The following is a 172,473-nucleotide window of genomic DNA, read 5'->3' on the forward strand; positions in this document are numbered from 1 at the left end:
GGTGACAACGTTGAAATGTCAGTAGAATTAATCCACCCAATCGCAATGGACCCAGGTCTACGTTTTGCGATCCGTGAGGGTGGTCGTACAGTTGGTGCTGGTGTAGTTGCTAAAGTAACTGCATAATAGTATTGTCTCAAGCCGAGGGTTTCGATTCTCGGTTTGTGTTATAGGTCAGTAGTTCAATTGGTAGAGCGTCGGTCTCCAAAACCGAATGTTGGGGGTTCGAGTCCCTCCTGACCTGCCATATTTTTAATAAAAAGCTTGATGCCGACTGAACTGGTCATATAATAAGTCGCGAATCCTACGACGAGTAAAAGAATGTCGAATGATAAATCGCGTGACGCAATGGGCGGCGCGCCAATTCCTCAAAGAAATAATCCTGCTGAAGTAGTAAGTTCTGGTTCTCCACTAGATGTGGTGTTTTGGGTCGTTGCCTTAATCTTATTGGTTGGTGCAATGATGGTGAATCAGTTTCTACCAGCATATTGGGCACCAGCAAATAGTATTTGGGTGCGCATTGGGGTAATTATAGCTTGTATCGTAGTGGCTTTAGGTTTATTATACGCCACCCATCAAGGCAAAGGTTTTGTTCGTTTGCTAAAAGATGCTCGACTTGAATTGCGTCGAGTGACTTGGCCTACAAAACATGAAACAGTCACAACTTCATGGCAAGTTTTACTGGTTGTGGTCGTTGCCGCTATTGTATTGTGGTGTTTTGACTACATGATCGGTTGGTTTATGAAGTTTATTATCGGGTAAGAGAGCTATGAAACGTTGGTACATTATTCATGCCTATTCAGGTTATGAAAAACAAGTGATGCGTTCACTTAATGATCGAATCCAGCGTAGCGCTGTTGCTGATAGTTTTGGTGAAGTCCTTGTTCCTACCGAAGAAGTGGTAGAAATGAAGGATGGTAAGAAACGTAAATCAGAGCGTAAATTCTTTCCAGGCTATGTGTTAGTTGAAATGGAAATGAATGATGAAACTTGGCACATTGTAAAAGAATGTCCAAAAGTATTGGGTTTCATTGGTGGTACAGCAGAAAAACCTGCACCAATTACGCAAAAAGAAGCTGATGCGATTCTTGCACGTGTACACAATAAAGGTGAAGCACCACGTCCTAAGACGATGTTTGAGCCTGGTGAAGAATTATTGGTTATTGACGGTCCATTCACAGACTTTAAAGGTGTGGTGGAAGAAGTTCAATACGAAAAGTCTCGTTTAACGTTGACAATTAATGTATTCAATCGACCAACTCAAGTTGAATTGGAATTTCGCCAAGTCGAAAAAACAATCTAATTTGTGTTGTTCAGGAACGCCCGATTTTTTGAAAGTCGGGCATTGTTGTTGTAACGGTATCATACTGATTTTACGTTACATTAAAAATATGGGGAGCTCTAAAAGGCGTTTGTACCCAGAGGTAATTTGAAATGGCTAAGAAGATTGACGGCTATATCAAGCTGCAAGTTCCAGCTGGTAAAGCGAATCCATCTCCACCGATTGGTCCTGCACTAGGTCAACGTGGTGTTAACATCATGGCATTCTGTAAAGAATTCAATGCTGCTACACAAAAAGTTGAAGCTGGTCTTCCAATTCCTGTAGTGATTACTGTGTACAACGATAAGTCGTTCACATTCATCATGAAAACTCCACCTGCTGCGATTCTTCTTAAGAAAGCTGCTGGTATTCAAAAGGGTTCAGCTGTACCTAACAAAACTAAAGTTGGTAAGTTGACTCGTGCTCAGTTAGAAGAGATTGCGACTACTAAAGAACCAGATTTAACTGGTGCTGATTTAGACGCTCGTGTACGTACCATCGCTGGTTCTGCACGTTCTATGGGCTTGGATGTGGAGCTATAAGACATGGCAAAGTTAACTAAACGTCAAAAAGCCATTGCTGCTGCAATTGAAGCTAACAAAGTTTACACTTTGGAAGAAGCAGTACAAGTTCTTAGCAGCCTACCTGCTGCAAAATTCAAAGAATCTTTGGATGTTGCGGTAAATCTAGGTGTTGATCCTCGTAAATCTGACCAAGTTGTTCGTGGCGCGACTACACTTCCTGCAGGTACTGGTAAAACTGTACGTGTTGCTGTGTTTGCTCAAGGCGCTGCTGCTGAAGCTGCTAAAGCTGAAGGCGCGGACATCGTTGGTTTTGATGATCTTGCTGAAAGCATTCAAGCGGGTAACTTAGACTTTGACGTAGTAATTGCTGCTCCAGATGCAATGCGCGTTGTAGGTAAGTTAGGTACAATCCTTGGTCCACGTGGCTTAATGCCAAACCCTAAAGTGGGTACTGTAACTCCTGACGTTGCAACTGCAGTTAAAAATGCAAAAGCAGGTCAAGCACGTTACCGTGTAGACAAAGCGGGTATCATCCACGCTGCGATCGGTCAAGTAGGTTTTACTGCTGAAGCTGTTCGTTCAAACGTTGAAGCACTTGTTGCTGACCTTAAGAAAGCAAAACCTGCAACTTCTAAAGGTATTTACATTCAAAAGATCACTTTGAGCTCAACTATGGGTCCTGGTCTTACTGTTGATGTACAAAACGTTTCTAAATAAGTTTTAACTTATTTAAATAAAGAATTTTAAAGCCCTGAAAATACTACCTCTCCTTTCAGGAGAGGGTTGGGGGAGAGGTTTAAGCCCTCATCCCAACCTTCTCCCATAGGGAGAAGGCGTTTTTAGGCAAACTTTGAATTGATAAGTGAATATTTATCAGCGTCAAAGACCTCAGGCGAGGTGGTTTTTCGAAGCCACTTCTTAAAAACCCAGTCTGAGTAGACGCGGTGGTGTGATTTGTTCCTCCTCCGCGTGTAAGTTCAGCAATGATCTTACGAATTGGGAGTGCACTTTTTTGAGTGCATAAATCACCGTTAGGAGGTTTTACAATGGCTCTTCTTATCGAAGACAAAAAACAGATCGTAGCTGAAGTAACTGAAGTTGCTTCTACTGCGTATGCTGCTGTTGTTGCTGACTATCAAGGTTTAACTGTTGAGCAATTAACTGCTCTACGTGTTGAAGCTCGTAAACTTGGTGTTGCTACTCGTGTAGTGCGTAACACTTTAGCTAAACGTGCGCTTCAAGACACTCAATTCAATATTTTGAGTGACAACCTTGTTGGCCCAACAATCTTAGCTTTCTCAACTTCTGAAGACGACATGGGCGCAGCTGCTCGTTTGTTTGAAGATTTTGCTAAAACTAATAAAGCATTTGAACTTAAAGCTGCTGCATTCGACGGTAAAGTTTATCAAGGTGCTGAAGTTAGCGTTATCGCGAACCTTCCAAACCAAGAGAAAGCGCTTACTATGCTTGCAAACGTTCTTCAAGCTCCTATTTCGAAATTGGGTCGCCTTATTACAGCACTCAAAGAGAAAAACGAGTCAGAAGCTGCTTAAGCTTAAACATTTTTACACACCATTCAATATCCATTTGGAGTTACTCTCATGGCTTTAACTAACCAAGAAATCTTAGACGCAGTTGCTGAAAAAACAGTTCTTGAACTTGTTGAACTTATTTCTGCTTTTGAAGAAAAATTCAATGTATCTGCTGCTGCTGTAGCTGTTGCTGCTGCAGGTCCAGCTGTTGCTGCTGCTGAAGAACAATCTGAATTCACAGTTGAACTTGCTAGCTTCGGTGCTAACAAAGTTGCTGTAATTAAAGCAGTTCGTGAAGCAACTGGTCTTGGTCTTAAAGAAGCTAAAGATCTTGTTGAAGGCGCTCCTTCTGCAATCAAAGAAGGCGTTTCTAAAGAAGAAGCTGAAGAACTTAAAACTAAACTTGAAGCTGCTGGTGCTGAAGTTAAACTTAAGTAATCTTAAGCGGAGTCGATTATTTAAAAATCGACTCCACAAATTGGCTGATAGCTCTTGGGCTATCAGCCTTTTTGCGTTACAATAATCGGCTCGATTTTAAATTGAATGATGGGAAAATCGTCAATTTTAAAAATAAACAAAGAAAATCAAACGCTTAACAATGTTTTTCGATTTTGAAAATATTGTTAAGCGTTTTATACCACTGAAAATTGCAGCATTTGTATAAAGGTGGTGGTCATATCGACCTGCGTAATTCCTTCTAAATCTGTTCTGCAGGCGGATTTAGTTTACTTTCCGAGGACTCCAGATGGCATACTCATATACCGAAAAGAAACGGATCCGTAAGAATTTTGGTAAATTGCCCCAAGTCATGCATGCTCCGTACCTGCTCTCGATTCAAGTCGACTCGTACAGAACATTCTTACAAGATGGCAAATCTCCAAAAAATCGCGAAGATATTGGTCTCCAAGCCGCATTTCGTTCAGTGTTTCCAATTGAAAGCTATTCTGGCAATGCTGCTTTAGAATTCGTTGAGTATAGCCTTGGTAAGCCAGAGTTTGATGTACGTGAATGTATTCTTCGCGGCTCAACTTATGCGGCACCAATGCGTGTGAAAATTCGTTTGATCATTAAAGATCGTGAAACGAAATCAATCAAAGACGTTCGTGAGCAAGAAGTTTACATGGGTGAAATGCCACTCATGACAGAGAATGGTACCTTTGTTATCAATGGTACTGAGCGTGTAATTGTATCGCAATTACATCGTTCACCAGGTGTATTCTTTGATCATGATAAAGGTAAAACACACTCAAGTGGTAAAGTGCTTTATTCAGCACGTATTATTCCTTACCGTGGTTCATGGTTAGACTTTGAGTTTGATGCAAAAGATTTAGTTTATGTACGTATTGACCGTCGTCGTAAATTATTAGCTACCGTTGTACTACGTGCATTAAATTATACAAATGAACAAATTCTAGACATGTTCTATGAAAAAGTTCCTGTATATCTTGATATGGGTAGTTATCAAATTGACTTAGTGCCTGAACGCCTTCGTGGTGAAATGGCGCAGTTTGATATTGCTGACAATGATGGTAAAACTATTGTTGAGCAAGGTAAACGTATTAATGCGCGTCATGTACGTCAAATGGAAGCTGCGGGCTTAACAAAACTCCCAGTTCCTGATGAATACTTATATGAGCGTATTGTTGCACAAGATATCACTTTACATAATGGTGATGTGATTGCTGCAAATACAGTATTGAGCCATGAAGTAATGGTGAAATTGGCAGAAGGCGGTGTTAAACAATTTAACGTGCTTTATACCAATGACATCGATCGTGGTCCATTCGTTGCGGATACTTTGCGCGCAGATACCACTTCAGGTCGTGAAGAAGCATTAGTTGAAATTTATAAAGTAATGCGTCCAGGCGAGCCACCAACAAAAGAAGCGGCAGAAAACTTATTTAATAACTTATTCTTCTCAACTGAGCGTTATGATTTATCGCCAGTGGGTCGTATGAAGTTTAATCGTCGTTTAGGTCGTCCTTACGAAGTGGGTACTGACCAAAAATCACGTGAAGTTGAAGGTATTCTTTCAAACGAAGATATTACTGATGTTTTAAGAACATTGGTTGAGATTCGTAATGGTAAAGGTGAAGTCGACGATATTGACCATTTAGGTAACCGTCGTGTTCGTTCTGTTGGTGAAATGACAGAAAACCAATTCCGTGTAGGTCTAGTTCGTGTTGAGCGTGCTGTTAAAGAACGTTTAAACCAAGCTGAAACAGATAACTTATCTCCACAAGATTTGATCAATGCTAAACCAGTTGCTGCTGCAATCAAAGAATTCTTTGGTTCAAGCCAATTGTCTCAGTTCATGGATCAAAATAATCCATTGTCTGAAATTACACACAAACGTCGTGTATCAGCACTTGGTCCTGGTGGTTTAACACGTGAACGTGCAGGCTTTGAGGTACGTGACGTACATCAAACTCACTATGGTCGTGTTTGTCCAATTGAGACACCAGAGGGTCCAAACATTGGTTTGATCAACTCACTTTCTGTATATGCAAAAGCAAATAGCTTTGGTTTCTTAGAAACACCATATCGTAAAGTTGTTGATGGTCGTGTAACTGAAGAAGTTGAATATTTATCTGCAATTGAAGAAGTAGGTACTGTCATTGCACAGGCCGATTCTGGTGTAGATAAAGATGGTAACTTAACAGAAGAATTCGTTTCTGTACGTCATCAAGGTGACTTCGTTCGTATGCCACCTGAAAAAGTAACGCATATGGATGTTTCTGCACAGCAGGTTGTATCTGTTGCAGCATCACTTATTCCATTCCTTGAACACGATGATGCCAACCGTGCATTGATGGGTTCAAACATGCAACGTCAGGCTGTTCCGACATTGCTTGCTGACAAGCCACTTGTTGGTACGGGTATGGAAGCAAACGTAGCACATGACTCTGGTGTGTGCGTGATTGCGAAACGTGGTGGACGTATTGAGTTTGTTGATGCTTCTCGTGTGGTTATTCGTGTCAATGAAGACGAAATGATCGCGGGTGAGGCAGGTGTAGATATCTACAACTTAATCAAATATACACGTTCAAACCAAAACACTTGTATTAACCAAAAAGTGCTTGTAAGCCTGGGTGATAAAGTGGGTCGTGGCGACGTTCTTGCTGATGGTCCATCAACTGATGGTGGTGAATTAGCACTTGGTCAAAACATGCGTGTCGCATTTATGACTTGGAACGGTTACAACTACGAAGACTCGATTTTATTATCTGAGCGTGTACTTCAAGAAGATCGTTTAACTTCGATTCATATCCAAGAGTTGTCATGTGTTGCGCGTGATACTAAGTTAGGTGCAGAAGAAATTACTGCCGATATTCCTAACGTCGGTGAAGCGGCATTATCTAAACTTGATGAATCTGGGATCGTGTATATCGGTGCTGAAGTAACAGCAGGTGATATTCTTGTTGGTAAAGTAACCCCTAAAGGTGAAACGCAATTAACACCCGAAGAGAAATTGCTTCGTGCAATCTTCGGTGAAAAAGCGGCTGACGTAAAAGATTCTTCTTTACGTGTATCTTCTGGTGTGAAAGGTACAGTTATTGATGTACAAGTTTTCACTCGTGATGGTATTGAGAAAGACGAACGTGCTCAAGCGATTGAAAAATCACAACTTGATGCTTACCGTAAAGACTTGAAAGAAGAGTACAAAATCTTCGAAGAAGCAGCACGTGAACGTATTGTTCGTTTGTTGAATGGTCAAGAATCTAACGGTGGTGGTTCAACTAAACGTGGTCAAAAAATCACTGAAGATTTATTGTCGACTTTAGATCTTGTTGATTTACTTGAAATTCAACCTGTTGATGAAGCTGTTGCTGAGCGTTTAACTCAAATTCAAGTGTTCTTGAAAGAGAAGAGTCTTGAAATTGATGAGAAATTTGCTGAGAAAAAACGCAAACTTTCTACAGGTGATGAATTAACCACTGGCGTATTGAAAGTTGTTAAAGTTTACTTGGCTGTTAAGCGTCGTATCCAACCAGGTGACAAGATGGCGGGTCGTCACGGGAACAAAGGTGTTGTATCTAACATCTTGCCTGTAGAAGACATGCCACATGATGCAAATGGTATTCCTGTTGATGTGGTGTTGAACCCACTCGGCGTACCATCACGTATGAACGTGGGTCAGATTCTTGAAACTCACTTAGGTATGGCAGCAAAAGGTCTTGGCGATAAGATCGACAAGATGTTGAAAGAGCAACGTACTATTCTTGAGTTACGTGAATTCTTAGACAAGATTTATAACAAAGTCGGTGGTGAGCAAGAAGATCTTGATAGCTTAACTGATGATGAAATCTTGGTATTGTCTGGTAACCTTCGTCAAGGTGTTCCTTTAGCAACACCTGTATTTGATGGTGCTGAAGAAGGACAAATCAAAGAGTTACTTGAACTTGGTGGTATCTCACGTACAGGTCAGACAGTATTGTATGATGGACGTACAGGTGAGCGTTTTGACCGTCCAGTAACCGTTGGTTATATGTATATGTTAAAACTCAACCACTTGGTTGATGACAAAATGCATGCGCGTTCTACAGGTTCTTACTCGCTTGTAACTCAACAGCCGCTTGGTGGTAAAGCACAATTCGGTGGTCAGCGTTTCGGTGAGATGGAGGTCTGGGCACTTGAAGCTTATGGTGCTGCTTATACACTTCAAGAAATGCTTACTGTGAAGTCGGATGACGTTGAAGGTCGTACTCGTATCTATAAGAATATTGTAGATGGTAACCATTATATGGACCCTGGTATGCCTGAATCGTTCAACGTATTGACCAAAGAGATCCGTTCTTTAGGTATCAACATTGAACTGAAAAATGGTGATTAAACTTCACCATTAAATCTCCCTAAATCCCTCTTTATGAAAGAGGGACTTTCCCCCTTTTTTAAAGGGGGACCAAGGGGGATTAAAATTCAGTGAAAAAACAATATTTGTGACCCAGTTGTAGAGTGAAAATCTCCACAACACACGGAGAAAAAAATTGAAAGACTTGCTCGATATCATGCGCAAAAAGACGGATTCAGACGGTCATGCTCCTGTAGAGTTTGACCGCATCCGTATTGGTCTTGCGTCACCAGAAATGATTAAGTCATGGTCTCACGGTGAAGTTAAAAAGCCTGAGACAATTAACTATCGTACTTTTAAACCAGAACGTGATGGTTTGTTCTGTGCCAAAATTTTTGGTCCAGTAAAAGATTACGAATGCTTGTGTGGTAAATACAAGCGTATGAAATACAAAGGCGTCATTTGTGAAAAATGTGGCGTTGAAGTAACAACTGCGAAAGTTCGTCGTGAACGTATGGGTCACATCGAATTAGCTTCTCCAGTTGCACATATTTGGTTCTTAAAATCATTACCAAGCCGTATCGGTTTACTTCTTGATATGACTTTACGTGATATCGAACGCGTATTGTATTTCGAATCTTATGTTGTAACTGATCCTGGCATGACGCCAATGGAGAAGTATCAACTTCTTAATGATGAAGAATACTTCACTGCGTTAGAAGAACACGGTGATGAATTCAGCGCGAAAATGGGTGCGGAAGCTGTTCAAGATTTGTTAAAAGACATTGATCTTGAAGCTGAAATTTCTCGTTTACGTGAAGAAATTCCAAACACAACTTCAGAAACAAAGCTTAAAAAAGCATCTAAGCGTTTGAAGTTGATGGAAGCATTCAACGATTCAAATAACAAGCCTGAATGGATGGTGTTGACTGTACTTCCAGTACTTCCACCAGATCTTCGTCCGCTTGTACCGCTTGAAGGTGGTCGTTTTGCGACTTCTGACTTGAACGATTTGTATCGTCGTGTGATCAACCGTAACAACCGTTTAAAACGTCTTCTTGACCTTGCAGCGCCAGACATTATCGTACGTAACGAAAAACGTATGTTACAAGAGTCTGTGGATGCATTGTTAGATAACGGTCGTCGTGGTCGTGCAATTACAGGTTCGAACAAACGTCCTCTTAAATCTTTGGCAGATATGATCAAAGGTAAGCAAGGTCGTTTCCGTCAAAACTTACTTGGTAAACGTGTTGACTATTCGGGTCGTTCGGTAATTACAGTTGGTCCATCACTACGTTTGCACCAATGTGGTCTTCCTAAGAAAATGGCACTTGAATTATTCAAACCATTTATCTTTGCGAAACTACAAGCATCTGGTCAAGCAACCACCATTAAAGCTGCGAAGAAAATGGTTGAGCGTGAGACACCAGAAGTTTGGGACGTACTTGCATCTGTCATTCGTCAGCATCCAATTATGTTGAACCGTGCGCCAACACTTCACCGTTTAGGTCTTCAAGCATTTGAACCGACTTTAATTGAAGGTAAAGCGATCCGTCTTCACCCACTCGTATGTGCTGCGTTTAACGCCGACTTCGATGGTGACCAAATGGCGGTACACGTTCCATTAACACTTGAGGCTCAACTTGAAGCTCGTGCGTTAATGATGTCAACCAATAACATCTTATCACCTGCAAATGGTGAGCCGATTATCGTACCTTCTCAGGACGTTGTCTTAGGCTTGTATTACATCACTCGTGATGCGATCAATGCCAAAGGTGAAGGCATGGTGTTTGCGGATACTCACGAAGTAAACCGTGCACTTGCAACAGGTCAAGTTGATTTACACGCTCGCGTAAAAGCACGTGTACACCAAACTGTGATTGATGAAAATGGTAATCGTGAGCATCAAACGATTGTTGTAGATACAACTCCTGGTCGTTGTTTACTTTGGGAAGTTGTTCCTGAAGGAATGGATTTCCAACAAATCAATCTTGAGATGACCAAGAAAAACATCTCTAAATTGATCAACTCTTGTTACCGTAAATTAGGTCTTAAAGATACAGTAATCTTTGCGGATCAATTGATGTACTTGGGCTTCCGTCAAGCAACTCGCTCTGGTGTTTCTGTCGGTATGGAAGACATGGTTATTCCACCACAAAAACAAGCGATTATTGACAAAGCAGAAACTGAAGTTCGTGAAATTGAACATCAGTTTGAGCAAGGTTTCGTAACTGCTGGTGAGCGTTATAACAAAGTTGTCGATATTTGGGCACGTACCAATGATCAAGTAGCGAAAGCAATGATGGACAACTTGTCATTCACAACTGTTAAAAACAAACAGGGTGAAGATGAGAAACAAAAATCATTCAACTCAATTTATATGATGTCTGACTCAGGTGCCCGTGGTTCGGCAGCTCAGATTCGTCAGCTTGCGGGTATGCGTGGTTTGATGGCGAAACCAGATGGTTCGATCATTGAAACGCCAATTAAAGCAAACTTCCGTGAAGGTTTGACAGTACTTCAGTACTTCATTTCAACACACGGTGCACGTAAAGGTTTGGCCGATACAGCACTTAAAACAGCGAACTCTGGTTACTTAACTCGTCGTTTGGTTGACGTAGCACAAGACTTAGTGATCACTGAGCCAGATTGTGGTACTTATGACGGTCTTGTAATGACTCCGTTCATTCAAGGCGGTGATGTCATCGAGAACTTAGGTGCTCGAGTATTAGGTCGTGTACTTGCTGAAGATGTGAAGAAACCAGGTACAGAAGATGTACTTCTTCCACGTAACACATTGATTGACGAGAAACTGGCAACGTATCTTGAAGACAATGGTGTCGATGAAGTTAAAGTACGTTCAGTTGTAAACTGTGCTTCAACATTCGGTGTTTGTGCGAAATGTTATGGTCGTGACCTTGCTCGCGGTCACTTGGTAAATCCAGGTGAATCTGTTGGTGTAATGGCTGCACAATCAATTGGTGAGCCTGGTACACAGTTAACCATGCGTACATTCCACGTGGGTGGTGCTGCAAGCCGAACTTCTGCTGCAAACAGCGTTCAAGTACGTAACAAAGGTACAGTACGTTTCCATAACGTTAAAACTGTACAACATGCCAAAGGTCACTTGGTATCTGTTTCACGTTCAGGTGAAATTGGTATTGCAGATGATATCGGTCGTGAGCGTGAGCGTTATAAACTTCCTTACGGTGCAAGCATCTTGTTGAAAGATGGTGAAGCTGTTGAAGGTGGTGGTATCGTTGCAACTTGGGATCCGCATACACATCCATTGGTTACGGAAGTTGCTGGTAAAGCACGTTTCAGCCAAATCGCTGATGGCGTGACTGCAACATCAAAAACTGATGATGCAACTGGTATGACAACGACTGAAATTTTACCTGTAACAGCTCGTCCTGCTTCTGGTAAAGATTTACGTCCTGCGATTGTGTTAGATACAGTAGATGGCGGTGAACAATTCTACTTCTTACCACAAAATACAATCGTAACTGTTCGTGATGGCGAAACAATTGGTGTCGGTGATGTTATCGGTCGTGTACCACAAGAAACTTCACGTACACGTGATATTACCGGTGGTCTTCCACGCGTAGCGGATTTATTTGAAGCACGTAAACCGAAAGAGCATGCAATTCTTGCAGAAGTTTCAGGTATTGTGAGCTTTGGTAAAGAAACTAAAGGTAAAAACCGTTTAGTGATTACACCTGATGATGGTGCAGAAGTTTACGAAGAGTTGATTCCTAAATGGCGTCAAATCAACGTGTTTGAGGGTGAGCATGTGAACCGTGGTGAAACCATTTCTGATGGTCCACAAAATCCACATGACATCTTACGTCTCAAAGGTGAAGTTGCATTAACCAACTACATCGTAAACGAAGTACAAGACGTTTACCGTCTACAAGGTGTAAAAATCAACGATAAGCACATTGAAGTTATCGTACGTCAAATGTTGCGTAAAGTTGATATCACTGATGGCGGTGATACAAGCTTCATCAAAGGCGAACAAGTGGATTACATCCGTGTTGTGGGCGAGAACCAAGCTGTTCTTGCACAGAACAAGTTCCCAGCGAAGTTTGAACGTCAATTGATGGGTATTACCAAAGCATCGCTTTCTACTGACTCGTTCATCTCTGCTGCATCGTTCCAAGAAACAACACGTGTGTTAACGGAAGCTGCTGTAACAGGTAAAGAAGATGATTTACGTGGTCTGAAAGAAAACGTTGTTGTAGGTCGCTTGATCCCTGCGGGTACAGGTTTGGCTTACCATTTAGAACGTCGTCGTCAAGAAGCAGAAGCTGCTGAGCATGAGCTTGTAAATGACTTCTCTGAAGTTGACCAAGCATTCTCACAAGCTTTAAATGAAGATATGTTCTAATTTGACAATATCATCTAGATTTTAAAATAAAGAGGCGCCTTAGGGCGTCTTTTTATTGTTTACAGAAAATATGTGAAAAGTTGCGTTTCTTAACAGAGTACTAAGATTCAGTTCATGAAATGCGATTAAGATAAATGAAAGAGCAGATCATGGAGAATGACATGAAAAAATTAATGAGTATATTTGCAATCGCATCACTTTCAACATTGATGTTGACAGGCTGTGAAAACATGTCGAGTAATGATAAACGTGTTGCATCAGCAGCTTTAGGTGGTGCAATTGGTGGGGGCGTAGGAAATAATGTAGGCGGTGGTACAGGTGCTGCGCTTGGTGGTGGAGCAGGTGCTGCGGTAGGAAGTAAAACATCCAATGGTTCAAATCGTAATGCAACTTATAGTGGTGTAGGTGGTGCGATTGGTTCAGCAATTGGGAAAGGCGTTTTTGGTGGTAATACAGGCGCTGCAATTGGTGGCGCAATCGGTGGTGGAGCAGGTGCTGCGATTGAACAAAGACGTTAAGCTTTAGCCGTAAAAGATTGAATTAAAAAAATAAGCGCATTATGCGCTTATTTTTATTGGAAAATTTTAATGCTGGCGATTTGCTTTTTCAACCAAGCCAGACAGTCCTTGACGACGCGCTAATTCATTTAAAACCAATTGTACATCTAGGTCAAAATAACCCAACATCACAATGGTATGGAACCATAAATCAGCCACTTCATAGATCAAATCATTTTTATTGTCTTCATTGGCTTCCGCTTTAAAATCTTTAGCAGCAATCACCGTTTCAAAGCTTTCTTCACCAATTTTCTCTAAGATTTTGTTTAAACCTTTATGATAAAGTTTTGCGACATATGAAGACTCAGGATCGGCTTTTTTACGCTCTGCCATCATTTTGCCAAGATAATCTAAAACTTCAACTTGTTCTGATTGGGCATTAGATGCATTCATTGCAATGGTATGTGGGTTAGATGACTTTTCCCCATAAATCGCATTTGGATCTTTGAGCTGTGCATCGACAATTTCCCAACCATTTGGTGTAAGTTTGCGGTAGAAACAAGACTCACGACCTGTATGACAAGCGATGCCGCCTTCTTGTTCAATTTGTAGCACGATTACATCTGCATCGCAGTCTAAACGGATTTCGTAAACGGTTTGAAAATGTCCTGACTCTTCGCCTTTGAACCACAATTTATTGCGTGAGCGAGAGAAGTAAATGCCACGCATTTTTTCTGCGGTGAGTTGGAGTGCTTCGCGGTTCATCCATGCCACCATCAAAATGCGTCCTGTTTGATGATGCTGTGCAATAGCAGGAATCAGTCCTTGTTCGTTAAATTTTACTTCATCGAGCCATTGCAAGTTGTTCATAGGATTTCACCAAGTTGATTGATATTAGATAATTGCTTTAAACGCACGTAATAGATAGCGTGGAGCTTGTATAGTGTACGTTATTTCCAACATTTTAGGAAAATATTGATCATGGATTTAGTCGAGATCAAAAAACTTGCAGACGCTTTTAAAGCTGAAGATGAGGTTGCATTAAGTAATCAAGTATTTAAATTAAAAAAACAAAATGTAGGGCTGCTAGGTTTAATTTATTTTGTTCAAGTTAATCAGAAATTATCCTTAAGTGAAGCAAGAACAAAGACTCTCAATTTTTCATTTTGGCATGTAGAAGAACTTTTAAAAATTGAAGAAAGTCACCAAATTATGAAAAGTGACTTTATTGAGAAAGATGAGTTTGATTAAAAAAGCATCGTAGCAGTGATAGTTTACGTGATTTGAGGAAAAAAATTAGTATAATTAAACGACTAAGATCTGAATAATGGGCGAGTTAATATCAACTCAAAGCTTTCTTTGTCAATGTCTATTTGTAGCTTAAGGTCAGTGATCTTTCCAAAATTATAAATATTACATTCAACAAGAAAACAATTTTTATCCATAACTTCGATATGAAATAAAGGCATGTTTTTCGGCATGGTTTTAGGAAGTGCTTCAAATGGAATGATGCTGAGTTGATAATTATTTTCAAATGAAGAGTTGAGTTCCTCATGTAATTCTTCAAGCATGGCATCTGTCACTTGGTTATATTCAAATAAACCTTGACGATCATTTTGATTAATTCTGTGTAGGAAATCCTGAACCAATTGATGAATCTGTAATTTTAAAAGTTTATCCATGATCATATCTCTCAGCAATTTTCTCATATTTCATCTGACTGAACATCCCAGACTTTAAACCTGAAACGGTAATCGCCATTTCTTTACGGAAATAGGGGATTTGATATATCCACAGAAAACTCAAATCACGTAAACTGCTTCTCTACCAAAGTTCAGATTGATATAACAGTGTCAGTAGACGACTTAAAAAGTGATAAAAAGCGGTCAAGCTTTGACAATGTTGATGGTAAGTCTGCCAAAGCTTTGTATAATCATAAATTCTTTATTTTTGAATTACAAACCCTGCATCACTTCCGCAAAATTCTGCTTTTCGACCAATTCTAAAAACTCATCACCCATACGCTGACTTTCAGCCACAGTTTGCTTCCATAATTTTTTACGCTCAGCATCAGACAAGCCTTTTAAAACAAAATCTTTACGGTCAGGTAAACGACCTAAAGGCAATGATTGTAAATATTCTTGAGAGGGAGAAATCAGCAAAGTACGTGCTTGATTTTGTGGATTGGCTCTGCGCGATTTAAACATCTTATCGAACCAACCTGGGGTGATGCTATTGGTAAAATGGGGATATAAAACAATGCCTTTACTCTCAAAAGGCAAGTCAATGTGATAGTCAATCAAGCCCCCATCACGATAAGCCCCTTCAGGTGCATCAGCAATATTTTTCACCGCAGGGGTGACCGCAGGAATGGAACCCGAAGCCATGAGCCAATCGGCGACATTGTCGGTATTAAAGTTAATGTAATGGGTTTTAAATGCATCATCCTGAATTTTAAACTGTGGAAAATCGGTCGGCTGACAAATCACACGTTGCATAAATTTATTTAAATGATCACGTGAAATCGCATTGCTACCGATAATCCCAAGCAAGGAACTATATAGTGCAAGTTTTTGATCACTCTGAAATAAATGTTCAGCTTTCGCCGCAATAATCGTCAAATGATAATCAGGGTGATGAACCAATTGATCAGCTTTATCGCCTAAAATACCATGCAACATATCACGTGATATTTTTTCGATATCTGCTATTTTCATGCCTTTTTTAAAGGGCAAATTAATATATAACTCAGCTAGTTTTTCAGGTCCGAGTTTTTCACCTTGCGCCACGATGCCTGCAAAACGCCATGCACCAACAGATGAACCAATTAAAAAACGACGTTGTTTGGCTTGAGGAAGAAATTCAGCAAAGATGGCTTGGTCGAGCCCCATTAAACCAATGCCTTTGGGGCCACCTGCCGCACCGGGAATCATGTCGACATGATGTGCTTGTAGTCCTTCTTTTTCTATGCGTTGTTTGGCAAGTGAACCTGCTTGAATTGTTAATGCAGCAGGGCGTTTTTGTAAAATTTGGGTCATGGTTTCACTCACTCAAACGGATGTGAGTATTTTAGGAATAAGCCGTGACAGGACAATGGCGATAGGTTTCAGTGGGTGACTTGGGAGTCATTAAATATTTTATTCAAATTCTTTGAATATAAGTCGCCATTAATTCTTCATTTTTCCTATTTATGTCACGGAATATCAAATAGAAACATGTAACGTAAAATATAGAGTAAGTATTGATATACCAACTATTAATTAAAGAATACACGGTTGCAAGAATAAGCCAAAAATTGAATAGACGAATAAGATTTTTTTGCGGTACAGATATTAATAGTAAAAATGGAATGAAGTTAAATAAAGTGGTTTGCCAGAAATAATTGCTATCAATAAGCTTTCCCAACGTTGAGTTTGGATTGGCAAGAGTGAAATCAAAAAAATGATTATGAATATTTAAATAAGCAAAAATGTTAAGTACATTGGGTACTATCAAAAATAGACTGATCCATATAACGCTACTTTTCTTTTGTCTATAGACAGCCCATAAAAAACTATTTTTCATTATTTTCTTTGAGTTAATTTATTATTGCCTTGATTTTAAAATATTGAGCACCTTTTAAACAAGATGCTCAATCAAAAGATTTACTTCGCAATCCGCCAAACAGCTAAAATACTTGCCAATACAATTAATACAATAGAAATATACCACGGTGCAATAATTGCAATCGACAAGAAAATCGCCATGATACTGCCGAAAATCCAACTACGCTTTTGTTGATGCTCAACTTCCAAACGCATCATTTGCAATTCATGTAATTGCTTCGCATGCCATGCCGACTGATTTTTTAAACCATTTAAACTGTCGATCATTAAGGTTGGGAAATCTTGCGCCCCTAAAAGTAAATCAGGAATTTTTTGTCCCAATTCTTTTAGGTTTTTCTGCGGATTCATTTGCGCTTTAACCCATTCGGTCAGAATCGGTTTTGCCAGACTCCAAATGTCCAAATCAGGATAAAGGTCTGTGCCTAAACCTTCTACATGGACTAATGTTTTCAGTAATAACATCAACTGTGGTGGAATTTCCAAATGGAAACGACGTGCAATATCCATGACCTGAATCAGGATGCCTGCAAAGTCCAATTCATGCATCGGTTTGGACACCATAGGTCCAACGGTACGACGCATTTCACGGGCAAGCGCATCTTGATCAGTTCCCGGTGGAATCCAACCTGCTTGATGCACAATCTGAATCAGTTGCATAAAGTCGCTGTTCATGACCGCAAGTAACATACGGGCAACGGTCATCTGATCGGACTTAGACAATTCACCCATGATTGCACAATCAAGTGCAATATAACGAGGTTTTGTTGGATTCAGGGTTTCAACAAAGACATTTCCCGGATGCATGTCGGCATGGAAAAAGTTGTCACGGAACACTTGGGTAAAGAAAATGGTTAAACCTTTTTCAGCCAGATCTTTACGATCCATGCTGAGTTTTTCAAAGGTTTCAATATCTGAAATCGGTACGCCTGTGATGCGTTCAGCGACCATGACATCTTTGCTGTCCATATACACTTCAGGCACATACATCATGCTTGAGCCTGTGAAGTAATGGCGCATACGACGGGTATTATCGGCTTCTAAAGTCAAATCCAGTTCATTTAAAATGACCTGACGATAGTTCTCAATAATTTCGGAAATATGCACAGCACGTGCAGCTTCCAAACGTTTTTCTAAGCTTGCACCGAGCCATCTTAAAATTTCAAAATCTTCTAAAATTTGACTGCGAATGTCAGGACGGGTGACTTTGACCACCACTTCACGACCATCATGCAAAGCCGCTGTATGCACTTGTGCAATAGATGCCGCCGCTAAAGGTTGTTCATCAAAACGAGCGAAAAGTGTCGTGATATTGGCTTTTAAAGATTCTTCAATACGAGTTTTGGCAACATCAACACCGAATGGTTTCACTCGATCTTGTAATAAAACCAATTGCTGTAAAATTTCAGGTGGAATTAAATCACGGCGTGTTGACAGTAATTGCCCCATTTTAATTGCCAAAGGACCCATTTGTTCTAAAGCTTCTTTGAGCTTGAGTGGGTTCTTTTTCTCTTTGCTTGACCATGCCGCAGGGTGCATACGAATAAGCGACAAAGCATGGCGGGCTTTTTCAGGTAATTCTTCCGCAGGAACCAGTGTGTCGAGTCTATAGTGCGCGGCGATGCGCCAAAGTTCGAGTAAACGGCTGATATGCGGAATCATAAATTACATTACCTGATCTTGAGAGGGAGTAGTGGGATTGAGTTGTTGCTGTAGCTGCTGAATTTTAGCTTCAAGTCGATCAATATTTTGATTGAGTTGACGGGTGTCTTGTTGCAGATCATCCATTTGCCAGCGTGGTGCAAATAAACCTGTATCTTCTTTTAAAAAGTCCTCGGCAAAGAATAAATGACTTTGCAGGGAACGCTTTAAATGTTTAGGTGCAAGCTGAATTTTGGCAATTTCATGTGCCAATGCAGGACCAATCCACGGGCTTAAATGTGACGCTAAATCAGGCTCAGCCTGTTGGATAATACGTTGAATATCCTGCAATAGATGATAATCACCTTGCAATGGAATATTGCCAATATCATCAGCTAAAAATAGCTTTGCCAATGCAACAATGTTTTTTACATGCAAGGTTGCAGTTGCTTCCGTGATGACTGTATTTTGATCAAAAGGACGTTGCTCAAAAACCGAAGGTGTTTCACTTTTACCAGTTACAGTCGGTTCTAAACGAACTTTATTTTCATCAAAAAAGACATCTACAGACAGCTGTGGTGAATCAATCACCACACGCAGCAACTTGCCTTGTAATTGATTGAACTGAATGCGAGTGATCGCATCCAGATTGATAAATTGATTGATGAGTCGTTCAACTGCACCCAGTGCCAGAATGGACCACATAATTCAACCTTTATGCTATTTTTGAGAAAACTTAGAGTTTGAAGCCACGGTGTACCGCAACAATTCCACCCGTTAAGTTATGGTAATCGGTATTTTGGAAGCCTGCATTTTCCATCATGCCTTTTAAGGTACGTTGGTCAGGATGCATACGGATGGATTCAGCTAAATATTTATAACTTTCTGAGTCATTCGCCACGATTTTACCCATGATTGGCAATGCAGTGAATGAATACAGATCATACAATTTTGAGAATGGCTCAAACACAGGTTTAGAGAATTCTAAAATCAGTAAACGACCACCCGGCTTAAGCACACGGTACATGGCTGCAAGGGCTGCATCTTTATCGGTCACATTACGCAGACCAAAGCTGATGGTTAAAAGATCAAAACTATTGTCTTCAAATGGCTCTAAAGTTTCAGCATTTGCCAAGACAAAATCGACATTGGTACAACCAGCATCAATCAGACGGTCACGTCCGACATTGAGCATGGATTCATTGATATCTGATAGAACCACATGACCTGTAGGACCAACTTCACGGCTGAATACTTTAGCTAAGTCACCTGTACCGCCTGCAATATCAAGTACGCGTTGACCACGGCGCACACCAGACATATTGATCGCAAAGCGTTTCCATAAACGGTGAATACCAAATGACATTAAGTCATTCATAATGTCGTATTTGGCTGCAACAGAGTGGAATACTTCTGCGACTTTTTGTGCTTTATCTTCACTGCTGACGGTTTGATAACCGAAATGTGTGGTTGCACCGACATTGCCTGTATTGGCACCACGTGGCAGATTATATTTTGGTACCGTTCCTGAAACTGGCGTATCGGTCAACTGTTGTTGTAAAGACTGCTGTTGACCTTGTGGTGCGCCTTGCGGTAACGGTTCTGTTAAGAATGGACTCACGTTGTCTGTGTTTTGTGCCGACTCTGCTTCTGGGGTTGGCTTTTGGTTTTCATTCGACATCTGAGTCACTCCTGAACACAAAAATGGGAAATTTGCTCTTGCATCGCATAATGACAGATTCTGCAAAAATTTGCAGTCTTCATCATCAAATAGTTATGAATAATATACAGAAGAGATGACATTTCATCTGTCATTTATGCAATCAAACACTATCATATTCTAAAAGGATTGGCTTGTCCTGAATGCACATTATTGACAATTTCACGCTCTTTTGTTGTAAATGCATGAATAAAATCAGCAGCAGATTTCATTGGTTTCATTGCCACAAAACCTTCGCCAATGAACTCATACATCAATTGGAAATTGTATTTATGTGCAGTACCTTTACACATTTTAAAGGCAGTATGCATGATAAATGAGCGCATATATTTATCGAGTGCTGTACCTAAATCATCAAGTAAATTGAGTTGTTGTTGACGCTGCTCGGCTTGATCAAGTTTGATTAAAGTTTGGCGCATCATTTCATCATTAATATCTTGGTTTGCAGGATAGTCTTTGAGTAATTGTGCTGCGACTTGTTCATCCAGTTGCATGGCTAAAACTGCAAGACCAATTGATTTTAATCCTGTTTTAATGGCATTTTCAGGAATAATTTTTTCAGCCTTATGTGCATATTTTAATAATCGTTCAATTTGTATGGCTAAAGGATCAAAGTCAGGACCCCCATATAAACGGTTGATAAAATAATCAGCCATGAGTTTATTTTCTTTGCGGTTAAATAACTCAGTATGAGTGTCTAAAATACGTGTTTTGAGCCAATCTTGTGCTTCATGCAGACGTTTTTTTAGCACAGGATCTTGATGGTAATTAAACTGTTTATATTCTTCTAAAAGCTGATCTAATGCTGCGAGTTTTGACATGTGTGAACTCAATTTGAAATATATAAGAAAATCATAAACACAGTTTAACTGAACAACCATGACGATATTGCTTTAAGATGACTGAAATTAGGTCAGTCATTGGAATGATCAAGTAAAACATCAATAAAACTGATACAAAAATGAGTTCAAGTGAAGCAAAATATTTGTAAACTTGAATCAGTACAAAAACATAAAAAGAGAAAAGTATGACGACACCTGAAAGTAATGTTGAACTTGTTGATGCAGGTCAGCTCACTTTAGATTTGATAGAAGCGCAATATGGCTTAAAAAATACGCGTGGGCAAAAAAATGCAAAAAGTCTGGTGATTTTAGTCAGTGGTATTGAGCTTGCAGGAAAAGGGGAAGCCGTTAAACAATTAAGAGAATGGGTTGATCCACGCTATTTACGTGTTAAAGCTGACCCTCCTTATATGATGCAAAAAAATCAAGCATTTTGGCAGCCTTATGCTCGTTACATTCCTGCAGAAGGACAGATGATCGTCATGTTTGGTAATTGGTATAGTGATTTACTTGCCACTGCGCTGCATGTGTCAGAGCCAATGGATGATACTTTGTTCGATGCTTATGTTGCGCAAATGAATGCCTTTGAACAGGATTTAAAAAATAACCATGTTGATGTGATAAAAGTTTGGTTTGATTTATCTTGGAAATCTTTACAAAAAAGATTAGACAAAATGGATGTTGAGGAACAGCGCTGGCACAAATTACATGGTTTAGATTGGCGCAATAAAAAACAATATGACAATGTACAAAAATTACGTCAGCGTTTTACCGATGATTGGTTGATCATTGATTGTGAAGATGCTGAAGTACGTGATCAGCAATTTGCTCAAGCGATTTTAAAAAACTTAAAACATTTGCCTCATTATCCAACACAAGTCAAAACAAAATGGAAACAAGCTGAAGTTCCCAAAGCATTATTAGCACCTGCGACAGTAGAAATGTCGAGTGAAGATTATAAGGCTGAGTTGAAAAGCTTAAGTAAAAAAGTAGCTAAAGCCATGCGTTTTGATCCACGTAAAGTTTTGATTACTTTTGAGGGTATGGATGCGGCAGGTAAGGGCGGAGCAATTAAACGCATTGTCAAAAAACTTGATCCTCGTGAATATGGAATTTATACCATTGCTGCACCTGAAAAATATGAATTGGCTCGACCTTATTTATGGCGCTTTTGGACAAAGTTATTAGAAGATGAAAAAATTTCGATTTTTGATCGTACATGGTACGGACGAGTATTAGTTGAACGGATCGAAGGTTTTGCAACACCTGTTGAATGGCAACGTGCCTATGATGAAATCAATCGTTTTGAAAAAGATTTGTCAGATAACCAATATATCATTGTAAAATTTTGGCTTGCAATCAGCAAAGATGAACAAGAATTACGTTTTAAAGCACGTGAAGAAACACCACATAAACGTTTTAAAATTACAGATGATGATTGGCGTAATCGTAGTCATTGGGATGATTATTTAAATGCCGCAGCAGATATGTTGCAACGTACCAATACTTTTTATGCACCTTGGCATGTGATTGCAACCAATGATAAATATTCAGCACGGATTGAAGTGTTAAAAGCAATATTGAAGCAATTGAAAGCAGATTGAGAGGGTATTTAAAAATTCTGTATCTTTGAAAAATGTAGCCAAATATACTGAATAGCACTTTATATCACGCAATAAAAAGCGGACGCTGAGTCCGCCTTCATTCAATCATTAAGAATATTTTACAATTTTTTCTTTTTGTTTGTTTTGAATGCCTTTTGCTAATTTATAGCATTCATCCACATGCGCTTCAGCCACTTTCTTCATCACAATATAGCCCAAACTTGCAGCAATAATAGACCCACCTAAAGGAATAAATTTGGTGACTTGTTTGGTAATGACTTTCGCAGCAACATTATTTAAAGAAGATTTGACTGCTGTACGGGCAACCACTAAGCCTGAAAACTCAAAACCGCGTTTACGTAGTTCATTCCAATGAATCTGTTTGGTTTTTGGGTCATATACACTGATTTGCTCGGGTGCTAAACCAAAACGTGCATTAATCTCAGGAATGAGTTGTGACAAGATCCCGACATCAATCACGACATCAAAAAAAGGAATAGGAACAACGGCTGCACCAGCAGAAAAATACGAGCGCTTTTTAACAAGTTCAAGGCATTCTGTACGAATGCTTTCTAAATTTAAATTTGGGTCAATCGAATCTGGAATTTTATCAATTTTCATTTAGGTTCACGCTCCATTAAGCTGTTTATAATATTTGCGAGTAAAAGCATCTATACATATGCTGAGTGATTAAAAAAAGTGGTATGAACAATGCTTTAAAAGTGGCACATTGTGTTTAACATGTATAGTAATGAAAGTTTATGATTTTGTGTTCGTTTTAATGTTATAAAATGAGGAAGTATGGGGATTCATGTCATTCAAAGCCAATCTATTGAAGTATTGGTACAAGGTATTTTACAAAGTGCGACAGCACCTTCAAACGACCCATTTTCTGTTTTAAGAACACAACATTTTATTGTCCCTAGCCCAGCTATACAGGAATGGTTAACCCAACGTTTAGCAGAACAGCGTGGTGTAAGCGCCAATACTGAATTTCATCAACGTATTCGTGGCTTTCAGTGGTATGCCTATAAGCAGGTTTTGAATGGTGAAGATGATCGTGTCGGTAAAGCCAACGTTCCTAGCTTGATTATGAAATGGCGGGTTTATCAGACTTTAAAAGATTTCATTCAAACGAAAGAGAATAATTTAGCCCCAGAACATCCACTGTATCCATTGATTCAACGTATTTATGATGCGGCTGCACAACTTGAGCATGGACTCGAAAAACAACAAAAAAAACAAGGAATATTATATTGGGTCGCAGAACAAGTTTCATTATTATTTAATTATTACATGGTTTATCGTGGGCAATGCCAACGGGGCTGTCGTGATCTTTGTACTTGTCCAAGTAATTGGTTAGGGCAATGGGGACGAGGGCAAGCACTCAATATTGAACAACAATTTCTAAAAACCGATCAACAAGTCTCAGCATTTCGTCTTGCGCAGGCGCAAGAGTTAGAACAGTGGCAACGTTGGTTGTGGATGCATATTTTTCATGAAGATTTTGCAGAAATGCAAATGATTGATACCTTATTTTGGCAAGTATTTGACCATCCACAGTTGCGTGAAGATGCGCTTAAAAATCTACCTGAAAAAATTGTGGTTTTTACCTTATTAGAATTACCACCACAACAATTAAATTTTTTAAGACGTTTAGGTCAATATCTGGATGTGATCATTTTACATTACAACCCATCGCAAGAATATTGGGCGGATAGTGTCGATCCAAATTGGAAAAAACGCTATGATTTGGGCGTAAAAGCACGTTTTATTGAAAAAAATCCCAAAGCTACAGATGCAGATTTACAACGTTTTTTTGATGAATTTACTTTAAATTTTAATGCGGAAGTTCGTGAGTCACGCCATCCATTGCTCACCCGTTTTGGTAAGCAAGCACGTGATCATTTCTCTTTGCTTTCACAGTTATCCTCAGGAGAAGAAGGACAGTGGATTGATGCTTTTGTGAATGAAGAGCCAAAAAATTTACTGAGTCAATTACAGTCCGATATTTTATATCTTATTGAACCACAAGAACATAGCTATCCATTAGACCCCAAAGATCAATCTATACAAATTCATGTTTGTCATTCAACTTTGCGTCAACTTGAAGTATTAAAAGAACAGTTGATTCACTGGTTAGCGCAAGGAACACCCGAGCAACCACGCCGTCCAAGTGATATTTTGGTGTTAACACCGCATTTAACTGAAATTGAACCTCTGATTCGGAGTGTATTTCCACATATTCCCCATCAGGACAGTATTCATGTGCCTGCTAAAATTGCAGGGGTGACGCAGCTTGATGTTGAAAATGCATGGCGCGCGATCTTGGGCAGAATTGAGTGGTCACAAGGTCGTTTTAGCATTGAAGATTTTTCAGATTGGTTAACTTTAGAAGCGACTCAACTACGTTATGGTTTAGATGTACAAAATACTGAACGTATGTTGGAGTTACTCATTCAAGCAGGTTTTAAGCGTGGTTTTGATGCAGAACATTTACAACAAACGTTGAGCGAGGATGATCAGGATTTCCGTTTTAGCTTTAAATTTGCTTTAGATCGCTTAGCTTTAGGTGTGGCGATTCCGACGCATGCTGTTTTTGAGCAAACTTTAAGCTATCAATATGTTCGGTCAAGTGATTTTGAGTTGATTGGGCAGTTGATTGAGATTTATCAAGATTTTTCAGCACGTCGTTATTGGTTAACTCAACATGAATCAGGACAAGGTCATAGTGTCGAAGAATGGCTAGGTATTTTAATTGATGAAGTAAATCAATTTATTCATGCCAAAGTTGATATTTTGAAAGCAGTAAAAGAAACCATCAGTTTACAACAAAAAATGTTGCGACATTCTTATTTGCGTTTAGAGGATCAACAGCAATATGTAACGCATCTAAAAGGTGTACATTTACCTTTAACTTACGTACTGGCTGAAATTCATAATGCTTTGTCTGGTCAATTAGAACAAACATTACCAACGGGTGATATTACATTTAGTCAGATTGGGCAAATTCGTCCATTGCCTTATAAACTTGTGGTCATACTCAATTTAGACAGTGGCAAATTTCCAAACCGAAACCAACATATTCCTTTTGACTTAATGGAGTTACTCCGTCCGCAATTGGGTGATCGTTCTCGTTTAGAAGACGATCAGGGCGCATTTTTAGACAGTTTGTTGTTAGCACAAGACGCGCTCTGGTTATTTTATAATGGTTTTGATGTTAATGATGGCGAAGTTCGTGATCCTTCAAGTGTTTTGCAAGAGTTGATTGCTCATTTACAACTGATTTGTGAAATGCCAAAAAATCAGAGTGTATCCACATCTGAACAGGCAATAGAAATTCCTGAAAACCTACGCTCTTTATATCATATTCATCAGTTGCAACCCTTTGAGCCTCAAGGTTTTGTCGAAAATAGTGCTGTACGCTATCAAGATCAGTGGTACAAAGTCGCAAAATATTTACAACAATCGCCACATTTAAGTCAGCGTGAAGCATGGGTAAATACGCCTTATCCTGCTGTGCAAGAAAGCATGACCATTTTAGAGGCAGGACAATGGATTCAAGATCTGACTTTCCCTGCGCGATTATATTTAAAGACTTTAGGTGTACAAAACTTAAAAGCACAGGACTTACCTGCACAGTCTGAACCTTTAGTTTTAGATGGTTTGGCGCGTTATCAGATTCGTGATTATTTACAGCAGCAAGATGAAGAAACTGCACATAAAATTGAACTGTTACAAGACCAACTTCCTGTGGGTAAAGTTCAGCAAAGCGCATGGCAAATCAGTATTGCTGAACAAAATAGTTTAAAAGAGCGCCTTGCGATCTATACCGATGCAGTGACTGAAACAACCCAACGTCAGTGGCGAATAGAAGCACATACTGTGATGAATATTACTGTTCCACAAAAATTTGCACAGGACTGGGTGAGTTTAGATGCATCTAGTGGACGTGCAAAACGTCGAACCAAAGTCTGGCTTGAATATCTTTTGTGGTTAAGCTATCTGAATTTAGGCGATGAGCAGTCAGCTAAATTACGACGTGTTGCTGTCTTTAGTGATGTCACAGTGATCAATACAGGTGTTACTTCTCAACAAGCCAAACGTTATATTGATGAATGGTTTAAAGCCTATCTGTATGCACAATCTGAACCTTTGGTTTTACCTGCTGCCTTACTACTTTTATTGGCTGAAAAATCTAAAACACTAGAATGGTCGATGGATGAACAACAGCAACCACAATTAGATAATATTGAAGATTTACTCAAAGAGTGGAATAAAAGTGATGCCTTTTTACCTTTTGCTTTAGAAGAAATGGAGTGGAGTAAAAAGCATTATGATTGGCAGTTTATTTTGCAAGAACAAGATACGACAGCTTTGCTGAAATATGCGTGTGAACATTATGCTTATGCGTTATATCAACCTATTTATCAATATCAATCTGTGGCAGAGGAATGAAAAATGCATCAGGAATCTTTTAATATGATCTTAGATGAAACCATTCCTCAAGCAGCGAAAGCCAAGTATCCTTCGGCGGTTTCAACACAACCCATTGCTGACATGCAATTTTCAGGTTTACATTGGATTGAAGCCTCAGCAGGAACAGGAAAAACCTATACTTTGTCAAGTTTGATGGTGCGTATTTTTTTAGAAAAATATTTACCAAATCAAGTGATTGCAACAACTTTTACACGTAAAGCTGCGGCTGAGTTAAAAACACGTATTCGAGGACGTTTACAGGAAACTTATCAGTATTTTGATGCTTGTCGTGATTTAACAGAACAACAGATTTTAGCCAAAGCCAAACAAGAAAGTGATCCCTTATTTGCCAAAGTTTTAACTGTTTTTGCAACTCAAGTCGCCTATGCCTGTGAACGTTTAAAATTAGTGATTGATCAACTCGATGAGTTATTTGTTGGAACTTTGGATAGTTTTAGTCAAAAATTACTGCGTGAGTTTGCATTTGAAAGTGGAAAAATTGAACGTGCTGAAATAACGGATGATGCAAAAAGTTATAGTTATCAACTCATTCATGATGTATTACGTGAATGGATACAACAACAGCCACAGAATATTATTGATTATTTAATTTTAAATAAAAAACTAAAATCTCAAGATGCTTATATTGCGGTAGTAGAAAATAGTTTAAATTTTTCATCTGCAAAATTACAAGAAATTCAGCCACCTGTTTTGGATTTATCTCAATTTGAGACTGAAATTCAGACATTATTAACACTAGATTTAACTCAAGCGGCAACATTGGCAGATTTTTATTTGGCTGATGGGCAACACAATAAAATCATTGCAAAAAAATGGCGTGATCAAGGCAAAATGCAAAGTTTATTGACTGAAGATTTAGCACATTTGGTCGAGGAAATTCGAAAGCAAGGCGCATATTGTTTATTTGCACCACGTCAGGTGCATACATTAAAAGCATTAAGTGATTTAACGACAAAAAAAGTACTGAATAAATGTTCTGAGGACATCTTAACTTCTTTTGAAAAAAATACATTTTTACAAGCATTAAAGCATTTTGTTGAAGCTTTTGGGCAGTTAGGAGAAGGTCTAGATCTGCTTGATAGTTATTTACAATATCATTTAGCCAGTGAGGTCAAAAAACGTTTACCTCAAGTATTACAGCAAAAAGGTGAAACCACCTTTGCACAACAGATTCGAACACTTGCTGAAGCTTTACAAGGTGAACAAGGGCAACGTTTTGCGAGTTTTATTCATGCGCGTTATCCCCTGATTTTAGTCGACGAATTTCAAGATACCAACCAAGACCAAGATGATATGTTGGCACAAATTTGGCGACATAGCAGCCGAGTGAATCAAGGTTGTATGATTATGGTCGGTGATCGTAAACAGGCAATTTACGGTTTCCGTGGTGGTGATATGTTGACTTTTTTGAAAGCCCATCAGGATGTTTTTGGCAAAGATGGTCATGCATATCACTTGATTCATAATCATCGTTCTGTTCAACCTTTGGTTGAAGTGGTTGATGCTTTATTTCAACGGCAAGCTGATTTTGGTGAAGAGGTGATTTATACACCTGTTCAGGCAGGTGAACGTCCGCATCCTGCTTTAATTGATCAAGATCAAGTGAATCCAACCCCATTACGTTGGATGCAATTAGAAGATAAAAATAGTGAAGCTGAACAAGTCGCTTGGAAGATTCGAGAGTTACTGAATCAAGGTGTACAAGGGACATTATATTTTGTAGAGCAAGCTGCAAATCGGGCAATGGATGAAAATGATATTGCGGTTTTATCTAAAAATCATGCCGATCTTGACAAAGTGCAGTCTGCTTTAGAGTTTTTAGGTATTCGTACCAATCGACCTGCAAAGAAAAGCGTTTTTGAAGGTGCTTTAGCACAAGATGTTGCTGCGGTATTGACTGCAATCATGCATCCTTATGATGAAGCTAAAATCAAACGGGCATTGCTCAGTCGTTTATTAGGATTTGATTTAAAAAAATTAATTGCTTTAGAACAGCATGCTGAAGGTCTAAGTACATATATTGAACAGTTTGATTTTATTCGGGAAATGTGGCTCAAACAAGGTTTTTTAAGTGCTTGGCAATATGCATTAACCAAGTTTGATATTTGGACGAACTTAGTTGCAAAACAAAGCCGTGATAATGAACGTGTTGTGGTCAATTTACGTCATTTAACAGAGCTGCTGAGTCAACATAGTGAGCGTTATCAAGGTGCACAAAATTTATATCATTGGTACTTAAAACAACTGACTGATCCCATGCAACGTGAATGGGAGTTAGAGCGCAAGTTATCCAATGATGCAGGCGTACAATTGATGACCATTCACCAGTCTAAAGGTCTAGAATTTAAATGTGTATTTTTATTGGGCGCAGATAAAGATTTTAGAGAACCCAATAAAAGTTTAAATTTTTCCACACAAGATACTTTAAATCACACCACAGGACAGATGGAACAGCAACGGGTTGTCGCTGTGAATGATAAAAATATTTTAAAACCTGAAGCTATTCAACAACATGATGCACGTGCTTTAGCAGAACATCATCGTCTATGGTATGTGGCTTTGACACGTGCAAGTTATCGTGTATATGCCATGATGCAGGATAATGACGGAAAATCTACGACAGGTTTAGCGTTTTGGCGAGGGCATCCTGTACAGGCATTTCAGCATGAGGGTTGTGCGATTGAACCACTGATAAGTCAACGTCCTGTACAACTCAAAACACAACATATCGATACCACGCTACGTTTAGATGCAGCGACATTACCCAAAAAGCGCTTTTATTCGAGAACAAAAACCAGTTTTAGTGCTTTGGCGCAGCATTTAACCCGACAACAGATTCAGGATGCTTTAGCTGTTGCTGAACCAAGTAGTGCAGGGGCAGAAGATGAAATCTATCTTCCGATTAAAAATAAAAGCATGGTGCCAACCACAGCCCCAATCGCATGGATCAAAGAAAATTTTCCAATGGGAACCACAGCAGGAACTTTTTTACATAAAATTTTTGAGCATCTTGATTTTCAAGATCAGCGTCTATGGCATGTTGAAATTCGACGTTGTTTTATCAATGAAGATAAAACCTTAAAAGAATCATTAACTGAAAAATATCTGAGTGCATTCCCTGAGAAGCAAGAACTTGATGCACGTACAGTTGAAAATGAAATTATTGATTTGATACAAGAATGGTTAAGTGAAGTTTTAGATACACCGATTTTAAATCATTTTAAGTTAAATCAATTATCAAAATCGCAGCGTTTAGCGGAGTTTCCGTTTCATTTAGCTTTGTCCGATCGGGTATTTACCATACAACGGATTCATAGTTTATTTGAAGAATATGCGATTACGATGCCTGAATTTAAAGAGGCTTTTTCTGCCCGTTATTTAAAAGGTGAAATTGACTTGGTTTTTTATGATGGTCAAAAATTTCATATCGCAGATTATAAAAGTAATTATTTAGGTGCAGACCAACAACAATATAATGTACAAGCCATTCAAGAGAGTATGAGTTATGCCAGTTATTGGTTACAAGCTGCTTTATATTTGGTTGGATTACATCGTTATTTAAGTGTGAAACTTGAAAACTATCAAATTGATCAGCATTTAGGTGGTGCGAGTTATTTGTATTTACGTGGCATGAATGGTCAGACTGAACAAGGTTATTATTATTGGCGACCTGATTCAGAATTTATTTTAAGATTAGATGCAATTTTGGGTTATTTCTCTGAAGACAAACTCAGCACTATTGCATGATTATTTAGATGAATTGCAATACAAACAAAAGATTGTATTGTGGATAAATTTGTTGAAAACATTGTAGATAAGTTTGAGGATAGTTGTGTGGTAAATAGCCAAATTTTAGAAGATCAATATCCTCAATGGATTATAAATTGGGCAAATTATATTGTTCGTCAGCATCCAATGTCTGAGGAATTACAAGAAACTTCACTTAAATTAATCAGTGAAGTTTTAGATGCTTCCCTACAAGGCGACAGTTGTATATTACAGGAACAAGATACAACTCAATATTTAGGTTCTTTATGTTTGTCTGAATTGCAAGCACAAGCATCGCAAGTAGCACCTTTTGTTTATGATGATGAGTATTTATATTTATATCGTTATTGGCAGCTTGAGCAACGTTTAGCACAACAAGTGATTCGTTTAAAACAGCAAAAAATACCTGCTATTGATTTAAAAGATTTTGATGACTTACTCAGCGATATTCATCAAAAAAATGCGCTAAAAATGGTTGCTGAAAATGCTTTTAATATCATTACAGGCGGACCTGGAACAGGGAAAACCTATACTTTAGCGCGTATTATTGCGGTACTTCATCAAACCTTACCTGATCTTCGTGTGGCAATGGCAGCACCTACAGGTAAAGCAGCACAGCGTATGGGCGAAGCATTACAAAAGTCCTTAACTGACCCCAAACTAGAACCTTTTGGTTTGCATTTAGATTTATTCACGCCTGTAACAATTCACCGCTTATTGGGTTTAGGGCATCAACATATTCCACGTTTTCATTTAAAACAGCCTTTACCTTATGATGTGATTGTTATTGATGAAGCATCTATGTTGGACTTAAATTTAGCCACATTATTATTAGAAGCTGTTCCTGAACAATGTCGTTTGATTTTATTGGGAGATGCAAATCAATTGGCATCTGTGGATGTCGGATCAGTACTTGCAGATTTGCAAAATGTTAAAATGCTACAGCAAAATCAAGTCAATCTAGTCAATACACATCGTTTTAAACAAGATGCGGCTATTGGTAAATTCGCCAATTTTATTCAACAACAAAAACAACATATTCAACCTTCAGATCATGTTTTAAAGGATTTTGAACAGCAAGTTGTTGCAGCATCTGAAATTATTCCGATTGCTCTTAACTCAGAGATGAATGATTTTATTCAACTTGAATATTTACCTGAAAATATTCAGCCACAAGCTTTAGAAGGTTATTATCAAAAATTAAGTGCAGGATTTTCTTCATATTTTGATGCATTAAAAACCTATTTAGCAGATACGATGTCCACCCAACATGTGCAAACCGTGATACAAGCATTTGACCAATATCGTATTTTAAGTGCAGTTCATCATGGTGTTTTAGGTTTAAGAACTATTAATAGTGAAATTGAAAAAGCGTTATTTAAAGCCATTCCACAACTTTATAAACAAGGGGATTGGTACGTTGGTCGTCCTGTGATGATGGATTACAACGACTATCAATTGGGCTTATCCAATGGTGATATTGGTGTATGTTTTAAACATCGCCAATATGCAGATCAGTTTGAGGTGTATTTTCCGAGCTTAGATAAGTGGGTACTGGCATCGCGTTTACCAAAATCGATTCAAACGGCATTTGCTTTAACCATTCATAAATCACAAGGTTCAGAGTTTAAACATACGATGGTTGTTTTGGATGCTTCTGCACAAAAACTACTTAGCCAAGAACTACTTTACACGGCCATTACTCGTGCGAAAACGGTTGTGAGTTTGTTAGTTGAAGAAAATGCTTTTTATAAAGCATTGACGGTTGCGACACAGCGAAAAAGCGGATTAGTTAAAAAAATTAAAACTTAAAATTTATTATTAAGTTTTAATTTACAATAAGTATCTTGTAAGAAATTGCTTACATAAATTCGAGATATTGACGCATAGAGCTCTGTGTAACTTTTTGAGATGATGAGTCCTATAAAGAGCTTGGTAAGGAACACTAAGCAAAATCGCAAAATAATAATAATTTAAAGTCGAGAGACTGCGAACTTACATGAAGTAAGGCATAAAGAGGAAACTTACAGCCGCTAAGCCTTGTAGTTTTGGGAGAGACTACAGGGCTTTTTTATATCTAAAATATTTATAATTATGTTACAAAAAATACAAAATGTACGATATTTCTTACAAAAAGATAAGATAAATGCGACTTTTATCATACTTTAAATGTGGCATCATACACACATAGGGAAATACTTAAGAAAACTGATAAATAAGGGACAAAAACATAGTAATAAGAAATCATGAGATAACAATAAAAATAAATAAAATAATAACAACCAGAAAATAAGAAACTACAGCGCAAAGGAAAGCCCTTAGAGTAATCTAAGGGCTTTTTCTTTATTTAAACTTAATAATAAGTATGAAATTTGATAAAAATATTGAACAAATCATTGATTTTTTTACTTTATACAATGTCAGTTTCAGTGGCATCTGTACCAAATAGACCACGACGCTGTTCTTTCGGGATTTTTGGACATTGGCTAGAAATTTGTAGTAATACATTAGCTAATGCTGCTAAATGCGTACCTACAACAGATTTTCCTGTATTTAAAATACTGACGCTGATATCACGTTCAGGATCTGCCCAACATAAAATATTTGAAAAACCAAGATGTCCAAATGCTTGACCAGTATGTGGTCCAAAAATACCCACTGGATTACTCCCCAACATAGGTCCAAGTGCATAGCGCATCGGTGCTAAAAGTGTACGATCAATCGTCGTGGTTGAGGTTGGCAAAGTTGCACGAAATACAGTTTGCGGACTCATGATTTGTTTGCCCTTATAAGTTCCGCCATTGAGTAACATTTCAAAGAAACGGTTGGCTTGTTCTGCGCTGGTATAGATATTTCCAGCAGGGCAAATGGTATCCATAAAACGATGATCATTGGTGACATTCACAGCCAGTTCTAAACCTCCACCTAAAACATGATCTAAATACAGATCTGTACCCAGTTTAGGATGAATGCCCGTTGCGGTGTTGAGTGCGACTTGATCACGGAATTCAGTTTTTAAACCATAATTGAAAAATTGCATATCCATTGGTTTTTCAATATGTTCATGTAAAAAGTGACGTAAATCTTGTCCTGTTACTCGCTCAATCAGCTCACCTAAAATATAGCCCGCAGTGACAGCATGATAAGCAAGATTTGCACCCGCAGATGAAATCGGTTTTGATGCATAAAGATGTTGTAAAATTTGTTCTTTATCAAATAATAATTCTGGTGTGACTTCAGCTTCAACGCGAGGAATGCCTCCACGATGCGAAAGTAAATGGAAAATGGTAGCACGACGTTTTCCATTTTGTGCATATTCAGGAATATAGTAGCTGATTGGGTCAAGGAGATTAATTTCACCTGTTTCATCCAACATATGGATGAGCATTGCAGTGATCATTTTTGAAGCTGAAAATAAACAAATCGGTGTATCTGGGTTGGCAATGACAGCATCATTGGCTAAGCCTTGTACAGTGTTGCCTCGTGTATAGCCTAAACTACGGTTAAGAACAATTTGCCCTTTTCTGCGTAAACAAACACTAATTAGAGGATGATTTCCCGTTTTGTAAAGCGACTCAATACTTGACCAAATTTTATGGACTTGTTTTTCAGTCATTCCAGCACATTCTGCTGCAACCTCATCTTTGGATTGCATAATTTGGCTTAGGTCTTTGGGTACATAACAGGTATTGGTTGAAAATATTTTCACAGTTTATTCCATCATTATTTTTCTATTGAACAGTCTGCCTTTGCTAGATTTTATTGTCAGTGTCCTAAATGCCGTATACATGTCATAAATTTGCAAGATGATGATGGTATGACTGAAATATCCTGACGATAATTTTGCAATCTCAGGGTAGTTCCTTTAAAATAGGCGACTGCTGTAGTGATGCACGGCAGTCAAATTTAGTGTTTAGCATTAAATTGATTTTTATCAAATATTTACAAGCATCTCGGAGAAATCGAATGGCTTTAACAAACGCAGATCGCGCAGAGATCATCGCAAAATTCGCTCGCGCTGAAAATGACACTGGTTCACCAGAAGTACAAGTAGCTTTATTGACTGCTCAAATCAATGATTTACAAGGTCACTTCAAAGATCACAAACATGACCACCACAGCCGTCGTGGTTTGATCCGTATGGTTAACCAACGTCGTAAGCTTCTTGACTACCTTAAAGGTAAAGATGCTACTCGTTATAGCGATTTGATTGCTGCTTTAGGTTTACGTCGTTAATTCGATTAAACTTTTATTTTCGGATTATTGCATGCTTTGTGCTGTACTGATGAAAACTAAAGTATATCTAGCTTGGTCTAGATAATAGAAGGGGCGAATATTCGCTCCTTCTTCGTGTCTAAAATGATGCTTTTATAGAAATGATGGTCTAGTGAGGTCGGCTTCTAAGCTTTGTCATTTATGCGGTTGATATGAATGCCAAACCTTAGGGGTCTCCACTAGAATAACTGTTCAAAAGAACTAGGAAACAAAAATACATGTCAATGTTTAATGTAATTCGTAAAGAATTCCAATATGGTCAATACCAAGTTGTACTTGAAACGGGTCGTGTTGCTCGTCAAGCAAATACTGTTGTGATCACAATGGGCGGCGTAACCGTTTTGGTTGCTGTTGTTGCTCAACCAACTGCTAAAGCGGGTCAAGACTTTTTCCCACTTACAGTAAATTACCAAGAAAAACAATATGCTGCGGGTCGTATCCCGGGTGGTTACGGTAAGCGTGAAGGTCGTGCTTCAGAAGCTGAAACTTTAATTTCACGTTTGATTGACCGTCCAATTCGTCCATTGTTCCCAGAGGGTTACTATAACGAAATCCAGGTCACTGCAACTGTTGTATCTTCTGATAAATCAATGGAAGCGGATATTGCTGCAATGCTGGGTACTTCAGCTGCACTTGCAATTGCGGGTACACCGTTCCGTGGTCCAATCGGTGGCGCACGTGTTGGTTTAATCAACGGTGAATACGTTCTTAACCCAAATCATGAACAATTAAAAGAATCTGACCTTGACCTTGTGGTTGCAGGTACTGAATCTGCTGTGCTTATGGTTGAGTCTGAAGCGAAAGAACTTTCAGAAGACCAAATGCTGGGTGCGGTGCTTTTCGGTCATGACGAAATGCAAATTGCTATTCAAGCGATTAAAGAATTTGCAGCAGCGGCTGGTGCAACAGAGTCGACCTGGACTGCACCTACGAAAAATGAAGATCTTCGTGCAAAATTAAAAGAAGCATTTGAAGCGAAAATCTCAGAAGCATACACAATTGCGATCAAACATGATCGTTATGCAGCATTAGATGCTTTACAAGCTGAAGCAGTTGCTCAATTTGTTCCAGAAGAAGACGTTGATGGCATCGCAGATGACCTAAACGAATTATTCGAAGACCTTAAATACCGTACAGTACGTGACAATATCCTTTCTGGTAAACCACGTATTGATGGTCGTGACACGAAAACTGTTCGTGCATTAGACGTACAAGTGGGCGTGTTAGATCGTGCTCACGGTTCTGCATTATTCACACGTGGTGAAACTCAAGCGTTGGTAACAACAACTTTGGGTAATACACGTGATGCGTTGATGGTTGATACTTTAGCGGGTACTAAAACTGACAACTTCATGCTTCACTATAACTTCCCTGCATACTCGGTAGGTGAAACAGGTCGTGAATCTGGTCCTAAACGTCGTGAAATTGGTCATGGTCGTTTGGCACGTCGTGGTGTTCAAGCTGTACTTCCTGCGGCTGATCGCTTCCCGTATGTGATCCGTATCGTATCTGATATTACTGAGTCAAACGGTTCATCTTCAATGGCTTCTGTATGTGGTGCTTCATTGTCACTTATGGATGCAGGTGTTCCACTTAAAGCACCAGTTGCAGGTATTGCAATGGGTCTAGTGAAAGAAGACGAGCGTTTCGCAGTTCTTTCTGACATCTTGGGTGATGAAGATCATCTTGGCGATATGGACTTTAAAGTAGCAGGTTCTGCAAACGGTATTACTGCACTTCAAATGGACATCAAGATCGAAGGGATCACTGAAGAAATTATGGAAGTTGCATTAAATCAAGCATATGCAGGTCGTATGCACATTTTGAATGCAATGAACCAAGTGATTTCACGTGCTCGCCCTGAAATTTCAATGCATGCGCCAACTTTCCAAGTGATCAGCATTAATCCTGACAAAATCCGTGATGTGATTGGTAAAGGTGGCGCAACAATTCGTCAAATCACTGAAGAAACTAAAGCTGCGATTGATATCGAAGACAACGGTACAGTACGTGTATTTGGTGAAACTAAAGCTGCTGCACAAGCTGCGATTGCTAAAATTCAAGCACTTACTGCTGAAGTTGAGCCAGGTACAATTTACGTAGGTAAAGTGATTCGTATCGTTGAGTTTGGTGCATTCGTCAACATTCTTCCTGGTACAGATGGTTTATTACACATCTCTCAAATCTCAAATGAGCGTGTTGCAAACGTGACTGACGTATTGGCTGAAGGTCAAGAAATCAAAGTTCAAGTTGCTGATGTAGACAACCGTGGTCGTATTAAATTAACCATGAAAGATATTGACCAAGCGTAATATCTTTTAAAAATTTACAGTAAGCTGATTTGGCATTATTGTAAAAATTAAGCCTTGTGTTTTGCTAGAGTGATGACTTTAGCTTGCTCAAGGCTTTTTTTATGGCATGATGCTGTTTAATCTTGATCAACATGCTTTATGCAATTATGCAAACTTTTTATTTTTTTCAACACCCAGAACAACAATATACATGTATTCAAAATGAACCAAATGTACATACAGAACAACAGTTTATCTGGATTGATTGTACACGTGAAGATGTCGTCAACCGTGTGGAAGCTTGGCAAAAAGAAATTTTAGAACTGAGCCAAATTCATTTAAATGAATATCATATTCGTGACATCTTAAATCTTGAGCATCCTTGCGCTTTTGATGCTATGGATGAATATGACTTATTGATTTTTAGAAAGTTAATCACACCTGATGACCAAATTAATGTAGGAAGTGCTTTTGAACAGCATGAAAGTGTTTTTGGTTTAACTTCATCCCCTGTTAGTTTTGTGATGACTTCGAAAGTGTTGATCAGTATCCATGAAAAGGGAAATCATGCTTTTGAAAGTTATCTGAACCGTATTATGGCGATGCTTACAAAATCACTGGATGAACAAAATAAGCCTCGAAAATTACCTTCAACGCCTTTAGATTTGTCGCTACGTTTATTAAATAGTATGGTTGATGGTTATTTAGATTTGCGTAAACCTTTGACACGAAGGGTAGAGTTTTGGCAACAGGAACTTTTACAAGGCAATCGTCGATTTTCTAAATGGCATCAACTTTTTCAAGAGATGATGGTTTTTCAGCAAATTGAAAATTTATGTGAGGAACAAATTGATGCTTTACAAGAAGTAAGGGATGAAATTGTCGAAAATTATTCACATTTAAAAGGTAAAAAAAAGGCTGATAAACAAGATCTTATTTTAGTTCGTGTTGATGATTTAGTCAGTCATGTTGAACGAATTCAAAAATATACCACACGATTAAGTAGTGCTATTCAAGCTGCAATAGATTTGCATTTTTCAGCCATTGCGAACCAAACCAATGAAAATATGCGTATTTTAGCGATCATTACCGCAGTTTTTGCACCTTTAACTTTGCTGACAGGTGTATATGGGATGAATTTTGAATTTATCCCCGGTCTCAAAAACCAATCAGGCTTCTGGATTATGCTCTCAGCAATGTTGATTTGTACAATTGCATTATTGGTCTATTTTTATCGACGCCATTTGGTTGGGCGTGGTGAAAGAAGTGTGATTGATATGTTGGCACAACAACATAAAAATCAGCACGTCAATCTACTGTGGTTCTTGGACTATGAACCCATTAAACAAACAATGAAAGAAGTCGAAAAAATCACCAAATTGAAATAACTTTTCTTTAAACTATTTGCGACTCGCTTGAGTGGCTTTTTGTAGTAAAGAATAAAGTTCATCTTTAATTTTTAATTTTTTGCGTTTTAGAACTTCGATATCATCATGAATATGGTTGATGGGATCAAGTTCAAGATGAGTAATCGTATGATCAAGCTCATTATGTTCTGCGAAAAGTTTAGCAAAATGTGGATTGGTATTTTTGAGTGTATTTACTAATTCACTATGCTCAGGGAACATGTGTTTGATTTTCTTATTAATAACTTTGGAATTCATAGGGGTTGATGACCTCTTAAAACCATTTTGAATGAGATAAGAGACCTATCATGACAGGTTAAATATTAACCTGTCATCTGTATTTAACAATTTGAAATGAATTAGTCATAATGAGCGATAAAGATGCTTGGTTTGTTTACGTAATTGTTGAACCTCATCAATTAAATCCATCATCATTGCAACTGCGGAAAAACTGGCTTCAAAGTCTCGTTGTAAACGATAAGCACGCCTTGCCCGAGTCACATCCTCACCAAAAAATTGATGAATACGTTCCTCTGGTCGAGCTGCTAAAATATCATATTCAAGTAGTTGTAAAACCCATTCAGGACTTTGCCCACACGCTTGTGCAAAGTGAGTTAAATCAAAACACAATCGTTCATCAACGATTTCAGCATCTTGACAGTCGTTACAGACAATTTCACGATAATGTATAGTTGTCATAAGTATGCTCCTTGAAGTGATTCAATGATTTACCGTGCTTTAAAATTTGGGAAAGCATTTGCATAATCTTGATATGCTTGTTGTTCTTGGCTGGTATCTGCTTTTGGATAAACAATATTGAGCACTAAATACAAATGCCCAGCCGTTTTACTTGGAATTCCTTTATCTTTTAAGCGTAATTGTTGATTTTGTTTGGCATTTTTAGGAATGTTCACTTGAACTTTACCCGCAGGCGTAGAGATTTCAACACTTTGACCCAGTGCAGCCTCCCAAGGGGTAATGTCTACCGTGTAATAAACATCAGCATCTTCTACACGGACACGATGACTATCTTGATAGCGTATTTCAATATATAAATCACCATTTTCTCCGCCATTAATACCTGCTTGACCTTGTTGAGCAAGGCGAATCTGCTGTCCCTCTTTCATTCCTTTAGGAATTTTGACTTGCAAGGTTTTTCGTTGAACTTCAGCTTCACCATAAGCATTATAGGTCGGAATTTGTAGGGTAATGGTTTGGGTTGAACCTTCATAAGCCACTTGAATAGGGACTTCTATACTTGCATGTTGATCTTCACCTCGATAACTGCGTTGTTGACGAGATTGGCGTTGCCCAAAATCTTGTTGATGACCACCACCAAAGCCACCACCAAAACGTCCAAATAAATCTTCAAAACCGCTAAAGTCTTGTTGTCCACCTGAGCTATTTCGATAAAATTGACTTCCATCAAAGCCTTGACCACCTGCCTGACCACCAAAACCACGATTTGAAAAATCTTGTGGATGATCTAACTCAAAATCATATTGTTTTTTCTTTTCTTCATGACTTAAGGTGTCATATGCAACGTTAATGGCTTGCATTTTTTCTTCAGCATCAGCTTCTTTGCTGACATCAGGATGATATTTACGTGCTAATTTACGGTAGGATTTTTTAATTTGATCAGGTGTTGCATCCCGAGAAACACCAAGTTCTTCATAATAATTTTTTGCCATATACACAGCCATTTTTGATCTTGATTTTATTCATTAATATGCCATTTTTTGCAAAGTTAAAAGTACTGCTTGGTTAAGATATTGTTTCAAAAGCTGTCAAAATGACGATAATGATATTTATCACGTTATTCTTTATTTCTATCTAATTGATTTTTATATTCTTAATGCTTTTTTGAGAAATAATTTTCTTCTGTTTAATAAATTAAAGCCAATCATGACAAAAATGATTAGCTTAATTTATGAGAAGTTGTCTTTATTCTGTTAGGCGAATCCATGTTGCAGAACGTCCTAGCAGAGAAACACCAATGTAACCACGCATCGTTAGGCGTGTACCTTTAGCATTGAGTTTAATTTTGCCATGATAGACATTACCCGAAAGCGGGTCTAAAACTTGACCTTGAGTAAATAAAAGCGGGTCTTTTGGTGACTGGCGAAAACCATTTAAAATTTCTAAATTCATATAAGGTACATTTTTGAGAGAGCCTTTGCAGTGCGTGCAATTTTCTTCTAAAGGTTTATTGGGAATTGGGCGTATCTCAATAATTTTCCCTGTATAAACTCCTTCACTATTTTTAGTAATTTCTACGTCTGCTCTAGAGTACCCCGTTTTATCATCTACTGTTCGCCATTTTCCTGTTAAATCAGGAGCTGCGAAACAGAGCGTCGAAAAAACGATACTGGATAAAATAAGTGATTTTTTTAGCATTATTGTGTCCCCTAATCTTATAATTAAAAAAGAGTAAATCTACATTTACTCTTTTTTTAAAGAAAGGCAAGACTCATTTTATGAATAAATTAAATTACTTAGTAAAACTTAATTTATTCATTAGTTTTTTTAACTCAAATGTTCGCCAAATAAACTGAGCGCTTCTTTTGCTGTAAATTGATAGCGTTTATTGCAGAACTGACAATCCATTTCGATTGGATTATTAACTTCTAACGTTTCTTTTACAGCATCTAAACCAATTTGAATGAGTGCATTTGCACATTTTTCAAGTGAACAAGTACATGAAAACTTAAGGTGCTCAGCTTCAGGCAAACGAACTTCTTCTTCATTATAGAGACGGTAAAGAATCTCTTGTGCGCTTAAGTCGGTCAGTTCATCACGTTTTAACGTTTCAGTTAACATCGTGAGGCGTGGCCACAAGTCTTCATCGACCCATTGTTGTTCTTCATCATCATTACGAGGTAAGAGTTGAATGAGTAAACCACCTGAACGTTCTGCTGTACTCGCTAAAACAATACGTGTCGCGATTTGTGCAGAAAGGTCATAATATTGCATTAAACAACCTGCTAAAGTGGGTTGATCTAATGCGATAATGCCTTGATAACGTTCGCCATGTTCAGGTTCAATATTAATAAACAATACAGGCGAAGTTAAAGTGGCAAGTACAGTACTACTGTCTTGAGCATCATCAAAACGTGAATCTTCTTCATAATCTGCAAGCGCGCGAATTTCACCTAAATGGTTACACTCAGCCATTGCCCATTTAAAGTTGCCTTGTGCTTGGATTTGTAAGCTGATACGACCTTTAATTTTTAATGTACTTGCAAGTAAAGCAGTTGCACTGAGCATTTCACCTAAGAGTATTTGAATCGCAGGTGCATATTGACGTTGTGCCAAAATTGTCTGTAAAGCATTTTCTAAATGCACAACTTCACCACGAACAGGGCTATCTTCAATATAAAAACGTTGACGTAAATCAGACATAAAATTCTCCAAATCCCTGTTTAAATGGTGACGATATTATAAATCACAAGCACACTTTTTTAGAAATATCTGCTTAGTTTTCATGATCACGAGTTACATTGATACGATCATGGGTGTGTTTTAGTATCTCTTTGCGTTCTAAACCCGACTCGTCAATATCAGGATTGTCTTCAAATTGGTCTGGATCATGCTGTGTGATCTGGGCATCACTTTCAAATAAATGCTCAAGTTCTGATATGAAATCACGATAACTTTCATATACTTTCTGTTCATCGGTATAAATACGTTGTTGGCGTGTTAATAGATCTTCATCATAATTTCTAAATAACTCAACACTATCATAAGCAGTTGACTTGTCTAAACCTAATTCACATAAAGTACGATAACCTATGCCTAAAGAAGTTAAGTAGGTTTCTCGCCAAATATGCTTAACACCTAAATCACGTAATAAATGCATATGATAACGGTCACGTGCGCGTACCAATAACGTTAAATTTGGATAATTTAAACGGATATGCCGTGCAACATTCATTGAGTCTTCTACGTCATCAATCGCAAGCACAAACACTTTTGCTTGTTCAATGCCTGCCGAACGTAACAAATCAGGCAAAGTCACATCACCATAATACAATGTACCGCCATAGCGCCGTACAAAATCTATTTTTTGTAAGTTATGGTCAATGGCTGTAAAAGGAAAGTGTTGCATATGGGCTAAACGAGCCACAATTTGCCCAACACGACCAAAACCCGCAATAATTAACGGTGGATGTTGATTAGGAATATCATCATATTTAGGTGCTTGATCTTTATTGAATAAAGGTAAAACCCATGTTGAAACTAACCAAAACACGATAGGTGTAAAGACCATGGATAAGGTCACGACCAACGTAATTGGTTCTAAAATGGCAGCTTGAATCACTTTTTCACTTTTGGCGACATTTAACACAACAAAAGCAAATTCACCACCTTGAGCAAGACAGGTTGCAACCATCAAGCTATTTTGCCAATTCATTTTTTTAAAACGAGCAACCGCGGTCATGGCAACCATTTTGATGATGATTAACAGCAGGGCAGCACCGATAATTTGTAGAGGAAGTTCCACAAGTAAATTTAATTGCGTGGTCATGCCCACGGTCATAAAAAATAAACCTAAAAGTAGCCCTTTAAATGGAGAAATACTGGCTTCAATTTCATGACGAAACTCTGAATCAGCCAACAACACACCTGTTAAAAATGCGCCTAGTGTTGTGCTGATGCCGAGCGTGTCCATGAGTAAAACAACAGCAAGGACAATAAATAAACCCACAGCAGTCAGTAGTTCAGTAGCTCCACTTTTTGCCACAAATCTGAAAAAAGGACGCATGACATAGCGACTAAATAAAAATAGTCCTGTAAATGTTGCAATAATCGCCGCAAAATAAGCAATGCCATGATGAGTAGATTCAGCACCAGATAACAGTGGTATCACTGCAAGTAAGGGAATAGCCGCAATATCTTGGAATAATAAAATAGAAAAAGATTGCTGACCATGTGTGGTATTTAGTTGTTGTTTTTCTGATAAAAGCTGTAGAACGAAAGCTGTAGAAGACAGGGCAAGCGCAAAACCAATGACAAAACTTGCTGATAATGATTGCTGTAACAGTAAAAACACGGTTCCCATGAGTACGATGCCTGTCACAACAACTTGCAAACTTCCCATGACAAAAATGGATTGACGCATTTCCCATAAACGCTGTGGGCGTAGTTCTAGCCCGATGAGAAACATCAGTAAAATCACGCCAAATTCAGCAAGATGCATGATTTCTTCAGGATCACTGGCAATATTAAAAACGCTAGGACCAAGTAAGATTCCTGTAAAGAGATAGCCGAGAACTGTAGCGATCCCAAATTTTTTACCTAAAGGTACGAGTATTAATGCTGCACCTAGAAAAAGCGTTATTTGTAATAACGGTGACATTGATCTGTCCTAATTTTTTTACTTTAGAAATTGTACCTTGATTTTAGACTTTGCTTATTTTAATTTTTTGCAGGAATAATCATGTCATTCTAAGATTGAGCAAATGAAAACAGAAGAACTATTGAGCGATGATCAGACAACATATTTTGAAATTTTTAAATGAAATAGAAAGTGATGAATCACTCGAAGCGTTTCATGTTTTTTTGATTGGGCTTAAAAATGCTCACCATACTTCTAAAGATGAACTGTATGACATTCTTATGGACATTCTTCAGAAAGAAGGGCATGAGGATGATTTTATCTACAATCAGGTTGCTGATACCTTAGATTATTTTGTAGGTTGGCATTCACCCTTAAAAGAGTCAGATTCTGCCTCTGTCTTTGTTCAGCAACTCAATTCATAAATTAAAAATATCTTTCATTCATTTGACTTAATTTAACTCTTGCGGATCTACATCAATCGTCAGTTTCATATAAAAGGGTTTTTGCTGTGTTAAATATTGCCACCATTGACGAACATAAAAGTGCATTTTGGCACGTTCATGCGAGAGTAAAACCACATGGGCTTGATAACGTCCTGCTTTACGCTCCATAGGTGCGGGAATAGGTCCCCAAATATCAATTAAATTTTCCTCCGACTGTTGTCTTAATTGTTGCGTCATTTCAGTTAAAAAGTTTTGGTTATCCTGTTGGCTTCTTGACTCACAACGGATCAAAATCGCGTAACGATAAGGCGGCATTTGAGCAACTTGACGATCCACTAAGGTTTGTTTTGCAAAAGCTCGATAATTTTTATTCAATAAAATATTTAAGAGTGGATGCTCAGGACGCAAAGTTTGTAAATAAACATCGCCTTTTTTCTCACCACGTCCAGAACGTCCTGCAACTTGTATAATTAACTGTGCAGTTCGTTCCGTAGCCCGAAAATCTACACTCAATAAACCTGCATCAATGTCTAAAATTGCCACTAAAGTGACATAAGGAAAGTGATGTCCTTTTGCCAACATTTGCGTGCCTAATAAAATTGTAGGTTCACTTTTTTGAATTTGATCATAAATTTTTTGCCAACTTCCCACACGACTGGTTGAATCACGGTCAACGCGTAAAACAGGATATTTGGGAAATAATTCATTTAAAGCTTCTTCTACTTTGGCAGTGCCTAAACCGATAGGTTTTAACGTATTTTGATTACACTCGGGGCAAGTTTCAGGCAGACGATTAATCGTACCGCAATGATGACAATGCAAATGAGCATAAGGCTTTAAATGTAAAGTGAAATGGGCATCACAATGAGGACAATTGGCTTGCCAAGCGCAGCTTTCACAAATTAAGACAGGTGCATAACCACGTCGATTTAAAAAAATTAAAACTTGTTCTTTTTTTTCTAAGCGTTTACCAATTTCACTGATCAGTTGAGTACTGAGCCCCGCCGTTTTTTTACTAATTTTTAAATCAATGAGGTGCATTTTTGGCATGACTGCGTTACCTGCACGTTGATTTAACTCTAAACGGGTCAGTTTACCTTGTTGCGCCAAATGATAACTATCAATACTCGGTGTAGCAGAACCTAAAATGATGGGGCAATGCTCTAAATACGCACGATATAACGCCATATCCCGTGCATGATAACGAAAACCTTCTTGTTGTTTGAAGGAAAGATCATGTTCTTCATCTAAAATAATCAAACCAAGATTTGGCATCGGGGTGAAAATTGCAGAACGTGTACCTAAAATAATCGAGGCTTTACCTGTTTCTGCATATTGCCATGCTTGTAAGCGTTTAGAGTCATTTAAACCCGAATGTAACAACACGGTATTACAATGAAAACGAGATTGGAAACGGCTAATGGTTTGTGGTGTTAAGCCAATTTCAGGGACTAAAACAAGAACTTGTTTGCCTTGTTTAAGTACTTCATGCATGACTTGTAAATAGACTTCAGTTTTACCACTGCCTGTGAGTCCGTCGAGTAGAAAAGCTTGATATTTTTTTTGAGCTTTTAAAATGGTTTGAATGGCTTTTTTCTGTTCATCATTTGCTGTTAGTGGCATTTGTGCCAAGCTGACAGGTTCAGGTTTAAAATTTTGTGCTTCTAAATCACATGAAATAATCTCTTTTTTTTCCAAAGCTTTTAAGGTGACGGTTTCGATACCACTCAAATTTAAAATATTTTCCTGTGTTCCTTTAGGATGGAGCTTTAAAATTTTATAAGCATCTTGCTGTTTTTCAGAACGCTTAATTTTATCTTCAGCATGCAAATCTAATACTTTCCAAACACGTGCCAGTAAGTTGTAGGGTTTACCTTGGCGTAATAATGTAGGCAAAGCAGTATGCATCACTTCACCAATTGGAAATTGATAATATTGTGCCGCCCATGTCAACAAACTTAAAACTTTGTCATTTAAAATCGCGCGATCATCTAAAAATTCAGTGACAAATTTGAGCTGAAAATCTGGGTTAATGGGTTCATCTAGTGCTAACTTTGCCGTAATAATAGCAACGAGCTTTTGCCGACCAAAAGAAACTGCAACACGCATACCGACTTGTGCTTGAGCATACTGTTCAGCACTGACTTTATAGTCAAAACAGTCATAGAGAAATACAGGTACAGCTACACGTACTCGATAAATGAGAGGTTGAGACATTGGCATAGTGGCATTCATAGCATTTGGCATAAATTATCAATTACACTTTGATGAAAAAGTATCGTGTGGCGTTGAGCCTATGATAGAGTGTAGCAATCATGATTATCTTTGAATAACTGCTTAGAATATGAATGATTTTAAGCGTCGAATGCAACCGCAAAGACAAAAGAAATTTGGAAAACTAGAGCATTATAATGCCAGCATATCAATTTACTGCTATTGATGCTTCAGGAAAGCAACAAAAAGGCGTGTTAGAAGGAGATTCGGCACGGCAAATTCGACAACAATTACGGGATAAAGAATGGATTCCTGTAACAGTAGATGCGGTGGAGCAAAAAGATAAAGCTCAAAGCACAGGATTTTTTCAAAAGAAATTTTCAGCTTATGAATTGGCTTTAATGACACGCCAATTGTCTGTACTTGTGGCTGCATCTATTCCACTTGAAGAAGCTTTACGTGCTGTTGCGAAACAAAGTGAAAAAACACATGTACAAAACTTATTGTTAGCCGTGCGCTCCAAAGTGCTTGAAGGGCATTCTTTGGCACAAGCGATGCAACAATCAGGAAGTTTTCCAGATTTATACATTGCAACAGTCGCTGCGGGCGAACGCTCAGGACATTTAGACTTAATTTTAGATCAATTGTCAGATTACACCGAAAACCGTTTTGCCATGCAAAAGAAAGTACAAGGTGCCATGATTTATCCCATCATTTTGATGCTCATGTCTTTTGGCATCGTGATGGGGTTGATGACTTATGTAGTACCTGACATTGTTAAAACCTTTGATCAAAGTAAACAAGCTTTACCTTGGATTACGGTCGCATTGATGAAAGCCAGTGATTTTATTCGTACTTCATGGCCTTTTGTATTGGTTGCCAGTGTAATGGGTATTTTCTTGCTAATCCGCTTTTTAAAAACGACCGCAGGTCATTATGCTTTTGATCGTTTAGCACTCAGATTGCCATTATTTGGTAAATTATCACGTGGTATAAATTCGGCACGTTTTGCCAGTACCTTGTCCATTTTAACAAAATCAGGTGTTCCATTGGTGGATGCGCTTAAAATTGGTGCAGCCGTCAGTAATAATTGGGTCATTCGTGATGCAGTGAATATTGCCGCAGAAAAAGTCACAGAAGGAGGAAACCTCGCAACTCAATTAGAACGTTGTGGCTATTTTCCACCGATGATGGTGCAAATGATTAAAAGTGGTGAAGCATCAGGCGAATTAGATCGTATGTTAGAACGTGCTTCAGATATGCAAGATCGAGAAGTCAGTACCTTTATTTCAACTTTACTGGCATTGCTTGAGCCGCTCATGTTGGTATTTATGGCAGGTATTGTTTTGGTGATTGTGATTGCAGTAATGTTGCCAATCGTCAATATGAATAATATGATTTAAAAAACGTATTTTAATGGTTTTATAACAAATTGCGGTAAGAGAGAATTTAAATGCAACGGAAGATGAATAGAAGCAAACAAGCTGGTTTTACACTGATTGAAGTCATGGTCGTGATCGTTATTTTGGGCGTGTTGGCGGCATTGATTGTACCGAATGTGATGGGACGTGGCGAAAAAGCCAAGGTGGATACCACAAAAATTACATTAAAAGGTGTTGCTGGTGCTTTAGACCAATATAAATTGGACAATGGACATTTTCCAAATACCCAAGAAGGTGGTTTAGATGCTTTGGTGAATCAACCTGCCAATGCGAAAAACTGGATGCCAGGTGGTTATCTGAAAGGTGGTTATCCAAAAGACAGTTGGGAAAATGATGTGCAATATGTGATTCCAGGTTCTGAAGGTCGCCCATTCGATTTATATTCTTTTGGTGCAGATGGTCAGCAAGGTGGTGACGGCAATGATGCTGATATTTATTATCAACCTTAATTAAATATCTGTGTGGTGATGGAAATAATCACTTTACTTAATTGAATTAATAAATATTAAGTGAAGTGATAATGTTTCTTGATTACTTTTTTAAATGTAAGTATATGATAAATATTAAAAATTAATAAAGTATTTTATTGAGATATATAATAAGAATTATTCCCATATTTAATGGTTACAAGAAAGTTAAATAATGGATAAAAATAGACTTTTTATTTGTTTAAAAGCTTGCATAATGTTGTTAACGGCGACGAAATTGTAAGGAGAATAAGATGAAAGCATTATTTTTATCAGATGAAATCAATCAGTTTCATTGGTCAATGCTCAAATCTGTTCTTTTAATTTTGAGTCTTTTACCGATGAGCCAATTATTATTAAATGTCTGGCAAGAACTAGATGCAAGTAGCCAAATTATGATGGGCTTTTTAGGCATGAGTGTATTTAGTGCATTGGCGATCATTAGCTTTTATAGTGCCTTAAATGCAACAGTCTCAAAATTAAATATTGAGCATTTATCTAAACTTGATGGCATTTTAGTTCGAGTTTATCGCTATATGCCAATGCTATTTTTAGCGAGTATGTTGTCTTATTTAGCAACTCAAATTTAAGATAATGATAAAGTAAAAACCGAGCTTGGATGCTCGGTTTTTTTATTTTAAGTTGCAATCATCATTTTGAATTCAGTTTAAAAAATTCTTTGAGCGTATCCCAAGATGGAACCTCGTTATAATCAATACTGTGTTGTAGGTTTGCACAAGTAACTTTAGATGAAATACAGAAGTTTAATCGTTGCTGTGGCTCAATATCATGTTCGATTAAACCTAAAGGAATCCAGAGATAAGGATGTGTTCCTATATAATTAGGTACAGGAGAACCACAATTTTGACAAAAAGATGAAGTGAAACCAGTTTCTTTTTTATATGTATGTATTTGATCTTGTCCTTTTAGCCATATAAAATTTTTAGCTTTAATCATTGTTGCATGATTTGCATGTGTACCTGACTGTTTTCGGCATAGACTACAATGGCATTGATAAATCGTTTCAATCTTTTTTTGCTGGATCTGAAAATGAATATTTCCACATAAACATTGTCCATTTATCATAAGTAGTTGTCCTTTTTGCCTGAGGTTTTATTTTTATTGTTGTTTACAATAGCACAATGAATGTTGGAAATGAAAATAAGGTCAAACATGCAGCAAATTCAATGGGATGATTTCTTAAAAGTTGAGTTACGTGTAGGCAAAATTATTCAGGCTGAGGCTTTTAAACAAGCACGTAAACCTGCTTATATTCTCCATGTAGATTTTGGTGATGAGATTGGAGTCAAAAAGTCGAGTGCACAAATTACAGAATTTTATCAAGCTGAAAAATTAATTGGAAAATTGGTTGTAGCGGTGGTGAATTTTCCTAAAAAACAAATCGCCTCTATTCAGTCCGAATGCTTAATCACGGGTTTTCATGATCAAAATGGGCATGTGGTACTGTGTGTCCCAGATTTTGAAGTGCCATTGGGAACAAAATTATTATAATCAATTTATAAAATCCCTCTTCAAAAAGAAGAGGGGGTTAATGGTTTAGCGTCTAGACTTAAAACTTACATCAATTTTACGTGGGCGATACATCCAACCCATCACCAATAATAATAAAGAGAAGATTAAAATTGGGAAATCGCTTAAGCGAGTATAGAGCGTTTCACCTTGCATCGCAGGTAAATCACCACGCAGTACAGCTTGTTGATCCATTGGTGCTTGTTTCACAATATGACCATTATGGTCGATAAAAGCAGTAACACCTGTGTTGGTCGCACGAATAAACCATCGTCCATTTTCTTTGGCGCGCATTTGTACCATTTGTAAATGCTGTTGAGGTCCTGCTGTACCTGTAAACCATGCATCGTTAGATACAGTCACCAGAAAATCACTATTGATCGCATTACGACGTGTCAAGTTGGGATATGCCACTTCATAACAAACTGCTGCTGCAAGTTGATGATTTTTGATTTTAAAAGGTTTTTGATCACTTTCACCACGAGAGAAACCACTCATAGATGGGTCATTTTGTAGTGCAGGAAGCACCCAACTCAGTAAACCTGATAATGGAATGTATTCACCAAAAGGAACTAGGCGTTGCTTTTTGTATAGACCAGATGAATCTGTACCAGAAGCCATCATGCTATTGTAATACATAGGATGCCCCACTTGTTTGGACTCTTTTAAGTCCCAATAAGGAATCCCTGTGACCCATGCTGAACCTGTTTGCTTGGCTTTTTCATCCATCATTTGTAAAAAGTCAGGAATATCACTTTGGAATAAAGGAATAGAAGACTCAGGCCAAACAATCAAATCACGTCCCCATTCATTACGGGTTAACTCTACATAGATTTGTAAGGTTTTGACTTGATACTCCGTCAGCCATTTTAAATCTTGTGGAATATTGCCTTGAATGAGCGAAACGGAAAGTGGTTTCTCAGCTTTAGGCTGTACAAAACTAATAAATGAAGCACCCCAAGCACCCAGTAATAAAATGGCTGAAGGAATGATCCAAATCAGTTTTTTATGCAAAATCTCAACGAGTGCACAAGCAAGAATGATCACGACAAATGACACAGCAAAGACACCAAATAATGGTGCATAGCCATCTAAGAAGCGTTCAGTGAAGGCATAACCTGCAAATAACCACGGAAAGCCTGTAAACACCCATGTTTTTGCCCATTCAAATGCGACCCAAAGGGGCGCAAAGGTTAAAGGTGTTTCTGGAAAAAAGCGTCGATACAACCATGTTTGAACGGCTGTGAATAAGCCCATTAACACAGCCATGATTACGATCATGAGGACACTTAAAACAGCGTTAGTGTCCCCATAAGTATGAATGGATGTATAGAGCCAAAATGCACCAACAAACCATAGACCAAAACCATAGCTCCAACCCAAAATGAATGCTTGTTTTGGATTACGCCCTTTAAGACTCGCATAAAGAAGCGCAGGCGATAAAATTGCTAACCACCACCAATGAAAAGGAGCAAGTGCGAGACTAAACACCGCACCTGACATTAAACAAATTAAAAGTGGAATAATAAAAGGAAGTTGCTTTTGTTGTTCTGACGGATTTAGCAATTTGTCAAAATAGGCTCTCATTTACGTACAGCTCGAATCAGATGAATAGTGCGGGCATCTGCTTCAATAATTGTGAATTGCCATGATTCAAGTTCAATGACCTGTCCTTGTAAATCACTCACTAAGCCAATTTCTTGAAGCAATAAGCCCCCAACAGTTTCTACTTCATCGTCAGAAAAATCAGCATCTAAAACATTGTTAAAGTGTTCGATTGGTGTAAGTGCTTGAACAATCCACGCATTAGCTGTGTTATGCGCAGGATCAGGCAAAATAAATTGAGCTTCTTCATCGACATTGTCGTGTTCATCCTCAATTTCACCGACGATTTCTTCTAAAATATCTTCTAAAGTGACTAAACCTGCCGTAGAACCATATTCATCAATCACAATGGCAATATGTGTTTGCGTATTTTTCAACATACGCAAAACTTGATCTGAGCGCGCACTTTCAGGGACAAATAGAGGCTGACGCATAATACTATGAACATCAACTTTAATGGTGCGATCTGTTAAATAAGGCAATAAGTCTTTTGCAAGTAAAATTCCCACAACATTTTCAGGTTGATCTGCTGAAAATACAGGAAAGCGTGAGTGTGCTGACTCGATAAGTACATGCAAGATGTCAAGTAGTTGATCATCTTCTTGTAAGCTAATCATTGCAGTACGTGGAGTCATTACTTCACGAATTTTTGTTGCAGGAAGGTCTAAGACGCCTTCTAACATTGCAACGGTATCGGGTTCTAAAAAACGACGTGAATCTTGTACTAATTTTAGCAGTTCATCGCGGGTTTCGGGTGCAGTTCCTAACCATTTGCGTAAGCCACGCATACCCCACGATGGGCCTGATTCCTCGTGCATGATCTTTCCTGAAGACTCTTGATATCAAAAATAGAATTTTTATCATACCGAAGAAAATGCAGAAGTCTATCTATTAAATGCATTGAAGCGATGAATATAAGCATCCTTTTATACAGAACTTATAACGCTTATTCATGATTTAAGTTTATGTTAAAATTTGGCTACTATTTTTTGAAGCATTTTGAGAATTGATTATGTCTGAACAGTTTTCTACACCAAGCATACAGCTCAATACTCGAGGCTTGCGTTGTCCTGAGCCTGTGATGATGTTACATCAAGCCATTCGTAAATCTAAATCGGGTGATATTGTCGAGGTTTTTGCAACGGATAATTCAACCTCTTGGGATATTCCAAAATTTTGTATGCATTTGGGGCATGAGCTACTTTTGCAAGAAGAAAAACTAGATGAAAATGGCAATAAAGAATTTCATTATTTGGTGCAAAAAGGCTAATTTTTACCAAAAAATAATGACAAATTAAGCCTTTGGATAGCTTTAGACTGGGTAATGTAAACAAGACGATGGTTTAGCTGTTTTAGCAAATCAAAGGGTTACTTTTTGCTATTCCCTAACAAGCAGATAAAAATAAGATTCATATCTCGAGTGTCGCACATAGCGGGCTTAAAAAGTTCGATAAAGCTTTTGTTTGTGATTGTAGAAGAATAATCAACAATAAACCCGCACTTGGCGGGTTTATTTTTATCTCAGATACCGAGATTACATATTAGGATACTAATTACATGTTAGGGTAATTAGGACCACCGCCACCCTCAGGTGTTACCCAAGTAATGTTTTGAGAAGGATCTTTAATATCACACGTCTTACAATGAACACAGTTTGCTGCATTGATTTGGAAACGCTTAGAACCGTCATCATTTTCCATGATTTCATAAACACCCGCAGGGCAGTAGCGCTGAGCAGGCTCATCCCATTTCGGTAAGTTTACGTTTACAGGAATAGAGGCATCCGTCAGTTTCAAGTGTGCAGGCTGATTCTCTTCATGAACCGTATTTGAAACGAATACAGAAGACAAACGGTCAAAAGTCAACTTGCCATCTGGTTTTGGATAGTTCGGTTTGAATGTAGATGCATCCACAGTTTTCAATGTGCTGAAATCTGGGATTAAGTCATGCAAAGTGAATGGTACTTTAAAGATGTTTTGATCGATAAAGTTAAATGCACCACCCATCCATAAACCGAATTTATGCATGGCAGGACCAAAGTTACGAGAACGATGTAACTCTTCTTTTAACCAACTGTTGTTGAACTTGTCTGTGTATGCAGTCAATTCTTTAGCAAAGAAATCTTCGCCTTCAGTGACACGAGCAACCGCAATATCACCACCTTTTTCAACACCCGCAGCAATCGCTTCAAATACAGCTTCACCGCAGAGCATGCCTGACTTCATTGCAGTATGAGAGCCTTTGATTTTTGCAAAGTTTAAGAAACCTGCATCATCACCAATCAAGCAACCACCTGGGAAAGTCAATTTAGGCAGAGAGTTTAAACCACCTTTTACGACTGCACGTGCGCCATAAGAAATACGCTTACCACCCTCAAGATATTGCTTGATCAGAGGATGCGTTTTCCAACGTTGCATTTCAGCAAATGGGTACATGTTTGGATTTTCGTAAGACAAGTCTACGATCATACCCAAAGTCACTTGGTTGTTTTCAGCATGGTATAACCACCAACCGCCTGAAGAACCTGTTTCAGTCAAAGGCCAACCTGAACCATGCATCACTAAACCTGCTTTGTGTTTTGCAGGGTCGATTTCCCAAAGTTCTTTAATCCCGATCCCGTAATGTTGCGGATCAGCATCTTTGTCTAGGTTGTATTTGGCAATGAGGCGTTTACCTAAGTGACCACGGCAACCTTCAGCAAAAATCGTATATTTCGCATGCAGTTCATAACCTGGGGTAAAGTTGTGCGTTGGTTCGCCATCTTTACCAATACCCATGTCACCTGTTTGAATGCCTTTTACAGAACCATCTTCATGGTAAAGGATTTCAGATGCAGCAAAACCAGGGAAAATAGACACTTCTAATTCTTCAGCTTTCGTGCCTAACCAACGAACGACATTACCCAAAGAAATGACATAGTTGCCATCATTGTGCATGGTTTTAGGTACCATCCAATGCGGTGCTTCTTGTGACTTGTCGGCAGACATGAGGAAGAAAGTTTTATCTTCAGTCACAGGCACATTTAAAGGCGCACCTTCTTCTTTCCAGTTCGGGAAAAGTTCATTGATAGCACGAGGTTCAAGTACAGCACCAGAAAGGATATGCGCACCAACTTCAGAGCCTTTTTCAACTACACAGACAGAAAGGTCTGGTAAATTGTTTTCAATAGCCAATTGACGAATTTTAATCGCAGCAGAAAGACCAGCAGGACCTGCGCCTACGATCACTACGTCAAACTCCATCGATTCACGTTCGATGTGTTCCATGTAGGACTCCTCATATTTCTAAGGGTGGCAACCGTATACATTTATTGAATATGATGAAAATGACAATAAAGCGGTGCTGCCATGAGTGTTCTAAAAATCTCGTGATACGAATTAACGCTCGTATCGATAATATATTTTGCGCTAGTATAGTTTCAAACCTTGATCTAGCCAATTGGCTGAGTCGTATTATTTTTTAGTCAGCAAGGCATAAACCATGGTAAATCAAAATAATTCAACTGTAGAAGCACAAAATCAACCGAATGTTGATAATAAAAACTTAATGAGTATTGCACAATACTTAAAAGATGCACAGGCGGGTCACAAAAGGTCAATACCCCCTTTAGAGCAATGGCAGCCAAAGCATTGTGGCAAAATGGATTTAACCGTAAAAGCCAATGGAGAATGGTGGCACGAAGGTCAATTGATTCGTCGCCAAGCACTCTTAGACTTGTTCACTAAGGTGTTATGGAAAGAAGCAGGTAAATTCTACCTAAAAACACCTGTTGAACAAATCGAAATTGAGGTTGAAGATGAGCCTTTATTGGTCAATCAAGTTGAAAAAGTAGAATTAGAAGGCAAGTTGTTTTTAACATTAACAACCACCAATCAAGATGTAGTGATTGTGGATGAAGAACATTCTATTTTTATGCGTGAATATCAGGGTGAATTGCGTCCTTATGTGCATGTGCGTTTTGGGATCAATGCACTCATTCAACGAGCCGCTTTTTTTCATTTAATCGAATCTGGTGAACTGTTTGAAAATGCGCAAGGTGATACGATTTTATCGTTACAAAGTGGTGATTTTCACTTGCAATTAGGCACTTGAGGTTTAAGCTAGTCTATAATTTTTGACTCATATCGTAGTGGATCAGATGAGCGCCATTCTTCCTTTATATTCTTTAGAAAATCCAATGCCCAAAGCGCAGGCAGATGCGCCTATTGGTATTTTTGACTCAGGAATAGGCGGACTCTCTGTTGCGCAGGAAATCGCAAATTATTTACCACATGAGCATATTCTTTATTACGCTGATACCGCACATGTACCTTATGGTCCACGTACTGATCAAGAGATCCGAGAGTTAACAGCGAATGCTGTTGAGTGGCTGTACCGTCAAGGTTGTAAAATTGCTGTCGTTGCGTGTAATACAGCTTCAGCTTTTAGTTTGGATTATTTACGTGAACATTATGGTGAAAGTTTTCCAATTGTAGGTTTAGTTCCAGCATTAAAACCTGCTGTCTTACAAAGTAAAAGTAAGGTGGTTTCTGTGCTTGCGACCCCAGCAACTTTTCGTGGAAAATTGATTAAAGATGTGATCCAACGTTTTGCTGAACCCGCACAAGTTGAGGTCTTAACAGTGACTAATCTTGAGCTTGTTCCTTTTGTTGAATCAGGACAATGTAATAGTGTGGAATGTAAAGCCAGTTTAAAAAATGTTTTAGATCCGATTGTGGCTCAAGGTGCGGATTATTTGGTTTTAGGGTGTACGCATTATCCTTACTTAAAACAAAGTATTGCCGATATTTATGGGGATCAATTAACGATGATTGATTCGGGTCTGGCTGTGGCACGACAAACGGCACGTATTTTGATTAAGCATGAATTATTGTTGTTGCAACCGTTAGAATACAAAGTACGCTTAGAATGTTATGTAAGTGGCAAGAATGCAGAAGCTTTAAGCTTTGTTTTAAAACATTTAATACACGAAAAAATTTCATGGTCAATCCATGACGTTGTTGATAAACTGCACGAGTGAGTCCAACATATGAAATTAAGTGTATTTTAATTTTATTTATTTATAAGTTGTAGGGCATATAACTTCAGGATCTGTTTGGGGCAGGTCGTAATTTAAGCTATATGAAAGGATGGGTTAACCTATGCTCGACAAGCGTTATCAGGTGTTTATTACAACGTCTGGCAAAGAAATGCAACCAGAACGAATGATTGTATCTCAGACTCTGATTGGAATGGGTTTCTTTTCATGGGGACTAGAGCAACGTACACCTTTAAGTACCGCTTTTGCGCGTCGACAAATTGATGATTGCGATTATGTATTGTTACTTTTAGGTAGTCAGTATGGGGAGCAGTCTGTCTCTGGCGTCAGTTATATGCATTTAGAGTATATTTATGCAGTGACCAAGCAAAAACCAATCATTGTCTTTTTACATGATGCGCCCGAATCTCGTAGTGATGATTTACAAGAGTCTAGACAAGAACTAAAAGAAAAATTTTATGAATTTCGTAACCAGTTGCAAAAAGAAGTTGAGCAAGTTGTTACTTATAGAACTTTAAGAGATTTAGAACTGAGTGTGCGTTCATATATGCCACAAATGTTAGAACGTTATCCTGTTGTGGGGTGGGTGCGTCCGCAAAATATTCAAGTTTTACAAGATGAAATTGATCGTTTAAAAACTCAATTATTGCAAGTTAAAAACCCACAAGAACGTAAAGAAGCTGATCCGTTTTTAACTTTACCAAAAGTATCAGCACATGATGTATTTAACTTTGATTATCGTGTTCATGCGTATCAAGACGGTAATTTTAAGGAAATGAATCCTATACGAGAAACGACATGGATTGAAATTTTAAAAGTTTTATCTGTTGAGTTTCGTGAGGCAACCCCTGAGGATAGTTTTTCTAAAGTCTTAAATGAATATCTCAATAAATCAGGTTTAGCTGACGTTCAAGTGTCTATGCCTAGAGCACATGCAGTTGCTCGTGCACAAATTAATATTCGTGCATTACATACAATTAAACAACAAATGCGACAAAATGATTGGATCGCTCCAATAGGACGTGATGATCGTCAAAGAATGCTGTGGCAGATGACCAATAAGGGTTTACGTTTACTTGAAGGTTCTCAAATGTTAGGTTCACGTCCATTGATTATTTAACAGGACATTTGGACAGATTTTAGGTAAGGTATATTGAAGTCAATAGATTTGAAAATAGCATGAAATCTGTATCGAAACCCAGAGTTCTAGTCATCGTTGCAAATTTAGGAACCCCAGATGCTCCTTCTGAAGCAGCAGTTCGTCGTTTTTTAAAACAGTTTTTGTCGGATGGGCGAGTCATTGAAATTCCAAAATTAGTTTGGAAAATTATTCTGCATGCTTTTGTTTTACCATTTCGCCCAAAACGTGTCGCACATGCGTACGCACAAGTCTGGTCAAATGACTCGCCGATGCGAGAAATTTTGTTTCAGCAAATTGAAATTTTAAAACAACAGTTGCTTCCAAAAAATCCTGATTTGGAACTGCATGTTGTACCTGCAATGACCTATGGTAATCCAAACATTGCCAAAGTTTTGCAGGATGCTGAACAAAATTATTTTGACCAAATTATTTTATTTCCATTATTTCCTCAGTATTCAGCAACCTCTACAGCTCCTTTATATGATGCTGTAGCCAAGTGGGTGCTCACACAACGAAATTTACCTGCTTTAAGTATTATTCGTGATTATTATCAGCATCCTTTATATATTCAGGCTTTAGCTGAAAGTGTACATAAATTTCAGTCAGTGCATGGCACAGCTGATAAATTATTAATGTCATTTCACGGTATTCCTCAACCTTATGCAGATAAGGGTGATCCTTATGCCGATCGTTGTAGAATCACAGCGCAAAAACTCGCACAAGCTTTAAATCTAAAAGATGAACAATGGCAAATTAGTTTCCAGTCTCGTTTTGGTAAACAAGAATGGGTGAAGCCTTATACTGATCAAACTTTATTAGATTGGGCGCAACAAGGCGTAAAATCTGTACACGTTTTAAGTCCTGCATTTTCAGCCGATTGCTTAGAAACTTTAGAAGAATTAGCCTTGCAAAATGCTGAGCTTTTTATACAAGCAGGCGGTCAACATTATCAATATATTCCTGCTTTAAACACAGATCCATTGCATATGGAACTTTTAACACAGTTGTTACAGGCAAACTTAGATCCATTAACCACGACTTTAAGTGCTGTTGAATCAGCTTGAGAGAAAACTATGTTGCAAGTCAAAATTGTACCCGTTACAGCTTTTGCTCAAAATTGCTCGATTGTTTGGGATAGTGAAAGTTTAGAGGCTGTTTTGATTGATGCAGGGGGGGAGCCTGAAAAACTGAAACAAGAAGTTGAAGCTTTGGGCTTAACTGTTAAGGCATTATGGCTAACGCATGGTCACTTAGACCATGCAGGTGCTGTAGGTGCTTTAGTCAAAATATGGGATGTACCTGTGATTGGTCCTCATAAAGAAGATGCTTTTTGGTTGGATATGATCCAAGAGGTTTCTGCGCGTTATGGTTTTCCAATTCCTGAGCCTGTAGTGGTCAATCAATGGTTAACAGGGGGTGAAACTTTAACTTTAGGTGCTGAAACATTTGAAGTACGTTTTGCCCCAGGTCATACACCAGGTCATGTGATGTTTTATAATGCAAAATATGGCGTACTTTGGACAGGTGATGTATTGTTCAAAGGCTCCATTGGGCGTACTGACTTTCCAAAAGGTAATCATCAACAGTTATTAGACTCGATTCAACGAGAATGCTTTAGTTTACCTAATGAGACACAGTTCATTTCAGGACATGGTCCAATGAGTACAATTGGTTTTGAAAAACAGCATAATCCTTTTGTTGCGAGTAAAGCAGGTTAAAAAACAGTATTCATATAGTGAAAATTAAGTGATTTAAAACTAAAAAACCTCTATTTGAACATGGAGGTTTTTTATGGAATTTTAATCTAAAGAACTAGAAAATCTTTTTTTGAGTTCGAAGCCAATCAAAAGTGTGGCAATGATAAAAAGAAAAGCGATGGCAAAAAACAGACCATCAAGTGTGTATAAACTTAAAATAATAAATAATAAGCTTAAAATAACTAAGATTATAAAAATTGTTTTTAAGACAAAATGCATGATTTTTTCTCAATTAGAAAAAGGGACGATGCTTTTAATAAAATAATAAAAATAAAGTAGATTATTTATAATACAAACATGCTAATTCAGGTGAATTGAATTGTAATTAAATTTTACATTAAGGTTCTTCTGCTTGTGGAGCATCTTCAGTAGGCAGCTTATATTCATCACTTGCCCATGCGCCTAAATCAATCAATTTACAACGTTCAGAACAAAATGGACGAAACTCGTTACCTTCCCATTGAGACGCTTCACCGCAACGTGGGCATGGAAATGTTTTAGACATGGTGAACTCCTGTTTTTGATGTTGAATCGGCACAGCAAAAAAAGCCAAGACTTGTTAAACTTGTCGCGATTTCCACTAGTTTGATCTGATTATGCCGATTCGTCAATTTCAAGCGCAGCGTATGCATGCACCCCGTGATTTTCAACCGATTGAAAATAAGCCTGTTTGTGTTGAAATTGGGGCGGGTAAAGGTAAACATGCCTTGCTTTTTTCAGGGCAGCATCCTGATCTGCAATTGATTGCGGTTGAACGAACCCGTGAAAAATTTGTGGCGATGCAAAAACAGCATCAACTGGAAGGTCAAGCCAATCTGACCCCAATACATGCAGATGCCTTACCGTGGGTAGTGCATGCTTTGTATCCGCAGCAAGTACAGCAATTCTTTATTTTATATCCGAATCCTGAGCCACATAATCCCGCTCAGCGTTGGTTAAATATGCCATTTTTTGAGTTTCTGATTTCACGCTTGCAGCCCAATGCTACAGTGACATTGGCAAGTAATATTCCCGAATATATTGCAGAAGCAGAACAACAATTGAAAAATGTTTGGAAATTACCTTATGAAAAACAGGTGATTGCTCAGGATTCAGCACGGACGCATTTTGAAATTAAATATCTGGAGCGTGGTGAATTGTGTCAGCAATTGATCATCCAAAAACCTGAAACCTATACAACGCGCTTTGATGATTTTCAGCCTTTAAATGGGCAAAATACTCAGACTGTAGATGAGTCAAACGATGCCCGTTAAAAAGATTGCCATCGTTGGTGCAGGTCCTGCGGGTCTGATGGCAGCTGAGGTTTTAGGTCAGCATTCATCAGATCATTTTGAGATCCATATTTTTGAACAAAAACCTTCGGCTGCACGTAAGTTTTTAATGGCAGGCAAAACAGGTTTGAATATTTCCCATGCCGAGCCTTTTGAGCAATTTATACAGCGTTATGATCAGGGGGAATGGCTCAAGCCTTGGGTCAAACAATGGGATGCGACATGGATTCAAAACTGGATGCAAGGTTTGGGTATTGCATCTTATGTGGGGAGTTCAGGGCGAATTTTCCCGATTGAGATGAAAGCGGCGCCTTTACTGCGTGCATGGTTAAAGCGTTTGGCTGAACAAAATGTGAAATTTCACTATCGTCATCAAGTTTTGGATTTAAAAAATCAAAGCTTAAGTATTCAGGATCTGAAGTCGGATCAAATCATTCAACACAATTTTGATGCGATTATTCTGGCATGTGGTGCGGTGTCATGGGTGCAACTCGGCAGTGACGGTGCATGGCAAAAATGGCTGGATGCAAATGCCATTGAGCCTTTTCAGCCGAGTAATGCAGGCGTAGAACGTGCGTGGTCGTCCTATATGCAGGATGTTTTCGGGCAACCGCTGAAACGTGTGGATGCATGGGTGGCAAGCTCTGCCAAAACGCAGGGTGATATTGTCATCACACATTATGGTTTGGAAAGTGGTTTGATTTATAAACAAGGTCGGGCGTTGCGTGCTTTACAAAAACAGGGTCAGGCGTTGACTTTGCATTTGGATTTATTGCCTGATTTAAGCCTTGCACAATTGACACAAAAACTACAGCCTTCCAAAAAGCAGTCGATGAGTAATCTTTGGCGTAAAGCAGGGTTGGATACAGCGAAAGCCAATTTAGTCCGTGAAATTGTCGATAAATCTTTGTGGAATCAGCCTGAAAAATTAGCTATCCAAATCAAGCATTTAATCATTTCACTGACAGGTTTTCGCCCCATTGATGAAGCGATCAGCTGTGCAGGTGGTGTCAGAAAAACGGTATTGAACGAGCATTTACAGCTCAGTTCAAATCCTTATGTGTTTTGTTGTGGGGAAATGCTGGATTGGGATGCACCGACTGGTGGCTATTTATTGACGGCTTGCTTTGCGACAGGACGGGCTGCGGCTGAGGGCGTCATTCACAGCTTAACGCATACAAATTGAAAAGATTAAGTTTCTGTTAAAGCAGACAATCTGTGCTAATTTTGAATCATTCCTTAACAAGAGATCAAAGGCATGTCTGCTGAAAAATTATATACAGGAAGTTGTTTGTGTGGTGGGATTCATTATGAAATCCATGGTGAAATTGGAGAGGTGATTGAATGTCATTGCAAGCGTTGCCGTAAAGCCAATGGGACAGCCTTTGCCACCAATGCCCCGATTCAAAAAGCAGACTTTAAAATCGTCCAAGGTGAGGCTCTACTGAAAAAATTTGCCTCCACGCCAACCACAGAACGCTGTTTTTGTGCTGAATGTGGCTCACCGATTATCAGCATTAAAGCAGAAACCCCTGATACTTATCGTTTGAGACTTGGGACTCTGGATACGCCACTTGAGCATAAGCCGACCATGCACATTTTCACTGCGTATAAGGCTGAGTGGGACACGATTTGTGATGGTTTGCCGCAGTATGCTGAAAGACCTTAAGTACACGCATTGATTGAATATAAAGGACTCAGCAGAGATAATACGTTATTTAAGTTAATTCTCCCCAACCCTCCTTTAAAAAGGAGGGAGCTTTCCATGACTAAAAATTACTTTATTTGCTGAGTCTTTTTCATTATTTTGCGACTAAAGCTGTACCTTCAAACTTGATGCCATCCCAGCCATTTTGCATAAACTGACGAATGTTTTGATGGTCGCTGGCTTCAGGGCTTGCCAAAACAGAAGCATAATGTTCTGCAAATAAACTCAAGGTTTGTGCCTGATCCAATCCATTCAGTTTGGCAAAGGAAAACACTTTGGCACTGCCTTGGTTTTCAGTTGCAGCATTATGTTGTTGTCCGTTTTGAAATGCGGTAGGCGTATGGTTATAGCGTGCTTCAATAAATGCCAATACATCTGAAAATTTGGCTTCGCCGTTTTGAAGTTGAGTGAGAAGTTGTTGCGTCATGATATTTCTGTCCTAAAACTTTAAAATTGCGTGTGACAATATCATATTCCGTTTTAATTTCACTTGAGAATAAAATGCTCAAAATTCAGATTTTTGTTAATATAAAAATGACCTCAGCGTTAAAACCATAATTATTTATATTCTATGAAACGTCATCTTTTTAAATATCAACAAAAACAAATATTTTTTCGCCTGTTTGGACGTTTTCTTCAGTCAACATGGATTTTAAATTTGCGTCGTTGGCTGATGCGTTATTCACCATTTTTACGGCTTGAAAGCCAAGCGACTGATACGGTGTATATGTCTTGGTTAGTTGATATTGATTTGGTTAGACAACGTTTTCCAGAACCGATCCGTTTATGGGAACATCAAGGAAAAACGATCTTCAGTATTTTGTTTTATCATCACCATCACTTTGGTTTACATTGTTTAGGACCTGCTCGAAAGATATTTCCTTCGCCACGACAAAGTAATTGGCGATTCTATTTGGCAAATGATCTTTTGCCTAAAACGGTGATTTTTGAGCAGATTGTGGTGGATAAAATGTTGCATGTGATGGGAGGTCGCATGTTGAGTGATGCAATGCCTGCACAATATGATCCCCATTTTCAACATGATGTGAAACGCGAAAATGATCAACTCGATATCCATGCTCAAATACACATGGATGATCGTTATTGCTTAGAAGTCAAACTTAAAAATACGCAAAATTGGCAATTAAGAGGGGAATGGGCAGAAATTTTTAGCACATGGGAGGATGCTTTAGAATTTTTTGTACCACAAGAGCATGTTTGGGTGGAGTGTGTAGATCAACCCGAAAAACTTTCACAGGGAAATATTAAAATTGTCAGTGATTTTCAAAAGATTCGCCCTTTGATGATTGATCAGATAGATTGCCCATTATTAACAGAATTTGGCATTGACGCCTCAAGTTCACCGCTATGCTTTTTTATTCCCAATTTAGACTTTCATGTATTGGGTGAGAATCCTGTTGAATCTTTACCCAATGGAGTCGAGGTCAATGCATCCGTAGAAATGAAAAAGACAGAAAAATAATAAGCTGGGCATGGCACCTTAAAATGAAATGTTTTTCTTGTTTGACTTACATGGTTTTAAATCAACAACCTGATTAGATTCTTGAATAATCGCATGTTAATCTGTGGATAAGTACCTAGTTATACACATGAGGAGTTCTGAAAATGAATTGGCTGTTAGTTGCGTGCGGTGGGGCAATTGGTGCGAGTTTACGTTACGGCGCAGGATTCATTATTTCAAAACCTCATAGCTTATTTCCATGGACAACATGGTCTGTGAACCTTTTTGGATGCTTTCTTGCAGGTGTTTTTTTTGCTTTTACTCAAAAATATCCAGTGTTGCAAAGTGAAGCTCGTTTGTTGTTGATGGTTGGCATTTTAGGTGGATTTACCACATTTTCGAGTTTTGGATTGGAAACATTTCAACTCATTCGACAAGGGCAATTTCCAATTGCATTGGCATATACCGTGTCAAGTGTGGTGGTTGGAGTGGTATGTTTGGCGATTGGTTTTTATCTGTTTCAGATGTTGTTATCTACAAAATAATCATTTTGTACTTATTTCCATACAAAAAAAAGAAGTCTAACAGGAGGATTAGTTGCTTAGACTTCAAATATAAACTCAATATAAAATGCAATACTTAAATGAAAATTAAGGAAAAATATTATTAACGTTTAAAGCGAGCAAAACGTTTATTGAAGTTGGCAATACGACCTTCATTATTCACCTGACGAATCTCACCTGTATAAAAAGGATGTGAGGCGCTCGAGATATCCAGTGTGACATATGGATATTCTTTACCTTCATAAACTTTTGTATTTTTGGTGTTGATGGTACTACCAATTAAAAAATAAGCATCAGCATTGGTGTCGTGGAATAAAACTTGGCGGTATTCAGGATGGATATGAGGACGCATATTATTCTCCAATGAATTTTTCGAATAAAGAAATGTTATAACATAACAATTAGGATGTAAAGTGAATTCTAAGTGTGTTAAAGACCATGTCGAAAAGATGCGTAAAAAAATAAGGCAAAAAAAAGAAGCCTAAGCAGGAGGATAGTTTGCTTAGACTTCAAAATATGGTTTTACTTTAATAGAGGCTGCTTAAAAAATAATTAACCAAACATGAATAAAAGCTTAATTTTACTGAGGAACCAATTCTTCAAAGACATCGCTTAAATCATCATGGACTTTAAGTTGGATCAGGTTCCAGTAGTGACCTGAAATGGTACGATTCACCATCAGCGTATCTGGTGATGGTTTAAATACATCCCAGTATTTTAATGATTTTTTTACCAGTTTCATGCCATCATGATGTGCTGAATTTTCAGCAAAATCATAATGTGTGGTGAGTGGTCGTAATAAAACTTCTAACCATTCTTTATATAAATCGTCAGGGAATTTTCCTTGTTCTGCTAAAGCATCTAAAGCAATTAAATGTTGTTCTATCGTTTTAATATCTGTTGTTTTTCCAGCACGAACCAACGCTTTAAAGTGACCGATAATATCTGTAGAAAGTGTTTTTACACCCCCAAAGTCATAAATAATTACACTGCCATCTTCACGAAAAGCAAAATTCCCTGGATGTGGGTCGCAGTGAAAACGTTTCAAAAAGAAAATTTGTTGTCCTAAAGCTCGAATTAAACGTTCACCGATTTCATTACGAACAGCTAAGTCCCAACTGCTTGCTGTTTCAATGCTTTCGCCTTTTTCCATACTCAGGGTTAAAATGCGTCGGCTTGAATATTCAGGGTAAACATTGGGTATGATGATTTTATTGTCAAGCGCCTGATGAAAGGTTTTGAAAACCTGTAAATTTTGCGCTTCGATTTCGTAATTTAGTTCTTCGTGCAAACTGTCCTGAATTTCTTTAAATAAACGATCTTGTAGCTTTTTATCGACTTTTAAAACCCCCATTAAACGTAGGGCTAAACGAACTTGTTTCAAGTCACTTTCACAGGCTTCATCTACACCTGGATATTGCACTTTAACTACAACTTCTGTACCGTTGGGAAGTGTGGCTTTATGCACTTGTCCAATAGATGCTGCTGCAAAAGGTTGTTCATCAAAATGTTGAAAGGCTTGCTCTAAAGGTTTGCCTAATTCTTTTTCAACTTGCTTTTTGATGTCAGCAAAGGGCATGGCCGGGGCTTGGCGTTGCAGTTTTGCAATGGCTTTAGCCACTTCAGGTGGGAAAATATCTTTGTACTGAGAGGCGATTTGTCCGACTTTCATTACAGCGCCTTTCATTTCACCCAGTGTGTCTGCGATCTGAATGCCAATGTCCTGAAAGAGTTTGCTGCGTGCTTCATTCTTTTTTTCTTCATCAGCATTAAAGTTGCGAATAGAGTTGGACACGGTTTTGGTCGCAATGCTTGCGGTCATCCCTGCAAGTTTCATAAAACGATGACCTGGTGTACTTGAATTTTTAGACATTCAGACAAATCCTTAAACTTTGATGAAGTTTTTTCTCATTTTGATCATAGGCGACTATTCTTAAACTGCCTACTTTAAATTGTTAAGATATTGTTTCTACTTTGCTATTTTTCTAAAAGCAGCATGGCTTATATTTTTCATTGTGTACGCCTTGTTTAGCGTTACAATGATTTTAGTTGAAAATGTGCTGAGTGACTATGAAAGTTTATCGTTATTTAACAGGTCAGGATGATGTGAATTTTTGTGCCAGAGTCACCAAGGCTTTAAATGAAGGTTATGAACTATATGGTTCACCGACCATGACCTTTAATGGTGAGAATGTGATTGTTGGGCAAGTCATTGTGAAAGAAGTAGCGGATGAAAGTGAAGTTCCGCAAGGGTTGAAGGATGCGATGGCAAAATTATAATTGCTACCACATCCGACAAAACAGAGTGGATCATATTACAGGTTTAATGGGGCTGCTGACTGAGTCTTTTATTATTCATAAACAAACGCATCAGTAATAAAACACAGGCAATACTTAAACCGACAATCAAACCCGTCCATACACCTGCAGCACCCAATTCGGTATAACGTGCTAGATAAATTCCGACAGGGAAAGCAATCACCCAATAGGCAAGCATGGTGACCCACATTGGACCTTTGGTGTCTTGCATGCCACGCAAACATCCTGCGGCACTGACTTGCCATGCATCCATAAGCTGATAGCCAATTGCGAATAAAATTAAATACACTGCAATCTGAGCAACTTCATAATCTGAGGTGTAGACCGCTACAATTTCATGGCGAAGCAACCACATCAGCAACATAGTAATCAATGCAAATACTGTAGCAGTCAACATTCCAACTTTTTGCACCTTACGCATTGCAACCCAATTCTTTTCACCATAATAGGTTCCGATCCGAATCGTTAAGGCAAGTGCCAATGACATCGGAATCATAAACAATTGTGATGTCACAGAAATCGCAATCTGATGCGCTGCAATAGTAACCTCACCCAAAGTACTCAGCACAATAGCCCCTGTACTGAAAATACTCACTTCAAAAAAGATCGCAAGTCCAATCGGGAAACCCAATTTTAAAATCTGTTTGATCAAAACAGGATTAATTTTTTCAAAATGCGTGAGGGGTTGAGTCTTTTGATAGCGTTTGGCTTTAAATACATAGATGGCTAAAACAATAAACATCAGCCATTGTAAAATGGCAGTAGCAAAACCACAGCCTGCACTGCCTAAGTGTGGAATGGGTCCAATCCCATACATAAAGACGAAATTCAGCGGAATCAGTACTACCAAAGCCACCAGACTGAGCAACGTAACAGGGCGTGGATAACCTAAAGCTTCTGAATAATTACGCAGTGCTGCATACATGGTGACAGCAGGCATACCGAAAGCAATTGCATGTAAAAACAGACTTGCTTTAGGCAATAAAGAGTCAGGCACACCAAACAACGGCAGTAGTAAGGGCATGGCTTGTAAAATCAGCATGGCAATAATACCAAGCACCAAAGCCACCCACAGGGATTGGCGGACGATACTCGGAATTTTTTTAGGTGTACGTGCACCATTGGCTTCCGCCACCAAAGGTGTGGTTGCAATCATAATGCCACTGAACAGCAACATGATCGGAATCCACAAGCCCACACCGACAGCAATCGCAGCGAGGTCTTCGGCAGACATATGTCCTGCCATAATGGTGTCAATCAGTCCGAAACCTGCATAGGCAAACTGAGTAACCAAAATCGGGAGCATCAAGTGAAACAATTGCTTTAATTCAAAGCGGGTAGTTGTGGCTTTTATGGATTCAGACACAGAAATTACTCGTTTTAAATGTGCTTAGAATAAAAAACGGTTAGCGTTGTAGAGTGAGAAGCACACCAATAAAAATCACCACGCCACCTAAAAGACGTTGCCAATTGAGTTGTGTTTTTTCAACACCGAGTAAACCAAATTGATCAAACACCATCGACATCAAAATTTGCCCAAAAATAATCAGACCAGACAAGGTTAAAAAGCCGAGTTTGGGCGCGGTATAAATGCTGATACTGATGGCATACACGCCTAGACATCCACCCAGCCATAAATACCATGGAATTTGCCCCAAATTTTGCAATGTGGGTTTGGGCGCAGACTGAAAAAACACAAAAATAGCGAGCACTATTGTACCAACTAAAAAGGACAAAAGGGCAGCTTGAATGGGGGAGTGTAAATATTCTCGTAATTGTGAATTCAGTGCAGTTTGAAAGGTCATGGCAATGCCAATGCCCATCGCAAGAGGCAATAACAAAAGCATTTGGCTCGAGAGCTTCATCATATTTTTATTGTCTGTGTTCCCTGTCTGAATTTTAGTCTAATGGAAAGTTAAGCAATGTGCGAATTATAGATTCAGTTTAATAATAAAAAATCAGTGGAAGCAGTGGTCTAAAATCATGACTTAAACCTTGTTTGCCATCATCAAAAGTCATTTCGAGTAAATGTGTTTCGGCATCAATCAAGCTGAAGTTTTCAATATCTTGTATAGCTTTCACTGTTAAATTTTGCTTAAGCTGAGGAATGCTGATCTGTGTTTCTGTAAGTGTCGATAACGCTTTTGTATGCGTAAAAGGTTGTCTACGTTCAGGACTTGCTTGATCAGGTCTTGAAGCAAAACCAAGAAAAAACCACATTGGTTCTTTTAGCGTATTATTCTTTGCAATCTCAACATATAACTGAGGTGGTAAATAAGTAGGTCGATATTGCCAACTTTGAAATAAAGCGTTGTGTTGCGTGGTATTTGAAGGTCTAAAACATACGCCAAAAGGTGAAACAGCGACATCAAGATCGCTCAAGCGTTCATATAATTGAGTCGGACGTGTGATTTCACTTTTTGCCTCTATTTCATCGTTGAGCCAAATTAATTCTAAAAAAGCATTCTGAAAGAAAAATCGACGATTGGCTGTGCCTTGTCCTGTATGAATATTTGAACTTGCTTCAGTTAAGCCAAATGCTTTCAATGCTTCTGCTTCAGGTGCGCCGTATTGCGCACGTATAAAAATATGATCAATTTCCATGTTGTAGTGCTCTTTTCATTATTTTCTGAAATTATAACGATCTTAGCTGAAAAATCATTTTCATTTGTCTGATTTGAATCACTCTGACTCATGCTAAAATTCACCATTCTCTAAATTTCTCTGAGCTTCTTCCTTGGCTGATTTAAATCCTCAAAATATTCCACTTTCTCTCTATATTCATATGCCGTGGTGCGTGCGTAAATGCCCCTATTGTGACTTTAACTCGCATGCTGTGCCTGATGGAAAATTGTCTTTAGATCTGGAACAGGAATATTTACAGGCATTGGTTGAAGACTTTAAAACACAAATTGATTTTGCGCAGGGACGTGAAATTCATAGTGTATTTATTGGTGGTGGTACACCATCGCTCATCTCAGCGCAGGGTTATCAATGGTTATTTACCCAATTAAAAGCTCTGATTCCATTTCAACAAGGCTGTGAAATTACGTTGGAAGCCAATCCCGGCACGGTGGAGCATGATCCATTTGCAGATTATCTAGATGTAGGCATTAACCGTTTATCTCTTGGAGTACAAAGCTTTAATACCGAGCATTTAAAAAAATTGGGACGTATTCACTCCAATGATGATGCGATTTTGGCGATTCAACATGCCAAACAAGCAGGCTTTGAACGTGTTAATGTCGATCTAATGCATGGCTTGCCTGAACAGACTTTAGAACAAGCGTTAAATGATTTAAAACTTGCGGTGGAAAGTGGTGCAACGCATATTTCGTGGTATCAATTGACCATTGAACCCAATACCGTGTTTTTCCGTACACAGCCGACTTTACCTGTCGATGATGTTTTGGAAGATATTCAGGAACAGGGCGAAGCCTACTTAAAAGCCAATGGTTTTATTAACTATGAAGTGTCTGCTTGGCGTAAAGAACAACCTTCTGCACATAACTTAAATTATTGGCAGTTTGGCGATTATTTGGCGATCGGGGCAGGGGCGCATGGCAAAGTGACTCAAGCGGATGGCGTGTATCGTTTTCAGAAAACCCGTTTACCGAAAGATTATTTGGCAAAAGTGCCTGCGGAAAATTTGCAATTTAAACGCATTGAAAATGAAGATATGCCTTTTGAATTTATGATGAATGCACTGCGTTTGATGGATGGCGTAAAAGCGGATTTATACGCAGAACGTACAGGTTTGGATTTAAAAGATTTACAGAGTTTAGATTCTTTAAAACAGCGTCAGTTGATGGTGAATGATCCTGATATTTTAAATTGTACCGACAAAGGACATTTATTTTTAAATTCAGTTTTGGAAGCGTTTTTGTAAAATTCTTCCTGTTATTTTTAGCATTTTGCTATGATGATCAGGAAAATAATCAATCAGCGTTGTTTCTAAAAATGCAAAAAATAATCAGAAAAATTCTAATCATACTGTCATTCTGCGTGTTGGGAGTGACAGTAGCTTATGCCAAAACCAATGTCCCTCAATTTAAGGATTATCCTGTTAAACCTTATACGGGTAAAACTGCACAATTGGATATGTCTGATGAAAGTGCCCGAATGTTTCGTACTCGTTTACGTGATGCATTAAAAGAAAAGCCGAATTTTGCAGGTGAATATGTGATTACCATGTGGGGTTGTGGTGCGAGTTGCCGTAGTTATGCCTTTATCAATAAACGGACAGGAAAGTTGTTGGAGGGTGGTTTTGGTGGTGAGGGAAGTCAGGAAGATGTGATCGACTCACGGGCAAACAGCCGCTTATTGGTCACTCAAGAAGAACATAATAATGAAAATTGGGAAGTGGAGAGTATCACCACTCGATTTTATCTCTTTGAAAATAATAAATTTAAACTACTGAAAGCGGTGAAAGAGCCTGCACCGAAAGAAAAGTGAAAATATACAGTGCTAAATTTCAGCGCTGTGTTTTAAATGTAAAAGAGGATAGGCTTTGCCGTGACCATCCAATTCAGATCTTGAAATGACTTCAAAACCAAGTTTTTGATAGAAACCAACAGCTTGTGGATTTTGCTCATTTACATCCACTTTTTGAATATTAAGCTTTTCAATAACAAACAGTGTTAAGGCTTTACCAATCCCTTGACCTCTAAAGTCAGGCTCAATAAATAGCATTTCAATATTGTCAGGACTTGTGCCAATAAATCCAATAATTTGATTGTCTTGTATATATTGATGTAGTAATACATGTTGAAAATATTCATTTAAAATCAGAGGTTTTAATTCTTTAATTTCGCTTTCAGGTAGAAAATGATGTGTTGCTCTGACTGAGCGTTCCCAAATGTCAATTAAAATAGGGAAGTCTTCTTTGGTGGCAATTTGAATCATAGCTCATTCCATGTTGATATTTAAATTGAATGAAAAAAGACCGCCGAAGCGGTCTTTTAAATTTTCAAATGACTGAAAACTTAGTAATCAAAGCTGAAGTGATCTGCTTCAAGCGCCATCATCGTCTTAGATGGATTCACCATAGACTCTGCATGACCTTGTGCACGTGGTAACAATTGTTCAAAGTAAAAATCAGCCACTTTGATTTTTGCTTTATAGAACTCAGGAGTTTCTGAACCTGTACCAGACGCTAATTTTTCAGAAGCAACAGCCGCTTGCTGTGCCCAATAATACGCCATCATTGAATAGCCAGAGAACATCAAGAAGTCTACAGAAGCAGAAGATACGATGTCACGGTCTTTGCGTGCAGCAAGCATGATACGAACAGTCAATGCATTCCACTGTGCACAGATCTTGGTTAGATCCCATGCAAAACGACGCATGTATTTATTACGTGCATGTTGACCACAGAATTTCAGGATTTCACCTGTGTATTCACGAACCACTTTACCTTTAGAAGAAAGCAGTACTTTACGACCAATCAAGTCAAGAGCCTGAATACCTGTTGTACCTTCATATAAAGTTGAGATACGCGCATCACGTGCGATCTGTTCCATGCCATGTTCTTTGATATAGCCATGACCACCAAACACTTGCATACCTAAGTTTGCAGACTCCAGACCCATTTCAGTCAGGAAGCCTTTCAAAATTGGGGTATAGAAACCAAGTTTGTCATCATATTCTTCAAACTTCGCTTGGTCGCCTTGAAGCAGGGCATCGGTCATTTTATCTGCAAGCTGAGCTGCATGATAAATCATTGAACGACCACCTTCAGCAAATGCTTTTTGAGTCAATAGCATACGGCGTACATCAGCATGGTGAATGATCGCATCTGCAACACGTTCAGGATCTTTTTTACCTGAAAGCGCACGCATAGACATACGATCTTTTGCATAAGGTAAAGCACCTTGGAAAGACAACTCCGCATGTGCAAGACCTTGAACCGCAGTACCGATACGTGCTGTGTTCATGAAGGTAAACATTGCATGTAAACCTTTGTTGATTTCGCCAATCAGGTAACCTGTTGCTTCATCAAAGTTTAACACTGCAGTTGCAGAACCACGGATCCCCATTTTGTGCTCAATTGAACCACAGGTTACAGGGTTGCGTTCACCTACACCACCATCCACAGTTGGAATGAATTTAGGCACGATGAACAGAGAAATACCTTTAGTACCCGCAGGCGCATCTGGAAGACGTGCAAGGACGATGTGAACAATATTTTCAGTTAAGTCATGCTCACCTGCAGAGATAAAGATTTTTGTCCCTGTGATTGCATAAGTGCCGTCTGCTTTAGGTTCAGCTTTGGTTTTAACCTGACCTAAGTCTGTACCACATTGTGGTTCAGTTAAGCACATCGTGCCAGACCAAGTACCCGCCGTAAGGTGAGGCATGTAAGTTGCTTTTTGTTCATCTGTACCAAATTGCAAGATTGTATTCATACAACCCATGCTCAAACCTGGGTACATGGTGAATGACCAGTTTGCAGTTCCCATCATTTCAGATTTGATTAGGTTTAAAGACATTGGTAAGCCTTGACCGCCAAATTCTTCTGGGTAAGACAGACCTTGCCAGCCACCTTGAACAAACTGATCGTATGCTTCCTTAAAGCCTTTCGGTGTAGTTACTTCGCCATCTTTAAAATGACAGCCTTCTTCATCACCAGACTGGTTCAGAGGAGAAAGAATATTTTCACAAAAATCTGCTGCACCTTCCAAAATCATATCAATGGTGTCTGCATCGGCATTTTCGCCAATCGACAATGTTTGGTAATGCGCTGGATAGTCTAAAACTTCATTCATTAAGAAACGAATGTCACGGAGAGGGGCTTTATATGCTGGCATGTGCTTAATCCTAATTTAGAAATAGTTTTGGATTTTCAATCGATACTTTCATTATTCATAAACAAAATAAAAATACATTGATAACAGCAACTAAAAGAAATGTCAGAAAAGCTAATTTATCGGGTGAACTGTAAGCAATTTTTATTATTTTTTGCTACAATTTTAACCGTTTGTAAAATGATTATTTTAATCGTTTTTTTTGGTAATTATAATTATTCAAGGTGTTAGACAATTCTATGCGATTAAAATATTTAAGCTTAAGTCTTTTTAGTTTGAGCCTGACAGCATGTTCGTCACATGTCATTAAAACCAATTCTCTACATTCTAATTTAGATACAACGCAGCGCGCGACTCAAGCGCTCAATGCGATTTATGAAACGCCAAATTTTGATTATTCAGGAAAGATCAAAATAGATCTAAACCAAAATAAGCAAGGTATTTTGAATCAAAATGAAAAACAACAACCACGTTTAGATCCTGAAATTGAAAAAAAACTAAATCAATATTTGGTTACACAAAAGATTAAGTTGAGTGAAACAGAAAAACAAGCGTTGTATCAACAAATGGCGCAACCAAACGTCATTGCTTTAAGTGAAATCATGGGTAAAGGCGCAGCTTTTGTTGAAACGATGCTGAATGACTTAAATATTCATTATGATGGAACGGTAAATTATCGTCAAAAAATGGCTTCTTTTAACCTGATAACACAGTATAAAAAACCAAATTTATCAGTTGAAATGCGTATTCCCACCATTATTGATTTTAATAATTATAAATTTTATACCCATATTTTTTCATTGATGCCTTATTTAGCAAGCCCTGAAGATCAAGATAAATATGTTTATTTTGATTTTTCAAAATACAAAGATCAAATCTCTAGTGTTGACCAAAAGGCTTTACTTGAGTATTTAAAACAATCGAGTGTAAGTACATACCTTGTGGCAGATCAAAATGACCTGCGTCAGCTTAATGTAAATGGCACAGAGCGGCAGCAGGGTGTTGTTGAGAAAATTCGTTTGCAAGGGAATGTTGAGGAATTATTTTTAAAAGCAAATTTGTACAGTGCAATAAATCGTGAATATTTGATGCAATCTGTATTTAAAATGGATGCAGCATCAGAACAATCTGCGATAAAAAACTTAGCTGCTCAAGTGGTTTCAGAAGGGCTAGAAGATACAACTTTAAATGAAGATGATGGTCATAATGAATATGATGAAGCCACTGCTGCGATGTATAAACTTTATAAAGCAGTCAATAAAACCGTTTTAAATCATAATGATGAGGCTGAAGCGCTTGCGATAGCAGAAACAGCAAGCGCAGTAGCAGATGCAACAGACGCTACAAGTCAACTTGCAGACCATGTAGATGACGAGGATGACTCAGTACACGAAGCAAGCTCAGCAGAGAAAGTATTGCTGACTTCAGCGCAATGTGAAAGCTTAGCGCAACGGAAAGCCAGTATTCGTATGGGAGATGTCGTTTATTGCCAGTCTTATTATGATATTGATGTACTAGATACTGCTGCGACATCCTCTTTAACAGAGTTACAGAACTCTGCACGTATACAAGCATTAACTGAAAAATTTAAAACATTCGGTCGTAAAGATCACTTGGTGGATGCTCAGCAATTTAAACAATTATGGTTGGCTCATCAAGATGAGATCGAAACAGCTTTACCGATAAAAAATAAAAGAAATCCATTTGTTATAGATCTTTATATTGACCAGTATGGGCGTATGGTCAAAATGGACTATGATTTAAAATATCACATGGCTGATTTGCAACGTCAGTTTAATGTCAAATTTGATATGCAGATCCAAAACTATGGCAAGGCAACGCAGATAGACCGTCAAACTTTAAAACAAGCGAAACCATTTGCCGAGATTTTTAAAGATGGTTTTATTAATCGAATTTTTGGTAGTTTATCAGAGCAAACACCAGACTCAACAACGCAAAGCATTGATTTTTCCAAACAATTAACTCAGTTGGCAAAGACGGCATTTCAGCAAACGAAGTCCTATGAAAAAACCTATCAGATTGTTTTTATAGCGAAATTAACCCATGATTATCCTGAAATTGTAAAACAATATACAACCCAAGATTTACAAGAAATTGCTGCTGTGTACGCTTATGCATATACGGATGAAGATATTTATAACCCTAAAGGTCAAGCTTTAAAATATATTCAACTCCTGAAGAAAAAACATCACTTGGAAGAAGATGATCAATTTGATCATGATTTGGGCAATGATGTTGATGATTTAGTAGAAGGTGTATGGACGACAAGGCAGGGAAGTCTTGAAACTGAAAATTTGTTAAAAAAACATAAAACGGTTGAGGCTGCATTTGCCTATGAATATATGCAAAAATTTGAGGCAGAAAATACGATTGATGATACGCAGCGTCAGGAGTTTAAAAAGACAGCTCATATTTTAGCAAAAGCGTATACTGCTTTTAGGTCTCAAAAGTTTAATCAAGCGATCGTGGCAAATTTGACTGAAAACTCAGTCGAGTTTATTGATTATGCGTTATTTAAAAATACTTATGAGAAATTTAGTCAGGCAAATTTAAAGTAACGGGTTTGAGCGTAAAAAAGAACTTGTGATCAAGTTCTTTTTTATTTTTATGGAATTTGGTCGATAAAAATTAAAGATAATCTTTGATATTAGGTTTTACACCATTCCAGATTCGAAATGCTTCTAGTGCCTGCCCAACAAGCATTCCAAAACCTTCTGTATGTTCAACACCACGAGCTTTGGCTTGATCTAAAAAACTTGAAGGTTTGCCATACGCCATTTCATAAGCATAATTAAACTTTAAGTTTTCAGGTAAAACTAAGGCATCGCCTGACAAACTTGCTGATGTTGCATTGATAATAATATCAAATTGCCCTTTTAAATCATCAAGTTGACATGCTGATAGTTCAGCTTCAGGTACAGCATCTTTTAAATCTGCAATCAATTGTTCAGCACGAGCCAATGTACGATTTGCAATAACAATTTTTTTGACACCTGCTTGTACTAAGGGATAAATGACACCGCGTGTTGCTCCGCCTGCACCTAAAATTAAAATAGTACAATCATCTAAAGACCAATCTAAGGCTTGAATGGCTTCAACTAAGCCTTGACCATCGGTATTGTCACCATGTAATTGACCATTTTCCATCCAGAGTGTATTGACTGCTTTGGCAATTTTAGCGCGTTCAGAAAGATGTTCACATAAGGCAAAAGCTTGCTCTTTAAATGGAACAGTAACATTCATCCCCGCGCCATTTTCGGCAAAAAAGCAACGAACACTATTTTCAAAACCATCTAAAGGCGCAAAGCGTTTTGCATATTCCAACTCAATGCCTGTTTTTTCTGCAAAAGCATGATGTAGCTCAGGTGAGCGAGAATGTTCAATGGGATTACCAATAACGGCAAACTGTTTGCGCATGTTGCAAAATCCTTAGACTGAAATTGAGCCTTAATATACGTCAAAAAGACGATGCTCTAAAGTCTAAAGTCTTGCTTATGTGAGGAATGAGAGGAAAATTAAGGATTACAAATATCAACAAGAGTATTAATAAAAATATAGGTCATGTTTAAACATAAGCCAATGATGGCAATGAACATTAAACTAAAGCCAAAATGATCATTAAAAGGCTTTTCTGAAAAAATCACTGTACTAATCGCACTGAGTAAGGCAATGAAAAGACTGAAAAAAACGATTCCATTTAGGCTGATATTTTTTGCGTACATATCAATATCCTGAGTATTGGAACTACAAAATAAGTCGATAAATTTGACCTTTTGTATTCCATTCAATTCGAAAAGTAGCGTTATGTGTAATGTACGTGATTTATCTTTTAAAAGAACCAGAAAGCTGTGTGGAAAGTGTCACAAACTATGAATTCAAAACGATGAGATACTGACTTTTTAAGATGGTTGAAATGAAAATAAAAAACCCAAGTACATAGACTCAGGTTTTTTATAACAATAAAAAATTAATCTGCTTTTAGTTCAGCCAACCAATCTTTGGGTTTTAAATAATAATCTGTCAGACGTTTTTCAGGCGAATTTTCATCCCATTCAGGGCGATACGACCATGCAGCAAGCGGAGGCATACTCACTAAAATAGATTCAATACGCCCACCAGTTTGTAAACCAAACAATGTGCCACGGTCATAAACTAAATTATATTCTACATAGCGCCCACGGCGGTAAAGCTGAAAGTCACGTTGTGCTTTGGTAAAAGGTTGATTCTGATGTTTTTGAAAAATAGGTAAGATTGCTTCTAAATAACCATTGCCAACAGCTTGTATATATTCAAAGCATTTCTCAAAACCCCATTGATTTAAATCATCAAAAAATAAACCTCCAATACCACGTTGTTCATCACGATGTTTTAAATAAAAATAATCATCACACCATTTTTTATGTTCAGCATATACAGTTTCACCAAAAGGCGCGCACAGATCAAAGGCTTTCTGATGCCAAGCCAGCACATCTTCATCATTTGGGTAAAATGGTGTGAGGTCAAAACCACCACCAAACCACCAAATGGGTTCTTGTCCTTCTTTTTCTGCTACAAATAGACGAACATTGGCATGCGATGTAGGTACATTTGGATTTTTAGGATGAATGACCAATGAGACACCCATTGCTTGTGCCTTAGCACCTGCAATTTGTGGATGACGCTCTGTTGCAGATGCAGGAAGTTTAGAGATGTTAATGTGTGAGAACATCACACCACCTTTTTCAATCACTGTACCATTTTGTAAAACACGTGAACGACCACCACCACCTTCAGGACGCTCCCAATCATCAATTTCAAATGTTGCTGTACCGCCACTTTCGAGTTCTCTTTGCTCTAAGCCTGCGCAGATACGTGCTTGTAAGTCGAGGAGAAATTCGCGAACACGTTGAATATCTGCTGAAGTCGGATTCTGCATGATGAACCTCATTGGAAAAATTAAAATGAGAAAATTGATGTACTGTTTATATCAAAACACAAAACCATAAAAAAAATAAGGGATTTTTGAAAAAATTCAATCATCCCTTATCGTCTTGGTTTTTATTTATAGAAAATAAATTAAAAATCATCTTTTTCGTACATATGTGACATACGATCATGTTTGGTTTTTAAATAATCTGCATTGAACTCATTTAAACCGACTGTCAAAGGTACACGATCAATTACATCAATACCTAAATCAGTCAAAGCTTTTAATTTCAATGGGTTATTGGTGATCAGCTTGACTTGTTTAACCTGTAATTGATCAAGCATAATGCTACACATGTCATAAGTGCGTGCATCGGCAGGTAAATTTAATAATAAGTTAGCATCTACAGTGTCATGTCCCTGATCTTGCAACGCATAAGCACGGATTTTATTGGTTAAACCAATACCACGACCTTCCTGACGTAAATATAAAATCACGCCTTGACCTGCATCATTCATCATTTTCATGGTGTTATGTAATTGTGGACCACAATCACACTTCAAAGAACCGAAAGCATCCCCTGTTAAACATTCAGAGTGGATACGAACTAAAACGGGCTCAGTAGGCGCATTTTCCAAACCTTTAGAAAGAGCAACATGCTCTTCACCCGTCTGAGGATCCTGAAATACAGAAATTTTAAAATCACCATAAGCTGTTGGTAATTTTGAAGTTGCAACAAACGCTATTGGCACAGAATCTTCCATTTTTGTTTAGAAATTAGCTAAAGTATAGCGTAATGCTTGGACATTAGTAGAATTGTCAAACATGTTTTTATAGATAACTTTGCGATAAACTTTTCTTTTTTGTATAAAGCAGACAATAATAGTTGATCTAGAGATAGATTATTCAGGATAATTGTCATAACGAACACAATTGCGAAGTTGGATTGACTCTAATGACGCATCATTATAAATGTGGCTGATTGAATGTGATATGATTCGATCTCACAATCATGCTAACCCGTGTCCCTAGCTTAGATTTGCCAGGCTTTAGAAGGCTTTGCCACATATGTTGTATACTGAAATACCTAGTCAACGTCCTGTTACGCCATTGTTGGATGCTATTGATCATCCACAACAATTACGTCAGCTTGAGCAGAGCCAATTGGCACAGGTCGCGGACGAATTACGTCAATTTATTTTGTATGCTGCTGGTCAAAGTGGCGGGCATTTTGGTGCAAACCTTGGCGTTGTCGAATTAACAATAGCACTCCACTATTGTTTTAATACTCCAAATGACCGATTAGTTTGGGATGTAGGGCATCAAGCTTATCCCCACAAGGCATTAACGGGTCGCCGAGAACAATTGACCACCATACGTGCTAAAAATGGTTTAGCTGCTTTTCCTGCACGTGAGGAATCTGTCTTTGATACTTTTGGTGTAGGGCATTCATCCACTGCAATTTCAGCAGGTTTGGGTATGGCACTAGCACGTCGCTACCAAAAAGACCCATGTGATGTCGTCGCCATCGTTGGTGATGGTGCTATGACAGCAGGTATGGCATTTGAAGCAATGAATGATGCGGTTGCTCATCATGCTGACTTGATGGTTGTACTCAATGACAATGATATGTCTATTTCATGTAGTACAGGTGGTTTTGCTAAACACCTTGCTGCAATTTGGGAAAAAGGGCAATTCATAAATATTGATGAGCAAGGTCAGGCTTTTGTTCAAGACTGCCCAGAATGGGATTACAATTCTCGTTTACATCAATCTGCAACTGATGCAGCAGATAACTTATTTAAAGCGATTGGCTTTGATTATTTTGGACCGTTTGACGGTCATGATGTGAATCAATTAGTCCAAGTGTTTAATGCGCTGAAAAAACGCAAAGGACCACGCTTAATTCACATTTATACGGTGAAAGGTAAAGGATTTGCGCCTGCGGAAGCAGACCAAATCAAATATCATGCAATTGGCAAAATAAATGCAAGTCCTGCAAAAGCGACTGCGCCAAAGTACTCAGATGTATTTGGTCAATGGTTGTGTGATCAAGCTGCGCAAGATGACAAATTGCTCGCTATTACACCAGCGATGTGTGAAGGTTCGGGAATGGTGCAGTTTGCCAAACAATTCCCTGAGCGCTATTTTGACGTGGCGATTGCAGAACAACATGCTGTGACCTTGGCAGCAGGTATGGCGTGTGAAGGCTTAAAACCAGTTGTGGCGATTTATTCAACCTTTTTACAACGCGGTTATGATCAACTGATCCACGATGTTGCATTACAAAATTTAGATGTGACATTTGGTATAGATCGTGCAGGTTTGGTTGGTGAAGATGGTCCGACGCATGCAGGTGCATATGACTATGCCTTTATGCGTACTGTGCCAAATATGGTGATCATGGCACCAAAAGACGAAAATGAATGTCGCCAAATGTTGCATACGGCTTATATTTATAAAGGTCCAACGGCTGTTCGTTATCCGCGAGGTAATGGGCTTGGTGTTGAGATTCAGCAGCAACTGACTGCGCTTGAAATTGGTAAAGCAGAATTATTGCTAGAGTTAAATACTGAACATGAAGAATGCATCAGTATTTTGGCTTTTGGTAGCAGAGTACAAACTGCATTGGATGCTGCACATCAATTAGCTTCTAAATTGGATATTGCAATACGTGTTGTGAATATGCGTTTTGTGAAACCATTAGATGAACAAATCATTCGTGATTTAGCAGACAAAACCAGTTTATTTGTCACTGTAGAAGAACATGCTGTAATGGCAGGTGCGGGTAGTGCTGTGAATGAATTCCTTGCGCATGCTCAAATTGTAAAACCAATCCTGAATCTTGGTTTACCTGATGAATTTTTGCCACAAGCCAGTCATGCTGAAATGTTGCAAGATTGCGGTTTAGATGTGCAAGGCATTCAAAATTCAATTGAACAAGCTTGGCTTAATTTTGTGCAACATGTTTGAAGCTTTTAAATACTCATAAATAAATGAGTTAAAAAAATAGCAACAAAATTTCCCTAAAAGCCCCAATATTTGTTAAAATGTTGGGGCTTTTATGCATTATTCTTTATCAGTATCTTCAAATTTGTAGTGGGTGTTCAATGGAACCTATGGTGGTTATGGCTGCGCGTGCGGCTCAATTAGTTGGTCAAGAGCTTTTAAAAGCGCATCAAAATCGTCATAAACTCGATCTACAAGTCGAAGAAAAAGGTATTGATGGTCCAGTAACTCGTGTAGATCGCTACATTGAGCAACTAACAATTGATACACTTCGTAAAAGTTATAAAAATCACAGCTTCCTTGGTGAAGAATTTGGTTTACAAGAAGGTAAAGGTCACGATGCAGATTGGTGCTGGGTGATTGATCCGCTTGATGGTACGCTAAACTTCATTAACGGTTTCCCTCATTTCTGTGTTTCTATTGCAGTTCAACATAAAGGTGTAACTCAGCACGGCGTTATTTATGACCCTGTGAAAGATGAGTTGTTTTCTGCAAGCCGTGGTCGCGGTGCAATGTTGAACCAACGCCGTATTCGTGTAAATGTGAAAGACAACCTTGAAAATACATTCATGGGTGTTGGTCATGCATTCCGTAAAATCCGTAATGGCGAAGTGGTTTCTTATGCAAAAAACCATTTTGATTCATTGTTAAATGTGACTGAAGCTGGTGCGCAATATCGCCGTGCTGGTTCTGCTGCATTAGACTTGGCTTATGTGGCTGCGGGTCGTTTAGATGGTTATTTTGAACTTGGTTTGAAACCTTGGGATATCGCAGCAGGCGAACTCATTGTAAAAGAAGCGGGCGGTACAGTAGTAGATGCACGTGGTGGTTCTGACTCTATGGACAATGGTCAAGTGATCGCATGTTCTATGAAAATGTTAAAACCGCTGATGCAAGCTGTTGTTCCTGCTTGGGGTGAAGCTGCGAAGTAATTTATACTTTTGTAGTTTGAGTTTTAAAAAGCCTTCATGTGAATGAGGGCTTTTTTATTGAAATTTTTTTCATTAAATATGGTAGAAATAAGTTGTAGTTAAAAAGTAAACATATAAACAAATACATGTATTAAGTCCTAAGGCTATAATTTTTCATGATTGATTTTTGCTATATGTATTATTACTTAGACGAATTTACATATCCTAGTATCTCTCATATGTATGTTCACATGTGAGGTATTATGTGCCTATACACTTTTATTAAAAATCATATTTTATATACTTAAACAAACTATCTTTAATTTCTGAAATTGCACTTAATATATGATCATAAAAAACTCTTTCATGCCTAGATTCATTGGTTGAGAATCTTTGAAGGTTTGATTGAATTTTAATTGAATTAAATAGTGTTATGAGTTTATCTGTGCTTTCAACTACTTTAATATCATTATTAGTAAGTTTTTTTATCAAACTAATTTTAGGTAAATTTATAGTTTTCCATTTTTTAAGTTCTCTTTCAAATTCTTTATAATTATTGCTTTTAAAATCTGCATTAAATTCTAGATTTTTGTATATTATTTCTAGTCCATCAAGTCTTTCCCAATAAGACTTACATTCATTAGCGACAACCTCTTTTCCTTTTTGCTTGTTCCATTGATTAAATATATATAACGCAATAGCAGGTGCTATTAATGGAATAAACTTTGAAGCTAATTCCCAATTAAAACTACAAATATCCATAATTTATCCTTTTATTTAGCTCAATCCGCTCTGTGGTGGAATTCCAAATTTTTTGTAGTTAATTTATAACGATATTATTATAAATTTCCTAGAGTTAACACATCAACTATTTCGGCATTTCATCTTACAAGGGTGAAACGAGGAATAACACCTAGAATCTGATTGCATCTCTCTTATGATGCCTAAATTATCACTCACAGGAAAAAACAATAAAACTTCGTGACATTATTTTAAATTCTGCTATACTCCGCGCACGCACTAAATTTCGTTCATTACCTGAACATTTCTCTTCTATATTGTGTATGCGCGTCCGGTCCAAAGAGAGGACAATATTTCGCGCCCCACCCAATCGCTTAAGCGATTCCTTCAGGTTGCGGCTGTAATCAAATGTGCGTTATACGCATCGTCGTTCTCGGATCGCCGCTGATTCTATATTTTCAGCGATTATTGCTGTACCGCTTTTTGCCGATGTCCAATAGACCATATTTTTAATGGAGCACCCACATTCGGGGTGAATATCTCTATGAGCAAAACTTTTGCTGATTTTCCTTTAGACGAGTCATTACATAAAGCACTCGAATCTCTTGGCTTTACGACACCTACACCAGTTCAAGAACAATCGATTCCAGCGGCTTTAGAAGGTAAAGACCTTTTAGTATCAAGCCAAACAGGTTCTGGTAAAACTGCTGCATTCTTACTCCCTACGTTAAATGCTTTAGCTGGACAAGAAACTTTTGTACCATTTAAAGAACGTATGAAAGCGGTTACTCAACCAAATATTCTTGTAATTTCACCTACACGTGAACTTGCACAACAAGTGTGCCAAGATGCAATTGCATTTGTACGTCATATGAAAGGTGTACGTGTTGCTGCAATCATGGGTGGTATGCCATTTGGTAAACAAATCCAGCAGTTAAAAGGCGCGCAAGTTGTAGTTGCAACGCCAGGTCGTTTACTTGACCTTGTAAACCGTCGTCAAATCAAACTTGATAAAGTTGATTCTTTAATTGTTGATGAAGCTGACCGTATGCTTGATTTAGGTTTCTCTGAAGACCTAGAAGCAATTAGCGATTTAGCTGCAAATCGTAAACAAACATTAATGTTCTCTGCAACATTTGCACCACGTATCATTAACCTTGCTGAACGCATGATGAATGAGCCAGAGCGTATTGCAATTGAGACAGGTCATTCTACAAATACTGACATTACCCAAACTTTACACTGGACTGATGGTTTTGAGCATAAGAAAAAATTGCTTACACATTGGTTAAGTGAAGAAGACGTAGATCAAGCTGTTGTATTTGCTTCAACACAAGAAGATACAGACATGTTAGCTGAAGAGTTAGCTGAAGCTGGTCTTTCAGTTGTAGCACTTCATGGTGCGATGCCACAAACTGTACGTAACCGTCGTTTACGTTCTATCCGTGAAGGTCGTGCAAAAATCTTAGTTGCAACTGATGTTGCAGCACGTGGTCTAGATGTACCAACGATTTCACACGTAATCAACTTTGGTCTTCCAATGAAGAACGAAGATTATGTACACCGTATTGGTCGTACAGGTCGTGCAGGTCGTACAGGTAAAGCAATTACTTTAGCAACTTATCGTGAACGCGGTAAAATTCGTGCTTTAGAAGATTATTTAGATGCACGTTTAAATGTATCTGAAATTGAAGGTTTAGAACCATCTCCACCTCCTGCACGCGGTAGTCGTGACGGCGGCGGTCGTGGTCGTAACGGTGGTGGTCGTCGTGACGGCGGTCGTGGTGGCTTCGGTGGTGGTCGTCGTTTTGAAGGCGAAAGCAATTTCAAACGTCGTGAAGGTGGTGAAGACCGTCCACGTCGTAGCTTCGATGACAAGCCTCGTGGTGATCGTCCATCTTATGGTGAAGATCGTCCTAAGCGTTCATTTGGTGGTGAAGACCGTCCACGTCGTGAATTTAACAACGATCGTCCACGCCGTGAAGGTGGTTTTGAAGACCGTCCACGTCGCGAATTTAACAACGATCGTCCACGCCGTGAAGGTGGTTTCGAAGATCGTCCACGTCGCGAGTTCAACTCTGATCGCCCACGTCGTGAAGGCGGTTTTAACGATAAACCTCGTTTTAACTCGAATGATGACAATCGTGGTAACAGCGTAGACTATAAACCACGTCGTGAAGGTAACTTCGGTGACCGTCCTAAACGTGATTTTGGCGACCGTCCACAACGTTCTTTTGGTGATGACCGTCCTAAGCGTTCATTCGGTGGTGAAGATCGTCCACGTCGTGAATTTAACAATGATCGTCCACGTCGCGAATTCAATGAAGACCGTCCGAAACGTTCTTTTGGTGATGATCGTCCTAAGCGTGAGTTCAATTCAGATCGCCCAAAACGTAAATTTAATGACTAATTAAATAAAATTAAATAAAAAAACCAGCCTTTAGGGCTGGTTTTTTTATTGTAAAAAATATGTCACATAAAATTGTTTTTATTGTGAAATTAATCACATTAATGTTAAGATGCTAAGGGAGTGACTTGTAGGATGTAGATCGTGATTAAAGAAAGTTATGGAGAAGTGATGCTATATATATTTTCAATTCTTCTCATCTCAAATATTGTTTATTTTATTTATAGTATTTTAATTTAAGTCAAATTAAAGATTTAATGAGTCGTAAAATAAATAAAACTGATCTGAATTTAATCAATAAATAATCAATAAACACACCTTGAGCGCATTGATCTGTAAAAATTAGAACAAACGCTTCATCTTTAATTACAACAAATTACTGAATTTCAGAGTATAGTATGCGAGCTGATGAATGCAGGAAAACGTTCAGCTATGAATAATCAATCATTTCTCGATGGACAAGCTTTAATTGAAGTAAGCAATTTAAGTTTTAACCGAGGGGAACGTGTCATTTATGACAATGTAAGTTTAAAAATTCGTCGTGGGCAAATTACCGCAATTATGGGACCATCAGGTACAGGTAAGACAACTTTACTGAGATTAATCGGTGGTCAGTTGGCACCTGATTCAGGTCAAGTATTGCTTGATGGTAAAAATATTGCTTCCATGTCTCGTACTGAATTATTTGCTGCTCGTGCACGTATGGGAATGTTATTCCAAAGTGGTGCATTATTTACAGACATGACTGTTTATGAAAATGTCGCTTTCCCGATTCGAGCACATACGAAGCTCCCTGAAAATTTAATTGCAGAATTAGTTGCGTTAAAATTAGAGTCTGTCGGTCTACGTGGTGCTGAAAAGCTGATGCCATCTGAACTTTCTGGTGGTATGAACCGTCGTGTGGCACTGGCTCGTGCGATTGCATTAGACCCTGATTTGATCATGTATGATGAACCTTTTGCAGGACAAGATCCAATCGTGATGGGTGTGTTGACACGTCTCATTCGTTCTTTACGTGAAGCATTAGATTTAACCACGATTATTGTGTCGCATGATGTAGATGAAACGCTTTCAATTGCAGATTACATCTATGTTGTTGCTGAAGGAAAAGTACAAGGTGAAGGCACACCTGCCGAATTACAACAACATGCTTCTCCATTTGTACAACAGTTTTTAACAGGTTCAGTTGAAGGACCTGTGGATTATCAATTTAGTCATCAAGCTTATTTAAGCAATGAGGTTGGTTCATGAATGCAATTGCCTTATTAGGTAGACGCGTTCTAGAACGTGTTCAGGGCATTGGTGTTGCAACGGTCATGTTGCTTCGTATTTTATGCTCTATGCCGACCCTTTTAGGGGTAAAGCTTTTTATTTATCAAATGTATCGAGTCGGTGTTCTATCTTTCTTGATCATTGCTGTTTCAGGTTTATTTATTGGTGCAGTGCTTGGTTTGCAGATGTATAACATTCTCGTTACTTTTGGTAGTGAAGCAATGTTAGGTGCAGCCGTTGCATTGACGTTATTGCGTGAACTAGCGCCTGTTGTTGCTGCATTACTTTTTGCTGGTCGAGCAGGTTCTGCATTAACTGCCGAAATTGGCTTAATGAAAGCCACTGAGCAGCTTTCAAGTATGGAAATGATCGGGGTTGATCCTTTAAAACGAGTTGTATCACCACGGTTATGGGCTGGAATTATCAGTTTACCGATGTTGTCTGTGATTTTTGCTGCGATTGGGATTATGGGCGGTAAAATGGTGGGCGTTGACTTTCTTGGTGCAGATGAAGGTTCTTATTGGAGTGGGATTTTTAGTAGTACACAATTTTATAAAGATGTACTCAATGGCACCATTATTAAGAGTTTCGTTTTTGCCTTAATCTGTACATGGATTGCGGTATACCAAGGCTATACCTGTGAGCCAACTTCTGAAGGTATTGCAACTTCAACGACACGTACAGTCGTATATTCATCATTGTGTGTATTAGGTTTTGATTTTGTGTTGACTGCGGTCATGTTCGGAGGGGTTTAATGAAGTCACGTACTAGTGAGCTGGCCGTAGGTGTTTTTGTCATTGTCTTCGGTTTAGCTTTATTTTTCTTAGCAATGAAAGTCAGCGGTTTGGTGGGAAATACCCTAAAAGACAGCTATAGCATGACGGCAACTTTTGATAATGTAAATGGTTTAAAACCACGTGCAAAAGTGACCATGAGTGGTGTGAAAATTGGTCAAGTTGAATCTATTTCTTTAGATCCAGTTACACGACTAGCGACAGTTAAATTTGAGTTAGATGGTTCTTTAACTAGTTTTAACCCAGCACAATTAAAGACTGTACAGCAAAATGCTTTAGAAGAATTACGCTATAGTTCAGACTACCAAGCTGCTGATGCAAAGAAACAAAAAGAAATGGAACAGCAACTATTGAGTAACATGAAATCCATCACCAGTATTGATGAAGATGCTTACATAATGGTTGCAACAAATGGTCTATTAGGCGAAAAATATCTTAAAGTTGTACCGGGTGGTGGCTTGAACTATGTTAAACGTGGCGAAAGTGTTTCAAATACTCAAGGTACAATGGATCTAGAAGACCTTATTTCTAAATTTATTACTGGTGGTGCAGGGAAATCATCAGAGGGTGCATCAGGTTCTCAAGATGCATCTACATCGACAGAAACGACTGATGCTCAAACATCTTTTGTGGAATAAGCATAAGCGGAGAGATTTAAAGATGAATATGTTATTAAAACAAACTTTCACTGCAACAGTATTGACAACAATGCTTGCGACTGCTGCAAATGCTGCCCCTGCCGAAGCACCTGCAGCATTTGTAAAACGTGTTGCAGATGGTTTAATTACACGTTTAAAAGCAGACCATGCGAAGTTACAAAATAACCCAGCAGCGGTTAAAGCCATTGTCCGTCAAAACTTAGATCCATATGTGGATGGTCAGGCATTTACACGTATTGTGATGGGTACTTATGCGACAAATCAATATAGTAATGCTGCTCAACGTGCTCAATTTGAACAAAATTTCCGTAATACGTTGATTGAGAATTATGGTTCAGCTTTTGCTAAATATACCAACCAAACATATAGCATGCGTCCATATAAAGACACAGGCAGTAAGAACCCAGTTGTAACACTCGACTTTAATAATAAAGGCGAAAAAATTCCTGTCTCATTCCAGTTGGCGGATCATGGTTCACAATGGAAAATTCGTAATATCAATGTATCAGGGATCGACTTAGGTTTACAATTCCGTAATCAATTTGCTGCTAACGTAAAACGTAATGGTGGAAATATTGACAAAGCAATTGCAACATTTGAACCAGATGCAGATGCAGCAGTCAATAAAAAATAAGTTGGTAGGTGTTGAATGATTGAATTTAAAAATCAGGAACTGTATGTCAGCGGTAAGATTGCTTATGAGAATGCTGAAAACTATTATTTAAATGGTTTGAAAATCATTCAGGCTGAAAATAAATTTCCATTAACGGTGAATTTATCACAGTTGGAACATGGCAGTACTTTGGCTTTGTCTGTTTTGGTGCAGTGGTTACGCCATACACCCAATACGCAAGGCTTACAATTTAAAGCTGTTCCTGAAAAGATGATGAAGATCATTCAAGCTTGTCATTTACAAGATGATTTACAATTGATTTAAATTGTTAAAGTAAAAAGAAAAGCACCGAAAGGTGCTTTTTTATTTTCATATTGAAAATGTCTAAGTTGCTTGTATTGATATGTGAAAATACTCAGACACTATTGTAGATTCGGTGCGTTTCTTGCGCTTCGCTTTGAAGCAGTGCTTCAAAGCTTGCTCAAATCCATTTTTTCCATCTAAAGTAAATCAATGGTCCAACAAAGAACGCAACCAAAATACTAATAACCACATAAAAACTCGTCGTACCATGGGCAAAAGGTAAAACTTCAGTGTTCATCCCATAGATACTGGCGATGAGCATCGGAGGTGCAAGCATACTGGGTAAAATGGAGAATCGACGAATTGTATCGTTTTGTTCGGTGTTAATGAAGCCAGAAGTTGTGTCGAGTAGGAATCGAACTTTTTGAAATAAAAAGGCATCATGCTCAACCAAAGAGCGTACATCTTCGCTTAGCTCACGAATATCACCATCATAAATATGGCTGCCTAAAGCACGAGGGCGAGATAGGAAAGTCAATACACGACGCAAATCGATTAAGCACAGTTGTGCTTTTCCGATCATATCTTCTTTTTGCGCTAAACGGGTAATCATGTCATCCAAATCTAAGATTTGTTCACGATGTCGAACATTCAGCACTTCGGTAGAATAGAGCTCTAAATCTTTATGCACATCTTCTAAAATATCAGCTAATTCATCTAGTTTTGCTTCAAGTAAGCCCAATAAAATCCAAGTTGGATCTTTATAGTCAATGTCATAGTCATTGCGTCGAGCACGTGCTCTAAAGGCACGAAAAGCGACAAGTTTTTCACCACGTAGCGTGAATAGGCGTTCTTTATGCAAAATAAAGGCAACAGTTTGCACAGTTGCTAACATATTTGAAGAATCTTCAGGATCTCCTTCAACTTGATAATTTTTGTTTTTCGTTAAAAAATAAGTGCTGATATGTAAAATACCATCATCATCACGGTAAAATCGAGCCGATGATGAAATGTCTTCAAGTGATTTTAGCGTGGGGAAGTTTTGCTCATAGGCTTGTAGTACCCATTCTTGCTCTTCTTGTGAAGGTGCGATAAGGTCAATCCACACCAATTCAGGGTGTAAATCAAATCCTCCATTGATGGTTGCATCTTCTAAGCTACCGCGCTCTGTGGCATAAAAGGCTTCAAGCATAGTGTCTTTTCTCCCTTGCGCAGTATAGCGTTAAATCGATGCGTGTATTTTAGACAAGGATTTCATTAAAAACACTGATTTGATCATTCTTTTGCAAAAAAAATCTTGATCATTGATTTATAACTGTAACATGACAAAGTTAAAATTAGGTTAAATTTATGAATTCTATTGCAATTTTTTGTGGTTCATCACTTGGTTCAGATCAAATTTTTGCTGATATTGCTAAACTGACTGGTGAAACTATCGCCAAACAGGGCAAAACTTTGGTCTATGGTGGTGGTCGTTCTGGCTTAATGGGTATTGTTGCAGACAGTGCTTTGGCAGTTGGCGGCAAAGTGATTGGCGTAATTCCGCAAGGTCTGGTAGATCGTGAGTTGGCACATCCACATTTAACAGAGCTATATATTGTTAAAAATATGCATGAACGTAAAACCAAAATGTCTGAGCTTTCGGATGGTTTTATTGCACTGCCAGGTGGAGCAGGAACAATAGAAGAAATTTTTGAGCAATGGACATGGGCGCAACTCGGCATTCATTTAAAGCCATGCGCATTTTTAAATGTTGAAGGTTTTTACGATGATTTATTAAAATTCATTCAACTGACCACCGATAAAGGCTTTTCTAAAGCGCGTTTCACTAATCAATTGATTCACTCAGATTGTTTAGATGAAATTTTATTGAAATTTGAAAATTATCAAGCACCTGAGCCAAAATGGGGTGTGAAAGACCGTGAAGAATTGGTCAAATTGGATGACGCAGATAAAAAGTTTGACTAATTAAAAATACAGCGTTTATTTACATTTAATAATTATCTTAAACACAATATATTGCATGTTAATTCAATTGATATCACAATATATTGTGTTTTTTATTTTATAGCTGTCATGAGCGTTATTACTGTTGCTGCGACAATTATTCTCAATGAGCAAAATCAATTGCTCTTGGTTCGTAAGAAAAATACCGACTTCTTTATGCAAGTGGGTGGCAAGTTAGAGGAAAATGAAGCGCCTGAACGCACCATGTTACGTGAAATTACAGAAGAAATTGATGCAAAAGCCGATATTCAGCAATTTATTGGTCGTTTTGAAACACGTGCAGCCAATGAAGCAGGGCATCAATTGGTAAGTTATGTTTATCACGTTATATTGGAGCAAGCGCCTCGAATTAATGCTGAAATTGTAGAGATGAAGTGGATTGCTTTGGATCATGATCCGACATGGCTAGCGCCTTTAACAAATGAAATTGTGATTCCGTGGTGTCTGGAAAATATTGCAAATATATCTACACTCTAAACTGTGCCAAAAAAAGAGAGTGCTTCATTATTCAGCCATTGCAATACACGCATTATAAATCTGCTGACAACCTAAATCTGTTAAGGCTTGATTCATTGCATGAATTGAACTTCCTGTTGTCACTACATCATCAATCATTAACACTTTTTTATATTTTCGTTTTTCTGTAGTTATGATCTGAAATTGGTTTTCAATATTTTCCAGTCGTTCAATCCGACTTAAACCTTTTTGTGAATGCTGTGCTGCACGAATCACTGGTTGCCACACGGGTATTTGTAGTTCTCTTGCCATAATTTTGGCGATGACTAACATTTGGTTGTAGCCACGGTCTTTGAGTCTTTCTGTAGAAATCGGCATGGGCACAATGGCTTGGACTTTGGGTAGTCTTAGATTTAACAAGCTGTGTGCAAGCAGGTTTTGATATTGCAGTTGTTGTTCATATTTATAGGTTTGGATAATACGATCAATTGGAAAGTCATAGTGATGTGCACAAAGAATATTTTGTTCATGGCGTATAGCATGCTGTTTGAACCACGGAAGTTGTTCCCAACAATCATTGCAGAGTGAGTGCTGTTGTTGGCGGTTGATACCACAAAGCAAACAAGGGGAAATACTTTGTACGCCTTTATGGATAAGCTGATTGATAAATTGGAGCATGTTTTTGTTCTTTTTTATTTTGAGGGGTTATTTTACTCAATAAAACTCAAGATTTATAGTTCAATATTATTGATCAAAGTTCTGAATCGAGTTTGCATTACCTCATTTATATTTCAATGTTTTTATAAATTTGCGTAGGTGATGCTTTACTTTTCAAGGATGAAAAGTAACAAAAATCCTTTGTCAGGCAAAGGGGATATCCCTATCACCCTTGCCTGACGGCGACATCCATGTCGCCTAACGCGATAGCAAATTTCTTTGTGGTTTGTTCTTCTATTTTGTAAGGAGGGATTTAAACATACGCATATCTCGGTGCTTCAGGTAACCATCTTTTTAGCAATGCTTCTGCATTTTCAGGATAGTCTTTTAACACTTGCCTAGCGACATAATGGGCTTGATTGAGTAAATGATCATCTCTTTCAAGTTTGGCGACACGAAAGCCCATATCACCTGTTTGTTTGGTTCCAAGTAGTTCACCTGGACCACGAATTTCTAAATCTTTTTCGGCAATAATAAAACCGTCATTGGTTTCACGCATGATGCGTAAACGTTCCTGACCATTTTGCGACAGTGGATACTTATAGAGCAGGGCACAGAAACTTGCCGTGGCACCACGTCCAACTCGTCCACGAAGCTGATGCAATTGTGAAAGCCCTAGACGCTCGGCATTTTCAATCACCATAATCGAGGCATTCGGCACATCGACACCGACCTCAATCACAGTTGTTGCAATTAAAAGCTGTAATTCATTGTCCTTGAACTGTTGCATGACCGCTTGCTTGTCATCGGCTTTCATTTTGCCATGCACAAGTCCAATATTCAGTTCAGGAAAACGCTCTTTAATTTCCGCATACGTGGCTTCGGCAGCTTGTGCATCCAATGTTTCCGACTGTTCGACGAGAGTACAAACCCAATAGGCTTGTTTACCCTCAGCACAGTTTTTGGCAATGCGTTGTAAGACTTCTTCACGACGATCAAGGGGAATGGTCACGGTTTGAATTGGTGTACGTCCAGAAGGGAGTTCATCAATCACTGAGGTGTCTAAATCACCATAAGCTGACATAGCCAAAGTCCGTGGAATCGGTGTTGCGGTCATGACCAATTGATGTGGCGTAGTATTGTCTACGCCTTTATTGCGCAGTGCCAAACGCTGATCGACCCCAAAACGATGCTGTTCATCAATGATCACTAAACCCAATTTGGCAAATTCGACATTGTCCTGAAACAGCGCATGTGTACCGACAATGACATTTGCCGTACCGTCTTTAATGGTTTGTTCAGCCGCAGTTCGTGCTTTACCTTTTTGCTTGCCTGAAAGCCAAGACACATTTAAACCCAGTGGCTCAAACCATTTCTTAAAATTCAGATAATGCTGTTCTGCTAAAATTTCAGTTGGTGCCATGAGCGCCACTTGCCAACCTTCTTCAAGCGCATGACAAGCTGCTACACCTGCAACTAAAGTTTTTCCTGCGCCGACATCACCTTGTACAAGGCGCAACATCGGTTTATTTTGTTTTAAATCTTTGGCAATTTCATTCGACACACGTTTTTGAGCATTGGTCATTTCAAAAGGCAAACTTGCCAAAAGTTGCTTGGCAAAAGTTTTACTCGGTGAAAATGACGGTGCAGCAATTTGCTGAATATACGCTCGTCGTGTGAGTAAGCTAATCTGATGTGCCACCAATTCCTCGAAAATTAGGCGTTGCTGTGCGGGGTGTGAACCTTGCGACAGTTGCAACATATTGGCATCCACAGGCGGATGGTGAATATATTCAAGCGCCTGTTTCATGGCATAGCCATTAGTAAATTTCTCAGGCAAGAGTTCAGGTAGGTCATCGGAATGATGGTTCAGTGCCTGTTTTACATATTCACGTAATTTCGGTTGAGTTAATCCATCTGTTGCAGGGTAAATTGCCGTGAGTTCGGTTTGAGGTAAAGGCGTATGTTCGGTAATGAGCTGTATTTCAGGATGATATAACTCTAAACCACGTGCGCCAACACGGACTTCACCAAAGATTCTTAAACGGTTACCTGCTTTGGCACGATCTGTCAGTGCTTTATAAATATGATAAAAACGTAAGGTGACTTTGCCAAAATCATCCTGTAGCAAAATCGCCATCGATTTGCGCTTTCCGGGTGGCATGTCTATTGATTTGACCACGCCTTCGAGCAAGTAGCTACGCCCAACCTGCAATTGGTTCATGGCAATGATCGTGCTACGATCTTCATAGTCACGTGGCAAATGAAACAGCAGGTCGTCTGTTGTGAAAATATTCAGTTTTTCAAGTAAAGCAGCGGCGGCATTGCCAACCCCTTGCAATTGATGGACGGCAGCCATGTCCCCTCTACTTAGGTTCTAGTGATCTTAATTGATCAGTTTTATGAATAGGTCATCTGATGCATATTCTATTTATCGGTTATGGTAAAACATCGCAGCGTGTTGCTAAACAATTATTTCAACAAGATCACCAAATTACCACAGTCAGCCGTAGTGCGAAAGAGGATGATTTTGCTGAACATTTGATTCAAGACATTCACCAATTAGATTTATCGCAGATTCAACCTGTCGATGCAGTTTATGTTTTGCTTGCGCCATCTCGAAATACCACTTTAAGTTCTGTGGAAGCGTATCAGCAGACTTATGTGGATTCTATTCAGCCGATTGTAAATGCTTTAAAAACTCATCCTGTAAAGAAAATTATCGTGGTGTCGTCGACACGTGTTTATGGTGAAAATAAAGGTGAAATGATTAATGATGATTCACCAACGATCCCGAATGATGAGCAGGGTCATTTGCTGTTAAAAATGGAGCAATTATGGCAACAGGCTTATCCTGATGAATGTGTAATTGTACGCCCGACAGGGATTTATGGAACGTCTACAACGAGAATGGTCAAACTTGCTGAAACCACAAAGGCTTATCCGAATATTCATTGGTCAAATCGGATTCATATTGATGATCTTGCAAATTTCTTAGCATATTTGCTTCACGTGGAACATCCAGAAAAATCATATATTTGTACCGATAATAAATCTCAACCTTTGCATGAAAAAATTTTAAAGATTCAGCGTGAGTTAGGTTTGCCTGAGTTGGTTTTGGAGAGTGAGAGGGAGACGGGGAAGAGGATTTTTATGGGGAGGGTGAGTGGGGCTAAATTGGTCAATTGATAATTTACATCGAGTTGACTTCTTTTATTTGCTCGATGGTATTTATGTGGTAAATATAGATAGAACAAGTTTGTGGAAGAAATTTTGATAAAAATTCAATTAAAATATATGCATAAAAATTTATCAATTTTGCAAAAAGCTATATTAGTCGCAATTGCATTATTTTGTATCTTGGCTGTTTTTGATTTTTTAAATAAGATTGCATTACAAGTTATTGATCTAAATTCTAAAGGTTTTGATTTAATACAGATTGCTAAAGAGGTTTTTTTAACTATTGCAGCAACAAATTTTTTAACTATGATCGTGGCTTTAATTGCCCTATATTTTACTTTAGCTAACTATTTAAGAAAAGACGGTAATCAGGTTGATGCAACTTTAGGGATAGAGAAAGATGAAAAAGTTATTATTTTAGTTAATAAGAAGGATAAACCATTAATTTTCAATTCCATAAATTTGTTAGTGTACAAAGATAAATACTTGGTTTTGTCAGTGAAAGATAAATTTAAATCATTTTCAGACTATGAAGTTGTGAGTCCATATTCAACCTTAACTTTTAAATTAGAAAATAGCCCATTGCTTGATGATCTATTACTTTATCAAAATGAGCTGTCTATACAGATTGTATTAACAACAGATGAAGGACTTGTTGTATGTAATAAATTAGAGGCTTTACCAATACAAGTAAGATCACTAAGGAATCCTAAAAATTTCAAAATATTGGATCCAAATGCAAAATTAGATTTTGAATAATTTTTAAAATGAAGGGGGTAAAATGAAACAAATACTTATATTGTTGATTACACTATTGTCAACACAAGCTTTTGCAGAAAACAAAGTGGATGATTGTGAGAGTTTTTATGAAATAGCAAGTGAGGTTATGAGAGTTCGCCAAAGTGGTATGGATCAAATGGAATATAGAAATGCTATTAAAAAACAATTTCAAGGAAAGGAGTTATCCCGTAGGTTGAATTTAATAGATGAAGCATATACAAGACAATATTACGGACATATTCCTGAGCTTCAAGAGGGAATTAAAATACAAATTAAGACTTTTGCTGAAAGAGCTTATAAATTATGTAAAAGAGGTGAATGGTAATTGGTAATAATTACCTCTCCCTAGCCCTCTCCTAAAAGGAGAGGGGATTTATAAGGCTTTACTTCTTCTTACGTTTCAAACGCTTCTTCGCTTGCTGTGCAGCCACCGCATCCAACGCTTCTTTTAATTCTTCATCAGTAAACGAAGTAATGTGTTGAAGCATTTGCAAAGTCACATCATCCAGCACCAAGTTGGCATACTGCGCAACATTACGGAATTGCTCATCAAAAACAATCGAACCCTCATCATTTTTGGCAATATAACCTTGCTCAGTCAACACCTTGATAAAACTTTGGAACAACGCTTTATCAAAGAACTCAGGCGAGTTGAACTCATACAACACAGACAAACGCTGACCGAGTAAATGGCTCAAAGTTTCAACTTGATTGGTTGAAATATTGCCCGAACCACGCTGTGTGATCAAAGCCAAAGTCATGTAATAACGCTCAAGACTTTGACGTACAGGCGCAGCCAATACCGCAAGCTGATTATGATCTTCCGAGTTTGGTGCAGGACTGAAAATAAAACCTTCATCATCAACAAAAATCAAATCTGCTTGCGCCAAAGCTTTGACGTATAGACTGACTTGATCTTGAATCTCATCATCTTTCCATTTCAAGAACAATTCTGCTTTTAAGAACGGATAAAGTGTGCGAATGACATTGATCAAATCGCTATGACTGATTTTACCGTTATGTTCAACCAAAGCTGCAACAAGTGACGGTAAAACAAAAGCATGCAAAATATTATTGCGGAAATAAGTCAATAAAATCGCTTGATTATCAGCAATGGCAATAATATCGCCAAGTACGTGTTGAACACGCTTAATCAATTTCAGTTTTAGACCATAAGCGATGATTTCTTTGCCTGAAAGCGGTGTGACTTGTGTACGACCGTCATAAGGAATAGCAGTTAACAAATCACGATAGGTATCAAGTTGTTTAATACAGATTTCTTCATCAAGTGTATGCTTCGGTGTTGCCAATAAAATCAACGACAACAATGAAACAGGGTTGATGACCACAGCACGGTTAATATTTTCTAAAATCATATGTGCTGAAGTATTTACAGCCGCTGAAACTTGATCTGGTACAGGGTCATCATTGTGCGCAATCTGAACTTGGTCTGCACCATGCGCTTTTAACATATCATCAAGGAAAACAGGCTCACCAAAATTGACATGTACTTTACCAAAAATACGTTCAATCTTTTTCAACGTCTGAATGATGCCAAAAATAGATTCGGACTCTTTCGGCTTACCATTCATTTCACCAACATAGGTTGCACCTTCCATCAAACGTTCATAACCAATATAAGTCGGTACAAATGCGATCGGTTTGGTTTTGCCACGTAAATGACCATGCACGGTCATGGCTAACATCCCCGTTTTTGGTGGTAATAAACGACCAGTACGTGAACGTCCACCTTCAATAAAGTATTCCAAAGGCGTGTTACGAGAAAGGATGCTATATAGATATTCTTTAAAGACCGAGGTATACAATGCATTGCCACGGAATGAACGACGAATAAAGAATGCACCGCCACCACGCAGTAACTGCCCTACAAAAGGCATATTTAAATTATCACCCGCAGCGATATATGGCACCATCAAGCCACGTTTAAAGATCACATAAGACAATAACAAGTAGTCGATATGACTACGGTGACATGGTGTGTAAATGATTTCATAGTCTTTTGCCAGTTCACGTACAGTGCTAAAGTTATGTACTTCAACCCCGTCATAAAGTTGCGTCCATAAACGTGTCAGGGCAACTTCAGCAAAACGAACTGCTGAATAAGAATAATCCGAAGCAATTTCATTGACGAAGCCAATCGCTTTACGTTCTGCTTCAATCATGCTGATTTTAGAGCGCACACTTTCTTTACGAATTGCATCTTGCACATCAGGTGACTTGATCAATGACAACATAACATTACGTCGATCTGACAAGTCAGGACCCAGAATCACTTCACGTTGACGATCTAAATAATCATTCAATTGATTGATAATATACGTTGCAGGTGAAACATTTGGATGCTGCGTTTTTGCAAAGTTCACTAAGTCACGTAATGATTTGGCTTCATGAAACTCTAGGAACGACTGACGACCATGTACACCAATATTCATAAGCTGTTTGACTTTGCTTGGCGTTGCCCAAGTATCTGTAAATAACAGCTTAAACCAAGAGTCTTCTTTATCTGGTGAACGTCCCCAAAGTACAGTCACAGGAACCAATTCAATGTCTAATTCTGGATTTTGTTCTAAAGCATCAATTAAACGCAATAAACGTGGCGGAAATGGGTGAGATGGTGGATTAAAATAATTATTTTCATCTTGATGCTGCAAAAATAAAATAGCGGCTTTTTCACGATTTGAGCCTACTTGTACAGGATCAAGCGCTGGCGCTAACTTCAAACGACGTGTTTCACCATCGACGACCAAAGCATTACTACGTGAAAAGTTTTGTAGTACATAGCACACTATTTTTTGAGTTTTTACTTGCTCTATTTCAGTGTCTTTAGGTAAATTTTCTTGAGGTTGTACTTCCGTTGGAACCTCGCCAAGAACATGTGGAGTTACCACAAGGTCAAGTAACTTACTCGAAAGTTTACGATACATTTGACCAAAACCACTCTTGGACATACTTACTCCTAGCACATAAGAAATATGGCATTAAATAAAAAGCCAATATTTTCTTAATATTAGCCTTAAAACAAAATGATATTTTCTGATAAATCGTCACATCAGTGTTTAACTTTATCGTTAAAAATCGTATTTTTAGAAATGATAACAAAAAAAATAAGTGACGGCATTGTTTATGAATCTTTAGTCAATCAGACTGAAATTATGGCAGAATAACCCTCATTATCTGACATTTCAGGCATGTAATGAATTTTACTTCAGGGCAGCCCAAATAAGAATAGGTTTTTTATATGAATGCTTTAACCCAAGAGCTTGTTGATCTTTTAACACTTGAGAAGCTTGAAGAACATATTTTTCGTGGGCAAAGTCGTAATCTTGTAGGCAAACGCGTGTTTGGTGGGCAAGTTTTAGGGCAGGCTTTACGTGCAGCTTCTTATACAGCAGATCGTCCTGCGCATTCGATGCATGCTTATTTTCTATATGGTGGCGATATCAATGCACCGATCATTTATGAAGTAGACAAGTTACGTGATGGTAAAAGTTTCTTAAGTCGCCAAGTTCGTGCCATTCAACATGGTCGTACTATTTTTTCAGCTATGATTTCATTTGCAACGCCAGAAGATGGTTTAAATTATCAAGTCAATGAACCAGATTATCCTCGACCTGATGACTTAAAATCTGAACAAGAGTTAAAAGAAAATTTAATTAACTTTATTCCTGAAAATATTCGCACAGCTTTTATGCGTCCACGACAAATTGATATTAAGCCGATTAATATTAGTAATCCATTTCAGCCACAACCTGAAGCGCCATCAAATGCTTTCTATATGAAAACCTATGAAAAGCTGCCACCAGAACTTGCAGACGATGTAGCGTTAAATCAAGCGATCGTTGCATTTTATTCAGATTATTCTTTTATGGTGACAGCGCTACGACCTCATGGTGTAAATTATTTAACACCGAGTATTCAAATTGCCAGTATTGATCATGCGATTTATTTCCATAAACCTGTGAAAGCAGATGAGTGGATGCTTTACGATATGGATGCAACTGTGACAGCAAGCTCTCGAGGCTTAAATCATGGTCGTATGTGGCAAAATGGTCAGCTTGTATGTAGCACGACTCAGGAAGGCTTAATGCGTATGCGTGAAATTGAGCAACGTTAAAATCGAGTGAGCGAAATAACAAAATCATAAAAGAAAGCCATCTGAAAAGGTGGCTTTGTGATTTTTATACTGAGCTTGTCACAAAAAAATGCTCGATTCATAAAAGTATCAATGGCATATTGCCCAATAAGGAAGAATTAAATAGTCAGCATAGATGAGCCTAAACACACAAATTTTAATCGCTGCCATTTTAGGTATCGCATTTGGATTTTTACTCAATCAATTTCCAAGTACGCAGTTTTTTGATGCCAGTATTTACGGCTTAGGGATTGCCAGTAGTATTTTTATTGGTTTGTTAAAAATGCTGTTAATTCCCCTGATTTTTAGCTCAATAGTTGTTGGTGTTTCTAATCTTCAGGCAGGCGGACAACTGAGTCGAACATGGAAAATCACTTTAGCGTGTTGTGTAACAACAACGACTTTGGCTTTAATTCTTGGAATCAGTTGTGCGCATCTATTTGATGTTGGAAAAGGGGTAGATATTGCTTTATTTCAAGATGCAATGAATCAACACCAAACACCCGATACCTTAACAGCCAGTTCTTTTTTTACGAATTTTATTCAAAATACCCTCATTAATCCATTTAAGGCATTTGCAGAAGGGAATGTGCTTGCAGTGGTATTATTTGCATTACTCCTTGGTGTTGCTCTGGTCAAAGGTGGAGAGCGTTTTAAGGGCATCAGACAACTGAGTACACAGTTTTTTGAAGTGATGATGATGATGGTCGGATGGGTAATGAAACTCGCACCGATTGGGATTTTTGCATTACTCGCAAAATTGATTTCTACAGAAGATATTTCAATATTAAGTCGTTTAGCTGAATTTGCGGCTGTCGTGACGGGAACAACTATTTTTCATGGCGCGGTTGTTTTGCCTTTATTGTTGTGGATTTTTGGAAAAATGAATCCTATTACCTTTTTTAAGGGAACACGTACCGCCTTGATTACGGCATTTGCAACTAGTTCCAGTTCAGCGACGATGCCTTTATCCATGAAATGTGCGCAGGAAAATTTAGGTGTAAGACCACAAACTGCAGGCTTTGTGATTCCTCTGGGTACACAGTTAAATATGGATGGTACTGCTTTATATGAAGCTGCTGCGGCTTTATTTATTGCAAATCTGATGGGGTTGGATTTAAGTTTAGGGCAGCAAGTGATTGTTTGTTTGACAGCAATGATCGCATCTCTAGGTGCGCCCGGTATTCCAAGTGCAGGTATGGTGACGATGATCATGGTCTTACAATCTGTAGGGTTACCTGCGGAAGCAATCGCAATTTTATTACCCATAGATCGCTTATTGGATACAGTAAGAACTGTAGTGAATGTGCAAGGAGATATGATGATTAGTGTGGTGGTTGATCACCACACTAAAGCATTAGAAAATACATCTACTTCGGGTTAAAACTAAAAAGATGGTTGGTAAAGTGGATATAATTGATCCTCTTTACCACTTATACGTTGTGTCAGAACCTGACCAATCGCTAAATATTCTTTTTGAAAAAGTGCAACGTTTGTATCGGAAACAGTTTCATTTTGCCATTTTTTAATAAATGTCATAAGTTGCTGAGAAATATGGTGCATATCCTCTTTATACATTTTAACAAAATCTAGATAGTCAGGTTGGTTGGAAAACTGTTGTTCAAGATAGCTATAAAAACTCATATCCTCTTGTGTAATATGATGCTGCAAATCTGTATTTAAGATATTTATTAATGATGCAACTTCTTCATATTGCTTTGACTTCAAAGATTTTTCGATTTGTTTGTAAACCTTGATGAGTTTTTGATGACTATCTTTTAATGATGGAATTAAGTGCGTGCAATAACTCACTGTATGAGAGTTGAGTGTGGTTGAAAATGATGATGGAGTTGATTTTAATGATTTTCCTAAAAGTTTTTGAAAGAATAGGTAAACCAGTTGAAGTAATTTTTTCATTAGAAGTCTTCTTATTGTAAGTAGTAATTTTTAAGTTTAATTAAATAATAATATTTTTATTAGAAAGAGTCAAAAGCCATACGTCGAGTATGGCTATTTTTTTACAAGAAATTAAGCGACTTTAGGTAAAGCACGTTTTGCTGCTGGGGATTGATCTAAATATGCAATTGCATCTTCAGTTTTAGCTTCGTGAACTGGGTCATACCAAGGCATTAAATAACCAAGTTGTTGAGAAACTAACCATAAAGGGTGTGGCATGAGACGATTATCTGCTTGAGCGATTTTTGCCCACTCACGCCAAATCCATGGTTTGTATAAAGCAGGTTTTTTGTCTGCAAAACGTGGATCTTGTCCCATGATATGTGCTGCACCATCTACCCATAAACCAAGAACAGCAGGAATTACGATCACACTTTGGTAATAACGTGAAATATAACCTCCACCTAAGTGACGATACAAATCAAACGCAACAGTACGGTGTTCGATTTCTTCTGCGCCATGCCATTTTACTAAGTCAAGCATGTTAGGATCGGCACCTAGTTGTTCCCACTTTTTATTATAAAGAACATACTTACCAAGTACACAAGTCATGTGTTCAACGGTTGCTACGATACCTAAACGGAATAAATCCCACTGATGTTCTAATGCTGTAGGAATATTTAAGCCTAAAGGTTTGTCTGCTAAGAGTTTTCCAAATAGAAAATCCATCACATCTAGGTTACGTTGGATATCAATATTACGAACAGTTAAATATTCTTTATTCGCAGAAACATGGGCTTGAGCATGCATTGCTTCTTGGCGAATAAATGCACGTACATCTTCTGCTAACTTTTCATCTGTAATTTTAGGTAAAACACGGTTGTATAAGCGGCAGAACCAAAATTCACCCGCAGGTAAAATATTATTAATTTCATTTACAAAATAGCTAACAAAAGGCTGAGTAGGAATCCAGTCAAGAGGAGTTTCTTGCCATTCAAATTTCACTTTACGTGGTTTGATATGATACTGAATAGACGATCCAATCTTACTGTTCTTTAATCGAGATAATAACTTCATCACAGTGTCCTAATTTTTCTTTCGTGATTTCACACTTTTCTTTAGTATAAAAAAATGTCCCGAATTGTTATTAGCAATTTAGGACATCCCAATATCAATTTGTGATGAATTTGGTCAGACAATCACAAATTTATTCTGTTTTATCTGAATCTGATGTTAAGGGTTGTTGTTCAGATAGTTCGTTTTGCTCTAATTCTAAGTCAGATTCGGATGCTTCAGGAATGCTGTCTAGATCAAAGCCTGTCGGGTTGTCCAGAGTAAAGTTTAAACGACCACCCATAACACTGGCAAGCTCTTCTAGACCTTGTTTGTTCAAAGAAGAAAAAAGTTGAATTGAAAAGTTAAGTTTCATCTTTTTCAATTCTTGTTTTACATCTAATAATGCTTGATGAGCAGGACCACGATTAAGCTTATCAGATTTGGTTAACAACACATGGACAAATAATTGACGTGAATAAGCCCACTCTAACATCATGACATCAAAATGTTGTAAAGGATGGCGAATATCCATGAGCAAAATCAAACCTTGTAAGCTTTGACGATGAATCAAATAATTTTCAAGTTCTTTTTGCCAAACAATTTTCATTGCCTCAGGTACAGCTGCATAGCCATAACCAGGTAAATCGACCAGACGTTGGTTTGGATTTCCTAAACTAAAAAAGTTGATCATTTGTGTACGACCAGGTTTTTTAGAAGCGCGAGCGAGTTGCTTTTGATTGGTAATAGCATTAATTGCGCTGGATTTTCCAGCATTCGAGCGCCCTGCGAAAGCAACTTCATAGCCTGTATCTTCTACGCACAAATCCAGTTTCGGCGCACTCATTAAAAATTCAGCTTTACGCAACCAATTTAATGCAATGGCTGAGTATTCAGAAACAACTGAGTCTACCTTTTTTTCGTAGCTAATTTTCTGCCGAGGAGCACTTGCTGTTTTACTATTTTTCGACTTTCCACTGCTGCGATGCATAATTCAACTTCAAACTAAAAATTGGATACTAGTATAAATGATCAGAGTGCTTCTGACGAATTTATGCGTGTAAATTAAGAAATCAACCTGAAATATAACCGTGAAATTTACAATTAAAAATATTCGAAAAGATAGAAAATTAATCTTTGATTAGAGTTGAATGAGTTCTATAGGGGAGTGCTGAGATTTAACGGCACCTTGTGAGTGAGCAACAACATCTGCGATGGTGTATTGGTCTAAAACTTGATAAAAACGTTCAACGGCATCATCTAAAATACCTTTTAAACCACAACGACTTCTCAAAACACAGGGCGGAGTATTGCATTCAACGATGGGTGCTTCACCTTGTAAAATACGTACCATTGCCCCAAGTTGACAAGTGTATACATTTGGATCTAAGCGAATTCCACCACCTTTACCACGTGTTGTGATCAGCCAGTTCTGTTTTGCCATAAAATGAACAATTTTGACTAAGTGATTTTCTGAAACTTGTAAATCTTTGGCAATCTCAGCAATAGTGTAGGGGGTGTCTTTGGGTTTTGAGACGTAAAGGACTAGGCGAAGTGCATAATCAGTAAACTTATTTAACTGCATAACGCTTTCAATGAATGAACTTAAAGCTATGTTAGCTTGAAACTTATTGAAATGAAAAGTACTTAAAAATAAATCAGACTAAATAGGTCAACTTTTACATTGACCTATCATTATATAAGCGCATTTTAGCCTTTTAATGGTGCGGTTACTTGTACAATATCGCCAACTTTATAATGATCTAGCAAAATATTTGCAACTGAAAACTCGGTTGGTGTTTCAACAGATTTAGCCTCAATTTGATATTCAGAATTATTTTGAGCTTCTGAAAAAATAAACTGTTGAGGTTGTTGGATTTCGTGATTTGGCACTTGAACTTTCACTGAAATATAAGATTTTTCTTCAGCAGTTGGAATTGGCTGATGATCTTGTGCTTTCAATGTAAATTTCTTACCAGTTTCTGTTGCTTCTATTGCTGTAATTTCAAATGGACGCCAACCTGACCAGCCACCATTTTGCTGTGCTAAGCCTTCATATTTATTTTTTTCAGTTTGAATTAAAATATCAGCGAGTTGTAAATAAGCTTCTTTCCAAGCCGCAATTAAATCCGATTCAAAAGGAACATTTAACACTTCACTGATAGAGTGTAAGAGGTTGTCACCAACAATGGCATATTGGTCAGCTTGAATGTTGAGGCTAACATGTTTTGTGGTGATATGCTCAATCGCTTTCGCTAAAACACTAGGATTTTCAATATGTTCAGCATAAGCCAGTACCGCTGCTGCTAAGGCACGAGGTTGACGCCCAGAGCTTTGATGATCCATATTAAAAACATTTTTTAGCTCAGGATGGTTGGCTAACATTCTGTTATAAAAATATTGAGTAAGTGCAACACCATTTTCACGAAGCACAGGTACAGTCGCTTTAACAAGTTCGATATGTTCTGGAGTCATGGCTAGACCTTTTTAATCTGGCTTTATAAGATGTATTTAAAATATATCTTTATGAATAAAATTGCAATACCGAGATAAATAAAAAAATTATTGAGACAAACTAGAGAGTAATAAAAAATATTATTTAATCAATATTTATCGTTATTTTGTGTTGTAAATAAATTGATTATTGAATTATTTTTAATATATGTGTGAAATGAAAAATAGACCCTCATAAGGGTCTATTTGTTTGCTAAGTTAAATTAAATCAAAGAATTTAGCGCATATTGAATATCTTGAATTAGATCTTCAGCATCTTCTAAGCCAATACAGAAACGTACCAAAATACCATTTTGTAAATGAGAATGTTCCAGTTGACGCATTTGATTAAGTTGGTAAAGCATCACTAAACTAACAGGACCACCCCAGCTAAAACCCAGTTTAAATAATTGTAAATGGTCACAAAATTTACGAATAGCTTGGATATCATATTTAGTTTTGAAAATTACACTGACTAAACCTGCGCTTTGTTTAGTTTGACAAGTTTCTTTCCAATATTGATGGCTAATATTATCAGGGTCGGCAGGGTGTAAAACTTGTGCAAAAATATCTTGGTTTTTTAACCATGTTAAAATTTTTAGGGCTGTTTGTGCTTGATGTTGATAGCGAATTTGCATTGAAGCTAAACTACGCTGTACTTGTGCTGCATCATCCCCTGAAATGGCAATCCCCTGAATTGCATGCATGCGAAATAATTCATGATGGAGTTTTTGATTTCGAGTCACGACAGAACCCATTAAAATATCACCACCACCACTTGGATATTTAGTGAGAGCATGAACTGAAATATCAACAGATAAATGTTCATTGCTAAAATCAAAAGCATTAAATGCTAGACCTGCTCCCCAAGTATTATCTAAAGCAGTCAGTATATTTTTTTCTTTGGCTTTTTTTACGAGGGTGATGAGGTCTGGAAATTCTAACGTTACAGAGCCAGCAGCTTCTAACCAAATGAGTTTTGCATTTTGGCTAGGTTGAAATGTATCGGCATCAATTGGATTATAGACTTTGACAATAATTCCATAACGCGTTTCAAGATTGCGTAAATGCTCCATATTTGGACCATAAATATTATCGGCAACCCAGACTTCATCACCATGTCTTAAAAAACATGAATTCACCAGATTGATTGCTGATAAGCCACTGAGCGCCAGTAAGCAATATTTTCCTCCTTCAATTTGCGCAATATTGTCACCTAAAGTAAACGTTGTTGGTGTGCCATGTGTGCCATAACTATAGTCATATTCATCCGTCCAATGGCGATTAAATAGTGCATTTGTATCTTTGAAAATAATCGTGGATGCACGAAATAGGGGAGGTTGTACAGTATCTATATATTGAGGTGCTTTGCGTGGTGCATGAATAAGTGAAGTTTGAAAATTTTTCTGGTTCATCATGAGTCTCAAATAAATAAAAAAATTAATCTAAGCAAAACATAACGATTTGTAGGGTGAAAGCAAATATTTGTGAAAAAATAATTTTTAAAATGGTGGTTGGCTTCCTTTTTGCATCACAGTATCTAGATTTTGACTTGATTGAATAAACGATACTACAAAAATAGGTGATCCCATGAAAAAACTTAAAGTTCACTATTTTCAGCATATTACAGGTGAAGGTTTTGGTAGTTGTTATGATTATTTAAAATCATTAAATGCAGAAATTACAGCGACAGAGTTTTTTGCACTTCCTAAAGATTTTCATTTAGACATTGATGCTTTACCTCATATTGATGATGTCGATTTACTCATTATTATGGGAGGAGAAATGAGCGTAAATGATGAAGTTAATTATCCTTGGTTAAAAATAGAAAAACGTTGGATTCGACGTTATTTGGCTGCATTTAAACCTGCGATTGGTTTATGTTTAGGTGGGCAGCTCATTGCAAATGCGTTAGGTGCAAATGTGTATCGAAATACCATGCAAGAATTAGGATGGACGACTGTTTATAAAAGCGCAGCGACACCTGAGTTTTGCTTTCAATTGCCTTTAGTGATGCAAGTGATGCAATGGCATAGTGAAACTTTTGATATTCCCAAAGGTGCCATTCGTTTGGCTGAAAATAATGTTTGTGCGAATCAAGTGTATCAAATTGGGAAAAATGTCATTGGTTTTCAGTTTCACCCAGAAATCACGCCCCAGAGTTTAGAAATTTTTATTGAACATGAAGAAGATCAGCAAGTTTTTCAAGGGCAATATGTACAGGCTTTGGACTATTTAAAAACCTCCCAAAAAAATGATTTTGAGCAGGGTCGACAACTTTTAAATCATGCAATTGATTATGTACTACAAACTTAATCATTGAATAAAAAGCAAACACATTGATTCATATGTGTTATTTAAAAAATAAGGAAAAGTGCTAAATATATTTGCTTAAGCGTTAAACAATCGTTATAATGGGCGACCCTTCGATATGAAGGGTTGGATAGCGAAGAAAGTTATCCAGATCGTTACAGTCGTGGCATCGATCATGACCTTAGTGATTTTCACTGCTCTTGACACTTGCCTTTTTAGTGGGGTGAGATGCGTCAGGAGTGATTCTTTATATATTTGGCTTGGAGTTAACTGGTATGTCTAACCAGAGAATTCGTATCCGTCTTAAGTCTTTTGATCATCGTTTAATTGATCAATCTTCTCAAGAGATCGTAGAAACAGCAAAACGTACTGGCGCACAAGTGTGTGGTCCAATTCCGATGCCTACTCGCATCGAACGTTTCAACGTTTTAACATCACCACACGTTAACAAAGATGCGCGTGACCAATACGAGATCCGCACTTATAAACGTTTGATCGACATCGTTCAACCTACAGACAAAACTGTAGATGCATTGATGAAGTTGGATCTTGCAGCTGGTGTTGATGTTCAGATCGCATTGGGTTAAGACTTTCGGTTAATTAACGCTCTAAGTTAATTAAGCCGCTTTTTTAGAGGTTTATGCACATGGCTATTGGTTTAGTCGGTCGCAAGTGCGGTATGACACGTATCTTTACAGATGCTGGTGTTTCTGTACCTGTAACAGTGATTGAGGTTGATCCTAACCGTATCACTCAAATCAAAACGCTTGAAACTGATGGTTATCAAGCGATTCAAATCACTACTGGTGAACGTCGCGAATCTCGCGTAACTAACGCTCAGAAAGGTCACTTTGCTAAAGCGGGTGTTGCTGCTGGTCGTCTAGTTCAAGAATTCCGTGCTACAGAAGCTGATCTTGAAGGTCGTGAAGTTGGCGGTACACTAACTGTTGATATGTTCACAGTTGGTCAAATCGTTGATGTAACTGGTACGTCTAAAGGTAAAGGTTTCCAAGGTGGTGTTAAGCGTTGGAACTTCCGTACTCAAGATGCTACTCACGGTAACTCTGTATCTCACCGTGTTTTAGGTTCTACTGGTCAAAACCAGACTCCTGGTCGCGTATTCAAAGGCAAAAAAATGGCTGGCCATTTAGGTGCTGAACGCGTAACTACACAGGGTCTTGAAATTGTTGCTATCGACACAGAACGTTCAGTTCTTGTTGTTAAAGGCGCGATTCCTGGTGCGACTGGTGGTGACGTAACTGTTCGTCCTACGATCAAGGCCTGAGGGGAAATAACGTGAATTTAAAAACTGTTTCCGGCTCTGCTGTTGAATTGTCTGAAGTTGCGTTTGGTCGTGACTTTAATGAAGCACTTGTACACCAAGTTGTTACAGCTTATTTAGCTGGTGGTCGTCAAGGCTCAAAAGCACAAAAATCACGTGCAGACGTTTCTGGCGGTGGTAAAAAACCATTCCGTCAAAAAGGTACTGGCCGCGCTCGTGCTGGTTCTATTCGTAGCCCAATCTGGGTTGGTGGTGGTAAAACTTTTGCCGCTCGTCCACAAGATTGGTCACAAAAAGTGAACCGTAAAATGTACCGCGGTGCAATGCAATGTATCTTAGCTGAACTTGTTCGCCAAGATCGTCTTGTATTAGTTGAAGAGTTTGCTGTTGAAGCGCCTAAAACTAAAGAATTGCTTGCAAAACTTAACGACTTGAACGCTACTCGCGCATTAATCGTTACTGAAGCTGTAGATGAAAATCTATATTTAGCTGCACGTAACCTTCCACACGTTGATGTGGTTGATGCTGCTGGGATCGATCCTGTTGGCTTGATCGCGTTCGATAAAGTTGTAATGTCTGTTGCTGCTGCTAAGAAAATTGAGGTAGAACTCGGATGAACAACGAACGTATCTATCAAGTCCTCCAAGGACCTGTATTCTCAGAAAAAGCACAAGTTTTAGGTGAGACTGCTGGTGTTCAAGTATTTAAAGTTGCACTTGATGCAAACAAACTTGAAATCAAAAAAGCAGTTGAACAATTGTTTGGTGTAGAAGTTGTTAAAGTTAACACGACTATCACTAAAGGTAAGACTAAGCGCTTTGGTCGTACATTAGGACGTCGTTCTGATGTTAAAAAAGCATACGTCACCCTGAAAGCTGGCCAAGATGTTGAAATGGCTGACTTGGGCGATACCGCTGAAAACGCAGCGGAGTAAGGACGAGAATTATGCCTATTCAAAAATGTAAGCCAACGTCTCCAGGACGTCGCTTTGTAGAGAAAGTGGTTCATAGCCATCTTCACAAAGGCGCGCCTTATGCACCGTTGGTAGAAGCTAAAAAACGTACTGGTGGTCGTAATAACAACGGTCACATTACAACTCGTCACGTTGGTGGCGGTCATAAGCAGCACTATCGTCTTGTTGACTTTAAACGTAACAAAGATGGTATTCCTGCAACTGTAGAGCGTATTGAATACGATCCTAACCGTACTTCTCATATTGCACTTGTGCTTTATGCTGACGGTGAGCGTCGTTATATCATTGCACCTAAAGGTCTTCGCGCTGGTGATAAAGTTCAGTCTGGTAACGATGCTCCAATTCGTACAGGTAACTGCTTGCCACTTCGCAACATGCCAATTGGTTCTACATTACATAACATCGAGCTTAAAATCGGTAAAGGCGCGCAATTAGTGCGTTCTGCTGGTACTTCTGCTCAATTGTTAGGTCGTGACGGTTCTTACGCTATCATTCGTCTACGTTCAGGCGAAATGCGTAAAGTACACGTTGAATGTCGCGCTGTGTTAGGTGAAGTATCTAACTCAGAAAGCAACCTTCGTTCACTTGGTAAAGCAGGTGCATCACGCTGGCGTGGCGTTCGTCCTACCGTTCGTGGTATGGCGATGAACCCAGTAGACCATCCACATGGTGGTGGTGAAGGGCGTAACAAAGGTATTCAACCTGTAAGCCCATGGGGTCAAAAAGCGAAAGGGTACAAGACTCGTACCAATAAGCGTACGACTAAGATGATCATTCGCGACCGTCGCGTTAAGTAACAAGTAAAGGAATCTGACAATGCCTCGTTCTCTGAAAAAAGGCCCATTCGTCGATGCGCACTTGTTCGCTAAGGTTGAAGCGGCTATCGCGGCTAATAACCGTAAGCCGATCAAAACTTGGTCGCGTCGTTCGATGATCCTCCCAGATTTTGTTGGTTTAACAATTTCTGTCCATAATGGTCGTAACCATGTTCCAGTGATTGTATCTGAACACATGGTTGGTCATAAATTAGGTGAATTCGCGCCAACTCGTACCTATCGTGGTCACGGTGTTGACAAGAAGTCTAAACGTTAAGGTGCTATGATGGAAGTTACTGCTAAATTACGCGGTGCCGCTATCTCGGCACAAAAAACTCGTTTGGTTGCAGATTTAATCCGTGGCAAATCAGTTGCTCACGCGCTTAATATCTTAAACTTCAGCAACAAAAAAGCTGCAGTTTTAGTTAAAAAAGCATTGGAATCTGCGATTGCAAACGCTGAACACAATAACAGTTTAGATGTAGACGACCTTAAAGTTACTACGATTTACGTTGATGAAGGCATGAGCCTTAAACGTATTATGCCACGTGCTAAAGGCCGTGCAGATCGTATTACTAAGCGTACTTGTCACATTACCGTTAAGGTAGGGGTTTGATATGGGTCAGAAGGTTCATCCAATCGGTATCCGCCTTGGTGTTGTAAAACGTCATAACGCCAACTGGTATGCGAGTCCGAAACAATACGCTGAATATTTGCTTAAAGATCTTCAAGTTCGTGAGTTTTTAACTAAAAAACTTAAAAGTGCGATGATCAGCAATATTCTTATCGAACGTCCTACTGGCGCTGCTAAAGTAACGATTAGCACTGCTCGTCCTGGTATCGTTATCGGTAAAAAAGGCGAAGACATTGAAAAATTACAGCGTGAACTTACCACTATCATGGGTGTTCCAGCGCAAGTAAGCATCAACGAAATCGATCGCCCAGACTTAGACGCGCGTCTTGTTGCTGAAGCAATTGCTTCTCAATTGGAAAAACGTGTAATGTTCCGTCGTGCTATGAAGCGTGCGGTTCAAAACTCTATGCGTGCTGGTGCTAAAGGTATTAAAGTTGAAGTTTCTGGTCGTTTAGGTGGTGCTGAAATTGCACGTACAGAATGGTATCGTGAAGGTCGTGTGCCTTTACATACACTTCGTGCAGACATCGACTACTCTACTATGCGTGCTGAAACTACTTACGGTACGATTGGTGTTAAAGTTTGGATTTTCCGTGGCGAGATCTTAGGTGGCATGAAACAAGTCATGAACCCTGCTCCTGCTGAAGAGCGTCCAGCTAAACGCGGTCGCGGTCGTGGTGAAGGTCAAGAGCGTCGTGGTCGTCGCAATGATCGTTCTGCTGAAAAAGGAGAATAATCCATGTTGCAACCTAAACGTACTAAATTCCGTAAGGTGCAAAAAGGCCGTAATACTGGTCTAGCGCACCGTGGTAGCACAGTATCTTTCGGTACAATCGCACTTAAATCTGTTGAGCGTGGTCAAATGACAGCTCGTCAAATCGAAGCTGCGCGTCGTACAATTAGCCGTCGTGTTAAACGTGGTGGTAAGATCTTTATCCGTGTTTTCCCAGACAAACCAATTACTGAAAAGCCATTAGAAGTTCGTATGGGTAAAGGTAAAGGTTCTGTGGAATACTGGGTTTGCCAAATCAAACCAGGTAAGATCTTGTACGAAATGGATGGTGTGAGTGAAGAATTGGCTCGCGAAGCGTTTACGCTAGCAGCTGCTAAACTTCCTTTCAAAACCACTATCGTTACTAAGACGGTGATGTAATGAAAACTAAAGATCTACGTGAAAAGTCGGTAGAAGAGTTGACAGCTTTGCTTGATGAGCAACAGCTTAACCAATTCCGTCTTCGTATGGCAAAAGCAACTGGTCAATTGGGTAAATCGCATGAAGTTGCGTTAACTCGTAAGACTATTGCTCGTATTAAGACCCTCCTTACCGAAAAACAGGGGAACGGACAATGAGTGAGCAAACAGTTCGCACGTTAACTGGCAAAGTCGTAAGTGACAAAATGGATAAATCTATTGTTGTTCTTATCGAACGCCGCGTTCAACACCCGTTGTATGGCAAATTAATCCGCCGTTCAACAAAATTACACGCTCATGATGAGAACAACACAGCTAAAACTGGTGATGTTGTGACCATTAAAGAAAGCCGCCCAATTTCTAAAACTAAGTCTTGGACTTTAGTTGAAGTGGTTGAAGCTGCTGCTGAGTAATTAGACGTTCTTGTTGCATCATCGGTGAATTTCGAGTACTCTTTGAGCCTTTCGAAATTTCGACCGGTGATGCTCGGTTTTGGAGTAGGGCAATGATTCAGACCGAAAGTATGCTAGAAGTAGCAGACAACAGTGGTGCTCGCCGCGTACAATGTATTAAAGTACTAGGTGGTTCACATCGTCGTTATGCTTCTGTAGGCGACATTATTAAAGTTACTGTTAAAGAAGCAATTCCACGTGGCCGTGTTAAAAAAGGTGACGTGATGAATGCAGTTGTAGTTCGTACTAAGTTTGGTATTCGTCGTCCAGACGGTTCTGTGATCCGTTTTGATGATAATGCTGCAGTTATTTTGAACAACAACAAGGCTCCGATTGCCACTCGTATTTTCGGACCAGTGACTCGTGAACTTCGTACTGAACAGTTCATGAAAATCATTTCATTGGCTCCTGAAGTTCTATAATAGAGGCAATCATGGCTAAGATTAGAAAAGGCGATCAAGTTATTGTGATCGCAGGTAAAGAAAAAGGCAAACAGGGTACTGTTTTGTCTGTTTCGAATGACCGCGTTATGGTTGAAGGCCTTAACTTGGTTAAGAAGCATCAAAAGCCGAACCGTGCAACAGGTGCTGAAGGCGCTGTAGTTACACAAGAAGCTTCGCTTCATATTTCAAACGTGGCAATTTTTAATGCTACAACCCAAAAGGCTGACCGTGTTGGTTACCAAGTGACTGAAGGCGTGAAAACTCGCGTTTACAAGTCAAATGGTGAATCAGTGGCGGTAGCGAAGTAATAGGTTGAATAGGCTATGGCCAGACTTAAAACACGTTATAACGACGAAATCAAAGCTAAGTTGAAAGAAGAACTTGGCTTGGCAAACGTGATGGAGATTCCTCGCATCACTAAAATCACCATCAACATGGGTGTTGGTGATGCTGCTGCTGATAAGAAATTATTAGATGGCGCTTTATCTGATATGCAAGCTATTGCTGGTCAAAAACCAGTTTTAACTTTAGCTCGCAAATCAATCGCTGGTTTTAAAATCCGTGATGGTTGGCCGATTGGTTGTAAAGTAACTTTACGCGGCGAACAAATGTACGAATTCTTAGACCGTTTGATCTCTATCGCGATCCCTCGTATTCGTGACTTCCGCGGTTTTTCTGCGAAATCATTTGATGGTCGTGGTAACTACTCTATGGGTCTCAAGGAACAAATCATGTTCCCTGAAATCGATTTTGATAAAATCGATCGTATTCGTGGTATGGATATTACCATTACTACGACTGCCCGTACTGATGACGAAGGCCGTGCGCTTATGCGTGGTTTCGGCTTCCCGTTCAAATAAGAGGTCGATATGGCTAAGAAAGGTATGATTAATCGCGAATTGAAACGCGAAGCAACAGTTGCTAAATACGCTGCAAAACGTGCTGAATTGAAAGCAACGATTGCAAACGTAAATGCTTCTGATGAAGAACGTTTCGATGCGATGATGAAGTTACAAGCATTACCACGTAATGCATCTCCAGTACGTCTACGTAACCGTTGTGGTTTGACTGGTCGTCCTCATGGTTACTTCCGTAAGTTCGGTTTAAGCCGTAACAAATTACGTGATACAGTAATGCAAGGTGATGTACCGGGCGTTGTTAAGGCAAGCTGGTAAGGAGCGACTATAATGAGTATGCAAGATACCGTTGCCGACATGTTAACACGTGTTCGTAACGCACAAATGGCAAAGAAACAAACCGTTTCTATGCCAAATTCTAAGTTGAAAGTTGCGATTGCTAACGTACTTCAACAAGAAGGTTATATTTCAAATGTAGAAGTTGCTGATAATGAAGGCAAAGCTACTTTGACTATTACTTTAAAATATTTCGAAGGCAAACCAGTTATTGATACTGTGAAGCGTGTAAGCCGTCCAGGTCTACGCCAATATCGCGGTAAAGATGCACTTCCTAGCGTTAAGCAAGGTTTAGGTATTGCAATTGTTTCTACAAGCAAAGGCATCATGACTGATCGCGCTGCACGTGCTGCGGGCGTTGGTGGTGAAGTTATTGCTTTTGTTTCTTAATAGGTGATTCCTCATGTCTCGTGTGGCTAAAGCCCCAGTAACTGTACCTAATGGTGTAACAGTTACTCAGAACGGCCGGCAGGTCGAAGTGAAAGGCAGCAAAGGTACGTTGTCTTTCAACCTGCATGCGCTGGTCGAGCTAAAACAGGAAGAAGGTCAACTTCAAATTGCTCCTAAAGCTGAGTCGAAAGACGCTTGGATGCAAGCTGGTACTGCTCGCGCTGTTCTTAACAACCTTGTAAAAGGTGTTAGCGAAGGTTTCGAACGCAAGTTACAACTGATTGGTGTTGGTTATAAAGCTGCGGTTAAAGGTAATGTTGTTAACCTTAACCTTGGTTTTTCACACCCAATCGACTACAACCTTCCAGAAGGTGTAACTGCTGAAACTCCAACTGCAACTGAAATTATTCTTAAATCTGCTGATAAAGCAGCTTTAGGTCAAGTGGCTGCAGATATCCGTGGTTACCGTCCGCCAGAGCCGTATAAAGGTAAAGGTGTTCGTTATTCTGACGAAGTTGTTCTTCGTAAAGAAGCTAAGAAGAAATAAGGCGCGAGGTTCTTATGAACGAAAAGAAACAATCCCGTTTGCGTCGTGCGAAAAGCACACGCTTGCACATCCGTGCATTGGGTGCGACTCGTTTGTGTGTAAACCGCACGCCGCGTCACATCTATGCGCAAGTTATTTCAGCAGATGGTGGCAAAGTATTAGCACAAGCTTCTACTTTGGATGCATCTTTACGTAGTGGTTCTACAGGTAATGTAGATTCAGCTACTAAAGTAGGTGCTTTAATCGCAGAGCGCGCGAAAGCTGCTGGTGTTACTAAAGTAGCATTTGACCGTTCTGGTTTTAAATATCATGGTCGTATCAAAGCCTTGGCTGATGCTGCTCGTGAAAACGGCTTGGAGTTCTAATCATGGCTAAAGTTGAACAAAACGAAGGTCTTGTTGAAAAGCTGGTTGCCGTTGATCGTGTAGCCAAAGTTGTTAAAGGCGGTCGTATCTTCTCTTTCACAGCATTAACTGTGGTTGGTGATGGTAATGGTCGTGTAGGTTTTGGTCGTGGTAAAGCACGTGAAGTTCCTGCTGCTATTTCTAAAGCACTAGAAGCTGCACGTCGCAACATGATCACTGTTGATCTTGTTGATGGTACTTTACAACATACAGTTAATGCACGTCATGGCGCTAGCCGTGTATTCATGCAACCTGCATCAGAAGGTACTGGCGTAATCGCTGGTGGTTCAATGCGTGCGGTTCTTGAAGCTGCTGGTGTACGTAACGTATTGACTAAATGTTATGGTTCTACTAATGCTGCTAACGTTGTAAACGCAACTTTTAATGGTTTGCGTGATATGACTTCTCCAGAGAAAGTTGCTGCGAAACGTGGTCTTTCAGTAGAACAAATTTTAGGGTAATCAATCATGAAAACGATTAAAGTTACCCAGACTAAATCTTCTTCGCATCGTTTGAAAAATCACAAACTTTGCCTACAAGGTTTAGGTCTGCGTCGTATTGGTCATACAGTAGAAGTGGTAGATACTCCTTCTAACCGTGGTATGATCAACAAAGTCTACTATATGGTTAGTGTAGAGGAATAAGCCATGACTCTGCGTTTAAATGAGCTTGCGCCTGCTGAAGGTGCAAAACGTGAAAACCGCCGTTTAGGCCGTGGTATCGGTTCTGGCGTTGGTAAGACTGGCGGCCGTGGTGTCAAAGGTCAAAAATCACGTAAAAGTGGTGGCGTTCGTCCAGGTTTTGAAGGTGGTCAAACAGCGTTATATCGTCGTTTACCTAAATTCGGTTTCACTAGCCAATTGGCTTTGAAAACTGCTGAAGTACGTTTATCTGAGCTTGCTAAAGTTGAAGGTGATATTGTTTCACTTGAAACTTTGAAAGCTGCGAATGTTGTACGTAAAGATATGTTACGTGCTCGTATCGTTCTTTCTGGTGAAATTACTCGTGCGTTCACTGTACAAGGTGTTGCTTTGACTAAAGGCGCTAAAGCTGCTGTAGAAGCTGCTGGCGGTAAAGTCGAGGAGTAATCGCGAGTGACTATGTCTCCTAGTTCTTCAGGTCATGTGAATATGATGAAAGGTCAGCCCTTTCATGTGAAATATCGTGAAGTTATTCGTCGATTAATGTTCTTGATTGGCGCATTGGTTGTCTTTCGACTAGGAGCACATATTCCTCTACCAGGTATTGATAATGTCGCTTTAGAACGTTTTTTCAAAGCTAATGAAGGTACATTCTTAGGTTTGTTTAATATGTTCTCAGGCGGGGCATTAGAACGAATGTCAATTCTTGCGTTAGGGATCATGCCGTATATTTCTGCATCTATTATTGTGCAGTTAATGTCAACGGTTGTTCCTTCGCTGGAAGCATTGAAGAAAGAAGGCGAGCAGGGTAAGCGTAAGATTAATCAATATACGCGTTATGGCACACTGTTACTTGCATTTGTGCAAGGTATTGGAATGTGTGCAGGTCTTATTAGTCAAGGAATTACTTTGACATCAGGACTTGCATTTTATATTCCAGCCTTGACCTCACTTGTTGCAGGAACAATGTTCTTAATGTGGCTAGGTGAACAAATTACTGAACGTGGTATTGGTAATGGTATCTCGATGATTATCTTCGCAGGTATTGTTGCAGGTTTACCTAACTTGGTAATTCAAGCTTTTACTTCGGTAGATAATGGTCAATCGAGTTTAATCGGTTTGGCTGTATTTGGATTACTTTCAGTTGCAGTTTTAGCAGCCATTGTATTTATTGAAAAAGCACAACGCCGTATACCTGTTAACTATGCTCAAAAGCAGCAAGGTCGACGTGTATTCACTGCACAGCAAACACATTTGCCATTGAAAATTAATATGGCAGGGGTAATTCCAGCAATTTTCGCAAGTTCGTTATTGTTGTTCCCTGCGAGCTTAGGTCAATGGTTAGGTAGTGCTGATCCAAATGCAGGAATTGTAAAACGTAGTCTTCAAGATTTGGCACTCGTATTGTCACCTGGACAACCTTTGTATTTGGTGCTCTTTGGTGCGTTAATTATCTTTTTCTGTTATTTCTACACGGCTTTAGTTTTTAGTCCTAAAGAAGTATCAGAAAACTTGAAACGCAGCGGAGCTTATGTACCTGGTATTCGCCCAGGGGAGCAAACTGCTCGTTACTTAGATCATATTCTTAATCGTTTGACATTTATTGGTGCGATTTATATTACAGTGATTTGTTTGATGCCAATGATTCTGCAAAGTTCATTTGGTATTCCATTCCACTTAGGTGGTACATCATTGTTAATCGTAGTTGTTGTTGTGATGGACTTTATGGCTCAGCTGCAAGCTCATCTCACTTCACGTCAATATGATAATCAAACGTTAATGAGAAAAACGACTGCTCATCCTAAGGGATAGCGCACTTAGAGGTTTCATCATGAAAGTACAAGCTTCTGTAAAGAAAATTTGTGGTAGCTGTAAAGTTATCCGTCGTAATGGGGTTATTCGCGTAATTTGTAGCGCTGAACCTCGTCATAAGCAGCGTCAAGGTTAATTTAATTAAGACCTGTTGATTTCAGTAGGCTAATTAGGTTATTATCCGCCCCTCAAGATTTTTGTGGGGCGGTTGATTATCTCTACTGCCTTTTTGGAGAAATTTGAATGGCTCGTATTGCCGGTGTAAACATTCCGGATAACAAGCATGCTGTTATCTCTCTCACGTACATTTTTGGTATTGGTCGCCACACTGCTAAGAACATCTTAGCTGCAGCTGGTATTGCTACTACCACTAAAATTCGTGAATTAGATGATGCTCAGCTTGATGCGATTCGTGCTGAAGTTGCTAAGGTTCCAACCGAAGGTGACTTACGTCGCGAAATTTCCATGAACATTAAACGTTTAATGGATTTAGGCTGCTACCGCGGTCTTCGTCATCGTCGCAGCTTGCCTGTTCGCGGACAACGCACCAAAACTAACGCACGTACCCGTAAAGGTCCGCGCAAACCTATTAAGAAATAAGATTTCTGGAAGCTAAAAGATGGCTAAAGATACTCGCACACGCAAGAAGGTCACTCGTACCGTCTCTGAAGGTGTTGCACACATTCACGCTTCTTTTAATAACACCATTGTTACGATTACTGATCGTCAAGGTAATGCATTGGCTTGGGCTACTTCAGGTGGACAAGGCTTCCGTGGATCACGTAAATCAACACCGTTTGCTGCTCAGGTAGCTGCTGAAGTTGCTGGTAAAGCTGCTTTGGATTACGGTTTGAAAAACTTGGATGTCCTTGTTAAAGGTCCTGGTCCAGGTCGTGAATCTGCGGTTCGTGCATTAGGTGCAGTGGGTTATAAAATTAACAGCATTACCGATGTGACTCCGATTCCGCACAACGGTTGCCGTCCACCTAAAAAACGTCGCGTGTAAGGAGAAACATTCATGGCTCGTTATATTGGTCCAAAATGCAAACTCTCTCGCCGCGAAGGGACAGACCTGCAATTAAAATCTGGCGTTAAACCTTTTGACGTCAAAACTAAAAAAGCTGCTAAAGCGCCTGGTCAACATGGCGGGGCTCGTGGTGGTAAACAATCAGAGTATTCACTACAATTACGTGAAAAACAAAAAGTACGTCGTATGTACGGTGTGTTAGAGCGTCAATTTAGTAACTACTATAAAGAAGCTGCTCGTGTTAAGGGTGCAACTGGTGAAAACTTGTTGAAACTGCTTGAAAGCCGCCTCGATAACGTTGTTTATCGTATGGGTTTTGGTTCTACACGTGCAGAAGCTCGTCAGCTTGTATCTCACCGTTCAATCACTTTAAATGGTCGTCGTGTTAATATCGCGTCTATCCAAGTTAAAGCGGGTGACGTGATCGCAGTTCACGAAAGCGCTAAACAACAATTACGTATCAAAAACGCAATTGAATTAGCTGCTCAACGTGGTACTTCTTCTTGGATTGATATCGATCATTCAAAACTTGAAGGTACATTTAAAGCTGCACCAGATCGTTCTGATTTACCTGCTGAAATCAACGAAAGCTTGATTGTAGAATTGTATTCTAAATAATCCTTGAGGTAGCAATAATGACGCGTACTGCAAACGAGTTTCTTACTCCGCAAGCGATCAAGGTCGAAGCGGCAAGCGGGACCTCGGCAAAAGTGATTCTGGAACCATTAGAGCGTGGCTTTGGTCATACTCTTGGTAATGCTTTACGTCGCATCCTACTGTCTTCTTTACCTGGCGCTGCTGTGGTTGAAGTTGAAATAGAAGGTGTTGAGCACGAGTACAGTACTTTAGAAGGCTTGCAGCAGGACATCGTCGAGCTCTTGCTGAACCTAAAAGGATTGTCTATTAAGCTGTTCGATCAAAACGAAGCATATTTAACATTAGAAAAACAAGGTCCTGGCGATATTACTGCTGCTGACCTTCGTTTACCTCATAATGTTGAAGTGGTTAACCCTGAACACTTGATCGGCACGTTAAGTGCATCAGGCAATTTAAAAATGCGCCTGAAAGTTTCACAAGGTCGTGGTTATGAGACTTCTGACTCACGTTTTCCTGAAGGCGAAACTCGCCCAGTAGGACGTTTACAGTTAGATGCTTCTTATAGTCCAATTAAACGTGTGTCTTATACCGTTGAAAATGCGCGTGTAGAACAACGTACTGACCTTGATAAATTGGTCATTGATCTTGAGACTAATGGTACTGTAGATCCTGAAGAAGCAATCCGTAAAGCGGCAACAATCTTGCAACAACAAATTGCAATTTTTGTTGATCTTCAGAAAGATCAAGCACCTGTTGCTCAAGAGCCTCGTGAAGAAGTTGACCCAATCTTGCTTCGTCCAGTAGATGATCTAGAGCTTACTGTTCGTTCTGCTAACTGTTTGAAAGCAGAAAATATTTACTACATCGGTGATTTAGTACAGCGTACTGAAGTTGAGTTGTTAAAAACTCCTAACTTAGGTAAAAAATCGCTTACTGAAATCAAAGATGTTCTGGCTTCAAAAGGCTTACAACTCGGCATGCGTTTAGAAAACTGGCCACCAGCTAGTTTACGTATGGACGATCGTTTTGCCTATCGTAGCCGTTAATTAAGTAGGACTATCACCATGCGTCATCGTAATAGTGGTGTGAAATTAGGCCGTACAAGCAGTCATCGTAAAGCGATGTTCCAAAACATGGCTAATTCTTTGTTTGAACATGAGTTAATTAAAACTACTGTTCCTAAAGCGAAAGAATTACGTCGTGTTGCTGAGCCTTTAATCACTTTAGCTAAAAACGATACAGTTGCAAACCGTCGTTTAGCGTTTGCTCGTACTCGTTCAGCAGCAACAGTTGGTAAATTATTTACCGTTCTTGGCCCTCGTTACAAAGAACGTAACGGCGGTTATCTACGTGTTCTTAAAGCTGGTTTCCGTGCAGGTGATGCTGCACCGATGGCTTATGTAGAGCTTGTGGATCGTGAAGTAAACTAAGTTTACTCATGCCATAGAACATCGGTTGTTCAAAAAGGTCGGTATTTTACCGACCTTTTTTATTGCGTATTGTCTAACAATTTATAAATTTGTCCTCTACTGACATAAAATTTGTCGGAAATATTTAAACTTGACATTGCGTATTGTCAAATTTGTGCTTTAATAAAAATGTACTGATTAAAAGGTTATAAAAAGAACATGGAAAAGCAAGTTGATATTCTTATTGTAGGTGCTGGTATCTCTGGTATTGGTATTGCAGCTCATTTATCTAAAAATTCACCGCAACGTTCATTTGAAATCATTGAGCGTCGTGAAAGTTTTGGCGGTACATGGGATTTATTTAAGTATCCTGGTATCCGTTCAGATTCAGATATGTCGACCTTTGGTTTTAACTTCAAACCATGGCAAAAAGCTAATGTTTTGGCAGATGGTGCTTCTATTAAAGGCTATATTGGCGAAGTGGTTGATGAATATAAATTAAAAGAAAAAATTCATTTTAATCATCGTGTCCTTACAGCGAACTATGATTCTGCGACTAAAAAATGGCAGGTACAGATTGAGGATGCACAGAAAAATGTGCAGACATGGATTGCCAATTTTGTTGTTGGTTGCACAGGATATTATAATTATGATCAAGGTTATCAACCTGATTATCCAGGTAAAGAAAACTTCAAAGGTCAATTCATCAATCCACAATTTTGGCCTGAAAATTTAGATTATACGGGTAAAAAAGTGGTAATTATTGGTAGTGGTGCAACAGCAATTACCTTAGTGCCTGCAATGGCAAAAGGTGGGGCAGGGCATGTGACCATGTTACAACGCTCACCGACGTATATTGCTTCCATTCCATCGATTGATTTTGTATATGAAAAAACACGTAAATTTATGTCAGAAGATTTGGCTTACAAATTTACACGTGCACGTAATATTGGTATGCAACGTGGTATTTTTGCCTTATCCAAAAAACAACCAAAACTTGTACGTAAATTGCTTTTAAAATCTATTGAAATGCAATTAAAAGGTAAAGTGGACATGAAACACTTTACGCCAACATATAACCCTTGGGATCAGCGTTTATGTGTGGTGCCAGACGGTGATTTATTTAAAATTTTACGTACAGGCAAGGCGAGTGTTGAAACGGATCATATTGAAAAAATTACTGAAAATGGTATTCAATTAAAATCGGGTCAACATTTAGATGCAGATATTATTGTTTCTGCAACAGGTCTAGAAATTCAAATTATGGGTGGCATTAAAGCGACAGTCGATCATAAATCATTGAAAACCAGTGAACACATGCTTTATCACGGTGTGATGGTGAGTGATGTGCCAAATATGGCTTTAGTGATTGGTTATGTGAATGCCTCTTGGACATTAAAGGTTGATGTTGTTGCTGATTATCTGTGTCGTTTGTTTAATTTCATGGATAAAAAAGGCTATGACGAAGTGATTGCACCAACTGATCATTCGGCGATATTGGAAGAAACGGTAATGGGTGAGATGAGCTCTGGCTATATTGCACGTGCGGCTGATCAATTACCAAAACAAGGCACTAAAGCACCTTGGATGGCGACTCATAACTATTTAGCAGATCGTAAAGAGCTTAAAAATGCGAAGTTTGAAGATGGCGTATTAAAATTTCATAAACGTGAAGCACAAGCTGCAAAAAAGCCTAAATTAGTTTCTTGATTGAATTAAGAAACGAAAAAGGAGCATAAGCTCCTTTTTTTAATGGGAAAAATAAAATTGAATTAATTTTTTAAATACTTTCTTTGTTTCAAAAATAAATGCAAAAATCTTACTCATAATTAAATGAAAAATGGAGCAATAGATGCTCCATTTTTTCGTGTTTAATATAAAATTATAAGGTACGAGAAATAAGTTCTTTCATAATTTCATTGGTACCTGCATAAATACGATTTGCACGGTTGTCGATATATGCACGTGCAATCGGGTATTCAAGCATATAGCCATAGCCACCATGTAATTGAACACATTCATCCACAACTTTTGAGAACATGTCTGAAATTTTATATTTTGCGGCAGCAGCAGCATCAATACCTAATTTTTCTTCAAGTTGTAGTTCCATACAGCGATCTAAATATGCACGACAGAAGTCAATCTCCGTACGTAATTCAGCAAGTTTAAAGCGTGTATTTTGGAAAGAACTGATTGATTTACCAAATGCTTTACGATCTTTTGTATATTGAACGGTATGAGCGAAAGCCGCTTCAGCACCTGCTTGGCAAATAATTGCAACAAGCATACGTTCCCAAGCTAACTCTTTCATCAGCATGAAAAAGCCCATACCTTCTGCACCAAGTAGGTTTTCTTTAGGAACACGGACATCCTCAAAGAATAATTCACAAGTATCTTGACCTTTCATCCCGATTTTGTTCAAAGGTTTACCTTTGGTAAAACCTGCACGATCTGCTTCAACAATAATTAAAGAAAGGTTTGCAGAGCCTTTTTCTGAATTTCCTGTTTTACACACAACCACAGCCATATCGCATAAATAGCCATTGGTAATAAAGATTTTTGAACCATTAATAATATATTCATCGCCATCAAGTACAGCAGTGGTTCGTACAGCTTGTAAATCTGAACCTGTACCAGGCTCAGTCATTGCAATAGCTGTGACTGTTTCACCAGATGCCATTTGAGGTAGCCATTTTTTCTTTTGTTCTTCATTGCCAAAATTATTGATGTAGTTTGCAACGATATCAGAATGTAATGAAAAGCCTGTTGCTGAATCCATTGCATAAGCTTGTTCTTCAATCAAAATCATGCTGTATAGGCGATCTACACCATAGCCACCATATTCTTCTGGCATGGTGGCACAAAGTAAGCCCATTTCACCTGCTTTGTTCCATAAATCACGATCTACATGTTGTTGTTTTTCATATTTTTCAGTATTTGGAACGACTTCTTTTGCATAAAATTTACGTACAGTTTCACGAAAAGCTTCATGTTCAGCATTAAATAAATTACGAGGTAGCATATTTGCTAATGGTCGAATCGCACCTGATTGCATATTTTTATTCCAAATCATTGTTTAATATTTATAAATTAAGTGAACATTCGTTTGATCTCAATGAGATGAATGCTCATTTGAACCAAATAAATGATGAATTTGGTCAATCTCTAGAAATACGCAAGTATTTTTTATGGAATAAGGTAAACTAAGAGAATCTGTCATTTTCGGGGAAATTCATGTTTGAGGAATTAACTTTAGAAGAACGTAAAGTGATTTATCGTGCGCGTCGTGGTCTAAAAGAAATCGATGTTTATTTTGATCCATACGTGAAACAATATTATTTACAAGCAGATCAAACTGAAAAGACATTATTTAAAGAGCTGGTCGATCAAGAAGATCCTGACTTATTAGATTGGTTTATGGAGGTTTCAGAGCCACCTAAGCCTGAATTAAGACAATTAATTTCTAAATTAAAACATTATGTCCACGGTTAATTTAACTAACTATACGTGTTTTAAGCTGAAACCTAGCCAATATCGGCAAGTGTTTCAGTTTTTTTGTGGGTTAATTATTACGATATTGCTTTATCAAGCTTTGTCTTTATGGTTGTGGTTGTTGTGTCTGATTACGTTAGGCTGTTCATTATTTGTTTTTAATCGGCGTCCTTATGTTGAGCAATTTGAACAATTAGATAAGCAAATTTGGTCAATTAAATTTTATAAAAATCAAGATATTGAGCAAGTTGAAATAATAAAAATGGTCGATCATATTTTTTATATTGTGGTTTATTATAAAACGACGCTAAAACAAAATAAGCCAAAAAATTTGGTACTTTGGCAAGATCAAATGAGTGTTAAAAGCTGGAAAATGTTAAAAACTCGCGCTAAGTTAGATTGATTGTTAGACATTTTTTAATAATATAGATTTGAAATTTATTTTTGTATCAATTGTTTATTTTATATTCATTGATATTTGAAAGTATTGTTAGACTAAAATCACACAAAAAACTTAAAAAGAGAAATTGTAGGACAATTATATCCATAGATTTTCACTTTTGCATGTAAATTAAACCTACCAACAGCAAGCGAAGGATTTCATTATGACTGAAGTTCAACAATGGTTGTTTCTAGTGGTCGCAATTGTTCTTGCGATTGTGGTAGGAAGACTAGGAACCGTGCTGAGGGAACAGATTGAGAAAAGAAAACTCAAAACTAATAAACTCTCCTGAGAGTTTACCGTTTAATAAGTAGCATGTGCTGAACCGTCGCAATGCTACTTTTTTTTGCCTAAAATTTGACTTTATGTATTATACGGTCAATCCATTTTATCTAAAAATATGGCACATTAAATCATTAAAATTAGAGCAATTACTCTTTTATTCAGGTAACGCATCTGATATTTTAAACAAAAAGGACATAAACACAATTATATAGAGGACAGGAAGTATGTCTAGAGTCCAAAAATTGGGTCAACTTATGGTGACTGCTGTTGTTGCCTCATCTGTTTTATCTGGCTGTTCCTATGTGGTTAAGTCAGGTGCAAACGTTGCTTTAGGTTTTAGTGAAAAACATATTGTTCCTCCTATTTTAGCAGGTGGCGATGCTGATATGGCTTGCCAGACAGGTAATGCATTAACACCAGCAATTATGGCAACGAAAGATATGGGTGCAGATCCAACTCGTATGGCTGTATTACTGTATTCAGCAGCAGGAATGTGTGCTGAAAATCGTGCTTTAGATGCAGAATTACGTTATTTACGTGCTTCTAAGGATGGCAAAGTTTCTGAAGCACAAGATGCACGTGTAGAACAAAAACGTTGGGCGGCATTAGCTGCACAGCGTCAATACACAGGTTATCAGTTGTTTGCAGAACGTTGGCAAGCCAAATATAAATATACGTTGGGTGACTCTTGCCCAACGATGAAAAAAGATTTAGACCAAACCATCTATCTTTTGGGCATGCTCAGTGGTTTGCAAGCGATGACCAATGATATCAACTCAGGCGGTGCTGCCAATGTCCCTAAGGATATTGCAGCGATTGTTGAGCGTGGCATGGCATGTTTGGATAATAATAAATTCTGGGGTGCGCCAATGGCGACACGTGCTGTCATTTGGACATTATTGCCAGGTGCAGATGAGGGTAAACCCGACCCATACGTTACCATGAAACAGTCTATGCAAATTGGTGAGCAAAAGGGTGTACGCTTAGCACATGCTTTATATGCTGTTTCGGCACAAGCAAGTGGTGATGATGCTCGTATCCGTGAAGCATTGCGAACTTATGCTGCCTCAAGAGAAGAAGATAAGCCTGTTAATCCTGAATTTAGACTCATTGATGCAATGGCAGGGCAAATGGTACAAGCCATTGCTGACCGTTATTGGACTGAAAATACAGGTGTCCGTGCTGCTGATGATGGCATGACCACCTTTTGGGATGATAAAGGCGCAACAGGAGATGATGAGTTATTTGAGGGGATTGGTGATCCTGCTGAAGGTGGAGATACTCCTCCAGCAACAGATACAACTGCTGCTCCAACAGAAACACCAACGACTGAGGCTGCACCTTAAATATCAAAAAGTGAACACATCCTTTTCAATTTTTTATTTATTATCAAGAAAAGCTTCGGCTTTTCTTGTTTGTTTTAAGGGTAATGCAATATGAACGATTTACAATGGAAGAAACGGATTACTTTAATTGCAAGTTGTATTTGTATCTCTGCTTGTTTGCAAATTTTTCAGGCACAATTTATTTATTGGCGTTATTCATTTTTTAGTGAAATTTGGCGTTGGTGGACAGCACATTGGGTGCATGTGGGTTGGATTCATTTTTTACTTAATATTATCGCATTTGCCTGTTTTCCTTTTATTTTCCCTCATATCCAAAATAGATTTATTATTGTACTTTTACTTGTTTTAGCACCATTATGTAGCTTAACTTTTTATTATTTATATCCCAATATTGAAGCTTATGCGGGTTTATCAGGAATTTTGCATGGGTTGTATGTTGCAGCCGCCTTTTTTTATCTTAAATTTCGTAAAGAGCGTAATTTTGCTTTATTGGTATTATTTCTAATTATGGCAAAATTAGCATGGGAAAATACTTTTGGGCAAATAGGTACAGCACAGCTTATTGGGAGTCCTGTTTTGGTAGAAGCGCATTTAGTAGGTGCTTTTTGGGGAGCAATATGTGCAGTAATTTATTTAGGATATCAACAAATAGTTGAAACAAATCAAATTAAAGATTAAAAAAAAGAATTTGAAATGCTCATCATTTTGTAAGACAAGTGAGGAATTATTCTAAAGTAAAAAATAAAAAATATTTCTATAGATTATTAAGTTTAAAGTATTGTTTTTTATTTTAAAAATGTTTATGAATGCTGATAGACTGAATAAAAGAATGCACTTTTGTCGCTTTATACTTGACAAAAATGCGTGAAAAAAAATGTAACGCTGCCATTCTTTTCAATTGAAAAAGCATGCAGATTTGGAAGTGGAAATAAAAATAGGAAATGAGGGCTTTTGAGCAACTCATAGCTTATAAAAATATCAGTCTTATGAAAGATTTGTAAGATTATAGATAAAAATGGAATTATCATGAATGATAGTGCAGAAAAAAAATCAGGCTTAGGACTGATTAGTTACATATGGACAGAATGGATTTCAACTTTTTTAGTCCTACTCCTTCTCTTGTTAACACTCGTGATTGGTACAGGGGAAATGATTCATGGGCAGATGCTACGTATTGGTGAGCGTTTATATGGTGATGAAAAAATTGGAATGCAATATTCCTTTTTAAGGGCTGAACCAACAAAACCAACATGTGATCGTCATCCTAATATTGATGCTTTAGTGCAAGAACGCATGAAAGCTGAAGCAAGTGATCCTGATGCAAGCTTCTTTGGGGTAACGCCTGAAGCTGATGTTCGTCAGTCTTTTATGGCTGCACAAACAGAATGTGAGGAAAAATTTGCTTTTTATGATAAGTCGATGACACATTTGGAAAAACATCCATCTGCACGTACTTATCGTACCATGGAAACGGGATTTTTCTGGCTATTTAAGGTTGGAACTGAAAACCGTGTCTTAATTTTATTACTTATGGTGGTGATTTCTGCGATTACAGCATCGCTAAAAATGCATCATATTAGCTTACGTCCACCTACAACGAAACTTGACTTTAGAGTGTATTCTCTTGCAATGATCTTGGGTAATGGCTTGTTGTCTTACTCAGTCTGGAGTCAGTATCAATCTGTTATTAACTCAGGTGTAGAGTCAACTTATGAAACAATCTGGGGATATTGGTTGTGGATTATTCTCTTTGTGAGTTTGACGTTAATTAGCTTGTATCAACTGTTTTTTATTCCTAAAACAGCCAAAGACGGCGGAAATATCGGACTTTCTCTGATTAGTATTCCTTTATATGCGTTTATGGCGATTTTAACAGGAATTGCATTTACCTTCTTTATGGACTATCCAATGGGGCAAGGTATTTATCTTGGTCAATTGGTTGAGTTTTCTGGAATTTTCCTAAACTTAGCATTGTTTATCTGGGCAGGTATGTTGTTAACCCAAACCAGAATTATGGATGTATTCCTTGCCATTTTACGTCCATGGAATCTTGCACCTGAAACTCTGACTTGGATTATCTTAATCGCTGCTGCAATTCCAACTGCATATACAGGTGCATCGGGGATTTTCGTTGTTGCTGCAGGTGCGATTATTTATCGTGAAGTGTGGAATTCTGGTGCTCGTCGTCAGTATGCTTTGGCTGTTTCGGCAATGTCTGGTTCACTAGGTGTTGTATTACGTCCATGTTTATTGGTGATTTTGATTTCAATGCTAGATAGTCGTCATGTTACATCTGACGAGTTATTTGATCATGGTATTTATGTTTTCTGGTTAACTGCGTTTATTTTCCTTGGGGTTTCTTTATACCTTGCTGAAGATAAATTCCGTATTAATTCACCGAAAGTTGCTGTACCTGGCATGATGAAAGCTTTAGTGCCAGTGATTCCTTATGTCATCATTACCGCGTTGGTTGTAGGGTTCTATAGCTACGGTTTAGATACACAAATGGACGAGTTTACTGCACCAGTAATTCTTCCAATTATGTTGTTGGCATATATTTTATTTGATAAGTACATGGGCGATCGTGTACCTGTTCCAGCATTTAATAGTGCTTTAGCACAAGAACATGCTAAAAACTCAGAGTATTTACGTACGCATAATACAGATGCTGAGCAAAAGCGTGGTTTTGGAAAATCAATTTGGTTTGCATCTTCTGAGAGTGTTGGGCATATCGGTGCTTTGATTATCCTAATGGCACTTTCAGCAAGTATGGGTGGTTTGATTGAGCGTAGCGAAATTGTGACAATGGTGCCTACACATCTAGGCAGTATTATGCTTTCTTTAGCATTCCTTGCAATTTTACTTGCATTAATTGGTATGACAACAGACCCATTTGGTGCGGTAATTTTGGTTGCTGCAACGATTGCACCAGTGGCTTATGAAAATGGAATTCATCCAATTCACTTCTGGATGATTGTATTGGTTGCTTTTGAATTTGGCTATGTTGCTCCACCAGTAGCACTTAATCATCTCTTAACGAGGCTCTCGGTCGGTGATGAAGAAGTCGCCGCCGCCGATGCAGAGGCGAAAGAGAAATATACAAGTTTCTACTATCGCTATGAGCGTTGGATTTTACCAATCGTCGTACTATTTACGTCCTTAGTGCTCGTAACCTTTGTACCATATCTACTCAATATGTTTGATTGGTACGCCAATAAATAATGTAATCATGTAAATAAAAGAAGCGCCTTCGGGCGCTTTTTCTTTATTTAAAATTTATATGTTACTGCGTAACATCAGTTATTCATCAGCTGAATAAGTGAAAAACTAAATTATTCTGCGAGCTTATAAATTTTTGTATTGACCTCATACATGATTGATATTGATCAGGGATGCATTCGGTCAGAACTATAGATCAAATATAGATATTGAGTAGATATGAGATGATATTTTGAGAAATTTCAAATGAATGAAAACATCGCCCAATCATGATTGGGCGATGTTATTGTTTAAACATTAAGACTGTTTTTGCGCTGCGAGTTGCTGTTCTAAAAGTTTCAATTGTTCTTCTTTTAGTTTGATTAATTGATCTGCATCAGCGTGTTGTGATTCTAGCGATTGTTTTTGATCGTTTAATTGCTTTTCAATATCATCCAGTTTTGCAACTTCTTCTTTAGCCAAGCTTTCATTTTCAGAAACAGGCTCTTGTAAAATAGACTCATGCACCAGTTGTTGTTCTGTTGCTGTCGAAGATGCGGACTGTTCTAAAGGTTGAGCCACAGGTGGTGCTGTAACTGGCGTTGGTTTTTGTTCTAAAGGCTTTTGAGCGGTCGCTTGTTCCTTGCTTGAACTGAGCCAAAATAACGCAGCAGCCAAAGCAACAATAACAATCAATCCCCCAGCAATAAACCACATTAATTTAGAATTATTTCTTGTATCTAATTGCATGTTTTATCCAATTTATTTTGCTGGACGAGGCTTAAATTGAATGACCCCAATTTCATCAGGTGTAGCTGGTTCTTCAGGCTCGTCCACATGAGTAGGGCGATTTTCAGAATAATCACACTCGATACATTCAATCCATTCAGCATCGTCAGTGGTGAGCATGACGATTCGATCCATCGCCTCACATCTTGGACATTTAGCACCCGCAATGAAACGACGTCTAATATTCATATACTCACCACATAATTAATTTTACATGCGTAGTTTAAGCGTTTTTAGAGGCATTCGTCCAACCTTGATGACGTAACAATGCATCAATTTTAGGCTCGCGCCCACGGAAATTGATAAATGCATCAAGAGCAGTATCTTTTCCACCGACTGCCAAAATCGTCTGTCTAAATTCTGCACCTGTTTGAGTATTGAAAACGCCTTCATTTTCAAAACGATCAAAGGCATCACTGGCTAATACTTCCGCCCATTTATAAGAATAATAGCCTGCTGCATAGCCACCTGCAAAAATATGACTAAAACCATTTTGGAAGCGGTTATAAGGTGTTGTCGCTAAAACAGCATATTTTTGGCGAATATCATCTAAAGTTGCTTGGATTTGTTCAGCATTTAATGCTGGTGTTAGTTTGTGAATGCTTAAGTCGAACAAGGAAAATTCGATTTGACGTAGCGTTTGCATACCTGACTGGAAGAAACGAGCATCAAGTAATGCTTTAAGTAAGTCATTTGGCAAAGATGCTTTGGTTTCAATGTGCTCACTGATCAGCGCTAGACTTTCAGTATCCCAAGCCCAGAATTCCATAAATTGACTTGGTAGCTCGACGGCATCCCATGCCACGCCATGAGTCCCTGCTACAGAGATATTATCAACTTCAGTCAGCATGTGATGTAAACCATGTCCAAATTCATGGAACAGGGTAATCACTTCATCATGGGTTAACAGTGCAGGCTGATTGCCAACAGGAGGCGTAAAGTTTCCAACCATATAGCAAATTGGTTTTTGTAGACCATTTTCAGTTTGCATACGTGAGCGGAAACCACTCATCCAAGCACCACCACGTTTGCCATTGCGTGCATATAGGTCGAAGTAGAAGCCGCCAATCACAGTGCCTTGATCTTCCAGTTCATAATAACGAGCATCGCTATGCCAAAGTGGGGCTTCACGCTCAATCACCTGAATACCATATAAACGATTGACGATACTGAATAAACCTTGAATGACTTTAGGTGCAGGAAAATAGGGTTTTAAGTCTTCCTGAGATAGATTGAATTGTTGAACTTTGAGTTTTTCTGAATAATAAGTGCTGTCCCACGGTTTCAGTTCATCAATACCATCTTGCTTGGCAATAGCTTTGAGTTCTTCAATTTCTTGTAGGGCAGGTGTACGTGCATGTTCAGCCAAATCGACAAGGAATTGATTGACGGTGGCAACATCGGGTGCCATTTTTGAAGCCAATGAATATTCTGCATAATGATCAAAACCTAAAAGCTTTGCCATTTCCTGACGCAAGCTTAAGATTTCGACCATAATCGGTGCATTGTCATATTGAGTATCTTGTGCCTGATCAGAAGCACGGGTGACATAAGCATGATAGAGTTCTTCACGTAGCGTGCGATCTTCGGCATAGGTCATAATTGCCAAGTACGATGGAAAATCCAAAGTCGCAACAGGCTGATTTAGTTCACGTTGCTGACCATGTTGCTTCAATAATTCAACACTGCTTTGTGGTAAGCCTTTGAGTTGTTCTTCGTTTAATGGCTTGTGATAGGCTTGAGTTGAATCTAGCACATGATTGGAAAAGTCAGATGACAGTTGTGAAAGTCGTGCTGAAATTTCTGCATAGCGTTTTTTCGCTTCGCCTTCCAAGGCAACGCCTGAAAGTTTAAAGTCTCGCAGAGCAAGTTTAATAGCACTTTGTTGCGCTACAGGCAAGTCAGTAAAAATCGCATTGTCATGAATATTTTGATAAGTCTGGAATAGAGGAACATGCTGCCCCATTTGAGTCGAGTATTCACTTAAACTAGGTAAGAGTAGTTGATAGACATCGCGAGTTTCAGCGTTGTTCATCACGGCATTAAGATGCGATAAAATGCCCCATGATTCGCTCAAATTATTTTCAAGCGTATCAATTTGTTCCAATAATTGTAGTTGTTGCTGTAAATTTTCAGGAACTTGCTGAAGTTCATTTAAAAAGTTTTGCCCATTTTGAATAGCGTTTTCGATATTTTGTTTTAGTTGATCTAAAGTAATTTGATCGAATTGGGGTACAGGCAAAGTTGCCTTTTCTAATGTCATGTCTTGTATGCCAAAATATTGCTGAGTTATAACTAGATGTAGGGCTTTTGGCAGGGGAAATCAAGGTGGAATCACGAAATTAATACTTGTTTAATCTCTTTTTATGCCTTTAATACAAGATTGAATTGTTATAAACATAAGCGAGTTTATTAAATGCTCCAAGAAAAACTTTTTTTAGAAATAAAAAGTTTTGATTCTGATCGAGAGTCAGAAGAAAAACGAATATATTCTTTTGATGTGTCGATTTTTGAAGTGTATTCCAATCATATTGTTTTCAAAAACTGTATAAATAATAATTTTTTAGCGGAAATGGATGATCTGAATATTTTAAAAAGAAATAAGAAATCGAAAAATTTAAACCTGTACTTAAAGTCAGAACTACATATTAAAGATAAAAAAATTTCTGATGAATTAGGTCTTTATTATGAGTTTAACTATACCGATTCTGATTTGATTATTTATGATTTTATTGATTATGAAGATAATGAATCTTATCAGGAGTCATTAATAGAAAGAGTGGATATTTTTATGAAAAATAAAGAATTTTTAAAATTTTATCTTGAAAATAAAATACCACCAAAGCATTGGTTTAACTTGAATGAGTTTGAAAAGGAATGTTGGTTGGATGTTGCATATAAAGTTAATTTTAATCAGGAGGTAAATAAAAGGATGCCTCCAGTAAGCCAAATTATTTTAGATGGAAATTATATACATTCAGAGCGTGATCTTTATTGCTCTATTGGTGAAGAAGTATGTGGTGTCTTTGGTTATATGGGGCGAAGTATTACTCCCTTACGGGATTGCTTGGAAGACGAAGGGTTAAGACCAGTTTATTATCCTTTACAAATAACATGGAAGAATTTTAAAAGTTCAGAACAAAACTTTTACTCTATTGAAGACTTGAATTATTTAGTTCAATTTCTTCGAAAATATAGTAATTTAAAAATCGAGATTTAAAATTTTGATATAAAAAAGAGCGCCGAAGCGCTCTCATTCTGATTTAAAACTAAGGTTTTAAAAAGTCATTCATCTTTTGCCTTAGCATTAGACTTTTTCTTTTTAAGCTTAGCTTTCTTTTTTACTTTATCTTTAGCCTTTTGATCAGGCTTCGTTGCAGTATTTTTAGTAGGCTTTTTGCTGTAAGAGCTAGGTTTTCCTTTGGGTTTTTTCTTTCGAATGGGACGTTCTCCATCATCATTAGCATTCGACGTGTCCGAGCTAGATTTAACTTTGGCTGGACGATCAGAAAAAACTTCTTCTTTTGCAGTTGCTTTGGCAACACGTGGCGCACGACTGCGAATGACACGCCCTGCATGTGACAATTGTTGTAACAATTCAAAGTCAATTTTGCGCTCTTCCAGATTTACACCTGCAACTTTGATTTTTACTTCATCGCCCAAACCAAAGACTTGACCACGATTTTGTCCAACTAAAGTTTGGCTGGCTTGATCAAAGACAAAATAGTCATCACCTAAATGGCTGACATGCACCATGCCATCAACATACAAATCTTTGAGTGTTACAAATAAGCCAAACTCAGCCGTTGCACTGATCACACCCACAAATTCTTCACCTAAATGCTGCTGCATATAGTGACATTTCAGCCATGAGGTGACAGAACGAGAAGCTTCATCAGCACGACGTTCAGTCGCAGAGAAATGTTCACCTGCTTCATCTAACGCACCACCAGATAACGGTGAAGGTTTTTGTGCCAAATGCGCTTTGATTGCACGGTGTAACAACAAGTCAGGATAACGACGAATTGGTGAAGTGAAGTGCGTATAGGCATCATAAGCTAAGCCATAGTGCCCGACATTTTTTGCACCATAATACGCTTGCATCATTGAGCGTAATAACACTGCATGAATGCTTGGCGCATCAATACGGTCTTTGGTTGCTTCAATGACTTTTTGATAATCTGCCTGAGTCGGCTGATCTGGGAACGGTAAGCCCAACAATTTTACAAAGTCTTTTACTTTTTGAATGCGTGAAAACTCAGGCGCTTCATGTACACGATAGAGCATCGGAATATCATTTTTTAAACAATATTCAGCGGCTGCCACGTTGGCAAGCAACATGCATTCTTCAATCAGTTTATGTGCCACATTGCGTGAACGAGGCAGAATCTCTTTAATACCACCCAACTCATCAAAAGTCATATAGGTTTCAACAGTTTCAAATTCCATTGCATGACGTTCTGCACGTAAACCTTTCAGGGTTTCGTACAGTTGATAGAGCGTGTTTAATGACTTATGCACATCACGATTTTCAGGAACAGCTTTGCTGTCACCATCTATATATTGTGCAACTTGTGTATAGGTTAAACGTGCCTGAGAGTGCATCACTGATGGATAAAACTCAAATTTAGTCACACGACCTGCACGGCTCAAATTCAGATCGCAGACCATACATAGACGGTCTACATCTGGATTGAGTGAACATAAACCATTAGAAAGGGCTTCAGGCAACATTGGCAACACAAAGTGTGGGAAATAAACCGAAGTACCACGTTCCTGTGCTTCATCATCCAAAGGTTTGCCTGTACGTACATAGTGGCTGACATCGGCAATCGCAACCACAACACGATAGCCACCACCCGGACGTTTTTCAGCATAGACTGCATCATCAAAGTCACGGGCATCTTCACCATCAATGGTGACTAAAGGCAAATCACGTAAGTCAATGCGTCCTGCTCGATCTTTGGCTGTTGGTTCTTTGAAACTTTCAGCTTCTTTAACGACTTCTTCTGGAAATTCATATGGCAAGCCATATTCTAAAATCGTTTGTGGAATAATAATTTCAGTATCGGCTTTATCTGCCATCGACTGAATCACATGACCTGTTGCAAATTCATCACGTGTTGGGTAGTCATCAATTTCTACGCGTAACGCATCACCAACTTTGGCTTTGGCGTGTTCAATCAGTTCTTTTTCTAGTGTAATCGGTTGATGCGCGTTTGGATTAGCAGGTTGAATGAAATATTCACCTTCAAACTCAGCCACTTTACCAATCAGTTGCTTGACGCGGCGTTGCGTAATTTCAGTAATATAGCCCCAAGCTTTACCTTTACGGTCAACGGAGGTTTGTTGTACTTTGACGCGGTCACCATGAAAAACTTGGCGTAACTCACGCTCAGGTAGTAAAAGCTCATCTTTTTTACCATCTAGGCTTGCGACCCCTAGACCTTTGGCATTGATGTAAACTGTGGCATCTAAAATCGGTTGATCTGCCATGAGCTGATATTTAAAACCATCTTTCATCAATTGCCCATCTCGAACCATCGCACTTAAACGATGGCTGAGCGCATCTATACTTTTTTGATCAGCAATTTCAAATAACTCGACTAAGTCAGCATGTGACAGGGCTTCTTTTTTTTGTTCAATGATTTCTAAGATCAGTGTACGACTTGGGATAGGATTTTCATAACGTTCGGCTTCAGCTTTTGCTTCAGGATCGACCCAATTTTTCATCATGTATTTGGTTTCTAGTCAGAAGATAGGATTAGCATAAAACATACAGTGGCAGACTGCACGTAATTGATTGCAATAATGTGTTTTAAATTTCAGTTTGCAGGAAAAGATCAGATTTTTTTGATTTTAGTTTTTATTTTTTGAGTAAAAAAACAACAAAATAAGGGAAATTGTTTAAAAAATATGTAATCGAGCAAAAAAATATAATTTTTTTAAGCAGATCACTTGCTGAATTAGGTTTTAGTTTGTATTATGGCGGCTCGTTACGGTGAGATGGGTGAGTGGCTGAAACCACATCCCTGCTAAGGATGCATACGGGTAACTGTATCGAGGGTTCGAATCCCTCTCTCACCGCCAACGAATACTTATGATGCGCTCATAGCTCAGCTGGATAGAGCACTTGGCTACGAACTAAGGGGTCGGGAGTTCGAATCTCTCTGAGCGCACCAATTTAAATAAGTATTCTCAAAAGTAACGAAGCCTTTTTAGGCAATCAGGTACGCGCTCATAGCTCAGCTGGATAGAGCACTTGGCTACGAACTAAGGGGTCGGGAGTTCGAATCTCTCTGAGCGCACCAACTTGAACATCGACAGATGTAAAATTGACAATTAACCGCACATGTTGCGGTTTTTTTGTGTCTGTGATTTTATCAAAATAATAATTTATTAAATAAGTTAAATCAAAAAATACAAATTTAGCATGTCCTTAAAATCAAAATGAATAAAATTTTATACCGTGATTTTATATTTTGTATTTCTACGTTTTTATTTTTGACCATTTTATTCTTCATTTTTTTAGAAATACTTATGTCATAAAGATATTTTTTAATAAAAGTTAAAAAAAGTAAGATGTTTAAAACATCAGTTGTTGATCAGCACGATGAAAATAACATAACTTGGATGACTTTTTTTGAATTGGCAATATATCTACAGTGTGATGCCTCAGTTTGTTTCAGCAACTTTGACCACATTAAAAATCTCGCTCATTAGCATTTTACTTGCAATTATCGTGGGTTTAATTTGCAGTATTTTGATCACTTATCATGTTCGTGTATTCGATAAAATTGCTAAATTTTATATTGAACTATCACGTAATACGCCTTTATTGATCCAACTGTTTTTTCTCTATTACGGACTGCCAAAACTCGGCATTAAAATCGATGGATTTAGCTGTGGTGTCATTGGTTTAACTTTCTTAGGTGGAAGTTATATGGCAGAAGCTTTTCGAGCAGGCTTACAAGCTGTTGCAAAAGGGCAAATTGACTCAGGTGAAAGTATTGGATTGAATCCCTTACAAGTTTTTCAATATGTCATCTTCCCTCAAGCTTTGGCGGTTTCAATTCCTGCCATCGGTGCGAATTGTCTATTTCTAATCAAAGAAAGTTCAGTGGTGAGCGCAATTGCTGTAGTCGAATTGCTATTCCTAACTAAAGACCTGATTGGTATGGACTATAAAACCACAGAAGCCTTGTTTTTATTGGTTCTGTCCTACCTGATTATTTTATTGCCTGTCTCCATTCTCACCAGTTATTTGGAATACCGCAGTCGGAAGGTGAGTCATGGAATTTGATTATTTATTTCAAGCTGATTATTTACAAAGACTTTTTTTCGGGCTTTGGGTAACTGCGAAAATCGCCTTTATTTCAGTCTTTTTCTCAGCAATTTTTGGCACGATTTTCGGTGTCATCATGACTTCAAAAAATCTTCTGATCAAAAGTATTTGCCGACTGTATTTGGAAGTGATTCGTATCATTCCAATTTTGGTTTTTCTATTTGTTTTCTATTTTGGATTTGCCACTTGGTTTAACTGGCAACTTTCAGCAGTATTGGTGTGTATCGTGGTTTTTGTTTTGTGGGGTACTGCGGAAATGGGTGACCTTGTTCGTGCAGCGATTACTTCCATCGACAAACATCAGCGTGATTCAGCCTATGCATTGGGGCTAAGTCCAGTTCAAACGTTGGTTTACGTTATTTTCCCGCAAAGCCTAAAACGTGTCACACCAGGTGCGATTAATTTATTCACAAGGATGGTCAAAACCAGTTCTTTGGCAGTGCTGATTTGTGTGGTGGAAGTGATTAAAGTCGGGCAACAAATTATTGAAAATTCACTCTTAATCGTCCCGAATGCCTCGCTGTGGATCTATGGTTTGATCTTTATTTTGTATTTCATTATTTGCTATCCCTTGTCACGTTTAGCGACTCATTTAGAAAAAGCATGGGAGTAACAGTTCACTATGGCTTTGTTATCTATACAACATTTACAGAAATCATTTGCAGAAAGTCATATTTTACAAGGCATCGATTTGGACGTAGAACAGGGTGAAGTGGTGGTGATTCTTGGTCCTTCGGGATGTGGGAAAAGTACATTATTACGCTGTGTGAATGGTTTGGAAAAAATCCAAGCAGGTTCGATTCATTTAGCAGGTTCAGGTGTTCTTGGGCAGGATATTTCATGGGTCGATGTGCGTCAAAAAATCGGTATGGTATTTCAAAACTATGAGCTTTTTGGACATATGAATGTGATTGATAATATTTTATTGGGTCCGCTCAAAGTCCAAAAAAGAACACGTGCTGAAGCAGAAAAAGTTGCAGATGAATTGCTAAAACGCGTGGGTTTGTATGACCGCAAAAAAGATTATCCACGGCAACTTTCAGGTGGGCAAAAGCAACGAATTGCCATTGTTCGTTCATTGGTGATGCAGCCACAAGTAATTCTTTTAGATGAAATTACTGCAGCTTTAGACCCTGAAATGGTACGTGAAGTTTTAGATGTAGTTTTAAAGTTGGCAAATGAGGGAATGACCATGTTGATTGTGACTCATGAAATGTCCTTTGCTCGAAAAGTTGCAGATCGAATTATTTTTATGGATCAAGGCAAAATTATTGAACAAGCCACGCCAGAACAGTTTTTTGAGCATCCACAAACTGAAAGAGCAAAAGCATTTTTAAATATGTTGAATTATTAAAATAGAAGGTCAAAAAATGGCTGTATTAAAAAATATGGGTATTTGGACAAGTGCAGTTTTGATCAGCAGTACATTAGTCGCATGTCAAAAACCAACGAATCAATCGACAGCAGACCATGCCAATGAAAACCATACCAAAGAAGATCAATCCTTAGAGCAAGTGAAAAAGAATGGTGTGTTTCGGGTTGCGGTTTTTGCCGACAATCCACCCTTTGGTTATGTGGATAGTGCAGGCAAGCCACAAGGTTTTGATGTGGTTTTAGCGAAACGAATCACCAAAGATTTGTTAGGTGATGAGTCTAAAGTTGAATTTGTTGTAACCGAAGCAGCCAATCGTGTGGAATTTCTAAAATCAGGTAAAGCGGATGCGGTATTTGCAAGTTTTTCAGTCACGCCTGAACGTAAAGAAGTGGTTCATTTTGCACAGCCTTATTTAAAAGCAGCTTTGGGTATCGTTTCACCAAAAGCCAAAACCGTAACTGATATTCATCAGCTTGAAGGTAAAACGTTGATTGTGAATAAAGGTTCAACGTCAGATATTTATTTTACTAAAAATTATCCAAAAATTAATTTGCTCAAGTTTGAACAAAATACCGATGCTTTCAATGCGCTGAAAGATGGGCGTGGTGATGCCATTTCCCAAGACAGTACTTATGCTTTGGCTTGGGCAGCAGAAAACCCAACATTTAGCGCAGGAATTCAACAAATTGGCAATGAAGATTTTATTGCACCTGCGGTGAAAAAGGGCAATACCCAACTTTTAAATTGGCTGAATACTGAAATTTCAACACTACAAAAAACAGGTGAAATTCAGAAAATTTATGATCAAACCTTGAAGCCTGTTTATGGTAATACCGTGGATTCAAAAGTTTTCTTAGATGTCACTGCGAAATAACAATCAATGTAAATTTTTAAATATCAAATAGATCAGAGGAAAATTAAATGCATATCTCCATTAAAAATGTCACCCAGTTATTAGCAGCATCTGTGCTGAGTTTAGGGCTTGTAGCATGTAATAAAAATTCGGGAACACCTGAAAAGACCACTGAGCCTGAAAAAACAGTGTCTAGTATTGAACAAATTAAGAAAAATGGTGTGGTGCGCATCGGGGTATTTAGTGATAAACCTCCTTTTGGGTATTTGGATGCGCAAGGAAAAAATCAAGGCTTTGATGTGGAAATTGCTAAGCATGTTGCTAAGGATTTATTGGGTGATGAAAATAAAGTCCAATTTGTTCTCACTGAAGCTGCAAACCGCGTTGAGTATTTAAAAGCAGATAAAGTCGACATTATTTTTGCAAACTTCACGGTTACACCTGAACGTAAAGAAGTTGTTGACTTTGCGAAGCCTTATTTAAAGGTTTCTTTGGGTGTTGTTTCACCTAAAGCAAAACCAATTACAGATTTGGCACAACTTAAAGGGCAAACTGTGTTGGTCAATAAAGGTACAACTGCGGATTCATTTTTAACGAAATCTCATCCTGAAATTAAGCTGCAAAAATATGAGCAAAACACGGAAACTTTTGATGCCTTAAAAGATGGTCGTGGCGTGGCTTTGGCACATGACAATTTATTGGTTTTGGCTTGGGCGAAAGAAAATCCAAACTATACGGTTGGCATCACCAGTTTAGGACAGCATGATTTTATTGCACCTGCGGTGAAAAAGGGCAATAAAGAACTTTTGGATTGGTTAAATCAAGATTTGGATAAACTATCGAAAGAAGGCGTAATTCAACAGGCATATGAAAAAACTTTAAAACCTGTTTATGGTGATACGATTAATTCGAAAGATTTATTAGTGGAATAATTTTGAACTGCTTTCTAATCAGAAGAGCCATATAAATTGGATTATATGGCTCTTGAAAGTGTTGATTCGATATTTATTACTACAGATGAAAATGATTTGGGTGTTAAATTAAGGTCTGAAAACTGTATATGAATAACCCAAATATATTAATAAATAATCCTAAAATGCTGGCATTTCTTAAAAAATTAATTAAGTCTTTATCTCGGTAGATTAGTGTAATTAAGACTAAAAAGCATAATATTGAAAAAGTTAATGATGCGAGTGATATTTTAAATTGATGCTTGATTTTTGCTTCTGAATTTGCGGGAGTATATGTGTAGATAAAAGTTTGTTGTTGCTGATTTTGATCTAAGTAGCTAATTTTTCTTAATCTCAAAGTCAATCGATAATTAGGTAGTCGACCAAGATCCATAGAGAAGCTTTTGATACTGATTTGATTATTTAAAATATAATTACATAATTCAAATAATTTTGAATCACAATACATTTCAAAAGTCTGTAAGTCTGGAAGAACCTTTTCGATCTTAAGTTTGTCTTCTTTTTTTAGTTGTTGTACAGCGTAAGGATGATCATCAGTATTTAATTGAATAACTGTCCATTCTGATTTTGATAATATTTTGTATTCTGATAAAGTCAAATAAGTCATATAATTAATGACTGAAATAAAAGTTAATGCTAATAAAAATTTACCTAATAATAATTTTAATGGGGATGGAGAGTTATACATATTTCTCGTTTTTTATATACATTGTATGAATAAACAACAGTATATCTATTTATCGTTTAAAAGCTAAACACTCAGTTAGTAAATCTATAAAAAAGTCTTTTCAATAATGTGAAAAAGCGTATAATGCGTCCCATCAAGACGTCGCGCTCATAGCTCAGCTGGATAGAGCACTTGGCTACGAACTAAGGGGTCGGGAGTTCGAATCTCTCTGAGCGCACCAACTTGATAAAATATAGAAAGAAGCCGCTTAATTGCGGTTTTTTTGTGCCTAAAAAATAGCAATAACATTTTTACTATAGTTTTAAAACATGATTTGTTTTATTGATAAATAATAAATTTAAAAATGATCTTAACGATGAAAAAAAGAATGAAAATAATGGCAATAAGCAGTTTAGTTTTGGCGTTATCTGGCTGTGCAACAGCAGTGCTTTGGGAGAATACAGATAAAGGTTATATCTCATTTGGTAAAGTTGTTGATACTACTAAAAGTGTAAAAGTCGTTGAAACTGATCATATTTTAGGTTTTGCCCAAGTGAATAATACAAAAACTGCATCAAAAAAATTGGTGATTGTGGGGCAGCAATATGCATATTTAATGAAAGATGAGAGTGAAAGTGCTTTTCAGATTTTGGATTCTTCTCTAGATGTTAAACATATACGTTTATATGAACCAAAAGCACAAAAATATCATTTGGATTTTAACTTATTGAATAATAATGTTAAATCCTTAAAAGATGGCGTGGGTTTTCAAACAAAAATTCATTTGTTATATGATAAAAATAAATCTGAATTAAGCTTAGAAGAACAAAATACTTTACAGCGTTTAGGGTTTAGTGAAGAAAATTTTGCACAAAATAATGCTCAACAAGATATTCGTTATGTCAAAGTTATGGAGATGCAAGGAAAAGTTTTAGGTCTAAATGATGAGCTAAGAAGCCTTAAATTTCAGTCTTTTAGTCAGGCTTATTCAATCAATATTTATGCAAATTATGTAGATAAAGATGTCGATTTTAAAACACTATTCAAGAAAATTGCGCTGACACCCGTTGCCCTTGTTGGTGATTTAGTGGTGATTCCAATAGGTGTTGTGATTGTAGGTGCGGGTTCGGCATTGGGTGTTATTTCTTAATTTAGCTCACTACTGCTTAAGCTTTCAGGAGGATGAAATTGTTTTGCTTGCGCAAGTTGAGAAATATCCATCTGAATATGATCAGAAATCACAACACTGCGTCCAAACATTCGCCCAAAAACAACTCGGCATGAGAGTTGTTGAGGCAATGTTTTTAATTGCTTAAATTCATTAATACATTCAAGTTTTGAAGCATCATTTTCAGGACAGATCGTAAATGAAACATCATATTTATAGTGATTATTGTCATAAATAATTGGCTCATATTCGGAGTCATTGGCAGAAATAAATCCTGCCACTTCAAACTGATCGTTTATTGGACATTTAAAATGAGCATAATGAAACCGATATTCATCATAAATTTTGTGTAATGGTGTTTTACTCAATGCTGTAGTGTTAAAGAGTAGATAACCACGGCGATTTAATTCGGGAATAGATTCAGATTCGATATAAGTATATTGCGGTTCAAGTGTAAGAGGGACTTGATATTCAGGCATTTTTTCACAAGACATTAAGAGAAAAACGGAAATGGCAACGAAATAGCGTGAGCGTCCCTGTAACATTTAACTTTCCTAAGATTTACTTTGAGCTTTAACTTTTTGGGTAAATACAGCATTTCCGCCGACTGCGGGCAACATATCATGATAGGGCAAGCTACGAGCCGCTCTGAGTAAAAAAGGCGCTTTTTCATCAACTTTTACAGCAGTTGTAACGCGCATTAATGTGCCTGTTTGCTGTGAGTTTAGTTGAATTTGCCCTTTTAGATAACGTAAATCTCCCCCATTTGCAAAGAAATTATTTTGATTTTCTTGTGGAAAACTAAAATGCATTTTGAAGTCAAAAGGAATACTCACAACACCTAAGCCTATACTGACTTTGATCTCTGCATCTTGACCTTGTGCTGTTAGTGCAGACGTGGTTATTTTCTTAATTTGGCGTGGAAAAACACTTTGATAAGATGGAGGTTGTAGCCATTTTTGCAGTTGTTGTGGTGGCTCTTTAAAAGCTTGATATGTGGTGGTAAAACGTAATGTTTCTCGCCCATGCGTATAGGGCACAGTACTTGGCAGGTTTAAAATACTCACAGGTTGCCCAGTACTTTCGCTGAGGTCATCAATTTTTTGTAGTTGTGCTGTCGAAAACTTAGGCTCAGGGAGTTGCCCTGCATTGAGATTAATCACATTTTTAATGCCAAAACGTTGTCTTAATGATTCTAGAACAAAAGCACCTGTACCTGTCGGTATACCTAATTTTGCTTCAGGAATTGCATTTAAAATCTGTTTAAATAAAAAACCTTTAGGCTGATTGGTGTCTCCCCATTGAGTTAATGTCACAAGTGTTTTTTTATCGCCTAAACTAAACCATTCTAATTTGCCGACTGCATAAGGCAAAGGCGCATCAATGACAATCGTGGAAATACTATTTGTTGTCACCTGATGTTGCATCACAATATTTTCATTAAAATTAAGCACAGGAATAGGTGTCGGAATTGAAACTCGATATTGCATTTGGCTAATATTGCCTTTTTGTTCTAATAATTTGGCAGATTTTAAAGTTGGGAATAATCCAACATATTGATTGTAATTACTCAATGTTTTTGCAACGTCTTGACTGCTAACAGGAAGGATAATCGCAGAAGACATAAAGCGAGCCGTAGGGGTAGGGTTGGCTTGTAAAGTTGGTAAATTGGTTTTTATGGCAACTTGTGGATAGATAAAAATATGATCTTGGACATAACTGGCTAATTGTTGAGGGTTATTTTGAAAAGGTTTTAAGCTGCTTGGAATGTTGTCTGTCCATGTCACAATTTCAGCAAAACTTAATTGACTGACACCAAAGCAAATGAGCGCATATGCAGTGTTATACATTAATTTCATCATCATTCCTTTGTTTTATTGATTCAATTTTTAATGATATGTTTTACATGAAAACGCATTATTTTTAATTGACCTAAATTAGAAATTATCAAAGTAAATTATCATGAAAACGTCAATCTACATCGAATTTCTAGTGTACTATTTGACATCTTGGATATGAATTGTGTTGAAGTGACTATGTCAGACAGTAAGCCTGCACTTTCTTTGCGGTATTATCTTAATTTAGAAGAATCTCAAGATGGTTTTAAACTCGCGACTTTAGGTAAAAAACAAATTTCACGTTTTTTAACGCCTTTAGTCAGTGTTGGGATCATTGCTTGGGGGCTTTATTTAGGTATGGCAACGGTAGGACGTTACTATGTCTTTTTAGGTTTATTCTTTTTACTGTTACAAGGATTAATGCGTTATTGGTTTTTACCGATGATGTTTAAACGCCAATTTATTAAATATCAATTTGGTAAAAGTGAACAGGGAATTGAATTATTTCAGGATTATTTCGAGTTATTTAGCAGTGGTCGCCCCAAAAAAATGTTTCCTTATGCCGATGTGCAACATTTTATTGAAGGTAAATTGACTTATATGATTGAGTTAAAAAATCGTACTGTAATCATTGTGCCAAAACGAGCTTTTGAAAACTCAACTGACCAAACATTATTTGTTAATAGTTTTAAAAAATAATTCGACTTTTTCTAGATTAAAGTCATCGTTAAAAAGGGAAGATTATGAGTTCACGTCCATCAAAAATTGTCTGTGTCGGTCGTAGTTATGCAGATCATGCCAAAGAATTGGGAAATGCGATTCCAGATCGTCCAGTGTTATTTATCAAACCACCAAGTAGTTTGATTTCCTTGCAAGATGGTATTTCATGGAATACGGCTTTAGGCAGTTTGCATCATGAGTGTGAATTTACTTTACGGATTGATCAGCCCTTAAAAGGTGAAACTGATCCTGAAAAAGCCTTGCAAGCGATTGGTGCTGTGACGCTTGGGCTAGATTTAACTTTACGTGATTTGCAGGATGACTTAAAGAAAAAAGGTCAACCTTGGGAACGTGCCAAAGCCTTTGATGGTGCCTGTGTACTTGCAGACTGGGTGGATGTCAGTGAAGTCAAAGCATGGGATGCGGTGACTTTTGACTTTAAAGTGAATGATCAGATTCGTCAAAAAGGTGATACTGCATTGTTATTGTTTAATATTGCACATTTACTTTGTGATATTAGTCAGGCATTTAGTTTAGAAGCTGGTGATGTGGTAATGACAGGTACGCCAGCAGGTGTGAGCGCTTTGGCAGCAGGTGACCAATTGACCATGACTTTAAATGGTCAAAGTCAGGATTTTGTATGGAAAACCCATGTAAAATAAACTGTTTTATTTAGAGATTAAAGCATTAGATTTAAGCCTAAATAAATGGAAAAAAGCAGATGAGCTGAGGCTTGATCTGCTTTTTTTACGATTGTTAAAAATAACTAATTGAAATATTTAGAAACTGTTGTAACAAATTATTATTCATTAAATTGATGGATCTCGGTAAATAAAATCTGTTTTTATGATATGGTGTCTATTCTTTGTATGAGTTTTATTCTTATTTAGAGATATTTTGTTGTGTAAGCAACGCACTTTTCTCTAAGAACTCATATTCATTTTGTATCTGCATCCTAATTTGAAAGATGATGTTGATCCCAGAATTACGATTCTATTTGTTCTTATTTTTTTCAGAAAAAACATGATTCCAGTGGGGTTTTACCTCTGGCAGATTCATCAGTCTTAAGCTTAGGAGCTTTTTCAAAGAACTCAAAAACTAATGGAGATAGCAATGACCCGAATTGCAATTATCGGAGCAGGTCCCAGTGGCATGGCTCAATTAAGAGCATTTCAATCAGCAAAGTCCAAAGGTCTACAAGTTCCAGAAATTGTATGTTTCGAAAAACAAAACGATTGGGGCGGACTATGGAATTACACTTGGCGTACAGGTGTAGATGAACATGGCGAAGCGGTACACGGAAGTATGTATCGTTATTTATGGTCAAATGGACCAAAAGAAGCATTGGAGTTCGCAGACTATACGTTTGATGAACATTTTAAAAAGCCAATCGCTTCATATCCTCCACGCGCGGTACTTTGGGACTATATCAAAGGACGTGTCGAAAAAGCAGGTGTTAAAGATCAAGTCAGGTTTAACACAGCAGTACATCATGTCGAGTTTAATGCTGATAATGGGCAGTTTACGGTACAGGTGTGTGACCATACAGAAAATCAGATGTATTCAGAACAATTTGACTATGTCATTGTTGCTTCTGGTCATTTTTCTACGCCAAAAGTGCCTGAGTATGAAGGTTTTAATATCTTTAATGGACGTATTTTACATGCGCATGACTTTCGTGATGCCGTACAGTTCAAAGACAAAACGGTACTGATTGTTGGCAGTAGTTATTCTGCTGAAGATGTGGGTTCACAGTGTTATAAATATGGTGCGAAACAAATTTATAGCTGTTATCGCAGTCAACCCATGGGCTATAAATGGCCAGCCAACTGGTCTGAAAAGCAACATTTACTCCGTGTAGATGAAAATACTGCTTATTTTGGTGATGGCAGTTCAGCCAGGATCGACGCCATTATTTTATGCACAGGGTATTTGCATCATTTCCCATTTATGGTGGAAGAACTCAAGCTCAAAACGCATAACTGTTTATATCCTGAGTCTTTATATCAAGGCGTTGTCTGGGAAAATAATCCTAAACTGTTCTATTTGGGTATGCAGGATCAGTGGTATACCTTCAATATGTTTGATGCGCAGGCATGGTATGTACGTGACATCATCCTTGGTCAAATTGAATTACCTGAGCAGGACGAAATGCAAGCCCATTCACAAGCTTGGATTAAACGTGAAAGCAAAATCAAAAATTCTGAGCAGATGGTGAAATTTCAAGGCGAATACATTAAACAGCTCATTGCCGAGACAGATTATCCAAGTTTTAATATTGATGCTGTCAATGAAGTCTTTATGCAGTGGAAAAAGCATAAAAAAGACAACATTATGGGCTTTCGAGATAAAACCTATCGTTCAGTCATGACGGGGAAAATGTCTAAACCGCATCATACCCCGTGGTTATATGCTTTAGATGATTCTCTGGAAGCCTACTTGGACAGTGAAAATCGGGAACAACGTGCGATTTAAGCAAGTGCTTTGAATCAAACCAAAAAGACCTGTTGTTGCAGGTCTTTTTTATGGTTCAGACTTTAAGAGCTTTCGGAACTGATCAGGGGTGATTTTCATCCAGCGTTTAAACATCTCAATAAATGCAGAAGCATTGGCATAACCAAGATCCAAGGCAATATTTTCCACAGTTTGCCCTTCATTGAGCATGGTCATGGCTTTTAGGACTTTGAGACGTTGTCGCCATTCATTCAAAGACATGGAAAGTTGTTTCAGTGATAGGCGAGCCAAAGTGCGTTCAGTCATATTGACCTGTTGTGCAAGCGCTTGCAGTGTACTTTGATCTGAAGGATGTTGATGTAAATAATCCAAAAGCTGTTTTAAAACAGGATGATCCGTATGTGGCAAATAACTGCCAATCCGCTCTGCATGATGTAACTGATCATGTAAAACCTGTAATAATCTTAAATATTCAGGATCATTTTCATGGCTTTGCTGTTGATTGATTGGCTGCTGTTTTAAATGCAGCAAAATGGCACTCACCAAGGGTGAAGATAAAAGAATCCCTGCTTGTTGTGGTAAATGTTCACATAGCGATTCATGCACGTACAAAGTCGCATGCGAAACATGAGTGCGGTTTAAACCACTGTGATGGACATGCGGTGGTAACCAAATACCATAAGGAGGCGGGGTAATATAGTTGATCTGGTCAATATTGACCTCCATAACTCCATTAAAAGCATAGATAAATTCGCCCCATGCATGCCCATGTACAGGATAAATTGAAAATGCAGGATCATCCCGAAAACTTAGCCATAAAGGTGCCTGAATTGCATCATTGGTTTTGAGTTGTATGCCTTGGTTTTGTTGTGATGTTATTTTTTTGCTCATGCAAAAGTGCCTGAATAAAAGGATTTATTGTCTGTTTTAAAGTATATTCTATAAAAATGACAGCGCTATAGTGTCTTTTCTCTTCAGTGTTGAGATTGTGAAGTGACACAGCGCAAAGCATTGGATGCCAAAGCATCGGGTTTGATGATATTGATTTGTATGATTTGGGGCATACAACAAGTCGTTTTAAAAATGGCTGCAACGGATATCGCGCCGATGATGCAAATTGCAATCCGTTCAGGTTTATCGGCCTTGTTGGTCTATCCACTGATCCAACTGCCAAAAGGGCAGCATTTATTTTCAAAAGACTATCTAATTCCTGGTATATGGATCGCATTTCTTTTTTCAGCTGAATTTTTCCTGGTTGCCGAAGCACTGCGCAATACGACCGCTTCACATACGGTGGTTTTACTCTATACCGCCCCGATTTTTGTGGCTTTAGGTCTACATTGGAAGTTACCTGCAGAACGTCTATCTAAAATTCAATGGAGTGGAATTGTTCTCGCTTTTTTGGGTATTGCCTTTAGCTTTTTAGGACGAGAGCAAAATCAAGTTGCAATTCATACAGTCTTTGGTGATTTGCTTGCCTTATTGGCAGGGGTGATGTGGGCACTTACAACAATTTCTTTGCGCTTAACTTGTTTATCCGATGCGCATCCAACTCAAACTTTATTTTATCAATTGGTCGGAGGTTGCTTATTTTTATTACCACTGGCTTTTATTTTAGGACAAACTGAAATTCACTGGACTGCGATTGCTATCGGTAGTTTAGTTTTTCATACCTTGATCATGTCTTTTCTAAGTTTAATGTTATGGTTTTGGTTGTTACGTCATTATCTGGCAAACTCATTGGGTGTATTTTCATTTTTTACTCCAATTTTTGGGATGGTGTTTGCTGTAATATTTTTAAATGAACGGATTGAACTCAACTTTATGATCGGAACAATTTTAGTCATATTAGGTGTAGTGGTTGTCAGCTTACATACTCAGATTGAACATTACATTCGTTACAACCCTAGAGCTAAACTCAGGAAAAAGCAAAAATGAATAAACCACAAGTTCTATATCATGGCTCACGCGCGTTATATGAAATACTGAGTCCACATCAAGCAAGTGGACATGGTGAAATGGATAATTTTCATGGAATTTATGCGATCGAAAATCGCCGTATTGCTTCCTTTTTTGCGTTAAATTTACATGGGCTTATTCTTGATTCACGCTTTGAAATCGATTTTGATGACAGTCATCAAGCTTATCTCACACTTTTTCAAACTGAGATCGATTGGGATACATGTGGGTATCTTTACCATTTAGATCCAGCACCATTTCAACAACTAGATATGTATCAATGGTTGGCAAAGCAAGACGTTAAACCACTTTATATTGAAAAAATAGATCCACTACAATTCAAGCAATGGATCATTGAAAAAACGTAAAAATGCTATTTATTGTCTAAAATAATAGACAATGGAATAGATAATTTCGCTGCTAGATATTCATCAGATTCTATCAATGCAGGTCCAATTTTTTGCATCCAAATATCATCATCATGCACATTTTTAATGTCATTTTGGTTTGGCAAAGTATAAGGTAGAGCTTTATAAAATGACCAAAAATCTACAGTATCTAAATTACGAACCAACACGTATTCATCATTATCAGTTCGTTTAACAATATTTTGCTTTTCAAGTAAATTGACATAAGCAGGCCAACGACCAATTTCACCGCGCCCAAGTATTTTTAAAGCTTCAGCATCTGTAACAGTTTGTCCTGTTTGTTGTCGTTTATAAAATAATTCTAAAACGTCTAAAAGCATAAAAATAGGATGGCGTGTTTGAATTTTACCTGTATGAAATGCAGTCAGGGCATAACTAATCTCAACACCCAGTAAGACAATATTCCATGACATAAAAATCCATAAGAGGAAAATAGGTACGGCTGCAAATGCCCCATAGACAAGTGTATAACTTGTAAAATTGGTCATGATAAAACCAAATAAATTCTTTAATAATTCAAAAACAATCGCGCTAAATACGCCAGAAATTGCAGCAGCTCTAACAGGAATATTTCTGTTGGGTATCGTCCAATATAAAATAAAAAAACCAAGCACAGTTAACGCAAAAGAAATGACCATTAAAAGAGCAGTGCCATCGACTTGATAACCCGCAAAATTATTATGTAATACATTCATAGACGCTAATGTCGAGGAAATAACAAAAGCACTTCCCAGTAAAATAGGTCCTAAAGAAATGATCGTCCAATAACGCATAAAGCCAACAATGCCATTACGGGTTTCTTGTACTCGCCAGATGCGATTAAAGACAGTTTCAATACTGGTTAGCATCATGACTGTGGTCACAAAGAGAAAAAGTACCCCAATGACTGTTAGGTTACTAGAATTTTGTGTGAAAACATTAAAAGCCTTATCAAATGCAATACTGGTTTTAGGTAAAAAGTTACTATAAATCATTTGTTGCAGTTGTTGGCGTGCAGGTTCTAAAGCTTTAATGGATGAGATAATCACCAAAAAAACTGTAAGCATGGGAACAACGGCAAAGAGTGTGGTGTAAGTTAAAGACCCCGCTTGATCTCGGCAACGATCAGCCTCAAAGCGGCGTATGACAAATAGAATAAACTGAAACCACGTTTGTTCATAAAAGGGAAGTTTTTTCAATAAATCCATCATATTTCATCTGTCTCAATTTATTTTCATCATGTTTATTTGGTTTTACTGTTACAGCTTAACCAAAAAAGAATAAAAATACCGTATAGTTTTCTTTTACTTTTGAATATGAAAAATATGCAACCCTATGTTTTAGTTTTATATTACAGCAAATATGGTTCCACCAAAGAAATGGCACATTTGATTGCGAATGGTGTTGAATTAGCAGGTATTGCTGTAAAAATCCGTACTGTTCCTCATCTTTCGACAGTGGTTAAAGAAGCTGAGGCGAGCATTCCTGAAGAAGGAGATATTTATTGTACTTTGGATGACTTACAAAATTGTTCAGGTCTGGCATTAGGTTCACCCACTCGTTTTGGCAATATGGCATCTGAAATGAAATATTTTTGGGATCAAACCACAAGTCTTTGGTTAAATGGCGCATTACATAATAAACCCGCTTGCGTATTTACCAGTTCAGGCTCCATGCATGGTGGGCAAGAAAGTACATTGTTGAGTATGTTACCGCCTTTGTTCCATCATGGCATGATGATTTTGGGGTTAACCAATGCAGAACCTGCATTGTCCAATACCAAAACAGGCGGTACACCATATGGTGCAAGTCATGTGAGTGGTCCACGTCATGATTTGAGTCTTAGTCAAGATGAGAAACTGCTGTGTGAAGCACAAGGAAAACGTTTAGGTGAAGTCGTTAAAAAGATGTCTAGTTAATCAATGAAAAGAAGCAAAAAGGCTGAATGAATTCAGCCTTTTCATATGAGTTTAAGTGGAAATTATTTTAAGGAGCAGCATCAATTTCAGGATTTTTAACATTAAAACGGTGTTTGCATTTTTTACATTGGTAGTCTAAATAAATATTTTGATCAACGACAACACCCGCTTTTTTACCGAAACGATGACCTAAAAACCCCCCTGTGATGCCAACACTGATAGCGCCAACAAAAGTACCAATTGTTCCACCCATAATGACACCTAAAGGACCAGCAACTGTTCCAATCGCAGCACCAATAGATGCACCTGAAGCAGCGCCACCGACTGTACCTGCGGCTGCACCTGCTGAGCTGAGTAGTACGCCACCTGCTTTTTGCAGTAATTGTTCATGATTTCTTTTTGCAACTTCAGTTGAAGCACATTTTGGGCAGCTTATTACAATTTCATCAGTCATTGATTGGTACTCATATCGGACAATGTCCATTTGCCTGTGTCATATTATGCTTGAGCAGTAATTTATTTTTTACATCAAACAGAAATAAGTATTTCAATCTGATGACATGCTGATTGTAACTGAATCAAAATCGCAATATTTATAATTCATGTAACAATTAAAAATAATTTCTTAAGCTTTTTCAGGGTTTAAATAACTCTTTCCCATATTGATTTAATTAAATAGATCGACTGAGTTTTTTTCATCAGGAATTTGTTTCCAATAGGCTTCGGAATAATCATAATTTTTTTTGATACTAACTCGTTGGTTTTTTACGTTGGCGCATTAAACTTTCTTGACTGACACTACAAACTAGCTTGCCATTTTGCCACATCTCACCAAAATTTAAACCACGTGCTTGACTAGAGCGAGTTGCATACATGTCATAAAGTAGCCATTCATCTACTCGAAAGTGATGATGAAAATGCATAGTGTGATCTAAACTTGCACTTTGAACACCGCCATTGGCATAACTTACTCCATGTGGACGAAGGGAAGTGGTGAGTAAATTGTAATCGGAATAATAAGCTGCAATGGCTTGATGCATGGCAATAGTATCTAATTTACCTTCAATTTTGTCAAAACTTCTAAAGTATTCAGTATATTGGGTCTTTTGTTTTTGCGGGCGAAAGGGGTTAGAAAATTCAACAGGATGGATCAAAATATTAAATTGTTGCATGAAAATATCACGATATTTAGATGGAACATCTTCAAGTATGCTAAGTTTATGCTCTTGCTCAGGGAATAAACTTTCAGGATGAGGATAATCAGGCGGGTCAATTTGATAGTCTAAGCCTTGTTCAGGTTGAACAAATGAAACCATTGCTGAAAATATAACTTCACCATCTTGTAAGGCATGAACTTGGCGAGCTGAAAAACTCGAACCATCTCGTAAATTTTCAACTTTAAATAAAATAGGAAGATCAGTCCGTCCACTACGAATAAAATAAGCATGTAAAGAATGGGCAGGGCGGTCTGTGGTTTTAGATGCGGAAATCAAAGCTTGTGCTAAAATTTGCCCACCAAATAAATGAGAACCAAAGAGTTGGTTGGTTTGACCTTGGAAAAGATATTGATCTATTTGTTGTACATTGAGCAGATCAAGCAATTCTTGCGTAAGTAAACGCATCTTTATTTTCGCCTAACTTTTTATATTTGAAGGCTAATATAGTGTAGTCAATCATAAAAATGAATGGGAAAAGTGCTTATTCTAGGTTTTAAAAAGATAAAAAAGAGCGCTTAAAGCGCTCAATTTTAAAAGAATAAATCACTCTTTTACAAAAGTAACTGTACCATTTGTTAAAGATTCAACACGTGCTAAAGATTCAACACGGTAACCTTTATCAAGTAATAATTGACGACCAGGTTGGAATGATTTTTCAATCACGATGCCAATACCCACAACTTCAGCATTTGCTTGGTGAATAAGATCAGCAAGACCTAAAGCTGCTTGACCATTTGCTAAGAAATCATCAATCACTAATGCTTTATCATCAGCATTAATATGCTTTTTAGAAATCGCAATCGTGCTTTCAACTTGTTTTGTGAAAGAGAAAACTTTTGAACGGTATAAATCATCTTTTAAAGTTAAAGATTGATATTTACGTGCAAAAATAACAGGAACACCAAGTTCAAGTCCTGCCATCACGGCTGGAGCAATACCAGATGCTTCAATCGTAATGATTTTTGTGATGCCTGCATCTTTAAAAAGACGCGCAAATTCCTGACCAATTTGTTGCATCATTACAGGGTCAATTTGATGGTTTAGGAAAGAATCGACTTTCAGAACTTGATCAGATAGAACGATACCTTCAGCCAAGATTTTCTGTTCTAGTGCGTGCACGGGAAGAATCCTCTAAGGGCAAGGTGCTTTTTCAAGCAAAGGCGTATTGTAAAAAGCACCTAGAAAAATGCAAGCTCAATTTTAATAAAAGTGGAAAAATTGATTAATTTTTATACCCTGTAAGTGAAAGGCTATAAGAAGTCTTTCCATCTTGGTGTGACATTTTAACTGGGAGATAGTCAAGTTTTGGTGCTAACCAGAAAATAGACTGTTTTGCACTATTGTCATGCGTTAATACAACTTTGACCGTATCAAAGGTGCCATAAGCTGTTTTGACCGATTCATTGCCTTGTTTAACAAAATGACGTGTGTCTAAGCCTTTAGCATCTGCAATTAAATAACTCGACTTTAAGCCAGAACCTTTCAAATCTTCACGTACTTGTAATTCGGCATTAAGCTCATCCAATGCACCTGTTTTCCATGCAAAAGAACGTGCTTTGTCACTTTTATTGGTGTTGATGGTTTTTGTATTTGGATTAAATTTAATGCTCATGGTGTCATTGTGCACTAAAATTTTACTGGTACGGCTAAAGCTATTTGACTGAATTTGACCATTGCTCAAGGTAAAATTACTGCTCTCTGTTGCTGATGCAATCGCTGCTGCTTTGGCTGCAAAGACATAGTTCCAGTTATTACCGTTTTTACTTAAAGTGCGTGTTGCAGACCCCATATTTTTACCATTATAAGAAAACTGGTACGTTGCTTGAAATGGGCTCATGGCAAGAGCATTGCTTGAAAAACCAGTAAGTAACAATGCAGTGCTAAGACCTGTAGCGATACTCAGTGTTTTAATAAATTTAGCTGCCATAAGGAATGTCCTATGCAATTTATGCGATTGAGCTATTATGCTATTTAATTAAGTAGAAAAATTAAAGTTTTCAGCCAATTGTGTGAAATTGTGTATTCATTTTGCAGAAATCAGTTTAAAAGTTTTGATTTTAAACAGGACTTTAATGCTCTTTTTGTTGAATTGGCGTCACTTCACTGTCGATGACATCATCTTCATCCCAATCGTCATGATCAACTTTGCTAAATAATGCCATTAAATTGACATTACCAATGACAACCAATTCAGTTTCACGTAATTCAGCATGATTAATATGAACTTTATTTAAAGTATCCATAATCGATTTTTTATCGCCTAACCAACGATTTAAATCTAAATGTAATAATTCATCTTTAACTGTTAAAACATCAAATTTTTCTAAAATCATGCCTAAAGGGTCTTTCTTTAAAACTTTTTGATAGAAAAATAATGCAGCATTAACCCCAAATTTATAAAAAACATTTGGATATGTGGCTTCAATCAATTCAGTATTGCTAATTTGTTCAAAGACAATGAGTTGCATGTCTTTGTTAAATTCCATTTGAATGAGTTTTAGATCTACACCAAGCACTAAGTGCATACCTTTTACATTTAGAGTGGCATATAAACGTAACCAGTCATCATGTAAATCGGCATGTAAGTCTTCCAATATTTCAACATTTTCAGTGACAAAGCGTTGAAATGTTGCATTTAGAAAAACTTGAGAAATCGGAAATTCCCGTTCTTCCTCAATAAAATCTCCCGCTTTTTGATAAATACGCTGAATACGTTGAGCAATCTTAGAAAGTAGCGAAGGCATAGTTTTAAGTTCCAAATCAGCTTCATTTTATTTGGTGGATCTTGTCGATTTGTTTAAAATTTCCAAGCTTTCATCTTGCAGTTTAGCAAATTTAGATGCACCATTTTAACGTTTTATTCTAATGATACATTTTCTATTAAAAGCAGCACTGAACAGTATTAAAAGTGTAATGCTAAATGGTTTACTTCTTGATTCAGTTGGGGAATGGCGGTTACATGTCATGTTAAAAAAAATGAAAACTTCATCCAAGGCTTTTTTACCTTGGTGGGACGATAATGTCTTTTTAGGTGCAGTGGTTGCTGCGATTGCTTTACATTTAGTGTTTATTTCTTTGCAGTTCGCACAGCCAACGGAACACAATAGCCAAAGTAAAGAAATCGCTGTTAGCTTGCGCCCAAGTCATGATGAAGTAAAAGAGGCTGATTTTTTAGCACAAGAAGACCAACAAGGATCTGGTGTTTTTCGTGAAAAGCATCGTATGTCTAGTGAAATGCCCGCACAAACACAAGATTTGAGTGCAGGAGAGCAACAATTAGAAGCATTAGAAAAAATACAGCAACAACGTGAATTAAAGTTTGAAGAAAAAGTTCTCATGACGGTTTTGAGTTGGCAGAAACAAACTGAACAATCTGAGCGTAAAAAAGCGATGGAGGCTTTACAAAGTCAGTTTCAAGCCAAAGCTGCAATGGTGGCAAGCTTAGAAGCACAGTATTTACAAAAACAGCAAAATTTTAGTAAACAGCAAAAGATTAAAACAGTTGATGGTATTCAGGCAAAAAAAGATGCATCAGCAGGTTATTTAGAAAAATTTCGGACAAAAGTGGAGTTGTATGGCAACCGTTATTATCCTGATGAGGCAAAACAACAACGCCTTTCGGGTGAAGTTCGTTTAATGGTGATTTTAAATGCTTCAGGTGGTATTCGTGCCATTCGTTTGATTGAAAGTTCGGGACATCCAGTGTTAGATGAAGCAGCAAAAAACTCAGTGCGTAAAGGTGCGCCATTTGGGAATTTTGATGCCAGTATGAAAGATATTTCTGAGCTGAGAATTATACGAACGTGGCGTTTTGATCCTGCTGAATCTGAGTTTGAAGTGCATTAAATTTATGAAAAATAAAGATTAATATGATTGATTTTCTCATGATGTATAAGTTCGTTGGATCTCACAAATTTCTACACTAAAGTGTGTATACCATTTTATTTTACCTTGATTTTGTGCAACTTGATGTTCTGCATCTTGTTGCCATAAATGAATATCCTCAAGTGAATTCCAATAAGATAAAGCGATTTCAAGATTATTTTCAGACAGTGCTTCAAATTTTTGACAATTAAATTGAGTTAAAGCTTTTTCTCGAAGTAAATTTGCAGTATTAAAATATTCTTCATCTAAATCTTTGATTTTAGCTTTAAAAATCACAACAAATTTCATGTATTTTACTCGTATTTATTTTGCTTTGAAACAGGTTGAGGTAGTAATTGTAGGTGTGGATAGGGCACTTCAATTTTGGCATCTTGCAGGGCTTCTTTGACGTGTTCTAGTAACTTTTCTTGAATACGAGGCAAGCGCTCCATTTGATAGGGTTCAAGCCAATAACGCACAATCAACACGATACCTGATTCTGCAAACTCACGCACATCGACACTCGGTGCAGGGGTTTTTAAATATTCATCTTCTTGGTCTAAACGCATTAAAATAGCTTGGCGTGCTTTTTCAATATCTTCATGCAGTGAAATACGGCAATAACTTTCAAAACGCATTCTTTCATGTGCGGTTAAATTGGTGACTTCTGCATTCGCAACGGTTGAGTTTGGAATAATAATCAATAAATTATCACGGTTACGAATATGGGTTGTTCTGAGTAAAATTTGCGTAATTTTTCCTTCAAATTTATTAATACGCACCCAATCGCCAATATGAAAAGGGCGTTCTATTAAAATTGTAATACCCGCAATAAAATTAGACAGTGTGGACTGAGCAGCGAAACTCACTGCAATCCCGACAATCCCAAGACCAGCCATAATCGAAATAATATTAAAGCCAAACTGTGCCATGATGGCTGCGATGCCAAAAATGACGAGAAGCACAGAAATAATGTTACGTAACAGTTGTTTTAACGAGTCATCAATATAAAAACGATCTAAGAAACGCATGGTTAGTTTGGTAAATAGCATCCAAATCATATAAAAGATCAAGGAAACTATCGCCGCGCGTGAAACAGCTTGTAAATATTTTTCAGATAAACCAAATTGCGAAAGAATCGTAATGACTGAGGCAAGTAACCAAAAAAAGTGAATCGTATTGTTGATGATGTTTGTAATGATTTGATTAGTATTAAACTTTTTAGATATATAGCGAATAAAAAGCCGTAAAAATCGGCTCAGTAGCCAAAAAAATGCGATTAAGATGACGACAATAAAGAGCTTGCTCAATACTGAAGCTGCGAGTACATCCCAATCTAAATCGTGATTCTCTGGCGCACCCATACTTAAATAGATACTGCGTTTGAGGGCATCTAAAAACTCGTTGAATAGGCGGTCGAACATGATTTAAGTGATGAATTATCTAATATTTTTAGGGACTTTGACAGTATAGATAAAAGGTGTTTGCGGTGATAGAACTAACTTTTGTAATTTTACCGTATAAGTGTAACGATTTTCTTATTCTAAAATAAAAACAAGATAAGCAATGCTGACATCACTTATCGTGTAAGGAAAATTGATATTAACTTTCTTTGATGGTGTAGGGATTATCGAAACCTAATTTTGCCAAAATCTCAATTTCTAAAGCTTCCATTTCCTCAGCATCAGCTTCAGAAGTTTCATGATCATAACCCATTAAATGCAAAGTGCCATGCACCAGCATATGTGTGAAATGCTCAATTGGTGTTTTTTCTTGTTCAAGCGCTTCTTGTAAAACCACAGGAATACAAATGACCAAATCACCAATGGGGAATGTATCTAAGATTTGAGCCATTTCATCAGGCAAATCACTTGGGAAAGACAGAACATTAGTCGGTTTGTCTTTGCCACGATATTCTAAATTGAGTTTGTGACTTTCATCGACATCGACGCAGGCAATACCAATTTCACAATCACTTTGCGTGTCAATAAAGCGTAGTGTCGTTTCAACGACTTTTTTTACATAGGCACGTTTGAGCACCAATTCAGATGCTTCAAACGCTTGTTGTAACGATAAACTAAGTTTCAAAATGAATCCTTAACCTTAACCATGTATAACGCTTTAGTCCTGTGCATCTGCCTTGAGATCATTATCTGCGATCAGGGCTTGTTGTAGCGCTTTACGCTCAGCACGTGCAGCAGAACTTAGACGTTGTTGTTCACCTTCCCATCCTTCATAAGCTTCAACAATTTTTTGAACTAATTGATGACGGACAACATCACGAGAATGGAAACGTGTGATATGAATTTCTTTGACATTTTCAAGTACACGCAGTGCATGTGCAAGACCTGATTGTTGACCGCGTGGTAAGTCAACTTGGGTAATATCTCCCGTAATGACAGCCCGTGAGCCAAAACCTAAACGCGTTAAAAACATTTTCATTTGTTCAGGTGTGGTATTTTGTGCTTCATCTAAAATAACAAAAGAATGATTTAAAGTACGACCACGCATATAGGCGAGAGGAGCAACTTCAATCACTTGACGCTCAATGAGTTTTGCGACTTTTTCAAAGCCAAGCATTTCATACAAGGCATCGTAAAGTGGGCGTAAGTAGGGGTCAATTTTTTGCGTCAAATCACCAGGTAAAAAACCAAGTTTTTCACCTGCCTCAACAGCAGGACGGACGAGTAAAATTCTTTGAATTTCATTACGTTCAAGCATGTCAACTGCGGCAGCAACAGCAAGATACGTTTTACCTGTACCCGCAGGACCTATGCCGAAAGAAATGTCACTTTGTAAAATACGTTGAACATAACGTTTTTGATTTGTTCCACGTGGATTAATACGACCTTTAGGTGTTTGCAACCAAATGGCTTCAAGCCCTGTATGTTCGTTATCTGATAAATCGGCTTGTAATTCTCGGTCAGTTTGACTGCCTTGAATCATGAGATGTACGGTGTCTGCACTAATTTGAGCAGAAACTTCAGCTTCGTCATATAAACGCTGCAATAAAAGTTCTGCTCTTTCAACAGCATCAAGATTCCCATCGATAAAAAAAGCTTCACTTCGATGGGAGATTTTGACATCTAAACGTTGTTCTATTTGTTTCATATGGCTGTTATAAGCACCAAGCATGCTTTTTAAACGTTCCATAGAAATGCCAGGAAAAGCTACTGTACGTCGAATTTCGGCAGTCAAGTGATATCCTTTTTGTAGTCTTAATGGATATCTCTACATTACGACACGTCAGGCTCAAGATTCAAGAGTTCACCATAAACTAAATTCAAGGTTTTAATTTCTGTGACCTCAATCTCTGCAAAGCGTCCAACCCAATTAGCATCACCAATAAATGTTACTAAACGTGTATTGTCTGCGGTTCCAACCAATAAATTAGGATCTTTATTCGAAACACTTTCAACTAAAACACGTTGGATGGTTCCAAGCATGGCATCAGTTTTTTCAATACTTGATTGTTTAATCCATTGTTGAACTTTGGCTAAACGTTCTTTTTTGACAGACTCTGGTGTTTCATCTGCAAGTTCAGATGCTGGCGTACCCGGACGTTTTGAATAGATAAAGCTATAAGAATGGTCAAAATCTAAATCTTGGATAAATTGATAAGTTTCTGCAAAATTTTCATCAGTTTCACCAGGGAAGCCGATAATAAAGTCTGAAGATAAATGCATATCTGGGCGAACTTTACGTAACTTAGCAATTTTGTCGATATAAACATCAATGGTGTGGTTACGTTTCATTGCTTGTAACACATCATTTGATCCACTTTGTACAGGTAAGTGTAAATGCGAAACCATTTGTGGCAAGTCACGGTAACATTGAATTAAATCATCGTTAAATTCAAGTGGATGTGAAGTGGTATAACGTAAACGTCCAATACCTGGAATTTCTGCGACTAAACGCAGTAAATCTGCAAAGGTACAAATTTCACCTTCAAAGGTTTCACCACGGTAACCATTTACGTTTTGACCAAGCAAGGAAATTTCACGAACGCCTTTTTCAGCTAAACCTGCGATTTCAGCCAAAACATCATCCAAAGGACGAGAAACTTCTTCACCACGTGTATACGGTACAACACAGAAAGAGCAGTATTTTGAACAGCCTTCCATGATCGAAACAAAAGCTTTAAAGCCTTCAACATGTGGTTCAGGTAAAAAGTCGAATTTTTCAATATCTGGAAATGAAATATCAACCAGTTTGATTTTATCTTTTTTTGGTTTTTCGACTTGATCATGATGTTGATCAAGCATTTGTGGTAAACGATGCAAGGTTTGTGGACCAAAAACCATATCGACATATGGCGCACGTTTTTGAATGTTATCACCTTCTTGCGAAGCAACACATCCACCGACACCAATCACTAAGTCTGGATTTTGTTCTTTGAGTTTGCGCCAACGACCTAATTCTGAGAACACTTTTTCTTGTGCTTTTTCACGAATTGAGCAGGTATTCATCAGGAGAATATCTGCATCTTTAGGATCAGTAGTCAGTACATAACCATGTGAATCGCCTAATAAGTCTGCCATACGATGACTGTCATACTCATTCATCTGACACCCTTGCGTTTCGATGTACAGTTTTTTCACTGTACCGTCTGCTGGGGTGTGCTGTGGCTGGAGAACAGTGTTTTCTGAGGCAGCTTTGGCACCATTGGGAATGAAGGTTTGAACCGTCATGGAGGCGTTTATCCTATAAAAAGCGAAATATTAAATTGAGTGAAGACACTTCATCTCAAGAAAAACAGCGTATTTTACAGTATTTAGCTACAAAGCCATAATAAAAATCTATAGAGTTTATCAATTAAGCTATAAAGTTGAAAAAAGAACAAAAAATGTAGGAAATTAATAACATTGAATCATGAGGTTACATAACAGAACAGTAGAAATAGATTAGAATAATTAAACTATTCGATATTCAGTGCGATGTTGAGAAAAGGCTAAACATGCAAGATGAAATTAACGTGGTGAGAGAAAACGTGTTCAATCAAAAATCAATCAAAAAAAATAAAATAACGACGTGCGTTTTAGGTCTAATGGCATGTGCTGGATTACAAGTCTCGCAGGCAGTTGAAGAGCAATTTAATGATGTGCTTCGTAATGCCAATAACCCTGCGGCTTTGGAACAATATAAATATTCCATGCAAAATGATGCATTGGGTTATTATCCAGAATATTTCTCTTTAAATTCTAATTTAGCATTTCAGCCTCCTGCCAATATTGTGAGTTTTGCGCAGCATTATCCTCAGTCTGCTATGGCTGAAAAACTTGCTGCCGATTATGTTGAAGAAAAGGTTAAACAAGCGGATTTTGTAAATGCTCAACCTGTTTTAGCTTATATCAGTAATCCTGACCAAGCTGAAAGTTGTGCAATGGCGCAAGTGCGTGCCAAAACAGGTGATTCATTAGTTTTTGCTGAGTTCAAAGATGTATGGTTGGCGACCAACTCACAACCAGAGTCATGTAATGGCTTAGGTCGTTTAATGCTATCTAGTCCATTGATGACGACAGAAGACCGTCAGCAACGCTTATATGCGCAGCTTCGTGCAGGACAGTCAGGGCTTGCAGTGGCTACAGCCCAATCAATCGGGGTAAATTTATCTTTAGCACAGCTCAACCAAATTCAAGCCAACCCACTGAATTATTTATGGTCTGCGCCTAAGGCGAATATTCAAGATTATGCCTATTTGATCTTTGCTTTAGGACGCGCAGCCGACACAGATTTAACGTCTGCTTTGCAGTCTTTACCTCGATTAGCTCAAGACGTACCCGCAGATATACAGAAATATTTATACAGAACTGTAGGTTATATTGGGGGTACTACAGTGATGAAAAATAATTTTAATCGTCAGGTGCTTGAAAGTTTAGATGCTAGTTATGGCGTACCATTTAGTGCCGAAGAAGCAGAGATTTATGCAAGACAAGCTATTCGTTTTGGTGCATGGGAAAGCGTGATTCGTGCAATAGACAGCATGAGTGTGACTCAAAAACAAGAAGATCGTTGGCAATATTGGCTAGCGCGTGCTTCAGAACAACGTAATGATCGACAGTCGAAGAAAACAGCCGAAGAAATTTTTAAACATTTGGCAATGGCAGGGGATGATTATCATAATCTCTTAGCTAGAGACCATATCGGACAAAAATATAATGACGGTTTAAGTCAGGAACAACCTTCTTCGAGTGATTTACAACGTCTTAACCAAGATATTCATTTCCGTCGAGCTTTTGCCTTAAAAAATATTAATGCAAGCCCTGCATATACCAATCGTGAGTGGAACTGGGCAGTACGCCAAGCTTATTTAAAACAAGATGATGGTTTATTATTGGCAGCCGCACAACGTGCAACCAATATGGGATGGTATGATCGTGCAATTTATGCAGCAGATCGTACAAAGAAAAAGCATAATTATAGTTATCGTTTTGCTACACCCCATCAAGCTTTGGTGGTGAGCCATAGTCGAAATGCAGGCATTGACCCTGCTTGGGCATATGGTTTGATGCGTCAAGAGAGTCGTTTTGTAACCGCAGCGCGTTCCCATGTCGGTGCAGGTGGTTTAATGCAAATTATGCCAAATACTGCAAAACAAGTCGCAAGACAGATGGGAGAAACTTATAATCCAGCAGCGCTGAGTGACCCAAATACCAATATTCGTTATGGCACATATTATTTATCCATGATTCATGGGCAGTTAAGTAGTAATCCTGTTTTGGCAACAGCAGGGTATAATGCTGGACCAAACCGTGCTAAACGTTGGCAACCAGAAGATCGTCAATTATCCGCAGATCAATATACGGAAGCGATTCCATTGAATGAAACGCGTGATTATGTAAAAAATGTCATGACGAACGCAGTGCATTATGGAATGTTACTTGGGCAGGGACCTCAAGTCATTGAAAGCCGTATGCCAATGGTTCCTATGCGCGCTTTTGAATAAATTGGACGAAGTTGTATTGAACTCACTTGTGTATGTATAGAAGCGATGAAAAACGTAGTATTTTGTATTTTAAGGAAAAAATATATTGTGTGGATGGCAGTCTACATAGGATTTCTTTTATTTACAGTTCAAGTTTATGCTGCGTCTGTTCAGCCACAAGGGTATGTCTTACAAATACAACTTACACCTGCTGTTTGTGCTTTGGATAGCTCTAAACAAAAGCAACGAAAATGCTTAGAGGGCTATTCATTGACAATCTCAGGTTTATTGCCTGAAACGACTCAAAAAGATTGTACAGTTACATCAACAGCAGCACTCAGCCCTTTACAGTCAAAAGTGGTAGCACGCGTCATGCCAGATCCAAATTCACGGACACAATTATGGCAAAGCGTGGGTGGTTGTGTACCAATGAATCCAAGTCAGTACTTTAGAACAATGATTAATTTAGCAGAAAAATTAAAAATACCTGCTGACTTAACCAGTTCAGAAAATAAAATAGTGAATCACCAAAATTTAAAAACACAATTTACTAAACTGAACCCAACTTTACCAATAAACGGAGTCAGTTTTAGTTGTCAAATCTCTAAATCTAATACAGTTTTGACTGAAATCGAGATATGTTACAAAGTGAATGGACAATATAAACAATGTTCAAATCATATCGTTTCAAATTGTCCAACAAGCTTTTCTATAAAAGGCGCGTATTAAGTTTTTGAAACATCTTATTTATTTTTTCTATCATACTTTTGTTGAAATTCATTCTCTTTTGCATGCATCCGCAACTTTATTGGAGTAGAATGTTTGCCGTTTATGATAATTCGATTAGATGGAATTGATCCATTAATCACATTAACGATCCTCAATTGGAGATAATTACATGAAGCAAGCAGTTCGTGTTGCCGTTACTGGCGCTGCAGGTCAAATCGGTTACAGCTTATTATTCCGTATCGCGAGCGGCGAAATGCTGGGTAAAGACCAACCAGTTATTCTTCAATTATTAGAAATTCCTGTTGAGAAAGCTCAACAAGCGCTTAAAGGCGTAATGATGGAACTAGACGACTGTGCATTCCCATTGTTGGAAGGTATGGTTGGTACTGATGATCCTAAAGTTGCATTTAAAGATGCTGACTATGCATTATTAGTAGGTTCACGTCCACGTGGTCCTGGTATGGAACGTGCTGACTTATTAAAAGTAAATGGTGAAATCTTCATCGGTCAAGGTCAAGCATTGAACGAAGTTGCAAGCCGTGACGTTAAAGTATTAGTTGTAGGTAACCCTGCAAATACTAACGCTTATATCGCAATGAAATCTGCTCCAGATCTTCCAGCGAAAAACTTCACAGCAATGTTACGTCTTGACCACAACCGTGCATTGACTCAACTTGCTCAAAAAGCAGGTGTTGCAGTTTCTGACATCGAAACAATGACAGTTTGGGGTAACCACTCTCCAACAATGTATGCTGACTACCGTTTTGCAACTGTAAACGGCGAAAGCTTAAAAGACAAAATCAACGATGCTGCTTGGAATAAAGACGTATTCCTTCCAACTGTTGGTAAACGTGGTGCTGCGATCATCGAAGCACGTGGTTTGTCTTCTGCTGCTTCTGCTGCAAACGCTGCAATCGACCATATGCGTGACTGGGCGCTTGGTACAAACGGCAAATGGGTAACTATGGGTATTCCTTCAGACGGTTCTTATGGTATTCCTGAAGGCGTAATGTTCGGTTTCCCTGTAACAACTGAAAACGGTGAATACAAAATCGTTCAAGGTTTAGAAATCGATGAATTCAGCCGTGAGCGTATCAATGTTACATTGAACGAACTTGAAGAAGAGCGCGCAGCAGTTGCTGACATGCTTAAATAATTTAATCTTTTCGATTGAATTGAAGAAGCACTCCACTTAGGAGTGCTTTTTTTATAGCACTATAAATATCCATCATTTAGAAATATAAACAGAGATATAAAGTGTTAGCAGTGATTTAAATAAGTGACTTAAATGAATTATTGAATTAATTATCACAATATTAAAATAAAATGTGATGATTTTATCTAAATCGTTGATTTTTTAAACACAAATTGAAACAACATTGCAGATGAATGGGCTATCTTTTCGTATGCTATTCTTATAAGTTAATTACATAACAAATGACAATTAAATTTATATAAGGAGGCATTATGCTCAGGACGAACAAACCATCCTTAGAATTACTGTTTGCACAACTTGGACTAGCAAATAGCCCAGCAGCGATCGAACTTTATGTTCGTACTCATCAACTTTCAGCAGATCAAAATTTACATGACGCGCCATTTTGGAATAAATCGCAACGAGATTTTTTAATTAGCCATTTAGTACAAGATGATGATTGGGCATTATGGATTGATGAGCTAAATCAGCAATTACATATGGATGCATATAAATTACAAACAGCTTAATTTTTGACAATTTCCCCCAGAGCAACAAAGAAAAGATGGCTATTTAGTCATCTTTTCTTTGTATTGATCAATGATTAATGCAATTTATTTTGAATGATGTCTGTAAACCAGTCCGTTTTGCGTACAGGGTGAAAAGCAGGATGTTCTTGAAGTAATTCCAAATCAAACTCTGCTGTTTTTAGATATTTTTTTAACCAGTGGCGTGTTAATGCAAGATCATTTTTACTGATAGAGGCATAAGCCAACATGAAGTAAATATCACCATTTTCATATTGCGTCATTGATTTTAAAATTTGTTGTGTAATTAAAGCATAATGTGGCTCTTTACTGATCTCAAAATAGATCATATAGGCTTTGGCTAAATGCAACGACAGTTTGACATAAAGCGGTAGCGGCATTTCTTCATATTCAACCCGTGCTGTTTCAAAGAGCACGATTGCTTCCTGAAGAAAATGTGCCTGTTCCTGTTTTGAATTGCTTTGTACAACAAGTTGCAAGCGCAAATCACCACGTTCAAGTGCAAGTTCAGGCGTGTTTTCTTGCAAATACAATTGATCTGTCTCACCAATGCGTGCAATGATTTGTTTTGTATTTTCAGACATGCGCCTTCATCCTCATTTCAATGCTGATATATATGAGGATGAAAAGATGAATTTAAAGTTAGCGTTCTAAAATAGGTGGTAAAATAAATTTATAGTCGTAATTGGTCGCTACGTAGCCAAGCAGTAATAGAAAGACGTTGATGTTTAGCTTTGATTACTTCGTGTAATAAGTCACTTTGGAACATCGCAATACGATTTGGCTTAGGTTGAATAATATGCCAGTGATTGTTTTTATCTTGTAAATGTAATTGACCACCCCAGTCATCTTGCCATTCAGCATGTAAATAATAGACCGTTGAAATCATACGTCCATTTTTACCTTGAGGATTGTCTCGATGTAGGGCATAAAACTCACCTGCGTTATAACAGGCAAAGTGTGCTTCTATATCATTAATTCCTAAATAAAAAGCACGATTTAAATTTTGTGAAAGTTGTTTGAGAGATTCAATATGATGTTGTGCAATATTTAAATCTTCATTGATCCATAAAATATGATCACTTCGAATTTGATTCATGACACCATTTTGAATGGCAGCTTGACGAAATTGAGTCAGATGAGATGTACATTCTTCTGTTAAAGCATGAATATATTCAGGAGAATAAACATCATCAATAATAGTAAAACCGTGTTGATCTAAATCATCAAGAATTTGATCAACATTCCAACACTTTGGGAGAAATATAACTTCCATAAATATCCAAAAAAGTTAAATAAAAAAGAGATGCTATCTTAGAACAAACGATGGACGATGAAGAATTTTTTTTTCGTGCTAAAATGTCGGTTGAACACAGGAATTAATCGAAACATGAATTATCGTCACCATTTCCATGCAGGCAATTTTGCTGATGTCATGAAACACGTGTTATTGCTTCAACTTTTAGCACGTTTAAATGCTAAAGATAAACCTTATCGCTATATTGATACGCATGGCGGCGCAGGTAAATATGATTTATCTACTTCTGAAGCGCAAAAGTCAGGTGAGTTTCTGACGGGAATTCATCGTCTAGTTAAACTTGATGACTCAATTACACGCAATGCACCTGAGGGTGTAAAACAATATCTTAAAGTGGTTCAAGATATGCGTGCAGCTTCAGGTAAAGGTGCATATCCGGGTTCGCCGTGGTTTGCACTTGAAGGCATGCGTGAAACTGATAAAGCAACTATTTTTGAAATGCAACGTGATGTATTTCAACAGCTTTATTATAACATCCGTGACAAACGTGCAGGTTTACATGAGCGTGATGCTTACGAAGGTTTACTTGGTGTAATTCCACCGAAAGAAAAACGTGGTTTGGTGATGATCGACCCACCTTATGAAGTAGAACGTAAGGATTTTCCACAATTAGTTGAATTGATCGTAGCTGCTTATAAAAAATGGCCAACAGGTGTCTTTGCAGTTTGGTATCCAATTAAAGACCGTGCCATGATTGAACGTTTTGAAAAGAAAATGTTTAAAACAGGTATTCGTCGTCAGTTGGTCTGTGAAGTCTGTGTGTGGCCTGATGATACGCCAGTGGGTTTAAATGGCTGTGGTTTATTGGTGATTAATCCACCTTGGAAATTCTCTGAAGATGCAGATGAAGCATTACAATGGTTATTCCCACATTTACGTATGAGTGAAAATGGTGGGCATGCTGCGGTACGCTGGTTGGTTGGTGAATAATTCACCCGAGGTGATATTCTGAGTACAATCAATGATGTGAATTACAAAAATTAGACGAAATAATTTAGCTAATTCACATCAATTTCACTTAGAAATACAAGTCGTAAATACTTTAGGTGAAATATCACAGCTTCTTAGAGGCTATAGATAGGATTCGAAAATGACAAATATAAATAAACCAGAAAGCCAGAGTTCTACTCAAGATCATGGTTTTGATGGTATTACTTTTGAAGTAGAAGAAGAAGAACATACACATGAAGGGCAAAAGGTGAAACGTCGTGGAATCTACCTGTGGCCTAACTTAATTACTACGGCTGCATTATTGTCTGGATTTTACTCTATTATTGCCAGTATGAATGGGGATTTTAATCAAGCCATTTATGCGATTTTTCTTGCTGCATTATTAGATGGTTTAGATGGTCGTGTTGCTCGTGCAATTGGTGCGCAAAGTGCTTTTGGTGAACAATACGATTCATTATCCGACTTATTGGCTTTTGGTGTTGCTCCTGCAATTTTAATGTATAGCTGGAGTTTGAACGATTTAGGTCGGATCGGCTTAGCGGCATGTTTTGTCTATACCGCTTGTGCTGCTTTTCGCTTAGCACGTTTTAATGTTCAAATTGGTGTGGTGGATAAGCGTTACTTTATTGGTGTTGCAAGTCCTTTAGCAGCTGTAATGATTATCTCGTTGGTTTGGGTAGGACGAGACTTTCCTTATATCTTTGATTTAAAAGATGTTGCAATACAAACGATTAATGCAGTGATTATTATCTGTGTTGGTTTATTGATGATTTCTAATATTAAATATTATTCATTTAAAACTGTAGATCGTAAGCGTGTTCCATTCTTTGTTTTACCTATCGCAGTTTTCATTTTTGCAGCAATTACTTACAACATTCCTGTAGGTATTTTGATCATTTCAATTATCTATGCACTTTCAGGTTTTGTAACAACATTTTTAGCGAGAAAAAATACAGCGCTTTAAATGCTCGTTAAAATGAGAGCCATTAAAACATAAGGAGCTTGATATGCGGCTATTTCAGGATTTCTTAGATCAGTCTAAACAGTTAAATCAAGCTCAGCAAAAAATTCAGCTTTGCTATCATCCACCTAAAGATAAATATAAAATTATTCATCAAAAATTGGTGTTGGTAAACTTACCAGCACCTTTACATTATTTTAATTTTTTCAGTTTGATTGGACAGCCAAATAATGCAGCATTGTGTAATACAGCACTCATTCAAGATACAGCTTTAGATACAGCAACAGTATTGGCAAGCACAAGTCCACACATGATCGGACAATTAAATACCTATTCAATTAAAAAACAATGCCAGTTTAAATTGACAGAAAATAAAGAAACACTTTTTAACTTTAATCAAAAAGAACAATTAACAGGGCAATTTCCTAAATTTCATTTATATCGTCAAGATGACGAATTAAGCTTTGATTTACACATTGAAACTACGCCACTCATTTCACATTTTATTCATTTAAAATTTGGATTTGCTGAGCATTGGTCATTGCTTGCTCAATGTAAAGGTTTAATACAATATAAAAATCAAAAGTTTGAAATAGAGCAAATGGGCGCATTTGAATATGCACGTTTAGTGAATTTTCCATATTTACCTTATGCACTCTATGTCTATCAGTTGATTCAATTGGACGATGAACGCCAATTAATTTTGTTACATAGTCGAGATCAACTCAATAATATTCTCTACTCAAGGCTTTATTTACGAGATCTAAAACAACAACAAGTAAAAATGTGGGATCGAAATCTTTACTTTAATATTCATCGTGTTTTTCCAAAAGTCAAAACTGTAAACCAGCAAGAAATGTATCTACCACGTGAATTTGAATGGAAATATGCTGATCAAGAAATACAAATAAATATACAAGCACAAAGTCGAGGAGATTATAAGTTTGGTTTAGGCGCAGGTTATGTGGGGAGCTTTAGTTTTCAAATTACACTCAATGATGAACAGATTGATGGTGAAAATGGTTATTGCGAATATATCGATTGTCGACCTTTGAAATGGCAAGAAATAGATAAAGACCATCAAATATTAGAAAAATCACAAAATTCTGTGCCAATAATGCTTAAAAAATAGCAAAAAACTTCAATTTTGAAGAATAAATAAGCAGTCATGCATAAAAAAATAAAAAAACCATAAAAAGGGGTTGCGTCTAATGTGAAATGCTGTAGAATGCACATCCATCGGCGGTGATGAAGATTAAAACTTCTGATAAAACAATGACTTGGTTGAATT

Annotated in this window: 175 protein-coding genes, 5 tRNA genes and 2 pseudogenes; 115 read left to right on the forward strand and 67 right to left on the reverse strand. The window is 38.0% G+C overall.

Translation table 11 applies throughout. The features are described 5' to 3' along the window. The 11 genes from HX005_RS11530 to HX005_RS11580 all read left to right on the forward strand — a co-directional run. Window positions 1-126, forward strand: a 126-nt coding sequence (locus tag HX005_RS11530; protein WP_075192013.1) for an EF-Tu C-terminal domain-related protein, incomplete at its 5' end; no start/stop codon positions are given. Between the two features lie 45 nt (window positions 127-171). Continuing rightward, window positions 172-247, forward strand: a tRNA-Trp gene (locus HX005_RS11535). Between the two features lie 74 nt (window positions 248-321). Further along, window positions 322-762: a preprotein translocase subunit SecE gene (secE, locus tag HX005_RS11540; RefSeq protein WP_286377484.1), complete on the forward strand. Its 441-nt coding sequence runs from the start codon at window positions 322-324 to the stop codon at window positions 760-762. A 7-nt stretch (window positions 763-769) separates the two neighbouring features. Then, window positions 770-1,303: a transcription termination/antitermination protein NusG gene (gene nusG, locus HX005_RS11545; RefSeq protein WP_004920613.1), complete on the forward strand. Its 534-nt coding sequence runs from the start codon at window positions 770-772 to the stop codon at window positions 1,301-1,303. Between the two features lie 131 nt (window positions 1,304-1,434). Then, window positions 1,435-1,863, forward strand: coding sequence for a 50S ribosomal protein L11 (gene rplK, locus HX005_RS11550; RefSeq protein ID WP_107009199.1), 429 nt, complete (start codon window positions 1,435-1,437; stop codon window positions 1,861-1,863). Window positions 1,864-1,866: 3 nt separating this feature from the next. Continuing rightward, on the forward strand, window positions 1,867-2,562 hold the full coding sequence (rplA, locus tag HX005_RS11555; protein ID WP_107009200.1) for a 50S ribosomal protein L1: 696 nt from the start codon (window positions 1,867-1,869) through the stop codon (window positions 2,560-2,562). A gap of 329 nt (window positions 2,563-2,891) precedes the next feature. After that, window positions 2,892-3,398 carry a 50S ribosomal protein L10 gene (gene rplJ / locus HX005_RS11560; RefSeq protein ID WP_107009201.1) on the forward strand — a complete coding sequence of 169 codons (507 nt, stop codon included), beginning with the start codon at window positions 2,892-2,894 and terminating at the stop codon, window positions 3,396-3,398. Between the two features lie 48 nt (window positions 3,399-3,446). Continuing rightward, window positions 3,447-3,815, forward strand: coding sequence for a 50S ribosomal protein L7/L12 (gene rplL, locus HX005_RS11565; protein ID WP_286377485.1), 369 nt, complete (start codon window positions 3,447-3,449; stop codon window positions 3,813-3,815). 307 nt (window positions 3,816-4,122) lie between these two features. Then, window positions 4,123-8,211, forward strand: a complete 4,089-nt coding sequence (rpoB, locus tag HX005_RS11570) for a DNA-directed RNA polymerase subunit beta (protein WP_107009203.1) — start codon at window positions 4,123-4,125, stop codon at window positions 8,209-8,211. A gap of 154 nt (window positions 8,212-8,365) precedes the next feature. Next, entirely contained in the window at window positions 8,366-12,559 is a 4,194-nt protein-coding gene (rpoC, locus tag HX005_RS11575; RefSeq protein WP_107009204.1) for a DNA-directed RNA polymerase subunit beta', read from the forward strand. 161 nt (window positions 12,560-12,720) lie between these two features. Continuing rightward, window positions 12,721-13,077: a YMGG-like glycine zipper-containing protein gene (locus tag HX005_RS11580; RefSeq protein ID WP_107009205.1), complete on the forward strand. Its 357-nt coding sequence runs from the start codon at window positions 12,721-12,723 to the stop codon at window positions 13,075-13,077. A gap of 66 nt (window positions 13,078-13,143) precedes the next feature. Here the strand turns inward: HX005_RS11580 and hisIE are convergent, their stop codons facing one another. Beyond that, window positions 13,144-13,926: a bifunctional phosphoribosyl-AMP cyclohydrolase/phosphoribosyl-ATP diphosphatase HisIE gene (hisIE, locus tag HX005_RS11585; protein WP_286377486.1), complete on the reverse strand. Its 783-nt coding sequence runs from the start codon at window positions 13,924-13,926 to the stop codon at window positions 13,144-13,146. Window positions 13,927-14,037: 111 nt separating this feature from the next. On the opposite strand from hisIE, the gene HX005_RS11590 reads away from it, so the two are divergent. Beyond that, complete coding sequence (locus HX005_RS11590; protein WP_213069646.1) at window positions 14,038-14,307, forward strand: hypothetical protein; 270 nt, start codon at window positions 14,038-14,040, stop codon at window positions 14,305-14,307. Window positions 14,308-14,369: 62 nt separating this feature from the next. Here HX005_RS11590 and HX005_RS11595 read toward each other — a convergent pair whose 3' ends face one another. The 7 genes and pseudogenes from HX005_RS11595 to HX005_RS11625 form a co-directional block, all read right to left on the reverse strand. Then, a complete protein-coding gene (locus HX005_RS11595) occupies window positions 14,370-14,738 on the reverse strand; it encodes a hypothetical protein (protein WP_286377487.1) in 369 nt (122 codons plus the stop codon). Beyond that, a pseudogene (locus HX005_RS11600) lies at window positions 14,731-14,991 on the reverse strand (oxidoreductase); the annotation flags it as partial. The pseudogene HX005_RS11600 and the gene HX005_RS11595, both read right to left, overlap by 8 nt. A 20-nt stretch (window positions 14,992-15,011) precedes the next feature. Then, window positions 15,012-16,094 (reverse strand): patatin-like phospholipase domain-containing protein, encoded by a 1,083-nt coding sequence (locus HX005_RS11605; protein WP_286377488.1) that lies wholly within the window; start codon window positions 16,092-16,094, stop codon window positions 15,012-15,014. A gap of 606 nt (window positions 16,095-16,700) precedes the next feature. After that, window positions 16,701-18,320 (reverse strand): ABC1 kinase family protein, encoded by a 1,620-nt coding sequence (locus HX005_RS11610; protein ID WP_286377489.1) that lies wholly within the window; start codon window positions 18,318-18,320, stop codon window positions 16,701-16,703. A gap of 3 nt (window positions 18,321-18,323) precedes the next feature. Next, the gene (locus tag HX005_RS11615; protein WP_286377490.1) at window positions 18,324-19,004 is read right to left on the reverse strand and encodes a ubiquinone biosynthesis accessory factor UbiJ; all 681 of its coding nucleotides are present in this window, start codon (window positions 19,002-19,004) and stop codon (window positions 18,324-18,326) included. A gap of 31 nt (window positions 19,005-19,035) precedes the next feature. Further along, complete coding sequence (gene ubiE, locus HX005_RS11620) at window positions 19,036-19,980, reverse strand: bifunctional demethylmenaquinone methyltransferase/2-methoxy-6-polyprenyl-1,4-benzoquinol methylase UbiE (protein WP_286377491.1); 945 nt, start codon at window positions 19,978-19,980, stop codon at window positions 19,036-19,038. Between the two features lie 152 nt (window positions 19,981-20,132). Continuing rightward, window positions 20,133-20,840 (reverse strand): DUF8198 family protein, encoded by a 708-nt coding sequence (locus tag HX005_RS11625; RefSeq protein ID WP_286377492.1) that lies wholly within the window; start codon window positions 20,838-20,840, stop codon window positions 20,133-20,135. A 206-nt stretch (window positions 20,841-21,046) separates the two neighbouring features. Here HX005_RS11625 and pap point away from each other — a divergent pair, with 206 nt between their 5' ends. Then, the gene (gene pap / locus HX005_RS11630) at window positions 21,047-22,465 is read left to right on the forward strand and encodes a polyphosphate:AMP phosphotransferase (protein WP_286377493.1); all 1,419 of its coding nucleotides are present in this window, start codon (window positions 21,047-21,049) and stop codon (window positions 22,463-22,465) included. Window positions 22,466-22,573: 108 nt separating this feature from the next. Here the strand turns inward: pap and HX005_RS11635 are convergent, their stop codons facing one another. Further along, a complete protein-coding gene (locus tag HX005_RS11635) occupies window positions 22,574-23,086 on the reverse strand; it encodes a hypothetical protein (RefSeq protein ID WP_107009214.1) in 513 nt (170 codons plus the stop codon). A gap of 180 nt (window positions 23,087-23,266) precedes the next feature. Here HX005_RS11635 and HX005_RS11640 point away from each other — a divergent pair, with 180 nt between their 5' ends. From HX005_RS11640 to recD, 3 genes are all read left to right on the forward strand, one after another. Further along, a complete protein-coding gene (locus tag HX005_RS11640; RefSeq protein ID WP_286377494.1) occupies window positions 23,267-26,923 on the forward strand; it encodes an exodeoxyribonuclease V subunit gamma in 3,657 nt (1,218 codons plus the stop codon). A 24-nt stretch (window positions 26,924-26,947) separates the two neighbouring features. Continuing rightward, a complete protein-coding gene (locus tag HX005_RS11645) occupies window positions 26,948-30,712 on the forward strand; it encodes a UvrD-helicase domain-containing protein (protein ID WP_286377587.1) in 3,765 nt (1,254 codons plus the stop codon). An 87-nt stretch (window positions 30,713-30,799) separates the two neighbouring features. Beyond that, a complete protein-coding gene (gene recD / locus HX005_RS11650; protein WP_286377588.1) occupies window positions 30,800-32,545 on the forward strand; it encodes an exodeoxyribonuclease V subunit alpha in 1,746 nt (581 codons plus the stop codon). Between the two features lie 598 nt (window positions 32,546-33,143). Here the strand turns inward: recD and HX005_RS11655 are convergent. Then, complete coding sequence (locus HX005_RS11655; RefSeq protein WP_286377495.1) at window positions 33,144-34,442, reverse strand: serine hydrolase domain-containing protein; 1,299 nt, start codon at window positions 34,440-34,442, stop codon at window positions 33,144-33,146. A gap of 257 nt (window positions 34,443-34,699) precedes the next feature. On the opposite strand from HX005_RS11655, the gene rpsO reads away from it, so the two are divergent. From rpsO to HX005_RS11670, 3 genes are all read left to right on the forward strand, one after another. Continuing rightward, a complete protein-coding gene (gene rpsO / locus HX005_RS11660) occupies window positions 34,700-34,969 on the forward strand; it encodes a 30S ribosomal protein S15 (protein WP_107009217.1) in 270 nt (89 codons plus the stop codon). 263 nt (window positions 34,970-35,232) lie between these two features. Beyond that, the gene (gene pnp / locus HX005_RS11665) at window positions 35,233-37,320 is read left to right on the forward strand and encodes a polyribonucleotide nucleotidyltransferase (RefSeq protein WP_286377589.1); all 2,088 of its coding nucleotides are present in this window, start codon (window positions 35,233-35,235) and stop codon (window positions 37,318-37,320) included. 146 nt (window positions 37,321-37,466) lie between these two features. Next, window positions 37,467-38,687: a magnesium transporter CorA family protein gene (locus tag HX005_RS11670; protein ID WP_286377590.1), complete on the forward strand. Its 1,221-nt coding sequence runs from the start codon at window positions 37,467-37,469 to the stop codon at window positions 38,685-38,687. A 12-nt stretch (window positions 38,688-38,699) separates the two neighbouring features. On the opposite strand, the gene HX005_RS11675 is transcribed toward HX005_RS11670, so the two are convergent. The 6 genes from HX005_RS11675 to HX005_RS11700 form a co-directional block, all read right to left on the reverse strand. Further along, window positions 38,700-38,963, reverse strand: a complete 264-nt coding sequence (locus tag HX005_RS11675; protein WP_107009218.1) for an HP1242/YdcH family protein — start codon at window positions 38,961-38,963, stop codon at window positions 38,700-38,702. A 105-nt stretch (window positions 38,964-39,068) separates the two neighbouring features. Next, window positions 39,069-39,404, reverse strand: coding sequence for a chaperone modulator CbpM (locus HX005_RS11680; RefSeq protein WP_286377496.1), 336 nt, complete (start codon window positions 39,402-39,404; stop codon window positions 39,069-39,071). A 29-nt stretch (window positions 39,405-39,433) separates the two neighbouring features. Further along, entirely contained in the window at window positions 39,434-40,396 is a 963-nt protein-coding gene (locus tag HX005_RS11685; protein WP_286377497.1) for a DnaJ C-terminal domain-containing protein, read from the reverse strand. 253 nt (window positions 40,397-40,649) lie between these two features. Next, on the reverse strand, window positions 40,650-41,102 hold the full coding sequence (locus tag HX005_RS11690; protein WP_286377498.1) for a DUF2147 domain-containing protein: 453 nt from the start codon (window positions 41,100-41,102) through the stop codon (window positions 40,650-40,652). A 129-nt stretch (window positions 41,103-41,231) separates the two neighbouring features. Further along, entirely contained in the window at window positions 41,232-42,107 is an 876-nt protein-coding gene (hslO, locus tag HX005_RS11695; RefSeq protein WP_286377499.1) for an Hsp33 family molecular chaperone HslO, read from the reverse strand. Window positions 42,108-42,180: 73 nt separating this feature from the next. Next, entirely contained in the window at window positions 42,181-44,064 is a 1,884-nt protein-coding gene (locus HX005_RS11700; RefSeq protein WP_286377500.1) for a monovalent cation:proton antiporter-2 (CPA2) family protein, read from the reverse strand. A gap of 128 nt (window positions 44,065-44,192) precedes the next feature. Here HX005_RS11700 and HX005_RS11705 point away from each other — a divergent pair, with 128 nt between their 5' ends. Continuing rightward, window positions 44,193-44,468, forward strand: a complete 276-nt coding sequence (locus HX005_RS11705) for a hypothetical protein (RefSeq protein WP_286377501.1) — start codon at window positions 44,193-44,195, stop codon at window positions 44,466-44,468. Between the two features lie 27 nt (window positions 44,469-44,495). Here the strand turns inward: HX005_RS11705 and HX005_RS11710 are convergent, their stop codons facing one another. Continuing rightward, complete coding sequence (locus HX005_RS11710) at window positions 44,496-46,712, reverse strand: primosomal protein N' (protein WP_502872739.1); 2,217 nt, start codon at window positions 46,710-46,712, stop codon at window positions 44,496-44,498. A gap of 188 nt (window positions 46,713-46,900) precedes the next feature. On the opposite strand from HX005_RS11710, the gene gspF reads away from it, so the two are divergent. The 3 genes from gspF to HX005_RS11725 all read left to right on the forward strand — a co-directional run bounded on the left by gspF (window position 46,901) and on the right by HX005_RS11725 (window position 49,202). Then, a complete protein-coding gene (gene gspF, locus HX005_RS11715) occupies window positions 46,901-48,106 on the forward strand; it encodes a type II secretion system inner membrane protein GspF (RefSeq protein ID WP_107009225.1) in 1,206 nt (401 codons plus the stop codon). Window positions 48,107-48,156: 50 nt separating this feature from the next. Then, window positions 48,157-48,594, forward strand: coding sequence for a type II secretion system major pseudopilin GspG (gene gspG, locus HX005_RS11720; RefSeq protein WP_286377503.1), 438 nt, complete (start codon window positions 48,157-48,159; stop codon window positions 48,592-48,594). 272 nt (window positions 48,595-48,866) lie between these two features. Next, window positions 48,867-49,202, forward strand: a complete 336-nt coding sequence (locus HX005_RS11725) for a hypothetical protein (protein ID WP_107009227.1) — start codon at window positions 48,867-48,869, stop codon at window positions 49,200-49,202. 61 nt (window positions 49,203-49,263) lie between these two features. Here HX005_RS11725 and HX005_RS11730 read toward each other — a convergent pair whose 3' ends face one another. Then, the gene (locus tag HX005_RS11730; RefSeq protein WP_286377504.1) at window positions 49,264-49,698 is read right to left on the reverse strand and encodes a GFA family protein; all 435 of its coding nucleotides are present in this window, start codon (window positions 49,696-49,698) and stop codon (window positions 49,264-49,266) included. A gap of 87 nt (window positions 49,699-49,785) precedes the next feature. Here HX005_RS11730 and HX005_RS11735 point away from each other — a divergent pair, with 87 nt between their 5' ends. Then, entirely contained in the window at window positions 49,786-50,124 is a 339-nt protein-coding gene (locus tag HX005_RS11735) for a tRNA-binding protein (protein WP_286377505.1), read from the forward strand. A 45-nt stretch (window positions 50,125-50,169) separates the two neighbouring features. Here the strand turns inward: HX005_RS11735 and lnt are convergent, their stop codons facing one another. Next, a complete protein-coding gene (gene lnt, locus HX005_RS11740; RefSeq protein ID WP_107009230.1) occupies window positions 50,170-51,729 on the reverse strand; it encodes an apolipoprotein N-acyltransferase in 1,560 nt (519 codons plus the stop codon). Then, the gene (locus HX005_RS11745) at window positions 51,726-52,565 is read right to left on the reverse strand and encodes a CorC family transporter (RefSeq protein ID WP_107009231.1); all 840 of its coding nucleotides are present in this window, start codon (window positions 52,563-52,565) and stop codon (window positions 51,726-51,728) included. Before HX005_RS11745 ends, lnt begins: the two co-directional genes overlap by 4 nt. 194 nt (window positions 52,566-52,759) lie before the next feature. Between HX005_RS11745 and tusA the strand changes: the two genes are divergently transcribed. Next, window positions 52,760-53,017, forward strand: a complete 258-nt coding sequence (tusA, locus tag HX005_RS11750; RefSeq protein WP_107009232.1) for a sulfurtransferase TusA — start codon at window positions 52,760-52,762, stop codon at window positions 53,015-53,017. A gap of 283 nt (window positions 53,018-53,300) precedes the next feature. On the opposite strand, the gene HX005_RS11755 is transcribed toward tusA, so the two are convergent. Then, window positions 53,301-55,013 (reverse strand): electron transfer flavoprotein-ubiquinone oxidoreductase, encoded by a 1,713-nt coding sequence (locus HX005_RS11755; protein WP_286377506.1) that lies wholly within the window; start codon window positions 55,011-55,013, stop codon window positions 53,301-53,303. A 214-nt stretch (window positions 55,014-55,227) separates the two neighbouring features. Here HX005_RS11755 and HX005_RS11760 point away from each other — a divergent pair, with 214 nt between their 5' ends. From HX005_RS11760 to HX005_RS11780, 5 genes are all read left to right on the forward strand, one after another. Then, the gene (locus tag HX005_RS11760; RefSeq protein ID WP_286377507.1) at window positions 55,228-55,839 is read left to right on the forward strand and encodes a DUF1285 domain-containing protein; all 612 of its coding nucleotides are present in this window, start codon (window positions 55,228-55,230) and stop codon (window positions 55,837-55,839) included. A 46-nt stretch (window positions 55,840-55,885) separates the two neighbouring features. Next, window positions 55,886-56,767, forward strand: a complete 882-nt coding sequence (murI, locus tag HX005_RS11765; RefSeq protein WP_286377508.1) for a glutamate racemase — start codon at window positions 55,886-55,888, stop codon at window positions 56,765-56,767. A gap of 121 nt (window positions 56,768-56,888) precedes the next feature. Further along, window positions 56,889-57,905, forward strand: coding sequence for a DUF4062 domain-containing protein (locus HX005_RS11770; RefSeq protein WP_107007528.1), 1,017 nt, complete (start codon window positions 56,889-56,891; stop codon window positions 57,903-57,905). 59 nt (window positions 57,906-57,964) lie between these two features. After that, complete coding sequence (hemH, locus tag HX005_RS11775; protein WP_286377509.1) at window positions 57,965-58,990, forward strand: ferrochelatase; 1,026 nt, start codon at window positions 57,965-57,967, stop codon at window positions 58,988-58,990. Window positions 58,991-58,999: 9 nt separating this feature from the next. Continuing rightward, on the forward strand, window positions 59,000-59,644 hold the full coding sequence (locus HX005_RS11780; protein WP_107007530.1) for an MBL fold metallo-hydrolase: 645 nt from the start codon (window positions 59,000-59,002) through the stop codon (window positions 59,642-59,644). Window positions 59,645-60,020: 376 nt separating this feature from the next. Here HX005_RS11780 and HX005_RS11785 read toward each other — a convergent pair whose 3' ends face one another. Beyond that, complete coding sequence (locus HX005_RS11785; RefSeq protein ID WP_107007531.1) at window positions 60,021-60,188, reverse strand: DNA gyrase inhibitor YacG; 168 nt, start codon at window positions 60,186-60,188, stop codon at window positions 60,021-60,023. 85 nt (window positions 60,189-60,273) lie between these two features. Here HX005_RS11785 and HX005_RS11790 point away from each other — a divergent pair, with 85 nt between their 5' ends. The 3 genes from HX005_RS11790 (at window position 60,274) to HX005_RS11800 (ending at window position 62,623) form a co-directional block, all read left to right on the forward strand. Beyond that, window positions 60,274-60,936, forward strand: a complete 663-nt coding sequence (locus HX005_RS11790; RefSeq protein WP_171405091.1) for a class I SAM-dependent methyltransferase — start codon at window positions 60,274-60,276, stop codon at window positions 60,934-60,936. Then, window positions 60,926-62,140, forward strand: a complete 1,215-nt coding sequence (locus HX005_RS11795; protein WP_286377510.1) for a TIGR03862 family flavoprotein — start codon at window positions 60,926-60,928, stop codon at window positions 62,138-62,140. The genes HX005_RS11790 and HX005_RS11795 overlap by 11 nt, the downstream gene beginning before the upstream one ends. A 72-nt stretch (window positions 62,141-62,212) precedes the next feature. Beyond that, window positions 62,213-62,623, forward strand: coding sequence for a GFA family protein (locus HX005_RS11800; RefSeq protein ID WP_286377511.1), 411 nt, complete (start codon window positions 62,213-62,215; stop codon window positions 62,621-62,623). A gap of 133 nt (window positions 62,624-62,756) precedes the next feature. On the opposite strand, the gene HX005_RS11805 is transcribed toward HX005_RS11800, so the two are convergent. Continuing rightward, window positions 62,757-63,089 carry a HopJ type III effector protein gene (locus HX005_RS11805; RefSeq protein WP_286377512.1) on the reverse strand — a complete coding sequence of 111 codons (333 nt, stop codon included), beginning with the start codon at window positions 63,087-63,089 and terminating at the stop codon, window positions 62,757-62,759. Between the two features lie 144 nt (window positions 63,090-63,233). On the opposite strand from HX005_RS11805, the gene HX005_RS11810 reads away from it, so the two are divergent. Next, window positions 63,234-64,145, forward strand: a complete 912-nt coding sequence (locus HX005_RS11810) for a DUF2071 domain-containing protein (RefSeq protein ID WP_286377513.1) — start codon at window positions 63,234-63,236, stop codon at window positions 64,143-64,145. A gap of 143 nt (window positions 64,146-64,288) precedes the next feature. After that, complete coding sequence (gene crcB / locus HX005_RS11815; RefSeq protein ID WP_107007537.1) at window positions 64,289-64,669, forward strand: fluoride efflux transporter CrcB; 381 nt, start codon at window positions 64,289-64,291, stop codon at window positions 64,667-64,669. A 121-nt stretch (window positions 64,670-64,790) separates the two neighbouring features. Here crcB and HX005_RS11820 read toward each other — a convergent pair whose 3' ends face one another. Then, on the reverse strand, window positions 64,791-65,039 hold the full coding sequence (locus tag HX005_RS11820; protein WP_286377514.1) for a type B 50S ribosomal protein L31: 249 nt from the start codon (window positions 65,037-65,039) through the stop codon (window positions 64,791-64,793). Window positions 65,040-65,267: 228 nt separating this feature from the next. Next, window positions 65,268-66,560 (reverse strand): ABC1 kinase family protein, encoded by a 1,293-nt coding sequence (locus tag HX005_RS11825; RefSeq protein WP_286377515.1) that lies wholly within the window; start codon window positions 66,558-66,560, stop codon window positions 65,268-65,270. Window positions 66,561-66,757: 197 nt separating this feature from the next. On the opposite strand from HX005_RS11825, the gene HX005_RS11830 reads away from it, so the two are divergent. Further along, on the forward strand, window positions 66,758-66,967 hold the full coding sequence (locus tag HX005_RS11830) for a DUF1737 domain-containing protein (protein WP_286377516.1): 210 nt from the start codon (window positions 66,758-66,760) through the stop codon (window positions 66,965-66,967). A 43-nt stretch (window positions 66,968-67,010) separates the two neighbouring features. Here the strand turns inward: HX005_RS11830 and HX005_RS11835 are convergent, their stop codons facing one another. The 3 genes from HX005_RS11835 to HX005_RS11845 form a co-directional block, all read right to left on the reverse strand. Then, window positions 67,011-68,312, reverse strand: a complete 1,302-nt coding sequence (locus HX005_RS11835) for an MATE family efflux transporter (RefSeq protein WP_502872740.1) — start codon at window positions 68,310-68,312, stop codon at window positions 67,011-67,013. Between the two features lie 100 nt (window positions 68,313-68,412). Beyond that, window positions 68,413-68,874, reverse strand: coding sequence for a DMT family transporter (locus HX005_RS11840; RefSeq protein WP_286377518.1), 462 nt, complete (start codon window positions 68,872-68,874; stop codon window positions 68,413-68,415). A 76-nt stretch (window positions 68,875-68,950) separates the two neighbouring features. Continuing rightward, complete coding sequence (locus HX005_RS11845; protein ID WP_286377519.1) at window positions 68,951-69,610, reverse strand: VOC family protein; 660 nt, start codon at window positions 69,608-69,610, stop codon at window positions 68,951-68,953. A 133-nt stretch (window positions 69,611-69,743) separates the two neighbouring features. Here HX005_RS11845 and hemW point away from each other — a divergent pair, with 133 nt between their 5' ends. Beyond that, on the forward strand, window positions 69,744-70,895 hold the full coding sequence (gene hemW / locus HX005_RS11850) for a radical SAM family heme chaperone HemW (RefSeq protein WP_286377520.1): 1,152 nt from the start codon (window positions 69,744-69,746) through the stop codon (window positions 70,893-70,895). Between the two features lie 83 nt (window positions 70,896-70,978). Beyond that, window positions 70,979-71,461 (forward strand): hypothetical protein, encoded by a 483-nt coding sequence (locus HX005_RS11855; protein ID WP_286377591.1) that lies wholly within the window; start codon window positions 70,979-70,981, stop codon window positions 71,459-71,461. Between the two features lie 12 nt (window positions 71,462-71,473). On the opposite strand, the gene HX005_RS11860 is transcribed toward HX005_RS11855, so the two are convergent. Together HX005_RS11860 and HX005_RS11865 are read right to left on the reverse strand one after the other, a co-directional pair. Further along, window positions 71,474-71,911, reverse strand: a complete 438-nt coding sequence (locus HX005_RS11860) for a GNAT family N-acetyltransferase (protein ID WP_286377521.1) — start codon at window positions 71,909-71,911, stop codon at window positions 71,474-71,476. Window positions 71,912-71,991: 80 nt separating this feature from the next. Continuing rightward, entirely contained in the window at window positions 71,992-73,815 is a 1,824-nt protein-coding gene (locus HX005_RS11865) for an acyl-CoA dehydrogenase C-terminal domain-containing protein (protein WP_286377522.1), read from the reverse strand. Between the two features lie 236 nt (window positions 73,816-74,051). Between HX005_RS11865 and HX005_RS11870 the strand changes: the two genes are divergently transcribed. Beyond that, on the forward strand, window positions 74,052-76,391 hold the full coding sequence (locus HX005_RS11870) for a hypothetical protein (RefSeq protein WP_286377523.1): 2,340 nt from the start codon (window positions 74,052-74,054) through the stop codon (window positions 76,389-76,391). Window positions 76,392-76,461: 70 nt separating this feature from the next. Here HX005_RS11870 and aroE read toward each other — a convergent pair whose 3' ends face one another. The 4 genes from aroE to ribA form a co-directional block, all read right to left on the reverse strand. Beyond that, a complete protein-coding gene (gene aroE, locus HX005_RS11875) occupies window positions 76,462-77,250 on the reverse strand; it encodes a shikimate dehydrogenase (protein ID WP_286377524.1) in 789 nt (262 codons plus the stop codon). Window positions 77,251-77,348: 98 nt separating this feature from the next. Continuing rightward, on the reverse strand, window positions 77,349-77,555 hold the full coding sequence (locus HX005_RS11880; protein WP_107007547.1) for a hypothetical protein: 207 nt from the start codon (window positions 77,553-77,555) through the stop codon (window positions 77,349-77,351). 245 nt (window positions 77,556-77,800) lie between these two features. After that, window positions 77,801-78,748, reverse strand: a complete 948-nt coding sequence (gene hemF / locus HX005_RS11885; protein WP_286377525.1) for an oxygen-dependent coproporphyrinogen oxidase — start codon at window positions 78,746-78,748, stop codon at window positions 77,801-77,803. Between the two features lie 140 nt (window positions 78,749-78,888). After that, window positions 78,889-79,491, reverse strand: coding sequence for a GTP cyclohydrolase II (ribA, locus tag HX005_RS11890; protein WP_286377526.1), 603 nt, complete (start codon window positions 79,489-79,491; stop codon window positions 78,889-78,891). Window positions 79,492-79,807: 316 nt separating this feature from the next. On the opposite strand from ribA, the gene dxs reads away from it, so the two are divergent. Continuing rightward, window positions 79,808-81,712 carry a 1-deoxy-D-xylulose-5-phosphate synthase gene (dxs, locus tag HX005_RS11895; RefSeq protein WP_286377527.1) on the forward strand — a complete coding sequence of 635 codons (1,905 nt, stop codon included), beginning with the start codon at window positions 79,808-79,810 and terminating at the stop codon, window positions 81,710-81,712. A 137-nt stretch (window positions 81,713-81,849) separates the two neighbouring features. Then, window positions 81,850-82,680, forward strand: coding sequence for an inositol monophosphatase family protein (locus HX005_RS11900; RefSeq protein WP_286377528.1), 831 nt, complete (start codon window positions 81,850-81,852; stop codon window positions 82,678-82,680). A gap of 261 nt (window positions 82,681-82,941) precedes the next feature. Here the strand turns inward: HX005_RS11900 and HX005_RS11905 are convergent, their stop codons facing one another. After that, complete coding sequence (locus tag HX005_RS11905; protein WP_286377529.1) at window positions 82,942-83,421, reverse strand: hypothetical protein; 480 nt, start codon at window positions 83,419-83,421, stop codon at window positions 82,942-82,944. A gap of 523 nt (window positions 83,422-83,944) precedes the next feature. Between HX005_RS11905 and HX005_RS11910 the strand changes: the two genes are divergently transcribed. From HX005_RS11910 to HX005_RS11935, 6 genes are all read left to right on the forward strand, one after another. After that, window positions 83,945-85,810, forward strand: coding sequence for a DEAD/DEAH box helicase (locus HX005_RS11910; protein WP_286377530.1), 1,866 nt, complete (start codon window positions 83,945-83,947; stop codon window positions 85,808-85,810). 429 nt (window positions 85,811-86,239) lie between these two features. Next, on the forward strand, window positions 86,240-87,058 hold the full coding sequence (locus tag HX005_RS11915; RefSeq protein ID WP_286377531.1) for an ABC transporter ATP-binding protein: 819 nt from the start codon (window positions 86,240-86,242) through the stop codon (window positions 87,056-87,058). Further along, on the forward strand, window positions 87,055-87,834 hold the full coding sequence (gene mlaE / locus HX005_RS11920) for a lipid asymmetry maintenance ABC transporter permease subunit MlaE (protein ID WP_286377532.1): 780 nt from the start codon (window positions 87,055-87,057) through the stop codon (window positions 87,832-87,834). The genes HX005_RS11915 and mlaE overlap by 4 nt, the downstream gene beginning before the upstream one ends. Continuing rightward, window positions 87,834-88,511 (forward strand): outer membrane lipid asymmetry maintenance protein MlaD, encoded by a 678-nt coding sequence (gene mlaD / locus HX005_RS11925; RefSeq protein WP_286377533.1) that lies wholly within the window; start codon window positions 87,834-87,836, stop codon window positions 88,509-88,511. The genes mlaE and mlaD overlap by 1 nt, the downstream gene beginning before the upstream one ends. Window positions 88,512-88,533: 22 nt before the next feature. Next, window positions 88,534-89,166, forward strand: a complete 633-nt coding sequence (locus HX005_RS11930) for an MlaC/ttg2D family ABC transporter substrate-binding protein (RefSeq protein WP_107007554.1) — start codon at window positions 88,534-88,536, stop codon at window positions 89,164-89,166. Between the two features lie 15 nt (window positions 89,167-89,181). Then, window positions 89,182-89,469 (forward strand): STAS domain-containing protein, encoded by a 288-nt coding sequence (locus tag HX005_RS11935; RefSeq protein WP_286377534.1) that lies wholly within the window; start codon window positions 89,182-89,184, stop codon window positions 89,467-89,469. Between the two features lie 157 nt (window positions 89,470-89,626). Here the strand turns inward: HX005_RS11935 and HX005_RS11940 are convergent, their stop codons facing one another. Beyond that, window positions 89,627-90,640: a CorA family divalent cation transporter gene (locus HX005_RS11940; RefSeq protein ID WP_107007556.1), complete on the reverse strand. Its 1,014-nt coding sequence runs from the start codon at window positions 90,638-90,640 to the stop codon at window positions 89,627-89,629. Window positions 90,641-90,798: 158 nt separating this feature from the next. Between HX005_RS11940 and HX005_RS11945 the strand changes: the two genes are divergently transcribed. Beyond that, window positions 90,799-91,416, forward strand: a complete 618-nt coding sequence (locus HX005_RS11945) for an LOG family protein (protein WP_286377535.1) — start codon at window positions 90,799-90,801, stop codon at window positions 91,414-91,416. Window positions 91,417-91,524: 108 nt separating this feature from the next. Next, a complete protein-coding gene (locus HX005_RS11950; protein ID WP_286377536.1) occupies window positions 91,525-91,932 on the forward strand; it encodes an NUDIX hydrolase in 408 nt (135 codons plus the stop codon). A 27-nt stretch (window positions 91,933-91,959) separates the two neighbouring features. On the opposite strand, the gene HX005_RS11955 is transcribed toward HX005_RS11950, so the two are convergent. Both HX005_RS11955 and recG read right to left on the reverse strand, forming a co-directional pair. Continuing rightward, window positions 91,960-92,589: a ComF family protein gene (locus HX005_RS11955; RefSeq protein ID WP_286377537.1), complete on the reverse strand. Its 630-nt coding sequence runs from the start codon at window positions 92,587-92,589 to the stop codon at window positions 91,960-91,962. A 292-nt stretch (window positions 92,590-92,881) separates the two neighbouring features. Next, complete coding sequence (gene recG / locus HX005_RS11960) at window positions 92,882-94,927, reverse strand: ATP-dependent DNA helicase RecG (protein WP_286377538.1); 2,046 nt, start codon at window positions 94,925-94,927, stop codon at window positions 92,882-92,884. A 59-nt stretch (window positions 94,928-94,986) separates the two neighbouring features. Here recG and HX005_RS11965 point away from each other — a divergent pair, with 59 nt between their 5' ends. The 3 genes from HX005_RS11965 (at window position 94,987) to HX005_RS11975 (ending at window position 96,853) form a co-directional block, all read left to right on the forward strand. Beyond that, a complete protein-coding gene (locus HX005_RS11965; protein ID WP_286377539.1) occupies window positions 94,987-95,757 on the forward strand; it encodes an NAD(P)H-binding protein in 771 nt (256 codons plus the stop codon). A 72-nt stretch (window positions 95,758-95,829) separates the two neighbouring features. Continuing rightward, window positions 95,830-96,507: a hypothetical protein gene (locus tag HX005_RS11970; RefSeq protein ID WP_286377540.1), complete on the forward strand. Its 678-nt coding sequence runs from the start codon at window positions 95,830-95,832 to the stop codon at window positions 96,505-96,507. Window positions 96,508-96,529: 22 nt separating this feature from the next. Then, a complete protein-coding gene (locus HX005_RS11975; RefSeq protein WP_286377541.1) occupies window positions 96,530-96,853 on the forward strand; it encodes a hypothetical protein in 324 nt (107 codons plus the stop codon). Between the two features lie 58 nt (window positions 96,854-96,911). Here HX005_RS11975 and plsB read toward each other — a convergent pair whose 3' ends face one another. Further along, on the reverse strand, window positions 96,912-99,497 hold the full coding sequence (gene plsB, locus HX005_RS11980; RefSeq protein WP_286377542.1) for a glycerol-3-phosphate 1-O-acyltransferase PlsB: 2,586 nt from the start codon (window positions 99,495-99,497) through the stop codon (window positions 96,912-96,914). Window positions 99,498-99,787: 290 nt separating this feature from the next. On the opposite strand from plsB, the gene HX005_RS11985 reads away from it, so the two are divergent. Together HX005_RS11985 and HX005_RS11990 are read left to right on the forward strand one after the other, a co-directional pair. Next, complete coding sequence (locus HX005_RS11985; RefSeq protein ID WP_107007566.1) at window positions 99,788-100,663, forward strand: acyl-CoA thioesterase; 876 nt, start codon at window positions 99,788-99,790, stop codon at window positions 100,661-100,663. Window positions 100,664-100,817: 154 nt separating this feature from the next. Continuing rightward, window positions 100,818-102,065: a dicarboxylate/amino acid:cation symporter gene (locus HX005_RS11990; RefSeq protein ID WP_286377543.1), complete on the forward strand. Its 1,248-nt coding sequence runs from the start codon at window positions 100,818-100,820 to the stop codon at window positions 102,063-102,065. 2 nt (window positions 102,066-102,067) lie between these two features. On the opposite strand, the gene HX005_RS11995 is transcribed toward HX005_RS11990, so the two are convergent. The 6 genes from HX005_RS11995 to HX005_RS12020 form a co-directional block, all read right to left on the reverse strand. After that, on the reverse strand, window positions 102,068-102,598 hold the full coding sequence (locus HX005_RS11995) for a hemerythrin domain-containing protein (protein WP_286377544.1): 531 nt from the start codon (window positions 102,596-102,598) through the stop codon (window positions 102,068-102,070). A 111-nt stretch (window positions 102,599-102,709) separates the two neighbouring features. Then, window positions 102,710-103,654 carry a metal-dependent hydrolase gene (locus tag HX005_RS12000; RefSeq protein ID WP_286377545.1) on the reverse strand — a complete coding sequence of 315 codons (945 nt, stop codon included), beginning with the start codon at window positions 103,652-103,654 and terminating at the stop codon, window positions 102,710-102,712. A 130-nt stretch (window positions 103,655-103,784) separates the two neighbouring features. Continuing rightward, window positions 103,785-104,621 (reverse strand): ribosome biogenesis GTP-binding protein YihA/YsxC, encoded by an 837-nt coding sequence (gene yihA / locus HX005_RS12005; protein WP_286377546.1) that lies wholly within the window; start codon window positions 104,619-104,621, stop codon window positions 103,785-103,787. A gap of 150 nt (window positions 104,622-104,771) precedes the next feature. After that, entirely contained in the window at window positions 104,772-105,215 is a 444-nt protein-coding gene (locus HX005_RS12010) for an RrF2 family transcriptional regulator (RefSeq protein ID WP_286377547.1), read from the reverse strand. A gap of 125 nt (window positions 105,216-105,340) precedes the next feature. Beyond that, on the reverse strand, window positions 105,341-106,105 hold the full coding sequence (locus tag HX005_RS12015) for a globin domain-containing protein (RefSeq protein WP_286377548.1): 765 nt from the start codon (window positions 106,103-106,105) through the stop codon (window positions 105,341-105,343). A 242-nt stretch (window positions 106,106-106,347) separates the two neighbouring features. Beyond that, entirely contained in the window at window positions 106,348-107,538 is a 1,191-nt protein-coding gene (locus tag HX005_RS12020) for a PLP-dependent transferase (RefSeq protein WP_286377549.1), read from the reverse strand. 175 nt (window positions 107,539-107,713) lie between these two features. On the opposite strand from HX005_RS12020, the gene HX005_RS12025 reads away from it, so the two are divergent. The 30 genes and pseudogenes from HX005_RS12025 to HX005_RS12170 all read left to right on the forward strand — a co-directional run bounded on the left by HX005_RS12025 (window position 107,714) and on the right by HX005_RS12170 (window position 123,956). Then, entirely contained in the window at window positions 107,714-108,439 is a 726-nt protein-coding gene (locus HX005_RS12025) for a type 1 glutamine amidotransferase (protein WP_286377550.1), read from the forward strand. 272 nt (window positions 108,440-108,711) lie between these two features. After that, a complete protein-coding gene (rpsJ, locus tag HX005_RS12030; protein WP_004725677.1) occupies window positions 108,712-109,023 on the forward strand; it encodes a 30S ribosomal protein S10 in 312 nt (103 codons plus the stop codon). A 59-nt stretch (window positions 109,024-109,082) separates the two neighbouring features. Then, entirely contained in the window at window positions 109,083-109,721 is a 639-nt protein-coding gene (rplC, locus tag HX005_RS12035; protein ID WP_286377551.1) for a 50S ribosomal protein L3, read from the forward strand. Between the two features lie 11 nt (window positions 109,722-109,732). Further along, entirely contained in the window at window positions 109,733-110,335 is a 603-nt protein-coding gene (gene rplD / locus HX005_RS12040; protein WP_068973570.1) for a 50S ribosomal protein L4, read from the forward strand. Continuing rightward, a complete protein-coding gene (gene rplW / locus HX005_RS12045) occupies window positions 110,332-110,652 on the forward strand; it encodes a 50S ribosomal protein L23 (RefSeq protein WP_130074346.1) in 321 nt (106 codons plus the stop codon). The genes rplD and rplW overlap by 4 nt, the downstream gene beginning before the upstream one ends. Window positions 110,653-110,663: 11 nt before the next feature. Continuing rightward, window positions 110,664-111,488 carry a 50S ribosomal protein L2 gene (gene rplB, locus HX005_RS12050; protein WP_107007577.1) on the forward strand — a complete coding sequence of 275 codons (825 nt, stop codon included), beginning with the start codon at window positions 110,664-110,666 and terminating at the stop codon, window positions 111,486-111,488. Window positions 111,489-111,507: 19 nt separating this feature from the next. After that, complete coding sequence (gene rpsS, locus HX005_RS12055; RefSeq protein WP_004281508.1) at window positions 111,508-111,783, forward strand: 30S ribosomal protein S19; 276 nt, start codon at window positions 111,508-111,510, stop codon at window positions 111,781-111,783. Between the two features lie 9 nt (window positions 111,784-111,792). After that, window positions 111,793-112,122, forward strand: coding sequence for a 50S ribosomal protein L22 (gene rplV, locus HX005_RS12060; protein ID WP_065994096.1), 330 nt, complete (start codon window positions 111,793-111,795; stop codon window positions 112,120-112,122). Between the two features lies 1 nt (window position 112,123). After that, window positions 112,124-112,940: pseudogene (gene rpsC, locus HX005_RS12065) on the forward strand (30S ribosomal protein S3). Next, window positions 112,880-113,293, forward strand: a complete 414-nt coding sequence (gene rplP, locus HX005_RS12070) for a 50S ribosomal protein L16 (RefSeq protein WP_004725694.1) — start codon at window positions 112,880-112,882, stop codon at window positions 113,291-113,293. The pseudogene rpsC and the gene rplP overlap by 61 nt, the downstream one beginning before the upstream one ends. Continuing rightward, window positions 113,293-113,490, forward strand: a complete 198-nt coding sequence (gene rpmC, locus HX005_RS12075; protein WP_004650482.1) for a 50S ribosomal protein L29 — start codon at window positions 113,293-113,295, stop codon at window positions 113,488-113,490. Before rplP ends, rpmC begins: the two co-directional genes overlap by 1 nt. Then, window positions 113,487-113,744 carry a 30S ribosomal protein S17 gene (gene rpsQ / locus HX005_RS12080; protein WP_107007579.1) on the forward strand — a complete coding sequence of 86 codons (258 nt, stop codon included), beginning with the start codon at window positions 113,487-113,489 and terminating at the stop codon, window positions 113,742-113,744. Before rpmC ends, rpsQ begins: the two co-directional genes overlap by 4 nt. Before the next feature lie 92 nt (window positions 113,745-113,836). After that, entirely contained in the window at window positions 113,837-114,205 is a 369-nt protein-coding gene (gene rplN / locus HX005_RS12085; protein WP_107007580.1) for a 50S ribosomal protein L14, read from the forward strand. A gap of 11 nt (window positions 114,206-114,216) precedes the next feature. Then, window positions 114,217-114,534: a 50S ribosomal protein L24 gene (gene rplX / locus HX005_RS12090; RefSeq protein ID WP_107007581.1), complete on the forward strand. Its 318-nt coding sequence runs from the start codon at window positions 114,217-114,219 to the stop codon at window positions 114,532-114,534. A 15-nt stretch (window positions 114,535-114,549) separates the two neighbouring features. Beyond that, entirely contained in the window at window positions 114,550-115,086 is a 537-nt protein-coding gene (gene rplE / locus HX005_RS12095) for a 50S ribosomal protein L5 (protein WP_107007582.1), read from the forward strand. 9 nt (window positions 115,087-115,095) lie between these two features. Next, window positions 115,096-115,401: a 30S ribosomal protein S14 gene (gene rpsN / locus HX005_RS12100; protein WP_068973576.1), complete on the forward strand. Its 306-nt coding sequence runs from the start codon at window positions 115,096-115,098 to the stop codon at window positions 115,399-115,401. Window positions 115,402-115,413: 12 nt separating this feature from the next. Continuing rightward, window positions 115,414-115,809 (forward strand): 30S ribosomal protein S8, encoded by a 396-nt coding sequence (gene rpsH, locus HX005_RS12105; RefSeq protein ID WP_107007583.1) that lies wholly within the window; start codon window positions 115,414-115,416, stop codon window positions 115,807-115,809. Between the two features lie 13 nt (window positions 115,810-115,822). Next, a complete protein-coding gene (rplF, locus tag HX005_RS12110) occupies window positions 115,823-116,356 on the forward strand; it encodes a 50S ribosomal protein L6 (protein WP_086195765.1) in 534 nt (177 codons plus the stop codon). A 14-nt stretch (window positions 116,357-116,370) separates the two neighbouring features. Beyond that, entirely contained in the window at window positions 116,371-116,721 is a 351-nt protein-coding gene (gene rplR / locus HX005_RS12115; protein WP_107007584.1) for a 50S ribosomal protein L18, read from the forward strand. A 2-nt stretch (window positions 116,722-116,723) separates the two neighbouring features. Further along, window positions 116,724-117,221, forward strand: a complete 498-nt coding sequence (gene rpsE / locus HX005_RS12120) for a 30S ribosomal protein S5 (protein WP_107007585.1) — start codon at window positions 116,724-116,726, stop codon at window positions 117,219-117,221. A 6-nt stretch (window positions 117,222-117,227) separates the two neighbouring features. After that, entirely contained in the window at window positions 117,228-117,404 is a 177-nt protein-coding gene (rpmD, locus tag HX005_RS12125; RefSeq protein ID WP_004825182.1) for a 50S ribosomal protein L30, read from the forward strand. Window positions 117,405-117,407: 3 nt separating this feature from the next. After that, a complete protein-coding gene (gene rplO, locus HX005_RS12130) occupies window positions 117,408-117,848 on the forward strand; it encodes a 50S ribosomal protein L15 (protein WP_004869511.1) in 441 nt (146 codons plus the stop codon). A 45-nt stretch (window positions 117,849-117,893) separates the two neighbouring features. Further along, the gene (secY, locus tag HX005_RS12135) at window positions 117,894-119,213 is read left to right on the forward strand and encodes a preprotein translocase subunit SecY (protein ID WP_286377592.1); all 1,320 of its coding nucleotides are present in this window, start codon (window positions 117,894-117,896) and stop codon (window positions 119,211-119,213) included. Between the two features lie 19 nt (window positions 119,214-119,232). After that, window positions 119,233-119,349 (forward strand): 50S ribosomal protein L36, encoded by a 117-nt coding sequence (rpmJ, locus tag HX005_RS12140; protein ID WP_000867907.1) that lies wholly within the window; start codon window positions 119,233-119,235, stop codon window positions 119,347-119,349. Window positions 119,350-119,456: 107 nt separating this feature from the next. After that, window positions 119,457-119,813, forward strand: a complete 357-nt coding sequence (gene rpsM / locus HX005_RS12145; protein WP_005012957.1) for a 30S ribosomal protein S13 — start codon at window positions 119,457-119,459, stop codon at window positions 119,811-119,813. 19 nt (window positions 119,814-119,832) lie between these two features. After that, window positions 119,833-120,219, forward strand: a complete 387-nt coding sequence (rpsK, locus tag HX005_RS12150; protein ID WP_001040166.1) for a 30S ribosomal protein S11 — start codon at window positions 119,833-119,835, stop codon at window positions 120,217-120,219. Window positions 120,220-120,231: 12 nt separating this feature from the next. Continuing rightward, the gene (rpsD, locus tag HX005_RS12155; protein ID WP_107007587.1) at window positions 120,232-120,858 is read left to right on the forward strand and encodes a 30S ribosomal protein S4; all 627 of its coding nucleotides are present in this window, start codon (window positions 120,232-120,234) and stop codon (window positions 120,856-120,858) included. 17 nt (window positions 120,859-120,875) lie between these two features. Beyond that, on the forward strand, window positions 120,876-121,883 hold the full coding sequence (locus tag HX005_RS12160) for a DNA-directed RNA polymerase subunit alpha (protein ID WP_107007588.1): 1,008 nt from the start codon (window positions 120,876-120,878) through the stop codon (window positions 121,881-121,883). Between the two features lie 18 nt (window positions 121,884-121,901). Further along, the gene (rplQ, locus tag HX005_RS12165; RefSeq protein WP_004281488.1) at window positions 121,902-122,267 is read left to right on the forward strand and encodes a 50S ribosomal protein L17; all 366 of its coding nucleotides are present in this window, start codon (window positions 121,902-121,904) and stop codon (window positions 122,265-122,267) included. A gap of 198 nt (window positions 122,268-122,465) precedes the next feature. After that, window positions 122,466-123,956: a flavin-containing monooxygenase gene (locus HX005_RS12170; RefSeq protein WP_286377552.1), complete on the forward strand. Its 1,491-nt coding sequence runs from the start codon at window positions 122,466-122,468 to the stop codon at window positions 123,954-123,956. Between the two features lie 172 nt (window positions 123,957-124,128). Here HX005_RS12170 and HX005_RS12175 read toward each other — a convergent pair whose 3' ends face one another. Then, the gene (locus HX005_RS12175; protein WP_286377553.1) at window positions 124,129-125,301 is read right to left on the reverse strand and encodes an acyl-CoA dehydrogenase family protein; all 1,173 of its coding nucleotides are present in this window, start codon (window positions 125,299-125,301) and stop codon (window positions 124,129-124,131) included. A gap of 179 nt (window positions 125,302-125,480) precedes the next feature. Here HX005_RS12175 and HX005_RS12180 point away from each other — a divergent pair, with 179 nt between their 5' ends. The 6 genes from HX005_RS12180 to HX005_RS12205 all read left to right on the forward strand — a co-directional run bounded on the left by HX005_RS12180 (window position 125,481) and on the right by HX005_RS12205 (window position 131,033). Further along, window positions 125,481-125,738: an FAD assembly factor SdhE gene (locus tag HX005_RS12180; protein ID WP_107007591.1), complete on the forward strand. Its 258-nt coding sequence runs from the start codon at window positions 125,481-125,483 to the stop codon at window positions 125,736-125,738. Further along, window positions 125,725-126,141 (forward strand): protein YgfX, encoded by a 417-nt coding sequence (locus HX005_RS12185; protein ID WP_286377554.1) that lies wholly within the window; start codon window positions 125,725-125,727, stop codon window positions 126,139-126,141. Before HX005_RS12180 ends, HX005_RS12185 begins: the two co-directional genes overlap by 14 nt. 202 nt (window positions 126,142-126,343) lie before the next feature. Beyond that, window positions 126,344-126,472, forward strand: coding sequence for a hypothetical protein (locus HX005_RS12190; protein WP_265935921.1), 129 nt, complete (start codon window positions 126,344-126,346; stop codon window positions 126,470-126,472). Window positions 126,473-126,689: 217 nt separating this feature from the next. Continuing rightward, entirely contained in the window at window positions 126,690-127,811 is a 1,122-nt protein-coding gene (locus HX005_RS12195) for a hypothetical protein (RefSeq protein ID WP_286377555.1), read from the forward strand. A gap of 90 nt (window positions 127,812-127,901) precedes the next feature. After that, a complete protein-coding gene (gene rrtA / locus HX005_RS12200) occupies window positions 127,902-128,489 on the forward strand; it encodes a rhombosortase (RefSeq protein ID WP_286377556.1) in 588 nt (195 codons plus the stop codon). 348 nt (window positions 128,490-128,837) lie between these two features. Next, a complete protein-coding gene (locus tag HX005_RS12205) occupies window positions 128,838-131,033 on the forward strand; it encodes a TRAP transporter large permease subunit (RefSeq protein ID WP_286377557.1) in 2,196 nt (731 codons plus the stop codon). A 294-nt stretch (window positions 131,034-131,327) separates the two neighbouring features. On the opposite strand, the gene HX005_RS12210 is transcribed toward HX005_RS12205, so the two are convergent. From HX005_RS12210 to HX005_RS12220, 3 genes are read right to left on the reverse strand one after another with little or no spacing between them, the layout of a single operon-like run. Further along, entirely contained in the window at window positions 131,328-131,759 is a 432-nt protein-coding gene (locus tag HX005_RS12210) for a hypothetical protein (protein ID WP_286377558.1), read from the reverse strand. Between the two features lie 12 nt (window positions 131,760-131,771). Further along, on the reverse strand, window positions 131,772-131,981 hold the full coding sequence (locus HX005_RS12215; protein ID WP_171405094.1) for a YheV family putative zinc ribbon protein: 210 nt from the start codon (window positions 131,979-131,981) through the stop codon (window positions 131,772-131,774). A 40-nt stretch (window positions 131,982-132,021) separates the two neighbouring features. After that, the gene (locus HX005_RS12220) at window positions 132,022-134,061 is read right to left on the reverse strand and encodes a M3 family metallopeptidase (RefSeq protein ID WP_286377559.1); all 2,040 of its coding nucleotides are present in this window, start codon (window positions 134,059-134,061) and stop codon (window positions 132,022-132,024) included. Between the two features lie 153 nt (window positions 134,062-134,214). Here HX005_RS12220 and HX005_RS12225 point away from each other — a divergent pair, with 153 nt between their 5' ends. Next, a complete protein-coding gene (locus tag HX005_RS12225; RefSeq protein ID WP_286377560.1) occupies window positions 134,215-135,018 on the forward strand; it encodes a barstar family protein in 804 nt (267 codons plus the stop codon). 65 nt (window positions 135,019-135,083) lie between these two features. On the opposite strand, the gene rnr is transcribed toward HX005_RS12225, so the two are convergent. After that, a complete protein-coding gene (gene rnr / locus HX005_RS12230; protein WP_286377561.1) occupies window positions 135,084-137,534 on the reverse strand; it encodes a ribonuclease R in 2,451 nt (816 codons plus the stop codon). Window positions 137,535-137,798: 264 nt separating this feature from the next. Here rnr and HX005_RS12235 point away from each other — a divergent pair. From HX005_RS12235 to HX005_RS12270, 8 genes are all read left to right on the forward strand, one after another. Beyond that, a tRNA-Ser gene (locus HX005_RS12235) sits at window positions 137,799-137,888 on the forward strand. Between the two features lie 15 nt (window positions 137,889-137,903). Further along, window positions 137,904-137,980, forward strand: a tRNA-Arg gene (locus tag HX005_RS12240). 52 nt (window positions 137,981-138,032) lie between these two features. Beyond that, window positions 138,033-138,109, forward strand: a tRNA-Arg gene (locus tag HX005_RS12245). Window positions 138,110-138,441: 332 nt separating this feature from the next. Further along, entirely contained in the window at window positions 138,442-139,101 is a 660-nt protein-coding gene (locus tag HX005_RS12250) for an amino acid ABC transporter permease (protein WP_286377562.1), read from the forward strand. Beyond that, window positions 139,091-139,756, forward strand: coding sequence for an amino acid ABC transporter permease (locus tag HX005_RS12255; protein ID WP_286377563.1), 666 nt, complete (start codon window positions 139,091-139,093; stop codon window positions 139,754-139,756). The genes HX005_RS12250 and HX005_RS12255 overlap by 11 nt, the downstream gene beginning before the upstream one ends. Window positions 139,757-139,765: 9 nt before the next feature. Beyond that, entirely contained in the window at window positions 139,766-140,497 is a 732-nt protein-coding gene (locus tag HX005_RS12260; protein ID WP_286377564.1) for an amino acid ABC transporter ATP-binding protein, read from the forward strand. 16 nt (window positions 140,498-140,513) lie between these two features. Beyond that, window positions 140,514-141,392 (forward strand): transporter substrate-binding domain-containing protein, encoded by an 879-nt coding sequence (locus HX005_RS12265; RefSeq protein ID WP_286377565.1) that lies wholly within the window; start codon window positions 140,514-140,516, stop codon window positions 141,390-141,392. Between the two features lie 47 nt (window positions 141,393-141,439). After that, complete coding sequence (locus tag HX005_RS12270; RefSeq protein ID WP_286377566.1) at window positions 141,440-142,303, forward strand: cysteine ABC transporter substrate-binding protein; 864 nt, start codon at window positions 141,440-141,442, stop codon at window positions 142,301-142,303. A 103-nt stretch (window positions 142,304-142,406) separates the two neighbouring features. Here the strand turns inward: HX005_RS12270 and HX005_RS12275 are convergent, their stop codons facing one another. Further along, complete coding sequence (locus tag HX005_RS12275; protein WP_286377567.1) at window positions 142,407-143,030, reverse strand: hypothetical protein; 624 nt, start codon at window positions 143,028-143,030, stop codon at window positions 142,407-142,409. Window positions 143,031-143,173: 143 nt separating this feature from the next. On the opposite strand from HX005_RS12275, the gene HX005_RS12280 reads away from it, so the two are divergent. Together HX005_RS12280 and HX005_RS12285 are read left to right on the forward strand one after the other, a co-directional pair. Further along, a tRNA-Arg gene (locus tag HX005_RS12280) sits at window positions 143,174-143,250 on the forward strand. 156 nt (window positions 143,251-143,406) lie between these two features. Continuing rightward, window positions 143,407-144,159 carry a YidX family protein gene (locus HX005_RS12285; RefSeq protein ID WP_286377568.1) on the forward strand — a complete coding sequence of 251 codons (753 nt, stop codon included), beginning with the start codon at window positions 143,407-143,409 and terminating at the stop codon, window positions 144,157-144,159. Here HX005_RS12285 and HX005_RS12290 read toward each other — a convergent pair. Continuing rightward, entirely contained in the window at window positions 144,156-144,722 is a 567-nt protein-coding gene (locus HX005_RS12290; RefSeq protein ID WP_286377569.1) for a hypothetical protein, read from the reverse strand. The genes HX005_RS12285 and HX005_RS12290 overlap by 4 nt on opposite strands. Before the next feature lie 9 nt (window positions 144,723-144,731). After that, a complete protein-coding gene (locus HX005_RS12295) occupies window positions 144,732-146,036 on the reverse strand; it encodes an SRPBCC family protein (protein WP_286377570.1) in 1,305 nt (434 codons plus the stop codon). Between the two features lie 177 nt (window positions 146,037-146,213). On the opposite strand from HX005_RS12295, the gene HX005_RS12300 reads away from it, so the two are divergent. From HX005_RS12300 to HX005_RS12310, 3 genes are all read left to right on the forward strand, one after another. Further along, complete coding sequence (locus HX005_RS12300) at window positions 146,214-146,714, forward strand: YcxB family protein (RefSeq protein WP_107007609.1); 501 nt, start codon at window positions 146,214-146,216, stop codon at window positions 146,712-146,714. 44 nt (window positions 146,715-146,758) lie between these two features. Beyond that, the gene (locus HX005_RS12305) at window positions 146,759-147,397 is read left to right on the forward strand and encodes a fumarylacetoacetate hydrolase family protein (protein WP_286377571.1); all 639 of its coding nucleotides are present in this window, start codon (window positions 146,759-146,761) and stop codon (window positions 147,395-147,397) included. A 451-nt stretch (window positions 147,398-147,848) separates the two neighbouring features. Further along, entirely contained in the window at window positions 147,849-149,210 is a 1,362-nt protein-coding gene (locus tag HX005_RS12310) for a trimethylamine monooxygenase (RefSeq protein ID WP_286377572.1), read from the forward strand. 48 nt (window positions 149,211-149,258) lie between these two features. Here the strand turns inward: HX005_RS12310 and HX005_RS12315 are convergent, their stop codons facing one another. Further along, a complete protein-coding gene (locus HX005_RS12315; protein WP_286377573.1) occupies window positions 149,259-150,080 on the reverse strand; it encodes an AraC family transcriptional regulator in 822 nt (273 codons plus the stop codon). Between the two features lie 144 nt (window positions 150,081-150,224). On the opposite strand from HX005_RS12315, the gene HX005_RS12320 reads away from it, so the two are divergent. Beyond that, complete coding sequence (locus HX005_RS12320; protein ID WP_502872741.1) at window positions 150,225-151,127, forward strand: DMT family transporter; 903 nt, start codon at window positions 150,225-150,227, stop codon at window positions 151,125-151,127. Beyond that, entirely contained in the window at window positions 151,124-151,516 is a 393-nt protein-coding gene (locus tag HX005_RS12325; RefSeq protein ID WP_286377575.1) for a hypothetical protein, read from the forward strand. The genes HX005_RS12320 and HX005_RS12325 overlap by 4 nt, the downstream gene beginning before the upstream one ends. Before the next feature lie 5 nt (window positions 151,517-151,521). Here the strand turns inward: HX005_RS12325 and HX005_RS12330 are convergent, their stop codons facing one another. Next, entirely contained in the window at window positions 151,522-152,766 is a 1,245-nt protein-coding gene (locus HX005_RS12330; RefSeq protein WP_286377576.1) for a YihY family inner membrane protein, read from the reverse strand. 105 nt (window positions 152,767-152,871) lie between these two features. Here HX005_RS12330 and wrbA point away from each other — a divergent pair, with 105 nt between their 5' ends. Continuing rightward, on the forward strand, window positions 152,872-153,474 hold the full coding sequence (wrbA, locus tag HX005_RS12335; protein WP_107007615.1) for an NAD(P)H:quinone oxidoreductase: 603 nt from the start codon (window positions 152,872-152,874) through the stop codon (window positions 153,472-153,474). 67 nt (window positions 153,475-153,541) lie between these two features. Here the strand turns inward: wrbA and HX005_RS12340 are convergent, their stop codons facing one another. From HX005_RS12340 to HX005_RS12360, 5 genes are all read right to left on the reverse strand, one after another. Continuing rightward, window positions 153,542-153,928 carry a hypothetical protein gene (locus HX005_RS12340; protein ID WP_286377577.1) on the reverse strand — a complete coding sequence of 129 codons (387 nt, stop codon included), beginning with the start codon at window positions 153,926-153,928 and terminating at the stop codon, window positions 153,542-153,544. A 295-nt stretch (window positions 153,929-154,223) separates the two neighbouring features. Next, the gene (locus HX005_RS12345; protein WP_286377578.1) at window positions 154,224-155,096 is read right to left on the reverse strand and encodes an acyl-CoA thioesterase; all 873 of its coding nucleotides are present in this window, start codon (window positions 155,094-155,096) and stop codon (window positions 154,224-154,226) included. Window positions 155,097-155,234: 138 nt separating this feature from the next. Then, entirely contained in the window at window positions 155,235-155,810 is a 576-nt protein-coding gene (locus HX005_RS12350) for a xanthine phosphoribosyltransferase (protein WP_107007618.1), read from the reverse strand. Window positions 155,811-155,913: 103 nt separating this feature from the next. Further along, complete coding sequence (locus tag HX005_RS12355; RefSeq protein ID WP_107007619.1) at window positions 155,914-156,618, reverse strand: DUF3108 domain-containing protein; 705 nt, start codon at window positions 156,616-156,618, stop codon at window positions 155,914-155,916. Between the two features lie 142 nt (window positions 156,619-156,760). After that, a complete protein-coding gene (locus HX005_RS12360; protein WP_107007620.1) occupies window positions 156,761-157,435 on the reverse strand; it encodes a hypothetical protein in 675 nt (224 codons plus the stop codon). A gap of 220 nt (window positions 157,436-157,655) precedes the next feature. Between HX005_RS12360 and HX005_RS12365 the strand changes: the two genes are divergently transcribed. Continuing rightward, a complete protein-coding gene (locus HX005_RS12365) occupies window positions 157,656-158,537 on the forward strand; it encodes an energy transducer TonB (RefSeq protein ID WP_286377579.1) in 882 nt (293 codons plus the stop codon). A gap of 36 nt (window positions 158,538-158,573) precedes the next feature. Here HX005_RS12365 and HX005_RS12370 read toward each other — a convergent pair whose 3' ends face one another. The 5 genes from HX005_RS12370 to miaB all read right to left on the reverse strand — a co-directional run bounded on the left by HX005_RS12370 (window position 158,574) and on the right by miaB (window position 163,246). Then, complete coding sequence (locus HX005_RS12370; RefSeq protein ID WP_286377580.1) at window positions 158,574-158,864, reverse strand: antibiotic biosynthesis monooxygenase family protein; 291 nt, start codon at window positions 158,862-158,864, stop codon at window positions 158,574-158,576. 5 nt (window positions 158,865-158,869) lie between these two features. After that, entirely contained in the window at window positions 158,870-159,979 is a 1,110-nt protein-coding gene (locus HX005_RS12375) for a mechanosensitive ion channel family protein (protein WP_286377581.1), read from the reverse strand. Between the two features lie 178 nt (window positions 159,980-160,157). Beyond that, window positions 160,158-160,643: an rRNA maturation RNase YbeY gene (gene ybeY, locus HX005_RS12380; RefSeq protein ID WP_107007623.1), complete on the reverse strand. Its 486-nt coding sequence runs from the start codon at window positions 160,641-160,643 to the stop codon at window positions 160,158-160,160. Between the two features lie 33 nt (window positions 160,644-160,676). Further along, window positions 160,677-161,753 (reverse strand): PhoH family protein, encoded by a 1,077-nt coding sequence (locus HX005_RS12385; protein WP_286377582.1) that lies wholly within the window; start codon window positions 161,751-161,753, stop codon window positions 160,677-160,679. A 38-nt stretch (window positions 161,754-161,791) separates the two neighbouring features. Next, complete coding sequence (gene miaB / locus HX005_RS12390; RefSeq protein WP_286377583.1) at window positions 161,792-163,246, reverse strand: tRNA (N6-isopentenyl adenosine(37)-C2)-methylthiotransferase MiaB; 1,455 nt, start codon at window positions 163,244-163,246, stop codon at window positions 161,792-161,794. Between the two features lie 266 nt (window positions 163,247-163,512). Between miaB and HX005_RS12395 the strand changes: the two genes are divergently transcribed. From HX005_RS12395 to HX005_RS12410, 4 genes are all read left to right on the forward strand, one after another. Beyond that, entirely contained in the window at window positions 163,513-165,501 is a 1,989-nt protein-coding gene (locus HX005_RS12395) for a lytic transglycosylase domain-containing protein (RefSeq protein ID WP_373431872.1), read from the forward strand. Window positions 165,502-165,594: 93 nt separating this feature from the next. Then, entirely contained in the window at window positions 165,595-166,209 is a 615-nt protein-coding gene (locus HX005_RS12400; RefSeq protein ID WP_286377594.1) for a ribonuclease T2 family protein, read from the forward strand. A 169-nt stretch (window positions 166,210-166,378) separates the two neighbouring features. Then, window positions 166,379-167,365, forward strand: coding sequence for a malate dehydrogenase (locus tag HX005_RS12405; protein ID WP_107007628.1), 987 nt, complete (start codon window positions 166,379-166,381; stop codon window positions 167,363-167,365). A 311-nt stretch (window positions 167,366-167,676) separates the two neighbouring features. After that, window positions 167,677-167,934, forward strand: a complete 258-nt coding sequence (locus HX005_RS12410) for a DUF2789 family protein (RefSeq protein WP_107007629.1) — start codon at window positions 167,677-167,679, stop codon at window positions 167,932-167,934. Between the two features lie 74 nt (window positions 167,935-168,008). Here HX005_RS12410 and HX005_RS12415 read toward each other — a convergent pair whose 3' ends face one another. Both HX005_RS12415 and HX005_RS12420 read right to left on the reverse strand, forming a co-directional pair. Beyond that, on the reverse strand, window positions 168,009-168,536 hold the full coding sequence (locus tag HX005_RS12415; RefSeq protein ID WP_286377584.1) for a hypothetical protein: 528 nt from the start codon (window positions 168,534-168,536) through the stop codon (window positions 168,009-168,011). Between the two features lie 89 nt (window positions 168,537-168,625). Beyond that, on the reverse strand, window positions 168,626-169,228 hold the full coding sequence (locus tag HX005_RS12420) for a 2OG-Fe(II) oxygenase (protein ID WP_286377585.1): 603 nt from the start codon (window positions 169,226-169,228) through the stop codon (window positions 168,626-168,628). A gap of 114 nt (window positions 169,229-169,342) precedes the next feature. Between HX005_RS12420 and HX005_RS12425 the strand changes: the two genes are divergently transcribed. The 3 genes from HX005_RS12425 (at window position 169,343) to HX005_RS12435 (ending at window position 172,314) form a co-directional block, all read left to right on the forward strand. Beyond that, entirely contained in the window at window positions 169,343-170,200 is an 858-nt protein-coding gene (locus HX005_RS12425) for a 23S rRNA (adenine(2030)-N(6))-methyltransferase RlmJ (RefSeq protein ID WP_107007632.1), read from the forward strand. 160 nt (window positions 170,201-170,360) lie between these two features. Next, on the forward strand, window positions 170,361-171,185 hold the full coding sequence (gene pssA / locus HX005_RS12430; RefSeq protein ID WP_107007633.1) for a CDP-diacylglycerol--serine O-phosphatidyltransferase: 825 nt from the start codon (window positions 170,361-170,363) through the stop codon (window positions 171,183-171,185). A gap of 43 nt (window positions 171,186-171,228) precedes the next feature. Further along, complete coding sequence (locus HX005_RS12435) at window positions 171,229-172,314, forward strand: DUF6670 family protein (protein ID WP_286377586.1); 1,086 nt, start codon at window positions 171,229-171,231, stop codon at window positions 172,312-172,314. Window positions 172,315-172,473 lie beyond the last annotated feature (159 nt).

The organism is Acinetobacter sp. R933-2 (genome assembly GCF_030325485.1).
Classification (GTDB): domain Bacteria; phylum Pseudomonadota; class Gammaproteobacteria; order Pseudomonadales; family Moraxellaceae; genus Acinetobacter; species Acinetobacter sichuanensis.

Excerpts from the sequence above, each read along its gene's own strand:
- secE (WP_286377484.1), top strand. The coding sequence starts at position 322 with ATGTCGAATGATAAATCGCGTGACGCAATGGGCGGCGCGCCAATTCCT.
- nusG (WP_004920613.1), top strand. The coding sequence starts at position 770 with ATGAAACGTTGGTACATTATTCATGCCTATTCAGGTTATGAAAAACAA.
- rplK (WP_107009199.1), top strand. The coding sequence starts at position 1,435 with ATGGCTAAGAAGATTGACGGCTATATCAAGCTGCAAGTTCCAGCTGGT.
- rplA (WP_107009200.1), top strand. The coding sequence starts at position 1,867 with ATGGCAAAGTTAACTAAACGTCAAAAAGCCATTGCTGCTGCAATTGAA.
- rplJ (WP_107009201.1), top strand. The coding sequence starts at position 2,892 with ATGGCTCTTCTTATCGAAGACAAAAAACAGATCGTAGCTGAAGTAACT.
- rplL (WP_286377485.1), top strand. The coding sequence starts at position 3,447 with ATGGCTTTAACTAACCAAGAAATCTTAGACGCAGTTGCTGAAAAAACA.
- rpoB (WP_107009203.1), top strand. The coding sequence starts at position 4,123 with ATGGCATACTCATATACCGAAAAGAAACGGATCCGTAAGAATTTTGGT.
- HX005_RS11580 (WP_107009205.1), top strand. The coding sequence starts at position 12,721 with ATGAAAAAATTAATGAGTATATTTGCAATCGCATCACTTTCAACATTG.
- hisIE (WP_286377486.1), bottom strand. The coding sequence starts at position 13,926 with ATGAACAACTTGCAATGGCTCGATGAAGTAAAATTTAACGAACAAGGA.
- HX005_RS11590 (WP_213069646.1), top strand. The coding sequence starts at position 14,038 with ATGGATTTAGTCGAGATCAAAAAACTTGCAGACGCTTTTAAAGCTGAA.
- HX005_RS11595 (WP_286377487.1), bottom strand. The coding sequence starts at position 14,738 with ATGGATAAACTTTTAAAATTACAGATTCATCAATTGGTTCAGGATTTC.
- HX005_RS11605 (WP_286377488.1), bottom strand. The coding sequence starts at position 16,094 with ATGACCCAAATTTTACAAAAACGCCCTGCTGCATTAACAATTCAAGCA.
- HX005_RS11610 (WP_286377489.1), bottom strand. The coding sequence starts at position 18,320 with ATGATTCCGCATATCAGCCGTTTACTCGAACTTTGGCGCATCGCCGCG.
- HX005_RS11615 (WP_286377490.1), bottom strand. The coding sequence starts at position 19,004 with ATGTGGTCCATTCTGGCACTGGGTGCAGTTGAACGACTCATCAATCAA.
- ubiE (WP_286377491.1), bottom strand. The coding sequence starts at position 19,980 with ATGTCGAATGAAAACCAAAAGCCAACCCCAGAAGCAGAGTCGGCACAA.
- HX005_RS11625 (WP_286377492.1), bottom strand. The coding sequence starts at position 20,840 with ATGTCAAAACTCGCAGCATTAGATCAGCTTTTAGAAGAATATAAACAG.
- pap (WP_286377493.1), top strand. The coding sequence starts at position 21,047 with ATGACGACACCTGAAAGTAATGTTGAACTTGTTGATGCAGGTCAGCTC.
- HX005_RS11635 (WP_107009214.1), bottom strand. The coding sequence starts at position 23,086 with ATGAAAATTGATAAAATTCCAGATTCGATTGACCCAAATTTAAATTTA.
- HX005_RS11640 (WP_286377494.1), top strand. The coding sequence starts at position 23,267 with ATGGGGATTCATGTCATTCAAAGCCAATCTATTGAAGTATTGGTACAA.
- HX005_RS11645 (WP_286377587.1), top strand. The coding sequence starts at position 26,948 with ATGATCTTAGATGAAACCATTCCTCAAGCAGCGAAAGCCAAGTATCCT.
- rpsO (WP_107009217.1), top strand. The coding sequence starts at position 34,700 with ATGGCTTTAACAAACGCAGATCGCGCAGAGATCATCGCAAAATTCGCT.
- pnp (WP_286377589.1), top strand. The coding sequence starts at position 35,233 with ATGTTTAATGTAATTCGTAAAGAATTCCAATATGGTCAATACCAAGTT.
- HX005_RS11670 (WP_286377590.1), top strand. The coding sequence starts at position 37,467 with ATGCAAACTTTTTATTTTTTTCAACACCCAGAACAACAATATACATGT.
- HX005_RS11675 (WP_107009218.1), bottom strand. The coding sequence starts at position 38,963 with ATGAATTCCAAAGTTATTAATAAGAAAATCAAACACATGTTCCCTGAG.
- HX005_RS11680 (WP_286377496.1), bottom strand. The coding sequence starts at position 39,404 with ATGACAACTATACATTATCGTGAAATTGTCTGTAACGACTGTCAAGAT.
- HX005_RS11685 (WP_286377497.1), bottom strand. The coding sequence starts at position 40,396 with ATGGCAAAAAATTATTATGAAGAACTTGGTGTTTCTCGGGATGCAACA.
- HX005_RS11690 (WP_286377498.1), bottom strand. The coding sequence starts at position 41,102 with ATGCTAAAAAAATCACTTATTTTATCCAGTATCGTTTTTTCGACGCTC.
- hslO (WP_286377499.1), bottom strand. The coding sequence starts at position 42,107 with ATGTCTGATTTACGTCAACGTTTTTATATTGAAGATAGCCCTGTTCGT.
- HX005_RS11700 (WP_286377500.1), bottom strand. The coding sequence starts at position 44,064 with ATGTCACCGTTATTACAAATAACGCTTTTTCTAGGTGCAGCATTAATA.
- HX005_RS11705 (WP_286377501.1), top strand. The coding sequence starts at position 44,193 with ATGATCAGACAACATATTTTGAAATTTTTAAATGAAATAGAAAGTGAT.
- HX005_RS11710 (WP_502872739.1), bottom strand. The coding sequence starts at position 46,712 with ATGCCAATGTCTCAACCTCTCATTTATCGAGTACGTGTAGCTGTACCT.
- gspF (WP_107009225.1), top strand. The coding sequence starts at position 46,901 with ATGCCAGCATATCAATTTACTGCTATTGATGCTTCAGGAAAGCAACAA.
- gspG (WP_286377503.1), top strand. The coding sequence starts at position 48,157 with ATGCAACGGAAGATGAATAGAAGCAAACAAGCTGGTTTTACACTGATT.
- HX005_RS11725 (WP_107009227.1), top strand. The coding sequence starts at position 48,867 with ATGAAAGCATTATTTTTATCAGATGAAATCAATCAGTTTCATTGGTCA.
- HX005_RS11730 (WP_286377504.1), bottom strand. The coding sequence starts at position 49,698 with ATGATAAATGGACAATGTTTATGTGGAAATATTCATTTTCAGATCCAG.
- HX005_RS11735 (WP_286377505.1), top strand. The coding sequence starts at position 49,786 with ATGCAGCAAATTCAATGGGATGATTTCTTAAAAGTTGAGTTACGTGTA.
- lnt (WP_107009230.1), bottom strand. The coding sequence starts at position 51,729 with ATGAGAGCCTATTTTGACAAATTGCTAAATCCGTCAGAACAACAAAAG.
- HX005_RS11745 (WP_107009231.1), bottom strand. The coding sequence starts at position 52,565 with ATGCACGAGGAATCAGGCCCATCGTGGGGTATGCGTGGCTTACGCAAA.
- tusA (WP_107009232.1), top strand. The coding sequence starts at position 52,760 with ATGTCTGAACAGTTTTCTACACCAAGCATACAGCTCAATACTCGAGGC.
- HX005_RS11755 (WP_286377506.1), bottom strand. The coding sequence starts at position 55,013 with ATGGAACACATCGAACGTGAATCGATGGAGTTTGACGTAGTGATCGTA.
- HX005_RS11760 (WP_286377507.1), top strand. The coding sequence starts at position 55,228 with ATGGTAAATCAAAATAATTCAACTGTAGAAGCACAAAATCAACCGAAT.
- murI (WP_286377508.1), top strand. The coding sequence starts at position 55,886 with ATGAGCGCCATTCTTCCTTTATATTCTTTAGAAAATCCAATGCCCAAA.
- HX005_RS11770 (WP_107007528.1), top strand. The coding sequence starts at position 56,889 with ATGCTCGACAAGCGTTATCAGGTGTTTATTACAACGTCTGGCAAAGAA.
- hemH (WP_286377509.1), top strand. The coding sequence starts at position 57,965 with ATGAAATCTGTATCGAAACCCAGAGTTCTAGTCATCGTTGCAAATTTA.
- HX005_RS11780 (WP_107007530.1), top strand. The coding sequence starts at position 59,000 with ATGTTGCAAGTCAAAATTGTACCCGTTACAGCTTTTGCTCAAAATTGC.
- HX005_RS11785 (WP_107007531.1), bottom strand. The coding sequence starts at position 60,188 with ATGTCTAAAACATTTCCATGCCCACGTTGCGGTGAAGCGTCTCAATGG.
- HX005_RS11795 (WP_286377510.1), top strand. The coding sequence starts at position 60,926 with ATGCCCGTTAAAAAGATTGCCATCGTTGGTGCAGGTCCTGCGGGTCTG.
- HX005_RS11800 (WP_286377511.1), top strand. The coding sequence starts at position 62,213 with ATGTCTGCTGAAAAATTATATACAGGAAGTTGTTTGTGTGGTGGGATT.
- HX005_RS11805 (WP_286377512.1), bottom strand. The coding sequence starts at position 63,089 with ATGACGCAACAACTTCTCACTCAACTTCAAAACGGCGAAGCCAAATTT.
- HX005_RS11810 (WP_286377513.1), top strand. The coding sequence starts at position 63,234 with ATGAAACGTCATCTTTTTAAATATCAACAAAAACAAATATTTTTTCGC.
- crcB (WP_107007537.1), top strand. The coding sequence starts at position 64,289 with ATGAATTGGCTGTTAGTTGCGTGCGGTGGGGCAATTGGTGCGAGTTTA.
- HX005_RS11820 (WP_286377514.1), bottom strand. The coding sequence starts at position 65,039 with ATGCGTCCTCATATCCATCCTGAATACCGCCAAGTTTTATTCCACGAC.
- HX005_RS11825 (WP_286377515.1), bottom strand. The coding sequence starts at position 66,560 with ATGTCTAAAAATTCAAGTACACCAGGTCATCGTTTTATGAAACTTGCA.
- HX005_RS11830 (WP_286377516.1), top strand. The coding sequence starts at position 66,758 with ATGAAAGTTTATCGTTATTTAACAGGTCAGGATGATGTGAATTTTTGT.
- HX005_RS11835 (WP_502872740.1), bottom strand. The coding sequence starts at position 68,312 with ATGCTCCCGATTTTGGTTACTCAGTTTGCCTATGCAGGTTTCGGACTG.
- HX005_RS11840 (WP_286377518.1), bottom strand. The coding sequence starts at position 68,874 with ATGATGAAGCTCTCGAGCCAAATGCTTTTGTTATTGCCTCTTGCGATG.
- HX005_RS11845 (WP_286377519.1), bottom strand. The coding sequence starts at position 69,610 with ATGGAAATTGATCATATTTTTATACGTGCGCAATACGGCGCACCTGAA.
- HX005_RS11860 (WP_286377521.1), bottom strand. The coding sequence starts at position 71,911 with ATGATTCAAATTGCCACCAAAGAAGACTTCCCTATTTTAATTGACATT.
- HX005_RS11865 (WP_286377522.1), bottom strand. The coding sequence starts at position 73,815 with ATGCCAGCATATAAAGCCCCTCTCCGTGACATTCGTTTCTTAATGAAT.
- HX005_RS11870 (WP_286377523.1), top strand. The coding sequence starts at position 74,052 with ATGCGATTAAAATATTTAAGCTTAAGTCTTTTTAGTTTGAGCCTGACA.
- aroE (WP_286377524.1), bottom strand. The coding sequence starts at position 77,250 with ATGCGCAAACAGTTTGCCGTTATTGGTAATCCCATTGAACATTCTCGC.
- HX005_RS11880 (WP_107007547.1), bottom strand. The coding sequence starts at position 77,555 with ATGTACGCAAAAAATATCAGCCTAAATGGAATCGTTTTTTTCAGTCTT.
- hemF (WP_286377525.1), bottom strand. The coding sequence starts at position 78,748 with ATGCAGAATCCGACTTCAGCAGATATTCAACGTGTTCGCGAATTTCTC.
- dxs (WP_286377527.1), top strand. The coding sequence starts at position 79,808 with ATGTTGTATACTGAAATACCTAGTCAACGTCCTGTTACGCCATTGTTG.
- HX005_RS11900 (WP_286377528.1), top strand. The coding sequence starts at position 81,850 with ATGGAACCTATGGTGGTTATGGCTGCGCGTGCGGCTCAATTAGTTGGT.
- HX005_RS11905 (WP_286377529.1), bottom strand. The coding sequence starts at position 83,421 with ATGGATATTTGTAGTTTTAATTGGGAATTAGCTTCAAAGTTTATTCCA.
- HX005_RS11910 (WP_286377530.1), top strand. The coding sequence starts at position 83,945 with ATGAGCAAAACTTTTGCTGATTTTCCTTTAGACGAGTCATTACATAAA.
- HX005_RS11915 (WP_286377531.1), top strand. The coding sequence starts at position 86,240 with ATGAATAATCAATCATTTCTCGATGGACAAGCTTTAATTGAAGTAAGC.
- mlaE (WP_286377532.1), top strand. The coding sequence starts at position 87,055 with ATGAATGCAATTGCCTTATTAGGTAGACGCGTTCTAGAACGTGTTCAG.
- mlaD (WP_286377533.1), top strand. The coding sequence starts at position 87,834 with ATGAAGTCACGTACTAGTGAGCTGGCCGTAGGTGTTTTTGTCATTGTC.
- HX005_RS11930 (WP_107007554.1), top strand. The coding sequence starts at position 88,534 with ATGAATATGTTATTAAAACAAACTTTCACTGCAACAGTATTGACAACA.
- HX005_RS11935 (WP_286377534.1), top strand. The coding sequence starts at position 89,182 with ATGATTGAATTTAAAAATCAGGAACTGTATGTCAGCGGTAAGATTGCT.
- HX005_RS11940 (WP_107007556.1), bottom strand. The coding sequence starts at position 90,640 with ATGCTTGAAGCCTTTTATGCCACAGAGCGCGGTAGCTTAGAAGATGCA.
- HX005_RS11945 (WP_286377535.1), top strand. The coding sequence starts at position 90,799 with ATGAATTCTATTGCAATTTTTTGTGGTTCATCACTTGGTTCAGATCAA.
- HX005_RS11950 (WP_286377536.1), top strand. The coding sequence starts at position 91,525 with ATGAGCGTTATTACTGTTGCTGCGACAATTATTCTCAATGAGCAAAAT.
- HX005_RS11955 (WP_286377537.1), bottom strand. The coding sequence starts at position 92,589 with ATGCTCCAATTTATCAATCAGCTTATCCATAAAGGCGTACAAAGTATT.
- recG (WP_286377538.1), bottom strand. The coding sequence starts at position 94,927 with ATGGCTGCCGTCCATCAATTGCAAGGGGTTGGCAATGCCGCCGCTGCT.
- HX005_RS11965 (WP_286377539.1), top strand. The coding sequence starts at position 94,987 with ATGCATATTCTATTTATCGGTTATGGTAAAACATCGCAGCGTGTTGCT.
- HX005_RS11975 (WP_286377541.1), top strand. The coding sequence starts at position 96,530 with ATGAAACAAATACTTATATTGTTGATTACACTATTGTCAACACAAGCT.
- plsB (WP_286377542.1), bottom strand. The coding sequence starts at position 99,497 with ATGTCCAAGAGTGGTTTTGGTCAAATGTATCGTAAACTTTCGAGTAAG.
- HX005_RS11985 (WP_107007566.1), top strand. The coding sequence starts at position 99,788 with ATGAATGCTTTAACCCAAGAGCTTGTTGATCTTTTAACACTTGAGAAG.
- HX005_RS11990 (WP_286377543.1), top strand. The coding sequence starts at position 100,818 with ATGAGCCTAAACACACAAATTTTAATCGCTGCCATTTTAGGTATCGCA.
- HX005_RS11995 (WP_286377544.1), bottom strand. The coding sequence starts at position 102,598 with ATGAAAAAATTACTTCAACTGGTTTACCTATTCTTTCAAAAACTTTTA.
- HX005_RS12000 (WP_286377545.1), bottom strand. The coding sequence starts at position 103,654 with ATGAAGTTATTATCTCGATTAAAGAACAGTAAGATTGGATCGTCTATT.
- yihA (WP_286377546.1), bottom strand. The coding sequence starts at position 104,621 with ATGCATCGCAGCAGTGGAAAGTCGAAAAATAGTAAAACAGCAAGTGCT.
- HX005_RS12010 (WP_286377547.1), bottom strand. The coding sequence starts at position 105,215 with ATGCAGTTAAATAAGTTTACTGATTATGCACTTCGCCTAGTCCTTTAC.
- HX005_RS12015 (WP_286377548.1), bottom strand. The coding sequence starts at position 106,105 with ATGACTCCAGAACATATCGAACTTGTTAAAGCGACTGTACCTGTGCTT.
- HX005_RS12020 (WP_286377549.1), bottom strand. The coding sequence starts at position 107,538 with ATGAACCAGAAAAATTTTCAAACTTCACTTATTCATGCACCACGCAAA.
- HX005_RS12025 (WP_286377550.1), top strand. The coding sequence starts at position 107,714 with ATGAAAAAACTTAAAGTTCACTATTTTCAGCATATTACAGGTGAAGGT.
- rpsJ (WP_004725677.1), top strand. The coding sequence starts at position 108,712 with ATGTCTAACCAGAGAATTCGTATCCGTCTTAAGTCTTTTGATCATCGT.
- rplC (WP_286377551.1), top strand. The coding sequence starts at position 109,083 with ATGGCTATTGGTTTAGTCGGTCGCAAGTGCGGTATGACACGTATCTTT.
- rplW (WP_130074346.1), top strand. The coding sequence starts at position 110,332 with ATGAACAACGAACGTATCTATCAAGTCCTCCAAGGACCTGTATTCTCA.
- rplB (WP_107007577.1), top strand. The coding sequence starts at position 110,664 with ATGCCTATTCAAAAATGTAAGCCAACGTCTCCAGGACGTCGCTTTGTA.
- rpsS (WP_004281508.1), top strand. The coding sequence starts at position 111,508 with ATGCCTCGTTCTCTGAAAAAAGGCCCATTCGTCGATGCGCACTTGTTC.
- rplV (WP_065994096.1), top strand. The coding sequence starts at position 111,793 with ATGGAAGTTACTGCTAAATTACGCGGTGCCGCTATCTCGGCACAAAAA.
- rplP (WP_004725694.1), top strand. The coding sequence starts at position 112,880 with ATGTTGCAACCTAAACGTACTAAATTCCGTAAGGTGCAAAAAGGCCGT.
- rpmC (WP_004650482.1), top strand. The coding sequence starts at position 113,293 with ATGAAAACTAAAGATCTACGTGAAAAGTCGGTAGAAGAGTTGACAGCT.
- rpsQ (WP_107007579.1), top strand. The coding sequence starts at position 113,487 with ATGAGTGAGCAAACAGTTCGCACGTTAACTGGCAAAGTCGTAAGTGAC.
- rplN (WP_107007580.1), top strand. The coding sequence starts at position 113,837 with ATGATTCAGACCGAAAGTATGCTAGAAGTAGCAGACAACAGTGGTGCT.
- rplX (WP_107007581.1), top strand. The coding sequence starts at position 114,217 with ATGGCTAAGATTAGAAAAGGCGATCAAGTTATTGTGATCGCAGGTAAA.
- rplE (WP_107007582.1), top strand. The coding sequence starts at position 114,550 with ATGGCCAGACTTAAAACACGTTATAACGACGAAATCAAAGCTAAGTTG.
- rpsN (WP_068973576.1), top strand. The coding sequence starts at position 115,096 with ATGGCTAAGAAAGGTATGATTAATCGCGAATTGAAACGCGAAGCAACA.
- rpsH (WP_107007583.1), top strand. The coding sequence starts at position 115,414 with ATGAGTATGCAAGATACCGTTGCCGACATGTTAACACGTGTTCGTAAC.
- rplF (WP_086195765.1), top strand. The coding sequence starts at position 115,823 with ATGTCTCGTGTGGCTAAAGCCCCAGTAACTGTACCTAATGGTGTAACA.
- rplR (WP_107007584.1), top strand. The coding sequence starts at position 116,371 with ATGAACGAAAAGAAACAATCCCGTTTGCGTCGTGCGAAAAGCACACGC.
- rpsE (WP_107007585.1), top strand. The coding sequence starts at position 116,724 with ATGGCTAAAGTTGAACAAAACGAAGGTCTTGTTGAAAAGCTGGTTGCC.
- rpmD (WP_004825182.1), top strand. The coding sequence starts at position 117,228 with ATGAAAACGATTAAAGTTACCCAGACTAAATCTTCTTCGCATCGTTTG.
- rplO (WP_004869511.1), top strand. The coding sequence starts at position 117,408 with ATGACTCTGCGTTTAAATGAGCTTGCGCCTGCTGAAGGTGCAAAACGT.
- secY (WP_286377592.1), top strand. The coding sequence starts at position 117,894 with ATGAAAGGTCAGCCCTTTCATGTGAAATATCGTGAAGTTATTCGTCGA.
- rpmJ (WP_000867907.1), top strand. The coding sequence starts at position 119,233 with ATGAAAGTACAAGCTTCTGTAAAGAAAATTTGTGGTAGCTGTAAAGTT.
- rpsM (WP_005012957.1), top strand. The coding sequence starts at position 119,457 with ATGGCTCGTATTGCCGGTGTAAACATTCCGGATAACAAGCATGCTGTT.
- rpsK (WP_001040166.1), top strand. The coding sequence starts at position 119,833 with ATGGCTAAAGATACTCGCACACGCAAGAAGGTCACTCGTACCGTCTCT.
- rpsD (WP_107007587.1), top strand. The coding sequence starts at position 120,232 with ATGGCTCGTTATATTGGTCCAAAATGCAAACTCTCTCGCCGCGAAGGG.
- HX005_RS12160 (WP_107007588.1), top strand. The coding sequence starts at position 120,876 with ATGACGCGTACTGCAAACGAGTTTCTTACTCCGCAAGCGATCAAGGTC.
- rplQ (WP_004281488.1), top strand. The coding sequence starts at position 121,902 with ATGCGTCATCGTAATAGTGGTGTGAAATTAGGCCGTACAAGCAGTCAT.
- HX005_RS12170 (WP_286377552.1), top strand. The coding sequence starts at position 122,466 with ATGGAAAAGCAAGTTGATATTCTTATTGTAGGTGCTGGTATCTCTGGT.
- HX005_RS12175 (WP_286377553.1), bottom strand. The coding sequence starts at position 125,301 with ATGCAATCAGGTGCGATTCGACCATTAGCAAATATGCTACCTCGTAAT.
- HX005_RS12180 (WP_107007591.1), top strand. The coding sequence starts at position 125,481 with ATGTTTGAGGAATTAACTTTAGAAGAACGTAAAGTGATTTATCGTGCG.
- HX005_RS12185 (WP_286377554.1), top strand. The coding sequence starts at position 125,725 with ATGTCCACGGTTAATTTAACTAACTATACGTGTTTTAAGCTGAAACCT.
- HX005_RS12190 (WP_265935921.1), top strand. The coding sequence starts at position 126,344 with ATGACTGAAGTTCAACAATGGTTGTTTCTAGTGGTCGCAATTGTTCTT.
- HX005_RS12195 (WP_286377555.1), top strand. The coding sequence starts at position 126,690 with ATGTCTAGAGTCCAAAAATTGGGTCAACTTATGGTGACTGCTGTTGTT.
- rrtA (WP_286377556.1), top strand. The coding sequence starts at position 127,902 with ATGAACGATTTACAATGGAAGAAACGGATTACTTTAATTGCAAGTTGT.
- HX005_RS12205 (WP_286377557.1), top strand. The coding sequence starts at position 128,838 with ATGAATGATAGTGCAGAAAAAAAATCAGGCTTAGGACTGATTAGTTAC.
- HX005_RS12210 (WP_286377558.1), bottom strand. The coding sequence starts at position 131,759 with ATGCAATTAGATACAAGAAATAATTCTAAATTAATGTGGTTTATTGCT.
- HX005_RS12220 (WP_286377559.1), bottom strand. The coding sequence starts at position 134,061 with ATGACATTAGAAAAGGCAACTTTGCCTGTACCCCAATTCGATCAAATT.
- HX005_RS12225 (WP_286377560.1), top strand. The coding sequence starts at position 134,215 with ATGCTCCAAGAAAAACTTTTTTTAGAAATAAAAAGTTTTGATTCTGAT.
- rnr (WP_286377561.1), bottom strand. The coding sequence starts at position 137,534 with ATGATGAAAAATTGGGTCGATCCTGAAGCAAAAGCTGAAGCCGAACGT.
- HX005_RS12255 (WP_286377563.1), top strand. The coding sequence starts at position 139,091 with ATGGAATTTGATTATTTATTTCAAGCTGATTATTTACAAAGACTTTTT.
- HX005_RS12260 (WP_286377564.1), top strand. The coding sequence starts at position 139,766 with ATGGCTTTGTTATCTATACAACATTTACAGAAATCATTTGCAGAAAGT.
- HX005_RS12265 (WP_286377565.1), top strand. The coding sequence starts at position 140,514 with ATGGCTGTATTAAAAAATATGGGTATTTGGACAAGTGCAGTTTTGATC.
- HX005_RS12270 (WP_286377566.1), top strand. The coding sequence starts at position 141,440 with ATGCATATCTCCATTAAAAATGTCACCCAGTTATTAGCAGCATCTGTG.
- HX005_RS12275 (WP_286377567.1), bottom strand. The coding sequence starts at position 143,030 with ATGTATAACTCTCCATCCCCATTAAAATTATTATTAGGTAAATTTTTA.
- HX005_RS12285 (WP_286377568.1), top strand. The coding sequence starts at position 143,407 with ATGGCAATAAGCAGTTTAGTTTTGGCGTTATCTGGCTGTGCAACAGCA.
- HX005_RS12290 (WP_286377569.1), bottom strand. The coding sequence starts at position 144,722 with ATGTTACAGGGACGCTCACGCTATTTCGTTGCCATTTCCGTTTTTCTC.
- HX005_RS12295 (WP_286377570.1), bottom strand. The coding sequence starts at position 146,036 with ATGAAATTAATGTATAACACTGCATATGCGCTCATTTGCTTTGGTGTC.
- HX005_RS12300 (WP_107007609.1), top strand. The coding sequence starts at position 146,214 with ATGTCAGACAGTAAGCCTGCACTTTCTTTGCGGTATTATCTTAATTTA.
- HX005_RS12305 (WP_286377571.1), top strand. The coding sequence starts at position 146,759 with ATGAGTTCACGTCCATCAAAAATTGTCTGTGTCGGTCGTAGTTATGCA.
- HX005_RS12310 (WP_286377572.1), top strand. The coding sequence starts at position 147,849 with ATGACCCGAATTGCAATTATCGGAGCAGGTCCCAGTGGCATGGCTCAA.
- HX005_RS12315 (WP_286377573.1), bottom strand. The coding sequence starts at position 150,080 with ATGAGCAAAAAAATAACATCACAACAAAACCAAGGCATACAACTCAAA.
- HX005_RS12320 (WP_502872741.1), top strand. The coding sequence starts at position 150,225 with ATGATATTGATTTGTATGATTTGGGGCATACAACAAGTCGTTTTAAAA.
- HX005_RS12325 (WP_286377575.1), top strand. The coding sequence starts at position 151,124 with ATGAATAAACCACAAGTTCTATATCATGGCTCACGCGCGTTATATGAA.
- HX005_RS12330 (WP_286377576.1), bottom strand. The coding sequence starts at position 152,766 with ATGATGGATTTATTGAAAAAACTTCCCTTTTATGAACAAACGTGGTTT.
- wrbA (WP_107007615.1), top strand. The coding sequence starts at position 152,872 with ATGAAAAATATGCAACCCTATGTTTTAGTTTTATATTACAGCAAATAT.
- HX005_RS12340 (WP_286377577.1), bottom strand. The coding sequence starts at position 153,928 with ATGACTGATGAAATTGTAATAAGCTGCCCAAAATGTGCTTCAACTGAA.
- HX005_RS12345 (WP_286377578.1), bottom strand. The coding sequence starts at position 155,096 with ATGCGTTTACTTACGCAAGAATTGCTTGATCTGCTCAATGTACAACAA.
- HX005_RS12355 (WP_107007619.1), bottom strand. The coding sequence starts at position 156,618 with ATGGCAGCTAAATTTATTAAAACACTGAGTATCGCTACAGGTCTTAGC.
- HX005_RS12360 (WP_107007620.1), bottom strand. The coding sequence starts at position 157,435 with ATGCCTTCGCTACTTTCTAAGATTGCTCAACGTATTCAGCGTATTTAT.
- HX005_RS12365 (WP_286377579.1), top strand. The coding sequence starts at position 157,656 with ATGTTAAAAAAAATGAAAACTTCATCCAAGGCTTTTTTACCTTGGTGG.
- HX005_RS12370 (WP_286377580.1), bottom strand. The coding sequence starts at position 158,864 with ATGAAATTTGTTGTGATTTTTAAAGCTAAAATCAAAGATTTAGATGAA.
- HX005_RS12375 (WP_286377581.1), bottom strand. The coding sequence starts at position 159,979 with ATGTTCGACCGCCTATTCAACGAGTTTTTAGATGCCCTCAAACGCAGT.
- miaB (WP_286377583.1), bottom strand. The coding sequence starts at position 163,246 with ATGACGGTTCAAACCTTCATTCCCAATGGTGCCAAAGCTGCCTCAGAA.
- HX005_RS12395 (WP_373431872.1), top strand. The coding sequence starts at position 163,513 with ATGCAAGATGAAATTAACGTGGTGAGAGAAAACGTGTTCAATCAAAAA.
- HX005_RS12400 (WP_286377594.1), top strand. The coding sequence starts at position 165,595 with ATGGCAGTCTACATAGGATTTCTTTTATTTACAGTTCAAGTTTATGCT.
- HX005_RS12405 (WP_107007628.1), top strand. The coding sequence starts at position 166,379 with ATGAAGCAAGCAGTTCGTGTTGCCGTTACTGGCGCTGCAGGTCAAATC.
- HX005_RS12410 (WP_107007629.1), top strand. The coding sequence starts at position 167,677 with ATGCTCAGGACGAACAAACCATCCTTAGAATTACTGTTTGCACAACTT.
- HX005_RS12415 (WP_286377584.1), bottom strand. The coding sequence starts at position 168,536 with ATGTCTGAAAATACAAAACAAATCATTGCACGCATTGGTGAGACAGAT.
- HX005_RS12420 (WP_286377585.1), bottom strand. The coding sequence starts at position 169,228 with ATGGAAGTTATATTTCTCCCAAAGTGTTGGAATGTTGATCAAATTCTT.
- HX005_RS12425 (WP_107007632.1), top strand. The coding sequence starts at position 169,343 with ATGAATTATCGTCACCATTTCCATGCAGGCAATTTTGCTGATGTCATG.
- pssA (WP_107007633.1), top strand. The coding sequence starts at position 170,361 with ATGACAAATATAAATAAACCAGAAAGCCAGAGTTCTACTCAAGATCAT.
- HX005_RS12435 (WP_286377586.1), top strand. The coding sequence starts at position 171,229 with ATGCGGCTATTTCAGGATTTCTTAGATCAGTCTAAACAGTTAAATCAA.